Here is a 230,686-nt window from a genome sequence, read left to right on the forward strand (position 1 = left end):
CGAAGGCGTCTATCAGACGTGGCTCAGCGCGTTGGGCGCGCAGGGCTTGTCGGTCGCGCAGACGAGCGGCTTCGGTGCGGACAGTGCGCTCGAATTCCGGCTCGGCCGCCATCCCGCCTGAACGTGCGTCGGCGCGCATGCAAACTCGCATGCGCGACACAGTGGTGAAATAGTGTTTTAGGGAGTGCGCGACACAAACGCAGTGATCGCGCGGCAATCGAAAAGCAGTTCCACAAAAATTGTGGCCGCGAGAGGTCGGGTTCGGGGCAACGCAAGACAGGCACTAGACGACGGCATCATGAGTTCATCGAGCGACATCGAAAAACTGTTCGAACAGTTTGGCGGCGACGCCAATGCGTACCAGGAGATCGGCCGCGAAAACGATGCGCGCACCGCGCGCACCCGTTGGCCGCTGCTCGTGACGCTGGATCTGGCACAGCCGGCGATTCCGGAAATCGGCCAGGTGCGTGAGGCGAAGCCGCAGTCGGCCGTGAGCGCGGCGCCGGTGGCCGCTCCGGATCCCGACAACACGCCGAAGGACGTCGCCGCGGTCACACGCGCGAAAGCGCCGCTGTTCACGCGCTCGCATCGACGCGACATTCCTCCGGCGGTCGTGGCACCCGAGAAGCCCGCGATGCCGAGCGGCGCATCATGGCGCTTCGGTGCGGCCGATCAGGCGGATCAGGATGGCGCGCAGGCAGCGTCGGGCGTGGCACCGACGCTGCCTGCGCAACGCGCGGATGCGGCAGAGGCCATGAGCGGTGCTCAGGCTGCGCCGACGGCCTCTTCCGCTTCCGCCGCGGCTACGGCTCCAGCTTCGACGTCGGCTGGCATTGCAGCTGTTGCACCGGCCGCGGCCTTCACTGCCGCTCCAGCAGCGTCACCGATTCCGCCGGCAATGCCTCCAACGCCGTTTGCTCCGATTCCTCCCGTTGCCGGACCAGCGCAGCAGCAGGTTCCACCAGCCGCCGCGCCCGCATGGTTCGCATCGAGCGCCGCGCCTGCCGCACCTATCCCGCTCGCCAATCCATCGTCGGCATTCCACTTCCGCGCGCCGCCCGCGCAACCGGCCGCATCCGCCGCGCCGGATTGGGCACGCGCAAGCACGCCGATGCGCCTCGCCACGAACAGCATGCCCATCGCACCCGGCGCACCCGCGACCTCGACGCAGTTCGCACCACCGCTACCGGCGGCGCAACCGCAACAACCGCAACAACCACCATCGATCCTCGGCAAGCTGTTTGCGCCGACCTCGTCCGCGTCGCAGCCGTCAGCCGGATCGACGCGTGAATCGGCGCCGCTGCAATCGGTCTTCGACCGTTTGCGCGCCACGCCCGCCCGCGGCGCCGCCGCATCGGCCGGCACCTCCGGCAGCAGCGTGCCGGGCACCTCCAACGGCTGGCTCACCAACGGTCCGCGCCGCTCATGAAAGTTATTGCCGTGGTGTCCGCCAAGGGCGGGGTCGGTAAGACCACCCTCGCCGCCAATCTTGCTTCCGTGCTCGCCAGCAGCGGCCGGCGCGTGATCGCGCTCGACCTCGATCCGCAGAACGCGCTGCGCCTGCACTTCGGCGTGCCGCTCGACAGCATCGACGGGCTGTCGCGCGCGACACTGTCCGGCGACCCATGGCAATCGGTAATGTTCGACGGTATCGACGGCGTGACGGTGCTGCCGTACGGCGCCGTGCTCGAAGACGATCGCCGCCGCTTCGAGGCCTATGTCGACCAGCATCCCCAATGGCTCGCGCACGCGCTGCACAACCTGCGTCTCGATGCCAACGACATCGTGATCGTCGACACGCCGCCGGGTTCGTCGACCTACGTGCGCACCGCGCTCACCGCCGCGAACTTCGTCGTGAACATCGTGCTCGCCGACGCCGCGTCGTACGCGGCGATCCCGCAGATGGAGCGGCTGATCGAAGCCTACGCGGCGCCGCGTCCGGACTTCGGCGGAGTCGGCTACGTGATCAACCAGATCGACCAGTCGCGCCAGTTGACCAAGGACGTGCTGAAGGTGCTGCGCCAGATGCTCGGCGCGAGAGTCTTTCCCGGTGTGATCCATCAGGACGAAGGCGTCGGCGAAGCGCTCGCCTGCGACACCACGCTGATTCACTATGACCCGCTGAGCCAGGCCGCCGCGGACTTCCGCTCGTGCGGCGCATGGCTGATGGCAGCGATCGATGCGATCGCCGCGCCAAGGAGCGTCGCATGAGCACCCAGGCCTCGCCGCACGATCCGGAAGGCGGCGAGCCGTCGCGCCTCTCGCGCTTCATCGACGCGCGTTTCTGGAACAGCCGCATCGTCACCGGCGTCGTCACGCTGCTGGCGGTGTACATGCTGTACTTCGTGTTTACGGTGCCGCTCGGTTTCACCCAGCAGCTGACGTTCGCGACGCTGTGCTTCCTGCTCGCGCTCTGGTTTCGCCGCATGCCGGGCCGTTACGCGACGATGGTGATGATCATGCTGTCGATCGTCGCGTCGGGCCGCTATATGTTCTGGCGGCTCACCGAGACGACCTACTGGGAACATCCGCTCGATGCCGCCTGGGGTCTGCTGCTGGTATCCGCCGAGGTCTATTCGACACTCGTGCTGCTGCTCGGCTACTTCCAGACCGCGTGGCCGCTGAAGCGCAAGCCGCTGCCGCTGCCGGCGAACCGCGACACGTGGCCCACCGTCGACGTCTTCATCCCGACTTACAACGAGCCGCTGACGGTCGTGAAGCCGACCATCTACGCGGCGCTCGCGCTCGACTATCCGGCCGAGAAGCTGTCGATCCACGTACTCGACGACGGCCGCCGCCCGGAGTTCAAGGCGTTCTGCGAAGAAGTCGGCGTCAACTGGACGATCCGCACGCACAACCGCCACGCGAAGGCCGGCAACATCAACGAGGCGCTGAAGATCACCAGCGGCGAGTACATCGCGATCTTCGACTGCGATCACATTCCGACCCGCTCGTTCCTGCAGATCGGCCTCGGCTGGTTCCTGCGCGACAAGCTGCTGTCGATGCTGCAAACGCCCCATCACTTCTTCAACGCCGACCCGTTCGAGCGCAATCTCGGCACCTTCCGCAAGGTGCCGAACGAAGGCGAGCTGTTCTACGGCCTCGTGCAGGACGGCAACGATCTGTGGAACGCCACCTTCTTCTGCGGCTCGTGCGCGCTGCTGCGCCGGAGCATGGTCGAGGAGATCGGCGGCATCGCGGTCGAGACCGTCACCGAAGACGCGCACACCGCGCTGAAGCTGCACCGCCTCGGCTACACCACCGCGTATCTGGCGATTCCGCAGGCCGCCGGGCTCGCGACCGAAAGTCTGTCCGGCCACATCGGCCAGCGCATCCGCTGGGCGCGCGGCATGACGCAGATTTTCCGTATCGACAATCCGCTCACCGGCAAGGGGCTGAAGATCGGTCAGCGGCTGTGCTATCTGAACGCGATGATGCACTTCTTCTACGGGGTGCCGCGTCTGGTATTCCTGACCGCGCCGCTGTCGTATCTGTTCTTCGGCGCGCACGTGATCGAGGCGGCCGCCAGCACGATCGCGATCTACGCGCTGCCGCACATGATGCACGCGAGCGTCACGAACTCGCGGATGCAGCGGCGCTTTCGCCATTCGTTCTGGGCCGAGGTCTACGAATCGGTGCTGGCTTCGTACATCACCGCGCCGACGCTGCTCGCGCTGATCAACCCGAAGCTCGGCAAATTCAACGTGACGGCCAAGGGCGGCCAGATCGAAAAGAACTACTTCGACTGGGCGATCTCGCGGCCCTATCTGTTTCTGCTGCTGCTGAACCTGCTGGGCTTCATCGCGGGCCTCGTGCATATCTATCTGAACTGGCACATTCGCAGCATCGTCGAGACCACGGTGCTGAACCTCGCATGGACCGGCTACAACATGCTGATCCTCGGCGCGAGCGTGGCCGCCGCGAGCGAGCGCCGGCAAATCCGCGCGGTGCACCGCGTCGCGATGAAGATGCCGGTGATGCTGAAGTTCTCGACCGGCCGCACGCTCGCATGCGAGACGATCGATTACTCGGAAGGCGGCGTCGGTGTCGCGCTGCCTGCCCGCATCGAAGTGCCGATGCACGAGCGCGTGTCGGTGTCGCTGTTTCGCGGCGACGAGGAGTACGCGTTTCCCGCCACCGTCAGCTTTAGCGAGCCGGGCCGCGTAGGCCTGCGCTTCGCGTCGATGTCGCGCGAGCAGGAGTACGAGTTCGTCAAGACCACCTTCGCCCGCGCGGACGCGTGGACCGGCTGGGCCGAGGGTCGCGAGCAGGACACGCCGCTGCGCGGCCTGTCGCACGTGCTGAGCGTGGGTGCGCGCGGCATCGCGGGTCTGTTCGAGCATCTTTACGACGACTTGCGCAGTTCCGTCAAAGGCCGTCCGGCGGACGTCAAGAAGCTAAAAACCAAAGACTGATCTAAGGGTTACAGAGGATGGTGAAGGCCAATATCGAACGTCCGGTTCACGGACGCGGCAGGACCGGATCACCTTCGCAATCGCTCGCCCACCGCGGCTCGCGGCGCGTGATGCGCGGCCTCGCGTGCTGGCTCGCGTTGCAGACCGCGCTGGCGGCGCCGCTCGCGTCGTTCATGCCGCTCGCCGAAGCCGCGCCAGCCGCGGCGACAGCGGCAAGCCCAGCGAAAACCGCCGATGGCGCGGCACCGGCGCAGACCACGCAGGTCGCGACCGGCGTCGGCAACGTGCCCGCGCCGAGCCCCGCGGTGCCGTACGATCCGAACGCGATTGCGCAAGGCGCGCTCGCGACGCCGTCGCCCGCCCTCGCCGCGTCGTCGGTCAAGGCGCTCGGCTTGCGCACGCCGACCACCGCCGAGCCGGGCACGCTGGTGCCGGGCGGACGCCGCCAGACGCTGACCTTCGCCGACTACGGCGCGCTCGATCCGCTGCAGCTGCGCGGCGTCGACGGCCAGAACGGCATCGCGTTCTCGGTGCGCGCCGACGAGGTCGTGACCGGCGCGACGCTGCATCTGATCTACAGCTATTCGCCCGCGCTGCTCGCCAACCTGTCGCAACTGAAGCTGCTGGTGAACGGCGAAGTCGCGGCGACGCTGCCGCTGCCGCACGAACAGGCCGGCATGCTGGTCGCGCGCGACATCTCGATCGATCCGCGCTTCATCACGGACTTCAACCATCTGAACGTGCAGTTGATCGGCCACTACACGGTGCGCTGCGAAGACCCGTCGAACTCATCGCTGTGGGCAACGATCAGCAATGCGAGTTCGCTCGACCTGACCTTTGCCTCGCTCGGCGCCAAACCGGATCTGGCCGCGCTGCCGCAACCGTTCTTCGATCGCCGCGACGTGCGCCGTCTCGAACTGCCGTTCGTGTTCGCGCAGAAGCCCGGCAGCGGCACGCTGGAGTCAGCCGGCATCGTCGCGTCGTGGTTCGGCTCGCTGGCCGGCTATCGCGGCGCGCTGTTTCCGGCGCAGCTCGACCATCCGCCGCTGTCGGGCAATGCGGTCGTGTTCGCGACCAGCGACGAGCACCCGTCCGGCGTGACGATTCCTGAGATCACCGGGCCGACCATCGCGGTGGTCGACCGCGAAGCGCCCGCGCGTGGCAAGCTGCTGCTCGTGCTCGGACGCACCGAGGCCGAGCTGAAGACCGCCGCGCGATCGCTCGGCATCGGCCATAGCACACTGTCCGGCACCAGCGCGACGATCACCTCGCTGAACGAGCTGACGCCGCGCGCGCCGTACGACGCACCGAACTGGCTGCCGACCAACCGCGCGGTGCGCTTCGGCGAGCTGGCCGATCCGAAGGATCTGACCGTGTTCGGCTACGACGCCGACGCGGTGCGTATCAACATGCGCGTGCCGCCGGATCTGTTCATGTTCCACACGCGCGGCGCGCCGATCGATCTGCGCTACCGCTACACGGTGCGGCCGATCCGCGATCGCTCGTCGCTAAACGTCAGCGTGAACAGCGGCTTCGTGCAGGCGCTGCCGATTCCGTCGCGCACCGCGTCGGTGTTCGATCTGAGCCGCTACTTCAATCTCGTGATGCCCGACGGCACCGCCGACGCGCGCCGCAACATCCGCATTCCGCCGCTGTTGCTGACGCCGCGCACGCAGTTGCGCCTGCACTTCTATTACGACATCCCGAACACCGGCGAATGCACGAGCCGGCTGCTGCAGAACGTGGTCGGCGCGATCGATCCGAACTCGACGATCGATCTGTCGTCGTTCCCGCATTACATGGCGCTGCCCGATCTGGCCGCATTCGCGAACAGCGGCTTCCCGTTCACGCGGATGGCCGATCTGTCCGAGACCGCGGTGGTGCTGCCGAACGACGCCGATTCGAGCGACTACAGCCTGTATCTGCTGACGATGGGCCGAATGGGCGAATCGACCGGCTATCCGGTCACGGGCGTGACAGTCGTCGATGCCGCCGACGTCGACAAATACGCGGACAAGGACCTGCTGATCTTCGGCGCGCCCGGCAAGCAGCCGCTGTTGGAGCGCTTTGCAAAGTCGATGCCGTTCTCGAGCGACGGCGCCGCGCACACGTTCCAGCTATCCGACATCGTGTTCAAGCTGCAGGACTGGTGGCATGGCGAACGCGGTGTTGAGCGCGCACCCGCGCGCGCCGATCTGACGATGGTCAGCTCGAACGGCGCCGCGCTGCTGACCGGTTTCGAATCGCCGCTACAAAAAGGCCGCAGCGCGGTCGCGCTGGTCAGCGCGGCCGGCCAGTCGGACGCCGATCTGTCCGCTGCCCTGCTCGATGCCGACGTGCTGCCGAAAATTCAAGGCGCGATGGCCGTGATCCACGGCCGCGACGTGACCATCACGTCGAACGGCAGCGCGTACTACGTCGGCCATCTGTCGCCGCAGGAATACCTGCGCTGGGCGTTGTCGTCACATCCGCTGCTGTTGCTGTTCGGCGGCGTGCTCGCCGCGCTGATCATCGCGGGCCTGTTTTACCGGACGCTGCGGGCGGTCGCCGCGCGTCGCCTGAAGGATTGATATGCCTCGTATGCGGTTTTGGATCGACCGGAACACCTGTATTGCACTGGCGCTCGGCGTCGCCGCATCGGCCGGTGCCGTGACCGGTGCGCACGCAGCGCAGACGAGCGCCGCGGCCGGCGCGTGCGGCGACTGGAGCGCTTATCGCAGCTTCATCGAGCGCTTCATGCAGGCCGACGGCCGCGTGATCGACTACTCGACGGCGGTCCAGCAGACCACCTCGGAAGGCCAGTCGTACGCGCTCTTTTTCGCGCTGGTCGCCAACGACCGCGCGACCTTCGACAAGCTGCTCGCGTGGACCCGCGCGAATCTCGCGGGCAACCAGTTCGATCCGCAGAACGCGCGGCTGCCGGCATGGCAATGGGGCAAGAAACCGGATGGCTCGTTCGGCGTACTCGATCCGAATTCCGCGTCGGACTCCGACCTGTGGATCGCCTACGATCTGCTGCAAGCCGGCCGGCTGTGGAGCAATCCCGGCTATACGCAGCTCGGCCAGGCGCTCGCCGCGCGTATCGCGCACGAGGAAGTCGCGAGCCTGCCCGGTCTCGGGCCGATGCTGCTGCCCGGCCCGCAGGGCTTTAGCACCGGCAACCTGACGCGTCTGAATCCGAGCTATCTGCCGCTGCCGGTGCTGCGCGGGCTCGCGCACGATGCGCCGGACGGCCCGTGGACCAAGCTCGCCGACAACGCGCACCGGTTCGTGCGCACGGTATCGCCGCAAGGCTTCGCGCCTGACTGGGCGGCGTGGCAGAACGGTCAGTTCGTCGTCGATCCGAAAAACGGCGACGTCGGCAGCTACGATGCGATCCGCGTGTATCTGTGGGCCGGCCTTACCTCGCCCGCCGATCCGCTCGCCAAGTCGTGGCTCGCCGCGCTCGGCGGCATGCGCGCGAAAGTCGCGCAAAACGGCTTCCCGCCCGAGAAGGTATCGTCGACTACCGGCACCGCGACTGGCGAAGGCCCGCTCAGCTATTGGGGCGCGCTCGCGCCGTACTTCAAGGCGCTCGGCGACGAGCACGGGCTCGGCCTCGCGCGCACCCGGCTCGCCGCGCTCGATGCGAACGTGCCGGGTCGCGAACCGGTTTACTACGATCGTGTGCTGGGTCTGTTCGGCACGGGGTTCATCGACGGCCGTTATCGCTTCGATGAAGCCGGCCGTCTCGTGCCCGCCTGGAGGAATGCATGCGATTGAACGCTGTCGCCATGTCGTTGCGCATCGCGTTGTCGGCCGGGGCGATCTGCTACGTAGCCGCGGCCTCGCCGGACGTGCTTGCGCAGGCGCAGACGCCGAAGGATCCGCTGACGGTGCTGATCGATCAAGGCAAGTACTGGCAGTCGCATCAGCGCGGCGACCTCGCCGAGCAGGCGTGGCAGAAGGTTCTGACCATCGATCCGAAGCAGCCCGATGCGCTGTTCGGCATGGGCATGGTGCTGGCCGACCGCAAGGACGGCGCGGGCGCGCAGCAGTATCTGGCGCGCCTGAAGGCGGCTGCGCCGAACTATCCGCGTCTCGACGAACTGGGCCGCCGTCTCGGCGAAACCAGCGTGCGCGACCAGACCATCAACGACGCGCGGCGGCTCGCGCAAAGCGGCCAGAGCGCGAGCGCGGTGCAGCAGTATCAGCGCGCGCTGTCCGGCAAGCCGGCCACGCCCGAGTTGCAGCTCGAGTATTACCAGGCGCTGTCGGCGACACCGCAAGGCTGGGACGAAGCGCGCCGCGGTCTCGAACAGCTCGCGCGCGATAACCCCGACGACCCGCGCTACGCGCTCGCGTATGCGCAGCATCTGACCTACCGCGACGTGACACGGCGCGACGGCATCGCGCGTTTGCAGAAGCTGGCCGGCGACACGTCGGTCGGCGCGGCGGCGAAAAAGAGCTGGCGCCAGGCGCTGCTGTGGCTCGACGCGCGTCCCTCCGACGCGGCGATTTACGAGGCGTATCTGCAAAGCGCCGGCGACGACGCCGCCGTCAAGGCGCGCTATGAATCGATGGTCAAGCAGGACAGCGCGGCGCGCGCCCGCGCGCAGGACAACGCCGCTGCCGATGCGCGCGGCCGCGTGATCGCCGACGGCTTCGCTGCGCTCGACCGCGACGACGTGACGACCGCGCGCGCGAAGTTTTCTTCGGTGCTCGCGAGCAACCCGAACGATATCGACGCGCTCGGCGGCATGGGCATCGCCGCGTTGAAGCAGGAGCACTTTGCCGAAGCGCGCAACTATCTGGAGCGCGCGTCGCGCGGCGGCAATCCGGCGCGCTGGAAAAGCGCGCTCGACAGCGCGACCTACTGGACCTACACGAGCGATGCGATCGGCGCGCGCAGCAACGGCGAGTTCGCGAAAGCGAAGTCGTTGTTCGAACGCGCGATCGCGCTGAATCCGTCGGACGTGACCGCGCAGGTGCTGCTCGGCGAAATGCTGCTGCAGAACCACGACCCGGCCGGCGCCGAACAGGCATACCGGATGGCGCTGCGCCGCCAGGCCGACAACCCTGACGCGATCCGCGGTCTGGTCGGCGCGCTCGCCGCGCAGGGCCGCGGCGACGAAGCGCTGCAATTCGCGAATCAACTGAACGCGGAGCAGCAGGCGAAGGTCGGCGGCATCGACCGTCTGCGCGGCGATGCGCAAGCGGCGCAGGCGCGCGCGGCCGAAGCGCGCGGCGATCTCGGCACCGCGCGCAGCCTGTTCGAGGATGCGCTGCTGAACAAACCCGACGACCCGTGGCTGCGGCTCGACCTCGCGCGCATCTACGTGCGCGAAGGCGCGGTCGCGAACGCGCGCAGCATGATGGACGGTCTGCTCGCGACGCATCCGGACATGACCGACGCGCTGTACGCGAGCGCGTTGTTGTCGGCGGAAACGCAGGACTGGTCGACCGGTCTTGCGCAGCTCGACCGCATTCCGGTCGCGCAGCGCACCGATGCGATGGCGACGCTGCAGCATCGGCTGTGGGTGCATCAGCAGGCCGACCTCGCGACGCGGATGGCGAGAAGCGGCCAGAACCAGCAGGCGCTCGCCACGTTGCGCGCGGCCGAGCCGGTCGCCGGCAACAGCCCCGAACTGATCGGCGTGATCGCCGCCGCGTACCAGCAGGCCGGCGACCCGGCGCGCGCGCTGAGCCTCGTGCGCAGTGCGATGAGCGCGGCGCCCGGCAATACCGATCTGCTTTTGCAGTACGCGGGCATTCTGTCGGCGACCAACCAGCAGGCCGAACTCGGCAGCGTGATGCGCCAGTTGCAGAGCATGCAGCTCACACCTCAGCAGCGCATCGACTTCAACAGCCTGAATATCGGCATCGTCGTCCGCCAGGCCGATCTGGTACGCCAGCGCGGCGATCTCGCGAGCGCGTACGACGTGATCGCGCCGTGGCTCGCCGCGATGCCCGACAACCCCGACCTGCAGGCGGCGCTCGGTCGCCTGTACTCGAGCGCGGGCGACGACCGCAACGCGCTGACGAGCTACCGCGTCGCACTGCAGCGCCGCCCGGACGACCTGAGCCTGCTGCAGGCGGCGATCTCGGCCGCGTCCGGCGCGAAAGATTTCAAATACGCCGAATCGCTCGCGCAGCAGCTATTGAAACTGGCCCCCGACGATCCGGGCGTGCTCGCGACCGTGGGCCGCATGTATCGCGCCGAGGGCAAGCTGTCGCTTGCGTCGACCTATCTGCAACGCTCGCTGGTCGCGGCCAATACGCCGCTCCAGCCGAACGCGCCGCGCAGCGGCGCGCCCAGCAACGTGCCGCGCGGCTGGGAAACCGCGATGAGCCAGATCGGCGCGACGCCGCTGCCGGGCACCAATCCGTTCGAAGGCAAAACGGCGATCGCGACCGCGCTCAGCGCCGATCAAGCCGAGCAATCCGCGCATTCCACGCTGCCGTTTCTGCCGACGTTCCCGCATACGCAGTCCTCTTCGCCGACGCAGACCGTGCCGAACTATCCGCCGCCTACTCCGCCCGCGCCGTATGTCGCGCCTTACACCGCGCCCAACCCGGCACCCTATAACGCACCGGCCGCGCAGCCTTATATGCCGCCGGCGCCGAACGCACCGATAGCGACGCCGTATGGCGCGCCCCGCTCCGACGCCGGCTATGGCGGCTCCGGCGGCTATGGCCAGGAAGCGTACGGTTCGAGCCAGTCCGGTGCGCCGTTGCAGGCTTATCCGGGCCAGGGACAACCGCTGCCTCCGCAGCAGTACAACGCAGGCGCCGGCTATGCGCAGCAGCAGGCACCGTACGCGCCGCAACAGCCGCCCTATGGCGCGCCTGATGGCTACGCGTCGACGCCATGGCCGATGTCGCCGGCCGCGCGCGAAGCGCAGGCCAATGGCGGGATGCAGCCGCTGCCGTATGGATCGCCGCGCTCGACGACGAGGCACACGAGCACGGCCACGAAGAAGAGCACGTCGAAGACGAGCCGTGGCGCGCCGGTCTATGCGCAGCAGCAGGCTCCCTATCCGCAGCAGCCGTATCAGCAACCGTATCCGCAGCAGCAGGGCTACGCGCAACCGTATCAGCCGTATCCGCAACAGCAGCCGTACCAGCCTCAGCCTTATCAGCCGTACCCGAACCAGGGCTACTACGCGCAGCAGCAGCCGTATATTCCGCAGCCGCCGGCCGGTTACGCGCAGCCGTACTATCCGCCGGGCACGCAACCCGGCGCACAGCCCGGCAATACCGGCAACAACGCGCAGACCAACGTCGCGAATGCGCAGACGCTCGGCGTCGCCGAAGAACTCGCGCAGGTCAACCGCGAGCAGTCGAGCACCGTGACGGGCGGGCTCGTGTTCCGCAATCGCGTCGGCGAAGACGGACTGTCGTCCGTCACCGATATCGAGGCACCGATCCAGGGGCGCATCAAGGCGGGCAACGGCCACGTCGTCGTCACGGCGACGCCGGTCACGCTCGATGCCGGCACCGCGGCGAGCAACACGTCCACGCTCGCGCGCTTCGGCTCGGGTCTGTCGACACCGTCGTCGGCCACCGCGGCGGTCGCGGGCAACAACAACTACGGCAGCCAGACCGCGACCGGCGTGGGGCTGTCGGTCGGTTACGAGAACCGCGCGGTCAGCGGCGATGTCGGCGTGACGCCGCTCGGCTTCCGCGAGACGAACATCGTCGGCGGCGCGCAGTACAACGGCGGCATCACCGACAAGGTGACGTACTCGCTCGCGGTCGCGCGGCGCGCGGTGACCGACAGCCTGCTGTCGTACGCGGGCGCGCGCGATGCCGGCGCCGGGCTCGAATGGGGCGGCGTCACGTCGAATGGCGCGCGCGCGGCACTGTCGTGGGACGACGGCACCAGCGGCCTGTACGTGAACGCGTCGTATCAGCACTACATGGGCGACAACGTGCCGAGCAACAACGCGGTCAAGGGCGGCGGCGGCGTCTATACGCGTCTGCTGAAGGACGCCGACCAGACGCTGACGCTCGGCGTGAACACCACGATCATGGGCTACAACCGCAACCTGTCGTACTTCACGTACGGTCAGGGCGGTTACTTCAGCCCGCAACAGTACGTGATCCTGAACCTGCCGATCGAATGGTCCGGCCGCAACGGGCTGTTTACATACGACGTGAAGGGCTCGATCGGCGTGCAGCACTATCGCGAAGATCCGTCGAACTACTTCCCGCTGAACGACAATTCGAACCGGCAGGCGACCGCGGCGGGTATCGCGAACTCGCTGACCGGCGTCGACAGCAACGCGGTTTATCCCGGCCAGAGCAAGACCGGGGTGTCGTATTCGCTTAGCGCGGTCGGTGAATATCAGTTGGCGCCGCAACTTGCGTTCGGTGCGACCGCTTCGCTTGGCAACGCTTACGCATATCGCGAGTGGGTCGCGGCCGTGTATGTACGCTACAGCTTCAGCAAGCAGACCGGCTTGCAGCCGTTCCCGCCGGTGCCGTTGCAATCGCAGTATCTGTCGCTGTCGAACTGAATGTGGGTTGCGGGTAGCGCCGCGCGTTTCGTGTGATGTTTTTCATGCGCAGCGCGCGGCCCGCGTTCGATCGATGCGCGCGGTGTGGTGCTCGCGAGGCTGTGCCGTGCGTTGCTTGCCGCGTGCCGGGGCAATACCCCGAAGCAACGCCGATAGCGCGCTTCTTGCCGCTCCCGAAGCGACCCAACACGGCGATCCAGTAAAAGTTGCGCGCGCAGCCTCCGCTTGCGCGGATCAGCCCTCTTCCATCAGCGTCGACCGATTCGGCAAAACCCGAATCGCGCCCGCGCGCGCCGCAATCGCACGATGTTGTGACCTACAATAATCGCAGCCCAGCAGGTTGCTTGCCGCCGTCTCGCGCCTCGCGGCGCAAACCTATCCCGCCTCGCCGTCCCTGCCCGATCCAGGCGCCTCGCGCCGAACCCGTGAAGCGTCGACAACGAGGACACTTCCATCGATGTGATCTCACATGGAGCGCAGCATGCCCTTTCCGGCACAAGACTACGGCTGCGCCGGCTGGCGCAACGAGATGGCGCAACGCATCAGCGAATTCGACTGGTGCGCCACCGGGCTCGGCGCAATCGAAAACTGGCAACGCAGCCTGACCTCGACAGTCCAGTTGATGCTCGCATCGCCCGTGCCGCTCGTGCTGCTGTGGGACGAGCCCGGCTACATGATCTACAACGACGCCTACGCGGTCTTCGCGGGCGGACGTCATCCGTATCTGCTCGGCCGTCCCGTCGAGGACGGCTGGCCCGAAGTCGCCGATTTCAATCGCCACGTGATGAACACCTGCCTCGCGGGCGGCACGCTGTCGTATCGCGACAAGGAACTGATGCTGCTGCGCGACGGCAAGCCCGAAGACGTATGGATGGACCTCTACTACAGCCCGGTCGCCGGCGACAGCGGCGCGCCGGCCGGCGTGCTCGCGATGGTCGTCGAAACCACCGGGCGCGTGCTGACCGAGCGCCTGCGTCAACGCGCCGAAGCCGAACTGCACGAGACCAACGAACGCCTGCAACTCGCGCTGAACACCGGCGCGGTGCTCGGCACCTGGGTGCTCGACGTGCGCACCGGCAAGGTCAGCGGCGACGAACGTTTCGCGCGCACCTTTTCGTTTCCGCTGGACGAAGCATCGAAAGGCGTACCGCGCGATGCCGCGACGCAGATGATCCACCCGGACGACCAGGCGCTCAACGACCAGCGCACCAACGAGGCGATTCGCAGCGGTGAGCCGTTTCGCGTCGAATACCGGATCCGCCGGCCCGACGGCGACTATCTGTGGGTGCAGGCGAACGGCCGCTGCGAGTTCGACGAAGATGGCGAGCCGACACGTTTTCCCGGCGTGCTGATCGATATTCATGAACGCAAGATCGCCGAACAGTCGCTGGTTCAGCTAACCGAAACGCTCGAACAACGCATCGCCGATTCGATCGCCGCGCGTGCGCTTGCCGAAGAACAGTTGCGCCAGGCGCAGAAGATGGAAGCGATCGGCAGCCTCACCGGCGGCGTCGCGCACGACTTCAACAACGTGCTGCAGGTGATCAACGGCAATCTGCAGATGCTCGCCGCCGATACCGACCACGATCCGGTCACGCGGCGGCGTCTGTCGGCCGCGACCGATGCGGTCAGGCGCGGCGCGAAGCTCGCCGCGCATCTGCTCGCGTTTGCGCGGCGTCAGCCGCTGTCGCCGATCGTGCTGAATCCGCGCCGCCTGCTCACCGGTATGAGCGAGATGCTGCACCGTGCGCTCGGCGAAACGGTGCGCATCGAAACGGTCGTCAGCGACGATCTGTGGAACGTGCAGGTGGACCGCAACCAGCTTGAAAATGCGCTGCTCAATCTCGCGATCAACGGACGCGACGCGATGCGCGCCGACGGCGTGCTGACCGTGCGCGCGACCAACCGCGTGCTCGATGCCGCGTTCTGCCGTGACAAGCCGGAGCTGTCGCCCGGCGAATACGTGCAGTTCTCGGTCGCCGACACCGGCTCGGGCATGCCACCGGACGTGCTGCAGCGCGTATTCGAACCGTTCTTCACGACCAAGCCCGATGGTCACGGCACGGGGCTTGGCCTGTCGATGGTGTTCGGCTTCGCGCGGCAAAGCGGCGGACATGTCGCGATCGAAAGCGAGGTCGGACACGGCACGACCGTGTTGCTGTTCTTTCCGCGCTGCTGCGAGCCGGAAACGCCGGAGACCGTCGACGGTACTGCGGCGTCGATCGGCGGTGGCGGCGAAACGATTCTGGTGGTCGAGGACGACGCCGACGTGCGGCTGACCGCGGTCGAAATGCTCGCGCAACTCGGCTACAAGGTGTTGATCGCATCGAACGGCGACGCGGCGCTCGAATTCATCGACAGCGACGTGCCGATCGATCTGCTGTTCACCGACGTGGTGATGCCCGGCAAGCTGAAGAGCGTCGACCTCGCGCAACGCGCGGCCGCGCGCACGCCGCCGGTGCCGGCCCTGTTCACATCGGGCTATACGCGCGATGAAATCATGCACCACGGCAAGCTCGACGCGGGCATCACGCTGCTGTCGAAACCGTATCGGCGCGACGATCTCGCGAACATGGTGCGCGGCGTGCTGCGCGCGAACGCGCGCCGTGCGGCCGAGGTGGCGGACGTCTGCGATGGGCACATCGCCGCATGTGTGCCGCCGGCCGCGTACGGCGGCGATAGCGCGTCAGACCGCAAGCTCACCAGCGCCGCCGACAGCACGCGCGTGCTGAACGAAGCCGCGCGCGTGTTGTTCGTCGAAGACGATACCGAATCGCGCGAGGCGCTCGCCGAACTGCTCGGCGCGTTGGGCCTCGACTGCACCGCGGTTGCAAGTGCCGAAGCAGCGCTGCCGCTCGCGGCCGCGCAACACTACGACGTGCTGCTCACCGACCTCACGCTGCCGGGTATGTCCGGCGACGCGCTCGCGCGCGAGGTGCGGCGCGTGCAGCCGGACATACGCGTGCTGCTGGTGTCGGGTTACGGACGCAGCGCGCAGATCGGCGAAGCGATTCCGGGCGCGCGGCTGCTCGGCAAGCCGCTCGATATCGAGCAATTGCGGCGGGAGCTTGCGCAATGGCTCGATCGGACTGAAGCGGCGTCGTAAGGAGCGCGGCCCTGCCGCGCAATCGCTATCAAATCGACTTGAACAACGGACTTTTCGCCAGCGCGTCGGCCCCATCCGCATTGCTGAGAAACTTCTCCGTATAGATGTCGCGCTCGAACAGTTGCCCTTGCATCAATGCGCGGATCGCCGCTTCGATCATCACCGGCGGCCCGCACAGATACGCCTTGTGGCCGCGAAAATCGTTCGCGAAGTGTGCTTTCGCCGCTTCATGGACGAAGCCGCGAAAGCCTTCCCATGCACTCCCGTCCGCTTCGTTCGACAACGCGGGCACGTAGGTGAAATTCGCGTGCCGCCGCGCGAGTTCGGCAAACTCATCGTGATAGTAGAGTTCCGCGCGATCGCGCGCGCCGTACACCAGCGTGATCGGCCGCGCGTCGCCCTGTTCGAGCAGATCGAGCAGCATCGAACGCGGGCTCGACAAACCCGAGCCGCCGGCAATCAGAATCACCGGCTGCGGATCCGACGCGCGTACGAAGAAACGGCCGAACGGCCCGCTGAAACGCAGCTCGTCGCCGGGTTTTAGCGCTTCATGCAGATAGCCGGTGCCCTTACCGCCCGGCACACGCCGCACATTCAGTTCGATCAGCGTCGACGAACCCGGCGTGCCGGCGAGCGAAAACGCACGCGGCATGTCTTCGCCGGGAATCTGGACGTTCACGTACTGCCCCGCCTGAAACTCGATGCCGTCGCCATCCAGTTCAACGAAGATGCCCTTGATCGTCGGCGTCAGGTTGACGCTCTCCTTCACGCGGCCCGTGAAATCCTGAACCGGAAAATGACGCGCGTCCGGGTCTTCGTCGATATCGGCTTCGATCGTCAGGTCCGATTGCACGGTCGCGCAGCACGCGAGGCATTTGCGTTCGTCCCGTTCGAAATCCATCAATGCGAACGGCGATGCATTGCCGTGCTCGATCTCGCCATCGATGACCTGAACCTTGCACGTCGCGCACAGCCCGTGGCAGCACGCGTGCGGCAGCCACACCCCGGCGCGCAGGCACGCATCGAGAATGGTCTGATCTTCGCCGATCTCGATGGTGTGACCGATCGGCTCGATGGTTAGCTGATAGCTCATGTCAGCGTCTCCTTTCTGGTGAATGCATGTGCGCGCGGTCTAACTGCAGGACCCGTGAATACCGGTCAGGCCCGGGGTGCGGAAGCGGATCAGCCCCTTGTGGCGCAGTCCGTTTTCTTCGAGCGTGCGATCGAGCACGGGCGTGAAGCGCTCGTTCGAACGGAACCATTCGATCTCGTCGAACTTGACGCTCGCCCAGTCGGGATGCGCGGAGTAAATGCCCGGAAGCACATCGTTGACGAGTGCGGCGAATGTCATCGACGGTGGGACCGGGATGCAATGCGGCGCGCAGAACATCAAATGATCTTCCCAGCCGATAAACAGCAGACGGTTGCCGTGAAAGTTTTCTTCGCGGTCTTTGATTTCGCCCTTGTAGCCTTCTTTAAGCGCGATAACTGACATGATTTCTCTCCTTCTGATTCGGTCGGCGTGCGCGGGTGTTATGCGGGCTGCGCGGCAGCCGTGCTTTGCGGCGTACTGTCCGTCGTACTTTCCGTGGTATTCGCGCCGCCATGACTCGGCTTGCCGGTCCAGCGCAACCAGTTCTTTCTGTCGGGCGAATCCTCGAATTCATGGCCGTCTTCTCCGACATTGATGTGGTAATAGCGCAGTACTTCGGCGAGCGGATTGAAATCCGCGGCAGTGGGATCCGCGTCTTGCTCGAAGCAGTTGCCCTGATAGATCTGATGCACCGGCAACCATGCCTGCACGTATTTTTCCGGCTCGTTATCGAAGATGTCCTTGCAGCCGTCCGAGCAGAAATGGAACTTGTTGCCGAGATAATCGCTTTCGCGGTAACAGGTTTTGGTCGGATCGTCGGGTTCGGTAAAGGCCATCGGAATCTGGCAGATCTGGCACAGCATCGGCAGCGTGTTGTTGTAGAAGCGCTTGCCCTGCTTCTGCTGCTCGCGCCAGTACTCGAAACGCGGCCGGTACAGCCGGTCGAATGTTGCCGGGTACTTTTCGGAGAGCCACGCCATTTCGTCGTCGGACGGAATCCACGTGTGCATCGCGGCTGCATGCGTGTAGTTGTAGAAGATGCCCCACGCTTCGTGCGAAATGCGGTCCTTTTCCTTCGACGCCACCTCGTAGTACTTCGGCATGCGAATGCCGTAGCGTTCGAGATCATGGAACAGCGCGCCGCCATTCTTCTCGAAGTAAGTTTCCCATGCTTCCTGCCACGACATGATCCGCTTCGGCAGCATGTAGTCCATCATCATTGCGACGAGCGTCAGCAACCGGTAGCCGCGCCAGAACCATTTGTCGACCCACTTCTGGATGATCGGCACATTGCCCGGGTCCTGTTCGAGCAGGAACTTCACGACTTCGAGGCCGAGCGTCATATGGCGCGATTCGTCGGATTGCGCGGAAAAGCCGAACGTGACCGTCGCCATATCGCCATTGAACGCGGCGCCCGACATGAACGGCATGAACAGCAGATTGGTCAGTACATATTCGAACGAGAACGAGATCGCAGTGACGAACTCGAACGGCCCGGCGCTCATCGCGTCCTCGAAATATGACTTCGGCACCGATAGGTACCAGACCCGGTCGTGCATATGCTTGAAGTCGTGAAAGCCGTTGAAGAACTTGTTGTAGTGGCTGATCGTATGCACCTGCGTCTGCGCATGACGCAGCTCATCGATTGCCTGCATCTGACACGCGATGCGCGCGCCGGCGCCGCGGAAATTGCGGCCGGCGAGTGCGAAGCCGCGATGCGCCGCGTATTCGAGCGGGCTCACGCCGGTCAGAAACAGTTTCAGCGCGTTGATATAACGCGGATCGGTCACGTTGAACTGACCGTTGTTCTGCTGGAACGCGTCGATAATCGCGTACAGCTTGCGCTCCTTTTCGCCCTGGTATTTCCAGTAGGCGTCCATCGTCAGACGGAACGGATCCTCCCACTTGTCCCAGTCGTGGACCTTGATGCCTTCGAAGCGGTCGTACGGAAAGACTTCGTCCATCGGCTGGTAAGTGGTTTCCCAACCGAGGCCGCGCGTCAGCATCGCGTAGTTTTCCTTGATGCTCAGCTTTTTCGGCGTCGTGTTCGTGGTGGTGCTCATCATGCGTCTCCAGTGGTGCCGATCAGGCTTTCCATTCAAGGATGAATTCGTCGTCGGTCTCGTCGATATTGCCGCCGAGCGAGATCAGATTGAGTTGCAGTTCACGCAGATCGAAGTCGCGGCCGATGCGCTCTTCGATCGACTCGCGCCGGATCACGAGGCGGCCGACAGCGTCGATCTTGACCATTGCCGGAAACGCGTTGACGACCGCATGCGGGTTGTCCGCCTCGATCGCTTCGATGATCGGGCGCGATTCGTCGTTGGCCTGAAAGGCGATGAATACGGAATCAGCCATGATTGGCCTCCTGTGCAGCGGCAAACGACACGCCCTGCTTGCGCACGCGTGCATCGAAGGTATCGGCAATAGCGCTCAGCGCGGCATCGGCTTCTTGCGCGCCGAGCGCTTCGATTGCAAGCGGGCGCAACGCATCGAGCACGCGCGGCTGCCACTTCGCGATCCACTGGCCGAGCAGCGCCGCGTTCTCCGCCGATTCCGCGGCAGCGGTCTTCAGCGTCGCGTCCACCCAGCGGCTCGTTTCGTCGAACCAGCTGCTGGCGAACTCGTTCAACATGCCGAGCGCGGCGCCGTACTCGTTCGACAGACGCTGATCGATATGGCTATACACGAGCGGGTACAGCAGCCCGTCAATTACGACGTTCTGCGCGACATACGTTTCGAACCAGTCCTTCACGACCATCGTGTCCTCGGCCGCGCGACGCAGGCCCTGCCACATCGGATCGTTGAGCCAGCGGTCCTTGCCGTCGAGCAGCGACGTGCCCGAATTGCCGTCGAGCAACAGGCCGATCCGCGACAGGTACTGCGCGATACCGAGCCGGTCCATCGAATGGAACATCGTCGCCTGCGTGATCGCGGTGCCCCAGCCATAACCGGTCACGAAGCAGTTGTTGGTATTCGCGGCCCATTCGACGTGGCGCAACGGCACCAGCAGCGCGGCGATGCGGGCTCTCGCTTCGTCGGGCAGATTCGCGAGCAGACGCCGCCGCGTGACGAACTCGATGTTCTTCTCCATCGCGTCCTGCTGCCGTGCACGCGCAATCGTGTAAGCGCCGTAGTAGTACTGGCGCGGATCCTTGAACGCGTACCAGTCGTTCATGCGAATCGCCGTGCGGCCCTTGTCGTACAGCGCGAATTCCGGCTGCCACAGCGGCCGGTAATGAAAGTTGACTTCGGGCTGCAGTTCCAGCGTCGCTTCCTGATAGCGCGACGCGGGTTTGTCCGCGCCGAGCCTTCTCGCGACATGCGAAAAGGTCTGGCGGATCTGCTGGACCGAAGAGGTCTTGATGTCGATTTGCATGGGGTATCTCCTTCGTTTCTTATGCGAGGCATTCGCTGGTCATGCGTGGGTCATTCCTTGAGGCCCGGCTGGCCGTAGCGCCACTTCAACTGTTCGAGGTCCAGCGCTTCGGCTTCGTCGTCGCTCAGATGAAACACGTGATGGGTCGCGCAAAAGGACTCGTAGTCCCGCGCGCTCATCACGAGTTCGACGCTCAGGCCCGGATCGCCGATCGAAAAATCGAACTCGACGAAGCCGTCGTCGCGCCGCTCCCTGACGCGCACATAGCGCCGCGTCACGTCGAAAACGCGGGGGATCGGTTCGGCGTGGGGTGAATGCGAGGGCATCGTCGTCTCCTTGGGGATTTCGTGCCGTTTGTTCGATGTGCGCCGAAAAACCAGCGCACGTTGTCGTTCTGTTGATTCACTGCATGCTTTCGTCGAAATACGCTGCAGCGCCCCTATTAATGCAACCGCTATGCCAACGAAGCGCGAAAGGCCTCGCGGCGCGCGGCGAAAAGCGCACAATTCCTTGTGAATCAATGGGCAAGCACGGCGAAAAAATCGCCTGGCCGAATGTAGTGCCTCGCGCGCGCCACGCGGCATTCGACCAAATGATCGAAACCGGCCCTTTGCGCGCGTTAGGCAGCCGATCAAATCGATATCAGGGAACACCCGAGGTCGGCCACGCGCGATTCGGCATGCAGCCGCGCGCGCGACATTGCATACTGACGGCCCGGCACACGCCGGCTAAAACTCAGACAAGTAGCTGGAGACGACTTCCGATGGCCACCCGAACCAAGCCCGCCGAGCCGCCGCGTATGTCGATGGTCTCGCCGAAGGGCGCCTGCGTGGACAGCCTGCGCTATCCGGACATCGCGGATCTGATGTCGCGGCTGCACTTCTCGCCCGGCGACGGCCGCATCTGGCTCGGCGATCAGCGCATGCTGCTCGTGCACACCGGCTCGGTCGGCGTGATGCGGCGCGAGCTGATCGACAGTCTCGGCATCGACGCGGCGCGCGGCCTGCTCACGCGCATGGGCTACAACTCCGGCGCGCGCGATGCCGAACTCGCGCGCAAGGCCCGCCCCGATAGTTCGATCACCGAGATGTTCGCGGTCGGCCCGCAACTGCATATGCTCGAAGGCATGACCGTGGTCGAACCGGTGCGGCTCGAACTCGATGTCGAGAAAGGCCACTTCTACGGCGAATTCATCTGGAAGAACTGCGCGGAAGACGAAGAGCACATCCGCATCTACGGGATCGGCGCGGAGCCGGTGTGCTGGACGCAGATCGGTTACGCGTCCGGCTATACGAGCGTATTCATGGGACGCCCGATCGTGTACCGCGAGGTCGAATGCCGCGCGCTCGGGCAACCGCAATGCCGGATCGTCGGCAAGCCGGTCGAAGCATGGGGCGACGAAGCCGCCGACGATCTGCGCTTCATGCAGGCGCAGTCGTTTACGCAGGGCTTATCGGTTACTGCAGTGAAGCGCGACCTGCAACGCGATGCGCTTCATGATCGACACGCCGACGCGAAGCACGACGTCAAACAGCAGGCGAACGCCCGCGTATTCGGCGACACACGCCCCGCTACCCCGACCGCATTCGGCGACGACAACATGGTCGGCGCGTCGCCTGGCTTCAACGCGGTCTGCCATATGATCCGGCGCGTCGCGAACACACGCGCGACCGTGCTGTTTCTCGGCGAAAGCGGTGTCGGCAAGGAAGTGTGCGCGCGCACGCTGCATCGGATCAGCGGCTGCGCGAGCGGGCCGTTCGTCGCGGTCAACTGCGCGGCGATTCCGGAAGCGCTGGTCGAATCGGAACTGTTCGGCGTCGAACGCGGCGGCTTTACCGATGCGACGCAAAGCCGTCCGGGGCGCTTCGAGCGCGCCGACGGCGGCACGCTGTTTCTCGATGAGATCGGCATTCTGAGTCTCACCGCGCAGGGCAAGCTGCTGCGCGCGCTGCAGGAAGGCGAAATCGAACGGGTCGGCGATACGCAGACGCGCCGTGTCAACGTGCGTGTGATCGCGGCGACGAACCTCGATCTCAAGGACGAGATTCGCGCCGGCCGTTTCAGGGAAGATCTGTATTTCCGGCTGAACGTGTTTCCGATTCGCGTGCCGTCGCTGCGCGAGCGGCGCGAGGATCTGCCGGTGCTGCTCAATCACATGCTGCACAAGTATCGCGAACGTCATGCGCGCGACGTGACCGGCTTTACCGGCCGCGCGCTCGATGCGCTGCTGAACTACGGCTGGCCCGGCAATATCCGCGAGATGGAAAACCTCGTGGAGCGCGGCGTGATTCTCGCGCCGGACGGCGGCGCGATCGATATCGGCCATCTGTTCACCAGCGGCGAGACGATCGATGCACAAATGTTCGGCCTCGGCATCAACGGTTCGCTGACGCCGTCGGGCTCGCTGCTCGATCAGCAAGGCGGCGCCGATGGCGAGGTGGAACGCGTGGTCAGGAAGGTGAACCATCTGCTGATGGGGATGAGCGGCGACATCGATCCGACTTCGCTCGACGATATCGAAACCGCGTTGCTGAAAAGCGCGGTGCAGCGTGCGCAGGGTAATTTGTCGGCAGCTGCGCGCACGCTCGGGATTACGCGGCCGCAACTGGTTTATCGGCTTAAGAGCCGCGGGTTGCGGGTGTAGCGGTTTCGAACATTTGCGGCGCGAGGCGCTGAATGACATCGGGTTCCAGAATCAACATAAGCGGCTAAATGCCGCTTTTTGTTGATCAATCGTCAAAAAAAATGCAATAAAAATAAAAAATACAGAATCAAGGTCAAGATTTGTCAAGAAAGCTGTATCTCAATTTAATTCTGTTGAACACTTTCCATTTGCGGGATCGCCAGCACTAGTCACGGGCTTTCCACACGGGGCTTGGCCAGTTCGATTCGATACGCGGCTTATTTCGAAATAGTGACCGTGACATTTGTTCACGATTTTCGTCATGTTTTGACGTTTTTCGGAATTATTTTTGTGCTTTTTTATTAGCGATATTGGTCGGAATTTTGCCAAAGCAATCCGCATCGGTTAATGGGAGGGATAGAACTTGAATACGGCTTTGGCAGATGCGGCCGCGCGCGCAGGCATCGACGTTCACCAGTACTACAGCCTCGAAATGCGTCAGACGCCCAGCGCCGCGCTCGCGGATATTTTCTCGTTCACCGGTAGCCGCGGGATTTGCGAGCCGACCCGATACACGATCCAGTTCACGCATCCGCAACACGATCTGTCGCGGACCGACTACGTGAACCAGAGCGCCGCGTTCGTCACGCAACCGCCGCCGGCCACGCAATGGAGCCCGCCCGAAGAACCACGCCGTGTGCCGGGTGTGATCACCGCCTTCGCTCATCTGTCGGATAGCCGCGACCAGGCGGTCTACGAAGTCGTGCTGGAGTCGCGCCTCGCACTGCTGCGCAACAGCCCGCGCTGCCGGTTCTTTCTCGACATGACGGAAGTCGAGATCATCACGCAGATCCTGAAGGAACACGATTTCAACCAGGTTCTCGCGGACTTCCGCTTCGATCTGTACCGGTCCTACTGCAAGCATCCGTTCGTCATGCAATGGGCGGAGGACGACCTCACGTTTATCACCCGCCTTTGCCGGCGTACCGGCATCTGGTTTGTCTGCGAACAGGGCAAGAACTGCGAGTTCGTGCGTTTCGGCGACGACTACAAGTACTACCTGCGCGATGCGGACCGGCTGACAGTGCCATACCAGCAGCCCGGCGGCTTGCTGACTACCGCGCTTGAGTCAGTGCGGTCACTGGAAATGCGCGCCGCGACGATTGCCGCGAACTATGCGGTGCGCAGCTACAGCCCGGAGCAACCCGCAGCCGAGGCGGTCGATGCCGATAAGCCCATTAGTAACGACCGTACCGCGTACGGCGAGGCCTACGTCTGGGGTTCTCCGTATCTGAGCGAAGCCGAGGCAAAAGAACAGGCGTTGCTGCGGCAGGAGGCGGCGCTCGCGGGCCAGGTCATATACAGCGGCTCGTGCGACATGCTCGATCTCACGCCGGGCTGCGTGCTGAAGCTGTCGAACCGCGAACTGGCCGACGCGAAATACGGGCTGATGGTCGTGCGTGTCGCGTGCAGCGCGTCGCGCCGGCAAGGCTACAAGGTGGACTTCACCGCGATCCCGAGTGATCGCCAGTATCGGCATCCGCTCGAAGAACACACGTGGCCTCGCGTGCACGGCGTGATCACGGGCACGGTCGCTTCGACCGAAGGCTTCAAGGGTCCGTATCTCGATGCACAAGGGCGCTATGTCGTCGATCTGCATCCGGACCGAGACCAACGAACGCCCGGCCTGAACAGCTGCCCGATGCGGCTCGCGAAGCCCTTCGCCGGCCCCGGACAGACGGGCTTTCACTTCGGGCTCGAACCGGGGGTCGTCGTTACCGTGGCCTTTCTGTGGGGCAATCCCGACCTGCCGTATATCAGCGCGGTGCTGCATACCGCGCAACAGACGGACCCGATCGTCAGCGGCAATCCGTGGGCCACGCGTCACACGATCCGCACGCGTTCGAACAATACGCTGCAAATGGAGGATCTCGAGGGCCGCGAGCACATCAAGATCGCGACGGAAAGCGGCAAGACACAGTTGAACCTGGGTTCGCTGGTGAATAGCCGGCAGCAGTCGCGCGGCCAGGGCTTCGAGGTGCGCACCGATGAGCGCGGCGCGTTGCGCGCGGGCAATGGGCTGTTTCTATCCGCCGACGCGCAGGACAAAGCCGGCGGTCAGGCGTTCGATATGAAAGCGGCCCAGCAGCAGTTGCAGGCGGCGCAGTCGCGTATGAAGAGTCTGTCCGAAGCCGTCGCTCAGGCCAGGGCGACGCTTGCCGCCTGCGAGGCACAGCAGACGCTGCTCGATACGCAGATCAGCGATCTGCAGGCGGCGGTGCTGCTGGCGTCCGCGCCGCACGGCATGGCGTTCACGACTGGCGAGCACATGCAGCTTGCGGCAGGCGGTCACCTGTTCACGACGACGGGCGGCAATGCCGATGCGGCGGTCGGCGGCAACTACACGGTGGCCGCGGGCAATGCTGTGTCGCTGTTCGCGAACACGCAGGGCATGAAGCTGTATGCGGCCGCCGGTCTGGTCGACGTGCAGTCGCAGGGTGACGGGCTGAACCTCGCGGCATTGAAGGCCATCACGATTGCGAGTACCGGCGACTCGATCACGCTGAATGCTAGCCAGTCCCTGACGCTGGTGTGTGGCGGGTCGTATCTCAAGCTGTCGAGCGCGGGTGTCGAGATCGGCAGTCCGCACAACGTGACGCTCAAGGGGCCATTGCAGGTCGGGCCGTCCGGCACGCTCCAGCAGGCGCTGCCGATGATGCCGCGGCAGGAAGCCGCCGGCATGCAGCTTTTCCATACCTACACGAATGGGCAGCCGGTGAAGAACGCGCCGTACAAGGTCACGTTCGCGGACGGCTCGTGGCGCGCGGGCACGCTGGATGGCGCGGGTAAGGCGACGCTTGCGAACGTGCCGCGAGGGGGTGGAACGGTGGCTTATGACGAGGCGGCAGGTGATGTCGCTCGCGCGGTGAATCGGTTTAAAGATGCTGCGGGCGGTGCGGTGAGCATGCGGAGCGCTGGGGTGTCTGGTGACTCCAGTGCCTCCAGTGCCTCCGGTGCGTCGGTGCCGAGCATGAGTGATGACGCCATTGCCGCGCCTGTCGCTCAGTCCTTCGAATAACAGCCCCCCTCTGCCTGATGACTTCTGAAACCACGCCCGCGCAGCATGGCGCGCTGACCGTCCAGTCTCCCGCCGCCGTTAGACTCAACGCGCAGAACCGGCGCCTTGTACAAAGCAGTGTGCCCGGCCAGCCCTCTACGGCCCGCCTCGTCACCCAGAAAGGCATCGACACGGTCGAGAACCACGGACTCGAAGTCTTCGTGCAGTGCCTGTACATGGTGCCGGGCATCGGTAATGCGCTCTCGCTCAGGGATGTCGCAATCGACCTGTATCGCATCTGCTCGGTACAGGGCGCTGCAACCGATGTGTCGAACTGGATGATCCTCGCGATCGATGCGATCGGCGTGGTGCCGGGCGGCAATGAGGTGCCCGTGCCGGTGCGTACCGTGATGAAGGACATCGCGATCGGCTTCGTGAAGGGCATGATTCCGGCGACCGCGCTCGACATGCTGTGGGGTGCCGCCCAGGGCAACGCGAAGGACTTTCTCACCCAGCTCGACCAGCACATGGCGCGCTGGAAGGACGATATCCGCAGGTGGGTGTCGCAGACGGTCCAGGGGTTACGTTCCTTCATCGCGAATCCGCCGGGCGTTCTGGCCCAGCAACGCGCGATCGAAGCGAAGAAGGACACGGGATTCTGGTCGTGGCTGCCCGATCGCGAGACCGTCATGGTCCACGCGGTGGACGAACTGCTGGCAGTCACGCTGCCCGGTAGCGACGAGCCAGTGCGCGATGTACTGCTGGGCTGGCTCGCGCAGTTCGAGCGCGACAGCAATGGAATGCTGGATCGGGCGTTCGGCGCTGCGGAACAGACCGGCACGCTGCTGGCGATGGCCGCGCAGATCGCGCGGGCATTCGAGGCGCGGCGTCATCACGCGTCGCATGTCGTCGAACGTGGCCCGGGGCCGGCGCATGAGCCGGACGTCAAGGGCGCCGCGCATATCGGGCACTACCAGACGGGTGCCCAGGCGAGCCAGCTACCTGCGGCCTGTCACTGCCTGCTGCCATCAGCAAACCGGATCAGCGAGCGGCCGATCGACTATGCGACCGGCGATGAGAACCTGGAGCAGACCGACTTCGTCGTCGACGGCATCGTGCCGATTGTCTGGTCTCGGCTGTACCGGTCGAGCCTCGATGCGTACGACGGCAGCCCGCTCGGCGCGCGCTGGAGCAGTGCGTTTCATCTGTCGCTCGAAGAGCGTGAGGATGGGTCGCTGGTTTTCTTCGATGCGGAGAACCGCGCGGTGCCGCTGCCGGCTGTTGCGGTGGGTGATGCGGTTGACGTGCCTACCGAGCATCTGTCAGTGGCGCGGCCGGATGCGAAGACGATCTTCCTCGGCTATCCGGATGGCAGCCGCGAAACCTATTTCCTCGCGGGCCCACGCTACCGGTTGCAGTCCCGGCTCGGGCGCGATGGTCTTGGCCATACCCTCACCTACAACGAAGCAGGCCAACTCATCTCCATCAGCGATGGCCACGATACTGCCATCCGCCTGACCTACCGCAATGGCCGCGTGAGTGCAATCCACCGCATCGACGGCCAGGGCCGGAACCCCAGCCTGCTCGCGACTTACCGCTATGACGACACCGGCGATCTGCTCGCCCATCACGATGCGCTGGACCAGGTGCGCGAGTACGACTATCGCGATCACCTGCTCACGCGCTATACGGACTTCAACGGTTACGCCGTGCATCTCGACTGGCACTGGCCGGGCAAACCGGACGGGCTGGCCGCTCCCGCGAGCGCGCAATGCGTGCGCACATCCATCCGTCACCCCGGCGCGGAGCGCCTGAACGGCCGCGAAATCGTTGAGGAAACGCGCCTCGAGGAAACGCGCTTCGAGTACCACCGCGAGCACTGGTTCACGAAGGTCACCGATGCCGCTGGCAGCGTGACGTTCTACCGCTACGACCGCGACAACCGGATCGTGCGGGTCGAGCGCGCGGACGGCACCGGTGAGTCGTACGAGTGGGATGCGCACCACAACATCACCGGCATCCGCGATGCGGCGGGCCGCATGCGCCGCTTCGACTACGACGCGCAGGGACGCATCGTCGCCGAGACGGATGCGGTGGGCCGCAGAACACTTACCGAATACGACGCGCACGGCCTACCGGTGAAGGTGACCAGGCCAGCTGGACAGACCACCACCACAGCTTACGATCCGCTGGGTCGACCGGTGTCGGTGACAGACGAAGCCGGCCGCATCACGCAGTACGCGTGGAACGATGCGGGACGCCTTGTTTCGCTGACCGATCCCAAAGGCGGTGCGCGGCGCTTCTCGTACGATGCGGCCGGACGTCTGCTGCAGGCGACCGACTGCTCCGGATATGCGACCCGCTATCAGTACGACGCGCTCGGCCACCTGCTCAGGCGGATCGACGCCGAAGACGCGGAAACGGCCTACCAGCACGATGCGCTGGGGCGGCTCGTGAAGGTGACCTATCCGGATGGCACAGCGGAATCCTTCCAGTACGACGGCGAAGGCAACGTGGTGGCGCATATCGATGGCGCGATGCAGGTCACCCGCTTTGCCTGGAAGATGGACAGGCATCCGGTCTCACGCGAGGACGCGGCCGGCCATACGGTGATGTACCGGTACGACGATCAGTGGCGACTGGTGAAGCTCATCAACGAGAACGGCAGCGCCACGAGTTTTAAATACGACGCGATCGGGCAACTCATTGAGCAGACCGGCTTCGACGGGAAGACGGTACGGCACGAATACGATGAGGCGGGGTTCCGTATCGCCTCGCGCGAAGGTGACGTCGAAACGCTTTTTACCCGCGACGCCTTGGGGCGGCTGAAGGAGCGCATCGTCCGTAAAGCAGGCGTGGAGCACGCGGACTGCCACGAGCAGTTCTACTACGACCTGCACGGACGGCTCACGGCGGCGCAGACGTCTGGCAGCCGGGTGGTGTTCCATTACGACGACGCCGGCAACCTGATTGCCGAAGAACAGCATCTGCGGACTGAATCCGCTGGTCCGTACGTGGTCGTGACGCGGCATGGGTATGACGCGCTGGGCAACCGGACCCGCACGCAACTGCCGAACACGCTGAAGATCGACTGGCTACGCTATGGTTCGGGGCACGTGCATGGCGTGATGGTCAATGGCGAGCCGCTGCTCGACTTTGAGCGAGACAGGCTGCATCGCGAGACCACGCGGACGCACCGGGCGTTCAGCGCCCGGCGGGAATACGATCCGGCCGGGCGGCTGCTGAAGCAGATCGCGCAACTGGCGCCATCGCCTTCGCCATCGCTGTCGCAACCACAGGCGCAGTCGCACTCACAGCCAGCTGCAACGGAGACTCCCACGCGTCTGTCCGGGCGCCGCTATCGCTATGGCCCGCAGGGCCACCTGACACATATCGACGATGATCTGCGCGGCGCGACGTCGTACGGTTATGACCCGGTGGGCCGTCTCTGACCTGACGGAGACGTTCGCCTACGACCGGGCCGGCAACCGTGTTGATCCGGAGAAGGTGCCGGTAAGACCCGAAGTGGAGACGTTCGCCGAACGCGTCGCGCGTCACACCCGCGAGCAGGCGCAGTGGGAAGCGGCCAATCCGGGCCGGCAGTACTACATGGGAACCCGTCCGGACGAACGCGCGAACCGTGAAGACGCGCTGATGGCGGAGTACGAACGCAGGCTGCCGAAGTGCCTCGATAACCTGCTGAAGGAACTGGAGCACACGCGCTATCACTACGACGAGCGGGGCAACCTGATCCGCCGGATCGACTGGGGTGGACCGACGTGGGTCTATCGCTACGACCTGTCGAACCGGCTCGTCGAGGCGAGTCGCTATGCGAAGACGCCCGAGGATACGACGGACCAGCACGGCACGGATGCGCACCACCGCCACCGGACATACATCGGCAGAACGGTTCCCGAGCTGACGGCGACATACCGGTACGACGCATTCGGCCGTCGCACGGTCAAGGAGGTGATGCAGCCCGATGGCAACACGGACATCACGGTGTTCGTGTGGGACGGCGATGTGCTGCTGATCGAGGAGCGTTTTACCCGTACGCCGCAGAAACCGGCGTGGTCGCGTCCGGTGGCGCCCGAACCGGCACTCGCGTCGATGGTGCGGGAGGATCCGGAAGACGCGTATTCGCTGCCGGTGGCGCAGCGCGCGCATGCGCTGGATGTCGCATGGCAGGGCGTGTCGCTCTACCTGCACGAGCCGGGCACGTTCGTGCCGCTCGCGCGTCTCGACGAAAAGCTGGTCGAGCCCGCGTATCTGGCAACGGGTACCGATGGCCGCGCGGTGCGGGTGCCGGCGAAGACTACACACACGACGCTGTTCTATCTGAACGATCATCTCGGGACACCGCAGGAGATCGTCAATGATTCAGGCAAGGTGGTGTGGATCGGGCGGTACAGGGCCTGGGGGGCGGTGAAGAAAGGGACGAAGGTCTGGCAGGAGAAGCCCAACCCGGGCAGGACGGTCAACCCGATCCGGTTTCAGGGGCAGTATTATGATGAAGAGACGGGACTGCACTATAACCGGCATCGGTACTATGATCCGGACGCCGGGCGGTTCATCAGCAGGGATCCGATCGGGCTGGCGGGTGGAATTAACGGCTATGCGTATGCGCCGAATCCAGTGCAGTGGATTGATCCGCTTGGACTTACGTCTACTACGCCCCCTGCGTGTGGCTGTTTGGACTGGTCAAGAACCAACCCGAGAACAGGGGAAACTGCGGTAGATCATGTGATGCAACATGGAAATGACAATTCAGTGAAACCCTCACACGGTGTCTTTGCGGATGATCCAATCGCGACGACCAACGCAGCTTGGGACAAGGCTGTGCAGACTGGAATAGCTCCGACTGTTGGCGGCAACAGGAACTGGAACTACGATATTCCTTATCCCGAAGCGGGATTGGGCGGTGGCATTTCAGGAAATGCAGCAGGAAATCCTATTTTGAATAGCGTAAGAATAGTTACCACCCCCGGAACCAATCAGGTGGTCACTTCTTTCCCCAATTAAACGGAAGGTGAAGCTTGAGTGAGAAATACTATATCGCAGTGGCAGCTAGTGTAGATGGCCACGAACAAAGCGATTACCTATGCTTCATAAAAATCAAAGGTGGCGGTGTCATTGGTTATGCCGCCGAATTCGATGCGTGCACCACTGATATAGCTGACGCATGCACAATTGAAAAAACCCGTCATGCCAAGTGGTTTGCTTGGGACGACGAATGGGAATGGTGTGCAGCGACGTTGGACGAAATCAGAGCCTTAAGAGTAGATAAATATCTCATCGGTTCAAAGAAAGATATGAAACTCAGTACGCCAATTGAACCGCTATAAGAACAAAATTATGCTGAAGGGACCGGGCTTCACTACAACCGGTATCGGTACTACGATTGGCGGAATGGGCGACTCGTGTCGAAGGACCCAATCGGGCTGGCCGGGTGGCATCAATATCTATCAGTCCGTGTCCAATCCGGCTCAATGGATTGATCCACTCGGACTGGCTCGTTCTGGACAATGAGCCGACATCGAAAACGGTCGATAAGAATTGACCTGCTGTACATGGAAAATACTAACCAACGGGCCCGCGCTCACTGCCAGTGTAAATCTCGAAAGCAGGAGGCCGTTGTAAACAAGGACGGTAGCCAGAGCTACGGATCACGCAGAGATGTCTCCAGACTGACGCGAACAAAAAAGACTACTTGCGTAATAAAGGATTCGATTTATGACAAAATTTAGCGAATTGAAAATTTGGGGAACTATCGAGGGTAGTGATAAATTGCTGAAGCTGAGTGAAATTTCCATCCTTGCAAATGCTGAGGACATTCGCACACTCGGAGTGTTTCTGATTAATGCCGCTTACGAAATGAACGTGAACGATGTTGAACACATGCACCTTCAAGATTCAATTGCGAATTTCTCCTATAAAAACCACGCCGACGTAATCGCAATCAATCAAGAGAAAGTCAAGCCAGATGAAAATTGATCGAATGAGAAATACTTTGGTGTTACCTTGTCGATCTGCTTGTATCGCGAGGTAGGGCGGCACTATAAACGGCATCGATATTATGACCCAAACACTGGGCGGTCCATTACACGGTTCCGATCAAGCTAGGGGGCGAGTTTGGCGCACATCTATATGCACTTGATCTCAATAAAGTGGAGCGATCCATTAGCCTCGCCCGCATCGCGAATCTGATTGAAGATGCATGGCGCCAAGATATGTTCAACGCGCGCACGAAACGCAGCATTCGAATACGACGATCCAGTTTGAGCACGACCTGCACAATATTCAAAAACCAACGAAGCCCCCCCCAACCAACCACCCCAAACCATGACCTCAATTGCCTGCATCGGCGACAGCACCACCCACGGCGGCCGCATCATCACCGGCTCCGACACGATGAACATCATGGGCCGCAAGGCCGCGCGCCGGGGCGACCTGGTTTCGTGTCCGATCGAAGGCCACGGTGTCAATCCGATCGTCGAGGGTTCCGACATGATCCTCGACAACGGCGTGCCGGTTGCCCTGCACGGACACCGCAGCGCCTGCGGCTGCAAGCTGATTGCACTGGGTACCGACGCAATCATCGAATAACGGCGAGCACGTCGTCCTAATCTTCACCGCCCCCCTCTCCCCCTCCCCGTCTTACGAAACACCTCCACCAGCTTATCGACGATACGATTCAACTCACCACGCTCGCCTGCCGACAGCATCGATAGCATCTCCGTCTCCAGCGACTGACCCAACTCGTCGCTGGCCGCGCGTACCCGTTTGCCGGCCGCCGTTGGCCATAGCTGGAAGTGGCGCGCGTCGTCGGGATGAATCGAGCGCCGCACCAGCTTGCGTTCGATCAGATCGGCGACGAGCTTCGACAGCAGCGTCTTCTCGATCAGCGTCTGCTCCTTCAACTCGGTTGCGGTGATACCCGCCGCGTCGCAGATGATCCGCAGCACGCGCAGCGAACGCACGTCGAGCCCGAACGCGGGTCGATACGCCGCGTTCGCGCGGCTGATCATTTCGCTCTTGATCAGATCGAGCTTGAAGGTCAGGAAATACGCCAGTTCATAGCCGCCGGCGGCACCATTCTCTTCGGCCGAGTGCTCGCCAACAGCTTGCGCCGCGTCGTTCTGCACACCGCTCCCCGCGCCTTTCGTTTTGCTCTTCGCGTTGACTTTCGTCTTGCCCTTTTCTACCGCCGATGGCGTACCTGCTCGCATGTGCTGGCGTCCTGTCTGAAGACTTTGCTTAACTTGAGGCGTGTTGGCAAAAAACGGCGGCTGCCGCGCGAATCCGTCGAAGCCCACTGCCCAGCCAACGACGATGATATCCCAGCCACCTCCACCGTCATCGAATATCAGGGAAAAGCATTAGTTGAAAATATCAACTAATGAATTATTCTTCGAACGGATCGGACGCCGGCGGCATCGCGCGGGCGGACCACACACTCATCCATCAGAAGCGAGGGTTGGCGGTATGCAGACGGACACCGAACTGGACGCGCTCGGCGAACAGATGCGCGCATGGCGCAGGGATATTCACCAGCACCCCGAACTGGGTTTTCACGAGCATCGCACCGCCGGTCTGGTCGCGAAGCTGCTCGCCGGCTGGGCAATCGACGTACACACCGGCATCGGCGGCACCGGCGTAGTCGGCACGATTCGCGGCACGCGTGGCGACGGTCCGTCGATCGGTCTGCGCGCCGATATGGACGCGCTGCCGATGAGCGAGAAAGGCACGCCCGCGCACCGCTCGACCCACGACAACGTATTCCACGGCTGCGGCCACGATGGCCACACGTCGATCCTGCTCGGCGTCGCAAAGCATCTGTCAGCGCATCGCGACTTTCGCGGCACCGTCCATCTGATCTTTCAGCCGGCCGAAGAAACGCTGCGCGGCGGCTCGGCAATGATCGACGACGGTCTGTTCGAGCGCTTTCACTGCGACGAAATCTACGCGCTGCACAACAACAACCAGTTGCCCGCCGGCAAGATCGGCGTGCGCAGCGGCGCGATTCTATCGGCCTGCGATCTGTTCCGGATCAACATCAAGGGCACTGGCAGTCACGCGGCGATGCCGCACAAGGCGATCGATCCGCTGATCGTCGGTACGACGCTCGTGCAGTCGATCCAGAGCATCGTGAGCCGCAATATCGATCCGCTCGATACCGCCGTGGTCAGCATCTGCAAATTCCTGTCGGGCACCGCGATCAACGTGATTCCGGACACCGCGTCGCTCGAAGGCACGGTGCGCACGCTGTCGGTCAACGCGCAGCAAACCACGCTCGCGCGGCTGCGCGCGATCTGCGACGGCGCTGCGACGATGTACGGCTGCGAAGTAAGCTTCGAGCATCTGCAAACCTCGCCGCCCACGCTGAACCCCCCCGCCGAAACCGAAACCGTGCGCCGCGCCGCCGAGCACATACTCGGCGCGGACAACGTGATCGTCGACGTCGCGCCGTTGATGGCCTCGGAAGACTTCGCGTTCATGCTGCAGCAGCGCCCCGGTTCGTACTTTTTCCTCGGCCACGACGGCCTCACGTGCCATCACCCGGAGTTCGATTTCGACGACGACACCGCGCCCACCGGCGCCGCGGTGTTCATCGAAATCATCCGGCAACGGCTCGGCTAATCCGACATTACGGTACTCCGGCAATCGATCTGAGGGCACAGCAATGAGCAAGAGCGGCACACCGACAGTCGCGCCGGCACCCACGCCGGCGATGGTGCGAAAAGTAGTGATTGCCTCGGTACTCGGCAATGCATTCGAATGGTTCGACTTCGCGATCTACGGCCTTTTCGCCGTGATGATTGCCAAGCTGTTTTTCCCGGGCGGCAGCGACTTCGCTTCGATGCTGCTCACGCTCGCAACATTTGGCGTCGGCTTCGCGGTGCGTCCGCTCGGCGGCGTGCTGCTCGGCCTGTATGGTGATCGCGTCGGCCGCAAGAAAGCGCTGTCGTTGACGATCGTGCTGATGTCGGTCGGCACCGGCATGATCGGCATTCTGCCGACGCACGCCGCAATCGGCATCGCGGCACCACTACTGATGGTGCTCGCGCGCCTGATTCAGGGCTTCTCGGTCGGCGGCGAATTCAGCGGCGCGACGACGATGCTGGTCGAGTTCGCGCCCGCGAATCGCCGCGGTTTTTACGGCAGTTTCCAGATGTGCTCGCAGGCGCTGGCGTTTTCTCTCGGCGCGCTGGTCGCGTATCTGCTGACCGTCAATCTCGCGCCGCACGATCTCGAATCGTGGGGCTGGCGTCTGCCGTTTCTGCTCGGCATCCTGATCGGTCCGGTCGGCTGGCTGATCCGCTCGCAGGTCGACGAATCGCCGGAATTCGTCGCCTATGCGGACGAATTAAAGCGCGGCAAGGTGAAGCCCGTCGATACGCCGCTGCGCACGGTGTTTCGCGACTATCCGCGCGCGGTGCTCGGCAGTATCGGCATGTCGGTGGTCGGTACCGTGTCCGCTTACGTGTTCGTCTTCTTCCTGCCGATCTTCGCGAAGAAGCAGCTCGGCATGTCCGCCGCCGACGTCAATCTGAGCACCTTTATCGGCACCGCGGTGATTCTGGTGTTCTGTCCGCTCGCGGGCTATCTGTCGGACCGCTATGGCCGCAAGACGGTGCTGCTGCCGGCGATCGTCGCGTACGGCATCGCGTCGTATGTGCTGTTCAAACAGTTCGTCAACATGCCGACGTTCGGCTCGCTGCTCGCGGTGCAGATCGGCGTGTCGTGTCTGATGAGCTTCTTCTGGGGTCCGACGCCGATCGTGCTGACCGAAGTCTTTCCCGTCAGCGTGCGTTCGACCGGCGCGGCCGTCACGTATAACCTCGCGGTACTGATTTTCGGCGGCCTCGCGCCGTTCGTGAACACGTGGCTCGTGCACGCGACGGGCAGCAACCTCGCGCCGATCTACTACGTGCAGGCAAGCGTGGTGATCGGCATCGCGGGTGTGCTGGTGTTGCCGGTGGCCGCGCGCGCAAGGCCCATCGAATTGCGGCTCGATCAGCAGATGTAGTCGCTTCCGCCAGCGCCTGGCGACAGTGGGGGCGTGGGGGTTGCGACGCGCAATCATGCGTGATGAATTGAACATAGCAACACTAACATCGATTCGCGTGACGCAATCCACCACACAGCGGCCCAAACCTCGTTCAGATCCGGAATTGGAAGACCGTTATCGAACCGTAAGATTAAATGTACCGGTTAGTTACACGTAAGACGAAATGCTAGATCTACCCCTTTCCGATGACGCATGGGCACGCGTCAGTCATCTGTTCAAACACGATCCACAGAAACGTTTCGGCCGGCCCGCGCGGCATCCGCGGGAAATTCTGAATGCGATTCTGTGGGTCATCACGCGCCAGGAAAAATGGCACCGGCTGCCCGCCACGTTTCCGCCTTCGCAAACCTGCTACATCAAATGGCTGCAATGGCGGCGCGATGGCCTGATGAGCGTGATTCTCGACGAGTTCGGATTGACGGAATGCGCGAGCGCTTCGCACATGTCGAACGTTACGCAGCCGGCCGATATCGACAGTTGAAACCGTTCGTTGACATAGTGACGTCATGACGTCACTATGTCGGGCATGACTACCGGCCACCCCACCTCGCTCCCCCTGTACGCGCAAGTCGAAGAAGCACTCGTCGCGCGCATTACCGACGGCACCTATCCGCCCGGCTCCCAGCTGCCGAACGAAGCCAGCCTACTGGCGAGCTTCGGCATCAGCCGCACCACGCTGCAGAAAACGGTGCAGAACCTTATCGCGCGCGGGCTGATCGAAATTCGCCGCGGCAAAGGCACGTTCGTCACGCAACCGCGTCTCGCGCAGCCGCTCACCGAATTGAGCGGCTTTGTCGAAGATATGCGCGCGCACGGCCGCCGGGCCAGCGCGCGCGTGCTCGTCAAGCGGATCGAAAGCGCCAGCGAAACCGTCGCCGCGAGGCTGTCGCTGAAGGCAGGCGCGCCGGTCGTGCATATCCAGCGCGTGCGCCTCGCCGACGACACTCCGCTCTCCTTCGATGAAACCTGGCTACCGGCTGACATCGGCGAACAGATCATCGAAGACGACCTCGAAGCGGAACCGATCTTCACGCTGCTCGAAGAAAAGTACGGTGTGCCGCTGCTCGAAGCGGAATACCGGCTGGAGGCGGTCGCGGCGGACAAAGCGGTCGCGCGAGCGCTGGAAATCAAGACCGGCAGCCCGGTTTTCCGGATCGAGCGCACTTCGTATCGCGACGGCGGCCGTCCGGTCGATTACGAAAAGCTCCATTACCGCGGCGACCAGATCCAGTTCGTCACCCGTCTGCAGCGGCGCAAGCCGGCCGGTTCATGAGCGGCGCGGCGATGGATCTGCACTACACGGTGTGGCTGTTCGCGGTGTCGCTCGGCGCGAGCGCGCTCGGCGGCATGCTCGGGATGGCGAGCGGCATCTTCATCGTGCCGATCCTGACGACGTTCGGCCATCTCGGCATTCACGTCGCGATCGGTGCGAGCATCGTGTCGGTGATCGCGTGCTCGTGCGGCGGCGCCGCGCCGTTTCTACGCGGCCGGCTGACCAACGTGCGGCTCGCGGTGGTGCTGGAAACGGCGACCACGCTCGGCGCATTGTCCGGTGTGCTATTGAGCGGACTCGTGCCGACGGCGGCGCTGTATTTCATCTTCGGTGTGATCCTGATCATCTCGGCACGGCAAATGCTCGCGCGCCGCGCCGATCCGGTCGCGGCCCAAGCGACTCAAACAGCCGAAACTGAAGCCGCCGCCAGCAGTAAGCCCGCCCGCCGCCTTTCATGGAGCGCCGCGCTGCAACTCGATTCGAGCTATCCGGATCGCGCGAGCGGCCGCGACATCGCCTATCGCGTGCGGCGCATTCCGCTCGGTCTGTCGTTGATGTACTGCGCCGGGCTGATTTCGGCGCTGCTCGGCATCGGCAGCGGCGTGCTGAAGATTCCGGCGATGGATACCGCGCTGCGTCTGCCGATCAAGGTGTCGTCGGCGACCTCCAACTTCATGATCGGCGTGACGGCGGCGGCCAGCGCGGGCGCGTATTTTCTGCGCGGCGAGATTGTCACCGCGATTGCCGGGCCGGTCGCGCTCGGCTCGGTCGCCGGCGCGGCGCTCGGCGCGCGGCTGCTGATGCGGGTATCGAACGAGCGGCTGCGTGTACTGTTCGTCGCGGTGCTGGCGCTGCTCGCCGTGCAGATGCTGCTCGACGCGTTCGGCGTCCATCTGTTCGGGGCGACGACATGACGCGCGTGACCCACAACGCGACACCCAACGCGACGAGCGGCGCCATCACACGCAGCGGGCAGCTCGAACATCGGCTCGAACATTGGCTCGCGAATCTGCTGCACTACGGCACGTGGCTCGCGTCAATCACAATCGCCGCCGGGCTCGCTGTGACGCTCGCGCTGCCTGCGCCGGCCACCGCGACCGGCGGCTCCACATCGCACGCGGCGGCCATCGGCATGTCCGTGATGACCGCCGGCATCGCGCTTTTTATCCTGCTGCCGGTAATGCGGCTTATATTGATGTTAGGCGTGTTCCTGCGACGGCGGGACTACCGGTTCGGCGCGATTGCGGCGCTCGTGCTGGCGATCGTCGCCGTCGGCCTGATGGTGGGCGCGGCGTAATCCGCGCCACCCACCTGCCTAAACGTTGCGCGTGCAGGTATGATGCCGGGCGCGCCCCGCCGTCTTTCGAGCGGAAGCGGTGTGGCGGCGCAGTGCAAGCGCGGTGCAAGCCACCGCCCTCCGCTCCCGATGCCGCACTTTTGTCACGAGAACCATCATGCCTGCCCAACACGACGAAGCGCCCGGCGCGCGCCCCACGCCGGCCAAGGCGAAGCGCAAGACGCTGTCCATGACGACACGCAATCTGCTGATGGTCCTCATCGGCGTGATCGTATTCGCGATCGTGGCGGGCGTCGTGCTGTACAACCCGATCATGTACGGCGACCAGATCCCGAACTTCGGCATCATCCTGATGCTGACCGTGCCGGTCATCGCGGGCGTCGCGTTTCGCGTCGGCATCGATGCGTGGATCGACCGGGAGTGAGCGGCACGGTGCGTTGCCTTGCCGTTGCCGCATAAGCCGCTGCAGTACCGTTATCGTGCTGCCTTGACCGGCAGCACCACCCACACTTCCAACCCGCCGCCCTCGCGCGGATGAAACTGCAGGCCGCCGCCATGCAGCCGCGCGATCCGCTCGACGATCGACAGTCCCAACCCCGTCCCGCCGCTGTGCGCGCGCGCATTGCGGCCGCGTTGGAACGGCGCCTTCAGCTTTTCCAGTTCTTCCGCCGACAAGCCCTTGCCGCGATCGCCGACCGCCACCGTGACCGCGTCGTGCGTCGCCCACGTACGCACCGCCAGACCGCTGCCGCCGTAGACGATCGCGTTCTGCATCAGGTTCATCAATAGCCGCATCATGCTGATCGGCCGGTACGGGACAGCCGGCAACGTGCCCAGCGACAGTTCGAACTCGTGCCCGAGGCCCGCGAAATCGCCGGCAAGCCGTTCGATCAGCGCGTTCAGATCGCCCGCCTGCGCCTCCTCGCGCTCGCCGCTGCCCGCGTAATCCATGAACTGCTGCAGGATCGTCTCGATCTGGTCCAGATACGATTCAGCGGCCACCACGAAGCTGCTGTCGCCGCCCTCGGGCATCGCCATGGCCATCGACAGACGCAGCTTCGTCAACGGCGTGCGGATGTCGTGCGAGATGCCGGCGAGCATCAGCGCGCGCGTCGCTTCGGCTTCCTGTAACGCCTGCGTCATCTGATTGAAAGCGCAGCCGACCGCGGCGATTTCGGCGGGGCCGTCGGTGGGCAACGGCGCGGGTGTTTCGCCGGCGCTGACGCGGCGCGCCGCCTGCGTCAGCTCGCGCAACGGCTCGTTCAGATGCAACTGGATCGCGTAGCCGGCCAGCGCCGCCAGCACGCCGAGCCCGAGCGACAGAATGATCGCGGCTTCGAGTCCGTTGCCTTGCGCATCCCCGGGAATCGGCAACGCGATCCAGTACGGCACGGCCGGCGCGGCACCGTTGCTTGCCGCCGGCGCATGCATGCGAATCCACAATCGCTGCGCGCCCTTCGTCTGCCACTGCGCGGGCATATCGGCGGGCAGATACTTGCGCAGGCTTTCGAGAAACACGCGGCGCTGATAGTTGCGATACGCACGCAACAGACTCGGCGACGGATCTTCGGTTGCTTCAGGCGGCAGTTGCACGCGCGCATCGAGGCGCGCGGTCAGCGCGGTGCGCGACGCGACAGGCGTCGCCGCGAGCAGATTATCGAGCGTGGTCACGTAGGTCGCGAACACGCCCGCCGCGCGCTCGACGCGCGGACGCTGCACGTAATGCAGCAGCACGACGATCGAGCAGATCTGGCTCAGCATCACGAGTACGATCAACAGCGCGATGTTGCGCGCGAGCAGCGTCCTCGGCAGCACTTTTCGCAGCACCCCGCGCGTCATGATTCGACATCCGCGACGAGCATATAGCCGACGCCCCATACCGTCTTGATGAAACGCGGCTTCGACGGATCGACCTCCACAATTTGCCGCAGCCGCAGCACCTGCACGTCGATGCTGCGATCGAGCGCGTCATGGTCGCGCCCGCGGGCGCGCGCGAGCAGGTTGTCGCGGCTCACCGCGCGATTCGGCGACGACGCGAGCGCGGTCAGCAGCAGCATCTGCGCCGAATGAATCTCCAGCGGCTCACCCGCGCGCGACAACTGCTGCTTGCCGACATCGAGCGTGAACTCGCCGAAGCGTACGCATTGCGAGGTCACGGTCGGATCGCCCGCGGCCATCTTCTGGCGCCGCAGCAACGCGTTGATGCGCGCGACCAGTTCGCGCGGCAGAAACGGTTTGGCGAGGTAGTCGTCGGCGCCGGTTTCGAGGCCGGTTACGCGATCGAGCGGATCGCCCTTCGCGGTCAGCATCAGGATCGGCAGCGTCTGCCCTTGCGCGCGCAACTTCGCGCAGATTTCGAGGCCGTCTTCCTCGCCGATCATCAGATCGAGAATCAGCAGGTCGAACGGTTCGCGCTCCAGATAACGGTCCAGGCGCTTGCCGTCCTCGGCCGCGCGCACGTCGAAGCCGTGGCCGCGCAAAAAACGCAGCAGCATGTTGCGCAACTCGACTTCGTCGTCGAGCACGATGATCCTGGCGGGGCGATCCATGCGAAAGCTCCTCGTTTAGACATCGGACTGTGCTTTGCGCGCCGCGTGGCGCTCCGACAGCCGCTGCAGCAGCACGTAGAACGACGGAATGAACATCACGGCGATGCAGGTCGAAGCGAGCATGCCGGAAAACACCGCGATACCGAGCGAGCGTCGCGCGCTCGCACTGGCGCCGGTCGCGATCACGAGCGGCACGACGCCGAGTATGAACGCAAACGACGTCATCATGATCGGCCGGAATCGCAGGCGCGCCGCTTCGACGGCCGCCTCGGCGATATCGACGCCCTGCGCGCGCAGATGCCGCGCGAATTCGACGATCAGGATCGCGTTTTTCGCCGACAGCGCGATCAGCAGCACCAGACCAATCTGCGTGTACAGGTTGTTCGCGATGCCGAGCGCGGCGAGCGTGCCGGCCGTACCGAGCAACGCGAGCGGTACCGCCAGCACGACCGCGACCGGCAGCAGCCAGCTTTCGTATTGCGCGGCGAGCACGCAGAACACCAGCAGCACGCCGACCGCGAAAATCCAGTACGCGGAATTGCCGACCAGTTTCTCCTGATACGACATCGCCGTCCATTCATAACCGACACCGGCCGGCAGAACGCGCGCGGCTTCCTGCTCGAACGCGGCGATCGCATCGCCGGTGCTGTAGCCGGCCGCCGGATTGCCGTTGATCGCGGCGGCCGGCGCAAGGTTGTACAGCGTCGCGACCGCGGGCCCGAGCGCCGGACGTGCGTCGATAAAGGTGCCGAGCTCAACCATATGCCCGGTGTTACTGCGAATCTGCAAGCGGCGGATATCGTCGGTCTGACGGCGAAACGCGCCGTCGGCCTGCACGAATACCGGGAACGTGTGGTTGAACGCGGTGAACTGGTTCACGTAGCTCGAACCCACGTAGTCCTGCAACAGATCGAATACGTTGCCCACCGGCACCTGCATCGATTCGGCCTTCGCGCGGTCGAGTGTCAGTTCGACGGTCGGCACCGCCGCGCGAAACGGGCTGAACACGCGCTGCAATTCCGGGCGTTTCGCGACGCTCGCGATCAACGCGTCGGTCGCATCCTGCAAACGCCGGTAGTTCAGCGAGCCGTCGGTCAGCATCACCTGCATCTGCACGCCGCCGCTGTTGCCGAGCCCCTGAATCGGCGGCGGCACGATCACGACCGAGCGGATATCGGGCAGCTTCGCGAGTTCGCTATTCATGCGCAGATACAGCGAGCGCAGATCTTCGCTCTTGCCGCGTACGCTCCAGTCGTCGAGCGTCACGTAGATCAGCGCGGAGTTCGATAGCGACGCGTTGTTGTCGAGCGGCGAAATGCCGCCGATCGACACCACATGGCTCACGCCTGGAATCGCGCCGATGCGCTTTTCGATCTGCCGGCTCGCGTCGCGCGTGCGTTCGAGCGACGCCGAGTCAGCGAGCTGCGCGGCGATCAGCACGTAGCCCTGATCTTCGAGCGGAATAAAACTGGTCGGCACGCGCGTGAGCAAAAATGCCGAGCCGGCGCCGAGCAGCAACGCGATCACGAGTGCAAGCGAGGAGCGTTTGACGAACCAGGACACGATGCCCACATAGAAGTGTTCGACGCGCGCATACGCTTTGTCGAACCCGCGATAGATGATGTTCGGCCGCCCCGGCTTCGAATGCCGCAGCCAGCGCACGCTTTGCACCGGTTTCAGCGTGACCGCGTTGATCGCGCTGATGATCGTGGTTGCCACCACCACGAGCGCGAATTGCCGGTACATCTGCCCGGTCACGCCACCGAGAAACGCCGATGGCAGAAACACCGAAATCAGTACGAGCGTGATACCGATGATCGGCCCGAGCAGTTCGTGCATCGCATCGATCGCGGCCTGCTTCGGCGTCTTGCCCTGCTCGATATGCTGCGTGATCCCTTCGACGACGACGATCGCATCGTCGACGACAATGCCGATCGCCAGCACGATCGCGAACAGCGTCAACAGGTTGATCGAGAAACCCATCATATAGATCGCGCCGAACGTGCCGACGATCGTCACCGGAATCGTCGTGGCCGGCACCAGCATCGCGCGCCAGTTCTGCAGAAACAGCAGGATCACGACGAGCACCAGCAGCGCTGCTTCGAACAGTGTCTTGTACACGTCCAGCACCGACTGCCGTACGAAGGTCGTCGTATCGAACGGCAATTGATAGCTGATGCCCTTCGGCATGTTCTTCGCGAGACGCGCCATCGTCGCCTTCACCGCATTGCCGACCTGCAACGCGTTAGCTTCGGGTAACTGATAGATCGCGATGCCGGCCGCCGGCCTGCCGTCGAGATTGAAGAACTGCCCGTAGCTCGACGAACCGAGTTCGGCGTGGCCGACATCGCGAATCCGCACGAAGCGCCCGCCGTCCGCCGGATCGGCCTTGATGATGATGTTGTCGAATTCGTCGGCCGTCGATAGCGCGCCCTGCATCGTCACCGTCAGTTGAAATGCCTCGCCGCCCGCGTTCGGTTCAGAGCCGAGCTGACCGGCGCTGACGTCGCGGCTCTGGCTCTGGATCGCCTGGATCACGTCGGCGGCGCTCAGATTGCGCTGGCTCAGCTTGCGTGGGTCGAGCCACACTCGCATGCTGTACTGGCCCGTGCCGAATACGGTCACGTCGCCGACGCCGGGCAGACGCGCGAGCGTATCGCGCAGATTGATCACCGCGTAGTTGCTGAGGAACAGCGAGTCGTAACGCGGGTCCGGCGATTCGAGCGTATAGAGCTGCAGGATCGCGGTCGAGCGTTTGCGCACGGTCACGCCCTGTTGCTGCACCGCCTGCGGCAATTGCGCGGTGGCCGCCGCGACGCGGTTCTGCACGAGTACCTGCGCCTTGTCGACGTCGGTGCCGACCGCGAACGTGATGGTCAGCGTATAGGTGCCGTCGTTGGTGCTGGTCGACTGCATGTAGAGCGCGTTCTCGACACCGTTCACCTGGGTTTCGATCGGCAGCGCGACACGATTGATCAGCGTCGCCGCGCTCGCGCCGGGGAAGCGCGCCTGCACTTGTACGGTGGGCGGCGTGATCGGCGGATATTGCGCGATCGGCAGATTGATCAGCGCGACCGCGCCGAGCAGCATCACGATCAACGCGATCACATTGGCGAAAACCGGCCGCTCGACAAAGAAGCGGATCATGACTGGCCCTGCGCGGCGGCGCTCGGCTGCACCTTGACGCCCGGCGAAATCGCCAGCGCGCCGCCTGTCACCACCTGGTCGTTGGCGGCGAGTCCGGTCGGGATCGCGCGCAACGAACCGAACAGGCCCGCGGTCGCCACCGCGCGTTTCTCGACGACGTTCGATGCATTCACCACGAACACGAATGCGCCGGCCTGATCGTGCTGGATCGCGTTATCGGGTACGAGCAGCGCAGGATGCGGCGCGCCGGCTGGAATCTGCACGACGACCGACATGCCCGGAATCAGATGCGCGTCCGGATTCGCGATATCGGCGCGCAAACGCAGCGTGCCGCTGTCGGAATCGACACGTGTATCGACGAATTCGAGCGCGGCATCTTCACCGTCTCCTTGCATTGCACCGAACACGCTGACCCGCACGGTGCGCGGCGGCTGTGTGAACAGTCCAATACGATTCGCGTCGCGCTCGTTCAGCGTGAAATTCACATAGACGGGTTGAATGCGATCGAGCGTCGCGAGCTTCGACGAATCGGACGCGCCGACCAGATTGCCGACGTCGAACGCCCGCGCGCCGATGCGGCCCGCAAACGGCGCGCGCACGTCGGTGTAGTTCAGATTGATACGCGACATATCGCGCTTCGCGACCGCCTGATCGCGCGTGGTCTGTGCCTTTTGCAACGTCGATTCGGAGGTCGCATTATCGGTCGTCAGTTGCTTCTGGCGCGTCAGTTCCTGCTCGGCGTTATCGAGCGCGGCCTGGTCGTATAGCAATTGTGCGCGGTACGTATCGGGCTCGATACGAAACAGCAGTTGACCTTGCTTCACATAAGAACCATCCGTAAAGCCGATTTCCTTCAGCGTGCCCTGCACGCGTGCGACCAGCGTGACCGTTGCCGATGGCGCGACCGTGCCGTTCAAACTGATCTGATCGCGCACCTCGCGCGCGACCGGATGCATCACGCTGACCTGCGGCACTGTGTCTTGCGATGACAGCGTATTGCCGTTGCGGCACGCGGCGAGCGTGATTGTAAATGCAATGCATAGCGTGATGGCGAGGCGCTGTGCCGTCGGCGCATTCGAGCGGCGGTTTTCCGTTCGTGCGGCTTCTACGTTTTCGTCAGCGCTCGCCTGCAAGCGTCGAGGCGTGCCACCCTGGTTATCCATGTTGTTGTTCTCCAAGCCTCGATTCGTCATCCGGCTATTGGCCGCTACCAGGTTCGCTCGTTTGACCCATGCGGCCCGTGTTGTCCATGTTGTTCATGTCGCTCACGTTGGCGCGCGCGAGCCACGAATTCGCGGGCGGATTCAGCAGATTCCCCCAGTCGGTGCGCCGTGCCATCTGTTCGGCGATTTGAGCGCTAACGAGCGACTGCCCTTGCGCAACTTCCCAGCCGCCGCCGAGCGCGCGATACAGCGACACGGCGGCGAGCGCCGCCAGCCCCTGGTTCTGCGCGAGCGAATCGCCGTCGCGCAACACCGAACGTGACGCGTCGATTACCGTGTCGTAGGTCACATCACCGGAGCGATACTGCGCATTCGCGAGCTTCAACGCGCGCTGCGATGCATCGACCGCGCGCGACGACGCGGCCAGCGCATCGAGCGACGTGCGCAAGCCGGCGATGGCGTCCTCCACTTCCCTCTGCGCCTGCAGCACCGTGCTCTGATAATCGAACACCGCTTCCTGGAACGCCGCGTCCTGAATACGCACCGCGTTCTTCAACTGACTCCGGTCGAGGATCGGCAGCGTAACGCCCGCGGAAAAGAGCCCGATCGTCTTGCTGCCCCACTGCGACAGACCGATCCCGTGCTGCTCGCCCGACGACAAACCGAACAACCCGGTCAACGATAGCGACGGATACAGCTTCGCCTTCTGCACGCCGATCAGCGCCGATTGGGCGGCCGCGTTGAGCGCGGCCTGACGCACATCGGGGCGGCGGCGCAGCAGATCGGCGGGGATGCCGGCATCGATCTGCGTGGGCGGCACCGGAATCGCCGAACTGCCCTTCAGTTGCGCATCGATCGCGCTGACCGGATCGGCGAGCAGCACCGCGAGCGTGTCGCGATCCTGCGCGCGTGCTTTGACGAGCGGCGGAATCTGCGCCTCGGTTTCAGCCACCAATGTGGCCGCCTGTTCGACGTCGAGCTGGGTCGCGGCGCCGTGCCCGTAACGCGATTGCGTGAGCGCGAGGCTCTGCTGCACTGATTTCAGGTTCTGCTGCGCGACCCGGATGCGCTCTTCGAGCGCGCGCAGATCGATATACGCATTGGCGACATCGCCGAACAGCGACACGAGCGCGTTGTCGTACGCGGCTTCCGACACGCGCAGCTGCGCGCGATCCGATTCGATCTGCCGGCGGTATTTGCCCCAGAAATCGAGTTCCCAGCTCGCGCTCACATGCAGATGCTCGGCCCACAGGTGAGTCGGCGGAAGCGGCCCGACGCCGCTCGTGTTGATATGGTTCGCGGCGACCGTCACGCTGCCGGACTGCGGCAGCAGATCCTGCTCGCTGATCGCGAGCTGCGCGCGCGCCTTGAAGATATGCAAACCAGCGATCTGCACCGACAGATTACGCTCGGCCGCACGCGCCTCCAGCGCCGTGAGCACCGGGTCGTTGAACGCGTTCCACCATGCCGCCTCGTTCGCGGGCGCGGCCTGCGCGGCGGCGGGCAGGCTCTCGTACCACTGCTCTTCGAGCGTCACGTCCGGCGTTTTGAAGTCCGGACCGACCGTCACGCATCCGCTGACGAGCGCGCTCACGGCGACGACGCACGACACGCTGGCAATGCGCAGACGGCGGGATGGGACTGGTTTCATCGCATGGCTGGTTGGTTGGCGTCTGCGTATCGCCGGGCTTAGTGTGGAAACTCGTGTGGAAACTCGTGTGAAAACTCGTGTGCAGACTCGTGCGCAAACTTGCGGAGAATGCATCGCGGCACGCGGCCACGCCCCCTACGATCCCGCCGATATCCGCGCCGCTCAGTGCGCTGCCCCGCGTTCCTGCATGAATGCTTCGATTTGCGGCAGCGTCACATAACCGACTTTCTGCGTGTCGATTTCATCGAAATGACGCGCGAGCATCGGCATGCCGGCCGCGGCCTGTTCACGCGTCAGCTTGCCGTCGTGCGTGGTGTTCGCGGTGGCGAAGCGCGTTTGCAACTGCTGCTCCATGCGCTCCATCCGCTGCGGACTCATGCCTTGCGGCGCGGCCTGAGCGAATGTGACGGTGGACGCGCAGCACAGCAGCACGGTAGCGAGCAACTTCTTCATGACTGACTCCTTCGGTTGGGGTCATCGGCCGTCGCCTGCTTCGTGCCGCGATCCGTTTCGATGACAGGGCGAATTCTTGGTCAAGCGCCGCCGGACCGCAATTGAAGAATCATGTCGAGTTATGTCACGGCTTTGGGGAGCGCTTTGTATCGCTGTTGATGTTGCCGCCTATGTCGGGATCGATGCGATCAGCAGCATGTGCTTCAAACATGCGGATACACATCGCCGCCGTTCGCAATGCCGCGTCGTGACATCGAATGAAATGAGTTTCGCGTTTCGTTTTGCGGGGGCGCTGCGTATCTTTCGTCTGCGGCGCGGCCAGCGCCATCGACCCCGAACGCGCTACGAGCGCATTCAAGGATTCGCCGCGTCTTCGCTACGAACGCGCGGCTCAACGCATCAGGAGTTCATCAGTGACTATTCGTCTCGTTTGCGCCTCGACTTTTACTGCCCTCGGTCTTGCCTGTTCGTCCAGCGCTTTTGCGAGGGTCGTCGTGTATATGCCGGCCACTGTGGTCTACGCGCCGCCGCCACGGCCAGTGGTGCCGGCCTATTACCCGGTGCCGGTCAATCCGGTGTATGTGACAGAGCCGCCGCCGGTGGCGGTTCCGATTGCCGTGCCGGTCGCGGCGGCGACGATTTCCACTGCGCCATCCAAACCAGTTGCCAGCGCGACCGTCGTCGCGACGCCTGCGGCGAACTATGCGGTCGTGCCGGCGCCGGTCGTTAGCTACGCGCAGCCGGTGATGGTCGTGCCGCGTTGAACACGTGTTTTGCGCGTTTTGCGTATTGGCGCCGCCAGGTGGCACTGTTTCGAATTCGGCCACAGGTGCAACAAGCGCCGCTGATCTGAGGGAAAAAGCGCCGCACGGGCACCCATTGAACGTCCGTTGCCGTACTGAGAGAAGGCGCAGTGCGGCGGTTGCGGCGCACCGCGCGTAAGGCTTGCACGAATTGGCGGCTTTTTACTGTCTCTGGCGCATACCGCCAGGTCGCAAATCAGCTGCTTCAGCTGCAATGCCTTGTGTGGCGGGGTTTTGTGTGTTCGGGAACGGCGCTTGCTGTCACGTTGAGGTTCGGTTCGCGCAAGCTAATTCCCCATTTTTTGGAAGCTTCAGATGAGTCACCAGGACATCGACAAAGAAATCGCCCACCTCCAGCTGGTCTTCGCGTTGATCTCTCCGCGCGACCGCTTTCCACTGTCGTACTGGCATCGCCGGCTGCACGCGTTGACCCGTTCGACGATGATGCCCTCGCAACGAGCACGCGTCGTCAAGCTCGAAGCGATGTTGCGCTCGGCCGCCGCAAGAATCGATCAGGTCACGGGGATCACGCGGCTGCATGCGTCGACGGCACGCGGTGGTTCGACGTACGAGCCGACGGGCCAACGCGGATAACAACGACGAAAGCGGCCCGCGATAAGCGTGTGAGTGGCACGGCCGACTGGTTTTATCGATCGATCGTAGGTTCGGATGCGCGATGCCCGACAGCGGTGAACGTCGGCTGTTCGGGACGCGCGTAGTCGTATGAGCACGACCGAAATCACCCGATCAAAACCCGCGCCCCCAACGCCAGCACCAGCGCAGGCACCATCACCAGCGCCCCCACCTTCAGAAACTTCATAAAGCTCACATCCTCGCCCTCGCGACGAATCGCATTGAGCCAAAGAATCGTCGCTAGCGAGCCGGTGATAGAAAGATTCGGTCCAAGATCGACACCGATCAACAGCGCATCGATCACCCGCTCAGGACTATGTGCCTGCATCACGGTCGAACTCGCGATCAAGCCGGCCGGCAGGTTGTTCATCAGATTGCTGCCGAACGCGATGATCGTGCCCGCCCAACCCGCCGCGGCCATTTCGTTGTGTTCGGTCGCGCGCCGCAGTTCGGCCGCGAGCGTCGTGATCACGCCGGTGTGATCGAGCATTTCGACCAGCACGAACAGCGCGGCGACGAGCGGCAGCACGCTCCACGAGATTTCGCGAATCATCGGCAGCGGCGATTTGCGCTCCTTGATCAACACGACGAGCGCGGTCAGCGTGCCGAGTATCGCAGTCGGCACGCCGAGCTGGATGTCGTACGCGGACACCGTCAGCAACGCGCCGGCCGTGACCGCGATGCCCGCGAGCGCGACGCGGCCGCTCGCCGACAGTTTGACCGCTTCGAGATTCGCATCGCAGACGCCGGCGAGCGCATCGCGCTGCGTCCAGCGCAGCATCACGAAAGTCGCGGCGATCGATAGCACCGAAGGCAACGTGAAGCGCAGCATCCACGGCCCGAGCGGCGGTGTGTGATTGCCGTACAGCACGATGTTGGCCGGATTCGAAATCGGCAGCACGAAACTCGCCGCGTTGGCGACCAACGCGCACACGAACAGCAATGGCAACGGCGGCATCTTCGCTTTCTTCGCGGCGGCGAACACGGCTGGCGTCAGCACGACTGCGGTCGCATCGTTGGACAGAAACGCGGTGATCACGACGCCGACCAGATACACAAGTACGAAGAGTTTGCGCGGCGAGCCTTGCGCATGATTGACCGCGAGCACGGCGACCCAGTCGAACAGCCCTTCACGACGGCCGACTTCGGAGAGCAGCATCATGCCGATCAGAAACAGATAGACGTCGGTGCCCTTGCCGATGGCCTCGAACGCAAGTTGCACCGGCAACAGTCCGAGCGCCACCAGCAGCACTGCGCCGGCGACGGCCCAGACGGCCTCCGGCCATTTGAACGGCCGCGTGATCACGCCGGCGGTCGCGACGGCGGCAATACCCCAGGAAAGGAAAACGGAATGCACGGATAAGCCTGGATAATGGGTTGATCCGGAGCTGCGCGAGCACGCGCAACCTCGTTGTTCGGGCCACAAATTACCACAGCGCCAGGCTCGGCGCGAAAGCCTTTCAACTTCATTAACTTCACGGCGGCAACAATCCGTTCTCCCGCACCCGCCTATTCAGTTTCTATTGGCATCCCTACTATCCGCATTCTCACTCGGCCTTTCGCGAGCAACGGATACAACACGATGCGAATTCATGCTTCCGCTCCCACGCGCTACCACGGCGCGCAGATCGCCCTGCACTGGCTGATCGCGGTACTGATGATCGGCGGCTTCTATATCGGCTGGATCATGACCGATATCCCCGGCTTCACGCCGACGAAGCTCAAGTACTTCTCGTGGCACAAATGGATCGGCGTCACCGTGTTCGCGCTCGCGCTGCTGCGCCTGCTGTGGCGCGCAACGCACCGCGCGCCCGCGCTCGATGCCGCGACGCCCGCATGGCAGAAAGCCGCCGCGCACGCGGTGCATGGCCTGCTGTACCTGCTGATGCTGGCGATTCCGCTGTCCGGCTACTTCTATAGCTCGGCGGCCGGCATTCAGGTCGTGTATCTCGGCATCGTGCCGCTACCGACGATCATCGGCCCCGATCAGGCGCTCAAGCACACGCTGCGCACCATTCATGTGCTGCTCGATTACACGCTGCTCGCGCTCGTTGCGATGCATGTGCTCGCGGCGCTCAAGCATCAATTCGTCGATCGCGACGGCCTGCTCGCGCGAATGATCCCGTTTCTGTAAGTCCGGCAGTAACAAAACTGTCATCGGCGCAGTCATCAACGCGGTCACGAAGGCCGATTGGCTACGACTGGTTGGCAATCAAATTCCGCGCAGTGTGCAATCTGGCCACGCGGCTCCGATAGGATGCGTACCACCATGAAAACAACCGTATATCAATCCGCCCATCGCGCGGCACTCGCTTCCGTTGCCGCCCTTGCACTGTTCGGTGCCAACCTCGCGCACGCCGATGTCGACCTCGCTAAAAGCAGCGTGATCGCAACGACGAAACAGATGAACGTGCCCGTCGACGGCAAGTTCAAGAAGTTCTCCGCGCAACTGAATTTCGATCCGGCCAAGCCCGCCGCGGGCACTGCAAGCGTATCGATCGACACCGCGAGCTACGACCTCGGCGCCGACGATTACAACAAGCAGGCGCAAGGCAAGGAATGGTTCGACACCGCCGCGTGGCCCGCCGCCACGTTCGTATCGAGTTCGATCGCGCCGGCCGGCGGCAACCAGTACAAGGTGACCGGCAAGCTGACGATCAAGGGCAAATCGCAGACGGTCGTCGTGCCGGTCGTGATCGCCAGCCAGGGCGCCACGCAAACTTTCGACGGCTCGCTGCCGATTAAACGCACGCAGTTCGACGTCGGTACCGGCGAGTGGAAAGACACATCAGTCGTCGCCGACGAAGTCGTCATCAAATTTCATCTGGTCGCTTCGAAGAAGTAATGCACCACGCCGAAGCACTGTCTGAAACCTCACGTTACCTTCCGACATCTGGAGTCAAAATGAAAAAATCCTTCCTGCTCGCCGCGGGCGCACTCGCCGCCGCACTGTCGTTCAACGCGATGGCCGCCGATACCTACATGCTCGATCCGACCCACACGGCACCGAGCTTCGAAGCCGACCACTTCGGCGGCCTGTCGATCTGGCGCGGCAAGTTCAAGAAGAGCAGCGGCACCGTCGTGCTCGATCGCGCGGCGAAGACCGGCACCGTCGACGTGACGATCGATCTGACCTCGGTCGATATCGGCAACGACAAGCTCGACGAGGAACTCGTCGGCGACAAGTTCTTCGACACCGCGAAGTACCCGACGGCGACCTACAAGGGCACGCAGATCCGCTTCGACGGCGACAAGCCGGTCGAAGTGATCGGCTCGCTGACGATGCACGGCATCACGAAGCCGGTCAATCTGAAGATCGAATCGTTCAAGTGCATGCAGCACCCGGTGCTGAAGCGCGAAGTGTGCGGCACCGAATCGACCGCGACGTTCAATCGTGACGACTTCGGCGTCGACTTCGGCAAGGCGTATGGCTTCAACATGAAGACGACGCTGCATATCCAGGCTGAAGGCATCAAGCAGTAAGCGCTAGACGGTTGCGAGCTGGGAACGCCCCGGCTCGCGACTATTGAATCGCCGGGCTAACCGGTGCCGATGCCGGCGAGGTCTCACGCTCCCTGAGCCAGACCGCCAGTTCCGTACCGCGCATGGCCTTCGCAAACAGCCAGCCCTGCCCGTACTGAACGCCCCTGCTCCGCAGATACTCCACCTGCTCGTCGCGCTCGATACCTTCCGCGACGATCTCCACTCCCAGTTCGTGCGCCATCTCGATGATGTGCGGCGCAACGATGCTCGACGCCGCGTCCTGCGCAATCGTATCGACGAACGATTTGTCGATCTTCAGCACGTCGATCCTGAAGGTCTGCAGGTAAGCAAGGCTTGAATAGCCGGTGCCGAAATCGTCGATATACACGGGATGGCCGGCGCTCCTGAAAGCCGCTATGGTCTGCCGTGTCGAATCGGCGTTCAGGAAGCTGCGCTCCGTCGCTTCGATCCTGATCTGCGCGGCACGTATGCCGGTTTTGCTCAACCTCGCGGTAATCACGTTCAGAAAGCGCGGCGTGCGCAGATCCTCGCCGCTGACGTTGATCGACACGTAGAACGACGGCCGCGCGCGTAAAAGCTCCGCCAGCTGGTCGAGCGATTTTTCCAGCACGACGTCGGTCAGTGCCTGAATAAGCCCGTTCTGCTCGGCGACCGCAATGAAGATGTCCGGCGAAATATCGCGCCCGTTCAGGTTCACGCGGGTCAACGCTTCGACGCCGACGCATGCATCGCTCGCAAGATCGACGATAGGCTGGAACAGCACATCGATCTCCTTGCGCGCGATCGCCGCTTCGAACGCGGCCGGCAACGACACCTGCCGTGAAATCAGCTTGAATGCAAGCCAGCCGAACACGCCGCCGACAACGACGCCCATCGACAGCCACATCGTCAGCAAAGCGGGCCAGTCTTTCAGCACGCTGCTCCGTGGGCCTTTGACGATCACGCCCAGCGCGCGTGTCGCCGATCGCGCAAGCGCATAGTGCCATTCGTCGCTATCGACGTTGCCGTTGCGCTTCCACGCGTTCAGCATGTCGTCCTCATCCGCGCCGGGCGACACCACCACGATCGAGTTCAGGTAGGTGTTGACCATCGCCACCGGCCGGCGCGCGGGGTCGATGATATCGACGTACGACGCCGGGTCGATCGACACATACTGACCGTTGCGCCCGACCTGTACATCCTCGCGCACGTCGCTAAGCGGATTTTTCTGGCGAAACCAGATCAGATAGCCGTCATTGCTGCGCCAGCGCGGCGGCGGCAGCGCGACATCCTGCGCCTGGACATCGCCAAGCAACGGCGAACAGAGGTAACGCCCGTCGCCATACGTGCCCGCGTCGCGAATGTAGCGATAGTTGAAAATCACGTGAGCCGCGCGAGCCATGTACTCGGGCGAACACGGCGCATCGCGTTCGGCCTGCAGATCCGCGATCGCCGCGAAGGCCTGATAGGTCACGAGTTCGGTGCGCATCACGGCCTTTTCCGCGTATTGCTGCAGATCCTCCTGCTCGCGGCGCGCGACGTCCTTGCTGGCGATATAGATGCTGAGCAGCACCGGCAGAACCGTTGCGACGCAGCCTAGCGCGACATAGGCCGAAATCAGCGATATTCGCTTGACCATCTCTCAAGCCCCGTGATGAACGACCGCGGCAAAAGTCCGCCTCGAATGCGCGCCTCGAATGGCCGAGGCTTGGCGCCGGTAGCGCGCAACATGTGGGTATTAGTGTGAAGGATAGTGTGCGCCCCTGTCTTTTCAATAGCGCGCCGCATAACGTCGCAGAAAAGGTCGCGGCAAGCGTCGCTCCGGTGCGAGGACGGCAACGCGCGCGCGGCAAGGTGCTACGGCAAGGTACTATTACGCGTTGAAACCGGCGCCATGCACGCCGGCACGAACATTGTTTGCCGCCATCGCCCCGTCAGCCGCTTTTACCGCCCATGAATGCCCCGCTCCGCCGCATCGCGCACCTCGATATGGATGCGTTTTACGCATCCGTTGAGTTGCTGCGCTATCCGGAGCTGCGCGGGCACGCGGTGGTGATCGGCGGCGGGCGCAACAGCACGCCGGAAGTGCTCGCGGACGGCAGCCGCCGGTTTGCGAAACTGCGCGACTACGTGGGCCGCGGCGTCGTCACCACGTCCACCTACGAAGCGCGCGCGTTCGGCGTGTTTTCGGCGATGGGCATGATGAAGGCCGCCGCGCTCGCGCCCGACGCGGTCCTGCTGCCGACCGATTTCGAGTCGTACCGTCATTACTCGCGGCTTTTCAAGGCGGCGGTTAGAGCCTTCACCGATCGCATCGAGGATCGCGGTATCGACGAAATCTATATCGATCTGACCGATATGCCCGGCGAAGCGCGCGATATCGGCGCCCGCATCAAGCAGGCCGTCAACGATGCGACCGGCCTCACGTGCTCGATCTGCGTCGCGCCGAACAAGCTGCTCGCGAAGATCGGCTCGGAACTCGACAAGCCCAACGGTCTGACGATCCTCACGCCGGCCGACGTGCCGCTGCGCGTATGGCCGCTACCGGTGCGCAAGGTCAACGGCATCGGCCCGAAGGCGGCTGAAAAGCTGACCGCGCTCGGTCTCGCGACGGTCGGCGATCTGGCCGCCGCCGACGCCGGCCTGTTGCAGGACAACTTCGGGCGCAGCTATTCGGCGTGGCTGATGCAGGTCGCGCAGGGGCACGACGAACGGCCGGTCGTCGTCGAAGCCGAGCCGAGGTCGATCAGCCGTGAAACGACGTTCGAGCGCGATCTGCATCCGCGTCATGACCGGCCGGAATTATCGACGGTGTTCACCGGGCTATGTGTGCGCGTGGCCGAGGATCTGGTGCGCAAGGGTTATGTGGGCCGTACGATCGGCATCAAGCTGCGTTACGACGATTTCCGTACCGTCACGCGCGATCTGACGCTCGACGAAGCGACCGCCGACGCGATCGAAATCCGCCGGGCGGCGACCGAATGTTTGCGGCGGGTGGAGTTGAACCGCAAGCTGCGGCTGCTGGGCGTGCGCATCAGCACGCTGATGCCCGCCAGTGAACAGGCGTTGAAGCCGCGCTTGCCGGTTCAGGCCGACTTGCCTTTTGCGAGCGACGAATAGGCGGCATCGGCGGCCGCACCCGTATTCGCGCGCACCGCTGCGGCGGGCATCTCGCTCACCGGGCTCACCACTGAAGCCGCCACTGAAAACGAGAATGTATTGACGCCGTGCGCGCTATGCGCGGACACGGTACCGCGATGCATCTCCGCAATCGCCTTCACGATCGCCAGCCCGAGCCCGTGGTTTTCGCGGCTGTTGGTACGCGAAACCTCCGCGCGATAGAAGCGGTCGAACAGATGCTCGAGGACGTCCGGCGCGATCGGCGCGCCGGGATTGGCTACCGCGACGCGCAACTGATCGCCATCGCGCGCGATCGTTACGCTGATCGACGCGTCCGGCTCGCAATGCTGGATCGCATTCATCAGCAGGTTCGTGCAGGCGCGGCCGAACATCGACCGGTTCACGCGCGCCATTGCATCGCCGAGCAGATGCGCATGCACGCGCGCTTCTTCGAGCGGAATCTCCAGAAACTCCAGCGTATGCGCGACTTCGGCGGCGAGCGATACCTCGACGAGCCCCGTTGCGCGCTCGCCCTGATCGGCGCGCGCGAGGAACAGCATGTCGTTGATGATCGCGCGCATGCGCTCGTATTCTTCGAGATTCGATTGCAGCGTTTGACGCAAATCCTCGACCGAACGATTGCGGGTCAACGCGACTTCGGTCTGGCCGATCAGGATCGTGACCGGCGTGCGCAATTCATGCGCGACATCCGCGTTGAACGATTCGAGCCGGCCGTACGCGCCGTCGAGCCGTTCGAGCGCGCCGTTGAACGAGTTCGCCAGGTCGTTCAGTTCGAGCGGCAGCGACGCGGTGTTCAGCCGCTGCGAGCGATTGTTCGGACTGACCGCCGACGCATCGCGGGTCAGGCGCGTCAGCGGTTCGAGGCCGATCCGCGTGACCGAATAGCTGAGCAGCAGCACGCCGAGACTGCCGAGCGCGGACAGCGCGGCAAGCGCCGATGCGAACACACGCATCGTGCGCAGATTCGGCGAATAGCTGACGGCGACCTGCAACTGCACTGCCGGCCGGCCACCGTTGGCCTCCAGCGTCATCGTGGAAGTCAGCATGTCGGGGCCGCCGCCCGCCGGCGCAATGCGCGCGTAACCGCCGGCCCAGTCCTTCATGACCTCGCCCCGCACCGGCTCGCCGAAGTGGAAATTCGAGTCCGCGCTCGACACCGCAAATACGGTGCTGCGGTCGTTCGGCGTCATGTCGGTGAGCTTTTCGCGGGCCACGCGCCATTTGTCCGGCGTGACCGCGTGATAGACCATGATGCGTGCGATCTGCGTGCGATCGTCGAGCGATTCGCGCAGATGATGCTCAAGCTGCGTGCGCAGCACGAGAAACAGCCCGGTGCCGACCAGCGTGAACACGAACAGCGCGACGAGCGCGAACATCACTGCCAGTCGCCGGGCGATCGAGCGGTTCATGATGACTCAGCCTCTTCGCGCACTTCGAGCACGTAGCCCATGCCGCGCACCGTGTGCAGCAGTTTCGACGGAAACGGGCCGTCGAGTTTCGCGCGCAGCCGCTTGATCGCGGTTTCGACGACATTCGTGTGGCTGTCGAAATTGACGTCCCACACCAGTTCGGTAATCGCGGTCTTGGACAGAATATCGCCCTGGCGGCGCGCGAGCACGCTGAGCAGCTGAAACTCCTTCGCGGTCAGATCGAGCCGCACGCCGTCGCGCGTCGCGCGGCGGCCGATCAGATCGACGAACAGATCGCCGACCGAAATCAGCGTGGATTCCTGCGAGCGCGTGCGGCGCGCGAGCGCATGCAGCCGCTCGACGAGTTCGAGAAACGAAAAAGGCTTGGTCAGATAGTCGTCCGCGCCTTCGCGCAGTCCGCGCACGCGGTCGTTCACGTGATCGCGCGCGGTCAGCATGATGACCGGCGTCGATTTGCGCATGCGCAGCGCCTTCAGCACGCTGAAGCCGTCGCGCTTGGGCAGCATCACGTCGAGGACGATCACGTCGTAATCGAATTCGGTGGCCAGATGCATGCCTTCCTCGCCGTCGAGCGCGACATCGACGACCCACCCCTGCTCCGTCAGACCGGAGCGCAGGTAATCCACGACCTTGAGCTCGTCTTCAACGATCAGTAATTTCATCGCGTCCCCTGTCGATCAGAGTTAGCGCTTTAGCGCTTACTCTCATCCCATACGCAGCTTGTCTCGGAGTTGGCGCTGAAGCGCTTTATTCCGGTCCCATGCAGTCGCTGCATGTATCTGCATTATACGAAGCGCCCCGAATTTCCGACGCCGAAGCCAACGCATCGGCGACACGGCCGGCTGAAGCGCTTCAGCGTGCAGGAGCCGGCGTGTCCTTCTGTTGCGTGCTGTTCGGTACATCGGCAACCTTCGTGGCGTTCGCCATGTCCGCCGCCTTTGCCGCGCCGCCATTGTCGGCACTATCCCAGCCGCCGCCCAGCGCCTTCACCAGCGCAACCGACAGCGTCAGTTGCTGGCCGTGAATCTGCACGTCCTGACGCTCGCTCGTCAGCAGCGATTGCTGCGCATCGATCACGTTCAGATACGCGACGAGCCCGCCCGAATAGCGGTCGTTCGCGAGCGACAACAGGCGCCGCGCATCCTCGACTGCTTCATGCGACTGCTTCGCCGCGCCGTCCAGCACCGACAACCCCGTGATGCCGTCCTGCACCTGCTGGAACGCGGCCAGCACGGTCTGCCGATAAGTCGCCTCGTTCGCCTTGTAGCCCTCGCTGGCAAACTTGACGTTAGCCGCGCGGCGGCCGCCGTCGAACAGCACCTGGCTGACCGTCGCGCCAAGCGTCCACATCAGCGTCGGCGCGCTCAGCAGGCTGGCGAACTCGGTGCTTTCCCAACCGATGCCGGGCGTCAGTGTCAGGCTCGGGAAGAACGCGGCCTTGGCCACGCCGATCTGCGCATTGGCCGCCGCCATCGCACGCTCCGCCGAAGCGATATCGGGCCGGCGTTGCAGCACGTCGCTCGGCACGCCGAGCGGAATCGCCGGCGCCTTGATGTCGAGCACCTTCGGCGCGATCGCGAACTGCGGCGCCGGCACGCCGACCAAAGCGGCGATCGCGTGTTCGAACTGCGCGCGCTGGTTCAGCAGCAGTTGCGCCTGCACACGCGTCGCGTCGAGCTGCGATTTCTGCTGCAGCACGTCGAGCCCCGACACCGCGCCGAGGTCATGCTCGGAGTTCACGTAGTCGAGTGCTTTCTGCTGCAGCTTGACCGACTGGTTCAGCACGTCGATCTCGTTGTCGAGTTCACGCAGCGAGAAATAGTCGGTCGCGACGTCGGTCGTCAGCACGAGACGCGCGTTCGCCAGATCGTCGGCGGACTGCTCGGCCGATGCCTTCGCGCCTTCCACCTCGCGGCGAATGCGGCCGAACAGATCGGTGTCGTACGTGAGCGTCGGGCCGAGCTGAATGTTGTTCTGCACCGTCGATTGCGTCGGCGTCGCGTAGTTCGTCACCGGCCGGTCGCTCGAAATCTTGAAGCGCGAACCCGTTGCGCCCAGATCGACTTCGGGCACCCGCTGCGCGCTGAGGTTCGCGAGCGTCGCCTTCGACTGCTCGTAATGCGCGCTCGCGGCAACCAAAGTCTGGTTCTGCGCGAGGGCTTGCTTTTCCAGATCGGCGAGCGTCGGATCGGCAAAACCCGTCCACCAGTCCGGCGCGATCGGCGCATGCGACGGCGCGGCGACGCGCCAGAACGAATCGGTATGCCAGTCGGGCGGCACCTCGGCCTGCGGCCGCTGATAATCCGGGCCAACCGTGCAAGCAGCGAGCAGCGCCGCACCGGCGAGTGCCGTCAGCGTCGTGAATGCGGTGCCCGACGTGAGGGCGGCGAGCGCGGCGGCAGCTCGTGCGGTAACAGCTCGCGTTGTAGCAGCTCTGTCTGGAGTCGCGAACTTCACGACGCCCCCTTGCTGTTTTTCTGCGGCTCAACCTGCACATGATCGCCATCGGCGATCGAATCGCTCGGGTTGATGATGATGTGATCGGTCGGCTCGAGGCCGCTTTCGATTTCTAGCGTCTGGCCGAGGTCCTGCGCAATCACGACCTTATGCAGGCTCACGTTACCGTTCGCATCGACGACCGCGACGCGCGGACCTTCGGCGCGGAACAGCAGCGCATTGCCCGGTATCGTCAGGCGCGCATGCGCGGTCGCGGGCACCGCGACCTGCACGTAGGCGCCGGGGCGCAGCTTGTCGTCGGGATTCGGCAGCGTCACTTCGATCTGCAGCGAACGCGTGGGCACGTCGATCGCGCCGGACATATGCGTGATCTTGCCGTCGAATTGCTGACCCGGCAGCTCGGCCTGCGTGACCACGACCTTCTGCCCGACCGCGACGTTCTGCGCATATGCCTGCGGCAACTGCACATAGACACGCAACGGGTCCGACTGCGCGAGCGCGAACAGCGCCCGGCTCGTGCCGCTGCCGGCGTCGATCAGGTCACCGACATCGACATTGCGCTGCGTGACCACGCCGGTGAACGGCGCGACGATCCGCTTGAACGATTCGAGCTGCTGCAAGCGCTTGACGTTCGCATCCGCCGCGGCGAGATTCGCGACGCCCTGCGTGTAAGTGCTTTGCCGTTCGTCGAGTTCCTGTTGCGACACCGCATCGCGCTGCTTTAATTGCTGCCAGCGTTCGAGCGAGCTTTTCGCGAGGCCGAGGCTCGAATTGATCTGCTGACGCTGCGCCAATGCCTGCGCCAATTCCTGGTCGATTTCCGGCGTGTCGAGTTCGGCCAGCAGTTGACCCTGCTTCACGTGCGTGCCGATGTCGGCATACCAGTGCAACAGATAACCGGTCGAGCGCGCGTAGATCGGCGATTCCACATAGCCGCGCAGCGTGCCCGGCAGCAGCGTGTTGCCACCGCTATCGGTCTGCTTCGGCATCACGGTGTTCACGTATTGAATGGCGTTCTGCTGCGTCGTCGCCTCGACTTCGCGGCTTTGCAGCACGTTGGCGATCACCGTGCGCAGCGCGCCGATCGCGAGCAGCACCAGCACGATCAGGGCCGCGATCTTCGCACGCTTCCATTCGCGATGGCGCGGCGGCAGCAGGTGTTCCCCTTCCTCGGTTTCCCGCGCGGGGATCGCTAGCGATGCATGAGTCTTTTCTGTCATCTCAGTCAACCATCGTTTAACTTTTACGCGGGCGCGGCCGCACTGCTGTGCTCAGGCGCGGCACTGCCGGCGCGACTGCCACCCTTATCACCGCCACTACCGTCACCGCCATTGCCGCCGTCATGCGGGTCCGGGTCGCCGTCGTTGTTCTTACGGCGTGCCAGCCACGAATGAATCCCCGCGAACACGAGCGGCACGAAAAACAGCGTGGATACCGTCGCGAACAGCAGGCCGCCGATTACCGCGCGGCCCAGCGGCGCATTCTGCTCGGCGCCTTCACCGAGACCCAGCGCCATCGGAATCATGCCGATGATCATCGCGAAAGCGGTCATCAGCACCGGGCGAATCCGGCTCGCGCCGGCTTCGAGCGCGGCGGTGAGCGGCGGCGCGCCGGCCGTGAGCCGTTGGCGCGCGAACGCGACCATCAGAATACTGTTCGCGGTCGCGACCCCCATCGTCATGATCGCGCCGGTCAGCGCCGGCACGCTCAGATGCGTGCCGGTGAGGAACAGCATCCACACGATGCCCGCGAGCGCGGCCGGCAACGCGCTGACGATGATCAGCGGATCGACCCACGACTGGAAGTTCACGACGATCAACAGATACACCAGCACGATCGCCATGGCCACGCCAAGACCTAGCCCGAGGAACGAACTGCGCATCGTCTGCACCTGGCCGCGCACGATGATCGTGCTGCCGCGCGGCAGCGTCGCGCGCGCCTGGTTGACCAGCTTGTCGACCTGGTTCGCGACGCTGCCGAGGTCACGCTTCTCGACGCTCACGTACAGGTCGATCACCGGCCGGATGTTGTAGTGCGACACTTCCGCGAACTGCGATTTCTGCGACACCTGCACGAGGTTGCCGAGCAACTGCGTCGGTCCGTTCAGCGTCGGCGACACTGGCGTGCGCAGCAGATCGTCCATTGACGACACCAGGTACTGCGGCGTTTGCACCGCCACCTTGTATTCGACGCCGTTGCGGTTGTTGACCCAGAATCCCGGCGACGTCTGCGAACTGCCCGACAACGACACGAGCACGTTCTGCGCGACGTTGTTCGCGCTCAGGTTCAGTTGTTGCAGGCGCGTACGGTCCATGCGCAGACTGAGCACCGGCTCGTCCGGCTTCTGCTGGATATGGGTATCGACCGTGCCGGGAACCAGCCGTACCTGCTTCATCAGCTTGCGCGCGACGTCGAAGTTACCCTGCAGGTTCGCACCGGAAATCTGCACATCCACCGCGGCGGGCAAGCCGAAGTTCAGGATCTGCGTAATGATGTCGGCCGGCTGGAAGAAGAAATCGACGCCCGGAAAGCGCTGCGGCAAGACCTTGCGCAGCTTGTCCATATAGACCTGCGACGGCGCGTGGCCCTCGTTCAACGCAATCTGGATCTCGCCGTCGAGCGTGCCCATCGTGCCCGAGTTGCTGTACGACAGGTTGATACCGCTATAAGGCAGACCGAGGTTGTCGAGAATCGTGCCCAAGTCTTGCGGCGGCACGACTTCGCGGATCACCTGTTCGACCTCGTCGGCAAGGCGCGCGGTTTCCTCGATGCGGGTGCCGGTCGGCGCGCGCATATGCAGACGGATATCGCCCGCGTCGACGCTCGGGAAGAAGTCTTCGCCGAGCACGAGGCCAAGTCCCAGCGACAGCACGCAGAAGCCGAGGAACACCGTGCCGAACATCTTGCGACGCACGAGCAGGCTGCTCAGGATCATGATGTAGCCCGCGCGCATGCGTTCGAAGCCCGCGTCGAAGCGGTGATAGACGCGCATGAACAGATTCGGCTTCGTACCTGGCTTCGGCTTGTGCGCGTGGCCCATCAGCAGCATCGCCAGCGTCGGCACCAGCGTACGCGACAGAATGTACGACGCGAGCATCGCGAACACGACGGCTTCCGCCAGCGGCACGAACAGATAGCGCGCGACGCCGGTCAGGAAGAACATCGGCACGAACACGATACAGATACACAGCGTCGACACGAGCGCCGGCACCGCGATTTCGCCCGCGCCGTCGAGAATCGCGTCGTGCAGATTGGTGCCCATGTGCAGATGGCGCTCGATGTTCTCGATCGTCACCGTTGCATCGTCCACCAATATCCCGACCGCGAGTGCGAGACCGCCGAGCGTCATGATGTTGATGGTCTGGCCTAGCGCGTGCAGCACGATCAACGACGACAGAATCGACAGTGGAATCGAGATCGCGATGATGCAGGTGCTACGCCAGTTGCCGAGAAACAGCAGGATCATCGCGGCGGTCAGCGCGGCGGCCACCAGTGCCTCGCGCACCACACCCTGCACCGCCGCTTTCACGAACACCGACTGGTCGAACAGCGGCGTGATCTGCAGATCGGCGGGCAAGGTCGCGCGTGCACCCGGCAACAGGCCTTTGAGCGAATCGACGATCGATAGTGTCGATGCGTTACCGTTCTTCAGTACCGACATCAGCACGCCGCGATGGCCGTTCTGCCGCACGATGTTGGTCTGCGGCGAATAGCCGTCGCGCACGTGCGCGACTTCGCGCAGATAGGTGGTCGCGCCGTTGACCGTGCGCACCGGAATGTCGTTGAGGCCTTCGATCGTGGACGGCGAGCCGTTCATGTCGACCGTGTATTCCTTCGGCCCGATCTTGGCCGTACCCGTCGGCAGAATCAGGTTCTGCGCGTTGAACGCGTTGACCACGTCGGTCGGGGTCAGGCCTTTGGCGAGCAGCGCGCGCGTATCGAGGTCGACCGAAATCAGACGCGATTTACCGCCGTACGGATACGGCACGGCCGCGCCCGGAATCGTCACGAGCTGCGGACGCAGGAAGTTCAGCGCGACGTCGTTCAGATCCTGCTCGGAGAGCTTCGGACTCGACAGGCCGAGCTGGATCACCGGAATACTGGAGGCCGAATAGCTGATGACCAGCGGCGCCGTGGCGCCCGGCGGCATCTGTTTGAGCTGCGCCTGCTCGACCGCCACGGTCTGCGCGATCGCGCTCTGGATATTCGCGGTCGGCTGCAGAAATACCTTCAGGATCGCGATACCCGGCAGCGATTGCGATTCGATGTGCTCGATGTCGTTGACCGTGGTGGTCAGACTGCGCTCGTTGACGGACGTGACCCGGGTGGCCATGTCCTCGGCCGACAAACCGGTGTACGTCCAGATGATACTGACGACCGGAATATTGATTTCCGGCAGCACGTCGACAGGCGTGGTGAACAACACGAATGGCGTCGCCAGCACGATCAGAATCGCCATCACGATGAACGTGTATGGCCGCTTAAGCGCTACGTTGACGATCCACATTGAAACGAGCCAGAGAGGATGCGGGTGGAAGGGAGGGCTGTAATTTGCGGCTATGCTAGATCGATAGCACCAACGGCTGCATGACGCCAAAATGGCGGAATTGTCAGGAAGGCATTTGTAATGATTGAGCGATGGGTTTAGTAATACTGCCGGCGTCGCGAATTTATCGTCCGATGACCGACCAGCAGGCGTCTGTCGAATAAAGTTAACGACAGTTAATGAAAAGTCTGTAGATCCGCACCCTGCGTCCCGTCCGAAATATTGTGAAACATGCTTTCAGATTGATTCGCGAAAAGCGGCGTTGGGTAGACGTACGCTCGTAAAAAAACCGGCCAACCGCGCCTATGCGATTGACCGGCTTTTTCGTTTGAAACGATCAGCCCGCGTGGGGCCGTCGCTTTCGGTGCTTATTTGGCGAACAGTGCCGACATATCGGCAAATGCCTTGAATTCGAGCGCGTTGCCCGACGGATCGAGGAAGAACATTGTTGCCTGCTCACCGACCTCGCCCTTGAAACGCACATGCGGCTCGATGATGAACTGGATGCCGGCGTTTTGCAGCTTGTCCGCGGCGGCCTGCCATTGCGCCATCGACAGCACCGCGCCGAAGTGGCGCACCGGCACGGAATCGCCGTCCACTTCGCTCGTCTGACGATGGCCGATTTCGTCCGGCGCGAGATGCGCGACGATCTGATGGCCGTAGAAGTTGAAATCGACCCATGCGTCCGAACTGCGCCCTTCCGGGCAGCCGAGCAGTTCGCCGTAAAACTCGCGCGCGGCGGCGAGGCTATGAACAGGAAACGCCAGATGGAACGGCGGCACAGCGGTTTCGGCAGCGCTCATCAGAAAAGACTCGCTAAATAAAGGTGTGGGGATGATAGAGCAATGATGTGGGGCCGAGTTTAACCATTAAAAAAAGTGCTGAGAAACGATATATATTTGAGCTGACCAACACCAAAATCGATCAATCGATCATGCTCAGCGAACTGAAGACCTTCATCGCCGTCAGCCAGTACGGCACATTTTCCGGTGCGGGCGCACGCATCGGGCTCACGCAATCGGCGGTCAGCGCGCAGATGCAACGACTGGAAGAAGAACTCGGCTTCCCGCTGTTCGACCGGACCGGGCGCTCCGCGACGCTCAACGAGGCCGGCCGCGACACGCTCGTGCTCGCCGAGGAAATGATGACGCTCTATGCGCGGCTCTCCGAACGCGGCGCGGGCGCGGCCGAAAGCGGCATGCTGCGGGTCGGCGCGATCGCGTCCGCGCAGGTGGCGCTGCTCGCCGACGCGCTCGCGCGCTTTCGCGACGACCGCCCCGGCTGGCGGATTCGGGTCGTGCCGGGGGTGTCGCTGGGTCTGCTGGGCCAGGTCGATGCCGGCGAACTCGATCTTGCCGTGATCATCCGGCCGCCGTTCGCGCTGCCGTCCGAACTCGAATGGCGCACGCTCGTCAGCGAGCCGTTCGTGCTGCTTGCGCCGAAAAAGCTCGCGCGCGGCGCACGCTCGTGGCGCGAACTGCTGAGGAGCGAGCCGTTTATCCGTTATGACCGCGCGTCGTTCGGCGGCCGGCTCGTCGAGCGCTTTCTGCGGCGCGCGCGCGTGACCGTACGCGACGCGATCGAACTCGACGAATTACAGGCGATCGTGCAACTGGTCGCGCGCGGCATGGGCGTCGCGCTGATTCCGAACACAGCCGGGCTCGGCAAGTGGCCGGCGAACGTCGTCGCGCTGCCACTCGACGACGCGACGTTTCATCGGGAAATCGGTCTGGTGCAGCGGCCACGGCATAGCCGGCAGGCGGTGGCGGATGCGCTCGCCGACTGTATTGCGGGCGCCGCGGGTACGTGATCGTCGGCTTATGAGCTGAACGCAAGGAGCGGCGAGCACGGATCGAACCAATCCGTTCTACCGGCCCTCGCGTCGATTGTGCTGCTGTCCGACGAGGCAACTGTATCTGTGAGTCGCGCAGCGCGGCGCGCAGAATCGCCGCTTACGCGTGGAGCTTGCGCGCCCCTTTCCGCCTGCATTTCAGGCCGTATTTCTGCCCTCACCTTCTGCCCGCCATGATCGCCAGCCCTGTGCTCACCGCCGATGTCCTGATCGCCTACAGCGCCTATTTCGTCGGCACCGCGAGCCCCGGGCCGAGCAATCTCGCGATCATGTCGCTCGCGATGAGTTCGGGCCGGCGCGCCGCGCTGACCTTCGCGCTCGGCGTCGTGTCGGGCTCGTTCTCATGGGCGCTGCTCGCGTCGCTCGGTTTGTCGGCGGTGCTCGCCAGCTATTCGCAGTGCCTCGTCGCGATCAGGATCGCGGGCGGCCTGTATCTGCTGTGGCTCGGCTTCAAATCCGCGCGCTCGGCGCTCAGTGCCGACGAGCCGGCCACGATCACCACGCGCAGCGACGAACCGCTGAAGCGGCTTTATCTGCGCGGCCTGCTGCTGCATCTGACGAACCCGAAGGCGGTGCTGGTGTGGATGTCGATCGTGTCGCTCGCGATGTCGCCGGTCCACGGTGCCGCACACGTGATGCCGGTCGTGCTCGGCTGCATGGTGATCGGCACGGCGGTGTTCAGCAGCTACGCGGTGCTGTTCTCGACCGCGTCCGCGCGGCGCATCTATACGGCGATCCGCCGTTGGCTCGACGGCTCGCTCGCGGTCATGTTCGGCATCGCCGGGCTCAAGCTGCTGACGTCGCGAAACTAGTGCGAGCTTTTATGGCTTGGCGTGCGGCCGGCTTGCGCGCCGCTCTGCGATACTGGCGGCATCGGCCGATGACCGGCCCAGGCCACGCGCACAGATAGAAACGATGAACGGCAACGACAGCGATAACGGCAACGAGGCACCCCAATCCACCCCACGCTCGCCGCTGCAAAAGCGGCTCTATTTGACCGGCACGGCGATCCTGCTCGCCGGCTTCATCGCCGCGGCACTCATTTATGCGAGCGCACCGCCGCCGGATAGCGCGGTCGCGATGTACAGCATCGTCGATCCGCGCTATCAGATCGAGCTACAGCAGATCGGCGGCAATGCCGCGGTGCTGATGGCGCAGCTTCATCAATGGTTCGACAGTCTTTGGCACGGTGTCAGGCTCGCTTATACCGTCGCGGTGCTGGGCATCATCGGTGCGGGCGTGTGCTTTTTCATCGGCCATTTTTTCGCGGACGACGAAGCGGCGCGCTAATAGCGGCATCGGCGGCGCCCCGCTTGTACTAAGGCGCGCCCTTGACCCGCTCATGCGGCTGCTCGACGCCGGCTGCCAGCAACGCTTCATGCAGCGTACTGAAAATGCAGCGCGACTCGACGATCGGCGTGATCCCGTGCCGGTCCATATCCGAGCGCAGATACCGGTTCACGCGCGCGAAAATCACCTCGATACCGTTTTGCTTGAGCGCCGCGCACAATTCGCCGACCGAGCGCGCCGCCGAGTAGTCGAGATCGGTGATCGCGCTCGCATCCACGACGAACCAGCGCATCGCGCTCGGTGCGCGATCGATCAGGCGGCGCGCGTCGTCGACGAAGAAATGATCGTTCGCGTAGAACAGGTCGGCGCCGAAGCGATAGACGATCAGCCCCGGCGCGGTCTCGATGCCGGGCACCGCCGGCACCGGCACCCACAAGCCGTCGTCGCCGGGCGCAAGCACCATCGTGTGCGGCCGGTAGCTGTGGCGCACGTGACGCAGCAGCGACACCGCGACCGCCACCAGAATCCCGTGCTCGACGCCGATCAGCACGACCGCCGCCGCGGTGAACACCGCCAGCGCGAATTCGCCGGGACTTTCGCCGCGGATCGCAAACAGCCCCCGCAGATCGACCAGGCCGACCGCGATCGTAAACACGATGCTCGCGAGAATGCAGTGCGGCAGATACTGCAAAAAGCGGCTGAAAAATAGCAGCACCGCGACGACGACCGCCGCGAACACCAGTTGCCCGAACTGGCTGCGCGTGCCGGCGCGATCGGCCATCGCGGTCTGCGTCAGGCTGCCGTTGACGACAAACGCGCCCGAGAACGCCGCCGCCGCATTGGCCGCGGCGATGCCGAGCAGGTCCGCGTTGGTATCGACCGGCTCGTGGTAGCGCTCGGCAAACACGCGGCTCGCAGCGGCGCTTTGCGCGACGATCATCACGAAGCAGGAGGCGGCGACCGGCACGAGGTCGAGCATCTGCTGCCACGTCACCAACGGAATGCGCAGCGGCGGCAATCCGCCTTCGACCGGGCCGAGAACCGAAATGCCGTGGGCCGCGAAATCGAGCAGGTCGCTGGCGGCAATGCCCGCGACGACCGCGATCAACGGCACCGGCAAACGCGGCCACAAACGTTTGCACACCAGAATCACGACCACCACGAGCGCCGAAATCGCGAATGTCGGCACGTTGATGTGCGCGGCTTCGCGCACCACCAGCAGCAATTGATCGATGCTGCGCGTCGCGTGTCCGGTCACGCCGAACATATCGCCGAGCATCGCGATGCCAACCTGCACGCCGACGCCCGCCAGAAAACCGACCAGCACGGTACGCGACAGAAAATCGGCAAGAAAGCCGAGCTTGAAGATGCGCGCGACGAGCAGTAACGCCGCGGTCAGCAGCGCGACCATCGCGGCGAGCGCCGCGTATTCGGCGCTCGAAGCCGGCGCCATCGTCGCCAGGCGGCTCGCGAAAATAGTGGCGGTGGCGGAGTCGGCCGCGACGACCAGATGCCGCGACGCGCCGAAAAACGCGAACGCAACGAGCGGCAGGAAAACGGTGTAAAGCCCGGTGACCGCGGGCATGCCGGCGATGCGCGCGTAGCCGAGCACCTGCGGAATATCCATCGACGCAAGCTGCACACCGGCCAGCGCATCACGCGCCGCTGCCACCCCATTCAGTGGAAGAACGCCTCTCAGTACGCTGAAGCGCGCGGTCATCTGCTGCAGAAAGTCTCGCATACGCGATGCTGCCCTGAAAACTTAGGTTATCGGGCATCGTGCCGCGAGTCGGCACACAAAGGCAAGACTTGATAAGACCGAACAGGTTATTGAACGGAATAGAACACAAGAAAGCGTATCGAAAGAAATCGAATATCCGCTCACGGTTGCTTAAAGCTGATCAATCGCCAATCACAAGCAAATTGAAAGAAAATCTCTCCATGCTGCCATTGGGACAATAGCCCTGGAATTTAACGCTTGAAGCGGCCCGTCGCCGGATCCACATGCCGCGCAAAACCGAACAGCGCAGCGATGCAGATGGGACAAGCAATCAGAAAGACTGCCAGCATCACCACGCACCCCGTAACAAATTGTTACTGCGTAGTGTAAAGAAATTACATGCGAATTAAATGAGGGAAAACCGCAAAGCACTATTGCAGAGGATTACGGGATTCTTCGAAAAAGATCACGATCGGCGGGCGACGAAAGGAAATTATCGGCAAGCGTGGTGAGCGAAAAGATGTCCGTGATCGCGGGCAAAGCGTTGTCGTGGCTGGCTCGCGGCTTTGCCCCTATTTGGGCGTCATAGCCGCATACGGCGCATGGCGCCGAGCGGAGCGGCGCCGAGTGACACGATTGCGCGGCGAACCTGTCCGCGTGTTGATACCGGCGCCGCACTATGAGATCAGCAGTTCCAGCGCGTTACCTGCCGCGCTGTGATTTTTTCGGCCGGCGCCGGTCCGACCGAGCCGCGCATCGTCACGCTGACCGGAAACTCCCGGAAAATCTCCCACGAAGTCCGGTAGCACTGGTTGATCAGCCAGCGCACCGCGTTCTGCGTGAGTTCGGCGGTCGGAATATGGACCGATGTGAGTCCGGGCGCCGCATAGGCGGCCGAATAATCGTCGTCGTAACCGATCACGGAAATATCGTCGGGCACCGAAATACCCGCCTGATGGAAGCGCGCAAGCACGCTGACCGCCATCGTGTCGTTCGCGCAGAACAGGCCTGTGAAGTGCCGCTTCGAATCGAGCAGTTGTTGCGCAGCCGCATAGCCGCCTTCCGGCGAGAAGTCCGATTCGATCAGCGTGACATCGTCGCGCGCGATGCCAGCGCGCGCCAGCTCGGCGAAAAAGCCTTCGATCCGCGTCTGGTTGTCCGACGCGGTCGACGGCCCCGAAATCACCGCGATATCGCGATGCCCATGGTCGAGCAGCGTGCGCGCCGCCAGTTCGCCGCCGCGCCAGTGGTCCGCGCAGAACGACGCCTCCGGCAACTGCTCGAACGCGCGATTGAGGAACACCATCTTCGGATGCATGCCGTGTAGCATGATCAGGTCTTCGTCGTGCAGATCGTGGCTGATCACGACAACGCCATCGCAATCGCGGCCGATCAGAAAGCGCACCGCCTCGATCGCCTGTTCGCGCGGCGACACCTCCCCGCAGCCGGTCGCGACCACCACATGGCGGCGTACCGCGCGCAGTTCGGTGTCGGTCTGCTTCAGAATCGTGCCGTAGTAGGAGCCGAAAAACGTCGGCACGAAAATGCCGATGATGCCGAGCTGCTGCGTTGCCATCGCCCGACCGATCGACGACGGGCGGAAGTTCAGCGCTTCGATCGCCGCCTTCACGCGGGCGGCCGCATCGGCGGAAACCGGTCCTTTGCCGGAAATGGCTCGTGAGGCGGTCGACATGCCCACGCCGGCCAGTTCCGCGACATCCTTGAGAGTTGCCACGCGGTTCTCCATCAAGCCTTTATCGACGAGCCGTGACGCGCGTGCGCGCTGCGGCGTTAGAGGCGCGCGCCGCCCGCTTCGTCGAACAGCGAGACATGCGCGGCGTCGAGCGAAAACGCCACGGTGTCGCCCTCTGCGACCGGCGCTTTTGTCTGATCGATCGACGCGATCTGTTCGCCATGATAGTCGAGCCAGATGACCCGGTGGTTGCCCATCGGCTCCACCAGCGAAACTTTTGCGAACCCGGCCGCGCGTGGGGTGCCGCTTTCACCGCCGCCTTCAGCACCGCTCGCACTGCCCGCATCGACATGCACGTCTTCGGCGCGCACGCCGAGCACGCATGGCTGCCCTTGCGTGGCCCCATCCTTGAACGCATACGCCGATACATCGAGCCGCACATGCTCGGCGCTAAAGTGCACGGCGCCATCGCGCGTCTCGAGCGTGCCCTTCAGCAGATTCATCGCGGGCGAGCCAAGGAACGTCGCGACGAACAGATTGTTCGGCCGCGCGTAGACCTCGGCCGGCGTGCCGAACTGCTGGATCACGCCGCCGCGCATCACGGCCATGCGGGTCGCGAGCGTCATCGCTTCGACCTGATCGTGCGTCACGTAGATCATCGTTGCGCCGAGCCGTTGATGCAGTTGCTTCAGTTCGCGGCGCAGTTCGGTGCGCAGCTTCGCGTCGAGATTCGACAGCGGTTCGTCGAACAGAAACACATCGGCTTCGCGCACGATCGCGCGGCCGATGGCGACACGCTGCCGCTGTCCACCGGATAGTTGCGCCGGCTTGCGCTTCAGCAACGGCCCAAGTTGCAGCATCTCCGATGCGCGCGCGACGCGCCGTGCAATCTCCGCCTTCGGCGTGCCGTTGATGCGCAACGCGAACGACAGATTGCGCTCGACGCTCATCGTCGGATACAGCGCGTACGACTGGAACACCAGCGCGATGCGGCGATCCTTCGGATCGGCCCATGTCATGTCTTCGCCGGCGATCTCGATGCTGCCGTCCGTCACGTCGATCAGCCCGGCGATGCTGTGCAGCAACGTGGACTTGCCGCAGCCCGACGGCCCGAGCAGCACGACGAATTCGCCCGCCAGCACGTCGAGATCGAGGTTCTCGATCACCGTGTTCGAGCCGAGCCGGATCGTCAGATCGCGGATTGCGACGTTGGCCGGATGCGTGAGCGCGGCCGCGCCGGCCGCGGCGTCTTGCGCCCGCGCCGCATCCGCGATCACATCGATTGGCGCATTGATCGTATTAGCCATGTTTGCCCTGCCCTATCCCTTGACGGCGCCCGACGCAATGCCGCGCACGAACCAGCGGCCCGAAATGAAGTAGACCGCGAGCGGCACCATCGACGTCAGAATCGTCGCCGCCATGTTGACGTTGTACAGACGCTCGCCGGTCGTCGTATTGATGATGTTGTTCAGTTGCACGGTCATCGGCAGATTCTTCGTGCCCGCGAAGACGAGGCCGAGAATGAAGTCGTTCCAGATACCGGTGACCTGCATGATCAGCGCGACGACGATGATCGGCGTCGACATCGGCAGCATCAGTTGAAAGAAGATGCGCCAGAAACCACCACCGTCGATGCGCGCGGCCTTGAACAGTTCCTGCGGAATCGACACGTAGTAGTTGCGAAACAGCAGCGTCATCACCGGCATGCCGAAGATCGTATGAATCACGACGATGCCCGGCAGCGAGCTGAACAGATGCACGCTCGCGAGCACCCGCACCAGCGGATAAACCATCACCTGCACCGGAATGAATGCGCCGAGCAGCAACACGCCGAACAGCATGCCCGCGCCGCGCGGCCGCCAGAAACTCAGCGCATAGCCGTTCACCGCACCGACTGCGATCGAGAAGATCGTGCTCGGCACGACGATGCGCACCGAGTTCCAGAAGCCGACGCGAATGCCGTTGCAATCGAGCCCGGTACACGCGGATTGCCATGCGGCGCTCCATGCGTCGAGTGTGAAATGCGTTGGAAACGCGAGCAGATTGCCGAGCCGGATCTCGCTCATCGGTTTGACCGACGTGACCAGCATCACATAGAGCGGCAGCAGAAAGAACACCGCGGCGGTCAGCAGAAACGCGTAGATGCCGATACGTGCCGGCGAGAATGCCGAACGGCGTGGCCGTGGACGTGAACGACCCGCACGGCCGGCACGACCCGCCGGCCCGCTGTTGAACGAAGGATCGAGTGTGCTCATCACCGCTCCCCGCGCAGCGCCGCGCGACTGCGCGCATAGAAGAACGGCGCGAGTATCGCGAGCACCGTCGCGAGCAGCACGATCGACGCCGCCGACGCGAGGCCGATATTCGCGCGTCCGAACAGATAGTCCATGATGAATTTGGCCGGTACTTCGCTGGCGGTGCCGGGGCCACCCTGCGTCATCGCGACGACCGCGTCGTAGAGCTTCACCACCATCACGAACAGCAGCACGAAGGCCGTTGAAATCGACGGTCCGAGCATCGGCACGACGATGCTCGCATACACGCGCCAACGCGGAATACCGTCGATGCGCGCGGCTTTCCACAACTCTTCGTCGATGCCGCGCAGCCCCGCGAGCAGCAATGCCATCACCAGGCCCGACGCCTGCCACACGGTCGCGATCACGATCGTGTAGATCACCCAGTCCTGGTCGACGATCCAGTCGAAGCGCGCATGCGTGAAGCCGAGCCGGTGCAGCACTTGCTGCGCGCCGAGTTCCGGATTGAGAATCCATTGCCACACGAGTCCGGTCGCGACGAACGACATCGCATACGGATACAGAAACACCGTGCGCAACGCGCCTTCGGCAACGACCCGCTGATCGATGAAAATCGCCAGCAGCAAACCGATCACCATGCACGCGACGATAAAGCAAGCGCCATAGATCACGATGTTCTGCAGCGATACGAGCCATCGATCGTTATGGAAAAGCCGCGCGTACTGCGTGAAGCCCACGAAGTCGTTCGACGGAAACGTGTGCGAATTGCTGAGCGATACGCGCGCGGTCCAGACCATCGTGCCGAGATACGCGAACACGACAGTCAGGATCATCGGCAGCAGGGCCAGCCAGACCGCGATCGAAAACCGCCGCTTCAGCGGTTTGCGATGCGGCGTGCTACCCGAGCTGCCGCGTGGTTTCGACGCGGCGGCGGCTGGCACCTTGAGCGCGTGCATCGCGGCGCCCTAGCCCTTCAACGCGCTGGCGAAGGCTTTCTGCGCATCGTCGACCGACTGGTTCTTGTTCCAGAAGTTCGTCACGACGTCAGTCAGCGCGCCTTGCGTATCGGGCGACAGCAGCATTTCCGGATTCGGCAGCTGACGCGACTTGTCCTTCATGATCGCGATGCCCTCCTTCGCGCAGACATCGAGGCTCGCCGCATCCACATCGGGACGAATCGGAATCGAGCCTTTCTTCGCGCTGAACGCAACCTGCGCGGACGGCGAGGTCATCACCGTGGCGAGCAGATTTTGGGCCTTGATGGCCGATGCGTTGTCGGTCTTCGGGAACACGAATACGTCGCCCGCGACCAGATACGGAGAATGCGGCCCGAAGCCCGGGAAGCAACCGAAGTCCTTGCCCGCTGCCTGATTCGCCGCGACGAATTCGCCCTTGGCCCAGTCGCCCATGATCTGCACACCCGCCTTGCCGGAAGTGACGAGCGCGGTCGCATCGTTCCAGTTACGGCCGGGCGAACCCGGGTCGACGAAATCGTGCAGCTTCTTGAACGACACGAGCACCTTCTTGAACGCGTCGGAGTTGACCGCGTTCGTATCGTGATCGCGATAGACCTTCATATACAGGTCGGGGCCGCCGACGTCGGCAAGCACCGCGTCGAACGTGATCTTCTCCTGCCACGGCTGGCCGCCGAACGCGAGCGGAATCACGCCCGCGCTCTTCAGCTTGCCGAGATCGGCGATAAATTCGTCGTAGCTTTTCGGCTCGCTCGCGATACCGGCTTTCTGGAACACCGGCTTCGAATAGAAGAACCACGCCGGCATATGGATATCGACCGGCGCCGCGTAGTAATGGCCCTTCACCTTGATGCTGTCGATAATCGACTGCGGGAAGATGCCGTTCCAGTTCTCTTTCGCAGCGACGTCGTCGACATTGTTCAACAGGCCCTGATCGATCAGGTCGTGAAACTGCTTCGACGTGTTGAATTGCGCGGCGGTGGGTGGATCGCCGCCGACGATGCGGTTGATCGCGGTGGAGCGTGCCTGATCCGCGCCGGCGACCGCGTTATCGACCCACTGACCGCCGGCCTTGTTGTACGCATCGGCGAACTGCCGGATCGCGGCCGATTCGCCGCCCGAGGTCCACCAGTGAATCACGTTGGCCTTGAGCGGCTCTGCCTGCGCGACGACGCCATATAGCGCCAGTGCCGCAACCACGGCTCGCAAGACCATTTTGCTGCTGTTCATTCCGTCTCCTCCGGGCGCGCCGCCCGTATGCCAAGTCGAAAGACAAACCAGCTCCACCCGCTTTTTACTTCATCGCTTCACGTTGTTATTTGCGCCTGATGATGCGGCGCTTGTTGTGTTGTCGTTCATGCCAGCGCATCGCGCTCTTTCAGAAACTTCGCGACCAGTTCCGCGCTGCGCTTGATCGTACGCTTCTGCGTGCCGTAATCGACATGCACGATGCCGAAGCGCCGCTCGTAACCGAATGCCCATTCGAAGTTATCCATTAGCGACCACAGGAAATAGCCGCGCACGTCGACGCCGGCCTTGATTGCCTGATCGACCGCGGCAAGATGGCGCTTCAGAAACGAGATGCGCTGCGTATCCTTGACATGGCCATCGATGACCTGGTCGTTCGACGCCATGCCGTTTTCGGTGATGTAGATCGGCGGCAAATTCGCGTAGTCGGCCCTGAAACCAGTGAGCAGATCGCGCAGACCATCCGGATAGACCTCCCAACCCATCTGCGTGCGCTCGACACCAGCGAGCGGGACGTCCTTGAAACCATGCGCGCCATCGCTCGCGACATTCGTGCGGAAGTAATAGTTGATGCCGAGAAAATCGAGCGGCGTCGAGATGGTCTGCATATCGCCGTCGAGCACGAGCGGTTCGGTGCCCGGCCATAGTTCGAACAGCGCTTGCGGATACTCGCCGTTGAACAGCGGATCGAGAATCCACGCATTGTGCTGGACTTCGAACAGTTCGGCCGCGCGACGATCGGCGGCACTGTCGCTATCCGGCGTGCCGCGGCCGACGTTCGCGACGATGCCCTTGTGCGATGTCGGATCGTTCGCGCGCAGCACCTGAATCGCGAGCCCGTGCGCGAGCAGCAGATGATGCATCGCCTGCGTCGCATAACGCACGTTCGTCAGACCCGGCGCGTGATGACCGTTGCCATAGCCGAGATACGCGGAACACCAAGGCTCGTTCAGTGTGGCCCATGCGTCGACCAGGCCATGCAGTTCGCGGCTCATCAGATCCGCGTAATCGGCGAAACGATACGCGGTATCGCGATTGAGCCAGCCGCCGCGATCTTCCAGATACTGCGGCAAATCCCAGTGATACAGCGTGACGAACGTCTTGATGCCCTTCTCTTTCAGCCGCGTAAGCAGACGCTTGTAGAAGTCGAGCCCGTTGCGATTCGGCGTGCCGTCGGCGTGCATTACGCGCGGCCATGCCACCGACAGCCGATACGCTTCGAGGCCGAGCCCCGCGAGCAGTTCGACGTCCTGTTCCCAGCGATGATAGTGATCGCATGCGACGGCGCCGGTGTCGCCGGCCAGCACTTTGCCCGGCGTTGCCGAGAACGTGTCCCAGATCGACGGCAGACGGCCGTCTTCGTTGACCGCGCCCTCGATCTGATACGACGCGGTAGCCGCGCCGAGCAGAAAGTCCTTACGCCACAGCGACGAATCGGCGGGCGGCGTGAACAGGTCGGCATGCGGGGCGCCGGCGGATGGCGGCGAGATGGTATCGAGGACTGCGGATGCGTCGTTTCCCACGGATTCTCTCCTGCGCTGAGGTCGTTGAATCGGGTGTGGCGCAAAGCGGCTCGCCACCGTTCGAGCCTCGCGGGGATCGGGTCGCGGGCTCGTCAGTGGAAGCGCTTCCACACAGACCAGCGAAAGATAGCAGCGGGCAAATCCAGGCAGCAATCAGGGTTTGTCTGGAGCGTGGCTGGCATGGGAAACGGGGGATGCGAGGTGCATCGGAAATGAAGGATCGGGCTGACGTTCGGGCATTCTGATGCAATGCACCCGAACCGAACGTCAGCTCGATCCATCGACCACTACTGGTGCGTGAGCATCAGGTTCAGGTTCTGAACCGCGGCACCGGCAGCGCCTTTGCCGAGATTATCGAAAACCGCGGACAGCAGCACGTGTCCGTGTTCCTGGTTGGAAAACACGCTTAAGTGCATGTCGTTCGTGCCGTTCAGCGCTTGCGGATCGAGTTGCTGCAACGCGCGCGATTCGTGCAGCGGCAACACGCGTACGTGAGCCGCCTCCGCGTAGTGGCGTGCGAGGCATGCATGTAACGCGGCGCCATCCACGCCGGGTGCCAGCAGCCGCAACGCCAACGGCACCGTCAGCACGATGCCTTGACGGAACGCGCCTATGGCGGGGACGAAGATCGGACGTTGCGCGAGCCCGGCATGCTGCTGGATTTCCGGCGTGTGCTTGTGCGCGAGATCGAGGCCATACACCTGAAAGGCAAGCGCGTTGACGCCGCCCTGCCCCTCGTGTTCCTCCACACCCGCGCGCCCACGTCCGGAATAACCGGACACTGCATGAATGTTGACGGGATAGTTGTCCGGTATGAGACCAGCTTGCGACAGCGGACGCAGCAGACCAATCGCTCCGGTCGGATAGCAACCGGGATTGGTGACCCGATGTGCGTTCGCGATCCGCTCGGCCTGTCCTTGCGCCATTTCCGCAAAGCCGTATGTCCAATCCGGTCGCGTGCGATGAGCGGAACTCGCATCGATGACTCTGACGGCGGGATTAACGATCGCGTCCACGGCTTCGCGCGCGGCGGCATCGGGCAAACAGAGGATGGCGATATCGCACGCGTTAATGGCTTCCGCGCGACGCTGCGGATCTTTGCGTTCCGCGGCGGCAAGCGTGAACAGTCTCAGGTCGCTCCGGTCGCGCAGGCGATCGTGGATTTGCAAGCCAGTGGTGCCCTGGTCGCCGTCGATAAAAACAACGGGAGAGTTCATGCGGGGAATACTCCGGTGGCAGTTGGTTTTAGCAGAGGTGCAACGAGCCGCTATGTTCCATCGACCAGTGGAATAGAGAAAGTTGAATTTGGCAACGTCGACATTCAGATTTTCTGAATGTCGACGGGGACCTCCACTGCCGCTCCCCCTACTCAAACTCCCCCGTCCGAACCTCACCATCACGCAAATAACGAGTAATCAACACCCCGTCAGGCGTCGTAGCCGAATGCGCCAACGTGAATGCGGACGGCAGTGCATCATCGCCGAACAGCCGCTTGCCGCGCCCCAGCATGACGGGATAAACCAGCAGACAAAGCTCGTCCACCAGCCCCGCCGCAAGCAGTTGGCGCACCAGTTCGCCGCTGCCGAACGTCAACAGATCCGCGCCGTCCTGACGCTGCAGCCTACGTACCGCGTCAGCAAGCTCGCCGACGATCGCACGACTGTTCTGCCACTCGAGCGCGTCCGACTGATGCGTCGCCACATGCTTCGGTACGCGGTTGAACAGATCGGCAATCCCGCGACTATCCGAATCCGCCAGCACATGCGGCCAGTACGACGCGAATATGTCGTACGTGCGACGCCCCAGCAGCAGCTCGAACGGCTGCGCGAGCAGATCCTGCACGTGTTGACCGACGGCCTCGTCGGCATACGGAACGATCCAGCCGCCAAAGCGGAATTCGTCGCTGGTATCTTCCTGAGCCCCGCCGGGGCCCTGAATAACGCCATCCAGGCTGATGAAAGTGGAAACAGTAAGCTTGCGCATGAGGTTCTCCAGATCGATGGGCCGACTCGGCTCATCAATACGACGAACGACTCACAACGAAATCGACAACGCGACAGCGGTGTTCATGTTCCGGACGCACGACATACCGTCCGGAACCGTGCTGCACAGCACCGCAACGCAAAGCGACGCCATCAATCCGGCGCTTGCGCAAACGCCTTCAGATACTTCATACCCGTATCGCACATGATCGTCACGATCGCGGCGTCCGGTCCGAGCCGTTCAGCGAGGCGCAGCGCGCCTGCCACGTTCGCACCCGTGGACGTGCCGCAGAACAGCCCCTCCTCGGCCGCCAGCCGAAACGCCATCGCGCGGGCTTCGTCGGTGGACACAGGTTCGAGTTCGTCGGCAATCCCGTCGTGCCAAAGCGGTACGACATAGCCAGCACCGATGCCGTCGATCTTGTGCGCACCGGTCGGGCCGCCCGACAGCACCGCGGACTCCGCCGGCTCGACACCGACCACACGAATTCGCTTATCGTGCTCCCGCAAGCGCGCCGAAATCCCGCGCAGCGATGCCGCCGTGCCGACGCTCCCGACAAAGCCATCGATACGGCCGCCGGTTTGGTCCCAGATTTCGTCGGCCATCTTCGTATAAGCGGCGAGCTGATCCGTGTTTTCCATTTGCGCGGTGATGTACGCGCCCATCTCGTCGGCAATCCGGTGCGCTTCGCGAATCATGTCCTTGGTCAGCTTCTCGGTTTGCTTGCCGCCATCGCTTGGCACGATGGTCAGCTTCGCGCCGAGCAGGCGCATGTGATCGAGTTTCTCTTTCGAGAATGCATCGGACGACACCAGATGCAGCGGATGTCCTTTAACGGAGCACACCAGCGCCAGCGAAACACCGGTACTGCCACCCGTGTATTCGACGACCGCGCCGCCGGGCTTCAAACGTCCGTCGCGCTCCGGCGCTTCGATCATCGCGAGCGCCATGCGGTCCTTCATGCTTCCGGTCGGATTCTGGCTTTCCAGCTTGACGAAAATCCGCGCGCCGTTGGCTGGCGTCACATTGCGCAGCTGCAATAGCGACGTATTGCCGATCGTGTCGAGAATGGTATTGGGCAAAGATTCCATCACTGACCTCACGAAGTAGACAAACGAACGTAGATGAACGAACGCGGACGATTTGCGGCTAGCTGAACTGGCCGAGCAACACGATGGCAAACACGAGTGTCGCCGCAAAGCCGGCCACGAACGATAGCGTACGCACCACCGGGATACCCGCCGCGTAGACGACGTAGTGCACCAGTCGCGCGATCAGGTACAGCCAGGCCGCGAACACCGTCGCCGGCGTGCTCGTGCCTATCGCCGCGAAGATCAGCACGAAGGTTGCGAACACCGCGAGATTCTCGATTGCATTCGCATGCGCGCGGCGCGCGCGTTCGGCCCAGCGCGGATCGGCCGGATGCGACGGCTCGGGATTGCCGAGCGTCGCCACCAATCCGCGCGTGAAGATTCGCGCGACCGTGTAGGGGACCCACATCAGCAGCGTCGCGGTCGCGGTGAGTATCAGGACGTACAGTTCCGGGGTGAATTTCATCAGTGCATGCTCCGATCGGGCAGAAGGTGCCGGGGCCGATATCGATGCCCGGATTGCTTCGCAGTCTAGACGTGCCAACGGGCGCGCACTATAGTCACAAATGACATAAATATCGACATTCACGACATTCCATACGACGATATGAAACTGAGCCTCTTTGTCCTCGACGACGTGTTCGACACCGGCATGACCGTACTGCTCGATACGTTCGCCAACGCCAACGAACTGGCGGCCGCGCAAGGATTCGACGCGCCGCCTTTCGATGTCAAGCTGATCGGCCCACGCAGGCGTGTGCGTACCGCGCGGGGGCTGTCGGCATCCGTCGAACCGTTGGACGCCTTCCCTCGTCCCGATTGGGTAGTGTTTCCGGCGTTGAACGCAAAACAGCCTGAGCGTCTGGCGGCAATGTTGGAGCGCCGCGATGTGCGCGACGCGATCACGCACTTGCAGAACTGGCACGCGACGGGCATCAACATCGCGGGGGCCTGTATCGGTACGTTCGTGCTCGCCGAAGCCGGCATTCTGAACGACGGCGAAGCCACCACCACGTGGTCGCTCGCGCCGTTTTTCCGGCAGCGCTATCCGAGCATCAAGCTGGACGATTCACGCATGATCGTCGAATCGCGTGGCGTCGTAACCGCGGCAGCCGCGATGGGCCATCTCGATCTTGCACTGTGGCTGATTCGCCAGACCACGCCGGAACTGGCCGCGCTCGTCGCCCGCTTCATGCTGATCGACCAACGCGCATCTCAGGCGCACTACATCATTCCGGACCATCTGGCGCATGCGGATCCGCTGATTTCGAAGTTCGAACGATGGGCGCGGGAGAACCTGTCCAACGGCTTTTCGCTGACGGACGCGGCCAGCGCGTTATCGGTTCATTCGCGCACGTTGCAGCGCCGCACGGAGGCGGTACTGGGCAAGTCGCCGCTGGAGTTCTTCCAGGATCTGCGAATCGAACGCGCGCGCCACCTCGTTTCGACAGGTTGCAACCTGGAGACCATCGCGAGCGAAGTGGGCTACGCTGACTCGGCGACGTTGCGAACCTTGCTACGCCGCAAGCTCGGTCACGGGGTGCGAGAGTTGCGCGCGGAGATGCTGTAGCGCGCGGTTTACCGCCTATGCTTTTGTGATCCTTTTGTGATCCCTTCGCGGCAGCGCCATCAACTATCGGGAGCAACGCATGGAAGACGTCGATGTGCTCGTCGTTGGCGCAGGTCCGGTCGGGTTGTTGCTCGGCACCGAATTGCAGCGCGCCGGTGTGGCGGTGAGCGTGATCGACCGGATGTCCACGCGCGGCTTCTTCTGCAAAGCGCTCGGCGTTACGCCGCGTACGCTCGAAATTTTCGACGACCTCGGCATCGTCGATCGCGCGATCGATGCGGGGACGTGGATTACCAGCGTCGAAACCCGCGTCGATGGCGCGGTCGTGCCGGAGCGCAGCATGCGCGTACCGGAACATGGCTTGCCGTATGGATCGCTGTCGCTCGCGCAGTACGAGACCGAGCGGCTGCTCGAAGCTTCTCTGACGGAGCATGGCGGCCGCGTGCATTACGGCCTGACGCTCGATAGCTTCGCGCAACAGCCGGATTGCGTCGAAGCGCATTTGACGGACGCTGAAGGCGAGACGCACAGCGTGCGCTGCAAGTGGCTGGTCGGATGCGATGGCGCGCACAGTAAGGTGCGCGCGACGCTGGGCCTGTCGTTCGACGGCGAGCAATATCCGCAGACCTTCGCGCTCGCCGATCTGGATGTCGACTGGACGCTGCCGCGCGGACCCGCGTACCGATTCGAATCAACCAATCCGGAGCACGCGAAAACCAGCGTGATGGCTGTGCCCGTTCGCGGTTCGGCACGGCGCTATCGGCTGTCGACGGTCGTGCCCGACGAACTGGCCGCGTCGCTGGCCAGCACTGCCGCCCCGGACTTCGACACGATGTGCGCGCTAATGCTGCCGTCGCTGCCGGACGGGGCGCGACTGTCGTCGATGCGCTGGTCGTCCGTGTATCGGGTCAGCCATCGCATCGCGTCCGCTTATGCACATGGCCGCGTATTCATTGCCGGCGACGCCGCGCACATTCATCCGCCGGTGGGCGGCCAGGGTATGAACACCGGTCTGCAGGATGCGCACAATCTCGCGTGGAAACTCGCCTATGTCGCGCAAGGCCGTGCCAGTCCGCAGCTGCTCGACAGTTATCACGCGGAACGGCATCCGGTCGGCGTCGATGTCGTCAGAGCGACCAGCGCGGCGCTCAACGCGGTGCTCGCGCGGCAGGCCGCCAATCCGGCGATGCGCGAAACCCAGTTGCTGATCGGCTATCGCGACAGCCCGATCGTCGTCGACAGATGGCCCGACGCCGATCCGGCCGCACCGACCGCGGGTGATCGGGCTGCGGAAGCATGCGGCCTGTCACAACGTTTCGTCGGACGCGCGAGGCGGCTGCACGAATTCCTCGGCCGCGGACGCTACACGCTGATCGGCTATATCGACGCGGCCGAGCAGCAGTACGACAACTTCATCGATGTCTGCCGCGCTTTTGCGGCGTTGTCGGGTGGCGACGCATCGGCGCTGCTGATCAGGGCACCGGGCTGCGACACGCCGGATTCCGAACTGATGACGACGCTGACCGATACCGCAGGCGAGTTCGCCGCTACCTACCGCGCAATCGGCGGGGCGGTATGGATCATCAGGCCGGATGGTCATATCGGCTGGCGCGGCGATCATTGTCCGGCTGCCGCCGTGGAAGGCTGGCTGAAGCCGATGCGCGGCGAGCCGTCCTGATCGCGTTCGTTGCGTTGGTTACGTTCGTCGCGTGCACCGACGCAGCGGCTAGCCACGTTTTTTCGTTGCACGGCGCCGCTGCGTCGGCTGCGCCGCGTCAAGCTCCGCCTGATCGAGAAAGAAGTTGCGATTGCCGGCCATGCGCTCGACCATGAAGTCGATAAACGTCTTCACGCGCAACGACTGCTCGGTTCGATGCCCGTAGTAGATGTAGATCATCCCGTACTCGGACACGTGTTGCGTCAGCAACGGCACGAGGCGGCCGCTGCGGATATGCGTGGTCGCGTTGAAGCTGCCTAGCTGCCCGATGCCGAGACCCGCAAGCACCGCCTGCGTTTCCATTTCCGGGTCGTTCACGCAGATCGCGGCGGGCAGATCGCGATAGACGATCTCATCGCCGATCCGGAACTGCCACTGCGCGAGCTTGCCGGTGTTGGCGCGCCGGTAGCCGGTGCAGCGATGCTGCGCCAGTTCGTCGATGGTCCGCGGCGCACCACGACGCTCGATATAGTCGGGCGACGCACACACGATCAGTTGAATCGGCACGAGTCTGCGTGCGATCGAACCACCCGCCGGCGGCGGTCCGCCGCGAAACCCGACATCGGCGCGATCGGTGACGAGGTCAGTGAACTGATCGTCGAGTTGCACTTCGAGTTGCACGTTCTGATAGCGCTTCTGGAATTCCTCGAAGTACGGCCACAGCACCGGCAACCCGAGCGCGCGCGGCGCGCTGACGCGCAGCATGCCGCCCACTTCCTCTTGCGAGCGCCGCGCCTCGTCGAGCGCGGACGACAGCATCGCCAGTGCCGGTTTCACGCTATCGAACAGCCGCTGGCCCTCCTCGGTCAGGCTCAGCTTGCGGGTGGTCCGATGAAACAGCCGCACGCCGAGGTCCTTCTCCAGTTGCATGACCGCATGGCTCGCGGCCTGCGGCGAGATGCCCTGATCGACGGCCGCGCCGCGCAGGCTGCCGAGCGTCGCGGCGCGCACGAAGGTGTTGATCGCACGGATTCCGTTCATCGTTTGGCACCCCGATTCGCAAATAAACGTTGATTATGACTCCACCGATAGACGGCTAGTTTATGTTAATCGGCGAGCCTACGATGGCATCACTTCATCACACACACGTAGGAGAAACATCATGGCTGCGATCCAACAAGGTGGTTTCAAGCGCGTCTGGTTCATCACGGGTGCGTCGCGCGGTATCGGTGCACTGATTGCGGAAGCGGCGCTCGCCGACGGCAACGCGGTGGTGGCCGCCGGCCGCAACGCAGCGGCGATCGTCGAGCGGCTTGGCGAGTCGGCGGCACTGCTGCCGGTTGCGCTGGACGTGACCGACGAGTCCCAGGCGAGAGCTGCCGCGCAGGCGGCAATCGAAAAATTCGGCCGCATCGACGTGCTGGTCAACAACGCCGGCTTCGGCCTGCTCGGCGCGGTGGAGGAATCCACCGACAAGGACGCGCGCCGCATGTACGACACCAACGTGTTCGGCTTGCTGAACGTGACGCGCGCCGTGTTGCCGGCGATGCGCGCGCAGCGCTCGGGGCACGTGATCAACATTTCGTCGATCGGCGGCTATCGGGCCGCGGCGGGCTTCGGCGTGTACTCGTCGACGAAGTTCGCGGTCGAAGGGATTACCGAGGCCTTGCATGCCGAATTGAAACCGCTCGGCATTCATGCGACGGTGGTCGAGCCGGGATATTTCCGCACCGACTTTCTCGATGCGTCTTCGCTGCTGGTCGCGCCGGACGTGATCGACGATTACGCGGAAACTTCCGGTGCGGTTCGCCACAAGGCCACGCAGTTGAATCACAACCAGCCCGGCGACCCGGTGAAGCTCGCGGCCGCGATGATCAAGCTGGTCGACGCAAACGATCCGCCGGTGCGTCTGCCGCTCGGCACCGATACGCTGGCCGCTATCGCTGCAAAGAATGCTTATGTAGAGCAGGAAACGGCGGCGTGGAGGGAGTTGTCGGCATCGACTGATTTTGCTGCTTGAGGTGATGTCTCAGTTGCCGCTCGATTGACTGCGCGGCACAAAAGAAAACGGCGGCCTCGCGTTTGCGTGGCCGCCGTTTTGCCGCGAGCGGAATCAGCGTGCGGTTCGCGTCGCTACTCACGCTTTCTTCGTCACATCGAACGCGCCGCGATCGAAAGCATCGCAGTACGCCTTCCAGTCTTCCGCGACCTGTTTCTCGCATTGGGTCGCGAGATCGATCAACGGCAATTGCCAGTCGCGCCGGTTGCCGAATGCGATCAGATCGTCGGCGATCGCCGACTTCTGCCGCCCGCCGCTGCGCAGATGCGCCCACGCGCTCAGCTCGGCCATGCTGTTGATCACCTCCTCCAGCCTCGGCAGCTTGCCGTCCCAGTCGGCGAGCGCGACGCGGTCTTCCGATGGCTGCAGACTGCGCAACACATACGAGCGCCCGTCGAAATCGACGGCGCGCAAAAACGCCTGCGATACCCCCTGATTGCGCCGCTGCACTTCGACGACGCGTTGCGCGTCGGTCTGCCATTTCGGCTGCGCAACGCGCACGTGTGGACTGACCGACGACGGCAGCGCCTCTTTCAGATCGATCAGATAGTTGCCGTCCGGCGAGCCCTTGCCTTCGACCAGAATCACGTAGCGATCGACGCCAAGACTGCCGGTACCCGCGATGCGCCGCGCGACATCGAGCGTGCGATAGAACTCGGGATTCGGCTCCGCCGCCGCGAACCGCTGCATGAACTGCATGACCGCCGCGCGTTGTTCGTCGCTCACCGGCAACGCCTTCTTGCCGTCGACCTTGAGCACACGGGTCTTGCCTTTGAGCACCGTACGCCGGTCGAGATGCGCGGCGCGCGTGCGGCTCGCGAGTCCGTCGAGCAGCTCGCGCACCATGCCGACCGCGGTTTCCGCTTCGATCCAGCGCGATTTGCCGAACGCGAGCGCGGTGGCATATGCATCGAGCGCGGTGTGACATAACGCGAGCGCCTGCGCGCGGCTCAGCTTCAGATCGGACGCGGCGACCAGCACGCTCGTCAGCAGACGCACGAGCTCGTACGGCACCGGCGCGAGACACGCTTCGTCGAAATCGTTGTTGTCGAAATAGATCAGGCGATTGTCGCCCTTGTAGCTGCCGAAATTCTCGAAGTGCATGTCGCCGCAGATCCACACGGGTGGCGCATCGTCGAGCACCTTCGTGCGCGGCAAGCGGTCATAGAACAGATGACAGGTGCCACGCAGAAACACGAACGGCGAGCCGCGCATGGCCTGGTATTTCATCGCGAGCCGTTCGGGGTCGCGGCCCGCGTTGAAACTGGCGATGATCTTCGCGATGTCGGACATGGATGCTTCCTTCGATGGCGGTGGCAGTTAATTTTACGAATGCAAATTGTCGTAAAGCTTACGGGTTCGAGGGCGGCAAATCTATTGCGGTGTGCAGAAGCACCGTGGCACGATCAGAACTCTCTTCGGAAGCACACTGTGCCATCCTGTCGAAGGCACATCACTATCCGCCTACGGCGTCTTGACCGTTCAATGAAAAAAGCCTGCCTTGTCGCGTCCGGCGTGTTTGTACTGTTTGCGCTGGCTGGAGTTAGCGCGTTATGGTCAGAGCGAATCGGTGAATCGATCCTCGGTGTTTCGAATCCCGTCTGGCAACTTCTGGTTCGGGCGTATGGTGCCGACACGGTCGATCAGAAGCTCGATCTCGTATTCGGTGTGTTGCTCATTGCCGGCATGGCGGCGATTGGTGGACTGATCGCCTATGGCTATCGCAGATGGCTGCGGTCGAAAGGCTCGGACTTCGAGTTTTACGCGCTACTGCTCGCGTTCAACAGCGCCGCGATTCTGTTGCTGGCGAATGCGCTCTGGTGGTTCGGCTACGCATGGCATTTCATCGATGCGTCGCACCCGTGCTGGACATGGCTGAAAGAAACCTACGGTGTCGATCGCGCGTACCGCATGCTCGACTGGGCCTTTCCGGCGACGTCCGCGATCATGCTCATGGTAATGGCAGGTACCGCACGCTGTGCGATCGCTCGTCATCGGCGTCCGCTCGCGTAGCGATTCTGTCATCGCGCAACGCGATCAGCGTGCAATAAGCGCGGCCACCGTAACCACTCCCCCTCACCCCGCCTCCACCACCCCAAACTTCCGCCGATACGCGCCCGGACTCGTCAACGCGATCCGCCGGAAATGCCGCCGCAACGACTCCTCCGAGCCGAAGCCCGCGAGTTCGGCGACGCGCACCATCGGCATCGCCGCCTGTGCTTCGAGCAGCTCGCGCGCAATCGCGACGCGCTCGCGCACCAGCCACTCATAAGGCGCCATGCCGGTCGCGTCGCGAAACTGGCGCTGCAGCGTGCGCGGGCTCATCGCTGCGCGCTCGGCGAGCGAGCGCAGCGTATGCGGCTCGGCCGGATGGCCGCGCACCCAGTCCATCAGCTTCGCGAGCCGGCTGCTTTCGTCGGGTGGCACCGGACGCGGCACGAACTGCGCCTGGCCGCCCTCGCGATGCGGCGGCACCACGAGCCGTTGCGCGACACGATTGGCGACCGCGCTGCCGTGATCGCGCCGCACCAGATGCAGCAGCATATCGAGCCCCGCCGCCGATCCCGCCGACGTGATGATCTGTCCTTCGTCGACATACAGCGCATCCGGCTGCACGCGCAGTTGCGGATAGCGCTGCTGCAATTTGTCCGCGTAGCGCCAGTGGGTCGTCACGGTCTTGCCATCGAGCACGCCGGCTGCCGCGAGCACGAATACGCCCGAGCAGATCGAACAGAGCCGCGCGCCACGCTCGTAGGCACGATGGATCTTTTTCAGCAGTGCGGCCGGCGGCACTTCATCCGCGTCGCGCCAGCCTGGAATCACGATCGTGTCCGCGCGCGCGAGCAGCGCCGGCGTATGCGGCGCGGCGATCGTGATGCCGCCCGCCGCGCGAATCGGCCCCGGCTCGGCCGCACAGACCGCGAAGCGATACCACGGCACGCCGAGTTCGGGACGCTCGAGCGCGAACAGTTCGGTCACGCAGCCGAATTCGAAGGTGCAGAGCCGGTCGTAGGCCAGCGCGACGACAAGATGGTTTTGCATGGCGCGATGTTACCGGAGATTGACGATTACGCCACTTATCCGCAGGCAGCGTGGCCTGCACAATCGAATCGCCTGAAGAAATATTTCAGCACCAGCGATCTGCAACCCGCGACCCGCAACCCGATCAATTTGCCAACCCGGTACACCATGTCCACTACCAGCCCGACTATCAAACCGTCTACCAACGCCGTCACCGCGATCCCCGCCGCCGATAGCGCCGCGGCGCTCGCGCACTTTCACGCGTCGCTGCAATTCGAAACCGATTGCTCCGACGTCCATGCCGCGCTCGCGAGCGGTGCGCCCGGCTTCGTGCTGCTCGACGTGCGCAGCCCCGCGCTGTTCGCGCAAGGTCACGTGCCAGGCGCGCTCAACCTGCCGCACGGCAAGATCGTCGAGTCGAAGCTGACTGACTATCCCGTGGATACGCTGTTCGTCACGTATTGCGCAGGTCCGCATTGCAACGGCGCCGCGCGCGGCGCACTGCGGCTCGCGCAGCTTGGGCGGCCGGTCAAGTTGATGGCGGGCGGGATTACTGGCTGGATCGATGAAGGGTTGTCGTTGAGCCGGCTGGATTGACTTGCCTGAACCCGTCGGCGGAAGCGGTATCGCACAACCGCGAGCCGCTTCTGCCGCTTCAATTTTCGGCCTTCGTCCGCGCTCGACCAGCGCCGCAAGCTGCTGACTCAACGCCGCACTCGCGCGCGTCTTCGGCATGCGCAGCGTTGCAGATTTCGCGCCTCATCCGCGCTCGACCAACTCCACAAGCCGCCGACTCAACTCATCACTCGCGCGCGTCATCGGCATACGCAACTCGTTGCTGATCCAGCCTTCGGCCGCGAGCAGCGCCTTCACCGGCGCGGGATTCGGTTCGGCGAACGCGAGCTGGATCTGAGGCACGAGCGTGTGGAAAATCCGCCGCCCTTCGGCGAGCCGCCCGTCGGCCAACGCGCGGTACATCGCGACGAAAGACTCTGGCCGCGAATGCGCGGAGGCAGCGATCGCACCGCTGCCTCCCGCGCACAACGTATTGAAGATCTCGAGGTCGTCGCCTGCGAGCACTTGCAAACGGCCGTCGCGAATCAACGCGAGCGTCGTATCGAGCGAGCCGGCGCAATCCTTGATCGCGTGAATCCGCGGATGCGCGGCAAGCGTCAGCAGCGTGTCGAGTTCGAGCCGCACGCCGGCGCGCTGAGGGATGTCGTACAGCACGACGGGATGCGCGCTCGCGTCGGCAAGCGCATTGAAATGCGCGACGATCCCCTGCTGCGCGGGCCGGATGTAATACGGCGCGGCGATCAGCAGACCCGCGAGCGGCAGCGAATTCAGTTGCTCGATCCGCGCGAGCATGCTCGCCGTGTGATTGCCGGACACGCCGACCAGCACGGGCAACGCACGCGACGACGATGCGTCGGCGGCACCCGTACTGCCGGTTGCGCCGCCGACAGCCTGCGCAGCGTCGAGAATCGTCGCCAGCACCGCATCCTGTTCGGCGGCGTCGAGCGTCGCCGGCTCGCCGGTGGTGCCGAGCGCGACGAGACCGGCCACGCCGGCGTCGGCATAGCGGCGCACGAGCGCGCGCAACGCCGCGTGATCGACCGCGCCGTCGGCGAACGGCGTAATCAGTGGAATCCAGATACCCGAGAAATCAGACATGTTTTCTACCTCGATGACGACCGTATCGAATCCGGTCAGCGGTGCGAGGGAGAAAACGGCAGAGAGCCGCAGGCGGGCGGTCGACCGGTCGTTCCGTCGCACATCTGACGACGGAACAGCATGCCCCGGTCAGATGAGCGACTGTTTTTTGGCTTTGGCTTTGGCGTTGCGCGGACACCGGTTCGCGCGTGCGACCGCCGCGCTCATCAGAGCGACGCGGGCGGTAGTCGACGAACGGAGTCGGAACGTTAAGCCGGAATGCATGAACGGCAGTGTAACCGCGAAGGCCGCGCAACGGGCAGCCCCACTACCTCCGAGCGGCGTTCGAACAACATTCAGCCCATCGCGACGCCCCCGTTCGAAAAAGCGCTTGACTTCCACCACGGGGAAACTAATATACGCACCGCGTACATTCAGTACCACAGCCCCCGCCGTCCCCTTCTTTCCGACAGGTGCCCTTATGAGCGTTCCGCAGCAAGCCTTCCTACGCGATGCGATGCGTCGCATGAACATGACGCGCGATACGTTCGCGAGCCGCATCGGCGTGTCGCGCCGGGCGCTCGATACATGGCTGCTGCCTGACGACTCGCAGGAATCGCGGGCGATGCCGGAAATCGTCGAGCGCTTCGTGTCGGAGATCGTCAACGCCGAGCCGGGCGACCGATATACGCAAAGCGTAGACTCGCAATCGCTCGCGAGCCAGATGCTGTTCGAGGGCAGGCCGCAGTTGCTCTCGGTCGATCAGTTCTCGCGCGATTCAGTGGAGGCTCTCTTTCGCGTCGCCGACATCATGCAGCCGATCGCGCGACGTCGAAAAATCTCGCGCGTGCTGGAAGGCGCGGTGCTCGGCAATCTGTTCTTCGAAGCCAGCACGCGTACGCGTGTGAGTTTCGGCGCCGCGTTCTGCCGGCTCGGCGGCTCGGTGTGCGACACCACCGGCTTCACGTTTTCGTCAATGGCAAAGGGCGAATCGATTTACGACACGAGCCGCGTGATGAGCGGCTATGTCGACGCGCTGGTGATTCGCCATCCGGAGCAAGGCTCCGTGGCCGAATTCGCGCGCGCGACCAACGTGCCGGTGATCAACGGCGGCGACGGTCCCGGCGAGCATCCGAGCCAGGCGCTGCTCGATCTGTACACGATCCAGCGCGAGTTTTCGCGGCTCGGCAAGATCGTCGATGGCGCGCATATCGCGCTGGTCGGCGACCTCAAATACGGACGTACCGTGCACTCGCTGGTCAAGCTGCTCGCGTTGTATCGCGGCATCAAGTTCACGCTGATCTCGCCGCCGATGCTCGAAATGCCCAGCTATATCATCGAGCAGATTTCGCGCAACGGTCATGTGATCGAGCAGACGCACGACCTGCACACCGGCTTGCGCGGCGCCGACGTCGTGTACGCGACGCGCATCCAGAAAGAGCGCTTCACCGACGAATCGTTCGAAGGCTATACGCCCGATTTCCAGATCAATCAGGCACTCGTCGACGGCGTCTGCGGCGCCGACACGCTGATCATGCACCCGCTGCCGCGCGACAGCCGCCCAGGCGCGAACGACCTGAGCACCGATCTGAATCACGATTCGCGGCTCGCGATTTTCCGTCAGACCGATAACGGCATTCCGGTGCGGATGGCGATTTTCGCGGTGCTGCTCGGCGTCGAGAAACTGGTCCAGCATTCGATGCGCGACGCCGCATGGCGCCCGCCCGTGTATCTCGGGCCGGACGACGCGGTGTTTCACGGCATCGACTAAGCGACTGCGTGGCCTAAGTGGCCACTGCTGCCACGTTGCCGGCTGCTCAGATCGTGGCGCCGTTCGCCGCGCGCACCGCGCGTCTGAACGCGCCGGCAAAGAACAGCACCTGGTACTTCACCGCGTTCGACCAGTACTTCCACGTGTGGCCGCCGGGCCGCTCCGCGTAATCGTGCGGCACGCCGAGTTCGACGAGCCGTTCGTGCAGCAGGCGGTTCGACTGCACCAGCGAGTCGTTGACCCCGCAATCGATCGTCAGCGCAATATGTTCGCGGCCGAAATCCTGTGCGTCCGCGACGATCGCTTCGCTGCTCCAGAAGTCGGCATCGCGTGACGGATCGCCGAATACCTGCTCGATGCCCGGCTCGTCCTCGCTGCCGCGCGGATCCACCGCGCCGCTGATACTGCCCGCCGCGCCGAATACGTCGGGCCGGTCGAGCGCGATTCGCAACGCGCCGAAGCCGCCCATGCTCAAGCCCGTAATCGCGCGTGCGCGCTTCGTTGCGATCGTGCGGAAATGCTGATCGATATAGGCGACCACTTCGGTGCCGACATAGGTTTCGTAGCGGCTGCTCGGATCGACGGGACTGTCGATATACCAGCTCTCATGGCCGCCGTCAGGCATTACCAGAATCATGTGATAGCGGTCCGCGAGCTTGCCGATATTCGAGTTCGTGGTCCAGTCGGTATAGTCGCCGCCCGAGCCATGCAACACGTAGACGACCGGAAAGCGCGCAGCCGTATTGCCGCGCATGTATTGATCGGGCAGCACGACGGTCGCATCGAACGAGCGATTCATCGCCGCGCTCGGAATCGTGACGACGCGTGACTGAAACGCCCACGCCGGTGACGCGATGAGCATCAGAATGAGCCAGAACGCACGAACTGGATTCATGGTGGGTCGCTCTCCCGCTTCTCTTCCGCCGGCCTGTGGTTGGTTGCGCCGTCAGCCATCCGAATGAAAACGCTATCGCGTGCATCACGCAAATCTTCGTCGACGACTCTACCAACAGCCACTTACAACCAAATTTCAGCGAAGCATACGATCCGTCAGGCTCCAGCCATCGAACGACAATCGACGCGCGGATAGCGGCCTACGCCGCTATCCATCCAGTTATGCGTCGGACATCAACGCCGCTTCGGGCGCCTTGACTTCGTCGGCATGCTGGATGTGCGCGGCAAAGCCTGCCTGCCCCGGCGCAAAATCGTCCCGCAATGTGAGCGCGGGAATCGCATAGGCGCCGCCGTTCTGCGGCCGGAACGCGATCGGCGCGGTGGTCCATAGATCATCGAGACGCTGCCCGAGTGCGTCGCGTGTGGCGGCGTATTTCGCATCGTCGACCCGGCTCGTCCGATAGACGACGAACGGCGGCACGACGTCGAAGCCCGGGTAATAGAGAATGCCGTGCTGGATCGGAAACAGCACGTCGTCGATCGGCCCGTTGATACCGCGCGCGCTGTAGTGCGATTCCCACCCGCCCGTCGTGACGACCAGCATCGCGCGTTTGCCGGCAAAACGCCCTTCGCCATAACGTTCGCCCCAGCGCGCATCGGAATGCTCGCCGACCCCGTACGCGAGACCATACGCATAGACGCGCTCCACCCAGCCCTTCAGGATCGCGGGCATCGAAAACCACCACAACGGAAACTGCAGGATCACCGCATCCGCCCAGATCAGCTTCTGCTGCTCGCGCGCGATGTCTTCGCTTTGCAGGCCGTTCTCGAATGCATGCCGCGATTCGAGCGACGGAAAAAAGCGCTCGCTGCCGTGGCGCTCGACGGTGTCGTTTGCATCGAGCGAGGCCTTCCAGTTCATTGCGTACAGATCGGAAACCTGCACCGTATGTCCGGCGCGTTCGAGATGCTGGACGGTGAAATCCTTTAAGGACCCGTTCAAGGATTTGGGTTCGGGGTGCGCATAGACAATCAGGACGTTCATGACGATACCTTCGTGGCTGAAAGCAACCACGATAGGTGTCGCCGAGGTATAGTGGAAATGAATTCCCAATATGTCAGGTATTACGATGGTTAATCTCAGAAGATTGGACCTCAACCTGCTCGTCACGCTCGACGTGCTGCTCGCCGAGCACAACGTGACGCGCGCCGCCGAGCGGCTGAACTTTTCGCAGCCGTCGGTCAGCGTGCATCTGGCGAAGTTGCGCGACGTGTTCGGCGATCCGCTACTGCTGCCGGGACCGCGCGGCATGCGGCCCACCGCGAAGGCCGAGACGTTGCGCGAGCCGCTGCGTGAAGCGCTCGAAGCACTGGAGCGCGCGGTCGCGCCCACGAGTCCGTTCGATCCGGCCGCGGCATCGCACACGTGGCGCATTGCCGCGACCGACTACGCGGAATCGACGATCATCCTGCCGATGCTGGCAGGCTTGCGCGCGACGGCACCAGGCACGCGTGTCGCGATCGTCGAAGCAGTTCCGCCGCGCCTCGCGCGGCAGGCCGAACAGGGCGAGATCGACATCGGCTTTCATACCAGCGAAGGCGCGCCCGAGGGTTTGCGGCGCCGCGTGCTGTTCGCCGAACGCTATGTGCTGGTGGGCCGCGCCGGTCACCCGAAGCTGAAGCGCCGGCCGACGCTCGCGCAGTTCTGCAAGCTCGAACACGTGATCGTGTCGCCGGATGGCGGCGGCTTCGTCGGCGTGACCGACGAAACGCTCGCGCAAGCGGGACTGACGCGCAAAGTCGTGCTGTCCGTGCCGCACTTTCTGTTCATGCAATCGGTGCTCGCGAACACCGACCTCGTCGGCATGTTGCCGGCGCGCCTCGTGCGCGGCTCGAACGCACTGCGGATGGTCGAACCGCCGGTCGACGTGCCGGGCTACGAAATGGCGATGCTGTGGCATGAGCGCGTGCATCGCGACCCCGCGCATCAATGGTTGCGGGAGTTCATTGCGGCTTCGGTGTAGATGGCGCGGTGTTTTGCAGCGTAATTTGCACCGCGCCTGCCATCACGTTTTCAGTGCTGGTGATCGCCGCCACTCTTACCGATCGCATCCAGTTCGCCGAGCACGTCATCGCTCAGCTTCAGTTGCGCCGCCTGCAGATTTTCACGCAGATGCCCGACCGACGAAGTACCCGGAATCAACAGAATATTCGGCGCCCGATGCAGCAGCCACGCGAGCGCGAGTTGCATCGGCGTTGCGCCGAGCTTCGCCGCGAGGTCAGACAGCGCGCCCGATTGAATCGGCGTAAAGCCGCCGAGCGGAAAGAACGGCACGTACGCGATGCCCTGCTTCGCGAGACTGTCGATCAACGCATCGTCTTCGCGGTGCACGAGGTTGTAATGGTTCTGTATGCACACGATCTTCGCGATGCGCTGCGCCTCGGCGAGCTGCGTGGCCGTCACGTTGCTCAGGCCGATATGACGCACGAGCCCGCGCTGCTGCAGTTCGGCCAACGCGCTGACCTGCTTTTCGATCGAGCCTTCGCTCGGCGCATGCACATTGCCCATCACGCGCATATTGACCACCGCGAGCGAATCCAGCCCGAGGTTGCGCAGATTGTCGTGCACCGCACGTTCGAGGTCGGCCGGCTCCTGCGCCGGCACCCATGCGCCGGCGTTGTCGCGCACCGCGCCGACCTTGGTGACGATCGTCAGATCGTCCGGGTACGGATGCAACGCTTCGCGGATCAACTGGTTGGTCACGTGCGGCCCGTAAAAATCGCTGGTATCGATGTGATCGACGCCCGACGCAATCGCTTCGCGCAACACCGCAAGCGCCGCGTCGCGATCTTTCGGCGGCCCGAACACGCCGGGGCCGGCCAGTTGCATCGCGCCATAGCCCATGCGCTTCACCGGGCGGCCGGCGAGTTGAAAGGTATCCGCGGTACTGAAGTTCGACATGACTTTCTCCGTGAGAAGGGATGTGCGGCAGTATGGCCGGATTGCGTTGTTGAATAAACAGGTCTAACGTGCACGGGTTGTTTAAAAAAATGCACAGTCGACATGGAACTGAATGATCTCGCCGCCTTCGTTTCGGTCGCCCGCGCGGGCGGCTTTCGCGACGCCGCGCGCGTCGCCGGCGTGTCCGCGTCGAGTCTGAGCGTTGCCGTGCGCCGGCTCGAAACGAAGCTCGGCCTGCGGCTGCTGAACCGCACCACGCGCAGCGTCGCGCCGACCGAGGCGGGCCTGCGTCTGATCGAGAAACTGACGCCGCTGTTCGGCGAAATGGAAGCGGCGCTCGATGTGCTCAACGGCTTTCGCGACAAGCCGACCGGCACGCTGAAGCTGAACGTGCCGTCGAGCGCCGCGCGCATCGTGCTGCCCGACGTGGTCGCGCGCTTTCTGAAGCAGTACCCGGATATCCGCGTCGAAGTGGTGGTGGAAGACGGTTTCGTCGATCTGCTATCGATCGGCTGCGATGCGGGCATCCGTTATGACGAGCGCCTCGAACAGGACATGATCGCGGTGCCGATCGGCGCGCGCGTGCAACGTTTCGCGACCGCCGCGTCGCCCGCCTATCTCGATGCGCACGGGCGCCCCGAGCATCCCAGCGAACTGTTGTCGCACGCGTGTCTGCGCGGGCAGTTCGCGAGCGGCGCGACGCCGACCTGGTACTTCGAGCGCGACGGCGAACTGCTGCAACTGAACCCGACCGGGCCGCTGCTGGTGCGGCCCGGCGCCGCGATCGATCTCGCGATCAGCTGCGCGGCCGCGGGCGTCGGCATCATTCATCTGTTTGAAGACATGCTGCGTCCGCAGCTCGACAGCGGCGCGCTCGAACCGATTCTCGAACCCTGGTGGCAGCGCTTTTCCGGGCCGTTTCTGTACTACCCGGGACACCGCCACGTCCCCGCGCCGCTGCGCGCGTTCGTCGATTTCCTGAAGACCGATTCACAGGCTTCCTGACGAATGGCGCGATCTGGCTCAGTGTTCCGGCCCGCATAACCGCGCAATCGTCGTCAGGAACAGATCCGCGCCGGTCGGCTTGAGCAAGCAGACATTCCATGGCTTCGATGCGATATTGGCCGGCGGCACGGCGGTGTGCAGCAGAATCGGCACGTTGACGAGTTGCGGCATCGACTTCAGCCGGCGGCAGAATTCGGCGCCGTCCATGATCGGCATCATCCAGTCCGTGACGATCAGATCGGGAACGTGCGCGGCCACGCACGCGAGCGCTTCGACACCGTTGCGCGCGCAACACACGTCATACCCTTCGCTTTCGAGAATCAGGCGCCAGGCGGCCAGAATTTCCGGTTCGTCGTCGACCAGCAGGATTGAACGCATCATTTTTCGCGGACCGAATGCGCAGTTTGTCTGATCAGAGTGCGCAAGACGTATTCCACGCGCATCAATTACGCGGATAATGTGCGGCATCGCCCGAACCTGTTGATCCGCTCGCCCGTCGGGCGGCGAAACGAGGGCCGTAGCGCCGCGAAGTCGATGTGACAGACCCGGCGCGTGCGTCCGTCCGTTGTAGAAACTTCTTCATTGCCGGATTCATCATGACCGACACACGCGTAAGCCCGCTGCGCGGCTTCGCCAGCTTCGTCAGAGCAGAGCAGGACCGCCTGACGAACCAGTGGATGCACGCCGTCGCCATCGACGCCGATCTCGTCGAAGCGGACAAGCTGACTTACCAACAACTCGCCGACCATCTGCCGGAAATTCTCGAAGGACTGTGCGCGGCGCTCGACATGGAAGATCTCGAATACGTCGAAACGTCGATCGAGCGCAACGCGAGAAAGCACGGCGAGGTCCGCTGGCGCCAGGGCTACCGGATCGAAGAACTGGTGCGCGAGCTGGATCTGTTCCAGCAGGTGCTCGCCGACGCGCTCGAGGAATTCGCCGGGCGGGAAAGCCGATTCACGCGCCGCCATGAAAGCCGCGCGCGGCGGCTGATTGCCGAAGCATTCAGCGTGGTCACGTTTGCGTCGATCAAGGAAGTGGTCAGCGAACGGGATCGCAAGATCGATGAATACACCGGCCAACTCGAGCGCGCGAATCACGCATTGACGGTGCAACAGCATCTGGTCGGCGAGCTGCACGAATCGCGGATGCAAATCACGCGCAGCGTCGTGCACGATCTGCGCAATTTCCTCAACGCTTTTTCGATCGCTTTGCAATTGATCGCGCGTGCGCCGTCCAAAGCGGAAACCGCGTTGACGCTCGCGAACCGCCAGGCCGCCGATATGAAGCAGCTTGTCGACCAGATGGTCGAATACTCGGTCGTGCTCGGTGACGCCGCGCCGCTCGAGCTCGAATCCGTCGATTTGCGCGAACTCTACGACGAACTCGTTGCGTCGACGCAGCCATCGATCGAGGCCAAGGGGCTGACGTTGCGTACCGCGTTCGACGCGGCGTTGCCGGCCGTTACGTCCAATCGGCTGAAGCTCAAGCAGATCGCGGTCAATCTGCTGTCCAATGCAATCAAGTACACGAAGTCGGGACAGGTCGAACTGCAGTTCATGCTGCGTGATGCCGGGCATTGGGCGATCCGCGTGTCCGATACCGGCGTCGGCATTGCGCCGGCGGACGCGGATCGCGTGTTCGATGAATTCGAACGTGCGGCCGGCGACGATATCCCGGGCACGGGGCTCGGCCTTGCGATCGTCAGGGAGCTATGCCGCGTGCTGGGCGGGCGCATTGACTTTACGTCAAGCGAGGGCGTGGGCACGACGTTCGAGATCCGGTTTCCAGTACAGACCTCTTCAATCGCATGATCCGTATCCAGACCGCCCGTTTCCCCGCACAAATCGATATCGTCCGAACCATCTTCCGTGAATACGCGGAGAGCCTGGGCATCGATCTCGGCTTCCAGCAATTCGACGATGAACTCGCCGGTCTGCCCGGCAAATTCGCCGCGCCGCAAGGCTGCGTGCTGCTCGCGAGTAACGACGATGGCGAGGTCGTCGGCTGCGTCGCGATGCGTCCGATAGACGAAACGATCTGCGAAATGAAGCGGCTTTATGTGCGCCCGGCCGGACGTGGTCTGCATGCGGGCCGGCAGCTCGCGACACGGATCTGCGAGGCGGCAAAACAGGCCGGCTACCAGCGCATGCGCCTCGACACGCTGCCGACCATGCACGCGGCACTGGCACTGTATGCGTCGCTCGGTTTCGAACCGATCGACGCTTACGTGTTCAATCCGATCCCCGGCGCGATTTTTCTCGAGTGCGATCTGACGCGGCAGCGCGAGCCGGCGGCGTAGTCACGCCTTAGTTACGCCTTAGTTACGCGTTAGTCGCCCGTTACTCACCGCGACACCGGGCCGCCACGAGCGACCGGCAGGCATTCACTCATCGCGCCGCCCTGCTCGCTCAAGCCACGCACGACCACCTCCGACGATTTACCGTCACGCCGCGCGAGTTCGGCAAGATCGAGCAAGGCCGCGTAGCGCGCGGAACAGTCGCGCGGTGTTGCACTCGTGTGATTCGTGTCGTGCAGGCCGCCATCCGCAGCGACGAATGCGTTGATCGCCAGCAGTGTCGCGATGACGATCGCCGCGAATACGGCGGCTTTGCAGACTGCGCGCCGTGGCGACGTTTCGAGCGGTGTGCGAAGCGCCACGCTATGCCGCGGTGCTGGCGTCGTGGCACTGCTTGCGTCACACCGGCGCGCACCAAGCACACGACGCAAGCGCAACGATTCGACGCAGCTTCTGATACGCATCGCCGCGCTCATCATCAGGCCCAGTGCGCCGGCACCCAGACGCGGCCAACCCAATGGCCCGGCACCCACACGGCCGGCCGCGGCGCGACATACACGGGGCGCGGTGCGACGTACACAGCAGGCGGCGGCGCATAGACGACCGGCGGCGGAACGTAGGCCGGCACCGGCGCCACAACCACCGCGGGCTTCGGCGGCACATACACGACCGGCGGCGGCACCACCACCGGCGCCGGCGCGACCACGACCGGCTTCGGTGCGACGACGACCGTCGTGCCGGTCGTCGTGCCACCCGCCACCACGACGCCGCCAGTAACAACCGTGCCGCTCGACGTCACCGTGTTGCCATGCGTGCCGGTGACGCTCGTCGATGTCGTCACGACGCCCGGTGCAACGCGCGTCGCCGTACCCGAGTGATAGACGCTGCCGTTATCGGGACCCGTCACGGTGCCCGAGCGCGAGCAGGTCGAGCCCGCGCAATTCGTCGACGCCGAATGGTTGTACGTGTTGCCGTTCGACCCCGTCACCGTGCCCGACGACGAATACTGACCCGGCGCGGTGCGCGTCACGTCGCCCGACGTGGTCGCCGTCTTGCCGTCCGGGCCGGTCAGCGTGCCGGTGTGCGAACAGGTGCCGCCCGCGCAGCTGGTGTCGCCCGAATGCTGCACCGTGTTGCCGTAGCGGCCGGTCGCGGTGCCCGAGTTCGAAAACTGGCCCGGCGCGGTACGCGTGACCGTGCCGGTGTTGCTCGCGAAGCCGCCGTAGGGGCCGGCGACGCCGCCCGTATGCGAGCAGCTGCCGCCGCCGCACGAGCCGTAGTGCGCGCCGTTATAGGTGCCGCGCGACGTGTACGCGGTGCCATGGCTCGACCACGCGAACGCCGATGCGCTGCCGAGTGCGAGCACGGCGGCGGCCGCGCCGAGTACGAGTTTGCGCAACGCGCCGCGCGCGCTGCAAAGGTCAGACGATGCTGCAACAGGAGCGGCGCCAGCCACATTGGCCTCGGCCTTCACGGAACCTGCGAATGAACGATTTTTCACGGTATGTCCTTGCTGGATTCGGGCCACTCGGGTCACTGCTGCGTGGCGACGAACGGACTATAGAAGGACCTGCCGGGCAAATCATCCGGGAAGATATGTCGCGCTATGTCATCGGGACGGAGGCCCGCTGGAGGGTTGCGGGACAAGGGTTTGCGGGCGTCGGGCGAGTACCGCGACATATTTCGACATAGTTTGCCGAGGGTGGACGGAGGCGAAATGACACAAATGCGGGGGACGCAAATGCGGAGATGAAAGCGTGAAGATGCAAACGCGGGCGCCGCTGCAGCGCCGCCCGCGGCTCGTCGCTTTCGTCAGATGTTCACTGCCCCGCCGGTGTCACCTGCACCGCCGCGGCCGACACGAACACCGCGTGCACGGTATCGCCGACCTTCACGTCGCTCAGATCGATGTCGGGCGCCGCCTGGAACGTTTGGGTCTGGTACGCGCCGCGCAATGTCACGAGGCGCTGCTTGCGATCGATCTTCAGCACGGTCGCGAGCACTTCAGTCTGACGCGCCGATTCGTAGCCGCCGGAAGCCGGCGTGTACGACTGTTTGTCGATCCGCTCGCGAATGCCCTTGCCGCTGACCTTCTCGGCCTTCGTCAGCAGCGCATTCTTGTAGAGCACATCGACACGATCGCCGACCTTCAACTGATCGAAGCCGGCGACCTGCTGGCTCACCAGCACGACCGCGACATTGCCGTGCTCGCCCTTTAATGTGAGCGAGCGGTTGCCTGGATCGATGCCGACGATTTCCGCCTTCATATGCACGGGCTGTACCGCGCCGAGCACCGCTTGCGCGGTACTCGCCATGTCATCCTGCGCGCGCGCCGGCTGGGTTGCGGTCATCGCCGCGATCATCAGCGCTGCGCCAATCGTCGCTGTCTTCATTTGCGTTCTCCTTGAGAAAGTATTCAAGCCGGCGTCGGCCCTCTCACTGCGCATTCGCTTCGCGCGGCGCACTGTTCGTGCCCGACGCGATGAATGCCCGCATCTTCAGAACAACTACTTCAAATGGTATGACGCGAATGATTGTACTCGTGCGAGGAATGCGGCTAGTCCGCTTTCGCGAGGCGAAAAAAAGCCCCACCGCCGAAGCGATGGGGCTCTGTTCTGGATGAAGCTCTCGAAACGCGGCGATGCACAGTACACGCGTCGAACCGCGTGCCGCGCCTGCCGCGCTAAAACGATTACACGCGCTCGATCGCGATCGCGATGCCCTGGCCGACGCCGATACACATCGTGCACAGCGCGAAACGGCCTTGCGTGCGCTGCAGCTGATACGTCGCGGTCGTCACCAGACGCGCGCCGCTCATACCGAGCGGGTGGCCGAGCGCAATCGCGCCGCCGTTCGGGTTCACGCGAGGATCGTCGTCGGCGACGCCGAGCGCGCGCAGCACCGCGATGCCCTGCGACGCGAACGCTTCATTCAGCTCGATCACGTCGAACTGATCGATCGTCATGCCCAGACGCGCGAGCAGCTTCTGCGTGGCGGGTGCCGGTCCGATGCCCATCACGCGCGGCTCGACACCGGCGGTAGCGACGCCCAGCACGCGGGCGCGCGGCACGAGGCCGAAGCGCTTCGCGGTTTCTTCGTTCGCGAGCAGCAGCGCGGCCGCGCCGTCGTTCACGCCCGATGCGTTACCGGCCGTGACCGTACCATCCGGACGCACGACGCCCTTCAGCTTCGCGAGCGCTTCGAGGCTGGTCTCGCGCGGATGCTCGTCCTGCGACACCGTGATCGGATCGCCCTTCTTCTGCGCGATCGTCACGCCGACGATTTCCTGCGCGAGCGTGCCGTCACGCTGCGCGCGCGCGGCCTTCTGCTGGCTGCGCAGCGCGAACGCATCCTGATCGGCGCGGCTGATGTTGTAGTCCGTTGCGACGTTCTCGCCGGTCTCCGGCATCGAGTCGACGCCGTACAGCTTCTTCATCAGCGGATTGACGAAACGCCAGCCGATCGTCGTGTCGTAGATCTCAGCCTGACGCGAGAACGCGCTGGTCGCCTTGCCCGTCACGAACGGCGCGCGGCTCATGCTTTCGACACCGCCCGCGACCATCAGCGCGGCCTCGCCCGACTTGATCGCGCGCGCCGCGATACCGATCGCGTCCATGCCCGAGCCGCACAGACGGTTCACGGTCGAGCCCGGCACGTCCTTCGGCAAACCCGACAGCAGCAGCGACATGCGCGCGACGTTGCGGTTGTCTTCGCCAGCCTGGTTCGCGCAGCCGTAGATCACGTCGTCTATCGCGCTCCAGTCGACGTTCGGGTTGCGCTCCATCAGCGCCTTCAGCGGCACCGCGCCGAGGTCGTCGGCGCGCACCGACGACAGCGAACCCGCATAGCGGCCAATGGGGGTGCGAATCGCGTCGCACAGGAATGCTTCGGTCATGAGATGCCTCCAGTTGAGATGCTGCGTGCGCCGCGCCGCTGCCGCCTTGCCGCGATCACGCGGATGCGATGCGCTGACGCATCGCCCGGCGGGCGGGTGCCAATGCACCAGGCGGCGGCACGGCGGCCGTCGCGTCAAAGCAGCTTAGCGCAGGTCGTGAACGATGGGCTCGCAAAGCCAATGATCGCGGTATTTGCGTTTCCTCAGCGAGCTCAAAAGTTCTTTACACGAACACTAGGTCATATATCGAACAAAACAGGCTCGATAATGGCGCGTGCGCGGAAGCATGTCAAGCACGGCCGGACCGATGCGACCCGATACCAGGGAATACGCGCAGCTTCGTGCAACGGACTTCAGCGCACCGCGATCCCCTCATCCTCGATATAGGCGCGGATCACATCCGCGAAGCTGCGCTCGCCGGTGAGCCCCAGCCGCTCGGCGCGCGACGTATCCCACGCACCCGGCCAGCTGCCGACGATCTTCTCGATGCGTTCATCCGGCTGCCGCGCGATGCGGCTCACCACCGCATCGCCCGCCACCTCGCGCAGCGCCGCGATCATCTCGTCGACACTGACCGAAATGCCCGGCAGATTCACCACGCGTTGCCGGCCGAGCGCGGCGCCGTCGAGTTCGAGCCCGGCGATCAGACTTTCAATCGCCTTGCGCGGCGACAGCAGCCACAAGCGCGTGGCCCCCGCGACCGGACATACCGCCTCTTCGCCATTCAGCGGCTCGCGAATGATGCCGCTCGCGAACGACGAAGCCGCCGCATTCGGCCGCCCCGGCCGCACGCTGATCGTCGGCAGCCGCAGCACGCGGCCGTCGACGAAACCGCGTCGCGAATAGTCGTTGAGCAGCAATTCGGCGATCGCCTTCTGCGCGCCATACGACGATTGCGGATTGAGCGCGGTATCGTCCTGCACGACGTCGGGCAGATCGCCGCCATACACCGCGACCGAACTCGTGAACACGACACGCGGCCGGTGCCCACGCTGTCGGCAGATTTCGAGCAGCAGGCGCGATGCATCGAGATTGATGCGCATGCCGAGATCGAAATCCGCCTCGGCCTGGCCACTGACGATCGCGGCCAGATGGAAAATCGCCGCAGTGTCGTCGGCGATCGCGCGTTCAAGCACGCTGCGCTCGGCAATATCGCCGACTTCGGTGCGCACGCGCGAGTCGCCGAAATCGTTGGCGCGCACGACGTCGAGCAACACCAGTTCGGAGATCGCTTGCGGCGCGCCATGTGGGTCTTTCAGCGAACCGCGCGCGAGCAGTTCGCGAGCAAGACGCTGGCCGAGAAAACCCGCGCCGCCGGTGATCAGTACTTTCATGGTTGCGTGTCCGTGATGGTTGAGGGTGGTGTGCGACGTTCAGTTCGCCGCGTCCAGATAAGGACGGATCCAGCCGAGCCCGGCCGAAGTCCCCGCGCGCGGCCGGTATTCGCAGCCGATATAGCCGTCGTAGCCGAGCGAATCGATCAGTTCGAACAGATACGGATAATTCAATTCGCCGATATCCGGCTCGTGCCGCTCCGGCACACCGGCAATCTGTATATGGCCGATGCCCGGCATATCGCGCCGCAGTTTCATCGCGAGATCGCCCTCGACGATCTGGCAGTGATAGCAGTCGAACTGCACCTGCAGATTCGGCGCGCCGACTTCCGCGCGGATCGCCTGCGCGTCGTCCTGACGATTGAGGAAATAGCCGGGAATATCGCGCGTATTGATCGGCTCGATGACCACGGTGATCTGTTCGGCTTGCGCCGCCTGCGCGGCATACGCGAGATTCTTCAGATAGACGTCGCGGTGTTTGTCGCGCGATTGATCGGCGGCAATCAGGCCCGCCATCACATGCAGCTTGCGATTGCCGAGCACGCGCGCGTAGTCGAGCGCCGTATCGACGCTACGCTTGAATTCGTCTTCGCGGCCGGGCAACGAAGCAAGCCCGCGCTCGCCTCGACTCCACTCGCCCGGCGGCGCATTGAAAAGCGCCTGCGTAAGCGCGTTTGCGTCGAGCCGCGCTTTCAATTCGTCTGCGCGAAACTCGTACGGAAACAGGAATTCGATCGCCTTGAAGCCGTCGCGCGCGGCTGCGGCGAAGCGATCGAGGAACGCGTGCTCGGTGTACATCATCGACAGATTGGCAGCGAAGCGAGGCATAGCGGCAACTCCTTGAAAAGCGGGTGATAGGCGTGCGGCAGCGCGGCTGCTACCAGCGAGTGTTAGGCGTGCGGCAGCGCAGCCGCTACCAGCGCGCGCCGAACGCGGCGCGCAGTTCTTCGATAGCGGATTCATCGAGCGGCGCGGGCCGCGGATTCGTCATCAGCCATAACCGCGCGGTTTCCTCGAGTTCCTCCAACGCGTACGACGCCTGCGCGACCGAGCGCTCCCACACCACCGGCCCCAGACGTTCGAGCAACACCGCGCGCACCTGGTCGGCAAGCGTCGCAATCTGCGCCGCCACTTGCGGATCGCCGGGCCGTCGGTAGCGAATCAGCGGCACGTGGCCCACTTTCATCACGTAGTACGGCGTCAGCGGCGGCAATACATCGGTCTCGCTCCACACACCGGCGAGCGTCAACGCAACCAGATGCGTCGAGTGCGTATGGACGATCCCGCGTGCGTCGCCATTGCGTTCATAGATACCGCGATGCAGCGCGAGCGTTTTCGATGGCCTCGCGCCCGACACCGCACGGCCATCGCTATCGACCTTCGCGATATCGGCGGGGTCGAGCCGGCCGAGGCATGCGTCGGTCGGCGTGATCAGCCAGCCGTCGTCGAGCCGCGCGCTGATGTTGCCGGCTGTACCGACCGTATAGCGACGTTGATAGAGGCTCGCGCCGACCGTGCAAATTTCCTCGCGCACACGTGTTTCAGATGAAAGATGGAGTGCGGGGGCGTCGCTCATCGTGCGTCTCCTTCAAGATGACGCAGTGCTTTTTCGAAGAAATCGGTCGTGCCGAAATTGCCGGACTTCAATGCGAGCGCAAGCGGTTCCGCGCCGGTCGTCGCGGTTGCCGGCACGCCCGGATCGATCTGCGCGCCGATACGCAGCGTGCGCACGTCGAGTGCCTGCACGACCGCGCCCGAGGTCTCGCCGCCCGCCACCACGAACTTGCGCACGCCACGCTCGCGCAGCCCGCGCGCGATCGATGCCAGCGTCGCCTCGACCAGCTGCCCAGCCTTGTCGACGCCGAGTTCGCGCTGCACAGCCTTTACTTCATCGGGCGATGCGGTCGCATAGATCAGCACCGGCTCCGCGCGATCGAGACTCGTCTGCGCAAACGCGAGCGCCTGATCGACGACGGGCTCGCCGCGCGCAGCCGCGAGCGGATCGACGCGAAACGCCGGCCGCGTCGCGCACCATGCGGCGACCTGCGCGTTGGTCGCTTTCGACGCGCTGCCCGCGAGCACCGCGGACAAGCCCTCGACGCGCGGCAATTGCGCGGCATCGCCGCGCTCGCCGAGCACACCGGCGCGCCGGAAGTTGGCCGGCAAGCCGAGCGCGATGCCGGAGCCGCCGGTGATCAATGCAAGTTCCGCGCATGCGCTGCCGAGCGTGTGCAAGTCGGCATCGGACACCGCATCGGCGATCGCAATGCGCACGCCGTCCGCACGCAACGCATCGAACGCGGCCTGCACGGCCGGCGCGCCTTGCGCAAGCGTGTCGTAACGCACGAGCCCGACTTTCGATGCGGTCTGCCGTTGCAGCACCCGCACGAGGTTCGCGTCGCGCATCGGCGTGAGCGGATGATTCTCCATGCCCGATTCGTTGAGCAGCGTATCGCCGACAAACAGATGGCCGCGAAAGATCGTGCGGCCGTTCTCGGGAAACGCCGGACACGCAATCGTGAACGATGCGTGCTCGGCAAACTCAGCGGACAGTGCGTTCAGCAACGCATCGGTCACGGGGCCGATATTGCCCGCATCGGTCGAATCGAAGGTCGAGCAGTACTTGAAGAAGAACTGCCGGCATCCTTGCGCGCGCAGCCAGTCGAGCGCGGCCAGCGATTGAGCGACTGCATCGGCGGCGACGATCGTGCGCGACTTCAGCGCGACCACCAGTGCATCGGCCTGGACCGTTTCATTCGACGCTGGCACGCCGATCGTCTGTACCGTGCGCATGCCGCCGCGCACGAGCATATTGGCGAGGTCGGTGGCCCCGGTGAAATCGTCGGCGATGCAGCCGAGCAGCGCGCCGTTCGTGCCGGCCTTCGTGCCGGCCTTCGTGCCAGCCGATTGTGTGCTTACCGTCATCACAGATGCTCCCGCTTATTTCGACGCCGGCAGTTCGATGCCGGGGAAAATCTTCACGACGGCCGAGTCGTCTTCGCCGCCGTGGCCTGCCGTCGACGCCATCATGAACATCTGATGCGCGGCCGCCGAAAGCGGCAGCGGAAATTTCGTGCGGCGCGCGGTGTCGAGCACGAGGCCGAGATCCTTGACGAAGATATCGACGGCGGACAGCGGCGTGTAGTCGCCCGCCAGAATGTGCGGCACGCGGTTCTCGAACATCCACGAATTGCCCGCGCTGTGCGTGATCACGTCGTATAGCGCAGCGGGGTCGACGCCTTCGCGCAAGCCGAGCGCCATCGCCTCGGCGGCCGCCGCGATATGCACGCCCGCCAGCAACTGATTGATGATCTTGACCTTCGAGCCCACGCCATGCGCGGTACCGAGCCGATACACGTTGGCGGCGATCGCGACGAGCACATCCTCGCAAGCGGCATAGGCCGCCGCCGGACCCGAGGTCATCATCGTCATCTGGCCCGACGCGGCGCGCGCCGCGCCGCCGGACACCGGCGCATCGAGCATCTGCAAACCGGCCGCTTCGACGCGTTTGCCCAGATCGATCGCGAACTCCGGCGCGACCGTTGCACTCGCAATTACCACGCTGCCCGGCTTCATCGCCGCAAGCGCGCCGTGTTCGCCGAACAGCACAGCTTCGGTTTGCGCGGCATTCACGACCAGCGTGATGACGACCTCGCACTGTGCACCCAGCTCGGCGGGATTCGCGCAGCCCACGCCGCCCTCGCCGACGAATGCCTGCAGCACGTCGTCGCGCAGATCGCACGCGTGAACCCGAAAGCCCGCGCGCAACAGCGAGCGCGCGACGCCGAGCCCCATGGCTCCCAGCCCGATGACACCGACATTTCTCGACATACATGACCTCGATCAAGTGTGCTGCGTTCGTCGTGTTCGGCGGGTGGCATGGCCCGCCGGTTCAACTTTGCGCGTAAGTCAAATCAGGCGATGCCCGCTTCGGCGAGCCGCCGCGCCGCGTTGTACAGATGCGTCTGCGCGGCGTCGCGCGCCGCGGTCGAATCGCCCGCGCGAATCGCCGCGGCAATCGCCGCATGCTCGTCGCGCACCTGGCGCGAAAAATCCTCGCGCAGCGCCTCGTTGCGGCGCGTAACGACCGTGCCCGCCTCCAGGTACTGATTGAGGAACGTCAGCGTCTTCAGAAAATAAGGATTACCGGTAGCCGCCGCGATGGCGCGATGAAACGCGACGTCTTGCGCGACGCCGTCATCGCCGTCGGCCACGGCCCGATCGATGTCGGCAAGCGCGGCGTCGATCGCCGTCATGTCGGCGGCGCTGCGGCGTAGCGCGGCTTCGGCGGCGACCTCGGCTTCGATCGCGCGGCGCAGCGCGAGAATCTGCACGACCGCGCCCGGCTCGATCGCCTCCGCGTAGTCGATCCGCAGCGGCCGGATCGCGCCGTGCCCCGCGACGAACACGCCGCTGCCCTGGCGCGGCTCGACCACGCCCTCGTTCTTCAGCCGCGAGATCGCCTCGCGGATCACCGTGCGGCTCACGCCGAACTGCTCCGCGAGCACCGCTTCGGTGGGCAGCTTGCCGCCGCGCGCAAACGTGCCCTTGTCGATCTGCTTGAGCAATTGCTGCGCAACGGTGTCGCTCAGCGCGCGCGCTGGAATCTTTTCGAACATGGCGATAGACGGCATCAGGCCGATTCAACTAGTCGGGTTATCGGGTCATCATACAAATTTGAGATAAGAATCGCATCCGCGCAAACCCTGGGATTTTTAAGCGGCCGTACATCATTTGGCGAAACGGAAGGCTTAAGCTATCGTCTCGCCTTTGCGCCACGTGCATCGCGAGGCAACGCGTCAACCAGCGCGAGCGTCGTGTGCATTCCTTCGAACGCATCCTTCAAGGTCCATGAGCAAAGCCCTGCCGCCGTCTTCCGCGCCGTCTTCCGCTGTGCCCGCCAACGCCGAATCGGCCGCGGAGAAACCGGGCGACTCATACGTGCAGTCGTTCGCGCGCGGCCTCGCGGTGATCCGCGCGTTCGATGCGACGCGCCCCGAGCAGACGCTCACCGACGTCGCCGCCGCGACCGGCCTCACACGCGCGGGAGCGCGCCGGATTCTGCTGACATTGCAGACGCTCGGCTACGTGGAAGCGGAAGGACGCCTGTTCCGTCTGACACCGAAGATTCTCGACCTCGGCTTTGCGTATCTGACTTCGATGCCGTTCTGGAATCTCGCGGAGCCGGTGATGGAAAGCCTGTCGGCACAAGTGCACGAAAGCTGCTCGGCGGCCGTGCTCGACCGCACCGAGATCGTCTACGTGCTGCGCGTGCCGACGCACAAGATCATGACGATCAATCTGTCGATCGGCAGCCGTCTGCCCGCGTATTGCACGTCGATGGGCCGCGTGCTGCTCGCCGCGCTCGACGACGAAGCGCTCGACGCGACGCTGAATCTGTCGCCGCTTCACGCGCACACGCCGCGCACTGTCACCGACAAGGAAGAGTTGAAGAAGCTGATCGCTCAGGTGCGCCGCCAGGGGTGGGCAATCGTCGATCAGGAACTGGAGGGCGGGTTGATTTCGCTATCCGCGCCGATCCGCAATCGCCAGGGGCGCGTGATCGCCGCGATGAACATCAGCGGCAACGCGCAGCGCAATTCGGCGAAGCAGATGGTGAAGGCGTTTCTGGATCCGCTGCAGGAAGCCGCGCAGACCGTCTCGGAGATGGTCGCGCGGCGCGGGTGACGCGGTGCAGGTGATGTAGCGCGCCTTATTGCGCCAGATACCGCTCCACCAGACGAGCCCAGAACGCCGCGCCGATCGGCAGGCTGTGGTCGTTGAAGTCGTAGTGCGGGTTGTGCACCATGCAGCCATCTTCACCGACGCCGTTGCCGATACGCAGGAATGTGCCCGGCCGCTTCTGCAGCATGAACGCGAAGTCTTCGCTGCCCATCAGGATGCCGGTCTGCTCGACCACCTTGGCGTCGCCGACCAGTTCGCGCGCAACCTGCACCGCGAAATCGGTCTCCGCGTCGCTATTAATCACGACCGGATAGCCTTCGATGTACTCGACGTGCGCCTTGCCGCCATAACTCGCGGCCTGCGATTCAGCCAGTTCGGTGATGCGCTTTTTCAGCAGCGCGCGCACTTCCGGGCTGAACGAACGCACGCTCAACTCCAGCTTCGCGCTACTTGAAATCACGTTGTTCGCGGTGCCCGCGTGCATCGAGCCGACCGTTACGACCGCCGGCTGCGACGGATCGACATTGCGCGCGACGATCGTCTGCAGCGCCATCACGATGCTGGCTGCCACCACCACCGGATCGACGGTCAGATGCGGACGCGCCGCATGGCCGCCGACGCCTTCGATCGTGATGATCGCCTTGTCGCCCGCCGACATGAACGGCCCCTTGCGAAACAGCAGCACGCCCGGTTCCGCGCCCGGATGATTGTGCAAACCGAATACGGCATCGCACGGGAAGCGTTCGAACAGGCCGTCGTTGATCATTTTCATCGCGCCGCTGTCGATGCCGCTTTCCTCGGCCGGCTGGAAATACAGATGCACGGTGCCTGAGAAATTGCGCGTTTCGGCAAGCCGTTGCGCGGCACCGAGCAGAATCGTCGTGTGGCCGTCATGGCCGCATGCGTGCATCTTGCCGTGCGTGCCGCTCGCATATGGCAGGCCGGTTTGCTCGATGATCGGCAGCGCATCCATGTCCGCGCGAATGCCGATGCTGCGCTTGCCGTCGCCCACCTTCAGCGTGCCGACCACACCGGTCTTGCCGACGCCGCGCGTAACCTGCCAGCCCCAGCTCTCCAGCTTGTCCGCGACCAGCGCGGCGGTTTGCACCTCTTCGTAAGCGAGTTCGGGATGGTGGTGAATGTGATGGCGAATCTCGCGCAGGCTCGCGGCGGCGGGTTCCAGATCGGACACTTCGGTCAGACGCGGGGTCTCGTTCATTTGTTTTGTTGCTCCAGGTTCAGAGGCCGGCAAGCGGGCGGCGAAAAAAAACGGCGAAAAAGGTATCGAACAGCCTCGCACTATAGCCACGCCGTCAGGTTCGAATAAGATGCTATTTTTTTCACCCTGATTAACAGGCTTTATATACGGGGTTTCCCTTATGAAGCTGCAACAGTTGCAAGCCTTCGTCGCCGCCGCGCATCACCGCAGTCTGCGGGCCGCCGCGCGCGAACTGGGCGTGACGCAGCCGGCCGTCACTCATACGATTCGTGAGCTCGAAAGCGCGCTGAATGCGGAACTGATGGTGCGCAGCGTGCGCGGCATCGAACTGACCGCATGCGGCCTCGCGCTGCTGCCGCGCGCCGAGCAGTTGCTGGGCGACATGCGCCGCACCGTCGAAGCCGTCGAACAGGTGAAGGGCGAACTGGCCGGCAAGGTCAGCGTCGGCACGATGCCGTCGCTCGCGCTGACCGTATTGCCGCATGCGGTATCGAACTTTCGCAACAAGATGCCGCTCGTGAATCTGCATCTGGAAGAAGTGACGGTGCCCGATGCGCTCGCGCGTCTGCGCAACGGCACGCTCGATCTCGCGGCGATCCATCACGTGCAGGCTCTGGATGCGGACCTCGTGCAGGTGCCCCTCTACTCGACGCAATTCGTCGTGACGATGCGCGACGGCCATCCGCTCGCGAATGTCACGCGTTTGCATCAGTTGCTCGACGCCGAGTGGATCGTAACGGTCGGTGCCGATCATTTCCCACACAGCGTGATGATGGCGATGTTCAGCGCGCATGGCCTGCCGGTGCCGAAGCGGATGTTGCGCGCGCCATCATCGTTTGCGGTGACGCTCGGGCTCGTGTCGCAAACCGACGTGATCGGTTGCTTCACGCAGCCGCTTGCGCAGATGGTCGCGCCGCTCGGCATCCGCGTCGCGCAGATCGAAGACGCGATGCCGAATTACGATCTGAGCATCATCTCGCGACGCGACCTGCTGCCGACGCCGGCGGTGCAGCAGTTCGTCGCGTGTTTGCGGCAAGCGACGCGCGACAGGATGGGCAGTGTGCAATAACGCGTGTCGGACGGCTTGTTGTTAGCGCACGCTTTTGCGTGCCTGTCAGACGCTCACGGATTCCTTCAACGCGGCGATCAACGCGAGCCCCGCGTCTTCGAGCGCGCCGGAATTATCGATGGTCGTGCAACGCACGCTATCGGGCAACGAAAACGGCGCGCGCCGCGCAAGCCGTGCCGCGACCTGCTCCGCCGATTCGCGCGCCCGCGCGCCGAGCCGCGCTTCGAGAATATGCGCGGCGGCGTTCACATGAACCACTTCCGCCCGCGGATAACGCGCGAGCGCATGCTGCACATACTGCCGCGAACCATTGACAACCACCGTGCAACCGCGCGCAAGCCACGCATCGAGTTCGATGCCGATGCCGTAGCGCAGCGAATGACTCGACCATTCGAGCGCAAACAGTCCCTGCACCGAGCGCGCGGCGAATTCCTCGACGCTTAGCGCGACATGCGCCTCGCCATTGCCGCTCGGCCGCGTGATGTAGCGATGCGCGAAAACGATCGGCTCACCGACGAGCCGCTGACGCGCGAATTCGAGCAGCGAATCCTTGCCCGCGCCCGATGGCCCCATCACATAGATCAAACGCCCTGTCATTGTCAGTTCACCTCGTTGCGCTGTTGTCGTTGCGATCAATTGCGATCATTTGCGATCATGCGCGGGGCGCCGCACTGCCGAACGGCAGGCGCTCCCACAACACGAACGGCTCACCCGGCGCCGGTTCGACGAAGAGCGCGGCCCGATCGATCGCGAGCGGCCCGAGTTCGGTCGTGCGCTGCCGCCACCATGCGAGCAGCGTCGCGCGTTCGTTGGCATCGGCAAGCGAGTTGGACAGCGTCATATGAAAACGGAATTCGTCGAGCACGTACGGGTAACCCCATTGGAGCAGCAACGTACGTTGCCGTTCACTCAAGGGCGCGGCGAGCCGGCGTGCGAGATCGGCCGCCGATGGCTGCGCGCGCAACGTATCGAGCGATTGCAGCGCGCTCGCCGCGACTTCGCGCATACGCGCATCGCCATGCGCATCGGCGGGCCGCAACGCGACGAAATCGCCGAGCGTCGCGGCTTCGATCGGCAGCGCAAACGGCTGTTGCGTGAGCGCCCACGCACGCGCCACTTCGAGCACGTCTGCCTGCGTGATGCTGGCGTCGAGCCTGAACGGCGCAACCAGCGTGCCATGCCAGCCGTAGCGGCGCGGCGCATCGGTCAATGCCGCCAATGGACGCGTCAATCCCGGCAGTTGCGGTGGCACGCAATCCTTGCCGCTTTGCGCGTCGCGGCCGAGCCATGCGGAGCCTGCCTGCCACCACATCGATTCATGCGACGGCGCGTAGTAGACGGCAAAGCGCGCCTGTGCGTCCCACGCGCCGCTCACAGATCGTGCTCCACGAGCAGTTGCACACGATCCGCGGCGAAATGCGTGAAGCCGTATTTGACCGGAGTCCCCTGCATATCGACGTCGACGTTTTCGACCCACAGCACCGGCTGCTGACGATTGATGTTCAGGCGTCGCGCCACTTCGGGCTCGGGCAGCACGCTGCCGATACGGCTCCACTTGCGCAGATAATCGGTGACGCCGAATTCGGCCAGTGCTTTCGTCATGCCGCCGACCCGCTGCACCACGTCCGGCAAATCGGTGAAACGCATCGCCGGATACCAGCTGCGCGCAAATGTGAGCGGCACGCCGTCGGACTCGTTCAGCGATTCGATGCGATACACCGCGGTGCCGGCACGCAGCCCCAGCGCCTTCGCCACGCCCGGTTCGGCCTTCACGCGCGCGGCCGACAGCATCTTGCCGGCCGGCGCATGATGCTGCTGCCGCAGGTTTTCGGTGAAGCGCGTACGGCGGCCAATCGTATAGTCGATCGCACCGGGCTGCACGAACGTGCCGCGCCCCTGCTCGACGCTGACGAGACCGAGCGCGGCGAGGCCGAGCATCGCGCGGCGCACGGTATGGCGGTTGACGTCGAAGCGTTTGGCCAGTTCACCCTCGCTCGGCAGCCGGCCCTCGTCGCCGAAACCACTGGCCGCTATCTCGGCCGCGAGGATCTGTTCGATCTGCCGCCAGACGGCCACGCCCGCGCCGCGTTCGAGTGTCGTGGCCGGCGCCGCGCTGTCGTTCGATGTCATGGTGCTGTCATTCCCCCAGGTTCAAATGATCGCCATGAAGGCATTGTAGTGCGCAAGCCATGATGGAAATATGAAATGGCCGCCACACGCGGAATTGCGCGCAACACACGACTATAAACGTCTAGACGTTTAGATGAATAGATGGTTGAATGTCTACTCGCTGAATCGACAGGAATTCCGATGAGCGTCACCTCCCCCTCCTCTTCTTCCGCCGTGCCGTCATCGACCCGGCGCGCCTGGATGGCCGTGCTGGCCCGCACGCCGCGCGCCGACCTCGAAGCCGCGTTCGAGCATCTGTTACGCGACCTCCCCGCTCCCTCCTACGACTGGCTGCGCCCGCCTGAAATCGGTCTCGCGATGGTACGCGGGCGCATCGGCGGCAGCGGCGATCCGTTCAATCTCGGCGAAGCAACGGTCACGCGCGCGACGCTGCGCTTGCGTACCAACGATGGCGCGAATGCGACCGTCGGCGTCGCCTGTCATCTGGGCCGCGACCGCCGCCGCGCCGAACTGGCCGCGCTTGCCGACGCGTTGCTGCAAATGCCCGAGCATCACGATCGCTTGCATCGTCAGTTGATCGAGCCATTCGCCGCACGGCAGCAGGCACACCATGCGCAACAACGACAGGACGCGGCGTCGACGCGCGTCGAATTCTTTACGATGGTGCGAGGCGACTGATGGAAAGCGCACAGATTGCTTTATCGACGCTGACGCCGGGCTTCGCGGATCCGGTCCACGATACGCAGGCGGTCTTTCGCACGCTGCTCGATACGCTGTCGCGGCCGGGCACGATCGGCTTGATCGGCGACGTGCTGCCCGAGCCGCATCGCGCGCGCGCCGAACCCGCCGCGTTCGCGGCGCTGCTGACGCTCTGCGATTACGCGACGCCCGTCTGGCTCGCGCAACCCGACACCGCGCTCGCATCGGCGTTGCGCTTTCATACCGGCGCGCCCCTCGTCGATACACCGGCCAACGCCGCGTTTGCCTATCTGCACGATGCCGAAGCACTGCCGCCGCTGGAAAGCTTTGCGCCCGGCAGCGCCGAATCGCCCGAGCAGTCGGCCACGCTGCTGATCCGCGTCGATGCATTGACAGGCGGTGAACCGATCGCGCTGCGCGGCCCCGGCATCCGCGATACCGCGACGATTTCGCCAGTCGGCTTGCCCGCGCGATTCTGGCGCGAACGCGCGACGCTCGCGCCGCTGTTTCCATCCGGCATCGACTGTTATCTGGTTTGCGGTACGCGCCTGATCGGCTTGCCGCGCACAACTGAAGCAAAGGTGAACTGATGTACGTTGCAGTCAAAGGTGGAGAGCGCGCGATCGAAGCATCGTGGCGCCTGCTCGACAAGGCACGCCGCGGCGATACGCAAATCGCCGAACTCAGCGTCGCGCAGATTCGCGAGCAGTTGCGTCTCGCGGTCGCACGCGTGATGACCGAAGGCTCGATCTACGACGAAGAACTCGCCGCACTCGCGATCAAGCAGGCCGCCGGCGATCTGGTCGAAGCGATCTTTCTGCTGCGCGCATATCGCACCACGTTGCCACGCTTCGGCTATACGCGCGCCATCGACACCGAAACGATGCAGGTCGAGCGGCGCATTTCGGCAACCTTCAAGGACGTGCCGGGCGGTCAACTTCTGGGCGCGACCTACGATTACACGCAGCGTCTGCTCGATTTCGCGCTGCTTGCCGACGCTCAGCATGAAGCGACAGCGCTGTATGGCGATGCATCGACTCCGCGCGAAACACCCGCAACGGAGCCGATGCCGCGCGTCGTCTCGTTGCTCGACAAGGAAGGTCTGATCGAACAGGAACGTCCGACGCTCGATGGTACGGAGCCGGGCGATCTGTCGCGCGAACCGCTGGCCTTTCCGGCCAGCCGTGCGACGCGCTTGCAGAATCTCGCGCGCGGCGATGAAGGCTTTCTGCTCGCGATGGGTTACGCGACGCAACGCGGCTACGCGAATTCGCATCCGTTCGCGGGCGAGATCCGCTTCGGCACGATCGCGGTCGAGATGGATCTCGACGAACTCGATGGACCGGACCGCGCGGTCGATATCGGCGACATCGACATCACCGAATGCCAGATGATCAACCAGTTCGCGGGCAGCAGCACGGTAGCGCCGACCTTTACGCAAGGCTACGGCCTCGCGTTCGGCCACTCGGAGCGCAAGGCGATGGCGATGGCACTCGTCGATCGCGCGTTGCGCGCGGAAGAACTCGGCGAAACGCTGGCGTCGCCAACCCAGGACATCGAATTCATGCTGTCGCATAGCGATAACGTCGAAGCGTCGGGCTTCGTGCAGCATCTGAAATTGCCGCATTACGTCGACTTCCAGTCGGAGTTGGAACTGGTGCGGCGTCTGCGCGCGCAGCATCAATGCAACGACGAAGCCGGCGAGACCAGCGACAGGGAGCACGCAGCATGAACGCACCGGATACCGCTCTTTCTTCCGCCACGTACGACAGCGCCGCGCACGGCTACAACTTCGCGTATCTCGACGAGCAGACCAAGCGCATGCTGCGCCGCGCGCTGCTCAAGGCGGTGGCCGTGCCGGGCTACCAGGTCCCGTTCGCTTCGCGTGAAATGCCGCTGCCATTCGGCTGGGGCACCGGCGGCATCCAGGTGACGGCCGCGATCATCGGCAAACAGGACACGCTGAAGGTGATCGATCAAGGCTCCGACGAAACCACCAACGCGGTCAATATCCGCCGCTTCTTCGCGCGCACGACCGGCGTCGCGACCACGCGCCGCACGAGCGACGCGACGATCATCCAGACCCGTCACCGGATTCCCGAAACGCCGCTGACCGAGCAGCAGATTCTGGTCTATCAGGTGCCGATGCCGGAACCGCTGTACCGGCTCGAACCGCGCGTCACCGAATGCAAAAAGCTGCATGCGCTCGCCGACTATGGGCTCATCAGCGTGAAGCTTTACGAGGACATCGTGCATCACGGCAGCATCGCGACCACGTACGACTATCCGGTGATCGTCAACCATCGCTATCTGACGTCGCCGTCGCCGATCCCGAAGTTCGACAACCCGAAGATGCATATGAATGCCGCGCTGCAGCTGTTCGGCGCGGGCCGCGAACGCCGGATTCACGCGATTCCGCCGTACACCCATGTGCGCAGTCTCGACTTCGACGATCACCCGTTCGAAGTGCAGAAATGGCAGCACGCGTGCGCGCTGTGCGGATCGAAAGAGAGCTTTCTCGACGAGATGATCGTCGACGACGCGGGCACGCGCATGTTCGTCTGCTCGGATAGCGACTATTGCCACGAACGGCGCGATGGCGGTGAAATCGATAGCGCGACAGGCACCGAAGCGCAGCAGCCGCTGCCGCACCGCGCACGCGAAGGAGAATCCGTATGACGCCGCTGCTGAGCGCTCGCGCGCTCACCAAACAGTATGGCGGCCGCAACGGTTGCCGCAACGTCAGCTTCGATCTGTATCCGGGCGAGGTGCTGTGCATCGTCGGCGAATCGGGTTCGGGCAAGACCACGCTGCTCAACACGCTCGCGTTGAAGACCGAAGCCGATAGCGGCTCGCTGCATTACACCGCGTCGCACGGCGACGTGCTCGATCTGCGCGCGCTGTCCGAGCCGCGCCGCCGTCTGCTGATGCGCACCGAGTGGGGCTTCGTGCAGCAAAATCCACGCGATGGTTTGCGCATCGGCGTATCGGCCGGCGCGAATATCGGCGAGCCGCTGATGGCGGTCGGCGCACGCCACTATGGCGACATTCGCCGCACTGCGACGCAGTGGATGGAGCGCGTCGAGCTGGACCCTACCCGTATCGACGAATTTCCCACCGCGTTTTCGGGCGGCATGCAGCAGCGTTTGCAGATCGCGCGCAATCTCGTCACCGGTCCACGGCTCGTCTTTATGGACGAACCGACCGCCGGCCTCGACGTGTCGGTGCAGGCACGTCTGCTCGATCTGTTGCGCACGCTGAGTTCGACGCTGCATCTGTCGGTGCTGATCGTTACGCACGATATCGGCGTGGCGCGTCTGCTCGCGCATCGGTTGATGGTGATGCAAGCCGGCGAAGTCGTCGAAGCCGGCTTGACCGATCAGGTGCTCGACGATCCGCAGCATCCGTATACGCAAACGCTGGTTTCCTCGGTTCTGCCGGTTTGAGGCTCATCATGCAATCCACTGAAACAGGCGCCGAACCCGCTTTCGCCACCAACCCGGCGCTGATGCTGCGCGCCGCCGGCATCGGCAAGACCTTTACGCTGCACGGCCAGGGCGGCGTCCAGATCGAAGCGCTCGCGGACGTATCGCTCGACGTCGAGCGCGGCGAATGCGTGGTGCTGGTCGGGCCGTCGGGCGCGGGCAAGAGCACGCTGCTGCGCTGTCTGTATGGCAACTATGTCGCGAGCGCGGGTTCGATCGATATCCGCGATACCAGCGATGATGGCCAGCCGGTGTCGATCACCGGCGCGCAACCGCGCGACGTACTGCGTTTGCGCCGCAATGTCGTGGGCTACGTGAGCCAGTTTCTGCGCGTGATCCCGCGCGTGCCGACGCTCACGCTCGTCGCCGAGCCGCTGCTGTTGCACGGCGTCCCCGAGCACGAAGCGCGTGAGCGCGCCGCCGCGCTGCTCGCGCGCCTGAACGTGCCCGAGCGGCTGTGGGCGCTCGCGCCCGCGACGTTTTCCGGCGGCGAACAGCAGCGTGTGAATATCGCACGCGGCTTGATTGCCGAGCATCCGTTGCTGCTGCTCGACGAACCGACCGCGTCGCTCGATGCGCAAAACCGCGACACGGTGGCCGAACTGATCGTCGATGCGCGCGAGCGCGGCGCGGCGATCGTCGGCATCTTCCACGACGAGGAAACGCGCAACAAGGTGGCGACCCGTCGCATCGAACTGCGGCCGCCACGGCGCCATTAAGCGCGATCGAGCGCGCTTGACACAAAGCGGCGCCACACTGATACAAAGCCCGACTGACTACGGAGCAAGTCGAATGTTGATCAGCAATGCTCGCGTCGTGACGCGAGACGAAGTATTCACCGGCGTGGTACGCGTCGAGGACGGCGTGATTCGCGATATCGAACGCGGCGCGACTTCCGCGCGCGATGCCGAAGACTGGGACGGCGACTATCTGCTGCCTGGCCTGATCGAATTGCACACGGACAACCTCGAAAAGCATCTGGCGCCGCGTCCGGGCGTCGAATGGAACACCGACGCCGCGTTCGTGATTCACGACGCGCAGGTCGCCGCGGCCGGCATCACGACCGTCTTCGACGCGCTCGCGATCGGCACGCGCTGGAGCGTCGGCGTGCGCGGCCGCGACACGCAGACCCGATGCGCGGATTCGTTGCAACGGCTCGCCGCGCGTCAATTGCTGCGCGCCGAGCACTTTCTGCATCTGCGCTGCGAGGTCGCGACCGCCGATGTCGTCGAGGTCTTCGATTCGTTGTGCGAGCACCCGCTGCTGCGGCTCGTATCGGTGATGGATCACACGCCCGGCCAGCGTCAATGGCATGACCGCGAGCAATGGCGCCGCTACCAGGAGCGCAACGGCAAGATGACCGACGAACGCGTGGCCAGCGCACTCGCCGAACTCGCGGTCGAACAGGAACGTTACGCGGATGCGCACCGTCACGAAATCGTGTCGCGCTGCAAGACGCTCGGCATTCCGGTCGCGAGTCACGACGACACGCTGATCGAGCACGTCGAACAGGCGAAGTCCGAGGGCATCGTGCTGGCCGAATTTCCGACTACGCGTATCGCCGCCGAGGCCGCGCGCGAGCACGGCATCGCGACGATCATGGGCGCGCCGAACGTGGTGCGCGGCGGCTCGCACTCGGGCAACGTATCGGCTCTGGAACTCGCGCGCGCGGACCTGCTCGACATTCTGTCGTCGGACTACGTGCCGTCGAGTTTGTTGACCGCGGTATTCGATCTGGTCGAAAAAGCCGATTGGACGCTGCCGCGCGCGATGTCTACGGTTTCGGCCGAGCCGGCCCGCACAGCCGGTTTGACCGACCGCGGCGCGATCGAGCCAGGTTTGCGCGCGGACCTCGTACGCGTGACGATGCTCGGCGCGCTACCGGTGCCGCGCGCGACGTATCGGGGTGGCGTGCGGATCGTTTGAACGGGCTGTGGCCTACGCGGGATGTGCGCCGGGCTTACCGTATTGGATTGAATAAGCGCGAGCGGCCCGCGTCAGGCAGTCGGCTCCGCTTCGCGCCCTTCCACACCGGCTACCGCGCCTTCCGCGGCACGTGCGCGCGCTGCGTCGTTTCTCGCGGCCTCTCCGGTGGCTTCGGCGTCCCGCGCATCCTGCACCTCACCTGCCTCGCCGGCCTCATCAGCCTCATCGGCAGATTCATGCTGACGCGCGTCGCGCAGATCCCGATAGCGCAAATACGCGCACCGTCCGCCCGATTTCGCCGCATACATCGCCGCATCGGCATTCAGCAGCAGTTCCTCGGCATTGCCGCTATCGTGCGGGAATTCGCTGATGCCGATGCTCGCGCCGACCGTCATGCTGTCGCCGTCGATCGTCAGCGTTTCGTTCAGCGCATCCATGATGCGCGCGGCGATCGTCGGCGTCTGCTCTTCGATGCGCTCCCCCTCGATCAGCACGATAAATTCGTCGCCGCCGAGCCGCGCGACCACATCGCCGGAATGAAGCACGTGCTTCAGGCGACCCGCGACCGCAACCAGTACCTTGTCGCCGACCGAGTGACCGAACTGATCGTTGATCTGCTTGAAGCGGTCGAGATCGACGAACAGCACCGCGAGCCCGTCGTGATGCCGCTTCGCATTGACGATCGCGCTCTCCAGCTTCTGCATGAACAGCATGCGGTTCGGCAGCCCGGTCAGCACATCGTGCGAGGCCAGATGCGCGAGTTCGCTCTGCTTGCTGTGCAGCGTATCCATCTGCGCGCGGATTTCGCGCCGCAGCCGGTCGAAGCAACGCGCCAGCACGCCGATTTCATCCGTGCGTTTGAGCGGCAACGTGTTCATCGCGTGGTCGGCGAACTGATGGGTCGCCGCATACGCGAGCAGATGCAGCGGCTTGGTCAGCGCCCGCGCGAACAGAATCGCCAGCAAGACCGACAGCGCGCTGAAGACGAGCACCATGCGAATGATCCGCGTGCCGAGCTGATGCGCGCCGGCCAGCACATCTTCGAGCGGCTTCGCGAGACCGAGCACGATAAAGCGGTTGCCCTCCGAGCCGCTGAACGGGCGGCGCACGAACGCGAGGACCTGCCCGTCCGCCTGACGCGGGCTCGCGAGCCCGTTAGCCAGCACCGAACCCCGAGTCTGGTCGAACAGCGGCTTCGTAACCGGGAAGCTGTCCTGCATCAGCACGCGCCGGCCGCGGTCGAAGCCAAAGGTTTTCGACGGATCCGGATGAATCAGGAAGTCGCCCCATTCATTGGCGAGATAGACCTGGTAGTCGCTCGGCAGATCGCTCTGCAAGCGTCGCAGCATGCCGCCCAGATCGATATCGATCACCACGACGCCGACCACCGTGCCGTTCGCGTCGGCGATCGGCGTGCCGAGGCGCAACGTCGGTTTGCCCTGCGCGGCGTGCGTACCGTATTCATGATTGACGCCGATCGGCGACGTATAGATACGGCCCGGCGCGAACGTCAGCGTATCGAACACATAGGCGAACTGGCCTTTTTCCTGCAGATCGTCGCCCTCCACGCGCACCAGACCATCGCGGTCGCGATCGAAGCGGATCAGTTCGAGCCCATGATGCTGGCGCGTAATCAAGCGCACCTGCAGATATTCCGGGTGATGCATCATGAAGCTCGAATACACCTGCGCCAGACGTTCACGCGTCGGGTTCCGGCCCATGCCGTCGTCGCTCTGCGCGACGCCCACCGAAGACGGCATCGTCGCGAGCACGAGTGCGTCCGCCGCAACGTCGTCGATCGAAACCGCAATGCGCTGGCCGAGCAGTTCCGTCGACGTCAGCAGGCTGCGCTCCGCTTCGTTGACGAGCATCGTGCGATTCGCGCGATACGCGTAGTAGCCGGTCGCGCCCGAAGCGAGCACGCCGATGCAGGCGAGCAGCACCGAGAGCTTGAAGGTCAGGCCGCGCCGCCACTTCATCAGAAGCGCCCCGAGCGGTCGCCCGACACGATCCGCGTCCACAGATCCTCGCGCCGCTGGATGTCTTCGACCGGGCCGATCCAGACGATATGCGCATTGGCACTCGTTTCCGCCGGCTCCGTCAGCGTGTTCGCGAGCCCCTGGCGTTGCGTGAGCAGTGCGCTGACGCTCGGTTCGAGCATGTAGTTGATCCATTCGAGCGCGAGCGGTTTATCGCTCGCCGCGCGCGTCATCGACCAGCAATCGAGCCATGCAAGCACGCCTTCATCGGGAATCACGTAGCCGACGTCGGCGCCCGCGCGGCGCAGCAACTGAAGCTGCTGCGTGCCGTAGTTGCCGAACATCAGCGCGACCTTGTGCTGAACGAAGAACGCGGTCGCCTCTTCCGGCAGCGTGTAGTACGTAAGCAGGTTGCGGCGCAAATCGACCAGCTTGTGCGCGATCGCGCGCATCTGTTCGGGGTCGAGCTGGAACGGATGCGGATAGCCGAGCGCGAGCGCGGTGAACGAGAAGTTGTGCTGCGCGCTGTTGAAGTCGAGCACCTTGCCGCGATAGCGCGGGTTCCATAATTCACGCATCGAGTGCGGCGCGACCGGAATCTGCTTGCGATCGTAGATCAGCCCCATCGTCGAATACGTGAACGGAATCGCGTACACGTTGCCGCCCGAGGTCAGCCCATGGATCGAGCCGAGCGCCTGGAAACGCGGCAATTGCCGGCGCGTATTCGGCAGCTTCGTCAGATCGAGCGGGGCGAGCAGATTCGCGTCGGCGTAGCGGCTAATTTCGGCGGTGTTGGCGGCGAGCACGTCGAACCGCGGCGCGTCCTTGTTATGCATCTGCGACCACAACGCCTCGTCGGAATCGACCAGCGTGACTTCGACCTTCGCGTCATAGCGCGTTTCGAATGCCTTGACGACATCGGGATCCGCATAGCCGGGCCACGCAAGCACGCGCAGCACTTTTTCGGCGGCCGCGGCGGGCCTTGCGACGCCCAAACCGGCGCAAAAAAGCATGCCGATCAAAAGCGGCAAAAGCGCTGAAAAAACAATGGATAAAGCAGCCGCATAAAAACCGGCGCCAGACACCGACAAAAATGTTGACGGAAAAATACTAAAAACGCCGCGGCGCAATAACGGAACGCGCACCGGGGAAGATACGACTGGAATTCGCCGTTGAAAAACCTGCTTACAACAGTTCTTTTCATCCACCATCAACATCGTGTGCATGGATAACACCGTTTAGCAGAAGGCCTTTTTTGACCCGGCGCAAACGCGCGGCAGTTTAAATCGACGGCTACCCGGCGACTTTCTTCAGACCGATACGCCGGATGCGAAGCCACCGGCGACGAACACACGGAGCAACGATGATAGCGCCAAAGCCCGCATTTTTTTGCCCCTGTCGAAATGGTTTCGAAAAAAATCTCCGACGCCGGTTATAACGGGTAATACGCGGATGAGCGCGGTGTCGTTAATTAACGGCAGCTTATCCAGAATCTTTAACTGCCCGGTTTCGCTCCAGTTCACAAATGTACGCCAATCGTAATCCCCGAAAAAAATCCTTGAATATGCGCTGATTACGCGCGCGGCCTTGATTTTTATGGCTTTCCCATTACGGTCCCATTACGCAAACACCAGACGGCGGTGTACGATTCGAGCCACACCGATTCGCACGCGGCGAAACTTTAGAGGACCTCCTCGCTTGCCATCCGGTGTTTTACTAGCTTCCCAATTTTTTTGAACTGATAAGCTTGCCCCGCGCTGTTGGCCACTCCGGCCGGCAGCATGAACGAAGCCCGTCGCGAATCGCGCCGGGCCACCTGCGGCGGCACAACCGCCGCGGGCGTAATTGAACTACACCGAGGAGTAAAAACAGTGAAAAAACTGCTAGCGGCTTTGACGGTTGCTCTGATTGCCACCGTCTCGATTGGCGCACACGCTAAAGATTGGTCGACGATCCGTTTTGGCGTTGACGCCAGCTATCCCCCGTTCGAGTCGAAAGGCGCGGACGGCAAGCTCGTTGGCTTCGATATCGACCTCGGCAACGAAATCTGCAAGCGCGTGGGCGCGAAGTGCGTGTGGGTCGAGAACGACTTCGACGGCATGATCCCGGCGCTGAAGGCGAAGAAGTTCGACGGCGTGCTGTCGTCGATGTCGATGACGCCGCAACGTGCCGAACAGGTCGCGTTCTCGTCGAAGCTGTTCAACACGCCGACGCGCCTCGTCGCGAAGAAGGGTTCGGGCATCCTGCCGACCGCTGATTCGCTGAAGGGCAAGTCGGTCGGCGTCGAACAGGGCACGATCCAGGAAACCTACGCGAAGACCTACTGGGAGCCGAAGGGCACCAAGGTCGTGCCGTATCAGAACCAGGACCAGGTCTATGCCGACCTGATCTCGGGCCGTCTGGATGCAGCACTGCAAGACGCGGTGCAGGCTGAGCAAGGCTTCCTGAAGACGCCGCGCGGCGCGGGCTTCGACTTCGTCGGCAAGAACCTCGACGATCCGAAGATCCTCGGCAATGGCGCGGGCATCGGCATGCGCAAGGAAGACACCGATCTGAAGGCGAAGGTCGACAAGGCGATCGCCGACATGATCAAGGACGGCACCTACAAGAAGATCGAACAGAAGTACTTCGACTTCGACGTGTACGGCAGCTAAATCGGTCGAGCACGCCGCACGGCGTGCCGGCTGATCTGATTGCCCCAAAACGGGCTCCGCGTCGCGGGGCCCGTTTTGTTTTGGTCCGCGCGCAAGCGGGCATCGCGAGCCGCGTTGCTGGGTACATCGCGGTCCAGATTCGGCTAAGATCGTGCGACACGCGGGACTCATGACACCACCCCGGAGACAATCCCGCAGCGCGCCACCCGCCCGGATATCCCCCGGTCGAGCCTGAAACCGGCCCGTCGCGGCGCGCATCTTTCCCCATGCAATCAACTACATAGCGCGGCTCACTACACTGAACCGCGAAGCCAAAAATCATGCAAACGCAAAATCATCCGCTGATCGCCCCATCGCTTGGCACCGCCCGCAGCCTGACGAGTTTTCACTACGGTCCCAGCGGCGGACAGAAGATCTACATCCAGTCGTCGCTGCACGCGGACGAGCTGCCCGGCATGCTGGTGTCGTGGGCACTGCGCCGCAAGCTCGCCGCGCTCGAAGCCGCGGGCAAGCTGCGCGGCGAAGTCGTGATCGTGCCGGTGCCCAATCCGGTCGGCCTCAATCAGCATCTGCTCGGCCATCTGATGGGACGCTTCGAAACCGGCACCGCGCAGAACTTCAACCGCAACTTTTACGACCTCGCGGCGCTCGTGCTGCCGGTCATCGAATCGCGTCTCAGCGGCGACATCGACGCCAATCGCAGCGCGATTCGCGCGGCGATGCGCGAAGCGCTCGACGCGCAGGAACCGACCACCGAACTCGCATCGCAACGCCTCGCGCTGCAGAAGCTGTCGTACGACGCCGACGTGGTGCTCGATCTGCATTGCGACTGGGAAGCCGCGATGCACATCTATACGAACCCCGATCTGTGGCCGGACGTCGAGCCGCTCGCGCGCTATCTGGACGCGAAGGCATCGCTGCTCGCGCTCAATTCGGTGGGCAATCCGTTCGACGAGATCCACAGCTTCTGCTGGTCGGATCTGCGCGGCCGGTTCGGCGAGCGCTTCCCGATTCCGAACGGCGGCATCTCGGTCACGGTCGAACTGCGCGGCCAGCGCGAAGTGTCGTACGAGTACGCGGAGCAGGACTCGCAGGCGATCATCGAATATCTGACCTCTCGCGGCGTGATCGACGGCGAAGCGGCCCCGCTGCCGCCGCTCGAATTCGCCGCGACGCCGCTCGCCGGCACCGAGCCGCTGGTCGCGCCGATCAGCGGCGTGCTCGTGTACCGCTGCGAAGTCGGCACCTGGGTCGACGCGGGCCATCCGATCGCGGACATCGTCGATCCGTTGACGGACCGCGTCGTCACGATCAAGAACAGCGTGGCCGGCGTGCTGTACGCGCGGCATCTGGCGCGCTTCGCGACCGCCGGGCTCGAGTTCGCGCGCATTGCCGGCGCGAAGGCGTTCAGAAGCGGTTCGTTGTTGAGCAATTGACACATAGCCGGCGCACAATTCGCGCAACTGACGCGCCATGCAGTCGACCGGAAAGCTGATCCGACCAACTGCGAAAGAAAAATGGAAGCCACTCGTTTAAACACGTAAGCGAATCCATTGATTGACAAAAAAAATCGCCTACCGCCCGGTAGGCGATTTTCTTTTATGCAACCGAAGAGCCGCACCACGCCACGCGCTCCGCAACGCTGCGCGAAAGACCCCCACTGTTCACTCGTCTCCCCTCTGTGCCGCAACACCCCGCAAGCAAGCACATTCTTCCGTGACAGGTCCTCCAACTCGGCAAATGTGTCGCATCGGCACGACAATTCTTCAAAAAATTCTATCTGTCACATAGCATTCGCAGCGCCCGCTTAAATTCCCGGCCATCGCGCGACATTGCCGAAGAGCAACGCGTCGCGATCGCCTAATTTCCTAACTGGAGAGTGTTTTGAACAAGAAAATCCTGACCGCCGCTACGTTTGCCGTTTTCGCGAGCGCCGCTCACGCACAAAGCAGCGTCACGCTGTACGGCATCATCGATGCTGGTATCAGCTACGTGAACAATTCCAAGACGGCTACCGGCCATGACAACCTGACCAAGTACGACGACGGCGTCGCGCAAGGCAGCCGTTGGGGCATCAAGGGCCAGGAAGACCTGGGCGGTGGCCTGAAGGCGCTGTTCACGTTGGAGAACGGCTTCAACAGCGGTAACGGCACGCTTGGCCAAGGTGGCGCGATGTTCGGCCGCCAGGCTTATGTCGGTCTGTCGAAGGACGGTATCGGCTCGCTGACGTTCGGTCGCCAGTACTCGTTCACGACCGATATCCTCGGCAGCAACTACTCGACCGGTAACCTGACCGTCGCGGGTAACTACGCTTACCACATCAACGACGTCGACCAGCTGACGTCGAGCCGTATCAACAACTCGGTCAAGTTCAGCAGCGCGAACTTCTCGGGTCTGACGTTCGGCGCAATGTACGGCTTCTCGAACCAGGCTGGCGAATTCGCAGGCTCGAATGCAGTCGGCACGACGGCGGGTTCGTCGCGCGCATACAGCTTCGGCGCGAACTACGCGAACGGCCCGTTCTCGGTCGGCGCTGCATACACCGACATCACCTATCCGGGTCAGGCAACGCCGGCATTTTCGACGTCGCTGGCTAACTTGTCGTTCAGCGTGCGCGATCTGCGTGCATTCGGCGTCGGCGGCCGCTACTCGATCGGCCCGGCTACGCTGTGGGCGTTGTACACGAACACCCGCCTCGAACAGATCACGGGTCCGTCGGCAACGTTCAGCGCGTACGAAGCAGGCGCGAAGTACGCGATCACGCCGGCTATCACGGCAGGCGCTGGCTACACCTACATGCACCTGAACAACAGTCTCGGCCACTGGAACCAGGTGGACCTGAGCGCCGACTACGCACTGTCGAAGCGTACGGACGTGTACGTGCTGGGTATCTACCAGGACGCATCGGGCCACAACCTGCAAGCGCAGATCGGTTCGAGCACGAGCTACTTCAGCACGTCGGGCGTTGGTGCTGACGACCAGCTCGCATTCCGTGTCGGTATCCGTCACAAGTTCTAAGCGGCTTGTTGCCGGTGGGGAACGCTTGCGTTCCTCGCTGGACCGCTTTGATGCGAAAACGCCCCTACGTGGGGCGTTTTTTTGTTTTGACGCGCGTTTTTTCGCGCGATGCGTTTGTATCAAATGCGTTCGTATCAATCGAGCAGCGCCGGATCGTCGATCGCGCCGGTCAGCAGTTCGACGAACGCCTGCATCACGCGCGGCAACGTGCGGCCCGCCATCGTCTGGACCTGCAACGTACGCTGATGAAGCTCCGGGTTACTGATCGGGATCGCCGCGAAGCCATCCGTGCCGAGCCGACCGCGCACGGTCAACAGGCCGGTGATCGTGACCGCGTCGGTGTGCAACACGAAATTCTGCAGCGCCGCGTGATAGTTGCTGACGAACACCGGATCGAACACGAGCCCTTCGAGACTGCACGCGATATCGAATAGCTGACGGATCGTCACCGTCGGGCCGCTGATCGCGAGCGGCCATGGCAGCAGATCCGCGATCGACACCGAATCGCGCGCACCGAGCGGATGATCGTGGCGCACCAGCGCGAAGATCGGCGCGCGCTGCGAATGCACGACATTGATGTCCGCCTCGGGTGCCATGCTGAAGCACACCGCGATATCGGCGGTACCGTCGCGCACGCGTTGCGTCGCGATCGACGGCGCGGACACGTCGAGCTGAAAATGCGTGGCGGGATGCGTCTTCAGAAACCGCGCGAACACCTGCGGCAAGAAATGCGGCGCGATGCCTTCCGAACTCGCAATGCGAATCGTCGCCCGCCCGCCGTTGCTCAAACCGCGAATCTCTTCGGTCACGCGTTCCGCGTCGAGCAGGCTGCGCCGCGCGTAATCGGCGAGCAGCCGGCCCGCATCGCTCAACACCATGCCGCGAGGCCGCCGCTCGAACAGCGCGGCGCCGACCTCCTCTTCCAGTTTCGCGATCTGCCTGCTCAATGCGGACACCGCGACATACAGGTTGCCCGACGCCTTGCTGAGCGAACCGCTGCGCACAACTTCGAGAAAGTAGCGCAGCGCGGTGTTATCCATCTGAGTCATCACAATTCCGCTTTGCCGTTTCGGCAACGATATCTGCCAAATATTGTAATTGTCTAGAAATATCGGCCACGCCAAGATCCTGACAAAAGAAGCGCCCCACGCCGCGGCTGAGACACCGCCGGCACACCCTACACGCCGCCACAGGACTTCGTCATGAGCACAGACTCCGCCACCACGGCCGACACGATTGCCCAGCATGCGTCGCGCTCAAGCATCTCGCGTCTGATCCTTGCCACCTCGATCGGCAATGCGCTCGAGTTCTACGACCTCGTCGTATACGGCTATTTCGCGGCCATCCTGTCGCGCACGTTCTTTCCGGTCCACGACCGCACGGTGTCGTTGCTGCTTGCGCTCGGCACGTTCGCGCTGTCGTATCTCGCGCGGCCGGTCGGCGCGCTCGCGCTCGGCTCGTTCAGCGACCGCAAGGGCCGCAAGGCGTCGCTGACTCTCTCGATCGCGATGATGACGCTCGGCACCGGCATGATCGCGCTGATGCCGTCGTATGCGACGATCGGTGTGCTCGCACCGATCGGCGTATTCGCGTCGCGGCTGTTGCAGGGCTTCTCGGCCGGCGGCGAATTCGGCAGCTCGACCGCTTTTCTGATCGAACACCAGCCGCAACGCAAAGGCTTTATGGCGAGCTGGCAGTTCTCGAGCCAGGGCGCGAGCACGCTGCTTGCGTCGCTGTTCGGCGCGGTGCTGACCGGTGCGCTCACGCAAACGCAACTGCAGGAATGGGGCTGGCGCATTCCGTTCCTGTTCGGTCTGTTGATCGGCCCGGTCGGTTTATACATTCGCCGCCGCATCGACGAAACGCCGGAGTTCGAACGCGCGGAAAAATCCGCGGCGCCGGTGCGCGAACTGCTAGCGTCGCAGAAGGAAGCGGTGATCGTGTCGATTGGCGCGCTCGTGCTGACCACCACCGCCAACTACATGCTGCTCTATATGCCGACGTATGCGGCGCGCCAGCTCGGTCTGTCGCCGTCGTCGGGTTTTATCGCGACGCTGGCGGCCGGCCTGATCATGATGGTGCTGACGCCGCTCGTCGGTCATCTGTCCGACAAGGTCGGGCGCGTGCGCATCATGCTCGGCGCCGGCGTGCTGTTTTTCGTAACGGTCTACCCGGCCTTCGTGTTGATGAACGCGCATCCATCACTTGGCACCTTGCTCGCCGCGGTCGTGTGGGTCGCGCTGCTGAAGACCACCTACTTCGCGCCGATTCCCGCGCTGATGTCCGAACTGTTCCCGACTCGCACCCGTACGACCGGCATGGCGCTCGGCTACAACATCGGCACGACCGCTTTTGGCGGCTTTACGCCGCTCGCCGTCGCCGCGCTAATCGCGGCGACCGGCAACAATCTCGCGCCGGGGCTTTATCTGATGCTCGCGGCCGTACTCAGCCTTTTCGCCGTAACGTGGGCGCGCGTGCGCCTGCATGTGCGCTAGAACCAACAGGACCTTCTCGATGCAAGACCGTTTGCAGCAAGCCGTACAGTTCTCCGTCGATCACGAATCGCTTTGGGATCGCCATGTGGATGGCGCATGGGGCGTACACGTCAACGACCCGCCGCCGTGGAACCGGCTGCTCGGTCCTGTGCACGATCGCGGCCCGGTGTCGGGCGCGATTGCGCTCGACGGCCGCGTGCTGACCACGTGGGGCGAGCCCGAGCGCGCGGACCTGACGTTCAGCGTCGCGAAGATGTATCTGGCGCTGCTCGCCGGGGTCGCGCACGATCGCGGTCTGCTGCCCGACGTCGACGAGCCGGTGCGCGCGCGCGTGCCCAACATCGGCTTCGACGACGAACACAATGCACCGATCACCTGGGCGCATCTGCTGCAGCAAACCAGCGAATGGCGCGGCACGTACTTCGGTTTATCGGATCAGGCGGACCACTATCGCGCGGTCAATTTCGCGGCGCCGCCCGATGGAAAAAAAGGCGACCTGCGGCCGGCGCAACGCCCGGGCACGTACTGGGAATACAACGACGTGCGCATCAACCAGTTGTCGCTCGCACTGTTGCATCTGTTTCGGCAGCCGTTGCCCGAGGTGTTTCGCGACGCGATCATGCGCCCGTGCGGCGCGAGCGAAAACTGGCAATGGGTCGGCTACGACGACGCGTGGGTCGATATCGACGGGCGCCGCATGCAGTCGGTGCCGGGCGGCACGCACTGGGGCGGCGGCATGTCGGTCAGCGCGAACGATCAGTTGAAGGTCGCGCAGATGCTGCTCAACGATGGCGTCGCGCACGGCCGGCGCGTGCTGTCGTCCGAATGGATCGCGCGCATGCGCACACCATGTGGCATCGCGCCGTTCTATGGCTACCTCGTGTGGCTCAACACGGATCAGAAGGTGTTTCCGAGCGTGCCGGCATCGAGCTATTTCGGTGTCGGCGCGGGCAGTTCGTTTACGTGGATCGAACCTGAGAGACGCATGACAGTCGTCGTGCGATGGTTGAATCCAGCCGCCGCGAATGAGTTTTTCGGGCTCGTGCTCGATGCGGTGGATGCAATCGGCAGATAAGGCAATAAGCCGATAGGCGGGCAATGCCGGAGAGCATCGCCCACACGTTCAGCTCACGATAGAGGTTGAACACCGTTGCGCTGTGATCGACAGCGCAACGGCAATGCATTGGCACATCAGCGCATCAACGCATCAATGCGAATGACGTGGCACTTCGGCGCCGCGGCAGCCGACGAGGAAGTCCAGGTCGCAGCCCTCATCGGCCTGCAGCACGTGATCGACATAAAGGCGCCGGTAGCCGCCGCCTTCCGGCGGTTCCGGCAGCGCATACTCGGCGAGACGGCGCTCGATTTCCGCATCGCTGATATCGACGTGCAGCGTGCCCGCGTCGCAATCGAGTTCGATCCAGTCGCCGTCCTGCACGGCGGCAAGCGGACCGCCCGCCGCCGCTTCCGGCGTCACGTGCAGCACCACGGTGCCGTAGGCGGTGCCGCTCATGCGTGCATCCGAAATGCGCACCATGTCTTTCACGCCCTGACGCAGCAGCTTCGGCGGCAGCCCCATGTTGCCGACTTCGGCCATGCCCGGATAACCCTTCGGGCCGCAGTTCTTCATCACCAGCACCGAGTTTGCATCGACGTCGAGCGCTTCATCGACGATGCGTGCCTTGTAGTGCTCGAGGTTTTCGAACACAACCGCGCGCCCGCGATGCTTCAGCAATTCGGGTGTCGCCGCCGACGGCTTCAACACCGCGCCGCGCGGCGCGAGATTGCCGCGCAGCACGCGGATGCCGCCGTCGGCGACGAGCGGCTTGTCGAGCGGACGAATCACTTCGTCGTTGGTGTTCGGCGCATCCTTGACGTTGTCCCACAGCGATTTGCCGTTGACGGTCAGCGCGTCCGGATGCGGCAGCAGGTTCGCTTCACCGAGGCGGCGCAGCACTGCCGGCAAACCGCCCGCGTAATAGAACTCTTCCATCAGGAAGCGGCCCGACGGCATCAGGTCGACGATCGTCGGCGTATCGCGGCCGATACGCACCCAGTCCTCGAGTTCGAGATCGACGCCGATGCGCCCCGCGATCGCCTTCAGATGAATCACCGCATTGGTCGAACCGCCGATCGCGGCGTTCACGCGAATCGCGTTCATGAACGCATCGCGAGTCAGGATCTTCGACAGCTTCAGATCGTCATGCGCCATCTGCACGATACGGATGCCTGACATATGCGCGAGCACGTAACGGCGCGAGTCGACCGCGGGAATTGCCGCGTTGTGCGGCAACGACGTGCCGAGTGCTTCGGCCATGCAGGCCATCGTCGACGCGGTGCCCATCGTATTGCAGGTGCCCGCCGAACGCGACATGCCCGCCTCGGCCGACAGGAACTGATGCAGATCGATCTCGCCGGCCTTCAGCGATTCGTGCAGTTGCCACACCGCGGTGCCCGAGCCGATGTTCTTGCCGTCGAGCTTGCCATTGAGCATCGGGCCGCCGGTCACGACGATCGCCGGCACATCGCAGCTCGCGGCACCCATCAGCAACGCGGGCGTGGTCTTGTCGCAACCGGTGAGCAGCACGACCGCGTCGATCGGATTGCCGCGAATCGCTTCCTCGACATCCATCGCCGCGAGATTGCGCGTGAGCATCGCGGTCGGACGCAGATTCGATTCACCGTTCGAGAACACCGGAAACTCGACCGGGAAGCCGCCCGCTTCGTAGATACCGCGCTTCACGTGCTCGGCGAGCTTGCGAAAATGGGCATTGCACGGCGTCAGTTCCGACCACGTGTTGCAGATGCCGATCACCGGGCGCCCGTCGAATTCGTGATCGGGGATGCCCTGATTCTTCATCCAGCTTCGATACATGAAGCCGTTCTTGTCAGCCGTGCCGAACCATTCGGCTGAGCGCAGTTTCCGCTTTTTATCCGACATGCTATGTCCTTGATGCATAGGCCGGGACACCAACACCGGCCAGTTTGACCGAACCGGCGCGGCGCGACCGGCATACGACGGAAGGCTGTCGCTCAGGCTCTGGGGATGGTGAAGTGTACGGAGCGGGTTGATATCTTTCCAATTATATTTTTGGCGATATCAATATCAGTTCTGGTATCTGGCGGCGGGCCGTACGGACGTTGGCTTGCGGGCTTGACTCGGGTTCACGGTCATACAGTCTTACTTTTAGCTTTCGCCTGCGCTGGCCGTGCGTTTTTCTTCAGATGGGCCCGGTTGTACTCGATCGCGGCGCGAATCAGCGCCTTCAGCGCGCGCTCATCGATGCTGTCGTTCTCGAAGAAATCGATCGCGCGGCGGGCATTGCCTTCGAGGCCCGCGTTGAACAGCTTGTCGGGATCGGCCAGGCCCGCACCGTGAGCAAAGGTCAGCTTGACCTTGCCCTTGTGCGCATTGGCCACCGCGATCATGCCGTCGCGCGACCAGACCGGGCTGCCCATCCACTTCCATTCCTCGACGATGTCCGGATCCGCCGCGAGCACGCACGCACGAATGCGCGCGAAGATTGGGCCGCGCCAGTCGGAGAGTTTCGCGATCATCTCGTCGATACGTTCGGATGCGTTCATCGCAGTGGTGCCTCGCAAACGGTGGGACGTGTGCCCGGTTTGACTACATCGCGACGCGGCTCTCTCTAAGGCCGAGGCCGAGAACGCTTTGTACCGCTTCGATTCTCGAACTCACATTGAGCTTTTCGAAGATGTTCTTCAAGTGCCACTTGATGGTCTCGGGGGCCAGCTTCAACGACCGTGCGATTTCCTTGTTCGACAGTCCGAGTGCAACGCAATTGATGATCTCCATCTCCCTGGCACTCAGGATATCCGACGACATCGCCGCCACCCCAGCCGATCTCGCGGGCTCGGGTCGTGCACCATCGCGCTCGGCAAACACCGTCAGCAATCTGTCGGCATAGGCGGCTTCGGCTGTGCCGGTGTTACCTGCGATCTGGCGAAAGCGCAGCAATAGCTCGCGTATCGGCTGCCCTTCGTCGACAAAGCTGTTGACGAGGCCGATCGCCGCGCCAATACGTAGCGCGCGGCCGAGTGCGGCGACCGCCTTGTCCGCGTCGCCACATTGTTCGAATGCACGGGCAAGCAGCAATGCAACGGACGCTTCCGAAGGACGCCAGCTCATCGCGTTCAGCGTATCGAGCGAGCCTTCGAGAAACCCGATCGCCTCGCCAGCCTGATTCCCGGCCAGCAGAACCCTGGCTCGCAGCACGCAATAGTAAGTCCAGGCCTCGATCGCAGATCCGGGCCGGCCTTCGCATCGCGCCGGCACGCTTTCGCTCAGTTCGTCCGCGATCTGCTTCGCCTGTGCGACGTCGCCGCCATCGATCAGCAAGCGCACCGTTTCGGCATCGCACGCCAGTTTCAGACGCAACCAATCCCGCTCGACGGCAATCTGACGGCAGTCTTCGAGAACCGCCAACGCCGAGCCGGTCTCGCCGTCGCGCCATAGTACCCGCGCCGCCGCAAGCACATGCCGCATCAGCGTGCCCAGCGGAGCAGTCGCCAGCACGATCGCCGAGCGGCCGGCAAGCATCTGCCGCGCGTTCGGCAGCTCGTTGCACTCGTAGTAGATCGACGCGAGGCAACTGGCCAAACCGGCCACGCCCGCCGACGAACGTCCCACCATGATTTCGGCGCGCTGCAGTGTCGCTTCGAAGGTTCGTCTCGCGCCGCTTAGCTCTCCATGCGCCAACGCGGCCAAAGCGTACATCGCGTCGCGCAGGATATCCGAGTAGTGCGCGCGAACACCCTGTTCGGCACGATCCTTGGCGGCAGTCAACGTTCGCAGGATCTGCTCGAATCCTCCCCGATACATCAAGCCGAAGAATTGCGTCGATTGCGCGTAGCGCCTCGCCCACGGTGGCAGCGCCGCACTCGATGCTTCCGCCGCGCGCCCGAGTTCGAGCGCGCGTTCGCTGTCATCCGACGTGCCGGCGATGAATGCACCGACCGCGTTGACCTCGGCCAGGACAGCTTCGTCGATGACACTTCCCTGCTCGTTACCCGCGCGCTCGAGATCGTCGACAACGGCATTGATTTCGCTCGACGCCTGGGCCGTTTGCAGCGAGAACGCGAGCCCCCAGGCTTTCGCGAGACGCAAACGCAGCCGTCCTCGAACGGCATCGGGCGGAAGCCTGTTGATCCAACCCAGCATCGTGTAGGGGTCGCCGCGCTCCAGCATGTCGATCGCGCAATTCTCTACCCACTGCGTGGCCAGTTCGGAATCGCCGGCGGCGAGCGCATGACGAACCGCCTCGGGCCACAGACCTTCCGCGGCAAACCATTGGCATGCACGGCGATGCAGCACCGGAACCTGTAGCGGCATCTGCCGCAACAGACGCCGTCTCAGTCCTTCCGACAGCAATGCGTGATAGCGATACCAGCCCTGGCTTTCATCCAGTGGCTGGATGAACACGTTGTGCATCTCGAGCCAGTGAAGCTTTTCGCCGCTATTGCCGCTCTCTTCGCCGTCGCTCTCTTCGCCTGCCATGATCGCGTCGCATACGCCCGGATTGAGTCGTTCGAGAATCGACGTGTTCAGCAGGAACGTCAGAATCGGCGGCGGCAAATGCGCAAGCACCGTATCGTTCAGATAAAGGTCGATGCCCGACCGTGGGCTGGCGAGATGCTTCGCCAGTTTCTCGGCATCGTCCGCCTGCACCAGCGTAAGCGAAGCCAGTTGCAAACCAGCTACCCATCCCTCGGCGGCATCGTTCAATAGCGCGACGCTGTTTCGATCGAGCGGCACCGTGCCCGTGCAATCGAAAAACGACTGCGCGTCGTCGAGCGAAAACCGCAGATCGTCGGCACCGATACGCCTCAGCTTTTCCGGCGAGCGAAGTTGACCGAGCATCAGCGCGGGTTCGGCGCGCGCACCAAGCAGGATGTACAGGTTCTCGGGCGCGTAGCGAAGCAAACGGGAAAGCGCGGCGAGCACTGGTGTCGCACTGAGGCGATCGACCTCGTCGAGTACGAGGAAAACACTGCGCCCGCATTCGGCGATTCCGTTCAACAGCACGGAAATCACCATTCTGATCGGCGTCAGTGCATCGTGGCTCAGCAGTTGCTGCGCTTGCCTTGCGATGTCCTGCGCGGCACGCGACAGTGCCGCCACCAGATAGGCGCCGAACTGCTGCGGGTCGTCGTCTTCTTCATCGAGACTGAGCCACGCAACCGGATGCTTTTTCTCAGCAAGCAGTTTGCTCCAGCCGGCCAGCAACGTCGTCTTGCCGAAACCCGCGGGCGCGGTGACGAGGACGACGCTAGCGGGTCGCAGCGCCTCGAACTGGTTCAGCAGTGCAGGCCGTTGCACGTAACCGGACGGAGGACGCGGCGCGATCATCTTGGTCTGAATCAGCGATACGCTCCATTCGCGACCGGTACTGGTCAAAGAGGCTTCCATGATCATTCCCCATCCCGCCGCCCTACTGCCGAAAGGAGGCTTTCGCTGTCTTCGCGGGAAATTCTTTATAGAAACGTTGAACCGCGCAGATTCGCTGCGCGAATTGCCCGTCATCTTAATCCGCGGAAATGGCAATTGTGAATCAATTGCTAAAACGTATGCGCGACAGAATTGTGACCGACAGGCCGGCGCAGTCGCAGACGACGCGAAATAGAGAGGATTCGACGAATGGAAAGTGAAAAGATTGCAAACGTTAGGCGATTTTTGAAATGTTCATATCGCGCCATGAACATTCCAATAATGTCGCGCTTTGCATAAAACGACGCCACCTGCCGATATAAAAGCCCGGTGGTAAATGCTCAAAAAATAGCTAACGCGGATGATAGATCGCGGCGTTCTTTTCCGCGCCACTGATCGAGAACTCGTCCAACCGATATCCGTGCGTATAGACGGTAGTGAGCCGCACGCCGTTTTCGGGGTGCAGGGACAGCTTTCGCCGAATCCGATAGATATGGGTATCGACGGTACGCGACGAGCTATCGAGTTCGCGCCCCCACGCCAGTTTCGCCAGCAGGTCCCTGGAAACCGAGCGGCCGACATTCGCAAAGAGGAACGCGGCAACCTCGAACTCTTTGGCCGTCAACTCGACTGCGTTGCCGTGAAGCGAGACGTTGCGCCGCGTCACATCGAAAAGATAAGGTCCGACAGTAATGTCCGTCTTTTCATGGCGACCGGTACGACGCAACAACGCACCAATTCGGGCCGCCAGTTCGATCTCGCGGAATGGCTTGACGACGTATTCGTCCGCTCCGGCTTCGAGTGCCCGCGCAATGTCGACCTCGAGCACCCTGCTCGTCAGGAACAGCACGGCCGGCTGAGAACCCAGATTGCTGCGTATCCAGTGTAGAACCTCGAATCCGCTGATACCGGGCAATTGCCAGTCGAGCACCACGAGATCGATTTCATTGTTCTTCAGAAAGCGCACCGCATTTTCGCCGGAGTCGACCCGGCTTATCTGGTGGCCCGATTGCAGCATAACTTTTTCGACCGCCGCGGCTTGCGCGAGATCATCTTCTACCAACAGGATATTCATATACCACCCCTTTCTTTCGAGCCGAAAGACCCGTCGACCCGAGCATCCGGTGGAACGAGCCGGAGGGCATGAGTCAGACCATCGCGTGTGGATAGCTGGGTCAAACCAGGCGCGAAAAGAGCCCCATACAGGACAAATGTCCAGCGAAAGCTCAGGAATCGGGTTCCTGGCAAACGCCGTCGTTCCGCGTGAATTTTGTGAACTGCCGGGACGTGAAGATACGCGGTGGGAGCTCTCGACATAGCCCCCCGGGTGGGGGGCACAGCCGGTCTTTGGCGGGGGTGTGGCGGGGGGTGAGCTTTTTTCCGTGCGAGAGCTTCACGGATTATGTCGTGATCGGCGCGAAACGCCGACGCCCGTCATAGCACCTTGCAATTGTGCGCGGCGGCGTCGCGATTAGCCCGCTTCTCGTCCAGCACGCGATGAGCCTCGCGATGAACCGCCAGAACGCCGAACGAACCCTCATCAAGGCCCACCGCGCGCGCGGCCAGCTTGAAGGCCGCGTAATCTTCCGGGTGAAATGAAAGCGTTACTTGAACCTGATGCGGTTTTGTCATGGATAGCTCCAGTCTCATTCGGTGTTTGCCGTGTGCTCGCAAGAACACTTACGGTCGAATGTAACCGGATCATCGCATCGGAGTTGGCAAGAATTGTCACATTACAGCCTGATTCTCGGCGTGTAACCTGTCGATGCAAGCCGTCAAATCGGCTCACCCGAGCGCGCCTCAGGTGACTCATCGCAAGCCTGCCGGTTTGCAGGACCATCCCCTTGCTCCGGTTCGATGGCCGCGCTCAAGCCGATGTCCGGGCTCGTGCGACGTTCCAGTAACGCCAGCAGTTCGGGCCGCAACCCATCGCCGCGTTGTGCCGCGAGCGCATGAAACGATAGCAATGGCAACATGATTCGACTCCCTCAGTTCGATACGCGGCGCGGCGGAATTGACGCGTCTGCAGTGAACGATATGGATCGTCGTGGGCCGCCGCCATCCGCTTCTTGCGGTCAAATTCGCTTGGGCCGGTTCGCCGCGCCGCAAGCCATCCGCACGTCGAATTCGACAGCAAGAAACAGAGCGAAACAAACCACTCAACGATCTATCGTGTCTATCGAGGAAGGCGCTTCGTCTTCTACCGTCCATTCGGCTGCGAACGCCGATTCGAGGAGCGATGCAGATCATGGAACTGCTTATTGCGCAGATCGACTCGCCGCTCGGCGACATGCTGCTTGTCACCGATGCGCAAAACGTCATACGTGCGCTCGATTTCGCCGATCATCGCGCGCATCTGCGGCGCGCGCTGCGTGACCACTACGGCGACCCGCGATTGACCGACGCCGAGGCACCGGCCGAAATCGTCGACGCGACGCACCGTTACTTCGCCGGTGATTTCACCGCGCTCGGCGGCCTGCGGACCGCCATCGCCGGCACCGAATTGCAACGCAAGGTCTGGGCCGAGCTACGCCGTATTCCGCCCGGCACCACGACAACCTACGGCAAGCTCGCGAAACAGCTCGGTTTCGACGATCCGCGCGCGGCGATCGATATCGGCGCGGCGAATGCGGCTAATCCGATCGCGATCGTCGTGCCCTGCCATCGCGTGATCGCGAGCGACGGCACACTCAAAGGTTACGCGTGGGGATTGAAACGCAAGCGCTGGCTGCTGGAGCACGAGAAGGCGATAGCGCCGCAGGCGGCCGAAAATCTTTTTTCATAACACGTGCGCGGCACGCGAAGCGCGACCGCGCGCCGCCGACACGACTCAAAGCCCGCCACGTCCGAATGTAAAAAATCGCGTGACTCGACTCGTTTCTCCGATAATCAGCATCAGCAACCGGGAGATGACGATGAACGCGATTCGTGAAGTCTATGCGTACCTGCGCGTGCGCAACGCCGCTCAGGCTATCGAGTTTTACGCACAGGCATTTGGCGGCGTCGAACAATTCCGGCTCACCGAGCCAAGCGGCCGCATCGGGCATGCCGAAGTGAAGATCGGCCCCGCGATCGTGATGCTGTCGGACGAGTACCCCGAGCACGGCATGCTTGGACCGGGCGCCGACAGCACGACGAGCGTGCTGCTGCATATTCATTGCGACGATGTCGATCAACTCGTCGAGCAAGCGGTGAATGCCGGCGCAACGCTAATCAGGCCGCCGACCGATCACTTTTACGGCGAACGCTCGGCGACCTTGCGCGATCCGTTTGGTCACGAGTGGATGCTCGGCTCGCAGATCGAGGCGTTGACGCCCGAAGAAATGCAGCGCCGCTATACGGCGCTGTTTGATGAGTAAGCGAGCCATGTAGTCGCCCGATGCGGGCGACCGGCAAACCGAAGCCGCGTTTACTGCTGCGACGCGTGGGACTTCAGGAACGGCACATAGCCGTTCTGCGTCTTCAGGATTTTCTCCGCGCATTCGTCATAGTCGGAGCCTTTCGCGCTGTCCGGACCATACATACCGCGGCACTGCGCGAACAGCGTGAGCGTCGCGCCACCGCCGCTCTTTGCTTCGCGGGTTGCCGAGAAAGCGGCCTTGCCGGAATCGTCGGGAACGTCGGTATCGATCGCAACCGCGTTGGCACTCGTGATATGGGTATCGGAATGCTGCTGGATATAGGTCTTCGTCAACGCCCAGGCGGCATCGCAATTGGCCGGTGTGCAGTCGATGACCGCGCCGCGTTGCGCGGCGGCAAGATTCGGTTCGCTATGAAGGATTTCTTCCTGCGCCCGCCGCGCCTGCTTTTCCGGAGACGAGCAAGCGGCGAGTGCAAACGCAACGAGTGCCAAGGCAGCGATCTTTTTCACGAGTGACTTTCCTGAACATGTTCGAGCGGGATTATAGCCGCGAGGGGCCACGCGCTCACAGATTCGCCCGAATGCCGCACGAGGTGTCGGATAAACTGAAGCAAGCCCGCCTTCCCGCAATTGGACCGCTCACACTCACGATCATGCCCTTTCGTATCGCCGAAGCCACCATGTGGCAACTCGTGCAGCGTCATACCGGCCGGGTTGGCTACCGCAGGGGCGTCAAAGCCGAAGGATTGTCGGCAACGCCCGCGGTGATCGACTGCTCCGGCTGGGTCGCGCTGCTTCTGAACGACGCCATGCAGGCGGAAAACGAAGCGGCGAGCCGCCCATTGTTTCGCGCCGACGATATCCGCGCGCTGCATACATGGTCGGATCGCATTATCGAGGCGATAGAAACGCGCACCGCATTCGTTCTCGCAGGGCCGCAGATCGCGACGCACAACCTGCCGCGCTGCGCGACCCTCGGATTGAAAATGGGCGAACCGGCGTGGGCAAATAATCATCCGCGGCCGCGCGGCATCACGCATATCGTTCAGGTGGTTCGCCGGCCGGAGGACGATGCGCCATTCGTGTCGGAATCTTTCGGCGGTTCGGCTGCGCCCGGCATTGGCCTTACGCCGCTTGCCGAATGGCTTGCGCGTATGCAGCCTTATCTGTGCAGCGGTGCAATGTGGGCAGTCGACCCTTTCCGCCTCGCTGACGATGCCGCCCCGCCGCCATAACAAACGCTACGTATTCGCAACCAGCAATTCCTCGGCATTGCCCGGCGGCCGCAAGCCATCGGTTCTACCCGCGAAATAGCGCTGCGTCAGATCTTCCGCCGACACATGGCGCGCGTCGCTGAAGCCGGCCTCGCGTGCCATCGTCGTGATCTGTGGCGGCGTGAAAAAGCTGATAAACGGCGTGCCGCTCGCGCGAGCCCCCTTCTCCGCCATTTCGAGCCCCGGCCGCACGTCCGGGTCCGCCATCTCCAACGGCAACAGGAACGTCATCGCGAACGTCGAGCCGCGCGCGAGCCCGGCCACTTCACGCAGCGTCGCCGCGTTCGCTTCCTTGGTCAGATACATGCTGACGCCGGTCGATACGACGATCGCCGGTTTGCTCTGATCGAAGCCCTCGGCCGCGAGACGCTGCCGCCAGCTATCGCCTGCTTCGAAATCGACGGACACGAACCGCAGCCAGTCCGGCACGCCGAAGCCAAGTTCGAGCAGACGCTGACGCTTCCATGCCTGCGGTTCCGGTGGATCAACTTCGAACACCGTCAATCGCGATGCGACTTCGGGCCGACGTTGCGCAAAGCTGTCGAGACCGGCGCCGAGAATCACATATTGATCGACACCGCGCCCCGCCTGCTCGACGACCAGATCCTCGATAAAGCGTGCCCGCGCAACGATCGACGCGCGAAACGGCCTCGTAAAACCCGGGTCCATATCGCCACGGCTGCGCCAGTCCTCGGATGGTGCCAACAGTTGCAGACCGATTTCATCTTCGAGCACATGCGGCGGCGCATCGGCCTGTACATGCAACGCGCGCCACAACGCGACGCGCGCGGCGGTGCTATCGGGTGTCGCCTGTCGTTGAGCGGTCATAGGTTCACCTCGTTACAATTCAATGCAAAAACGGCAATGCGAGAAACAGCTTGATGACGACCGCGTTGACGATGTCCATGAAGAACGCGCCCGTCATCGGCACGATCAGAAACGCGATATGCGAATGGCCAAAGCGATTGGTGATCGCCTGCATGTTCGCGATCGCGGTCGGCGTTGCGCCGAGGCCCAGTCCGCATTGCGCCGCGCACAGCACGACGGCGTCGTAATTGCGGCCCATCAGCGGGAACGTCACGAATATCGCGTAGAGCGCCATCAGCACCGTCTGCGCGGCGAGGATCGAGATGATCGGCACCGCGAGCGCGGCCAGTTCCCATAGGTCCAGCCGCATCAGCGCCATCGCGAGAAAGAGCGCGAGACTGACGTTGCCGACCAGCGCAACCGCATGCTGGTCCAATTTCACGCGTACCAGCGCAAGCACGTTGTTCAGCAGCACGCCGATAAACAGCACGCACACGAACGTCGGTAATTCGAATACCGTGCCGGCCAGCCAGTCGGCGAACACTTCGCCGCCGGCGAGGCAGATCGAAATCAGCGTAAGCGTCGTGATGATCGCCGCGGGCGTGGTGGCCTGCTGCGCCTTCGGTTCTTCGAAGACCAGCGTTTCATCCGCGCGCTGCCTGACGCGTTGCAACTCTTCAGCGCTGAGCCTGCGCATCAGCAGCCGCGCGATCGGACCGCCGAGCACGCCGCCCATCACGAGCCCGAACGTCGCGCAGCCGATCGCGATTTCGGTCGCCGACGCAATTCCGTGATGCTCGGTGAAGACCTGGCTCCACGCGGCACCGGTGCCATGGCCGCCCGACATCGTGACCGAACCGCCGAGAATGCCGAGCAGCGGGTCGACGCCGAGCACGAACGCAAGCGCAATACCGACAACGTTTTGCAGGATCAGCAAGCCGCTGACCAGCGCGAGGAAGCGTACCAGTACCGGGCCCCCTGCCTTCAGGCTCGAGATGTGCGCGTTGAGACCGATCGTCGAGAAGAACGCGAGCATCAGCGGCGCCTGCATCGTCGCGTCGAATTTGAACTCGACATGGGTCGTTACGCGCGCGAGCAGCACGCAGATGGCGACGATGAGCCCACCCGCGACCGGCGCCGGAATCGAATACGTGCGCAGCACACCGATCCATTGAACGAGCTTTTCGCCGAGCAGCAGCACGAGCGACGTCGCGACCAGCGTCGCATAGATGCCGATTGTCATGAATGGCCTCCGGACAGGAGTTCGACGATATTGTTATTTCCCTGATGCGGCGCCATCGATCAGGTGGCGCAGGCTTCGGCAGACAAGGCGGGCGAGGCTTCCGATATGGCAGCGAATCGGAGCAGGCGCAACCATCCGCCATCTTAGCCAATCCGATCGCCCAAAGTATGAATTTCCTTGACCTGGTACGGGGCGCGCGTCACATCGCGTGACTGACGGCGGTTGAAGTCTGCTACGCTGCGTCCTTCACTATCCTTGCATTGAATCGATGGACAACCCTTTCAACGATCGTGGCGTGTCGGTGACGCGCAATGCGCTGTCATCCGCGGGCCAGGTTTTTCCGCTGCGCGATATCGTCGACGTGCAGGTCGTCACCGTGCAGAAGAACAAAACCGTGCCGGTTGTGATCTCCGTCGCCGGCTTGATCGGCGCGATTGCCGGTGGCGTGTTGCATTCCTCGGCGGGGCTCGTCTGTGGGATCATGCTGATCGTGGTCGGCTGGCTGACCTGGGTAACGCAGGACATCACGCATCGGCTGATGGTGAAAACAGCCGACGGCGAGCGCGAAGCGCTCATGAGCACCGATCGCGAGTTCGTCGAACGCGTCAGCGCCGCCGTGCAGCAGGCGAAGACTGCGGCGGCAGTGCCGAAGGCGTGAGGTCACTGCTCGGTTCCCTCTCGTTCGTTAACACAAATTTGATTCCGCGCACCGGGTTTATTTTCATGCTGTTGACGCACGCGCGGCTACAGTAGGCAGGTCTCGACAACGCGCGCCGCCGCATCGGGTGGCGCAACCCTATGCTTACGTCAGCTGCCCCGTCCGACACTCCCCTTGCTCGCATTACCCCGATTCGCCGTGCGACGCATACCAGCGTTCCGCTGGTCGTTATCGACGTTACGGTTCCCGGCACATCGTCGGCCGAAGGAAGGCGGGCATTGCATACCGCGCTCGGCGATGATCTGCGACTCTACATCGTGACCGTCGACCGTCAACGCGAGTGCGTGACCTTTCGCGTCGAAGTGACGTCGCACACGCTCGACGACGTGATCGGCCTGCTCACCAGCGCGCTCGATCGCGCGACCCTCGGCCACGCGCAGGCCAGCACGCTGCGGCGCCCGCGTCATCGCGCGATGACCTGACTTCACCAGGCTTGCGTCGATTCGGCCATCGACAAATAAAAAGCCGTGCGCGACTGCACGACCCGCAGTCCGCACGGCTTTCTGCTTCAATCGCCCAAGCCGCCTGCTACGACACGTTTCGCTCACTCCATATCGAGCGGACTGACACGCCAGATATTGCGCGCGTATTCGCCGATCGTGCGATCCGACGAGAATTGCCCCATGCCCGCGACGTTCTCGATCGCGCTTTCGGTCCACGCCTGCTTATCGACGAAACGCGCATCCACGTCGTCCTGCGCCTTCGCGAATGCGGCGAAGTCGGCGAGCACCATGTAGTGATCGCCCCAGTCGACGAGCGTGTGGAAGATATCGGAAAAGCGCAACGGGTCGTCCGGTGAAAAGAAACCCGAGCGGATCTGATCGAGCGCGGCGCGCAATTCCGCGTTCTCCTCGTAGATCTGCCGCGGCCGGTAGCCGCTCGCGCGCAGCGTATCGACTTCGTCGGCGGTATGGCCGAAGATAAAGATGTTGTCGCGACCCACCGCGTCGCAGATCTCGATGTTCGCGCCATCCATCGTGCCGATCGTCAACGCGCCGTTCAGCGCGAGCTTCATATTGCCGGTGCCCGATGCCTCGGTGCCGGCCATCGAAATCTGCTCGGACAGATCGGCCGCCGGAATAATCAACTCGGCCACGCTCACGCCATAGTTCGGCACGAACACGACCTTCAGCCGATCGCCGATCACCGGATCGTGATTGATCTTCTGGCTGACGTCGCCGATCAGTTTGATGATCGTCTTCGCCATCCGGTACGCGGACGCGGCCTTGCCCGCGAACAGCACCACGCGCGGCACCCAGTCATGCTCGGGGTTCGCGAGAATCCGGTTGTAACGCACGATCACATGCAGCACGTTCAGCAATTGCCGCTTGTATTCGTGAATGCGCTTGACCTGCAGATCGAATAGCGCGTCCGGATTGAAATGCAGCTTCGTGTGATGCGCAAGCCGATGCACGAGACGCAGCTTGCTTTGCCGCTTCGCGTCGCGGAATGCTTCGATAAACGCGTCGTCCTTGCGCAGATTGCGCAATTGCTCGAGTTCGAACAGATTGCTGCGCCAGTGCGTGCCGATGCGCGCATCGATCAGCGACGACATCGACGGGCTCGCCTGCGCGAGCCAGCGGCGCGGCGTGATGCCGTTGGTCACGTTCGTGAAGCGGTCCGGATAGACCCTCGCGAAGTCGGCGAAGATATCGCGCGTCATCAGTTGCGAATGCAACTTCGACACGCCGTTCACCTTATGACTCGCGACGATCGCCAGATACGCCATGCGCACGCGCCGCTGCCCGTATTCATCGACCAGCGAAATGCGGCGGATCATCTCGCCGTCATGGCCCGATTGCTCGCTCACATGCTTCAGAAACTGCGCATTGATCTCGAAGATGATCTCGAGATGCCGCGGCAGCAGCCGCGCCAGCATTTCGACGTCCCACGTTTCGAGCGCCTCGGGCATCAGCGTGTGATTCGTGTACGAGAAGATCTGCGTGACATGCTTCCATGCCTTGTCCCACGGCAAATGATGCACGTCGACGAGCAGCCGCATCAGTTCGGGAATCGCGAGCACCGGGTGCGTATCGTTCAGATGCACCGCGACCTTTTCGGAGAAACGCCCGAACGTGCTGTGCGTGCGCTGATAGCGGCGAATCAGATCCTGCATCGTCGCCGAAACGAAAAAGTACTCCTGGCGCAGCCGCAGTTCGCGGCCGGCCGGTGTCGAGTCATCCGGGTACAGCAGCCGCGACACGTTCTCCGACATGTTCTTTGTATCGACCGCATTGCGATAGTCGCCGCGATTGAATGCGCCGAGATCGAGTTCTTCGGTTGCGCGCGCCGACCACAGCCTCAACGTGTTGGTCGCATCGGTCGCATAGCCGGGGATCACGGTGTCGTACGCGGTCGCGTTCACATGCTCGGTGTCGATCCATTCGACGGTGTCGCCGCGCTGCACCGTGCGTCCGCCGAAATGCACCATGTACTTGATTTCGGGGCGAGGAAACTCCCATGGGTTGCCCGCGCGCAGCCAGTAGTCCGGTGCCTCGACCTGCTCGCCGTTGATGATTTCCTGACGGAACATCCCATACTCGTAACGGATGCCGTAGCCGAAGCCCGGAATGCCAAGCGTCGCCATCGAGTCGAGAAAACATGCGGCGAGGCGGCCGAGACCGCCATTGCCGAGCGCGGCATCGGGCTCGATATCGATCAGCGCATCCATATCGACGCCGAGACTCGCAAGCGCCTCCTTCATCTGATCGTGAATGCCGAGCGCGAGCAGCGCGTTGCTAAAGGTCCTGCCGATCAGAAACTCCATCGACAGATAGTAGACCCGCTTCACATCCTGCTCGTATTGCAGGCGCGTGGTCTTCATCCAGCGCGCGACGAGCCGGTCGCGCACGGCCAGCGCGGCCGCGTGCAGCCAGTCATGTGGATGGGCGGTGACGGCGTCCTTGCCGACGCCGTACATCATGCGATTCGAAATTGAGCGCCGTAGCGCGTCGACGGTACTGTTGAGCTGGTCGAATTCCAGATCGACGGCTGTCATCGAAGCCTCCGGGATAGAACGACATGGCAGACGCGAACCGCACGGTTGACGGACGGGAGGCGCGTGCCTGTCTGGCGGATTAAGAAAACAGAGTAGGACATTTTACGGCTCGCGCACACCTGCAACGCGAGCGGATTCCCACGCACATGTCATGCCCGGCCTCGCTGCCCGAGGCGATCTACGTGGTGCGAAAACAGATGAATGCGCGATGCGCTCAGGTATCGACGATGCCGGTCGACTCACGACTCCGCATCGTTTACGTCGATTATTTTTTCGGCGCATGACGGACGCGTGACGAGCGGATGCATCGGCGGATCGGCGCGATGCGCGGTCGAATTCGCGGTCGCTTTGTGGTCGAATCCGCGCAGTTCTTCTGCCGAACCGAATTGCTATAGAGACGCGCATTACTCCGACCTGATGCGCCGAGCAGTTCGACAGCGCCGCGCGAGGTTGACAGTTAGTTGCCTATGGATCCCCGCATTGAACAGAGTGTTCACGGTGCACTGTCATGCACCCGTTATGCACGTATCCCTGCACGTTTACCCGGTCTCTGTAACAATCGCGGATGTTATTGCGTCGCGCCCAATCACCTTTCGTATTGCCTTCACGTCTTGACGAAAGGACAACGCAGCGCGCGCATCCTTCCGAACACAACCCGCTGCTCACGCGCACCCGCCTCCGCTTTCCAACCAGAGACCGGCCGCGCGCCGGCATGTATAACCGACGAGCCACGCCTTGTCCGATAAGCTCAGCCCTTCCGTCGACGGCCACGCGCCCGCCCTTCCGGCCAACGACAAAATGTCCGCCGCCAACCGCCGCGCGATGTTCGCGATCATGCTCGCGGTCACGCTCGCCACGCTCGATACCGCAATCGCCAACACCGCGCTGCCGACGATCGGCGCCGATCTGCACGCGACGCCCGCGGCGTCGGTCTGGATCATCAACGCCTACCAGCTCGCGATGGTCGCGACGCTGCTGCCGCTTGCCGCGCTCGGCGATATCGTCGGGCATCGGCGTATTTACGTCAGCGGCATCGCGCTATTCACGCTGAGTTCGCTCGGCTGCGCGATTGCACCGACGCTGCCGCTGCTCACCATCGCGCGTATCGTGCAGGGCGTCGGCGGGGCCGCGATCATGAGCGTGAACGCCGCGCTGATCCGCCATCTGTATCCGCCGCATCGGCTCGGTCGTGGACTCGGCACCAATGCGCTGGTCGTCGGCGTTTCGTTCGCGATCGGACCGACGGTGGCTTCGCTGATCCTGTCGGTTGCGACGTGGCCGTGGCTATTCGCCGTCAACGTGCCGCTCGGCGTGCTCGCGCTGACGTTCGCGTTACCGGCTCTGCCGCATACCGCGCAAGGCAAGCATCAGCTCGACCCGATCGCGGCGGTGCTCAACATCGTGACGTTCGCCGCGCTGATCTTTGCGCTCGGCGAGGCGGCCCAGCGCGCACCGATGCAGATCGTGCTGAGCTCCGCGGCGCTCGCGCTCGTCTGCGGGCTGCTGCTGATTCGCCGCGAAGCAGGTCATCCCGCACCGATGCTGCCCGTCGATCTGTTCAGGCGGCCGGTGTTCGCGCTATCGGCGGTGACGGCCATCTGCTCGTTCGCCGCCCAGGGGCTCGCGTTCGTGTCGCTGCCGTTCTATTTCGAAGACGTGCTGATGCGCAGTCAGGTCGAAACCGGCTTCCTGATGACGCCGTGGTCCGCCGTGGTCGCGCTCGCCGCGCCACTCGCGGGCCGTCTGTCCGATCGCTATCCACCGGGTCTGCTCGGCGCGATCGGGCTCGCGATACTGTCGGCGGGGATGGCCTCGCTCGCGCTATTGCCCGCGCATCCTGACGTGCTCGACATCAGCATCCGCATGGCGATTTGCGGCGCGGGCTTCGGCTTCTTCCAGTCGCCGAATCTGAAGGCGATCATGGCAAGCGCACCGCCGGAGCGCAGCGGCGGCGCGAGCGGCACCATCGCGACTTCACGGCTGCTCGGACAGACCACCGGCGCGGCGCTCGTCGCATTGTGCTTCGGGATTGCCGGCCGGCAGCATGGGCCGATGCTGGCACTCGGGCTCGGTGCGTTCTTCGCCGGCGCGGCGAGTCTCGCAAGCGGATTGCGGTTGTTCGCGCCATCGCATCGCGCCGCGGGTGGGCAAACGAAAACAGCGGCGAAGTAACGCGGCGGGAACGGTGGGAATAGAAAGAAACGGAACGAAGCGAAAACAACGCTCCGTCGAAAGAGTCCGCTTGAAGCAGCGGGCAGGCAGGTGCAGAGAGCGGGACTGAAGCAGAAGTCAGGCAGAAGCACGAGGCGGCAATCGTACCCGCCGCCTCATGCGAAACCAATCCAACACAAGCAACACAAGCAACACAAGCAACACAATCAGCACATCAGCGCGCGGCGAAATACCCCTTCACCGCCGCGACGAACGTGTCGATATCAGCGCGCGACACGTCCTTATGCGTGACGAAGCGCGACGCGTACAGCATCTGCGTGAGGATGCCGCGCTCCTTGAGCCACGCTTCGAGCGGCCCGCAATGCTGCTGCGGAAACTGCGCGAACACCATGTTGGTCGCGACCGACTGCACCTTCACCTGATCGATCGTCTCCAGACCGGCGGCCAGATGCGCGGCATTCGCGTGGTCGTCGGCAAGGCGTTCGACGTTGTGATCGAGCGCGTACAAACAGGCTGCCGCCAGCACGCCGGCCTGGCGCATGCCGCCGCCGAGCACCTTGCGCCAGCGGTGCGCAACGTCGATCAGCGCGCGGCTGCCGACCAGCACCGAGCCGACCGGCGCGCCGAGACCCTTCGAAAAGCAGATCGACACCGAATCGAACGGGCCGGCGAGCGCCGCAACCGGCTTGCCCGACGCAACCGCCGCGTTGAACACGCGCGCGCCGTCGAGGTGAACCGACAGACCGCGCTCGCGCGCGAGTTGCGTCGCCTCGTCGACATAGCCGGCCGGCAGCACCTTGCCGCCGATCGTGTTTTCCAGCGCCAGCAGACGTGTGCGGGCGAAGTGATCGTCGAGCGGCTTGATCGCGGCGGCGATCTTTTCGAGCGGGATCGAGCCGTCGGCGGCATTTTCGAGCGGCTGCGGCTGGATGCTGCCGAGCACCGCGGCGCCGCCGCCCTCGTATTTGTACGTGTGCGCGAGCTGGCCGACGATATATTCGTCGCCGCGCGCGCAGTGCGCCATCAATGCGGCGAGATTGCTTTGCGTGCCGCTCGGGAAGAACAGCCCCGCTTCCTTGCCGGCGCGCTCGGCCATCGTCGTCTGCAGACGCAGTACGGTGGGGTCGTCGCCCCAGACGTCGTCGCCGACTTCGGCCGCCGACATCGCCGCGAGCATCGGCGGAGTCGGACGGGTTACGGTATCGCTGCGCAAATCGATCATTGTGGGTCCTTGTGCATCCATGAATGACAGCCTACGGCAGCCGGCCGCGCGTGCGTTCCTCGTGGAAAGCACACGCGGCGGCGAACAAGCCACACAGTGTATTCAATTAAAGCGGCGCTGAAAATCGGCGCATCCCCGAACAGAGCGCCGCGCGCGCCATGAACGACGGACGGTGATTAGCCGCCCGGCTTCGGCAACCACTGCAGCGGGTCGACCGGCTGGCCGTTCTGACGCACCTCGAACTGGATCGACGCGACGCCGCGGCTATCGACGCCGACTTCGCCGATCGTCTGCCCTTGCGCGACCGCATCGCCTTCCTTGACGAGCAACTGGCTGTTCTGGCCATACGCGGTGATCAGCGAGTCATTGTGCTTGATGATGATCAGCGGGCCATACGCTTCGATACCGGTGCCCGCGTACACCACCCGGCCGGTGGCCGCGGCCTTTACCGGATCGCCGGGCTGGCCGCCGATCACGATGCCGTTCGACTTGCCCTGCGCGAACTTTTTGAGGATCGGGCCGCGCAATGGCCATTGCAGCACGCCTTGCTGCGGAACCGCCGCCGTCGGCGCGCCCGGCACGGCGCCTGGCGCGGCACCCGGCGCCGCCGGCGCGACAGCAACAGGCGGGGTGACGATGCTGCCCGAAGCGATCGGCGGCGACACCCGCAGCACCTGGCCCGCCGCAAGCGGCGCGTTGACCGCGAGACCGTTCCATGCGGCGAGGTCCTGCGGCGTGCGGCCATACGCCGACGCGATGCCGGCAAGCGTGTCGCCCGGATTCACGCGGTAGAAGCCGGCCGGCACGGAGACCGTCGACAGGCTCGTCGCGTTGGGCGGCGCGTTGTTGTAGAACGGCGTGCTCTCCCACGGCATCGTCGTGCAGCCAGCGACCAGCGCGCCGAGCGCCGCCGCCGTCAGCAGGCGGATCCCCGTCAGTTGCCATTGTTCTGTCATGTGATTTTCCTCGACGTATTTCCCGATCGGATTAAATCGTTGCGCAAGCATTTAACGTGCCGCCGTACTGCCGTGCATTGATGCGCGGCCGACGCGGCTATCGCGACAGGCGCTGCGGAGCCTGTCTATTATGCGCGACGGCCACGGGGGCGCCGCCGCGCGGGCGCCGTCAAATTGCCGTGTTCTTCAGACGCTGCCCTGCGTTTCGACGACCAGCACGCGCGCCACGCCGAGCGGATGGGCGACATGCTCGGTGCCCACCGACGCGTAGAACACGTCGCCGGTTTCGAGCACCGTCGAGCGTTCGACGCCGTCTTCGCGATAGCGCATCTCGACCCGGCCGTCGAGCACGGCGAACACTTCCTCGCCGTCGTTGACGTGCCACTTGTACGGCTGGTCGGTCCAGTGCAGACGCGTGGTGATGCCGTTCATGCTGGCGATGTCGAGCGCGCCCCATGGACGCGTCGCGGTAAAGTCCCTGCTGCGGATGATCTTCATGGTCGATGAGCGGTGGGCAGTCGCACGGACCGCGCGGCATGGTCCGCCCGGGCTCCGGCGGCGCTTGCGCGGCTGGCCCTCATTATAGGTCTGACGGCTCGCCGGCCCCCATTAACGCACCCGCAGCGCACCCGCGCGCAGCGATTCGTCCGATTATTGAAACCCTTAGGTCGTCGCCTATACTCACTCAAGCCGCGTGGCACACCCTGTACGACAAGCGTCTGGATTCTGGGAGGAGTCGAGGATGAACAAAGCCACCTTTCTGGCCGTGCAACTCAACGTCGACGATGTAGCGGCGTCCCCCGGCCTCGTCGAGTTGCTGAACACCCACCTGGTTTTTGCCGCCGATGTTGCCGAAGCCGCCGATGCGCTGGTGCAACTCGCGAGCATCGCGGGACTGGCGAGCGGCGTCGAAGCGAGTGTCGAGCTTCCCGCCGTGGCGATAGAGCGGCTGCGCGAGGCGCTCGATAATCTGAGCGGCTACGACGAATCCTGGCTGCTGGCGCTCGAACCGAGCCGCGCGCTGTTCGACGAGATCGGCCGCCGACATCGCACGTTGCATTGAGCGGCGCACGGCGAACAGACCGCTCAAGCCACACAGTAAACAACAGGCCGTAAACGACAAAACGCCATCCGATCAAACCGGATGGCGTTTTTTCTTGCCCGCCGCCTTCGCGCTGTTCCGCGAGGCGGCGTCTACATCAGACTACGTACAAACTTTGCTGCAACTCGTATCGGCGCTTCGTTACGGCTTACTAGCGGCTTAGTTACCGAAATTAGTTGCCGAAATACACCGAGTTACGGTCCGACTTGGCCGGGCTCGCTGCATGGCCAGCTTGCGACGTGCTGACAGCCGGTGCGCCGTAGCCGCTGGTGTTCGCCGTGTTGGCTGCGAGTGCCGTGTCGTTTTGTGCCTGGACGCGAGCTTCGGCAGCCTGGATGTCCGTCGGGTAGTCGAGGTCGCTGGCGATCGGGTTGTAGCCGGCCTTTTCCAGTTGAACCAGTTGCGCACGGACTTCAGCGCGGGTAACCGGCTGGTTCGTTTGAGCGAACGAAGCAACAGGAGCAGCAAGGGCGGCGGCGATAGCAACTGCGGAAATCAGGGTCTTCATGATTAACCTCCAAGAACTTGTTTGTGGTGCATCAGGGTTTTCCCTAACGCTTGATCGCAAGTTTAGGAGGGTTGCGGACTAGGGAAAACCCCTAAATCAACGAAAGTCTATTTTCGTTTCCGCAATAATCGCCGTGCGTTCTTTACAAAAGCCTGAAACAACATCGATCCTGACAATAATCTTACGGATCGCAAGACTAGGGCATCGGGCTCATCCGGCGCGCATTTCGATCACGCGCGCCGGATCGCTAGTCAGCCATTCAGCCCCAGTGCGCGTGGAAGCTGCCCGGCTTGTCGATGCGCTCGAACGTATGCGCGCCGAAGAAGTCGCGCTGCGCCTGCACGAGGTTCGCGGGCAGACGCTCCGAGCGATACGCGTCGAAATACGCGATCGCCGACGCAAAAGCCGGCACCGGCACGCCCGCATTGACCGCCGCCACCACGACTTCGCGCAACGCAGCCTGATAGTTCTTCGCGATGTCGTGGAAGTACGGATCGAGCAGCAGGTTCGCGAGCGCCTTGTCCTTCGCGTAGGCGTCGGTGATCTTCTGCAGGAAGCGCGCGCGGATGATGCAGCCCGCGCGGAAAATCTTCGCGATCGTGCCGAAGTCGAGATCCCACTTGTACTCTTCCGATGCCGCGCGCAGTTGCGCGAAGCCCTGCGCGTACGAGATCACCTTGCTGAAGTACAGCGCGCGGCGCACCGATTCGATGAACGCATCGCGCGCGCCACTGAGCGGCTTCGCCTGCGGCCCTTCGAGCACCTTGCTCGCGGCCACTCGCTGATCCTTCAGCGACGACAGCACGCGCGCAAACACCGCTTCGGTGATCAGCGGCAGCGGCGCGCCAAGATCGAGCGCGTTCTGGCTGGTCCACTTGCCGGTGCCCTTCTGCGCGGCGCGGTCGAGAATCACGTCGACCAGATCCTTGCCGGTCTCGTCGTCCTTCTTGCCGAAGATCTTCGACGTGATTTCGATCAGATAGCTGTCGAGCTCGCCCTGATTCCACTCGGTATAGACCTTGCCGAGTTCTTCGTTCGACAGGCCGACCACCTGCTTGAGCACCGCATAGCTCTCGGCGATCAGCTGCATATCGCCGTATTCGATGCCGTTATGCACCATCTTCACGAAGTGGCCGGCGCCGTCCGGTCCCATGTACGCGACGCATGGCTCGCCGTCCGGCGCCTTCGCGGCGATTTCGGTGAGGATCGGTGCAACGAGGTCGTAGGCATCGCGCTGGCCGCCCGGCATGATCGACGGGCCTTTCAACGCGCCTTCCTCGCCGCCCGACACGCCCGTGCCGATGAAGTGCAGGCCCGCCTTCGCGAGTTCCTGGTTGCGGCGGATCGTATCGGTGAAATGCGTGTTGCCACCGTCGATCAGGATGTCGCCCGCTTCGAGCAGCGGCTTCAGCGACGCGATCGTCGCATCGGTCGGCGCGCCGGCCTTGACCATCAGCAGAATGCGGCGCGGCTTTTCGAGCGAGTCGACGAACTCTTCCAGCGTGAAGGCCGGCACCAGTTTCTTGTCCGGAAATTCGGCGATGAGTTCGTCGGTTTTCTCGCGGCTACGGTTGTAGACCGATACCGCGTGGCCGCGGCTTTCGATGTTGAGCGCCAGATTGCGGCCCATGACCGCTAGCCCCACCACGCCGATTGCCTGTTTGCCCATGTGAATTCTCCAGAGTCGAATGAATGTCGTGACGCCGCGTCGCGCCAAACGCCGGCGCGGCGTCGAGGGTGAAAGGATAAAAGAAATGCACGCTTACCGCTTGGCGGCGGGCAGTGAGCGCGGGTGTTTTGGCGGTTCCGCGGCATCTGCCCATGCGTCTTTGCCTGTGCGTCTTTGCTTATGCACCTGTCCCACGCGCGCATCAACGAAAACGCACGCCGTTGGACCTACACGTTACCCACGTATCAACTTGCTGCTCGCTTGCTGAACACCAGACTGAAATTGTTCGCCGGCATCGCCACGACTTTTTCGCACGCGAGCCCCGCCGCCTCACCGAGCGCGACGACGGCCTCCATATCGCGCACGCCCCACTCGGGATCGCGGCTCTTCAGCCATTGATCGAACGCTTCGTTGCTCGGCGCCGTGTGCGCGCCGCCGCGTTTATACGGACCGTACAGATACAGCACGCCGCCATCGACGAGCCGCCGCCCCACTCCATCGAACAGCGCCTGCGATGCGCTCCACGGCGAGATATGGATCATGTTGATGCACACCACCGCGTCGAGCGTATCGACGCCCCAGTCCGGCTGATGGACATCGAGCGCGAGCGGCGCGCGCAGGTTCGGCAGTCCCGCCTGCGCGCTCCACGCGGCAATCGATGCGCGCGCATCGGCGTCGGTATCGCTCGGTTGCCAGTCCAGCTTGGGCAGTGCGCCGGCGAACCATACCGAGTGCTCGCCGGTGCCGCTCGCGATTTCAAGCACGCGGCCGCGAGGCGGCAGCGCGTCGCGCAACACCGCGAGGATCGGTTCGCGATTGCGTTCGGCGGAAGGCGAATGTTGCCGGGCGTCGGTCATGGTCGGTTCGGTGATTTTCGGTGATCAGTCAGTTAGTACAAGGTTGCCCGCACGCGCGCAGGCAGATCGCGGTCGTAGGCGGCGGCATCGAACTCTTCGCCGTCGCCGGCGGCCATGATGCGCCGCAAAATCTCGCCCGTGCTCGGCAGTTGCGTGCGTTCGATCTGACGCGCCGGGTCCCACAGCTTCGAACGCACGATCGCCTTCGAGCAGTGGAAGTACACCGCGTCGACGTCGATCAGCAGCACGGTGCGCGGCAGTTTACCGTCGACGGCGAAACTGTCCAGCAGCGCGGGCTCGTCCGAGATCCGGCCACGGCCGTTCACGCGCAAGGTTTCGCCGACGCCCGGCACGACGAACAGCAGCGCGAGCCGCGGATCGACGATGATGTTGCGCAAGCTGTCGAGCCGGTTGTTGCCCGGACGGTCCGGCAGCGCGAGCGTGCGTTCGTCGACGCAGCGCACGAACCCCGGCACATCGCCGCGCGGCGAACAGTCGAGGCCCTCCGGGCCGCTCGTCGCGAGCACCACGAACGGCGCCGCCTCGATAAACGCGCGGTAGTCCTCGTTCACATACGGGATCTCCTTGCGCAGCGCGCGCTCGCCGGGCTCGCCGTACAGGGCTTCGAGTTGTTCGATCGTCGTCAGCATGGGGCCTGCCTGAAAGAAAGTTGCAATTGAAGCGTTGCAATTCGTGCGGGCCGCTCAGTCGCCCGCCAGCATCCCGGCGAGCGCGCTCAACGTGGCGCCGGCCGGCGCGGCCACTTTCAGCGCGAGCAGCGGATCGGCACGCGTACGGCCGAGATTGATCGCCGCGATCGGCTTGCCCTGCCGCTGTGCCCATACGCAGAACCGGTAGCCGGAATACACCATCAGCGACGAACCGGCCACCAGCACCGCGTCGGCCGCGTCGAGCGCCTGCGAGGCCGCTTCGACGCGCGCCTTCGGCACGTTCTCGCCGAAAAACACCACCGACGGTTTCAGCAGCCCGCCGCAGTTCGAACACGCGGGCACGCGAAAACCGCCGAGATCGTGCCATTCGAGATGCGCGTCGCCGTCGGCGGCGGCTTCGGCCGTGACGTCGAGCAGTGCCGGGTTGTCGGCTTCGAGCGTTTGCTGGATCGACGCGCGCGCATGCTGCATGCCGCAGTCGAGACAGGTCACGCCGTCGATCCCGCCATGCAGCTCGATCACGTCGCGGCTGCCGGCGCGCTGATGCAGACCGTCGACGTTCTGCGTGACCAGCGTCGGCACATGGCCTGCCGCTTCGAGCCGCGCGAGCGCGACGTGCGCGGCGTTCGGCTGCGCCCGCGCGACCAGCGGCCAGCCGACCATGCTGCGCGCCCAGTAGCGCTGACGCATCGCGAGCGTGCCGAGAAATTCCTGCAGCGTGATCGGCGGCGAGCGCTTCCACGCGCCATCGTCGTCGCGATAGCCGGGAATGCCGGAGTCGGTGCTGATGCCCGCGCCGGTCAGCACGAACAGGCGTGGATAACGCTGCACGAAGCGGTGCAGATCGTCGAGCGTGTGTGCGTCGATCAGAGGGTCGTTCGGCGTGAGCTGAAGGTCGGTCATGACGGGAACGGTGGCAAATCGTGCGCGGCTCAGTGACGCGTGCGCGGGTCTTTCGATTTCCGCGGCTTCGGTTGCGGGTTCTGCTGTGGATCCGGCGGCGCCTGATGGCGTTGCCGCCACGCCGTCAGCGCGATCTCGTAGCGTTCGAGCGCTGCGTCGTAGAGATCGAACACACACTGAGTGCAGCCGCTATGACAGCAGTCTTCGAGATCGGGCTGCACGGGCGGCTGCGGCGGCGGATCGTCGTCGCGGGGTGTGGCTCGGGGCACGGCGGGCGCGGCTTTCGCGTGGAGACGGAAAGCGCTCAGTATATAGGTTCAATGCGGGTTGAATGCGGGCCGAACGCGGGTTGAGCGCGCGCTTCCACGAAGGCCCGCGCTCCCGCCTGTGCTCCGTCAGATGCCGCTCAACCGCGCCCGACGAACGGCATCTTGGTGGCCATGATCGTCATGAACTGCACGTTGGCCGACAACGGCAGATTCGCCATATGCAGCACCGCGTCGGCGACATGCTGCACATCCATCAGCGGCTCGACCGCGATTTCGCCGTTCGCTTGCGGCACGCCACGCGCCATCCGCGCAGCCATCTCGGTCGCCGCGTTGCCGATGTCGATCTGTCCGCACACGATGTCGTATTTGCGGCCGTCGAGCGAAACCGCCTTGGTCAGGCCGGTGATCGCGTGCTTGGTCGCCGTATAGGCCGCACTGTTCGGCCGCGGCGCATGCGCGGAGATCGAGCCGTTGTTGATGATGCGGCCGCCGCGCGGGTTCTGCGTCTTCATCAGACCGAATGCCGCGCGCGTGCACAGGAACACGCCGTTCAGATTGGTATCGACGACCGAGCGCCATATGTCGATATCGAGTTCATCGAGATCGACCGGCGGGCCGTTGCGCCCCGCATTGTTGAACAGTACGTCGAGCCGGCCGAAGCGCGCGCGGATCGTGTCGAACAGCGCGGCCACGCTAGCGGCGTCCGTCACGTCGCACGATACCGCGAGCGCGTCGCCGCCCAGTGCGGTAATTTCAGCGGCGGCCGCATCGAGCGGGTCCTGGCGGCGCCCGGCGAGCACCACGCTATAGCCATGCTCCGCCAGCTTGAGCGCGCACGCGCGGCCGATGCCGCTGCCCGCGCCCGTCACCAGCGCCACTTTCCTGTTTTCCGTTTCCGCCATCGTGCATCTCCTGTGTGTTGTGTTGTGCCGGCTCAGAGGTGCATATCGGACAACTGTCGACCGCTGTTAAGCGCCTCTTTTCGCCCTGCACCATACAACATCAGATGACTGATCGCAAACCTGCGCATTGCCGTTGCGGGCGCATTGTTCGCGCAGCAGACCGACGTCTTTCAGCCCGCTTTCACTATCGAAACGCGCCGCGCGAGCAAGTACGCGTCAGCTGGCGCTACACGCGGAAATCGGCCGCCATATCTTCGTCCGTGCGCGCTTCGAGCTTGCCCGCGCGGCACGCTTTCATGAACACGTCGTAATCCTGCTCGACCTGATCCGCGTAGCTCATCGCGTAGCCGGTCAGTGCCTCCGCGAACTGCTCGCCGCGGCCGATATACGAGCTGATCTCGATCGCCTGGCCGCTCGCCTTCGCGTGCGCGCGCGCCATGATCCAGCCGCACAGCCCCGCGTAGCCGTCGAGCAGATCGCTGTCGAACAGTTCGATATTCGCGGACAGCTTCATGTCGCGCAGCTGGCGCGCATAGAAATGCCGTCCGAGCGGCCCGGTCGCCCAGCCGAGAAAGATATCGCTGGCCGCCTGCAGCATCCGCTGTCCGTACACGACGCGCTCGCCTTCATGCTTGACGGCCGGCGACTTGTGGAACCGCGCGATGACCGACGGGCGCGCTTCCTTCAGTTGCAGGAACAACGGCTTGTTCATGTGATCGACGAGCAGCGCCACCAGACAGCGCGTGCCGACGCTGCCCACACCGACCACCTTGAACACGATGTCCTGCATCGTGAAGTGATCGAGCAGTTCGCGGCGGTCGTGAGACATCGTCTTCCGATAGTCGGCCCACATGTGCTCGACCATTTTGTCGACATTGCCCTTGCGGAACGCTTCGGATTCTTCCGGCGTGAATAGCGTGGTCGCGCCGAGCACGTGAAAAAGCGCGGGCGGCGCGTCGTTGATCGTCCAGCGGTCGCCGTCATGCGAGGCCATCTTTTCGAGCAGGCTTTCGTGCGTGCGGCTCGCGGCGCGTTCCATCGCGCGCCGCACCGCGCGTCGGCGCTCGGGCGTCAGCGCGGTTTCCGCCATATGGTCGAACGTGATGCGGTCGTACCACAGTTCGAGCGCACCGCGCTGCGCATACTGGGCCATCCGGTCGCGATACGAGTTGACCGCGGTCATCACGAGGCTCTCGGCGGTACCGCGGCTCAGGCGCATATGGCGGGCGGCCACCACGAAGCTCGCGGTAAGCCGCTTCAGATCCCATTCGAATGGGCCGACCGACACTTCGTCGAAGTCGTTCAGATCGAAGATCAGTTGTCGCTCGGGTGTCGCGAAGCCGCCGAAGTTCATCAGATGGCCGTCGCCGCAGATCGGTATGCTGAGGCCCGAGTCGTGCACCTTCGAGAGATCGTGCGCCTGCAGGATCGCGCTGCCGCGAAAGAACGTGAACGGCGACACGGCCATGCGTCCATAGCGCAGCGGCACGAGATTCTCGACCCGGCCCGCGCTGCTCTCCTTGAGCAGTTCGATCGGGTCGCGCCGCAGCTCGCCGACCGCGCGATGGCTGGAACGCTTCGAATGCTCACGGGCGGCACGGCCACGAGCTTCCCGTTCAGCGATGGTGCTGGCTTTCATGCGGTTTCTCCGTTTTGCGAATCTGACCGGCGATGACAGAGACTGCTTGATTTGGCACGGCAACTGGCACGACAAAGCGAAACAGCCAGGCGTGAATCTTCCTATACCTTGGCCTTACGGCAACTTGATGGCAGCGCCGCCGCGCGTTACGCGGGAACTGTTGCTCGAATCACGCTATTCACGATCATAGCGGGCCGGAACAGATCGCCGCAAAAAATGCCGCCGTCCGTTTGCGCGCGAGTCCACGCTGCGACGCGCGGTGCCCGGGTAGAATCGGCGCATGCGCCCACCCTCCGTCCAGCAGCGCGAGCCCGAGCTTCCGCTGCACACGCCCAGTGTGTCGTCGCTGACCCTGGCGGCGGTTATCGCCGTGATCGCGTGGATTTCGATCTTCGCGCAAGCCGACGTCACGATCGACCGCACGCTCGCGCGCGGGCTCACCGTGCTCGACGGCCTCGCGCGGATGAGCAGCTATCTGACCAACCTGACCGTGCTCGCGTGCGCGATCTGCTTCACGAGCATCGCGCTATGGCAGCATCGCTCGCCGCTCGTGCGCTTTTTCCGCCAGCCGACCGTGGTGACCGCGGTGGTCGTGTATATGGTGTTCGTTGGCATCGCGTATAACCTGCTGTTGCGCGGCATCTGGACACCCACTGCCTACCGGCGCGTGCTCAACGAGTCGCTGCATAGCGTGCTGCCGATGCTCGCCGCGCTCTACTGGGTGCTGTTCGTGCCGCGCTTCCAGTTGCGGCCGCGCCACTGCGTGCTGTGGCTCGTCTATCCGCTCGCGTATCTCGGCATCACTTTCTGGCGCGGCAGTCTGTCGGATTTCTATCCGTATCCGTTTATCGATGTCGAAACGCTCGGGCTCAGACAGGTGCTCGTCAATTCCGCGCTGCTGTTCGGCGGGTTTTTGATGCTGCTGGCGGTGTTTGTCGGTATCAACTTCGGGCGGCGGCGCTGAGGCTTTGATGGGGCGTCCGTCATGCGCGGGTTGCTCTCTTAGCCGCGTCATAACCGTCTCATAGCTGCTCGATAGCCACTTTCTGGCCACTCGTTGCCGCGCCGTTTTCAAGTTCCTGCGCAAGTTCCAGCATCGCCGCCCGCCGTGTCCGCCAGGCGCACTTCTTGCGGCCCTCCGGGACTGTCGCAGGTCGCCGCCCTACCGGCGCGGCCCGCGCGACACCCTCGTCTGGCGCGCTTGCAATCGCAACGCGCTCACACGTAAATATGACAACGGGAGCGATGCATATGGACACGAATTCAGCGGAAGGCACAGTCAACGAAATCGCCGGCAAGGTGCAAAGCGCGGCGGGCGACGTACTCGGCGATGCCGGTATGCAGGTGGCGGGCAAGGCGCGCGAGTTGAGCGGCAAGGCACAGCAGCTCTGCGCGAATACGACGAGCCTCGTGCGCGACACCGCGGTCGAAAACCCGTTCACGACGCTTGCGGTCGTTGCGCTGGCCGGCTTCGTCGCGGGCGCGCTGTGGTCGCATAACTCGGCGGATCGGGATTATCGGCGTTAAGGCCCGCGTTAAGCGATAGACGTGATGCGGGCGATTTGCCTCAAGCAGTCGCCCGCTGCTTCATCAGGCGCTTTTCTTCTTGCGGCCGGCGCCCATCTCCAGTTCCACCCACGTCGGCGCGTGATCGCTCGCATGCGGCTCGCCACGCACCCAGCGGTCGACGCCCGCATCGCGCAAACGCGGCGCGAGTTCGTCGCTCAACAGCAGATGATCGATGCGCAACCCCGAATTGGTCTCCCAATGCCGGCGGAAATAATCCCAGAATGTATAGACGCGCTCATCGCCGAAATGCGTGCGTAGCGCATCGGTCCAGCCTTGCGCGAGCAGCTTTCGATAACGCTCGCGGCTTTCCGGCTGCAACAGCGCGTCTTTAAGCCAGGAGCGCGGGTTATAGATATCCTCGTCGGTCGGTACGACGTTATAGTCGCCGGCCAGCACGACCGGCTGACCGCTTTTGAAGAGCTTCGCCGCGTGTGCCAACAGATGATCGAACCACGCGAGTTTGTAGTCGAACTTCGGACCGGGCTGCGGATTGCCGTTCGGCAAGTACAGTGACGCAATCACCAGCCCGCCTGCCTCGGCTTCCAGATAACGGCTATGCGTATCGGCCTCGAAGCCGGGCAAGCCGCGCCGCCGTTCGACCGGCGCTTCGCCCTTCGACAGGATCGCCACACCGTTCCAGGCACTCTGCCCTTGCCACAGCGCGCCGTAACCGGCGTCACGCAGTGCTTCGGCCGGAAATGCGCTATCCACTGCTTTCAGTTCCTGCAGGCAGACGATGTCCGGCGCCTCGCGCTCGAGCCACTGCAATAACGCCGGCAAGCGCGAGCGGATGCCGTTGATGTTGAACGTCGCAATCCGCAGCTTCGTCACGATCGTTTCTCCCTGGCCGCCAGGTTCGGCCCGCGATGATCTGCTATGACAGGCGATGACCCGCTATGACCTAACCCGCCGCGACATCGCACCACTCGATCGCCCACGAGCGCGCGCAGCAGATCGCATCGGCTTCAGTCGCAAAGCAATCGATGTCACCGGAATCATGCGATTGAAAGGCTTCGTTGCGCCGCGGCACGCGGGTGATCTTTGCGCGTGCGTAGTAGACGCCCTCATCCGCGCGACGGGCACGGCAGTCGATATGGAAATGCAGATAGTCGAATTGCATCGGCGCTCCTGTGAACTTGCGCGTGCGGGTCATGTATCTACTCATGCATCCGCTCATGCACCCACTCAAGCATCATCACGCGTCAGTCATGCATTAACCGGGGCCGAACGATATGCTGACGGCCATCGCGACTCACGCCAGCACCGCCCATACCCGGGCTCCGACCGCCAGTCGCGACGTTCATTGCCAATATTAGCGTGCATTAATTGCGCAGTTCGGCTTTGATCTTGCACTGTTTTTTTAATACCGTTCTACCAGCCACGGCACCGAGATTGCTGCGCTTTGCCTTGTCTGTCCTCTTTGTCTGTTCTGTTTCAACGCGATGCGTTGGACTTCGACGCATCAGCCTGCATTGACCTTTCAATGGAGTTATCCGAACGTCATGTCCACGCATACCGACTGTCAGGATTCAGACGACGCAGCCTCTGCGGAATCAGGCTCGCAGCCGTCACATCCGTCACGCCGCCGCTTTCTTCAATCGGCGGCCGCGGCCGCGACGATCGGCGCGGCCCCGCATCTGCGCGCGCAAACGCCAACGCCAGCCGCGCCGCCCGCGCCAGCTAATGCAGCAGTACCGCCACGCCCGGTCACGTTGAACGTGAACGGCCGCGCCTATACGCTGCAACTCGAACCGCGCGTGACGCTGCTCGACGCATTGCGCGAATACGCGGGGCTGATGGGCACCAAGAAAGGCTGCGACCGTGGCCAGTGCGGCGCCTGCACGGTGCTGGTCGAAGGCCGCCGCATCAACTCATGCCTGACGCTCGCGGTGATGCACGAAGGCGAGAACATCACGACCGTCGAAGGACTCGCATCCAGTGACGGCGTGTTGAGCCCGATGCAGCGCGCGTTCATCGAACACGATGCGTTTCAGTGCGGCTACTGTACGCCGGGGCAGTTGTGCTCGGCGACTGCCCTGCTCGGCGAATTCCGCAACGGCGCGGCGAGCACCGTCACCGCCGACGTGCGCATGCGTCCGGCCGCGCTATCGGACGAAGAGATCCGCGAGCGCATGAGCGGCAATATCTGCCGCTGCGGTGCCTACGCGAACATCGTCGCCGCGGTGCGCGCCGCGCACGGCAACGCATAACGGAGACCGGCATGGATGCGATCTCCTACGAACGCGCCGGCGATGTGGCCGGCGCAGTACGCGCCGCGCAGCAGCCGGGCGCGGTATTTATAGGCGGCGGCACGAATCTGCTCGATCTGATGAAGGGCGGTGTCGCGCGGCCGATGCGGCTCATCGACATCACGCATATCGGCGGGCTCGATTCGATCACCACGTTGCCCGGCGGCGGCATCCGCATCGGCGCGCTGGTGCGCAACAGCGATGCGGCCAATCACGCGCTCGTGCGCGAGCAATACCCGCTGCTGTCGCAGGCGTTTCTGGCCGGTGCGTCCGCGCAGTTGCGCAACATGGCAACGGTCGGCGGCAATCTGCTGCAACGCACCCGCTGCGGCTACTTCTACGACACCGCCTTCACCCAATGCAACAAGCGCATGCCCGGCAGCGGCTGCGCGGCACTCGACGGCCACAACCGCATGCACGCGATTCTCGGCGCGAGCTCGCAATGCATCGCGGTCAATCCGTCGGATATGAGCGTCGCGCTCGCCGCGCTGGAGGCGATCGTGCGCGTCAGCGGCCCCGGCGGCGAGCGCACGATCGCGTTCGCGGATTTTCATCGGCTGCCCGGTGACCGGCCCGATCTCGATACCACGTTGCAGCCCGGCGAACTGATCACCGCGGTCGATCTGCCGCCGCCGCTGTTCAGCGCGCACTCGCACTACCTGAAGGTCCGCGATCGTGCCAGTTATGCGTTCGCGCTGGTGTCGGTCGCCGCCGCGTTGCAGATGGACGGCGAGCGCGTGCAAAGTGCGCGCATCGCGCTCGGCGGCGTCGCGCACAAGCCGTGGCGCGCGAGCGCGGCCGAGCAGATGCTCGCCGGCCAGCCGCTGACGCAGACCGCACTGCGGCACGCTGCCGCCGCCGCGCTCGACAGCGCGCAGCCGCGGCGCGACAACGGCTTCAAGGTCCAGCTCGCGCAACGCGCGATCGTCCGCGCGGTCAATCAGGCCGCCGGCAACGTGGGAGGTGTCGCATGAATCTGATCGGACAGCCGCTCGATCGTATCGACGGTCTGCTCAAAGTGACCGGCGATGCGCGTTACGCGGCCGAATTCCCCGAGGCGCGCCTCGCGCACGCGGTGCTGGTGACGAGCACGATTGCGCGCGGCACGATCGCGTCGATCGATGCGAGCCGTGCGCAGGCCTTGCCCGGCGTGCTGCTGGTGATGACCTACCAGAACGCGATGCGTTTGCCGAACGGCGGGCAGCCCGCGCTCGCGCCGCCCGCGGGCCGGCGCCTGTCGCTGCTGCAGGACAACGAGGTGCACTACAACAACGAGCCGGTCGCGGTAGTCGTGGCCGATACGCTTGAACATGCAACCGATGCCGCGCGCCAGTTGCGCATCGTCTATCAGCCGGGCAACGCGGCACTCGATTTCGCCGCGGCGAAGCAAACCGCGCATGCGCCGGTGAAGCCGCAGGGCCGCCAGACCGATACGCAGCGCGGCAGCTTCGAGGACGGCATGCAAAGCGGCGCCGTGCATCTCGACGCGACCTACACGACGCCGATCGAGCATCACAACCCGATGGAGCCGCACGCGACGATGGCGCATTGGGACGGCCCGCAGCTCACGCTGTTCGATTCGACGCAGGGCGTGAGCAACGCGGCGCAGGCGGTCGCCAAGGTGTTCGGCATTGCGCCGAACGATGTGCGCGTGATCTCGCCGTTCATCGGCGGCGGCTTTGGCTGCAAGGGCTCGTCGTGGTCGCATGTGTCGCTGTGCGCGATGGCCGCGCGGCAAACCGGCCGGCCGGTGCGGCTCGCGCTCGAACGCCCGCAGATGTTCGGCATGGTCGGCGCGCGCCCGCGCACCGAGCAGCATTTCGTGATCGCCGCGAAGCACGACGGCACGCTGACCGCGATGCGCCACGACAGCATCTCGAACACGTCGACGATCGAAGACTGGACCGAGACCTGCTGCATGGTCACGCGCATGCTGTACGCGGTGCCGAATCAGATCACCACGCACCGGCTCGTGCAGTTGAATCTCGGCACGCCGACCTTCATGCGCGCGCCGGGTGAAACCACCGGCTCGTTCGCGCTCGAATCGGCGATGGACGAACTCGCCGTCGCGTTGAAGATGGATCCGCTCGCGTTACGCATCAAGAACTACGCGGAAAGCGATCCGCAGGAAAACAAGCCGTGGTCGGGCAAGTCGCTGCGCGAGTGCTACCAGATCGGCGCCGAAAAATTCGGCTGGTCGCGCCGTTCTCCGGCGCCGCGTTCGATGCGCAACGGCAACACGCTGATCGGCATGGGCATGGCAACCGCGACCTACCCGGCCAATCGCAGCGAGGCATCGGCCATCGCGCGGATTCTGCCAGACGGAACCGCGATGGTCGCATCGGGCACCCAGGACATCGGCACCGGCACCTATACGGTGATGACCCAGGTCGCCGCCGATGCGCTCGGCTTCGCGCCGGAGCAGATTCACTTCGCGCTCGGCGATTCGACGTTGCCGCGCGCGCCGGGATCGGGCGGCTCGCAATCGGCGGCGAGCGTATCGCCGGCGGTGCGCGACGCGGCGAGCCAGGCACGCAACCAGTTGATCGCGCTCGCGCTGGCCGACGCGGCATCACCGGTGCATGGCCTGCCGCTCGACGACGTGAGCGTCGAAAACGGCTGGGTGACGAGCCGCGCGCAACCGGCCAAGCGCGATCCGGCCGCGGCGATCATCGCGCGCGCGGGCGGCAAGCCGATCGAGGCGACCGCGACGGTCAAACCGGGCGACGAGAAGCAGAAGTACTCGTTCCATTCGTTCGGCGCGGTGTTCGTCGAGGTGCACGTCGATGCGGAACTCGGCACGATCCGCGTGCCGCGCGTGGTGGCCGTCTACGACGTCGGGCGCGTGCTCAACGAGAAGACCGCGCACAGCCAGATGCTAGGCGGGCTCGTGTGGGGCATCGGCGCGGCGCTGCAGGAGGAAAGCACGCTCGATACGCGCTACGGACGCTTCACGAATGCGAACCTCGCCGAGTATCACGTGCCGGTGAACGCTGATATCGATACGCTCGATATCACGTTTATCGACCGGCCCGATCCGTATATCAACTCGCTCGGCGTGCGCGGTATCGGCGAGATCGGTATTACGGGCGTGCCGGCGGCGATTGCAAATGCGGTGTATCACGCGACCGGCGTGCGGGTACGCGATTTGCCGATTACGCTCGATAAGGTGATGGGGGCGGTGCGGGTGTGAGGTGTGGCGGGAGGCGGTGGCCACCGAGGTTTCACGCTTGGAGTCGGTCGTGGGCGCTTCGTAAGTGATTCATGAGCGCTCAATGGTGAGAGGCCGCGCTTGCGCGCGGCCTTCGCATCAGCGTTGACATTCGCGCTTGCCTCTCATCCCGTTGCATCGCACAATCGGCTTCATCCCCTCTTTCTGGTATCCGCCGATGGCCTATGCCTCGCTCGCCACCGGCGTATTGCTCGCCGCCGGTTTCGGTTCGCGCTTCGATCCGAGCGGTCTGCACAACAAGCTTCTCGCGCGTCTGCCCGATGGCACGCCGGTCGCGCATGAAGCCGCGCACCGGCTGCTGCGGGTCGTCACGCGCGTGCTGGCCGTGGTGCGGCCGGGCTCCGACGCGTTGGCCCGCGTGCTCAACGACGCCGGCTGTGACGTCGTGTTCGCGGCGAGCGCCGAGCGCGGCATGGGCGCAAGCCTCGCCGCGGGTATCGAGGCAAGCGACGACGCCGAAGGCTGGATCGTCGCGCTCGCCGACATGCCGCGCATCGCGCTGCCGACGATCGAAGCGGTAGCCCGCGCGCTGGACGGCGGCGCCCCGCTCGTTGCGCCGTTCTACCAGGGACAGCGCGGTCATCCGGTCGGTTTCGGCGCGCAGCATCGCGATGCGCTGCTCGCGCTTGACGGTGATACGGGCGCGAAAACGCTGCTGATGACGCAGGCGCTGACGCGCCTGGATATCGATGATCCGGGGGTTTTGCGGGATGTGGATACGCCGGAGGATTTGCAGCGGATATAGCACCGGGGTTTCTGCACTGCTGCGAGAAAATCGTCTCCGTTCGTCCCAAAGCGGCCATCAACCTTGCGTGCGCGAATGACCGCTTGTGTCCGGTCAAGCGACACCGCCCAGCTATGATTGGTGCTGGCGATAGGGTTATCCTGCAACAGGAATGACTGCTGTTGCCCCGGTGCCTTGCCGGGCACGTGGTCCGGCAACCGGCGCGGACATTCTGTCGTCCTCCAGCCACGTCGCAACATGCGGCGACCGGCATCCGCAGTCAGCGTTCGATCACGGTTCTGTGACTAGCCAACATCATGCGCGACACCTTATCGCTTGCCGTTCGCGACACTTTTGGCGCCTTGAAGGCTGAGCTTTCCTGGCGAACGTTGAGGGCACGATTTCGCAGCTGCGCCGAGGCGATTCTGGCCACGGTTCTTGCAATATGTGTAAGCCGATATCTCAGCCTGACCGAAATCTGGTGGGCAGCTATCTGCGCGTTTTCATTGACGGGCCTTACATTGAAGGTGGCTCTCGATCTGGGCGTGCAGCAGATAGCCGGCACATTCGGCGGCACGATCATCGGCCTGATGCTGTCGCCCGTCGCAAGTTCGAGTGCGACCGTGTTCGTTCTGTCGATGGCCGGCTTGTCCGCGGCGGGTCTCTACCTGGCGACGAAACGATCGATGGGCTACATGTGGATACTATCGACGGCACTGGCCATATTCGTCGTCACAACGGCCCACGCTAACCCAAACGTTGAACTGCACGGCGTCGCGTCGTCCTTGTGGCTCAATGCGTCGATTGGCACGCTCGTCTACCTGAGCGTTGCAGTGGCGGGTTCGGCTGTGGCGCTCCTGTGCCGCAAGTACGAGCCAGGCGCCCCCGAAAGCGGTCCGGTCATGGCGCACGCGCTGACGGGCGGCGAGCTCGGCCGCGTGCCACATGCGATGATCGGCGCGATTGCACTGTCAGCGCTCGCCTATCTCGCATGGCGTTATCCGCTGGACGGTTTTCCACAGGCGATGACGACAGCACTCGTCGTCCTGATGGTTCCTGTCGACGCACAGGGAACATGGTCGCCGTACCGCGTCGTGCAGAGGATGTGTCACCGGCTTCTCGGCTGCGCATTGGGCTGCGTGGTGGTACTCGCCGTATTGCCGCTCACGACAGGAAGTCTCACGTACAGTCTGATTGCCGTATGTGTCCTCGTGTGGCTTGCTTGCTATGTCCGCTTTGGGCATTCCGACGCTAGCTATCTCGGCACCCAATTCGGAGCAGTCGTCATCTTGACGTTCGTTCACGACAGTGTCTGGTTGAGCGACAGTGTCACCGTTGCATACCATCGGCTGGTGGGAATCGTGGCTGGTAACGTGGCGCTCGCGCTAGTGCTTCTGCTGGTGACGGTGGGGTCGACTCTCCACTTCGGGCGCCGCGCCCAGTAGCCAGGATTGCCGACCGCCAAGGCCCCGTTTAGTGATGTCGGACCCAGTGGATGCTGTGCGGTGCTGTTGAACGTCTGCTTCGCGCCCCTTACCGCGCGTTCGTGGGTTACACCTGAACATGCGCCACGGGTGGTTTTGAGTCGGCCCGGCATCCGCGACGTGCGTGCGGCGAACACCTCACCGCGCTGACAGCTGCAGCGGCCTACCGCGGAGTTCCCGAAACGGCAATCCCGGCAGCCTCATCAATCCGGTCTTCCAGTCTCACGAATTCCGTTTCCTCGCACTGCCCCCGACTTGCTCCCGCAGATCTTTGCTCGCATACTGTATATTCATACAGTATTTTGCAAGTCATGAAGCTCATCCGGATCGAACCGATTTTTACCGCCTGGCGCCACGCGGCGCGCGAGGCGCTGCGCGACGGCATCGCGCCTGAGTCGATCGAGTGGGTCGAATCCGACGCGGCTACCGCGCCGCACACCCCGCCGGCATCCGCATGTCGCGAAGCCGCGCAACCCACCACGCCCCCCGCCCCCACCGCAATCTCCCGCGATCTGCTGACGCAGCTGGAAACCGCCGCCTGCTTCCGCGCCGACGATCGCTGGGCGCTGCTCTACCGCATCCTGTGGCGCTGGACGCACGGCGAGCGCAGCGCCGTCGAGCCGCACGATCCCGACGGCGCGCTGCTTGCGCAACGCGTCGAGGCGGTCGAGCGGGAAACCGCCAAACTCGTGCTTGGCACACTGTTCAGACGGCGCGATCCGTCGATGGGTCCGCCGGAGTTCGTCGGCTGGTACGCGCCGTATCACGATCTGCTCGAACGCGCCGCCCCACGGTTCGTCAAGGGCATGGGCGATTCCACGTGGATGCTCGCCACGCCGCGGGGCGCCGCGTTCTGGAACGGCATGCTGTTGCGCATCGGCCAGACGGCCGCGGAAGAACGTATCGAGGCCGAGCACGCTTTGCCGGCGAGCACGATGATCGGCGAAGCCATCACGAGCGAGCCAATCGAGGCGCTGTGGCTCGCCTGGTATGCGAGCGCCGTCAACGCGCAATCCATACCGGTGCCGCTGCGTTACTGGCGTATGCCCCCCGCCGGGCCGCCGCTGCCCGCGCAGCTTGCCCGCGAGCGCACGCGCGTCGGTGCGCGACACGCCGCCGTCAGCGTGCCGGACGCGCCACCCGCCGACACTTCCCCGCTCACGCCGCCGTTGAGCGAGCCGGACGGCCCACTCGCCACCTGCCGGCGCTGCGGACTGTGGCGCAACGCGAAACAGGCCGTCGCGGGTGTCGGGCCGGCTGATGCGGCGATCATGTTGCTCGGCGAGCAGCCCGGCGAATACGAGAACCAGCACGGCGAACCGTTTGGCGGCGCGGTCGGTGAATTGCTCGATAGCCTGCTCGCACGCGCCGGTCTCGAGCGCGCGGCGTTGTATCTGACCTATGCGGTCAAGCATTACAAATGGGACCTACCGCTTCAGCCGCAGCCCGATCAGCCGCGTCGCTCCCCGCAGCACGTGAGCGGGCAGCGCGTCCATCGCACGCCGGAGCGCAGCGAAGTCGAGGCTTGTGCGTACTGGCTGGACGAAGAGCTGAGCCGGGTCGCGCCGCGCGTCGTCGTCACGCTCGGGCCGGCCGCGCTGAAAGCGTTGACCGGAGCGCACGTCAATCTGTCGGAATACCTCGGACTCACGATCGCGCATCGTGGGCGCCTGATCGTGCCGACGTGGCATCCGTCGTATGCACTGCGCACCGCCGATGCCAGGCTGCGCGACGACATCGTCGCGAACATCGTGACGGCGTTCAAACGAGCAGCGGCGTTAGCGGCGGACGATACGCAAGCGGCTAACGAAATCAGCCACGCGAACTGAGCAGACCTCGCGCACCTTCATCTTCAGTAAAACGGCGCACGTATGCGCAAAACGGCGATTGTTCCGCAGCACGAGGCAAGCCCTAAAACACCGCTCGCTCACACCGTCTGAAACAGATGCGCGCACATGAAATCGACGAACACGCGCAGTTTCGACGACAACTGCCGATTCGACGGCCACAAGATCGAGAACTGCCCAGGCGCGATCGCGAGATCGCCGAGCACCGTGACGAGCGAGCCGCAAGCCAGTGCATCGCACACGAGGAAGTCAGGCATGAAGCCAATGCCGAAGCCGGCGATCACCGCGCCGCGCAGCGCCTCCATGTTGTTGCAGGTCATCGCGGTACGCAGGTTCGGCGGCTCGCTGCCTCCTTGCGCGAGCGGCCACGGCTGCAGCTTGCCGGTGGTCGGGAAACGGTAGCGCACGCAGCCATGCCCGGCCAGTTCGGCGAGTGTGCGCGGCAGGCCGGCACGTGTGGCGTATTCGGGCGATGCGCACAACACGAAGCGAAAAGGACCGAGCCGGCGCGACATCAGGCTCGAATCGGTCAGCGCGCCGCTACGGATCACCGCGTCGAAGCCACCTTCGACCACGTCGACGAGCTGGTCGTTGAAATCGAGATCCAGCTCGACCTCCGGATAACGTGTGCTGAACGCGGGCAGCACCGGCAGCAGAAAGCGATAGCCGATCACGGGCAGGCTCACGCGAATCCTGCCGCGCGGCGTTTGCGCGGCTTCCGACAACATGGCCTCCGCGTCGCGCAATTCTTCGAGAAGCCGGTGGCAACGCTCGTGAAAAAGCCGCCCTTCTTCAGTCAGCGTGACACGGCGCGTCGTGCGATGAAAGAGCCGCACGCCGAGCCCGTGTTCGAGCTTCGCAATCGTCTTGCCGACCGCCGAAGCCGAAATGCCGAGCTTGCGGCCGGCCGCGACGAAGCTGAGCGTCTCCGCGGTGCGCACGAACGCAACGATGCCGTTCAGGTTGTCCATAACGGTGATTCCCGAAGAGTGATCGAATCGATTACGGATTTCTAGTCCGCTATATACGGATTGCCGCGTTGTTTTTCGCCGATTGAATCGAAATTATCCTTCATCGCTCGGCTGGATGCGTCGTTCACGCATCGGCATTTCCCAAAGGAGCGATGATGAACACCCCGAATTCTGGCGACTCGACGCGGCGGCTCGTCGTGCTCGCCGCGGTCTGCATGGCGGCGCTCGCGTTGCCGCTCGCGTTCTCCGGCGGCGCGGTCGCGACGCCCGCAATCGGCCGCGATCTGGTCAGCGGCCCCGTCGCGATGAACTGGATCACCAACGCGTTCATGCTCGCGTTCGGCAGTCTGTTGATGGCGGCGGGTACGCTCGCGGACCGCTTCGGCCGCAAGCGGCTGTTCGCGTACGGCGTCGCGGGCTTCACGCTGAGTTCGCTGGCGCTCGGCTTTGCGCCGTCGATCGTGCTCGTCGATCTGTTGCGCGCCGCCCAGGGCGTGGCGGCCGCGGCGGCGCTCGCGGGCGGCACCGCCGCGCTCGCGCAGGAGTTCGACGGTCACGCGCGCACCCGTGCGTTCAGCGCGCTCGGCACGACGTTCGGCATCGGCCTCGCGTTCGGCCCCGTGCTCGCCGGCTGGCTCATCGCGCAGTTCGGCTGGCGGGCGATCTTTGCGACCGGTGCGCTCGCCGGCGCGTTGTCGCTCGCGTTCGGCGTGCCGCGCATGCGCGAGTCCCGCGACCCGCACGCGAGCCGGCTCGACTGGGCGGGCACGGTGACGTTCACGGCCGCGCTCACCTGCTTCACCTGCGGCGTGATCGAAGCGCCGTCGCGCGGCTGGACGTCCGCGTTCGTGATCGGGCTACTCGCGGCATTCGTCGTGTTCGCGCTGGCCTTTGTCGTCGTCGAAAGCCGCGTCGAGCGGCCGATGCTCGATATGTCGCTGTTCCGCTATCCGCGCTTCGTCGGCGTCCAGGTGCTGCCGATCGCGACGTGTTACTGCTATATCGTGCTGCTGGTCGTGTTGCCGCTGCGCTTCATCGGCATCGACGGCCATGACGAACTTCACGCGGGCGGGCTGATGCTCACGCTGTCGGCGCCGATGCTGATCGTGCCGTTCGTCGCGGCGATGCTGACGCGCTGGCTGTCAGCCGGCACGATCTCGGGCCTCGGGCTCGTGATCGCCGCAGGGGGACTGCATGCGTTGCGCGGCGCGTTAGCGGATGGCGCGGGCGGCGCGGACGCGCACGCAGTCGGGGCGATGCTGGCGATCGGCATCGGCGCGGGGTTGCCGTGGGGATTGATGGATGGTCTGTCGGTCAGCGTGGTGCCGAAATCGCGCGCCGGAATGGCCACGGGCATCTTCAGCACGACGCGGGTCGCCGGTGAAGGCGTCGCGCTTGCGGTGGTCAGCGCAATGCTCGCGTCGCTGATGCAGGGACATCTGTACGCCGTGGCCCCGCATGCTGAACCGTCGGCGATTGCCGAAGCGGCCGCGCGACTTGCGACCGGCGATCTTGCGCATGCCGCGGCGCGCCTGCCAGAGGTCGCGCGGACCTCATTGCAAGCGGCCTATTACGCCGCGTTCGGCCGTGTGCTCGATGGACTCACGATCATCACGCTGCTATGCGCGGTCGTTGCATTCGCTTTTCTGAGCCGGGTTCGCGTGCAGGACGAGCCGGTTGGCGCGCAAACTCAAGCCGACGGCGCGGATACCGTCGGCTCCGCATCGATAGAAAACGCTGTGTCGCAGGGCGTCGAACTCGCGCGCGAGGATAGCTGATGTAATCCATTGCCCGACTTGATTGCTGGCAGTCCCACACCCCGCTCACCGAAGGCACACAGCAGACACATCGCGGGCACACCGCTTGCGCAATGCACAATCGCGCGCAATCCGTGGCGATTGCGCCTAAGCTGTTGTGACGCCGCGTTTTTCGCGCGCCTGCGTTGCAATCCACGCTTCGCCTCACGCTGGCCGCGCCCTCCTACCCTACCCGCACGACATGAGCGAAACCACCCCACGCCTGTTCATTGTCTCCCCCCATTTCGACGATGCCGTCTTCAGTTGCGGCGCATTGCTCGCCGCTCATCCGGATGCCGCCGTCTGCACGGTATTCGCCGCGCCGCCTGAACACGACATGCACACCGAATGGGATCAAAAGGCGGGCTTCACGAGCGCGCGCGAGGCGATCCGCGAGCGCACACGCGAAGACAATCACGCACTCGAAGTGCTCGACGCGATTCCGCTGCGCATGCCGTTTCGCGACAGCCAGTACGCCGATTCGCCGTCGATCAGCCAGATGGCCGCCGCGCTCGAGGAAACGATCTACCGCTCGACCGCCAACACGCTGCTGATGCCGCTCGGCCTCTACCACGACGATCACGCGCGCGTCTTCGAAGCGTGCTGCGAGCTGCTGCCGCGGCTCACGCATCTGGACTGGTTCGGCTACGAGGAAGCGATTCACCGGCGCACGCCGGGCGCGGTGCAGGCGCGCCTCGCCGATCTCGCGCAGCGCGGCATCGTCGCGACGCCGGCGACACCGGACGCCGGCCATACGATCGACGCGCAGCGCCGCGCGCAGATCAAGCGCGAGGCGGTCAGCGCATATGCAAGCCAATTGCGCGCGTTCGGCGCCGGCAACTACGACGACGTGTTCGCGGTCGAGCGTTACTGGCAATTGAGCGTCGGCCGCCATCGGGCGAAAAGATAGGCAAAAGTGGCCAGCAGGAAGCGTGGCCAGCGCCTACGCTAGAAGCGAAATAGCCGGCGTCGCGACAGATATGAGCGGCTCATGAATGGGCATGAGCCAAGGCAGCAGAAGCAGCAGAAACAGCAGAAACAGCAGAAACAGCAGAAACGCTGGAAGCAGCCTGAATCACCCAGAATCGCCCGCACGCGCCGGACCCGCGCTTTTCAACCGCAAAGGTGACGCAATGAGCTACGACATGCACACCAGCCCGATTCCCGACCCGAATGCCGATCCGAACCGCGATCCGGAAGCCGACCCGCTCGTGCCGCCGTCGCCGGGCCATCATGTCGAGGAGCCGCAGCGGCCCGACGGGCCGCCGGACAAGGATCCCGTGTGAGTGGTGCCGGCGGCGCAGTGCTTTCGTGCGCCGGCATCTTCCTTCGTGACGGGAAGCGACCGAGGCAGGCCGCGTGAATGGTGAATGCTGCTCATCGCCAGGCCGGGTCGATCAGGGCCCGGCGCGACGACTGGCATTTAACCGCGGGCCGAGGCGCCCGCGTGGGGCACCCGCGTAACGAGTCAATCAGCGCATCAACTCGCTAAACCCCTGCAGCAAACGATCGATATCGGCCGCCTGAATGTTGCCCATCGTCGAAATGCGGAACAGTTCCGCCGACAGCCCGCCCTGCCCCGCATAGATGACGAAGCCGCGCGCCTTCAGTTCGTCGTGCAGTTGCGGATAGGCGATGCCTTGCGGCAGCCGGTACGCGCGCAGCACCACCGACGACTGCTCCGCCGGCAACACACTGCCGATACCGCGCGCTGCAAGCCCCGCGCGCGCCTGCTCGGCAAGCGCCGCATAGCGCGCATGACGCGCGCGCCAGCCGCCTTCGTCGGCCAATTCGCGCAGCGCTTCGACGAGCGCGTAATACGCATGCACGGACGGCGTAAACGGCGTGTTGCGCTGATCCTGCAAGCGCGCGAGGCGCCCGAGATCGAGGTAGTACGTGCGGCTCGCCGCCTGCGCGAGCGCCGCGCGCCGCACCAGCACGAACGATGCGCCGGGCACGCCGTGCAGGCACTTGTTGGCGGTCGCGGCCACCCCGTCGAGGCTCGCATCGGCGAAATCGATCGGTTCCGCGCCGAAGCTGCTGACGCCATCCACCAGCAGACGCAGACCGCGCTCGTGGCACAGCGCGCCGAGCGCCGCGATGTCGTTCAGACGCCCGGTGGTGGTTTCGTGATGAATCACCGCGACGTGCGTGAACGACTTGTCCGCGTCGAGGTGGCCAGCGATCTTCGCGAGATCGGGCGCGGCCATCCAGTCGTGCTTCAGCGCTTCATGCGCGATGCCGTATTGCGTCGCGATCTGCGCGATGCGCTCGCCGTACACACCGTTTTCGATCACCAGCAGCTTGCCGTTTTGCGGCACCAACGCGGCCGTCATGCTTTCGACGGCCGCCGTGCCGGAGCCGGTCATCAACACCGCCTGCCATTCGTTCGGATCGAGCCCGTACACGTCGACGAGACGCGTGCGCGCCTCTTCCTGCAAGTCGAAAAACTCGCTTTCGCGGTGGCACAGGTCCGTCTGCAACAGGCTGTTGCGGACACGTTCGGTGAGCGTCACCGGACCAGGGTTGAGCAGCAGCATCGGTGTTCCTTTTCTTGCTTTGGGTTCAGGCCGCGCCGATGTGACGCATCAGGCGCGTCTTCACATCGGGCGGCGTGATGGTCGGGCGCGGCAGGCCATCAGGCGTGCCGCGGCGGATCGTCAGGCGCGCGAAGCGCGGGCCGTCGAGCGGCGGCGCGGTGAACAGCTCGTCGATGACGGCCGGGTCGTCGCTCTCCACCGCCGACGCATAACCGCACGCGGCCGCGACGCCCGCGAACGACACCTGCGACGACACCGTCGCCTGGCCGCCGGTGGAATCGTGCGCGCCGTTATCGAGCAGTACGTGCGTGAGGTTCGCCGGACCGTATGCGCCGAGCGTCGCGAATACGCCCATGCGCATCAGCGCGGCGCCGTCGCCATCGAGCGCAACGACCTTCAGATCCGGACGCGCGAGCGCGAGACCCAGTGCGAACGGCGTCACGCAGCCCATCGAGCCGACCATGTACAGCTGGTTCGCGCGATCGTCGATCGCGTAGAGTTCGCGGCCGCAGAAGCCGGTCGATGCAAGCACCACTGTCGAATCGAGCGGCGTATGCGCGATCACCTTTTGCAGCGCGTCGTGGCGCGTCGCCAGTTCGGTCGCCGCCACGCCGTGGAATTGCGCGCGCGGCGCAACGTGCGCGCGTTGAGCGGGCGCGCCGCCGTCCTTCAACTCATACGGCGCGACGCTGCCCTTCTGCATCACCAGCGCGTACGGCCGGCCGGTCGCATCCATATGCTTGATCGCGCGATCGAGCGCCGGGCCGATCGCGTCGGCCTCGGTCGGGAAGGTCTCCCACGGAATTTCCATCGTATCGAGCATCGCCGGCGTGATCGGCCCCATCAGCGCATGCTGCGGCTCATCCGCGACGCCCGGCTGACCGCGCCATGTGACGATCAGCAGTTGCGGCAGACGGAACGTCCACGTGAGCGACGTCAACGGACTCACCGCGTTGCCGAGCCCCGAGTTCTGCATCATCGTGATGCCGCGCCGGCCGTTCTTCGCGCCGAGCGTGACGCCCGCGATCAGCGCGACCGCGTCGCCCTCGTTGGCCGCCGATACGTAGTGCAGCGATTCGTCCTGCAGCACATAGTTGATGAACGGCGTCAGATACGAACACGGCACGCCCGCGTACCAGTCGAAACCGCGCTCGCGCGCCGCTTCGACGAATTGCGCGGCTTCGATCATTGCGCGCCTCCGCTTGCCGCGTTGTGCTTCGCCGCGGTGGTCCCATCGCCGACCGCGCTCGCGAACGGTGCCTGCGCATGCGCGAAGTCACCCGCGCGGCGGAAATCGTCGAGATCGTTGACACCGCGCCAGTGGCCATGCACGTACTGCACTTCGATCGACTCGCCCGCTTCGATCAGCGCATTGAGCAGCGTCGGCATATCGAGCGACGCGAAATCGCTACGTGCCTGCAGTTCGCGCATCACTGCCTGCAAGCGCTCGCGGCCTTCACCGCGCACGTTCAACAGACCCATCCAGCGGCCGTGCGGCGTCTGCGCGCCAAGTGCCGCCGCTGCATCGGGCCCGCTCGCGACATGACGCAGCACCACCTTGCTGCCGAACAGTCCGCGATCGTCAGCGGCCGAGCACCACGCGAAATCGCGCACGCTAGCGTTTTCCGCATCGGTCAGCGACGAATCGACGACGACGCTGAACGCCGCCTCGCTTTCCACCAGATCGCGCAGGATATAGCTGCGGAACAGCAGATCGCCGTACGAGATCACGGTGTCGCCGGCGAGCTTGTCGACGGCGCACGCAAGCGATGCAAGCTCGCCGGTTTGCGCATGCTGTTCGTTGACGACGAGGCGGATCCCCGCCGTATCGATCGCATCGGCGCGATAGCCGCCGACCACGGTGATGTCGTTGACGCCCTGCTTCTTGAACGCATCGACGAGCCAGCGCAACAGCGGCTTGCCGGCGATCGGCAGCATCACCTTCGGACGGTCTTCAGTGACCGCTTCGAGGCCCTTGCCGCGGCTCGCGGCCAGCACGACCGCCGAGCCGGCCGCGCGGCCGCTCGACAGATAGCGGTCTTCCGCTTCCGAGTATTCGTCGGCGTCCTGCAAACGGAAAATCTCGTTGACCGCGGCAATGCTGTCTTCGACGTTGACGAGCGTTTCGCTCGTGTGGATTTCCTTCGCCACGGCCTGCATCGCCGAAGTCGCCGCGCGAATCAGATGGTTCGCCCAGATCACCGTGCTGATGCCCGCTTCGCGGAATACTTCGGTCGGCGTGCTGTAGTACTTGGTCGGCACGATCACGAGCGGCCCGCGGCCGGCCCATTCGCGCGCGAATTCGAGGATTTCGTCGGGACGCGACAGCTTGCTGTGGATCAGGATCGCGTCCGCGCCGGCCCGGCGATACGCTTCGGCGCGGCGCAGCGCCTCTTCCATGCCCCAGCCGGCGATCAGTGCCTCGACGCGCGCGACGATCGAGAAATGCTCGTCGGTTTGCGAGTCCTTGCCGGCCTTGATCTTGCCGCAGAATTCGTCGATATCGGCGAGCGGCTGCGCTTCGCCGTTGATGAAGCTGTTGGTCTTCGGAAACTGCTTGTCCTCGATACACACGCCGGCGATGCCGCGTTGCTCGAGCTTGCGAACCAGACGGCGCACGTTGTTGAAGTTGCCATAGCCGGTGTCGCCGTCGAGCAGGATCGGCAGATCGCTCGCGTCGGCCATGAATTCGAGCGTATCGACGACCTGGGTCCAACTGGCTTCGTTGTTGTCGCGCACGCCGAATTGCGCGGAAATCGCCAGACCCGATCCCCAGATCGCTTTAAAGCCGGCTTCGCGAACGATTCGCGCGGACAGGCCGTTATGGGCCTCCATCATGAATTCGAGTTCGTTACTGACGAGCATCTGGCGCAGACGTGCGCTACGGGATGTGGAAACGAAAGCGGGTTCGCGGGCGTTCATTTTCTGTACTCCTGGTGGCGGGCTTATTGATGCTTTTTTATGCCCGGCTGGCAACTGGAAAAGGGCGACTATAGCGGAATTTCTATTGACGAGTTTTTGAAATGCCGCGCGGCTTTTGATCGTTGCGATTAAGTGGAGAAATGTGTCGTTTTTTGCGCGTGCCGCCAGATAACGGGATTTTGGATTTGTTTGGCGTTTTGTGGAATCTTGACTCGGCCACTGACGGCCTGACAACGATCCGGGCGGCCAGATTGTTTTTTGTCTTCAATGCCAGTCCTCCGCGATCTTTAAATTAACCATTATCCGAAAATAGCGGATTCAATCCGGTCATTGCATGATTGATAAAAGTCTTTTCCAATCAAGGACAATTAATTACTAACGCCGGCAAAATCGAGCCGCCGGAACGGATTTTCACCAGGCGACTTCGCGTGATTGCAAGCGGCGCAATTTCCCTTTCGAATCATGCGAATGAACAGACAAATAACTGTCTAATAATCAGACGAATAAACTCCAAAAAAACGGGTATCCCCTGCCCTGAATTAATACCGCGCGATGCCGTAAACAGGGAAAGCGGTAAATAGACCGCATTTAATCGACCCGAGAGGCGAAAGCCCAATTTCCTGCTATGACTCTGAACCGAAAACTGGCTTCGATGATTGCCATCCTGTGGGTCGGCCTGATCCTGATCGGCAGCTTTGGCGCGTGGCAGAACCGCGCGTCGATGATCGCCGACCGGCGCGACCAGCTACGCTCGCTGATCGATCAGGCTAATCATGTCGTTGCCCGTTATTACCAGCTCGCGCAGCAGCACACGCTGTCCGAGGACGAAGCCAAAAAGCAGGCGCTCGCGGACATTGCGGCGATGCGCTACGGCACCGACGGCTATATCTCCGTCAACGATTCGCAGCCGGCCATGGTGATGCATCCGATCAACCAGAGTCTGCTCGGCAAGAATCTCGCGCAGTTCACCGATCCGGCGGGCAACCATCTGTTCGTCGATATCGTCAACGCGGGCAATCACGAAGGCGGCGGCTTCGTCGATTATCTGTGGGCCAAGCCGGGCAGCGAGAAGCCTGTCGCGAAGACCAGCTACGCGGCGCACTTCACGCCATGGGACTGGTATCTGGTGACCGGTGTGTATATGGACGACGTGCAAAGCGCGTTCTATCGCAACCTGCTGAGCTGGCTCGCCATCACCGTGACGCTCGGCGCGCTCGCGACGGTCGTGATGCTGCTGGTGCTGCGCAGCATCCGCCGCTCGCTCGGCGGCGAACTCGAAGTCGCCGTCGAACACGCGCAACTGATGGCGCAAGGCAATCTGGCGGCGCGCGTGCCGGTCGCGCCGCACGACACCGGTAGCCTGCTGCATGCGCTGCACACGATGCAGGCGGGCCTCGTCGATACGGTGTCGCGCGTGCGTCAGGGCACCGAGAACATCAACGTCGGCGCGAACGAAATCGCCGCCGGCAACACGGATCTGTCGCAGCGCACCGAGGAGCAGGCGGCCGCGCTGGTCGAAACGGCGTCGAGCATGGACCAGATGACGGTCAACGTGAAGCAGAACGCGGACAGCGCCGCGCAGGCCGCGAGCCTCGCAAGCGAAGCTGCCGGTGTCGCCACGCGCGGCAGCCTCGTCGTCGAGGACGTGGTGCGCACGATGGGCGAGATCACCGCGAGCTCGCGGCAGATCGGCGACATCATCGGCGTGATCGACGGCATCGCGTTCCAGACCAATATCCTCGCGCTCAACGCGGCCGTCGAAGCGGCCCGCGCGGGCGAACAGGGACGCGGCTTCGCGGTGGTCGCCTCCGAAGTGCGCAGCCTCGCGCAGCGCTCGGCGACGGCCGCGAAGGAAATCAAGGCGCTGATCGAAACCTCGACCCACACCGTCGAAACCGGCGCATCGCAGGTCGCGAACGCGGGCGCGACGATGGGCGAGATCGTGCAGTCGGTGCGGCGCGTCAACGAAATCCTCGAGGAGATCAGCCACGCGTCGCGCGAACAGAGCGCGGGCATCGAGCAGGTCAATCGCGCGGTCGGCGAAATGGATCAGGTGACGCAGCAGAATGCGGCGCTCGTCGAAGAGGCCGCGGCGGCCGCGCATTCGCTGAAGGATCAGGTTGGTGTGCTGCGTGAGGCGATTGGGAGTTTTGCGTTGCCGGCTTGAGGCTGGATTGAGCCGCGGATGCACGCTAGCTCGGGTGCCGGTTGGGGCTAACTACTGGTGAGGGACTGCCGACCGGTGGTTACGGTTGCTGGCTAGCGGCTGCCGTCTAACGGCCAGCGGCCGCCTGTTGCCGGCTGACAGTCAGCGCCAAACGTCTAGCGGCTAGCGGCGCCACGAGCGCTAGCGCATCCCGTCCACCGGCCCACAAAAAAGAAGGCGCTCCACAGGCCGGGAAGCGCCTCTTTAACACGCCGCGTCGTTGTCGACGCATCAATCGAACGAGTCAGCCGCGCGGATTTTTCAAGTCCGTGCGGCTTTTTGTTTTCGGCGCGGGCATGGCATTCGCGTCGGCGTTCTTTCTTCCACGCGTTCCGCCGTTGCCTCGATTCAAATTCAACGCCTTTCATAACGCTCGCGATTAAATTACGTTTTATTTACAATCGACCGACGACGGTCCTTGCTCGCAGCCACCCGATAGCATCGAACACCAGGCACATGCGCTGCCCGCAACGACCGTCACTCCCCCGCCTCCCATCATCCCGGCGGCCTCGCTCCATCGAGACGTCCGTTATCCGCGCCCATGATCCGCCAGAAGAAACCGCAGTCGCACGATCCCTACGCTCCCGCCGCAAAGAACCCGCTGCTCGTCGCGCGCCTGCCCGCGTGGCGCTCGAAGTTCGTCGTGTTGCTGATGTTCGGTGCGTTCGGCGCGCTCGCGGCCCGCGCGTTCTGGGTGCAGGTCGTGAACCAGGATTTCTACGTCGACCAGGGGCAGAAGCGCTATCAGCGCACACTCGAACTGGATGCGATGCGTGGCCGCATCGTCGATCGTCATGGTTCGATGCTCGCGGTCAGCCTCGCGACTTACGAGATCTGGGCGACGCCGAAGCTGATCGACGAAGCCGCATTCACACCGCTCGCAAAGCTGCTCGATCTGCCGCTCGCAGAACTGCGCAGACGCTTGAACGGCGAGCGCAGCTTCGTGCTGCTCAAGCGTCAGGTCGATGCCGGGACCGCCGCGCATCTGGCGCGCCTCGGCCTCGCCGGCATCACGCAGATCGCCGATTCCAAACGCTTTTATCCGGAGGGCGAATCGGCCGCGCACGTGGTCGGCTTCACCGATATCGAGGACAACGGCCAGGAAGGCGTCGAACTCGCGGCCAACGAGCGCCTGCAAGGCGTGCCCGGCCAACGTGAAGTGATTCGCGACCGGCTCGGCCGCGTCGTCTCGGAGACGCGGCCGCTCGTACCCGCGCGCAACGGCGACACGATTCACCTGACGATCGACCGGCGCATCCAGCAGCTCGCGTACGCGCAACTGAAGGCCGCCGTCGCGCAGCATCGCGCCGAAGCGGGCAGCGTGGTCGTGCTCGATGCGCGCAACGGCGAGATTCTCGCGCTCGCCAACTATCCGAGCTTCGATCCGAACGACCGCGCGCGGCTCAGCGGCCGGCAATTGCGCAACCGCGCGGTGATCGATACGTTCGAACCGGGTTCGACGATCAAGCCGCTCGTCGTCGCGCTGTCGCTCGATGAAGGCAAGGTGCGGCCGCAGACCATCATCGATACCGCGCCGGGCTGGTACCGGATCGGCCCGGCCGTGATTCACGACACGTCGAATCACGGCGCGATGAGCGTCGCCGAGGCGGTGCAGAAGTCGAGCAATATCGCGCTCGCGAAGCTCGCGCTGAACCTGCCGGCCGAGACGATCTGGACCAAGTATCAGCAGTACGGGCTGGGCACGAAGCCCGAGCTGACGTTTCCGGGCGTGGCCGCGGGCAAGGTGCGGCCGTATCAACGCTGGCGTCCGATCGAACAGGCAACGATGGCATATGGCTACGGCTTGTCGGTGTCGCTGCTGCAGATCGCGCAGGTCTACACCGCGTATGCGGGCGACGGCGCGATGCAGCGCGTGAGCCTGTTGCGCGATCCGCACGATTCTCTCGATGCGCCCGTCGGCGCGACCTCCGCGGATCGCAGCCGGCAGGTCACGACGCCCGCGACCGCGCGCGCGATCCGCAACATGCTGGAAATGGCCATCGGCGTGGGCGGCACCGGGCGGGCGGCGGCGGTGCAAGGCTATCGCGTCGGCGGCAAGACCGGCACCGCGCGCAAGCAGATCGGCGCAACCTATGCGAAGAACCGCTATCGCGCGCTTTTCGTCGGCATGGCGCCGATGAGCGACCCGCGCCTGATCGTCGCCGTGATGATCGACGATCCGGCCGGCAAGGCGTTCTATGGCGGCACGGTGGCGGGGCCGGTGTTCAGCGGCGTGATGGGGGGCTCGCTGCAACTGCTTGGCGTGCCGCCGGATGCGGCGGGGGTTTGAGGCCTAAGCAGCGGGGCACGCGGTTGGCGTGGTTGGCGTGGCTGTTCCAGTGCCGGTTCGGGTTGCCCTTAGCGTTGCCGTCGGGGCTCGCTGAGGCTTCGTTTAGCGCACCGCCGGCTCCCCACCCGCCTCCACGATGGTCTCGATACGATTGCGTCCGTTGCGCTTGGCCTGATACATCGCGCGATCGGCCTCCTGCATCATCGTCTGCCCAAGCGACATCGCCTCGGCCGGCGCGCAGTTGACCACCCGCGCCGCCACCCCAATCGACACGCTCAGCGCAATGTGCGTGCCGTGATCGTCCGTTACATCGAGTCGCTCGACCGCGAGCCGCACCCGCTCCGCCACGGTCAGCGCGTCCGCGCGATCGCCTTGCAGCAGCGCGGCGAACTCCTCGCCGCCGTAACGCGCGACCGTATCGCCGAGCCGCACCTGCTGCCGCACGCAGGCCGCCACCGCGGCGAGCACGCGGTCTCCGGTCGGATGACCGTAGGTATCGTTGATGCGCTTGAAACCGTCGATATCGATAAAAAGACACGCAACCGGCACGCGATAACGCACCGCGCGCATCACCTCTTCGCGCAGCCGTTCATCGAAGTAGCGGCGATTGGCGAGGCCGGTCAGCGAATCGGTCATGCCGAGCTGCTTGAGCCGCTCGCGATGCGCGACGTTGTCGAGACTCGCCGTCACGATGCTCGCGAAGCGCTCCAGAATATCGGTGGCCATGCCCGCGCCGAAACGCGCGGGATCATCGCTGCCCAGGCACAGATAACCGCTGACGCTGGTGCCCGCGGCAAGCGGCAACAGGATCGCGCTCGCCGGCTCCGTCGCCGGCCCCCGAAGCGGCCCCTGAGCCGGCGCATCGCCGAACAACACACGAAGCGCGTCGTCAGCGACCTCGTGAGGTCTGCCAAGCCAAGGGCGGCCGTCACCGCACAACGCCTGCGCGGCGAAACCCGCCTCGCGCGACGTCTTCAGATTCGGCAGATCGAGCGCGTCCAGCGCATTCGGCTCGAGCAGCTCCAGCAGCATCGGCGCGCGGTCGTCGAGCCACAGCGTCACGCTCGCGAGAGAAAACTCCTGCGGCAGATGGCGAAACAGCGTGTCGAGAAACGATGCGAAATCCTGCGCGCCGATCAAGCGCAACTCGACGTCCTGGAAGCGGCGCAGCGTGCGCTCGTTGTGCTGCACGGTATCGACGAGCGAACGAAGGCGCTCGGAAAGCGGCGTTTGGGCGAGATTCGTCACGTTATCAGCCGGCGAGCCCGAAGGCGAAGCGGGGCGACGCCCCAACCTTACTGATAACGGCCAATGCGCGAAGGTCTTGAGGGCGGCAACGCGGCGCGACAATCAGCGCGTACGCTTAACGTTTGCATTCTCCCGGCTTCGCCGGTGTGCGCCCGCATTTTTCCCCACGCGCTTGCATTCACTTCCACTCGGTTACACGCGTTGACATTCGTTTGCGCAATCGTCGCGCTTCTTAAGTCTGGCTTAATTGTTCCCTGCAACTATGACGCTCATCCCCTGTTGAGCCGCCAGAACATCGGCGGCACTTTTTCTTGTGGGGATGTCAAGGACGCGCCAGAAACCGGCCACTGCCCGAGAAGAAAAGGACGCAAGTCATGGTTGAACAGAAGGTAGTCGAACACCTGCGTGCGATGCCCGGCCATGAATGGACTCGCCAGATTCACTCCTGCAAGGTTTCCGATCCGTTGCAACCGCCCTGGGGCCGCTCTTACCGGCTCGTCGAATGGACGATGAAACACGCACCCGAATCGAGCCGCCGCGTCGTTCCCGCCGAAAGTACTCCCCTCGAAATTGCTCAAGCCGTGGTGTCCCACGTGCCAGGTCGACGCTTCTGCCAGCCGGGCGACTGATTCGGGCATTTTTATGGCGCACCGCCGCGCCATCGCCGGACTAGCCACGCGGCGTCATCGAATCGCAGTAGTCAAGCGCATCTTCCAGTCTGTCATTCCCCCAGAACATTTCGTCGCCGACAAAAAATGTCGGCGCTCCGAATATGCCTTTATTTATGGCCGATTCGGTCTGCTCGCGCAGGCGCAGCTTATTGGCGTCGCTTTGCGCTTCGGCAATCAGACGTTGTGCGGGCAAACCGAGAGCATCGAGCGCTTCACTCACGACATCGATTGAGCCGATGTCGCGGTCATCGACAAAATTCAGTTGCATGATCTTGCGGCAATAAGCAGCCATCCATTGCTCGTTCGCACCGAGCACCGCGACGCGCATCGCGAGAAGCGCCGCGCGCGGAAATACGCTGGGACGCGTCAGTGCAAGACCGTATTTGCGGCATTGCCGCTCCATATCCTTCCATACATACGCACCCTTCTCTTTCTGCAATACGAACGGCGAGTTCTCGAAACCCATCTGACGAAACACCGGGCCAAGCAGAAAAGGACGCCACAGAACCTGCACGTGCCGCGCCGCCGCCAGCGCCTCGATACGCATCATGCTCAGATAGCTGTAGTTGCTGCCGAAGTCGAACCAGAACTCGATCGCGCGCGTAGCGCTATTCATGGACGGCGCAGCGGAAGAAACCGAAGAAGTTGTAGCGTCATTCACTGCTGTCTCCCGAATGGCCGGCGATGCGATTTCACGAGTGTTACCGCGGCGCACCTTGCAAACCTTAACAGTCATATGAAGCGCTTCTGCTTATGATGGGTTCTCCGCTTCATACGCCTTAACTACATCATGAATTATCCGTATGACCTGCTCACCGCGACCTTTCTGCTGATCATGGTTCTTTCGTCTGTGATTCTGCTCGCGTTGGCCTGAGTACACCGCGGGCAGCTTCCAGGGGATTCTCGAGCCCTTTGCCATCGCACGCATTTCCGTCGAAAAAGTCGAGCTATACTGTACGTATATACAGTGTTTTTCGTCTGAACAAATGCGTCTTCCCACCTTCGAGCCCCCTACGCTCGCCGAGCTGCGCATCTGGTGGCGCACGCGCGACGAGCATGCCGTTCAGCGGCTCATCCTCGAGATTCAGCGGCAACGTCTGACGTTGCTGGAACTGCGCACTCTGATCGACAACGGTGTGCAGCAGGCGCGCACCGCCGACCGCTCGCTCGTCGAACGCGGCGAACCGCTGATGACGCTGCGCATCCGGATCGCGCAGGAAGTACTGCGCGTCGGCGATATCGACGATACGCAGCATAAGAGCCGCGCCGAACAGGAAAGGCTTGCCGTGCGCGCGCAGAGCCAGATGGATCATGCAAGCGAAGGCCGTCTGCGCAGACAGCGCCGTAATATCTAGCGCCGCATGTGGCATAAACGCGCCTGTAACGCGTCACGAAAACGCATCACAAGCTCAACTCGGCGGCTTCGGTCAGCTTGCCAGCCACGAGCGCTATTGCCAGCAACTCAGCGCGTTTGCACCGCCACGCGCAAGCCGAGCGAAATGAACAGCACGCCGATTATCTTGTTCTGCCAGCGAGTCAGCCACGTCAAGCGCTTTACGAGTCTGCCCAACGGACGCATGGTCAGCACGATCAGCGTCGTATAGAGCGCGCTCATGCCGACGAAAATCAGCCCCAGCGTCACGAATTGCAGAAACGTCGAGCCATGCTCGGGACGCACGAATTGCGGCAGAAACGCGAGGAAAAACAGCGCGGTCTTCGGATTCAGTACTTCAGCGGGAATCGCCTGAAAAAACGCCTTCGAACCCGACACCGGCGCGACCGCCGGCAAATGCGCGCTCGCCTGCTTCTCGCGCAACGCGCGAATGCCCAGATAGACGAGATAGGCGGCGCCGACGAATTTCACCGCATTAAAGGCCAGCGCGGAAGTCATCAACAACGCGGAAAGCCCGACCGCGGCGCCCAGTGTGTGCACGAAATCGCCCGTCGCGATACCGAGGCCGGTCAGAATGCCGACCTTGCGGCCGCCGTGCATGGTACGCGTCAGCACCAGCAGCACGGCCGGTCCCGGAATCAGAAACAGGCCGAGCACAACGGCAACGAAAGTCCCCAACGTGGATAGGTCAAGCATGTCATCTCCTTGCGGACGCGCTGGATCGGTTCAATGGGCGCGCGTTCAGCGGCCCATTGTAGACGAACGCCGGAGGTTCGCCGCGCGCCCGCCACAGGGGCGATCCGTTACCATGGCGGGCACGGCGCCATTTGCGCGCCTTTATCGACTGACGTTTCCGCCTTTGCCCACCTATACCTTGCCCGCGCCGCTCACCGCGGAACTCGAGATTCGCAAGAGCCGCTTCATCGCGCACGCGATACCGGTTGCCGATCGCGACGCCGCGATGGCCGAATTGCAGCATCTGCGCGAACAACATCCGTCCGCGACGCATGTGTGCTGGGCGCTGCTCGCGGGCGGCCAGTCCGGCATGTCCGATGACGGCGAGCCCTCCGGCACCGCGGGCCGGCCGATTCTCGAAGTGCTGCGGCATCACGATCTGGACGGCGTACTGGCCGCCGTCGTGCGTTATTACGGCGGCGTGAAACTCGGAGCGGGCGGTCTCGTGCGCGCGTACACCGACGCGATCGCATCAGCGCTGCTCGACGCGCCGCGAGTCGAGCGGATCGCCCAGGTTTCGCTAGGCGTCGAAGTGAGCTATGCCGACGAAGCCAAAGTACGTAGATGGATGGATGCCGAAGCCTATGCACTCGTGGACAGCGCGTACGGCATGCTGGTGAAGATGACGATGCGCGTGCCCATCAATGCGGTTGACGACGCAAAACGGGCACTCATCGACATGACGCAGGGAAAGGCCGGTTTCTTCTGATCGCTTCGCGCCGGTATCCGTCGTGCCGGCATGCACCACACGGGTATCCACCATAAATGCAGCCCGGTATGATGGCCGGACCTGCCGGCCCGATCAGCGAATCAACAGACCAGAAGGTCCGGTTTGCAGGTCAACGGGTCCGGCTCACTGCTACCACGCAGTTCCCGACCGCGACGACTTCATTTGAAAGGCGAACTCCTCTGACTTCGACCGCAGCTTTCTCCAGCATGGCCACGCCAGCTTCGCCGTTGAGATCCGTCGCGCTCAAGGGGTGCGGCACCGTGCTGCTGCCGCTGATGCTCTCCGCCTGCTCGTGGTCATGGTTCGGCCTCAATAGCGGCGCGCAGCACGCGAGGACCCATGCAAGCGGCTCGCTCAGCGTCGCCCCGGCAAACGAATTCGTGTATCTGCCGGCGCGTGACGGCCATATTTCACCGAACCGCATCGAAAACACCGCGATGACCGGGCTCGTGCTCAAGGAAGACATCAATCAGGTCGTGCGCAACAGCGTCGTCAGCAGCCTGCGGATCGCCGGTTTGCGTATCGACGACAACCGTCGCGTGCTGAGCGGTTCCATTGAAACGTTTACGGTCGACGACACCCGCTCGCCGGCGCTCTGGACACTGAAGATGCACTACGTCGTGATCGATGCCGCGACGCAAAAAGTGATGTTTTCGACGACTCGCACCGTCAGGCAGAAGTCACCGAAATTCACGAGCAACACGATTGCGATCGAAGACACGGTCAAGCTGAGCGTCGACGCGTTGATCGGCGACCCCGGCTTCATCAAGGCAGTCAACTGATCTGCCCGCATGGCCGCTAAAAGCGCGGCGCTGTTTCGCTACAATCCGGCTACAGGCATCGCGCGCGATAGACCGCGCGACGCATCGTCATCATCCGTTCAGTGTGCGAGCCGTCATGTCCATTACCGCTTGGCTGTTCTTCCTGCCCGCCTGCTTCGCGATCAATCTCGCCCCTGGGCCCAATAATCTGCTGTCCATCAACGTGGCCGCGCGTCACGGTTTCGCGAAAGCATTCATCGGCGGCAGCGGCCGGCTGCTTGCATTCGCGATGATGCTCGCGCTCGCCGCGACCGGTCTCGCCGTCGTCCTGCATGCGTCGGAATGGATCTTTCTGGCGATCAAGCTGGCCGGCGCGGCCTACCTGATCTGGCTTGCGATCCAGTTGTGGCGCAGCGACGCGCCGGCCATCGATACGTCGCAACCGCAAGACGCCGCGCTCACGCGGATTGCGCGTCAGGAATTTTTCGTGGCGGCCGGCAATCCGAAGGCGATTCTGGTTTTCACCGCATTCCTGCCGCAATTCGTCGATGTCACGCAGCCGATCCTGCCGCAATTCGCCGCGCTCGGTGCGAGCTTTCTGGTACTCGAATGGGTCGCGATTGCACTGTACTCATGGGCCGGCATGTATCTCGGCAAATGGCTCGTGCGCGCGAAGATCCGCCGCTGGTTCAATCGTTGCTGCGGCGGTTTTCTGGCGGCGATCGGCGTGAGTTTTCTGCTGGTTCGGCGCGGATGAAAGTACGTGGCGGCAGCGGCATCGAAGCAGCAGAATGCACTAGCGCTTCTGTCGTGGTCCGTTGTGGTCTTTTGTGAATTGAATCCGCGCCCGCACTTCCATAAACGATAGCTAATACACGAAGGGAAAAACTTTAACTATCGGTATTCGTTTGTCGAACTTATCCTCCAGAAATAACTGTCGCCGCGGCTCGAAAAATGCGGTGCCACGCAAACGGCTTTTTTCATCGTCATGGGAGCGACATCATGAAGATCTGTGTCTTCGGAGCGGGAGCGATTGGCGGTTTGATGGGCGTGCAACTGGCGCGCGCCGGCGCGGATGTGAGCTTTATCGCGCGTGGCCCGCATCTGGCCGCGATGAAAGAGCATGGCGCGCGGCTGATCATGGACGGCGAAACGATCAGCGCACCGGTGCGCTGCACGTCCGATCCGCGTGAGCTCGGTGTGCAGGACCTGGTGATCATCACGCTAAAGGCGCATTCGCTGCCCGGTGTCGTCGATGCGATGCAGCCGCTGCTCGGCAAGCACACGGCGATCGTCACCGGCGTCAACGGCATTCCGTACTGGTACTTCTATCAGCATGGCGGACGCTTCGCCGGCACGCGGCTCACGAGCATCGATCCGGACGGCAGCCAATGGACCAAGCTCGGACCTGAACGCGCGATCGGCTGCGTGCTGTATCCGGCCGCAGAGATCGTCGAGCCCGGCGTAATCAAGCATGTGTATGGCAAGAAATTCCCGATCGGCGAACCGAGCGGCGAGCGCACACCGCGCATTCAGCAATTTCACGAGATCATGCAAGCGGCAGGTTTCGAAGCACCGATTCGCGACAACATTCGCGATGAAATCTGGCTCAAGCTGTGGGGCAATCTGTGCTTCAACCCGATCAGCGCACTGACGCACTCGACGCTCGATGTACTGACCAGCGATCCCGGCACGCGCGCGGTGTCACGCACGATGATGCTCGAAGCACAACGTATTGCCGAGCAGTTCGGTGTGAATTTCCGTGTCGACGTGGAAAAGCGCATCAATGGAGCGGGTGCGGTTGGCGCGCATAAGACATCGACATTGGTCGACCTGGAGAATCGCCGTCCGATGGAAATCGATCCGTTGCTGACAGTCGTGCAGGAAATGGGCCGTCTGGTTGCCGAACCGACGCCGACGATCGACGTAGTACTCGCACTGATCAAGCTGCGCGAGAAAATGGCCTTACAGGGCGCTTGAAACCATCGCGCTTCACGACAGTTTGCGATAGAACCAAAAGATCGGACGCCATCACGCGTCCGATCTTTTTTTATTGGCCCGTTATTGATCGATCGCGAGCCACACCGCTTTCGGCTCGGTGAAGTTCTCGATCGCCACGTCGCCGTGCTCGCGGCCGAAACCCGAATCTCCGGAGCCGCCCCACGGCAGACGCACATCGGTATAGCCATAGGTATTGATCCACACGGTGCCCGCCTTCAGATCGCGCGCAACGCGATGCACCCGGCCGAGATCCGCGCTCCACACGCCGGCCGCGAGACTATACGCGGTGCCGTTGGCGATTCTGAGCGCATCGGCTTCGTCGTTGAAACGGATCACGCTGGCCACCGGCCCGAAGATCTCTTCCTGCGAAATACGCATTTCGTGCTCGACATTGGCAAACACGGTCGGCTCGACGAAAAAGCCGCGCTCGCCGACGCGCGCACCGCCTGTGACAAGTGACGCGCCTTCCGAGCGCCCGGTATCGACATAGCCGAGCACCGTCTTCATCTGCGCGGCGGAAATCAGCGGCCCCATCGAGGTTTCCTTCGCCGACGGATCGCCGACCTTGATCGACTTCGCGCGCGCGGCCAGACGTTCGACGACTTCGTCATACACGTCGCGATGCGCAAGAATCCGCGAGCCCGCGGAGCACACCTGGCCCGTATTGAAGAACACGCCGGACGCGGCGGCGCGCACCGCATTGTCGAGATTCGCATCGGCGAAAATCACGTTCGCCGACTTGCCGCCAAGCTCCAGCGTCACGCGTTTGAAGTTGCCCGCCGCGCCTTGCAGAATGCCTCGGCCGACCGAAGGCGAACCGGTGAACGTTACTTTATCGATGCCCGGATGCGAGACCAGCGCATCGCCGACCACACTGCCCTTGCCGGTCACGATATTCAGCACGCCCGGCGGCACGCCTGCTTCGAGCGCGAGTTCGCCGATGCGCAACGCGGTGAGCGGCGTGATCTCCGCGGGCTTGACGATCAGCGTGCAGCCGCACGCGAGCGCCGGCGCGATCTTCCACATGCCGATCATCAGCGGAAAATTCCACGGCACGATCGCGGCGACCACGCCAACCGGCTCGCGCAACGTGTACGTCAACGCATCGGGACGGGTCGGCACGACCTGGCCGTTGATCTTGTCGCACCAGCCCGCGTAATACTCGACCGTATCGATCGCGGCGGGAATGTCCTGGCGCATCACCGCGGAAATCGGTTTGCCGCCGTCGAGACTTTCGAGCGCGGCGAGTTCTTCGAGATTGGCGCGCATCAGACCGGCGAGCCGCTGCAGAATGCGCCCACGTTCAGCGGCTCGGATCGAGTTCCACACCTTCAGCGCGCTGCGCGCCGCGCGCACCGCGGTATCCACATCGGCCGCGCTGCCTTGCGCCACTCGTGCGATCGGCTCTTCGGTGGCCGGATTGATATCGACGGAATATTCCCCGGTGCCTGGCGGCAGGCGCTTACCGTCGATCAGCAGATCATGGTGCCTGAGGTCGGTTTGAGTTTCCATCATGAAGCTCCTTGAGTAGGACGTTATGTGGCCTGGCGGCGCATCGATCGACGACCGCTATTGACTCGCTGCGTTGCGACCGGCAGCCGGTCTAGGGTTCATGCAAAAGACTGCCGCCCTGCGTTACGGGCGGCCAGGCGAAGGTTGGCGCAAGCGGGCTCGCGTTATCGCCGCACGCGCCGCTATGTACAGGCGCATGCACGGCTGCCGTGAACTGCGCCCAGGCCGCCGCCGCATTCGGACGCAGCGAACGGTTGCGTCGATGCGCAAGCACAGTGGTGAGCGTCGCTTCGGGAAGCAGCGGACGGCTGATCAGCGCAGCATTCGGTAACGGGCAGTAGGCATCGACCGGCAGGATGCCGATGCCCAGACCCAGTTCGACCATTCGCGTTACCGCCGCGACGTGCCCGAGTTCCTGTATCGGTCTGCGTTTCAATTCATGCGCGACGAGGCTCGGTTCGAGTGCCGCGCGCACGCCCGTGTCGGCATTGAGCGTAATCAGCGGCCATTCGCGCAACTCGCGCCATGCGACGCTATCGCGCCGCGCGAGCGGATGCGTGGATGGCATCACCGCATGAAACGGGGTGGTGAAAAGAACTTGCGCATGCAACAGGTGGCGATCGAACGGCTCGGTCATCGACACTACGCCGAAGTCCACCTCGCCGTGCTCGACGCTCGCGAGTGCACCGCCTTGCGGCTGATCCCGAACCGACACCATCAGTTCGGGAAACGCGCGCGCGCAGCGTGCGAGCGCGTGCGGCACCCAGCCTGACGACAGCACGGGATTGCTCGCCAACACCACGACGCCTGTATGGCCATCGTGCGCGGCGCGCTCTTCGAGCAAGGTCAATTCGATTTCGTCGAGCAGGCCGCCGATTCTTCGCTCAAGGCTCGCACCCGCCTTCGTCAGTTCGACCTGACGCGTGGTGCGGTCGAACAGCTTCAGTTCAAGCGCCTCTTCGAGTTCGCGCACGCAACGGCTCACCGCCGATTGCGTCAGATCGAAGTCGCGCGCGGCACGCGTAAAACTTCGCTCACGCGCGACCGCAACGAACACCTTGAGTTGCTGCAGCGAAACATTCATGGCGTCGGTTCGGCTCGCGCGCGTCGCACGTTATTCGCCCGTCTGCTCGGGCCAGTGACTCATCCGCGACGCGTTGCCGTTGCCGCTTCCCGCCATCGCGAGCACGCCCTGCTGCTGCGGTTCATTGTGCGATTCGATAAAGCGCCGGCGCATCGGCTCGAGGATGAATTTCGCCGAGATGCCCGCGACGATCGTGATCACGGCGGAGACGATGAAGACCAGGTTCCAGCCGCCCGTCGCCGCCAGTATCGACGCGATCGGCACCACCAGCGAAGCCGTGCCTTTCGCGGTGTACAGCGTACCGGCATTGGCTGCCGCATACCGGCTGCCGAACGTATCGGCGCAAGTCGCCGGGAAGATCGAGAAGATCTCGCCCCAGAACAGGAAGATCAACGCGGCGAACACCATGAACGCATACGGATTGCTGCCGAATTGCATCATGCCGAGCAGCGCGAGACCTTCGCCGATAAAGATCATGAACATCGTGTTTTCACGGCCGATCTTGTCCGAAATGAAACCGCACAGCGGACGCGTCAGGCCGTTGAAGATGTTATCGATCGACAACGTGAGCGTCAGCAGCGGCAACGTCGCGCCGAAGACCGTCATCGGAATGCGGGCAAGGCCCCAGTCTTTCGCGATCGGCCCGATCTGCGCGGTGGCCATCAGACCGCCCGCCGCGACCGCGACGAACGACGCATACATCACCCAGAACACCGGCGTGCGGATCATCTGCCGCGCCGGGAAGTCGACCTTCGACACCACGAACTTCGTTTTGCGCGCCGCCTGCTGCCGCAACATCGGACGAATCAACAGCATCGCGAGCAGCAGAATGCTGATCCCCTGCACGAGGCCGAAGAAAAAGAACGTGTCCTCATAGCCGCGGCGCGTGATCATGTTCGCAATCGGAATTACCGTCAGCGCGGCGCCCGCGCCGAAACCCGCGGCCGTCAGACCCGCGGCGAGACCGCGCCGGTCGGGGAACAGTTTCAGCGCATTGCCGACGCAGGTGCCGTACACGCCGCCCGCGCCTATGCCGCCGATCACCGCCGCAACGTACAGCGTGCCGAGTGTGGTCGCCTGCGAATTGAGCACCCACGATAGGCCCGCGCAGATCGCGCCGCCCGCCACCACCGGACGCGGGCCGAATTTATCGACGAGCCAGCCTTCGAACGGCACCAGCCATGTCTCGGTCAGGATGAAGATCGAGAATGCGAGCTGGATCGACGCCTCGCTCCAGTTATGCCGCGCATGCATCGGCGCCACGAACAACGTCCACGCATATTGCAGATTCGCCACCAGCGCCATGCACACCATGCCGATGACCAGTTGCCACCACCGATTCCGCCAGAACGTGCCGCCGGTTGTTTGCTGGGTGATATTGTCCATGAGCCTTGTCTCCACTATTTATTTAGTGCAGCCGGCCTAAGCGCCGTGCTGGATGCGTACCACCTTATTGTTATGTCCGAAAATACTTCGCTGTTCCGGAAGATTGAAAATTGGTGCCGCGTAGTGCGCTTTCGCAAAGCGTCCGACTCGAATTTCTCAAAGCGAATTCTTTCTTTATTCCGATCAGAGTCGCCCGCGCCGGCGGTAAGCATTACAGCCTATATCCCGCTATTTAGTGCGCTGTACCGCACATCTTTGCGTTAACCCGAGTACTTTGCCCGCATTAGGCAAATATCACTGAATACTTCATCGAGTACTACGACGGCAATTTCGCAAGCTATAAGATGCATGCTAGGGTCAATGCTGAATTACTCATAATTAAAGTTTGTTATTATGTTGATTCACAATTCCTTATACATCGACCATGACGATGCGCAATGCGACTCTGCGGCAACTGAAGGTCTTTGAAACGGTCGCGCGGCACCTCAGTTTTTCGCGCGCCGCCGAGGAATTGCATCTGACGCAGCCGGCCGTTTCGACTCAGGTCCGGCAACTGGAAGACCATGCCGGATTGCCGCTTTTCGAGCAGCTCGGCAAAAAGATCTATCTGACGCCGGCCGGCACCGAAATGCTGCACTACAGCCGCGCGATCATGCAGCAGTTCCATGAAGTCGACGAAGCGATGAGTCAGTTGAAAGGCGTCTCCGGCGGCAAGCTCAATGTCGCGGTAATCAGCGCGGGCGACTACTTCTTTCCGCGGCTGCTGGCCGAATTCACGCGCCGTTATTCGGGTGTCGATCTGAATCTCGCGGTCCACAATCGCGAAGAACTGCTGCATCAACTCGCGACCAATCAGACCGATCTTGCCGTCATGGTGCGTCCGCCGCACGAAACCGACGCGACCAATGAACCGTTTGCGCCGCATCCGTACGTGATCGTCGCGGCGCCCACGCATCCGCTTGCGCACAAACGCAACATCAAGTTCAGCCAGCTCGCGAACGAAGCGTTCATCGTGCGCGAGCGCGGCTCGGACACGTGGAATTCGATGGAAGAAGGCTTTGCCGGACGACTGTCCAATCTGAAGATTGCCATGGAGATCAAAAGTACCGAGACGATCAAGCAGGCAGTGATTGCCGGAATGGGCATTGCATTCCTGTCCGCGCATACGATCAGCCTCGAATTGCAATTGGGTCATCTGGTTGTACTCGATGTCGAGAGCTTTCCGGTCATGCTGAACTGGTATGTCGTGCATCGCAAGAATAAACGGCTGCCGCCGGTCGCGGTTGCCTTCAAACGCTTCCTGATGGAGGAAGGCGCGAATCTGATCGAGAAGATCACTCGCGTGAAGGAACTGAGCGTGCATAAGTCGTAGGCTATAAAAACCCAATAAAACTTTAACTATTGCAAATCGATCGGCGCTTCTATGCTGCAAGCGAGTTCTCTCACTTGCGAGCCCAGGAGGCCCATCATGAACCACGCTCAGGTCCAATCCCAATCCGGCACGCGCAATACGCGCACCAGCGCGGATCGCGAAGATCGTCCCGACGACGCGCATCTGAGCGCCTATAACGCGGCATTCAGCGATCTGGGTCTGCGTTTTCGCTGGGACCGCGCGACGCTCGATATGCTGAACGAATTCAATGGCGAATTGGCGCGCATTACCGCGTATATCGAGCGCTATCACCGTCATTTGCATAGCGCATACGATGCAAACTTTCTCGCGCAATTGATCCTGCAAAGAAAGAACCAGTACTACAGCGAATTCGCAGTCACCGGTGCTTGAACGCATCGGCGAAGATTCGGGCGGCGGGACTCTGGTCCCGCCATCTGCGCTATTTCCGTGAATGAGTGGTGCATTCATGGTTAGCGACGCGTCGTCAAATGAGCCGGCCGTCTGCGCGTGCACTCGCGCTGACGGCCATTGCCGCGTCTGCCGTCGCCGAGGCCGAGACCGCGACGATGCGGGTAAGCACTCGTGCGCACGATGCCAGATTCGGCATCGCGCAACGTCCACGCCGGTTCTTCTCCGCCATGCCATTCGAGGTTCGATAGCAGACCACGCTCGCCGACGAGTTTGCCGGCGCTCAGGCCATCGCTGCGCGCGGCAAATGCATGGATATGCAAAGTACAGCCGTCGCCAACCGTTGCGTGCACAGCTTCGCCCACGCCCCCACGGCTCACCATCAGATGCACCCCCATCGCGGCGGCCAGCGCGCTCATCGCGAGCAACGCGGCGAGTCCGACAGGCTGGGCCTGCTCAGTGACGAACCCGTAGCCGAGCCAGCCGCATAACAGCACCGCGAACAGATTGACGACATGATGACCCGGACGCGCAACCGCTTCGAGTTGCAGCGCACCGCGCAGCTTGCAGAACGCAATCGCGGACGCCGCGAAAATCAGCGCGCCGATAAACACCGCTGCGTAAAGCTCGATGCGCTCAGTGTTGGCGCGCGCCACCACCGACAGATAACGCGCCACGCCCACCGACACGACCGCCAAACCCATGCCGCTGCCGAGCAACGCGACGAGTCCCGGCCGGCGTGTCAGATCGCAGCCGCGCGCGCGCCATGCGCCGAGCGCGCTGCCGGCCACGGCCGCGTCGATCACATTGAGGCTGGCACCCAGACCCGCCGCGAGCATCGCGACAAGTACCGACGACAACACACCCGCGCACCAGTAGGGCCGCTGCATCGAGCGCCAGCTGAACTGCCGTTGTCCGATCGCGGCCAACGCCGCCGTCAGCACCGCGACCGACGCTGCGGCCATAGCCGCCGCGAGCGGCACGCCCACGCTCATCCACACGGCACTTCCACCGGCTTGCGGCATGCGTGATCCTCCGTGATGCGATGCATCGGTACGACGCGGATCCGATTGCGCGGTTTGGCCGCGCGCTCAGACGGCGTTCGTGGTATCGCCCAACCGTTACTGCACTGCCGCCTTCGACGCTTCGCCCGGCGCGGCGGCGCTCAAGCTATTGGTCAGCGTGCCGATGCCGTCGATCGTGACCGACACCGTTGCGCCGTCCTTGATCGAGCCGACCCCGAGCGACGTTCCGCACGCGATCACATCACCGGGCTCGAGCGTCAGATCCTGCGAAATCAGACTCACCTGCTCGGCTGGCGAAAAAACCATATCGGCGAGCGGATAGTTCTGCCGCTCGACGCCGTCGAGCGTCGTCACCAGATGCGCGTGCTGCCACGCGAAGCCGGAGACGATGGCCGGCCCGATGCAGCAGAACGTATCGAATCCTTTGGCGCGGCACCACTGCGGAAAATGCGGATTCTCGTTCAGCAGATCGGCGGCGGTCACGTCGTTGACGAGCGTATAGCCGAAAATCGCCGCCTCGGCCTCGCGTATATCGACGTCGCGGCAACGCTTGCCGATCACGATACCGAGTTCGCCCTCGTAGACGATCTTGCCCGCGTAATGACGCGGCCTGCGGATCGTCTCGCCCGCGCCGATCACCGAGGCCGCCGGCTTCAGCAGAAACAGCGGATGCGTGGGCACGGGCTTTTCGAGCTTCGCCGCCAGCGCGTGATAGTTGTTCCACAGTGCGACGATCTTGCCGGGCGCGCATGGCGCCAGCGGCGTCAGCGTACGCATCGACAGCACCGCGCCGGTCGGCACCGGCTGCTCGAGACTTTCGTACTCGTGCAGATAAGCGCCTTCGACGCGGCCAAACACGATACCGCCGTCGCTCGACATAAACCGCATCCACGTATCCATACGTCGCTCCTCGCGCGCCGCGCCGTTAGATCGCGCCGGCCGTGCGCAATGCGCTGATCTGCTCGGGCGAATAGCCGAGTTCGGCCATCACTTCATCCGTATGTTCGCCGAGCAACGGCGAGCGCTGGACGTCGGTCGGGCTGTCGGACAGTTTGATCGGATTGCCGACCGTCAGATACTTGCCGCGCTGCGGATGATCGACTTCGACGATCGTGCCGGTCTTGCGCAGCGACGGCTCCGCGGCGATCTCCTTCATCGACAGGATCGGGCCGCACGGAATGTCGTGCTTGTTGAGGATCTCCATCGCCTCGAACTTGGTCTTCGTCATCGTCCAGCGTTCGATTTCGGCGAAGATCTCCTTCAGACGCGGCAAACGCGCGGGCGCGGTCGCGTAGTCAGGGTCCGTCGCCCACTCCTCCTTGCCGATCACATTGCAGATCTTCGCCCACACCGGCGCCTGCGTGATGAAGTAGATATACGCGTTCGGGTCGGTCTCCCAGCCCTTGCACTTCAGAATCCAGCCAGGCTGCCCGCCGCCCGACGCATTGCCCGAGCGCGGCACCGCTTCGCCGAACTCGCCGTTCGGATATTGCGGATACTCCTTCATCACGCCGGTGCGATCGAGCCGCTGCTGATCGCGCAGCTTCACGCGGCACAGATTCAGCACGCCGTCCTGCATCGCGGCGAGCACGCGCTGACCGCGTCCGCTATGCGTGCGCTGATACAGCGCGGTGACGATGCCGAGCGCGAGATGCAGGCCGGTGCCGCTATCGCCGATCTGCGCGCCGGTCACCGTCGGCGGGCCGTCGTCGAAACCGGTCGTCGATGCCGCGCCGCCCGCGCATTGCGCGACGTTCTCATAGACTTTGCAATCCTCGTACGGTCCAGGCCCGAAGCCCTTGACCGATGCCACGATCATGCGCGGATTGAGTTCCTGAATCCGCTCCCACGTAAAGCCCATCCGATCGAGCGCGCCCGGTGCAAAGTTCTCGACCAGCACGTCGCATTTGCGAATCAGCGCTTCGAGTACCTGCTTGCCTTCGGGATTCTTCGTATCGATCGTCACCGATCGCTTGTTGTGATTGAGCATCGTGAAGTAGAGGCTGTCCACGTCGGGAATATCGCGCAGTTGCTCCCGCGTAATATCGCCCGCGCCCGCGCGCTCCACCTTGATCACGTCCGCGCCGAACCACGCGAGCAACTGCGTGCAGGTCGGACCCGATTGCACATGTGTGAAATCGAGGATGCGCACACCATCGAGTGCCTTGGCCATGTCGTCTCTCCTGAAAGATGCGTTTACTTGTACATGGTCTGGTTCTTCGTGCCCGGCGCGTATTCGCGCGGGTCGACCCAGATATTGACCACCGCCGAGCGGCCGGTGCGATGAATCGCTTCGCGCGCCCGCTGCAACGCGCCGGCGATCTGCGCGGGGTCGCGCACTTCCTCGCCGTGGCCGCCGAGCATCTCGGCGAATTTGCTGAATGGCACGTCGCTGAGCAGATTGCCGACGTTGCCGCGCTCTTCGCCGTATTTGGCAAGCTGGCCGTAGCGGATCTGGTTCATCGCCGAGTTATTGCCGATCACCGCGAGATACGGCGCGCCGAAGCGGTTCGCGGTTTCCATGTCGAATGCGGTCATGCCGAACGAGCCGTCGCCGTAATAGCAGAGCACTTCCTTGTGCGGATGCGCGAGCTTTGCCGCGAGCGCGAAGCCGGTGCCGACGCCGAGCGAGCCGAGCGCGCCCGGGTCCATCCATTGGCCGGGGCGGCGCGGGCGCACTGCCTGCGCGGAAATCGTCACGACGTCGCCGCCGTCGCCGATATACACGGTGTCGTCGGACAGAAATTCGTTGAGTTCGTAGGCAACGCGATACGGATGAATCGGCGTGCTATCGGAGCGAAGCAGCGGCATCAGCTTTTCGGTCGCGGTCGCTTCGGCGTCGCGCAACTGCGCCATCCATTTGCGGCGTGCCTGGCGCTTGTCGTCCTTCAGCCGGCCGCTCGCGGCCTGCAGCACCGCGGCGAGAATCGCGCCCGGATCGCCGACGAGGCCCAGATCGATATCGCGATTCTTGCCCACCGTGCGGTAGTCCATGTCGATCTGCACCAGCGTCAGTTCCTTGCTGATGCGTTTGCCGTAGCCCATGCGGAAATCGAACGGTGTGCCGACAACGATCAGCACATCGGCATTCGCAAAGGCCTGCGAACGCGTGCGGTCGAAGTGATGCGGATCGCCCGGCGGCAATAGCCCGCGGCTCGCGCCGTTGAAATAGCCGGGAATCTCGATGCCGCGCAGCAGCGCAATCGCTTCTTCATGGCCGCGCGCGGTCCACACCTGCTGGCCGTACAGAATCGCCGGGCGTTCGGCGTTGACCAGAATGTCCGCGAGTTTTTCGATGTCGCGCGGATCGCCGATCGATTTCGTCGACGCGCGATAGCGGCCCGGTTGCGGCACGATCGCGCGCGTCAGGTCGACTTCGCGGTCGAGCACGTCGCGCGGAATTTCGAGGTAGGAAGGACCGGGCGCGCCGTTGAAGCACTCGCGCGCGGCCATCGAGATCATGTCCGCGACGCGCTCGGTGCTCGACACGCTGGCGGCGAACTTGGTGATCGGCGCCATGATGTCGACGTGCGGCAGGTCCTGCAGCGAGCCCATCTTGTGCTGCGTCAGCGCGCCCTGCCCGCCGATATGCAGGATCGGACTCTCCGAGCGAAATGCAGTGGCGATGCCGGTGACCGCGTTGGTGCAGCCTGGACCGGCGGTCGTCACGACACAGCCGAGCTTGCCGGTCTGGCGCGCATAGCCGTCGGCCGCATGCGCGGCGACCTGCTCATGGCGCACGTCGATGATGCGGATGCCTTCGTCGACACAGCCGTCGTAAATATCGATGATGTGGCCGCCGCACAGCGTGAAGATCGTGTCGACCCCTTCGTTTTTCAGCGCCTTCGCAACCAGATGACCGCCCGACACGACGCCGGCGCCGCGGGTCTTCTGCTTGAGCGTGTCGTCGGCGGTCGTGCTGCCCGTGGCTGGGCTCAGGGATGAAACAACTGCGGACATGGTCGTCTCCTGTGTCGAGATGCTGGTCGATCAGTTGTGCAACGGTTATCGATGGACGCGCGTGCTTCGTGATGCGTCCCGGTTGCCTCCGACATCGCCCTGAGCCTGTCACATACGGTATGTGATATATCAATGTCAATCAAGCTCGGCTTCGGGATCTGTCAGTTCAACGCTCTTGCTTGCTCAGGCTTGTCCGCCACCGGTTTGCGCCGAAATTGCAACCGTTGCGAGCGCAATTCCAAGGGAAAACACCGACTCGTGCTGCCCGCCCTTCGTTGTTGATATATCACATACCATATTTTTTTGAGCGTCAAGCGCGGTTTATCCCGTAGGGTCGTCTGATCCGCAGTCGCTTCCTTGGTCCAAACGGCATCACGCGCGGCGTCGTTCAGGATTCGATGCGCGAAAAAAAAGCCCGCGGTGCTTCTGCACACCACGGGCTTTCTTCCGTACGTCTGTACTTCTCTATCCGCCGGATCGTTTGAGCCGGCTACACGCCTACGCCGCCCTCAATCGAGAAAATCGCAATTGGCTTCGACGAACGTCGCGAGGTCGAGCGAATGCTGGCGCGTGAGCCGCTCAGCGAGTTCGGTATCGCGCTTCTCGAGCGCCTCGATGATGCGCAGATGATCGACGATCGAACGCGCCGCGCGGTCGCTCTGCGAAATGGTCATGCGCCGGATCGCGCGCACGTGGATGAAGATGTTCTTGATCGTGTCGAGAATGATCTGCGACTTCGACAGCTCGACGATCGCCTGATGAAACGCAATATTCGCATCCGAATATTCGGCGATATGTTCGGCCGGCGTGGTGTCGCGGAAATTGTCGAACATATGGCGCAGCCGGCCAATTTCCTCGTCCGTCGCATGCAGCGTGGCCAGCCGCGCGGCCATGCTTTCGAGCGCAGCCCACATCTGGATCATTTCGACGATTTCGCGCTTGCTCTTGCGCACGATGTAGATGCCGCGCCGCGGCACCATGCGCAGGAAACCTTCCTGCTCGAGCAGCGTCATCGCTTCGCGCACCGGCGTGCGACTCACGCCCAGCGATTCGCTGAGCACGCGCTCGTCGAGACGGATTTCTTCGCGATTCTGGTAGATGTCCGCGTCGGCGATAGCCTGACGCAGCATCGCATACGCCTTGTCGCGCAAGCTCGCGCTCGCGCCGATCGGCTGCAGGGACAGGGTCAGCGGAGTGGCCACTGCTTCAGTTTGAAGTTCTGACGACATTCATCGCCTCTGCTCGAACAGGTGCGCGACTCCGCGCCAACGCCGCTTTGCCGCGCTCGCCCAGACCGACGAAGCGGCCATGTTGCGATGCAAAGTCCGCGACCGACTCGGGAATCCAGTCAGTCAGCAGAACGGTGGCGGCAGAGCCCAAAACCATAACAGCGACGGCAAACAGCGCGAGAGGCACAAATTCCACGTGTAACTCCGAACGATTGAGGATGCGAATTTCTCAATCATATGCTGCGACGCCGCATTTTTCAATATTCGGTATGTAGTATATCAATGCATGTTGTTTTCAAGACTATCACTTCACGTTAGCACGCGACAGCGAGGTTAGAGGTTCCATCTCGCGCTGACGCTCGGTGTAAACGCTCAAAACGCGCGCTATGCGCGCGGCGGCGTGCGATGATCGCGCATTTTCGACGTGATGCGGATTGTGAGATCCGTGCCGCGTCATTAACCTTCCGGACATCCTGCCGCGTAATGAATGCGTCGAGCGCCCCGCCGGCGCCGCGCAATCCCTCGCGACAGCCTGAAAACCCGGCATACGTGCACGGGGCTGGAGTAAGCGCCGAAGCCGCGGCTTCGTCCAAACGAGGAGACACGATGAGCACCACCCACCCGCAGGCCTCCGCGGCCACCCACCGCAATGCGCGCAGTCAGGCGCGCAAGGCGGCGCTCGGCAGCTTTATCGGCGCCGTGGTCGACTGGTATGACTTTCTGCTGTACGGCATCGTCGCCGCGCTCGTGTTCAACGCCGAGTTCTTCCCGAACGTCGGCCCGGCGATGGGCACGCTCGCCGCGTTCGCCACCTTCGGCGTCGGCTTCCTGTTCCGTCCGCTCGGCGGCTTCGTGTTCGGCCACTACGGCGACCGGCTCGGCCGCAAGCGCATGCTCGTGCTGACCGTGATGATGATGGGCCTGTCGACGGCCGCGATCGGTCTGCTGCCGTCGTTTGCAACGATCGGCTGGCTGGCGCCAGTGCTGCTCGTCACGTTGCGGGCGATCCAGGGCTTCGCGGTCGGCGGCGAATGGGGCGGCGCGGCGCTGATGGCGGTCGAAAGCGCGCCGGAAAAGAAGAAGGCGTTCTATAGCAGCGGCGTGCAGGTCGGCTATGGCGTCGGCCTCGTGCTGTCGACCGGGCTCGTCGCGCTGATCAGCCGCTCGATGGACAACGCCGCCTTCCTCAGCTGGGGCTGGCGTCTGCCGTTCGTGTTCAGCGTCGTGCTGGTGCTGATCGCGCTGTGGATCCGCTCGAGCATGGAAGAATCGCAGGAGTTCGTCGAGAAGGTCGGCAAGCATGGCGAGCATCGCGTGCGTCTGCCGATCGTCGAAGCCCTGCTGCGTCATCCGAAGGCGTTTCTGCTGATCATCGCGCTGCGCCTCGCCGAGCTGTTCACGATGTATATCGTCACCGCGTTCGCGTTGAGCTATTCGACGACGAACCTGCACATGCCGCGCGAATTCTTCCTGACCATCGGTCTGGTCGTCGGTGCCATCAGCTGCGTGACGATTCCGTGCTTCGCATGGCTCGCCGATCGCTTCGGCCGCCGCCGTGTGTACATCGTCGGCGCGCTGGTCGGTATGTTGAGCGCGGTGCCGTTCTTCGTCGCGCTCGAAGCGCGCGCGACCGTGTGGATCGTGATCTTCGCGGTATTGCTCGCGAACATCGCGCACGACATGGTGGTCAGCGTGCAGCAGCCGATGTTCACCGAACTGTTCGGTACCGAGTATCGCTATAGCGGCGCGGGCGTCGGCTACCAGGTGGCGAGCGTGGTCGGCGGCGGTTTCACGCCGTTTATCGCGGTCGCGCTGGTCAGTTTTGCCGGCGGCTCGTGGCATCCGGTAGCGGCCTATCTGGCAATCGGCTGCCTGATTTCGGTGCTCGTCGCGGCGCGCATGAAGACCGGCCGCAACATCGACTGATCTCTACGGGCAATTCCGTTGGCAACACAACGGGCCGGCGCGGCGAACACGGCCGCGCCGGCCCGTCTTTTTCAGCCATCCGCTTTAGCGACCCGCTTCGCGACGCGTCGTTTTGCCTGCTCATTCAGGTCTATTGTTTGCTGGTTTTGTTATCGCATGCGGCTTTGCGACCCACGGCCAACCCCTCTCCTCCGTCACGTTCGCCGCTCCCCTGAAAGCCTGTTTCCCACGATTTGCGCAATGGCCGAGTTGACATCTCCGTTTCATTAGGAACACACCTTATGTCGTCGCAGCTCATATTGCGAAGCGATCTGACACGTCCTATTGTCGTGCCAGGTGGAAGTTCCGGTGGATAAGTACGGGTCATATGAAATATAAAAACATATAGAAACGGCGCGATTATCTGTACTTGTTACACTACGCCGCCTGCAAAAAGCGTATTCAAGCGCCGATAACAGAAAGGTTCCTTCAAGGAGACTGACCATGAGCAGCATTAGCGAGCCGGGCGGCCAGCGAAATTCCGCCCCGTTCTTTTCCAAACAGGCCACCGTCGCGCAACCGGGCTTTTCACGCTGGATGGTGCCCCCCGCCGCGCTCGCCGTGCATCTGTGCATCGGCCAGGCGTATGCATTCTCGGTATTCAACGGACCGCTCACGAAAGTGATCGGCATTACGCAGTCCGCACCCGATGACTGGTCGCTGACCACTCTCGGCTGGATCTTCTCGCTCGCGATCGTGTTCCTCGGTTTGTCGGCGGCATTCGCCGGCAAATGGCTCGAACACGTCGGCCCGCGCCGCACGATGTTTACCGCCGCGTGCTGTTTCGGCGGCGGCTTTCTGGTGTCCGCGCTCGGCGTGTATCTGCATCAGATCGTGCTGCTGTATCTCGGCTATGGCGTGATCGGCGGGATCGGGCTTGGCCTCGGCTATGTGTCGCCGGTGTCGACGCTGATCCGCTGGTTCCCGGACCGCCGCGGCATGGCGACCGGCATGGCGATCATGGGCTTCGGCGGCGGCGCGATGATCGCCGCGCCGTTGTCGGTCGCGCTGATGAACCACTTCCATAGCGCCACGAGCGTCGGCGTCGCCGAAACGTTCATCGTGCTCGGCATCGTCTATTTCATCTCGATGACGATCGGCGCGCTCGCCATCCGCGTGCCGCCGGCGGACTGGAAGCCGGCCGGCTGGACTCCGCCCGAAGCCGCGACGCATCGCATGATCACGCAAAACCACGTGCATATCGATCAGGCGCTGAAGACCCCGCAGTTCTATCTGATCTGGCTCGTGCTGTTCCTGAACGTGACGGCCGGCATCGGCGTGCTCGGCCAGGCCTCGGTGATGATCCAGGAGAGCTTCAAGAACACGGTAACGGCGGGCGCGGCGGCCGGCTTCGTCGGCTTGCTATCGCTGTTCAACATGGGTGGACGTTTCGTGTGGTCGTCGGCGTCGGACTGGATCGGCCGCAAGAATACCTACGCCATCTTCTTCGTGCTCGGCGCGGTGCTCTATTACCTGGTACCGACCTTCGCGGCGAGCGGCCAGATCGCGCTCTTCGTGCTGACCTACTGCATCATCCTGTCGATGTACGGCGGCGGCTTCGCGACGGTGCCGGCCTATCTCGCCGACATGTTCGGTACGGCCTTCGTCGGCGGCATTCACGGGCGTCTGTTGACCGCGTGGGCCGCGGCCGGCGTCGCCGGTCCGGTGCTGGTCAACTACATCCGCGCGTATGAAGTCGCGAACGGCGTCGCCAAAGCGGATGCGTACACGATGACCGTGCACATCATGGCCGTGCTGCTCGTGATCGGCTTTATCTGCAACCTGCTGGTCAAGCGCGTGGATGACAAACACCACATGACCGACGCACAAGTCGCCAAGGGCGCTTGAGGAGATCAACATGTCGACCGTTCAAACCGCGCATCCGACCAACAAGGCGAAGCTCGTCGTGTTCTGGCTCTATGTGATGATTCCGCTTGTGTGGGGCGTGTTCAATACGCTGTCGCAGGCAATGAAGCTGTTCAAATGAAATAGCGCGCCCTTCCGCATGAGCGGTAGGACGCGCCGGACCACGTACGTTGCAGGAGGTCGCGATTCGCGGCCTCTTTTTCATTGGCGCACTGTTGTCATGTGATTCATGTGACTCGCCGCCGCTCAGATCTTCTCGAACACCACGTCCTGCGCGCCTTCCCACAGCACCTTGACACCCAGCTCGCGCAGTTTCTCCTTGCCTTCGACGATCGTCAGGAAATGATTACCCGCGAGCTGCCCCAGCTTGCTCGCGAAACAGCACGAGCCGTACGCGAGGATGATCTCGGTCTCGCTATAGCCGCCGGGATAGAACAGGATGTCGCCGACCGAGGGATGGCTCGTGTGATTCTCGAAGCCGACCGCGACACCGTCGTCCTCGAGCTTGAATTCGCCGAGCGGAACCCAGCAGCCCTCGCCGCTCCAGCGCACGTGAATCAGCTTCTGGCGATACGGCAGCAGCTTCAGGAACGCGGCCACCGTCCGCGGCGCATCGGGATGGGTTTCGGCGATAAAGGTGTGGCCGCAGGCCGTCATTTTGAGTCGGGTCATCACTGGATATCCGCTGTGTCGGGTAGAAGGAGGGTCGGTCAAACGTGGCGGGGCGAAGGATTGCGAGCGCCATTCTGTCGTCCGATGCAAGGCTTCGACAGATACAGTTGTCCGCGCACCGGTCAGGCCAGTTAGACCACATTGCCGCGGGCGTCTTCGGGCCGTCTGCCAAGACTCGCGCGGTGAGCCATGCCAGCTTGCGCCGCGCGCCGCCACGAAAGTTCGTAGTTTGCAAGCCGCGCAATGCACAGCACACTGCGCAAGTGCGTGATTCCCGCTGAATAGCGGCTGCGCGGCGCGTCGCGCGGGAAGCTTCGGCTGATCGTCCGAGCCTTCGCGAGCATGATCGCGCGCGGCGGCCCGGCTGCGATATTGGTATTAACTTGCGGGTACTCACCGCGGGGACTACCTATGGATGCACGCCGCGGCCACTAACTGTGACCACCAAGCGTGGCCACTAAGCGCGCAACCGGTAAGCAAGCGGCGTCACGCCATAGCCACGCTTGAACTGCACGGAGAAATGACTGGCACTCTCGAACCCAACCCCTAGCGCAATTTGCAGTACCGTTTGATCCGTCGCGCGCAACTGTCTCGCCGCTTCTTCGAGCCGCAGTCGCGTAACGAACTGATGCGGTGTCTCGCCGGTCTCGCGGCGAAACACCCGCGCAAAATGAAAGCTGCTGAGCCCGGCCTGCGTGGCCAGTTCGGCAATCGCCAGATCGTCGGCGAGATGGGCGCGGATGTAATCGATTACCCGGCGAATCCGGCGCGGCACCAGCCGCTCGGGCCGCGCGGACTCCGCGCGCTGTGCCTCGCTGCCGCGCGAATAGTGCTGCAGCAGATGCGCGGCGAGCGCATGAACCAGCGTATCGACATACAGACGCGAATCGGCCGGATCGCGAAAGTGCATCGCGTCGCCGAGCGACAGTTCGCGCGACGCATCCAGCCCCATCTGTTGCGCGACGCTGTCGAGCAACGCGCGCTCGATGTGCACGTGAACGGTCGACAGCGGCTCATCGCTGATCGATTGCCAGCGCCATGAGATCGGCGCGGGCGGCACGAACCACAGGTCGTTCACGCGCAGGTCGGCGCTTTCCCAGCGGCCGTTCAGATTGCGTTCGAGATGCTCGGCGCCGCTCGCGAGCGTCATCAGTGTGAAGTCCCGCAAGCCGGGCGCTTCGAGCAGTTCCTGCCGCGCCGGTTCGAGATACGAGCGCAGCACGAGGTGCCGCCACTCGCGTTTCCACGCTCGACACGAGTCGCTGGCCGGCCATGTAACGGTCGTACGCGAGCGTCGTTGTGAGCTTTGGAATTCGTGCCATCACGTCCCTTCGAAGGAGGTGCCCTATGAAAGAAGAAACTCCGCCGTACCGGTTTTGCCGGCCCGCTGTCAGCGCAAGAGTCAGCGCAAGATCGCAAAAATGATAGCAAGGAACCGGCTACCGTCATTTCACGAAATCGCTAATCATTGAGGTTGTCGTCTTTCACGCGTTTAGAACGCCGGAGCTACCGTTTCATGGAACATGAATGCGATACGCTGCCGCAGTGGTTGGCCGGCTCGCCGCAAGGCGAAGCCGGGCACGCGTCGGCAGCATACCCACCAGTGGCATCCGCACCTCCGGCCTACACGGCCAGCCTGCGGCACGCCATGAAGTCAGCCCACACGGCTGAAGCATCGAAACCGTCTTCCCGCGCCGCGAGCGGTGCCGCGCGCACGGGTTTTCTCACGCTCTTCACCGAGGAGGAAATTGGCACGCCGTCGCCAGCGGCGCGTCGAGCCGCGCCGTTGATCAGTCCGCTCGGACGGTTCGGCAGCGCGCAGGACCGCATGGAATTCGTGCGTCAGCGCATCAGGCAACTGGGCTTCGACTCGTTCAGCTACACGGCCACGCGCACGTCGTCGCATCACAAGACGATGTTCGTGCTGACCAGTTACGAGTCGCAGACCTGGCTCACGCGCTATTTCCGCGAGCGTTATTTCGAGCTCGATCCGCGCGTCGCGCTTGCGTCGCCGACCGGCATGCCGTTTCTGTGGAACACCATCGACATGCGCGCCGAGCTGCCGCGCGCGCAACTGCGCAGCGAACGGCTCGGCGGCCTGATCGACATGCTGGAGGCTACCGGCCGCAAGAGCGGGATTCTGACGCAGATGCCGCTGCCCGAGCCGGAGGTGAGCGCAAGCCTGTGCTTCAACTCGGAGATCGGCAACCCGCGCTGGATGACCGAATCGATCGTCGCGGAAACGCTGATGTTCGCGCACGCGATTCACGAGTTCATCTGGACCCACGCGAAAAGCGTGATCGGCATCGCGCCCGCGCAGCAGCAGCGCGTGGCACTGAGCAAGCTGCAGCATGCGGTGCTGAAAGCGGTCGTGCAGGGGCAGCGGGACAAGGAAATCGCGTATTTCCTCGGGCTGTCGCCGCATAACGTCGACTATCATCTGCGGCGGCTGCGACAGTTGTTCAACGTGCGCAATCGCGTACAGTTGATCAATGTTGCGCAGGCGTATTTGTCGTAGTTTGAGTCGCTCGGCTTGAATGTGGGTTGAGCGTGTGTGAGAAAAGGGCGTGACGGTGTAGGCCGTCACGCCCTTTTCTGTTTGCCTTCGAACCGTCAGCTCTTCAGCCGATACCCGGTCCGGAAGATCCAGCCGACGATCACCAGAAACACCAGCAGAAACAGCAGCGTCATGCCGAGGCTGAGCCCCACCGCCACGTCGCCGAGTTCGAAGAAGCTCCAGCGAAAACCGCTGACCAGGTAGACGATCGGATTGAACAGCGTGACGCCGCGCCAGAACGGCGGCAGCATGTTGACCGAATAGAAGCTGCCGCCGAGAAAGGTCAGCGGCGTGACGATCAATAGCGGCACCAGTTGCAGCTTCTCGAAGCTATCCGCCCAGATCCCGATGATGAAGCCGAGAAGACTGAACGTGACCGCCGTCAGCACGAGAAACAGCACCATCCAGAACGGATGCATGATCTGCAACGGTACGAACAGCCCCGCAGTCGCGAGGATGATCAGCCCGAGCAGGATCGACTTGGTGGCCGCCGCGCCGACATAGCTGACGACGATCTCCAGATACGACACCGGCGCCGACAGCAGCTCGTAGATCGTGCCGGTAAAGCGCGGAAAGTAGATGCCGAACGACGCGTTCGCAATACTTTGCGATAGCAACGACAGCATGATGAGCCCCGGCACGATGAACGCGCCGTAGCTGATGCCGTCCACCTCCTTGATGCGCGAGCCGATCGCCGAGCCGAACACGACGAAATACAGCGACGTGGAAATCACCGGCGCGATGATGCTTTGCATCAGCGTGCGCCACGTGCGCGCCATTTCGAACTTGTAGATCGCGCGCATTGCGTAGATGTTCATTGATCCCCCCGGAGCAGGCTGACGAAAATATCCTCGAGCGAACTCTGCGTCGTGTGCAGGTCCTTGAAGCGGATGCCGGCGGCATCGAGCGCTTCGAGCAGCGCGATGATGTCGGTGCGGCCGCCCTCGCCTTCATACGTGTAGATCAGTTCGTTGCCGCCCTTCGACAGCGCGAGCGAGTAACCGGCGAGCGACGCCGGCAACGCGTCGAGCGGGTTCTCCAGTTGCAACGTCAACTGTTTCTTGCCGAGCTTGCGCATCAGCTCGGTCTTCTCTTCGATCAGCATGATCTCGCCGGCATTGATCACGCCGATGCGATCGGCCATCTCCTCGGCTTCGTCGATGTAGTGCGTGGTGAGAATCACCGTCACGCCGCTGCCGGTCAGCGAGCGCACCAGCTTCCACATATCGCGCCGCAGCTCGACGTCGACACCGGCGGTCGGCTCGTCGAGAAACAGCACGCGCGGTTCGTGCGACAGCGCCTTCGCGATCAGCACGCGCCGCTTCATGCCGCCTGACAACGTCATGATCTTGTTGTTGCGTTTCTCCCAGAGCGACAGGTCGCGCAATACCTTCTCGATATAGGCCGGGTTCTTCGGCTTGCCGAACAGGCCACGGCTGAACGACACGGTGGCCCAGACGGTTTCGAACGCATCGGTGGTCAGCTCCTGCGGCACGAGACCGATCAGCGAGCGCGCCGCGCGATAGTCGGTCGCGATGTCGTGGCCGTCCACCGTCACGCTGCCTTCGCTTGCGTTGACGATGCCGCAGATGATGCTGATGAGCGTGGTCTTGCCGGCGCCGTTCGGGCCGAGCAATGCGAAAATTTCGCCGGGATTGATCGCCAGATTGATGTTCTTCAGTGCATGAAAACCACTGGCATAGATTTTCGACAGATTCGTGACCGAGACGATTGGCTGCATGGACTCGACGATGGCAGACACCGCTGTTGAATGAAAGGAAAAGGCGCGCCCGCGCGCGCCGCATCCGCAATGTAATGGAAAGTGCGAAAGCGTGCAGCCGGAAGAAACGGCGGGGCCCGCCATTGTGCCGCGTTGAGTTGTGATTTTCGTTGTTACTTTCCGGAACGGCGCGCAAGCGGCGGTCCTGCCCGAAGCGCCACTGCCCGCGCGGTCATCGCGTGCATGTCACGGTTGCGCGCACACGAAACTGCTCGCCAGATTCAGATTGCCCTTGCCGACATAACGTGGGAAGCCCGGATAGCGGCACAGCGGCCGGGAGCGTCCGTTGGTTTCTCGCGCGATATCGGTGGCGATCAGCGTCTCCGGTGCAACACCGCGCGTCACCCAGTTATCGAGCGCGCCAAGCAAATCGACCGACGGAATGAACACGCCGCTCCCGTGCTGAAACCCCGGCACCATATAAAGACGCATGAAGCTATCGACGGTCTGCGCGCCGAAGCGCTCGACCAGTGCGTCGTGATACGCGATCGTCTGGTTCGGGCTGATCACTTCGTCGGCGAGACCCTGCACGGTAATCACTTTGCCGCCGCGCGCGATATAACGCGACAGGTCGGGATTCATCGCGCCGATCGTGTGCGACAGCGCGATCAGCTGCGCGCGATATTTGCCGGGCCGTTGTGGATCGAACGACATCGAATCAAAGTTCGCATCACGCGCGACGAAATAGCGGACATAGCCGTCGCCTTGCGTGAACAGATAACCGTTCGCATAGAAGGTCGGCGCCGGCAGACGTTGCGGCTGATGCGCGAGACCCAGCATGCCGGTCAGATGCGTGCCCTGAAACACGTTGTAGCCGTGGTAGCCGCCTATGTCCGATGCGAGCCGGTATGGCAACGACAGACCGTCGCGCATCAGCAGCAGCGTCGCGAGTTGCGTGTCGGTCAGGCACTCGTTGTGTGGCGAAAGCCGCGCCGAACAGCGCAACGACGCGATGATTTCCGCCTCGTGCGCGCGGCACGCGGCCACGTCGCTGACGATGCCGTCCGCCGCGCCGTCGAGCCGGTCGCATAGCGCAAGCGTGCGCTGATAGATGCGCTCAAGCAGCACCGGCGGCACGAAGCCGCCAGGCTTGCCATATTCGGCTTGACCGATCGCCACGCCGATCAGCCGCACGCCGGAGAAATTGAGCGCCGGCGAATTGGCAATCACGCCGTCGTAATCGCCGGGAAAGCGCTGCATCACCGTGTAGCCTTCCCGCCCACCGGTCGAGCCGCCGGCAAAGTACATGCGCTGCGGCGGCCGGCCGTACGCGCGCGCGATCAACGCGAGCGCCACGTCATGGGTTTTCTTCAGATGCGCGTAGCCGAAGTTCGTGACGGCTTCGTCGACGAGACCGAACACCGCGAGCGACGAATCGCCGACATGTCCGGAATCGTCGCCGAAAGTCACGTAGCCTTGCGCGAGCGGCGCGCGGTCCGGTGAAAACGGCATCACGCCGAGACCGCTGACGACGACGCCGTTGTAACCGCCACCGCCGATCTGCAACGCGCGGCCATTCCAGCGGCGCGGCAGATTCAGATCGAAGCGGATATCGGGCGTGCCCGGTTCGAGCGCCTTGATGCGGCCCGTGATGCGGCAATACTCGCCGCCCTGCTGATTGCCGGGCGCGGTCGCGCCGACCATCACCGCGCTTTCGATCTGCGCGCCGGCCGTCGGCAGCGCGATCAGTTCGGGCTCCAGCACCGCGCCTGCAAACTGCGTGCAGTGCATGTCGAGCGGCGCTTCCTTCGCTACCGCGGCCGTGCGATGCATCGCAAGCCACGCGAGCGCCGCGACGCTGACGATCGTCGCAACACCGACGAACCCGCGCATCAGACGCATCACCTGCATCATGCGCGAAATATCAGCATGGCAAACGCGGCGCGCACGCCGCGTCATCCGTAACCCGCGCCGTTGGCTTGCGCGCTGTGATGCTGACCTTTCCAGCCGCTCCAGCCGCGCGCGATCATCAGCAGCGCGCCGATCGCGGCGAGATCGCCGCCGAGTCCGACCAGTACGCCGCGAAAACCGTGGAACGTATGGGGCGTCGCGGTATCGACGATCAACGACACCAGCGTGCCGGTGACGAAGCACACGAGCCCGGTACGCCCGACCGTCACGATCGCCGGCAGCCGCCGCGCGAGCCACGCGATGCTGCCCATCCGCACGAACTGGCCGGCAAGCCACGCGATGACGATAAAGTTGATCACTCGTTCCACGGCAAGATTCTGTTTGTGCGCGCCCGGCAAAGGGTCGGTCAGCACGAAAAGTTTGACGATCGCGAATGCGAACACCGCGATCACGGCGGCGCGCGTGAACCACTGCGCGGTCTGGCTGGCATGAAAGCGTTCGCTGATCGGCTGCACGCGGCACACGACGCCGAACACAAACATCAATTGCCATGCAAACGGATTAAAAGCCCAGTCGGCGACATCGTCAATGCTGAATAACGCGGCAAGCGGCACCGCGGCCGCCCAGATCGCGACGCTGACGCCAACCGCGAGCGCTGCCGAGCGGCGTGCGAGCGGCACCGCAATCGGCACGAATAGCGCGAAGATCACATACATCGGCAACACGCTCGACAGATAAGGTTGCCGGCGCAACAGCGCGATATCGAACGCCTCGCGCCACGGTTGCAGCGCGAACGGCGGCCAGCCCGTCAGTTCGACCATCGGATGATTCAGATTCAGCATCGCAAGCGTCGCGCCCGACACCAGCGTCAGCACGGCCGTCAGCAGGTACGCGCGATAGATTTCCCAGCAACGTTTGATAAAGCGCATCGTCGCCGCGCTCTCGCCGCGATGCGCGAGCACCGCCGTATAGGCCGCCGCCGATGCATAGCCGCCGAGAAAGACGAACACTTCGGCGGAATCGCACAACGCGTACGCGTGAAGCATCAGATGCGACAGCGTACTGCCGGGAATGTGATCGAGCACGATGACGATCAGCACGACACCACGGAAGAAATCGACTTCGACCGAGCGTCCACGACGGGTTTCCATTCGGCTTCTCGATGAATGCGTGCGGGTCGCACGCCGTGACAGGAAGGGCCACGCGGAAGCGGCCCTATGCGCTGCGAACGTCGGAAGAATAAATCGTTCCCGGCCGGGTCGTATGCGCGCTCTTGCGGCGCTGACAAGTGGCCTTTAATGCTTGCATGCACAACGGCGATCTGAAATACAGATGTCGGCAAGTGGTAATGCTGAATTCTCGCGCGCTGAATATGTGGCCATTACGCGGCAAGTTTTGCGGCTTTTCGCGTGTCGCAATCGGGGGGTGCGGTAAAGAGCGGAGCCGGCGATGCGAAAATGATTCGCCAGTCGCGCGATGCGTTTTTTTTCGTTTTTTTCACCGTACGATGTTTGTATGCCTTTTCGCCGCTTTCCGTCGCAGTTCGCTGCATCATCGCCGGCGTGTTCCGGTCCAGCCTTTATCGCCGCAGGCGCTAGCGCCGCTCCCGCCACCCGTGTGCCCGAACGACGGAAGACCGCCTGATGAACAGACGGATTGCCGGCTTAGCCCATGACCGGTCGGCCGCCCTTTACATCGTTAGGAATTTGCTGAATTTAAGACGGTTCTAACCGATCTTTCGATATCCTCGTCTATGCTGCGATCTCTTCGGACTCACGCAGATGATATGAATCACAACAACAGGATTCCCTATTTCAAGGTCAATAAAACTCTCCGCATGTGGTCACTTCGTGATGAAGACGAGGGTTGCGTAGTGGTCCGCGAAACCGCGCTTTCGATGGAAAAACCACCGCCACCATTGCAGGAAAAGCCACAGGCGACGGAGATCATCTCGAAACAGACATCAGCAACCCCAAAGCCGAAATCGGGCACCGGAAGCGGCCTGCTGGATATATTGCTGTTATATGCGCGCTTCCACGAATGGCTTAATGCGCCTGAATCTCCAAAGGCACCGAAGCCCGCGGCCATTGAGAAGCCGGAAAAGGTCAAAACGATTCCGCCATTCGATATTCAGGAAATTCCGGCAGCGATGCGGAAATTGAAGATGCCTATGTCCGCGAAATTGATGGAGAGGTGGTTTGCGGGAAAATTCAACTATTCCCCCCGCGACGCCGACGAGCGCGCAGAAGTCAACCAGGATGGCATGCGCTATCCGTCCGACATGTATGACACAAACACGATTACGTTGGATTGGGTGTTACGATTTTCGCGAGCCAGGAAACAATTTGACCGTCTGACAAAGGATGCGATTCGAACCCCAGCCGCCCGAAGAATATTGGCCGAAAAGCTAAAGATCTATGCGAACAAAGTGGTGGATTTTTCAACGGCCGAGATCTGTGGCAACGATATCGCCTCCCTCCACGAGCAATTTCATTTTCAGCATGTACCGGTTGATGGCGAATTTTCTCAAAAATTAAAACTTATGCTGACAACGAGTTGGGAGCATTCGGGCGCACCTGATGATCTGACAGGCGCGCTCGGTTCGTTTAATTTATACGCCGCCATCGGCTCCGCTCTTTTCTCCTACGATCCAATGTCACGGAGATCGACAGTCGAGATCACTGGAATATGGGTTTACGTGAAAGACAATTACACTTTCACGGACAGGCAGGGCGAGCGTTCACAGTATCTTGGACACTGGAGCCGCAACGGAGTTATCACTATTCCGCTTGACTTCGTTGCGGCTACTTCCCGCTATATCCCCTACACGGAGTCACCAGTCACCGTTGGCGATCCGGCCATCAGAGGCAATGTTTACTATCCCATCCACAACAGCGACTTCCGGCAGTGGGCAATCAGACATCAACGGGGCGGAGACTTCATCATTTACTCCGATCGGCGCTTTGTTCGCGTTGTTCCAGGTATCAAGCTACATCTATGAAATTCAAGCTCAAACACACCGCTCCAATCGCGATAACGATCGGCATATTCTATTTTCTCGCGTTTAACCACACGCCACCCGGTACCGAATGCCAGAGTTCAAAATCCCCTGACGGCCTGTATATCGCACAACGTTGCTTGCTGAACTGGGTGCCAGGCGGAAACTCGAAATACGTTGGACGTTTATTCAACGCAAACAGCGGACAACTCGTCGCTCAGCACACGTTCGCCACGCCTGTCCCGACCATTTTGTGGAGCAGCTACGAAGGCGAGACCGTACTGTTCGCCGTAGGAGATGGCGACGACGACGCGACCTATATACCCATACCGCCCTCCACGTGGGACAGACTTCTGGCAGCGCGCCCTCGCCTTTAACCTTCTCCCCCTTCGCGCCCTCTCCACTGCCTCCGCCGCCCAGGCGCGGTATCATGCGGCCTCACCTAACCGGCCGCTTCCAACTCCGCGCGATCCGCGGACCCGGACTCAGCCACACGATAAAAACAGACCACGCGCGGCCTCCGCTTCGAGCCGCGCACCTCATTCGCGGATTTCCACGATGTTTCATTTCACTTTCGCGAGCGGCGTGCTGGGCTCCAGCCTGCAAGCGCTCGATCTCTACGCGCTCATCGGCATTGTCGTCGCGCTGCTGCTCGGCGGGATGGTCAAGGGTGTGGTCAGCATCGGCGTGCCGCTCGTCGCGATGCCGATTCTGAGCCACTTTCTGCCGATCAAGGCGGCCGTGCTATTGCTGTCGATGCCGATCATCCTCGGCAACATTCCGCAGGCGCTCGAAGGCGGCGAGTTGCTGCCGACGATGAAGCGCATCGCCGCGCCGCTGATCGGCACGGTAGCCGGCAATATCGTCGGTGTGATGGTGTTGATCTCGCTTGCGCCGCATCGCGCGCTGGCCGCCGCCGGGATCTTGTTGATGGTCGCCGCGCTACTGCTGCTCGCCGCGCCGCGGCTTACGCTGTCGCCGGCATGGGCAAAGCCCGCCGGTCTCGCGCTCGGATTTGGCGCCGCGCTGATGGAAAGCATTGCGTCGGTGCCCGGCCCGCTACTCGCGATGTATCTGATCGCGACGGGCGCGACCGGCAAGGCGTTCACGAAGCAGATCGCGATCATTCTGGTCGTGTCGATCATCACGCTGGTCGCCGCGTTCAGCGGCGGCGCGCATGCAAGCTGGACCGATCTGGCGATTTCAGCGGCCGCGAGCGTGCCCGTCATCGTCGGCATCCTGCTCGCGCGGCCGCTGCGCGACCGTCTGCCGCCCGCGGCGTTTCGCGCGCTGGTGCTGCTATTCGTGCTGGGCGCCGCCGCGCAGATGATCTGGAAATCGGGCGTCTTGCAAACGCTGTTCGCCGCACATTCGTCCTGATCGGGAATCGCGCCGCAAACGCCCACCAGATAAGCGTGGCACACGCATTGCTCCTTTCTGATTCATCTTCATCAACTGGAGAGCATTGTGTCGAACACGGCCAATTCCCCGAACGAGCATGATCGCGAGGCCGATGAAGACCCCGGCAGCCCGCCCACCGAGGTCTCGAAGCCCATTGGCGATGCAATTCCCACTCCTGTCGAACCAGGCCTCGATCAGCCTTTGCCGAAAAAAGGCGAAGACATTCCGCCAGACACGAAACAACCCGGTCAGACGAGCAATGATCCGTTAGGCGACGCGGATGCGCGGCCGGGCGTGCCCAAACCCGGGCCATCGGATTTTGCGTAAAGATTCAGTGCTGAGGGATTGCGCGGTGCCGCGAAGAATTGAATCGACGCACCGCGCGATGTAGTGATGCGATGAGCGCGCCGCCGCCCCCGCAGCGCGTGAGTGTGAGTTAATGCCGCGCAAAAGGCCCGAAGGCAGGCAATCAGGCGTCAGGCCGCAGCAGGTTCGTGAACGATCTTCAGCGTGCTCTTATGCTCGCCAATCAGCCGATAAACCGTCTCGCCCGCAACGGTTTCGTGCTCCAGCAATTGATCCGCGATCGCGCGCAACACTGGCTCGTACTCGTGCAGCAGCCCATAGCAAAGTTCGTTGAGTTCCTTCAGCAGCACGTTCGCGTGCTCGATCGCGCTCTTCATTTGCAGACCCGCATACTGTGACGGCAATGCAGCGAGGCTGAACAGACTGCCATCGCGATTGAAGCCGAACTTCGACACCATGTCGAGACTGATGCGCGACGCTTCCTGCAAATCCGACGCCGCGCCCGAAGATGCCTCCGAGAACACGAGGATTTCCGCGTTGCGCCCACCGAGCAGCACCTGGATTTCGTTGCGGATCTCCGTCTCGCGATACAGATGCTTGTCCTGCGCCTTCGTGATCAGCGCGACACCCAACGCGCCGCCGCGCGGCAGAATCGTCACTTCCTCCAGCACGCCGGTGTTGAGCAGCGCGGCCACCAGGCCGTGTCCTGCTTCATGCACCGCGATGCGCTTGCGCTCGTCCTCGGTCAGCGCGCGCTCCGCGCCGCTGACGTCGCCGATGCGCGCAACCTTGATCGCTTCCATGAAGTGCTTCGCGGCGATTTCGGTATCGCCCGCCTTGCGCGCGATGAGCCCCGCCTGATTGACGACCATCGCGACCGTGGCCGGCGACAGTCCGGTCGTCAAACGCGCGAGTTGGTCGTAGTCGATATCGGCGGCTTTCGACTTCAGCTTCTGCGCGTAGAAGCGGAAAATCTTCGCGCGGTCTTCGCGATCGGGCAGACGCACCTGCACCGTCCGATCGAAACGGCCAGGGCGGCGCAACGCTTCGTCGAGGTTGTCCGGGTGATTGGTTGCGGCCACGACGATCACGCCTTCGTTCGATTCGAAGCCGTCCATCTCCGCGAGCAGTTGATTGATGATGCGATTGCTTTCGGCTTCGACCGGGCCGCCGCCGGTATCGGTACGTTTCGCGAGGCCGTCGGCTTCGTCGATGAAAATGACCGTCGGTGCATTCTTGCGCGCAAGCTCGAACAGATGCCGGACCTTCTGGATGCCGACGCCGTAGTACTTCGCGCTGAAATAGCTGCCGGTGATCGAAATGAAGTTCGCGCCGCATTCACCGGCCAGCGCCTGCGCGAGCCGCGTCTTGCCGACACCCGGCGCGCCGACCATCAGAATGCCGCAGGGCGCGCGCACGCCGATCGCCGAAAACTGCTTCGGATCGGACAGATAGCCGCGAATGTCGGCGAGCGCGGCCTTCGCTTCGTTCGCGCCGATCACGTCGTCGAAACGCAGCGTCGGCGTTTCGCTGAGCAGCGTCGCGCCGCCCTTCATCTCGCGCCGCATGAACCACGCCATGCCGCCGATCAGCACGAGCGGCAGCAACAGGCTCAAGCCGTCGCGCAACTCGTCGAATAGCCGGGTCCAGCGCGCGCCGCCGGTGTGGATATCGACGTCGGGCAGCCACACGAGCTGATAGCCGGCCGCCTCGCCGGCGCGCGGTTCGCCGAGCAGCAATGCGTGCGAGAACGTCGCGTCGTGATCGGTGACGAAGTACTTCGAGCCATCACGCAGCGACACGAGAATCGCACTGGGACTCACACCGATCGCCGCGACGTTCGCGTCGCGTACGTCGCGCAGCATCGTGGAGGCGTCTTTCTCCTGATGCGTCCACGCGGACGCGTCGTGCCGCATCTGGCTCGCGACGCCGGTCAGCGCGGGCGCATGCGGCCCACGCTGCTGGAAATACCAGACGCCCCACGCGAGCACCGCCGCAACCAGCACCGCAACGGCCGTCACCGCGATTTTGCGAGCGCGTCGTTTCCCAAGCAGATTATTTCCCGGCTTCATGAGTCATTTCCAAAATCGGGTTTGAACAAACCCTTATTACAAGGACTGCGTGTCGACATTGCGTGTCGAAATCAGAAAGTGGAGTGCGCGGATAACCGCTAAGGCGAAAAATGCCGGACGCGCGTCGCGCAAAAGACACCCGGAAAGATAACGAGGCATACGTCCCTTTTTGCCCGTGATTACCGAGATCAGTATGCCGGCTGGACGCACGTTCGAATTCGCGGAAAAGGCCTGATTTTGCTGCCATTCCGGCCATCGGGATGCCCGGAACGACGCATCGGAGACGCCGGAAAGGAGTGCGCGCCGCATGACTCCGGCGCACAGTTTATCAGCGCAAAACGGCTTGTGTATTTTAATGGTTATATTTAACCGCACCCCATTTAAAATCAGTCAGAATTACTGCGACAGTCTGATTTAAATGCGGTGCAATTGTGTGAGAAATAGACGCTGCTCCGAATTGGCTATTCGCGAGAGGGGGAATCGCAGGCCGCCTCAACGCCCAGCCTGTGGCGCAGCCTCGCAATACGATCTCGCTGACTCGCAATCAGCTCGTGAGTCTGTTCGAGCGCGCGAATGCGCTGTTCCCAATAGCGCTGGTCGAATTCATCGGAATGTGTTGTGCGCCCGCGCGTCAGGTAGCGCACCACGTTCTCGAGATGCCGCAACTGGCTATCCACCAGAGCGGCCGGATGCCGTGCGCCGCCCGGCGCTGCCGGGTGCCTGCGTGTCGGATTCATCGTCGATACCCCGTGTGGTGCTTTTGGCCGAATCTGTACGTCGCATCGATCGTCGTGATCCCGAAGCGATCGGCAACTATTCGTGTGAAGATAGCCCATGTTTCGCCGATGGCTTTACCGTGCGTCTCACAATCGGGCGGCGTCGCGACATAACGCAACGCACCGCATCGGCAAAACGCGCGGCCACCATCGCGGCACAGCGGCCAAACGACTCACTACATCGCCATATCGATGCGCCGCAGCACCCCAAGCGTCGCGTCGCGCAGCCTGCGCGCCCGTTCGAGCGCCGGCGCGGTTTGCGCCCACTGCTGCATCGGCACTTCGATACTGATCGGCAGATGATCCGGCAGCGCGCGCAGAATGCCGGCGAGATCGAAGCCGCCCTCGCCCGGAATCATCCGTTCACAGCGCGCCTGATAGAGCAGCGTGTCGAGGTCGGTCGGACGTTCGGCCGGCGCGTCGCAGAACTGCACGTAGCCGAAGTACTCGCGCGGCAGCGCGCGCAACGTGTCCGTCGACGTGCCCGCGCGATCGAAATGGATCGGATCGACGATCAGCCCGGCATTGCGCCGCGCCGCCGCCTTCACGATGCGCGCGCCCTGCATGACGTCCTTCACATCGGTCCATGGCATCGGTTCGAGCGACGCCGTGAGGCCCAGCGGTTCGGCGAGTTCGCACAACTGCGCGAGCCGCCCGGCGCTGCGCGCTTCGTCGGGATCGTTGCCGGCAACCAGCACGAAACGCGCACCGAATTCTGCGGCGGCGTCGAGCACCGGCTGCCACGCGCGCACATCGGTGTCGGGCTTCAGCCGCAGAATCTCGACATCGAGCACATCGATGCCGGTGTCGCGCAGACACGCAAGCGTTTCGCGCTTCAACGCGGTCGGACCGACGATGTCGTGCCGCACCTCGTGATCGGTGGCGGGCACGAGCCGCAAGCCGACGTGGTCGTAGCCGGCCTGCGCGGCGCACTCGACCATCCGCGGCGGGCTCAGCTCCAGTACGGTCAACGCCGACAGCGACAGCGCTCGGGAGTTGTGCTTGGTCATGTCGCGTCTCCACAGAGCTTTCCGGTCGATCGGTGATGCATTCGGTCCGCCATGCACCACGGCCCGCCGCCCAGTCACTACAACGCCGTGGCCCGCTTCGCACCTGGCGCAGGAGCGGCGGGATGGCGTTCGAACAGCATACGCTCGCGCCTGGCGATCAGCGACACCGCCCGATCGAAGCGCACTGCTACACTGGCGCGCATCGCCGTACTGAAAACGCCGCGCGCACTTCGGCGCGAGCCCGCCAACATAGCCACGCAGCGCGTTCTTCCCGCCTTTTCCACGCCCATTCATGCTTCGATTCGACAACCTCAGCAAGCGCTACGGCAACCGTGTTCTGTTCGAAGGACTGCATTTGGACACGCGATCCGGATGCATCGCGTTAAACGACGAGTCCGGCAGCGGCAAATCGACGTTGCTCGCCATCCTCGCCGGCGCGCTCGAAGCCGATACCGGCGACGTCTGGCTCGGCGGCCATTCGCTGCGCGCCGCGCCGCGGGCCGCGCAGGCGGCGCTCACGTATGTGCCGGAAGACAGCATGAACTGGCCGGATCAGACCGGCCGTGACTATCTGCAGCAGGTGGCATCGGCGAGACAAAGCGCGCTCACCGGAGATGTGCTTGCGCTCGCCGAGCGCTTCGGCCTCGCGCCGCACCTCGACAAACGCTTCGAACAGATGTCGTATGGCAGCCGCAAAAAGGTCTTCCTGACAGCCGCCGCGATCGGCGACACCCGCGTACTGATCGCCGACGAGCCGGCGGGCGGACTCGACGCGGCCGCGCGCGCGGTGCTCGCCGATCTGTTCAAGACGCTGGGCGCCACCCGCACGGTGTTTTTCACGAGCTACGACGAAGCATTCACGCAGGCCTGCGAAGCCACGCCGATCAGCTTCGCCGATCTGGCCGGGCGGGCCTGAACGCGCGGTCTATCTGAAATCCGAACTGGAACCAGAACCGCCGACGCAATGGCGGCAACGGCTCAAGCAGCCATCGCCTCGACCTCGGCTACTTGCACGCTCAACAGCGTTCAACGGCGCTCACCAGCGCCCAACACACATTCAGATCGCCACGCAAATCTTGCCGAAATGCGCGCCCGACGCTTCATGCCGGAAAGCATCGGCAAGCCGGCCCAGTGTGAACGTGCTGTCGATCACCGGCTTGATGCCAGTCGTTTCGAGCGCGCGCACCATGTCGATCTGCTCCTGACGGCTGCCGACGATCAGCCCTTGCAGACGCTGCTGCCGCGCCATCAGATGCGCGGTCGGCACCGGCCCTTCGCGGCCCGTCAGCACGCCGATCAGCGCGATATGGCCGCCGATCCGGCAAGCGATGATCGATTGCGGCAGCGTGCCGGCGCCGCCCACCTCGATCACATGATCGACGCCGCGTCCGCCCGTCAGCTGACGCACTTCTTTGCCCCACTCCGGATTCTCGCGATAGTTGATCGTATGGTCGGCGCCCAGTTCGCGCAGCTTCGCGAGTTTGTCGTTCGATGACGACGTCGCGATCACCGATGCGCCCATCGCCTTCGCCATCTGCAAGCCAAAGATCGACACGCCGCCGGTGCCCAGCACGAGCACCGTGCTGCCCGCCTTCAACTGACCGTCGACGACCAGCGCGCGCCACGCGGTCAACCCTGCCGTGGTCAGCGTCGCCGCTTCGGCATGGCTGTAGCCGGCCGGCGCACGCGTGAAATAGTGGCTCGGCAGCACCACGGTTTCGCGCGCATAACCGTCGACGCCGTCGCCAGGCGTGGTCGTGAAATCGGCAATGGCGGGCGGCCCGTTTTCCCAGAACGGAAAGAAGCACGACACCACGTGGTCGCCCGCCTTGAATTCGCGCACGCCTTCGCCGACTGCTTCGACGACGCCCGCGCCATCGGCCATCGGGATGCGGCCCGGCGCGGACGGCAGCCGGCCGGTTACGACGCCATAGTCGTGAAAGTTCAGCGAGCTTGCATGGATGCGCACGCGTATCTGGCCCGCGGCGGGCTGGCCGGGATCGGCGAGATCGACGACCTGCAGGCTATCGACGGTGGCGGGCGAACCGATTCTGACGGCTTTCATGTTCTATTTCCTTTGACAGTGGTGTGAACGCGCCGGCAAATGCGGCGCGGACCCGCGCGACCTACTTGACGGTCTGGATCACCTCGAATCCTTCGAATTCCGGGTGGCCGAGATAAAGCACGCGATTCTGATTGCCGGCGCTGCGATGCGCGGCGCGAAATGCATCCGACTTGGTCCATGTTTCGAACGATGCGTAGTCGCGCCAGATCGTATGACTCGAATAGAGCACGTGATCGTCCTTGCGCGGCCCCTTGAGCAAATGGAATTCGACGAAACCCGGCGCTTCCTTCAGATGAGTGTCGCGCGTCGTCCATAGATGCTCGAAGTCGGCCTCGGAGCCTGGTGCCACTTTGAAGCGGTTCATCGCGATGTACATGCTGTCAGCCTCTTTGCGTTGGTGATGCGGTACATGGGTGATCGGCGCAACGGTGCGCGGACTGCGGGCCGGCGTCGTGCGAGCTTCAATGCGGTTTTGATTATAGGGCGCGGCGGCAAGGTGGATTTTTCGCGGCAAAGCATGAACAATGTGCGCGCATCCGCTTGACCTTACCACCGCGGGAAGGTCCAGGATTGATGAATCGATGGTTCAATCAATTCTCACTGGAGGCAGCAAATGGAATTCGTCATTCCCGATATGGCCTGCGGCGGCTGCGCGAAAGCCGTTGCAAACGCACTGAACCGCGTCGACCCGGCGGCGAAGATAGACATCGACGTGCCCGTTAAAATCGCCAGAATCACGTCGGCGCTGCCCGAACAGCAGCTGATCGAAGCGATCGAGGCAGCGGGCTTTCATCCTTCCCGTGCAACCTGATTCACGCTTTTCATTGCAGCATCTGCGTTACCGAAGACCCTTCCCTATCAACGGATATCCAATATGAAGAACCTTCGCGCTATTCGCGCTCTCTGTCTGTTCGGCGGTCTTGCATTCGCGGTGGCGACCGCGCCGGCCCATGCACAGCATCAAGGTATGGCCGGCATGGATATGTCGGATTCCGCGCATGCCGGCGCGGGCGATTCGACGCAAGCCTTCAAGGCCGCCGACGAGCGGATGATGCACGACATGAGCGCCCCCGAATACACGGGCGACGCCGACCGGGATTTCGTCGCGCATATGATTCCGCACCATCAGGGCGCAATCGAAATGGCGCAGGCGGAACTGAAATACGGCAAGGATCCGGAGATGAAAAAGCTCGCGCGCAACATCATCAATGCGCAGCACGATGAAATCGCGTTGATGAAGCGTTGGCAGCAGAAGCACGGCGGTAAGTAAGCCGGCATGATGGGGCGGCGAAGCATCGGCTTCGCCGCAGCGCCGGATGCCGGTGCAATGCCGACACAATTCCAGCGCAACACCAGCCCGATAACCAGTTCCCGCTACCAGCGCGGCTGCTTGCGCAACAGCGGCGTCATCGCGATCAACCCGATGATCGGTCCCGGCAGCAACAACCACGCAACGCGCACGTCGAGCGTGTGATAGACGCTCGTCGACCACAGGATCGAGCACGCCGACAGAAAGAAGCCAAAGCTGTTCTGCAGCGTCAACGCACCGCCGATCTTGTCGGCCGGACAGGCCTTGACGGACAGCGCGGAGAATTGCGGCGAATCGGCGATCACGCTGATCCCCCATACGACGAGCAGTGCCAGTTGCGCGGCGGTGCCGAGCGACGGCGTCAGCGGATAAATCGCGCACAGCGTGCCCGAGATTGTCAAGGCCAGCGCGGCGGTCCGCGCGCTACCCACCGACTTGCTGAGCCGGCCGCCGCACAGGCACCCGAGCGCGCCGATCCCGATGATCAGAAACGACCACGACGCGACAGTACTCGCCGATGCGGGCGCGCCGCCACCGTTCGCGAACGCGCGTTGCACGAGCAGCGGCGTCAGCGTCCAGAACGCGTACAGCTCCCACATGTGGCCAAAATAGCCGAGCGCCGCCGCGCGAAATTCGCTGATCCGCACCACCTGCCCGACACCCGCCGACAAACCGAAGCGACGGTTGGCCGAGCGCCGCGCATGCGGTCCTTCGCCGAGCGAAAACACCAGCAGCGCACCGATCACCGCGAGCACCGACGAGGTCAGCACCACCGTCTGCCACGGCACCGTCGACAGCAACGCGCGGATCGCATGCACCGACGCCGTGCCGAGCGTCAGCATCGCGACGAGCAACGCGAGCGTCTGCGCGGCGCGCTTCGGGTCCCATGTGACGAGCAGTTTCATCCCGAGCGGATAGATGCCCGCGAGCGCGACGCCGACGCCGAAGCGAAACACCAGCGCCGACGCGAGCCCGCTGCTGCACAGCGCAAACAGCGCATTAAGCACGGCACCGAGCACGCCGCAGATCGCGAACACCTTGCTGGCCGATACGCGGTCCGCGAGGCCGGTCGTGGCCGACAGCAAGGTTCCGACGATAAAACCGGCCTGCACCGCATTGGTCAGCCAGCCGATTCCGGACGCGCTCAGTTGCCATGCAACCTGCAGATCGCGCATCGCGCCGTTCGCGCTGAACCACAACGAGGTGCCGAGCAATTGCGCCAACGCGATCACCAGCACCGCGCGCCTGGCTCGCGCGGCATCGCCGGCGCTCGTTGCCTCCGCCTCCACCCTGTCCTGCATCCCGCCTCCTCAGCTTCGATTCTTGTTCGGCCGCTGCGGCAGTGTTCGGTGCGGTGGCGGCCGGTTTCGAGCGGCCATTGTAGACGACAGGGTTCTTTGCGCACGGCAGATGCGGTGCGGGTGAACGAGGTATTTCCAGTGGGGAATTGAAGCGGCGGGAGTCAGGCGCTTACGTTGCGTAAGCGACGAGTAATGAGCGGCGAGCAACGAGCGGTGAGTCTGCCCGCGATCAGATCAGTAGGCCATGTCTGCGGGCCTTTCAAACACCAACCGCGTCCACGTCACACCGTTCGCGCGATTGGCCGGTTGCACCGACGACGTGTGCAATTCGCGCACGAGCCGTAATCCGTGCGCGGACGCGAGCCGGATCGTCTCGTCGGCCGTGACGTCGAACATGCGGCGGCCGTCGGGAACCGGCCCGTGCCGCAGCGACATGATAGACACGCCGCCGTCGCGCAGCAGCGCCGCGACGCACTGCATCGCGCGCTCGCGCTGCGGCGCGTCCAGATGCATCCACACGGCCGACAGCATCACCACGTCGAATCTGTCGCGCCGCGCAAGCAACACAGTGAGATCGGGCAGGCTGTCGTCGAGCCATTCGATGCGCGGCGACGGATGCAACTCGCGCGCCGCGCGGCGAAACGCATCGACCGGTTCGACCGCGAGCACCGTATGTCCGAGCGCGGCAAAGCCGGCCGCGTCCGTACCAATGCCCGCGCCGATATCGACGATTCGCGACGGCACGCGCGGTATCCACGCCAGAACAGGCGCATGCTGATCGGCAAACGAAATCGTCCGCCACTGTTCGATCAGCGCGTCCGCCCGTTCGGCGTAGCCCTCGGTGCCGCTGATATCGATCGACATCGGATGCGCGTCAGCCCTGCTGCGGCACGCGCACCCAGCCTTCCATCAGCACGCGCGCGCTGCGGCTCATCATCGCCTTGGTGACGACCCACTCGCCATCCTTCAGGCTCGCCTGCGCGCCGACCCGCAGCGTGCCCGACGGATGCCCGAAGCGCACCGACTCGCGCTCGCCGCCGCCGGCGGCCAGATTCACCAGCGTGCCCGAGATCGCCGCGGCCGTGCCGATCGCGACCGCCGCGGTGCCCATCATCGCGTGATGCAGCTTGCCCATCGACATCGCGCGCACCAGCAGATCGACGTCGCCCGCGCGCACCGCCTTGCCGCTCGACGCGACATAGTCGGCCGGCTTCGCGACGAAAGCGAGCTTCGGCGTGTGCTGACGCGACGCGATTTCGTCCAGATGCCTGATCAGGCCCATGCGCAGCGCGCCGTGCGCGCGAATCGTCTCGAGCCTCGCGAGCGCCTTGTCGTCGCTATTGATCGCGTCCTGCAACTCGGTGCCGGTGTAGCCGAGCGCATCCGCGTTGATGAAGATCGTCGGAATGCCGGCGTTGATCATCGTCGCCTTGAAGGTGCCGATGCCGGGCACTTCGAGATCGTCGACGATATGGCCGGTCGGGAACATTGCGCCACCCGCGCCTTCTTCCTCGGCGGCCGGGTCCATGAATTCGAGCGGCACTTCGGCGGCCGGAAACGTCACGCCGTCGAGTTCGAAGTCGCCGGTTTCCTGCACCGCGCCATCGGTCATCGGCACGTGCGCGATGATCGTCTTGCCGATATTGGCCTGCCAGATGCGCACGGTCGCCACGCCATCGCGCGGAATGCGGCTCGCGTCGACGAGCCCCGCGCCGATCGCGAACGGTCCGACCGCCGCGGACAGATTGCCGCAATTGCCGCTCCAGTCGACGAACGCCTTATCGATCGACACCTGGCCAAACAGATAGTCGACATCGTGATCGGGCCGGCTGCTGCGCGCGATGATCACCGTCTTGCTGGTGCTCGACGTCGCGCCGCCCATGCCGTCGATCTGCTTGCCGTACGGATCGGGGCTGCCGATCACGCGCATCAGCAGCGCGTCGCGCGCGGCGCCCGGAGTTTGCGCGGCCTCGGGCAAATCCTGCAGGCGGAAAAATACGCCCTTGCTGGTGCCGCCACGCATATAGGTGGCCGGAATCCTGATCTGGGGTAAGTGCATAAAAGTGTCCTGAGATGACGTCGTCATAAAGTTGGGCGATGCGGCGCGTGATTCACGTTGAGCAGCCGCATTGCCCTGTTCTGTTTTCAGATTCGCGACGAACGCACGGCTTCAACCATCATGCCGCCGCTTGCGTCGATTCGAGAAAGTCCTGCGCGAAACGCTGCAATACGCCGCCCGCTTCGTAAATCGAGACCTCTTCGGCCGTATCGAGCCGGCAGGTCACCGGCACGTCGACACGTTCACCGTTCTTGCGATGAATCACCAGCGTGAGATCCGCGCGCGGCTTGCGCTCGCCGATCACATCGAAGGTTTCGGTGCCGTCGATGCCAAGCGTCAGACGATTCACGCCGGGCTTGAATTCGAGCGGCAACACGCCCATGCCGACCAGGTTTGTACGGTGAATCCGCTCGAAGCCTTCGGCGACGATCGCCTCGGTGCCGGCGAGCCGCACGCCCTTCGCGGCCCAGTCGCGCGACGAGCCCTGGCCGTAGTCGGCGCCGGCGATCACGATCAGCGGCTGCTTGCGCTCCATGTAGGTTTCGATCGCTTCCCACATCCGCGTGACCTTGCCTTCGGGCTCGATACGCGCGAGCGAACCGGCCTTCACGTGGCCATCTTCGAGCACCATCTCGTTCTTCAGCGTCGGGTTCGCGAAGGTCGCGCGCTGCGCGGTCAGGTGATCGCCGCGATGCGTCGCATACGAATTGAAGTCCTCTTCGGGCAGGCCCATTTTCGTCAGATACTCGCCGGCCGCACTGTCGGGCAGGATCGCGTTCGATGGCGACAGGTGGTCGGTCGTGATGTTGTCGCCGAGCACGGCCAAAGGACGCATGCCCTGCAGCGTGCGCGCGCCGGCGAGCGCCCCTTCCCAATACGGCGGACGGCGAATATACGTACTCTGCCCGCGCCAGTCGTACAGCGGCTCCGCCCTTTCGCCGTTATCGGCGGCCAGCGCGAACATCGGTTCGTAAACCTGGCGGAACTGCTCCGGCTTCACGCTCGACGCGACGATCGCATCGATCTCCGCATCCGACGGCCACAGGTCCTTCAGCAGCACCGGACGACCTTCGGCATCGACGCCGAGCACGTCCTTCTCGATATCGAAGCGAATGGTGCCCGCAATTGCATACGCAACGACGAGCGGCGGCGACGCGAGAAACGCCTGCTTCGCGTACGGATGAATCCGCCCGTCGAAGTTACGGTTGCCCGACAGCACCGCGGTCGCATAC

Annotated in this window: 206 protein-coding genes and 2 pseudogenes (2 of these 208 cut by a window edge); 95 read left to right on the forward strand and 113 right to left on the reverse strand. The window is 63.5% G+C overall.

All coding sequences use genetic code 11. The features are described 5' to 3' along the window. From bcsD to L0U82_RS26930, 8 genes are all read left to right on the forward strand, one after another. On the forward strand, window positions 1-121 hold the final stretch of the coding sequence (gene bcsD / locus L0U82_RS26895; RefSeq protein ID WP_233835898.1) for a cellulose biosynthesis protein BcsD. It extends 335 nt beyond the left edge of the window; 121 of the gene's 456 nt are visible here — the last part of the coding sequence; the start codon falls outside the window, past its left edge; it ends in the stop codon at window positions 119-121. Window positions 122-298: 177 nt separating this feature from the next. After that, window positions 299-1,429, forward strand: coding sequence for a cellulose biosynthesis protein BcsP (gene bcsP, locus L0U82_RS26900; RefSeq protein WP_233837595.1), 1,131 nt, complete (start codon window positions 299-301; stop codon window positions 1,427-1,429). After that, window positions 1,426-2,211 (forward strand): cellulose biosynthesis protein BcsQ, encoded by a 786-nt coding sequence (gene bcsQ, locus L0U82_RS26905; protein ID WP_233835899.1) that lies wholly within the window; start codon window positions 1,426-1,428, stop codon window positions 2,209-2,211. Before bcsP ends, bcsQ begins: the two co-directional genes overlap by 4 nt. After that, the gene (gene bcsA, locus L0U82_RS26910) at window positions 2,208-4,415 is read left to right on the forward strand and encodes a UDP-forming cellulose synthase catalytic subunit (RefSeq protein ID WP_233835901.1); all 2,208 of its coding nucleotides are present in this window, start codon (window positions 2,208-2,210) and stop codon (window positions 4,413-4,415) included. Before bcsQ ends, bcsA begins: the two co-directional genes overlap by 4 nt. 17 nt (window positions 4,416-4,432) lie before the next feature. Continuing rightward, the gene (gene bcsB / locus L0U82_RS26915; RefSeq protein WP_233835903.1) at window positions 4,433-6,985 is read left to right on the forward strand and encodes a cellulose biosynthesis cyclic di-GMP-binding regulatory protein BcsB; all 2,553 of its coding nucleotides are present in this window, start codon (window positions 4,433-4,435) and stop codon (window positions 6,983-6,985) included. A gap of 10 nt (window positions 6,986-6,995) precedes the next feature. After that, window positions 6,996-8,177: a cellulose synthase complex periplasmic endoglucanase BcsZ gene (gene bcsZ / locus L0U82_RS26920; RefSeq protein WP_233835905.1), complete on the forward strand. Its 1,182-nt coding sequence runs from the start codon at window positions 6,996-6,998 to the stop codon at window positions 8,175-8,177. Then, entirely contained in the window at window positions 8,168-12,916 is a 4,749-nt protein-coding gene (locus L0U82_RS26925; RefSeq protein WP_233835907.1) for a cellulose synthase subunit BcsC-related outer membrane protein, read from the forward strand. The genes bcsZ and L0U82_RS26925 overlap by 10 nt, the downstream gene beginning before the upstream one ends. A gap of 481 nt (window positions 12,917-13,397) precedes the next feature. Then, on the forward strand, window positions 13,398-16,022 hold the full coding sequence (locus tag L0U82_RS26930) for a response regulator (RefSeq protein ID WP_233835909.1): 2,625 nt from the start codon (window positions 13,398-13,400) through the stop codon (window positions 16,020-16,022). Between the two features lie 28 nt (window positions 16,023-16,050). Here the strand turns inward: L0U82_RS26930 and L0U82_RS26935 are convergent, their stop codons facing one another. Genes L0U82_RS26935 through L0U82_RS26960 form a run of 6 tightly spaced genes read right to left on the reverse strand, consistent with a single transcriptional unit; the run spans window position 16,051 to window position 20,820 of the window. Then, entirely contained in the window at window positions 16,051-17,115 is a 1,065-nt protein-coding gene (locus L0U82_RS26935; RefSeq protein ID WP_233835911.1) for an NADH:ubiquinone reductase (Na(+)-transporting) subunit F, read from the reverse strand. Between the two features lie 39 nt (window positions 17,116-17,154). After that, on the reverse strand, window positions 17,155-17,517 hold the full coding sequence (locus tag L0U82_RS26940) for a phenol hydroxylase subunit P4 (protein ID WP_233835912.1): 363 nt from the start codon (window positions 17,515-17,517) through the stop codon (window positions 17,155-17,157). A gap of 38 nt (window positions 17,518-17,555) precedes the next feature. Further along, entirely contained in the window at window positions 17,556-19,178 is a 1,623-nt protein-coding gene (locus L0U82_RS26945; RefSeq protein WP_233835913.1) for an aromatic/alkene/methane monooxygenase hydroxylase/oxygenase subunit alpha, read from the reverse strand. Between the two features lie 22 nt (window positions 19,179-19,200). Continuing rightward, window positions 19,201-19,473 (reverse strand): MmoB/DmpM family protein, encoded by a 273-nt coding sequence (locus L0U82_RS26950; RefSeq protein WP_233835914.1) that lies wholly within the window; start codon window positions 19,471-19,473, stop codon window positions 19,201-19,203. Then, on the reverse strand, window positions 19,466-20,494 hold the full coding sequence (locus tag L0U82_RS26955; RefSeq protein WP_233835915.1) for an aromatic/alkene monooxygenase hydroxylase subunit beta: 1,029 nt from the start codon (window positions 20,492-20,494) through the stop codon (window positions 19,466-19,468). The genes L0U82_RS26950 and L0U82_RS26955 overlap by 8 nt, the downstream gene beginning before the upstream one ends. Before the next feature lie 50 nt (window positions 20,495-20,544). Further along, the gene (locus L0U82_RS26960; RefSeq protein ID WP_233835916.1) at window positions 20,545-20,820 is read right to left on the reverse strand and encodes a phenol hydroxylase subunit; all 276 of its coding nucleotides are present in this window, start codon (window positions 20,818-20,820) and stop codon (window positions 20,545-20,547) included. Window positions 20,821-21,257: 437 nt separating this feature from the next. Between L0U82_RS26960 and L0U82_RS26965 the strand changes: the two genes are divergently transcribed. The 8 genes and pseudogenes from L0U82_RS26965 (at window position 21,258) to L0U82_RS27005 (ending at window position 32,781) form a co-directional block, all read left to right on the forward strand. After that, entirely contained in the window at window positions 21,258-23,138 is a 1,881-nt protein-coding gene (locus L0U82_RS26965; RefSeq protein WP_233835917.1) for a sigma-54-dependent Fis family transcriptional regulator, read from the forward strand. Window positions 23,139-23,541: 403 nt separating this feature from the next. Next, the gene (locus L0U82_RS26970; protein ID WP_233835919.1) at window positions 23,542-26,196 is read left to right on the forward strand and encodes a type VI secretion system Vgr family protein; all 2,655 of its coding nucleotides are present in this window, start codon (window positions 23,542-23,544) and stop codon (window positions 26,194-26,196) included. Between the two features lie 17 nt (window positions 26,197-26,213). Continuing rightward, window positions 26,214-29,627: a DUF6531 domain-containing protein gene (locus L0U82_RS26975; protein WP_233835920.1), complete on the forward strand. Its 3,414-nt coding sequence runs from the start codon at window positions 26,214-26,216 to the stop codon at window positions 29,625-29,627. Further along, entirely contained in the window at window positions 29,605-31,197 is a 1,593-nt protein-coding gene (locus tag L0U82_RS39925; RefSeq protein ID WP_326489761.1) for an RHS repeat-associated core domain-containing protein, read from the forward strand. Before L0U82_RS26975 ends, L0U82_RS39925 begins: the two co-directional genes overlap by 23 nt. Window positions 31,198-31,211: 14 nt before the next feature. Then, window positions 31,212-31,520 carry a hypothetical protein gene (locus L0U82_RS26990; protein ID WP_233835921.1) on the forward strand — a complete coding sequence of 103 codons (309 nt, stop codon included), beginning with the start codon at window positions 31,212-31,214 and terminating at the stop codon, window positions 31,518-31,520. 18 nt (window positions 31,521-31,538) lie between these two features. Further along, a pseudogene (locus tag L0U82_RS40015) lies at window positions 31,539-31,689 on the forward strand (RHS repeat-associated core domain-containing protein); the annotation flags it as partial. A 219-nt stretch (window positions 31,690-31,908) separates the two neighbouring features. Beyond that, window positions 31,909-32,169, forward strand: a complete 261-nt coding sequence (locus L0U82_RS27000) for an Imm32 family immunity protein (RefSeq protein WP_233835922.1) — start codon at window positions 31,909-31,911, stop codon at window positions 32,167-32,169. 348 nt (window positions 32,170-32,517) lie between these two features. Then, a complete protein-coding gene (locus tag L0U82_RS27005) occupies window positions 32,518-32,781 on the forward strand; it encodes a PAAR domain-containing protein (protein WP_233835923.1) in 264 nt (87 codons plus the stop codon). Window positions 32,782-32,804: 23 nt separating this feature from the next. On the opposite strand, the gene L0U82_RS27010 is transcribed toward L0U82_RS27005, so the two are convergent. Further along, on the reverse strand, window positions 32,805-33,404 hold the full coding sequence (locus L0U82_RS27010) for a MarR family winged helix-turn-helix transcriptional regulator (RefSeq protein WP_233835924.1): 600 nt from the start codon (window positions 33,402-33,404) through the stop codon (window positions 32,805-32,807). A gap of 256 nt (window positions 33,405-33,660) precedes the next feature. Between L0U82_RS27010 and L0U82_RS27015 the strand changes: the two genes are divergently transcribed. The 7 genes from L0U82_RS27015 to L0U82_RS27045 all read left to right on the forward strand — a co-directional run bounded on the left by L0U82_RS27015 (window position 33,661) and on the right by L0U82_RS27045 (window position 39,241). After that, window positions 33,661-34,815, forward strand: coding sequence for a M20 aminoacylase family protein (locus L0U82_RS27015; RefSeq protein ID WP_233835925.1), 1,155 nt, complete (start codon window positions 33,661-33,663; stop codon window positions 34,813-34,815). Between the two features lie 43 nt (window positions 34,816-34,858). Further along, entirely contained in the window at window positions 34,859-36,205 is a 1,347-nt protein-coding gene (locus L0U82_RS27020) for an MFS transporter (RefSeq protein WP_233835926.1), read from the forward strand. 205 nt (window positions 36,206-36,410) lie between these two features. Next, the gene (locus L0U82_RS27025; protein WP_233835928.1) at window positions 36,411-36,728 is read left to right on the forward strand and encodes a transposase; all 318 of its coding nucleotides are present in this window, start codon (window positions 36,411-36,413) and stop codon (window positions 36,726-36,728) included. 36 nt (window positions 36,729-36,764) lie between these two features. Then, window positions 36,765-37,520: a GntR family transcriptional regulator gene (locus L0U82_RS27030; RefSeq protein WP_233835929.1), complete on the forward strand. Its 756-nt coding sequence runs from the start codon at window positions 36,765-36,767 to the stop codon at window positions 37,518-37,520. 11 nt (window positions 37,521-37,531) lie between these two features. Further along, entirely contained in the window at window positions 37,532-38,434 is a 903-nt protein-coding gene (locus tag L0U82_RS27035; RefSeq protein ID WP_442793701.1) for a sulfite exporter TauE/SafE family protein, read from the forward strand. Next, window positions 38,431-38,817: a DUF1634 domain-containing protein gene (locus L0U82_RS27040; protein ID WP_233835931.1), complete on the forward strand. Its 387-nt coding sequence runs from the start codon at window positions 38,431-38,433 to the stop codon at window positions 38,815-38,817. Before L0U82_RS27035 ends, L0U82_RS27040 begins: the two co-directional genes overlap by 4 nt. Window positions 38,818-38,974: 157 nt before the next feature. Then, a complete protein-coding gene (locus tag L0U82_RS27045; protein WP_233835932.1) occupies window positions 38,975-39,241 on the forward strand; it encodes a hypothetical protein in 267 nt (88 codons plus the stop codon). A 50-nt stretch (window positions 39,242-39,291) separates the two neighbouring features. Here the strand turns inward: L0U82_RS27045 and L0U82_RS27050 are convergent, their stop codons facing one another. From L0U82_RS27050 to L0U82_RS27080, 7 genes are all read right to left on the reverse strand, one after another. Then, window positions 39,292-40,656, reverse strand: coding sequence for an ATP-binding protein (locus L0U82_RS27050; RefSeq protein ID WP_233835933.1), 1,365 nt, complete (start codon window positions 40,654-40,656; stop codon window positions 39,292-39,294). Further along, entirely contained in the window at window positions 40,653-41,366 is a 714-nt protein-coding gene (locus L0U82_RS27055; protein WP_233835934.1) for a response regulator, read from the reverse strand. Before L0U82_RS27055 ends, L0U82_RS27050 begins: the two co-directional genes overlap by 4 nt. Before the next feature lie 15 nt (window positions 41,367-41,381). Then, on the reverse strand, window positions 41,382-44,513 hold the full coding sequence (locus tag L0U82_RS27060; protein ID WP_233835936.1) for an efflux RND transporter permease subunit: 3,132 nt from the start codon (window positions 44,511-44,513) through the stop codon (window positions 41,382-41,384). After that, a complete protein-coding gene (locus L0U82_RS27065) occupies window positions 44,510-45,676 on the reverse strand; it encodes an efflux RND transporter periplasmic adaptor subunit (RefSeq protein ID WP_233835938.1) in 1,167 nt (388 codons plus the stop codon). The genes L0U82_RS27060 and L0U82_RS27065 overlap by 4 nt, the downstream gene beginning before the upstream one ends. A gap of 34 nt (window positions 45,677-45,710) precedes the next feature. Then, on the reverse strand, window positions 45,711-47,327 hold the full coding sequence (locus tag L0U82_RS27070; protein ID WP_233835939.1) for an efflux transporter outer membrane subunit: 1,617 nt from the start codon (window positions 47,325-47,327) through the stop codon (window positions 45,711-45,713). Window positions 47,328-47,489: 162 nt separating this feature from the next. Further along, window positions 47,490-47,780 carry an EF-hand domain-containing protein gene (locus L0U82_RS27075; protein WP_233835940.1) on the reverse strand — a complete coding sequence of 97 codons (291 nt, stop codon included), beginning with the start codon at window positions 47,778-47,780 and terminating at the stop codon, window positions 47,490-47,492. Between the two features lie 124 nt (window positions 47,781-47,904). Further along, window positions 47,905-48,138 carry a hypothetical protein gene (locus L0U82_RS27080; protein WP_233835941.1) on the reverse strand — a complete coding sequence of 78 codons (234 nt, stop codon included), beginning with the start codon at window positions 48,136-48,138 and terminating at the stop codon, window positions 47,905-47,907. A 55-nt stretch (window positions 48,139-48,193) separates the two neighbouring features. Between L0U82_RS27080 and L0U82_RS27085 the strand changes: the two genes are divergently transcribed. Together L0U82_RS27085 and L0U82_RS27090 are read left to right on the forward strand one after the other, a co-directional pair. After that, a complete protein-coding gene (locus L0U82_RS27085; protein ID WP_233835942.1) occupies window positions 48,194-48,544 on the forward strand; it encodes a hypothetical protein in 351 nt (116 codons plus the stop codon). A gap of 354 nt (window positions 48,545-48,898) precedes the next feature. Beyond that, window positions 48,899-49,177, forward strand: a complete 279-nt coding sequence (locus L0U82_RS27090) for a hypothetical protein (RefSeq protein WP_233835943.1) — start codon at window positions 48,899-48,901, stop codon at window positions 49,175-49,177. 145 nt (window positions 49,178-49,322) lie between these two features. On the opposite strand, the gene L0U82_RS27095 is transcribed toward L0U82_RS27090, so the two are convergent. Then, complete coding sequence (locus L0U82_RS27095; protein ID WP_233835944.1) at window positions 49,323-50,573, reverse strand: arsenic transporter; 1,251 nt, start codon at window positions 50,571-50,573, stop codon at window positions 49,323-49,325. Window positions 50,574-50,798: 225 nt separating this feature from the next. Here L0U82_RS27095 and L0U82_RS27100 point away from each other — a divergent pair, with 225 nt between their 5' ends. The 3 genes from L0U82_RS27100 to L0U82_RS27110 all read left to right on the forward strand — a co-directional run bounded on the left by L0U82_RS27100 (window position 50,799) and on the right by L0U82_RS27110 (window position 52,699). Beyond that, window positions 50,799-51,350, forward strand: a complete 552-nt coding sequence (locus tag L0U82_RS27100) for a cytochrome b (RefSeq protein WP_233835946.1) — start codon at window positions 50,799-50,801, stop codon at window positions 51,348-51,350. Between the two features lie 135 nt (window positions 51,351-51,485). Then, the gene (locus tag L0U82_RS27105) at window positions 51,486-52,061 is read left to right on the forward strand and encodes a YceI family protein (RefSeq protein ID WP_233835948.1); all 576 of its coding nucleotides are present in this window, start codon (window positions 51,486-51,488) and stop codon (window positions 52,059-52,061) included. A gap of 59 nt (window positions 52,062-52,120) precedes the next feature. Then, a complete protein-coding gene (locus L0U82_RS27110; RefSeq protein ID WP_233835950.1) occupies window positions 52,121-52,699 on the forward strand; it encodes a YceI family protein in 579 nt (192 codons plus the stop codon). 40 nt (window positions 52,700-52,739) lie between these two features. Here the strand turns inward: L0U82_RS27110 and L0U82_RS27115 are convergent, their stop codons facing one another. After that, window positions 52,740-54,338 carry an EAL domain-containing protein gene (locus L0U82_RS27115; protein WP_233835952.1) on the reverse strand — a complete coding sequence of 533 codons (1,599 nt, stop codon included), beginning with the start codon at window positions 54,336-54,338 and terminating at the stop codon, window positions 52,740-52,742. A gap of 314 nt (window positions 54,339-54,652) precedes the next feature. Here L0U82_RS27115 and dinB point away from each other — a divergent pair, with 314 nt between their 5' ends. Next, the gene (gene dinB, locus L0U82_RS27120; protein ID WP_233835954.1) at window positions 54,653-55,819 is read left to right on the forward strand and encodes a DNA polymerase IV; all 1,167 of its coding nucleotides are present in this window, start codon (window positions 54,653-54,655) and stop codon (window positions 55,817-55,819) included. Here dinB and L0U82_RS27125 read toward each other — a convergent pair. The 6 genes from L0U82_RS27125 to L0U82_RS27150 form a co-directional block, all read right to left on the reverse strand. After that, the gene (locus L0U82_RS27125) at window positions 55,786-57,249 is read right to left on the reverse strand and encodes a heavy metal sensor histidine kinase (protein WP_233835955.1); all 1,464 of its coding nucleotides are present in this window, start codon (window positions 57,247-57,249) and stop codon (window positions 55,786-55,788) included. The genes dinB and L0U82_RS27125 overlap by 34 nt on opposite strands. After that, a complete protein-coding gene (locus L0U82_RS27130; protein WP_233835956.1) occupies window positions 57,246-57,932 on the reverse strand; it encodes a heavy metal response regulator transcription factor in 687 nt (228 codons plus the stop codon). The genes L0U82_RS27125 and L0U82_RS27130 overlap by 4 nt, the downstream gene beginning before the upstream one ends. A 190-nt stretch (window positions 57,933-58,122) precedes the next feature. Next, complete coding sequence (locus L0U82_RS27135) at window positions 58,123-59,625, reverse strand: efflux transporter outer membrane subunit (protein ID WP_233837517.1); 1,503 nt, start codon at window positions 59,623-59,625, stop codon at window positions 58,123-58,125. Window positions 59,626-59,723: 98 nt separating this feature from the next. Beyond that, complete coding sequence (locus L0U82_RS27140) at window positions 59,724-60,947, reverse strand: efflux RND transporter periplasmic adaptor subunit (protein WP_233835957.1); 1,224 nt, start codon at window positions 60,945-60,947, stop codon at window positions 59,724-59,726. A 23-nt stretch (window positions 60,948-60,970) separates the two neighbouring features. After that, window positions 60,971-64,234 (reverse strand): efflux RND transporter permease subunit, encoded by a 3,264-nt coding sequence (locus L0U82_RS27145; protein WP_233835958.1) that lies wholly within the window; start codon window positions 64,232-64,234, stop codon window positions 60,971-60,973. 407 nt (window positions 64,235-64,641) lie between these two features. Next, window positions 64,642-65,076, reverse strand: coding sequence for a VOC family protein (locus tag L0U82_RS27150; protein ID WP_233835959.1), 435 nt, complete (start codon window positions 65,074-65,076; stop codon window positions 64,642-64,644). Between the two features lie 131 nt (window positions 65,077-65,207). Between L0U82_RS27150 and L0U82_RS27155 the strand changes: the two genes are divergently transcribed. From L0U82_RS27155 to L0U82_RS27165, 3 genes are all read left to right on the forward strand, one after another. Further along, on the forward strand, window positions 65,208-66,083 hold the full coding sequence (locus L0U82_RS27155) for a LysR family transcriptional regulator (protein WP_233835960.1): 876 nt from the start codon (window positions 65,208-65,210) through the stop codon (window positions 66,081-66,083). 215 nt (window positions 66,084-66,298) lie between these two features. Next, window positions 66,299-66,937 carry a LysE family translocator gene (locus L0U82_RS27160; protein ID WP_233835962.1) on the forward strand — a complete coding sequence of 213 codons (639 nt, stop codon included), beginning with the start codon at window positions 66,299-66,301 and terminating at the stop codon, window positions 66,935-66,937. 103 nt (window positions 66,938-67,040) lie between these two features. Continuing rightward, the gene (locus L0U82_RS27165; RefSeq protein ID WP_233835964.1) at window positions 67,041-67,415 is read left to right on the forward strand and encodes a hypothetical protein; all 375 of its coding nucleotides are present in this window, start codon (window positions 67,041-67,043) and stop codon (window positions 67,413-67,415) included. A 28-nt stretch (window positions 67,416-67,443) separates the two neighbouring features. Here the strand turns inward: L0U82_RS27165 and L0U82_RS27170 are convergent, their stop codons facing one another. From L0U82_RS27170 to L0U82_RS27220, 11 genes are all read right to left on the reverse strand, one after another. Then, entirely contained in the window at window positions 67,444-69,156 is a 1,713-nt protein-coding gene (locus L0U82_RS27170) for a SulP family inorganic anion transporter (protein WP_233835966.1), read from the reverse strand. A gap of 664 nt (window positions 69,157-69,820) precedes the next feature. Next, entirely contained in the window at window positions 69,821-70,882 is a 1,062-nt protein-coding gene (locus tag L0U82_RS27175) for a LacI family DNA-binding transcriptional regulator (protein WP_233835968.1), read from the reverse strand. A gap of 44 nt (window positions 70,883-70,926) precedes the next feature. Continuing rightward, on the reverse strand, window positions 70,927-72,135 hold the full coding sequence (locus L0U82_RS27180) for an ABC transporter ATP-binding protein (protein WP_233835970.1): 1,209 nt from the start codon (window positions 72,133-72,135) through the stop codon (window positions 70,927-70,929). Between the two features lie 12 nt (window positions 72,136-72,147). Further along, entirely contained in the window at window positions 72,148-73,083 is a 936-nt protein-coding gene (locus tag L0U82_RS27185) for a carbohydrate ABC transporter permease (protein WP_233835971.1), read from the reverse strand. After that, a complete protein-coding gene (locus tag L0U82_RS27190) occupies window positions 73,083-74,039 on the reverse strand; it encodes a carbohydrate ABC transporter permease (protein WP_233835972.1) in 957 nt (318 codons plus the stop codon). Before L0U82_RS27190 ends, L0U82_RS27185 begins: the two co-directional genes overlap by 1 nt. Window positions 74,040-74,048: 9 nt before the next feature. Further along, the gene (locus tag L0U82_RS27195) at window positions 74,049-75,287 is read right to left on the reverse strand and encodes an ABC transporter substrate-binding protein (RefSeq protein WP_233835973.1); all 1,239 of its coding nucleotides are present in this window, start codon (window positions 75,285-75,287) and stop codon (window positions 74,049-74,051) included. Between the two features lie 125 nt (window positions 75,288-75,412). Then, window positions 75,413-76,828, reverse strand: a complete 1,416-nt coding sequence (locus L0U82_RS27200) for a GH1 family beta-glucosidase (protein WP_233835974.1) — start codon at window positions 76,826-76,828, stop codon at window positions 75,413-75,415. Window positions 76,829-77,115: 287 nt separating this feature from the next. Then, complete coding sequence (gene argC / locus L0U82_RS27205; protein WP_233835975.1) at window positions 77,116-78,045, reverse strand: N-acetyl-gamma-glutamyl-phosphate reductase; 930 nt, start codon at window positions 78,043-78,045, stop codon at window positions 77,116-77,118. A gap of 148 nt (window positions 78,046-78,193) precedes the next feature. Then, window positions 78,194-78,811, reverse strand: a complete 618-nt coding sequence (locus tag L0U82_RS27210) for a dihydrofolate reductase family protein (protein WP_233835976.1) — start codon at window positions 78,809-78,811, stop codon at window positions 78,194-78,196. A 152-nt stretch (window positions 78,812-78,963) separates the two neighbouring features. Further along, window positions 78,964-79,902, reverse strand: a complete 939-nt coding sequence (locus L0U82_RS27215; RefSeq protein WP_233835978.1) for a PLP-dependent cysteine synthase family protein — start codon at window positions 79,900-79,902, stop codon at window positions 78,964-78,966. A gap of 58 nt (window positions 79,903-79,960) precedes the next feature. Then, window positions 79,961-80,368 carry an MAPEG family protein gene (locus L0U82_RS27220; protein ID WP_233835980.1) on the reverse strand — a complete coding sequence of 136 codons (408 nt, stop codon included), beginning with the start codon at window positions 80,366-80,368 and terminating at the stop codon, window positions 79,961-79,963. A 141-nt stretch (window positions 80,369-80,509) separates the two neighbouring features. Here L0U82_RS27220 and L0U82_RS27225 point away from each other — a divergent pair, with 141 nt between their 5' ends. Together L0U82_RS27225 and L0U82_RS27230 are read left to right on the forward strand one after the other, a co-directional pair. Continuing rightward, window positions 80,510-81,472: a GlxA family transcriptional regulator gene (locus L0U82_RS27225; protein ID WP_233835982.1), complete on the forward strand. Its 963-nt coding sequence runs from the start codon at window positions 80,510-80,512 to the stop codon at window positions 81,470-81,472. A 79-nt stretch (window positions 81,473-81,551) separates the two neighbouring features. Then, on the forward strand, window positions 81,552-83,150 hold the full coding sequence (locus L0U82_RS27230; protein ID WP_233835984.1) for an FAD-dependent monooxygenase: 1,599 nt from the start codon (window positions 81,552-81,554) through the stop codon (window positions 83,148-83,150). A gap of 48 nt (window positions 83,151-83,198) precedes the next feature. Here the strand turns inward: L0U82_RS27230 and L0U82_RS27235 are convergent, their stop codons facing one another. After that, entirely contained in the window at window positions 83,199-84,170 is a 972-nt protein-coding gene (locus L0U82_RS27235) for a LysR family transcriptional regulator (protein WP_233835986.1), read from the reverse strand. Window positions 84,171-84,291: 121 nt separating this feature from the next. Between L0U82_RS27235 and L0U82_RS27240 the strand changes: the two genes are divergently transcribed. Further along, window positions 84,292-85,149 (forward strand): oxidoreductase, encoded by an 858-nt coding sequence (locus L0U82_RS27240; RefSeq protein WP_233835988.1) that lies wholly within the window; start codon window positions 84,292-84,294, stop codon window positions 85,147-85,149. A gap of 117 nt (window positions 85,150-85,266) precedes the next feature. Here L0U82_RS27240 and L0U82_RS27245 read toward each other — a convergent pair whose 3' ends face one another. Continuing rightward, window positions 85,267-86,481 (reverse strand): DUF2252 domain-containing protein, encoded by a 1,215-nt coding sequence (locus L0U82_RS27245; protein ID WP_233835990.1) that lies wholly within the window; start codon window positions 86,479-86,481, stop codon window positions 85,267-85,269. A gap of 192 nt (window positions 86,482-86,673) precedes the next feature. Between L0U82_RS27245 and L0U82_RS27250 the strand changes: the two genes are divergently transcribed. Further along, window positions 86,674-87,201, forward strand: a complete 528-nt coding sequence (locus L0U82_RS27250) for a hypothetical protein (RefSeq protein WP_233835991.1) — start codon at window positions 86,674-86,676, stop codon at window positions 87,199-87,201. A gap of 63 nt (window positions 87,202-87,264) precedes the next feature. Here the strand turns inward: L0U82_RS27250 and ftrA are convergent, their stop codons facing one another. Next, on the reverse strand, window positions 87,265-88,230 hold the full coding sequence (gene ftrA / locus L0U82_RS27255; RefSeq protein WP_233835992.1) for a transcriptional regulator FtrA: 966 nt from the start codon (window positions 88,228-88,230) through the stop codon (window positions 87,265-87,267). 147 nt (window positions 88,231-88,377) lie between these two features. Between ftrA and L0U82_RS27260 the strand changes: the two genes are divergently transcribed. Then, window positions 88,378-88,806 carry a rhodanese-like domain-containing protein gene (locus L0U82_RS27260; RefSeq protein WP_233835993.1) on the forward strand — a complete coding sequence of 143 codons (429 nt, stop codon included), beginning with the start codon at window positions 88,378-88,380 and terminating at the stop codon, window positions 88,804-88,806. A gap of 162 nt (window positions 88,807-88,968) precedes the next feature. On the opposite strand, the gene dapA is transcribed toward L0U82_RS27260, so the two are convergent. Beyond that, window positions 88,969-89,883: a 4-hydroxy-tetrahydrodipicolinate synthase gene (gene dapA, locus L0U82_RS27265; protein WP_233835994.1), complete on the reverse strand. Its 915-nt coding sequence runs from the start codon at window positions 89,881-89,883 to the stop codon at window positions 88,969-88,971. 460 nt (window positions 89,884-90,343) lie between these two features. Between dapA and L0U82_RS27270 the strand changes: the two genes are divergently transcribed. Continuing rightward, window positions 90,344-91,633 (forward strand): aspartate carbamoyltransferase, encoded by a 1,290-nt coding sequence (locus L0U82_RS27270; protein WP_233835995.1) that lies wholly within the window; start codon window positions 90,344-90,346, stop codon window positions 91,631-91,633. Window positions 91,634-91,679: 46 nt separating this feature from the next. On the opposite strand, the gene L0U82_RS27275 is transcribed toward L0U82_RS27270, so the two are convergent. Together L0U82_RS27275 and L0U82_RS27280 are read right to left on the reverse strand one after the other, a co-directional pair. Continuing rightward, entirely contained in the window at window positions 91,680-92,528 is an 849-nt protein-coding gene (locus tag L0U82_RS27275) for an alpha/beta hydrolase (RefSeq protein WP_233835996.1), read from the reverse strand. A gap of 219 nt (window positions 92,529-92,747) precedes the next feature. Continuing rightward, on the reverse strand, window positions 92,748-93,572 hold the full coding sequence (locus L0U82_RS27280) for an NAD(P)H-dependent oxidoreductase (RefSeq protein WP_233835997.1): 825 nt from the start codon (window positions 93,570-93,572) through the stop codon (window positions 92,748-92,750). Between the two features lie 70 nt (window positions 93,573-93,642). Here L0U82_RS27280 and L0U82_RS27285 point away from each other — a divergent pair, with 70 nt between their 5' ends. Continuing rightward, window positions 93,643-94,551: a LysR family transcriptional regulator gene (locus L0U82_RS27285; RefSeq protein ID WP_233835998.1), complete on the forward strand. Its 909-nt coding sequence runs from the start codon at window positions 93,643-93,645 to the stop codon at window positions 94,549-94,551. A 50-nt stretch (window positions 94,552-94,601) separates the two neighbouring features. On the opposite strand, the gene L0U82_RS27290 is transcribed toward L0U82_RS27285, so the two are convergent. Beyond that, window positions 94,602-95,489 (reverse strand): aldo/keto reductase family oxidoreductase, encoded by an 888-nt coding sequence (locus L0U82_RS27290; protein WP_233836000.1) that lies wholly within the window; start codon window positions 95,487-95,489, stop codon window positions 94,602-94,604. A gap of 102 nt (window positions 95,490-95,591) precedes the next feature. On the opposite strand from L0U82_RS27290, the gene L0U82_RS27295 reads away from it, so the two are divergent. Beyond that, the gene (locus tag L0U82_RS27295; RefSeq protein WP_233836002.1) at window positions 95,592-96,494 is read left to right on the forward strand and encodes a LysR family transcriptional regulator; all 903 of its coding nucleotides are present in this window, start codon (window positions 95,592-95,594) and stop codon (window positions 96,492-96,494) included. 18 nt (window positions 96,495-96,512) lie between these two features. On the opposite strand, the gene L0U82_RS27300 is transcribed toward L0U82_RS27295, so the two are convergent. Beyond that, entirely contained in the window at window positions 96,513-96,875 is a 363-nt protein-coding gene (locus L0U82_RS27300) for a response regulator (protein ID WP_233836004.1), read from the reverse strand. A gap of 215 nt (window positions 96,876-97,090) precedes the next feature. Between L0U82_RS27300 and L0U82_RS27305 the strand changes: the two genes are divergently transcribed. After that, window positions 97,091-98,308: a sensor histidine kinase gene (locus L0U82_RS27305; RefSeq protein WP_233836006.1), complete on the forward strand. Its 1,218-nt coding sequence runs from the start codon at window positions 97,091-97,093 to the stop codon at window positions 98,306-98,308. Then, window positions 98,305-98,796, forward strand: a complete 492-nt coding sequence (locus L0U82_RS27310) for a GNAT family N-acetyltransferase (RefSeq protein ID WP_233836008.1) — start codon at window positions 98,305-98,307, stop codon at window positions 98,794-98,796. Before L0U82_RS27305 ends, L0U82_RS27310 begins: the two co-directional genes overlap by 4 nt. Window positions 98,797-98,840: 44 nt before the next feature. Here L0U82_RS27310 and L0U82_RS27315 read toward each other — a convergent pair whose 3' ends face one another. The 10 genes from L0U82_RS27315 to L0U82_RS27360 all read right to left on the reverse strand — a co-directional run bounded on the left by L0U82_RS27315 (window position 98,841) and on the right by L0U82_RS27360 (window position 108,641). Beyond that, window positions 98,841-99,155 (reverse strand): hypothetical protein, encoded by a 315-nt coding sequence (locus L0U82_RS27315; RefSeq protein WP_233836010.1) that lies wholly within the window; start codon window positions 99,153-99,155, stop codon window positions 98,841-98,843. A gap of 116 nt (window positions 99,156-99,271) precedes the next feature. Next, the gene (locus tag L0U82_RS27320) at window positions 99,272-100,294 is read right to left on the reverse strand and encodes a hypothetical protein (protein ID WP_442793669.1); all 1,023 of its coding nucleotides are present in this window, start codon (window positions 100,292-100,294) and stop codon (window positions 99,272-99,274) included. Between the two features lie 319 nt (window positions 100,295-100,613). Then, entirely contained in the window at window positions 100,614-101,186 is a 573-nt protein-coding gene (locus L0U82_RS27325) for a copper-binding protein (RefSeq protein ID WP_233836012.1), read from the reverse strand. 299 nt (window positions 101,187-101,485) lie between these two features. Then, window positions 101,486-102,688 (reverse strand): 3-oxoadipyl-CoA thiolase, encoded by a 1,203-nt coding sequence (pcaF, locus tag L0U82_RS27330; protein ID WP_233836014.1) that lies wholly within the window; start codon window positions 102,686-102,688, stop codon window positions 101,486-101,488. 353 nt (window positions 102,689-103,041) lie between these two features. Continuing rightward, window positions 103,042-104,022 carry a D-erythronate dehydrogenase gene (gene denD / locus L0U82_RS27335; protein ID WP_233836016.1) on the reverse strand — a complete coding sequence of 327 codons (981 nt, stop codon included), beginning with the start codon at window positions 104,020-104,022 and terminating at the stop codon, window positions 103,042-103,044. 39 nt (window positions 104,023-104,061) lie between these two features. Continuing rightward, window positions 104,062-104,850 (reverse strand): 2-oxo-tetronate isomerase, encoded by a 789-nt coding sequence (gene otnI / locus L0U82_RS27340; protein WP_233836018.1) that lies wholly within the window; start codon window positions 104,848-104,850, stop codon window positions 104,062-104,064. Between the two features lie 85 nt (window positions 104,851-104,935). After that, window positions 104,936-105,598: a 3-oxo-tetronate 4-phosphate decarboxylase gene (otnC, locus tag L0U82_RS27345; RefSeq protein WP_233836020.1), complete on the reverse strand. Its 663-nt coding sequence runs from the start codon at window positions 105,596-105,598 to the stop codon at window positions 104,936-104,938. Continuing rightward, window positions 105,595-106,947, reverse strand: a complete 1,353-nt coding sequence (gene otnK, locus L0U82_RS27350; RefSeq protein ID WP_233836021.1) for a 3-oxo-tetronate kinase — start codon at window positions 106,945-106,947, stop codon at window positions 105,595-105,597. The genes otnC and otnK overlap by 4 nt, the downstream gene beginning before the upstream one ends. A 15-nt stretch (window positions 106,948-106,962) precedes the next feature. Further along, window positions 106,963-107,853 (reverse strand): L-threonate dehydrogenase, encoded by an 891-nt coding sequence (ltnD, locus tag L0U82_RS27355; RefSeq protein ID WP_233836023.1) that lies wholly within the window; start codon window positions 107,851-107,853, stop codon window positions 106,963-106,965. 83 nt (window positions 107,854-107,936) lie between these two features. Continuing rightward, window positions 107,937-108,641: a FadR/GntR family transcriptional regulator gene (locus tag L0U82_RS27360; protein ID WP_233837519.1), complete on the reverse strand. Its 705-nt coding sequence runs from the start codon at window positions 108,639-108,641 to the stop codon at window positions 107,937-107,939. A gap of 232 nt (window positions 108,642-108,873) precedes the next feature. Between L0U82_RS27360 and L0U82_RS27365 the strand changes: the two genes are divergently transcribed. Further along, window positions 108,874-109,710 carry an IclR family transcriptional regulator gene (locus L0U82_RS27365; RefSeq protein ID WP_233836025.1) on the forward strand — a complete coding sequence of 279 codons (837 nt, stop codon included), beginning with the start codon at window positions 108,874-108,876 and terminating at the stop codon, window positions 109,708-109,710. Between the two features lie 25 nt (window positions 109,711-109,735). Here L0U82_RS27365 and L0U82_RS27370 read toward each other — a convergent pair whose 3' ends face one another. Next, entirely contained in the window at window positions 109,736-110,926 is a 1,191-nt protein-coding gene (locus L0U82_RS27370; protein WP_233836027.1) for a M20 aminoacylase family protein, read from the reverse strand. Between the two features lie 160 nt (window positions 110,927-111,086). Between L0U82_RS27370 and L0U82_RS27375 the strand changes: the two genes are divergently transcribed. Further along, window positions 111,087-111,995 carry a LysR family transcriptional regulator gene (locus L0U82_RS27375; protein ID WP_233836029.1) on the forward strand — a complete coding sequence of 303 codons (909 nt, stop codon included), beginning with the start codon at window positions 111,087-111,089 and terminating at the stop codon, window positions 111,993-111,995. A 45-nt stretch (window positions 111,996-112,040) separates the two neighbouring features. Here L0U82_RS27375 and phnN read toward each other — a convergent pair whose 3' ends face one another. Genes phnN through phnF form a run of 3 tightly spaced genes read right to left on the reverse strand, consistent with a single transcriptional unit; the run spans window position 112,041 to window position 114,125 of the window. After that, on the reverse strand, window positions 112,041-112,592 hold the full coding sequence (gene phnN, locus L0U82_RS27380; RefSeq protein WP_233836031.1) for a phosphonate metabolism protein/1,5-bisphosphokinase (PRPP-forming) PhnN: 552 nt from the start codon (window positions 112,590-112,592) through the stop codon (window positions 112,041-112,043). A 55-nt stretch (window positions 112,593-112,647) separates the two neighbouring features. Beyond that, on the reverse strand, window positions 112,648-113,370 hold the full coding sequence (locus L0U82_RS27385) for a DUF1045 domain-containing protein (protein WP_233836033.1): 723 nt from the start codon (window positions 113,368-113,370) through the stop codon (window positions 112,648-112,650). Then, a complete protein-coding gene (phnF, locus tag L0U82_RS27390; protein ID WP_233836035.1) occupies window positions 113,367-114,125 on the reverse strand; it encodes a phosphonate metabolism transcriptional regulator PhnF in 759 nt (252 codons plus the stop codon). The genes L0U82_RS27385 and phnF overlap by 4 nt, the downstream gene beginning before the upstream one ends. Window positions 114,126-114,305: 180 nt before the next feature. On the opposite strand from phnF, the gene phnG reads away from it, so the two are divergent. The 7 genes from phnG to L0U82_RS27425 all read left to right on the forward strand — a co-directional run bounded on the left by phnG (window position 114,306) and on the right by L0U82_RS27425 (window position 120,235). Then, the gene (phnG, locus tag L0U82_RS27395; protein ID WP_233836037.1) at window positions 114,306-114,803 is read left to right on the forward strand and encodes a phosphonate C-P lyase system protein PhnG; all 498 of its coding nucleotides are present in this window, start codon (window positions 114,306-114,308) and stop codon (window positions 114,801-114,803) included. After that, window positions 114,803-115,414: a phosphonate C-P lyase system protein PhnH gene (gene phnH, locus L0U82_RS27400; protein ID WP_233836039.1), complete on the forward strand. Its 612-nt coding sequence runs from the start codon at window positions 114,803-114,805 to the stop codon at window positions 115,412-115,414. The genes phnG and phnH overlap by 1 nt, the downstream gene beginning before the upstream one ends. Further along, window positions 115,414-116,556 (forward strand): carbon-phosphorus lyase complex subunit PhnI, encoded by a 1,143-nt coding sequence (locus L0U82_RS27405; protein WP_233836041.1) that lies wholly within the window; start codon window positions 115,414-115,416, stop codon window positions 116,554-116,556. Before phnH ends, L0U82_RS27405 begins: the two co-directional genes overlap by 1 nt. Then, window positions 116,553-117,503 carry an alpha-D-ribose 1-methylphosphonate 5-phosphate C-P-lyase PhnJ gene (locus tag L0U82_RS27410; RefSeq protein ID WP_233836043.1) on the forward strand — a complete coding sequence of 317 codons (951 nt, stop codon included), beginning with the start codon at window positions 116,553-116,555 and terminating at the stop codon, window positions 117,501-117,503. The genes L0U82_RS27405 and L0U82_RS27410 overlap by 4 nt, the downstream gene beginning before the upstream one ends. Then, complete coding sequence (phnK, locus tag L0U82_RS27415) at window positions 117,500-118,270, forward strand: phosphonate C-P lyase system protein PhnK (RefSeq protein ID WP_233836045.1); 771 nt, start codon at window positions 117,500-117,502, stop codon at window positions 118,268-118,270. Before L0U82_RS27410 ends, phnK begins: the two co-directional genes overlap by 4 nt. Window positions 118,271-118,278: 8 nt before the next feature. After that, window positions 118,279-119,028 (forward strand): phosphonate C-P lyase system protein PhnL, encoded by a 750-nt coding sequence (gene phnL, locus L0U82_RS27420; RefSeq protein WP_233836047.1) that lies wholly within the window; start codon window positions 118,279-118,281, stop codon window positions 119,026-119,028. Window positions 119,029-119,101: 73 nt separating this feature from the next. Continuing rightward, window positions 119,102-120,235 (forward strand): alpha-D-ribose 1-methylphosphonate 5-triphosphate diphosphatase, encoded by a 1,134-nt coding sequence (locus L0U82_RS27425; RefSeq protein WP_233836049.1) that lies wholly within the window; start codon window positions 119,102-119,104, stop codon window positions 120,233-120,235. A gap of 71 nt (window positions 120,236-120,306) precedes the next feature. Here L0U82_RS27425 and L0U82_RS27430 read toward each other — a convergent pair whose 3' ends face one another. The 3 genes from L0U82_RS27430 to L0U82_RS27440 all read right to left on the reverse strand — a co-directional run bounded on the left by L0U82_RS27430 (window position 120,307) and on the right by L0U82_RS27440 (window position 123,737). Next, window positions 120,307-122,214, reverse strand: a complete 1,908-nt coding sequence (locus L0U82_RS27430; protein WP_233836051.1) for a diguanylate cyclase domain-containing protein — start codon at window positions 122,212-122,214, stop codon at window positions 120,307-120,309. Next, complete coding sequence (locus tag L0U82_RS27435; RefSeq protein WP_233836053.1) at window positions 122,214-123,227, reverse strand: extracellular solute-binding protein; 1,014 nt, start codon at window positions 123,225-123,227, stop codon at window positions 122,214-122,216. Before L0U82_RS27435 ends, L0U82_RS27430 begins: the two co-directional genes overlap by 1 nt. A 297-nt stretch (window positions 123,228-123,524) precedes the next feature. After that, window positions 123,525-123,737: a hypothetical protein gene (locus L0U82_RS27440; protein WP_233836055.1), complete on the reverse strand. Its 213-nt coding sequence runs from the start codon at window positions 123,735-123,737 to the stop codon at window positions 123,525-123,527. A 348-nt stretch (window positions 123,738-124,085) separates the two neighbouring features. Here L0U82_RS27440 and L0U82_RS27445 point away from each other — a divergent pair, with 348 nt between their 5' ends. The 3 genes from L0U82_RS27445 (at window position 124,086) to L0U82_RS27455 (ending at window position 127,886) form a co-directional block, all read left to right on the forward strand. Next, window positions 124,086-124,868 (forward strand): ABC transporter substrate-binding protein, encoded by a 783-nt coding sequence (locus L0U82_RS27445; protein ID WP_233836057.1) that lies wholly within the window; start codon window positions 124,086-124,088, stop codon window positions 124,866-124,868. Between the two features lie 320 nt (window positions 124,869-125,188). Then, a complete protein-coding gene (locus L0U82_RS27450; RefSeq protein WP_233836059.1) occupies window positions 125,189-126,304 on the forward strand; it encodes a succinylglutamate desuccinylase/aspartoacylase family protein in 1,116 nt (371 codons plus the stop codon). 448 nt (window positions 126,305-126,752) lie between these two features. Further along, on the forward strand, window positions 126,753-127,886 hold the full coding sequence (locus tag L0U82_RS27455) for a porin (RefSeq protein WP_233836061.1): 1,134 nt from the start codon (window positions 126,753-126,755) through the stop codon (window positions 127,884-127,886). A 134-nt stretch (window positions 127,887-128,020) separates the two neighbouring features. On the opposite strand, the gene L0U82_RS27460 is transcribed toward L0U82_RS27455, so the two are convergent. Beyond that, the gene (locus L0U82_RS27460) at window positions 128,021-128,926 is read right to left on the reverse strand and encodes a LysR substrate-binding domain-containing protein (RefSeq protein ID WP_233837520.1); all 906 of its coding nucleotides are present in this window, start codon (window positions 128,924-128,926) and stop codon (window positions 128,021-128,023) included. Between the two features lie 162 nt (window positions 128,927-129,088). Here L0U82_RS27460 and L0U82_RS27465 point away from each other — a divergent pair, with 162 nt between their 5' ends. Beyond that, on the forward strand, window positions 129,089-130,381 hold the full coding sequence (locus tag L0U82_RS27465) for an MFS transporter (protein ID WP_233836063.1): 1,293 nt from the start codon (window positions 129,089-129,091) through the stop codon (window positions 130,379-130,381). Between the two features lie 19 nt (window positions 130,382-130,400). Further along, window positions 130,401-131,456, forward strand: a complete 1,056-nt coding sequence (locus L0U82_RS27470) for a serine hydrolase domain-containing protein (protein WP_233836065.1) — start codon at window positions 130,401-130,403, stop codon at window positions 131,454-131,456. A 132-nt stretch (window positions 131,457-131,588) separates the two neighbouring features. Here the strand turns inward: L0U82_RS27470 and L0U82_RS27475 are convergent, their stop codons facing one another. The 6 genes from L0U82_RS27475 to L0U82_RS27500 all read right to left on the reverse strand — a co-directional run bounded on the left by L0U82_RS27475 (window position 131,589) and on the right by L0U82_RS27500 (window position 138,805). Next, complete coding sequence (locus tag L0U82_RS27475; protein ID WP_233836067.1) at window positions 131,589-133,322, reverse strand: IlvD/Edd family dehydratase; 1,734 nt, start codon at window positions 133,320-133,322, stop codon at window positions 131,589-131,591. Window positions 133,323-133,552: 230 nt separating this feature from the next. Beyond that, window positions 133,553-133,966 carry a DUF1801 domain-containing protein gene (locus L0U82_RS27480; protein WP_233836069.1) on the reverse strand — a complete coding sequence of 138 codons (414 nt, stop codon included), beginning with the start codon at window positions 133,964-133,966 and terminating at the stop codon, window positions 133,553-133,555. A gap of 43 nt (window positions 133,967-134,009) precedes the next feature. Beyond that, on the reverse strand, window positions 134,010-136,811 hold the full coding sequence (locus tag L0U82_RS27485) for a LuxR C-terminal-related transcriptional regulator (protein ID WP_233836070.1): 2,802 nt from the start codon (window positions 136,809-136,811) through the stop codon (window positions 134,010-134,012). 370 nt (window positions 136,812-137,181) lie between these two features. Continuing rightward, window positions 137,182-137,904: a response regulator transcription factor gene (locus tag L0U82_RS27490; RefSeq protein WP_233836071.1), complete on the reverse strand. Its 723-nt coding sequence runs from the start codon at window positions 137,902-137,904 to the stop codon at window positions 137,182-137,184. A gap of 359 nt (window positions 137,905-138,263) precedes the next feature. After that, a complete protein-coding gene (locus tag L0U82_RS27495; protein ID WP_233836072.1) occupies window positions 138,264-138,461 on the reverse strand; it encodes a hypothetical protein in 198 nt (65 codons plus the stop codon). Window positions 138,462-138,604: 143 nt separating this feature from the next. Then, on the reverse strand, window positions 138,605-138,805 hold the full coding sequence (locus L0U82_RS27500) for a hypothetical protein (RefSeq protein WP_233836073.1): 201 nt from the start codon (window positions 138,803-138,805) through the stop codon (window positions 138,605-138,607). A 263-nt stretch (window positions 138,806-139,068) separates the two neighbouring features. Here L0U82_RS27500 and L0U82_RS27505 point away from each other — a divergent pair, with 263 nt between their 5' ends. After that, window positions 139,069-139,614, forward strand: a complete 546-nt coding sequence (locus L0U82_RS27505) for a methylated-DNA--[protein]-cysteine S-methyltransferase (RefSeq protein ID WP_442793670.1) — start codon at window positions 139,069-139,071, stop codon at window positions 139,612-139,614. A 130-nt stretch (window positions 139,615-139,744) separates the two neighbouring features. Beyond that, the gene (locus tag L0U82_RS27510) at window positions 139,745-140,188 is read left to right on the forward strand and encodes a VOC family protein (protein WP_233836075.1); all 444 of its coding nucleotides are present in this window, start codon (window positions 139,745-139,747) and stop codon (window positions 140,186-140,188) included. A 50-nt stretch (window positions 140,189-140,238) separates the two neighbouring features. On the opposite strand, the gene L0U82_RS27515 is transcribed toward L0U82_RS27510, so the two are convergent. Continuing rightward, window positions 140,239-140,700, reverse strand: coding sequence for a hypothetical protein (locus L0U82_RS27515; protein ID WP_233836077.1), 462 nt, complete (start codon window positions 140,698-140,700; stop codon window positions 140,239-140,241). A 143-nt stretch (window positions 140,701-140,843) separates the two neighbouring features. Here L0U82_RS27515 and L0U82_RS27520 point away from each other — a divergent pair, with 143 nt between their 5' ends. After that, on the forward strand, window positions 140,844-141,425 hold the full coding sequence (locus L0U82_RS27520) for a hypothetical protein (RefSeq protein WP_233836078.1): 582 nt from the start codon (window positions 140,844-140,846) through the stop codon (window positions 141,423-141,425). A gap of 6 nt (window positions 141,426-141,431) precedes the next feature. Here L0U82_RS27520 and L0U82_RS27525 read toward each other — a convergent pair whose 3' ends face one another. Beyond that, window positions 141,432-142,292: a class I SAM-dependent methyltransferase gene (locus tag L0U82_RS27525; protein ID WP_233836080.1), complete on the reverse strand. Its 861-nt coding sequence runs from the start codon at window positions 142,290-142,292 to the stop codon at window positions 141,432-141,434. Window positions 142,293-142,311: 19 nt separating this feature from the next. Beyond that, window positions 142,312-143,514, reverse strand: coding sequence for a sodium/glutamate symporter (gene gltS, locus L0U82_RS27530; protein WP_233836082.1), 1,203 nt, complete (start codon window positions 143,512-143,514; stop codon window positions 142,312-142,314). Between the two features lie 268 nt (window positions 143,515-143,782). On the opposite strand from gltS, the gene L0U82_RS27535 reads away from it, so the two are divergent. Together L0U82_RS27535 and L0U82_RS27540 are read left to right on the forward strand one after the other, a co-directional pair. Then, a complete protein-coding gene (locus L0U82_RS27535; protein WP_233836084.1) occupies window positions 143,783-144,172 on the forward strand; it encodes a DUF6232 family protein in 390 nt (129 codons plus the stop codon). A 278-nt stretch (window positions 144,173-144,450) separates the two neighbouring features. Then, window positions 144,451-144,654, forward strand: coding sequence for a hypothetical protein (locus tag L0U82_RS27540; protein ID WP_233836086.1), 204 nt, complete (start codon window positions 144,451-144,453; stop codon window positions 144,652-144,654). 122 nt (window positions 144,655-144,776) lie between these two features. On the opposite strand, the gene L0U82_RS27545 is transcribed toward L0U82_RS27540, so the two are convergent. After that, window positions 144,777-147,230 (reverse strand): glycogen/starch/alpha-glucan phosphorylase, encoded by a 2,454-nt coding sequence (locus L0U82_RS27545; protein WP_233836088.1) that lies wholly within the window; start codon window positions 147,228-147,230, stop codon window positions 144,777-144,779. Window positions 147,231-148,028: 798 nt separating this feature from the next. Here L0U82_RS27545 and L0U82_RS27550 point away from each other — a divergent pair. After that, window positions 148,029-149,402 carry an MFS transporter gene (locus tag L0U82_RS27550; protein ID WP_233837522.1) on the forward strand — a complete coding sequence of 458 codons (1,374 nt, stop codon included), beginning with the start codon at window positions 148,029-148,031 and terminating at the stop codon, window positions 149,400-149,402. A 214-nt stretch (window positions 149,403-149,616) separates the two neighbouring features. Here L0U82_RS27550 and ltaE read toward each other — a convergent pair whose 3' ends face one another. The 3 genes from ltaE to L0U82_RS27565 all read right to left on the reverse strand — a co-directional run bounded on the left by ltaE (window position 149,617) and on the right by L0U82_RS27565 (window position 152,078). Beyond that, window positions 149,617-150,624 carry a low-specificity L-threonine aldolase gene (ltaE, locus tag L0U82_RS27555; RefSeq protein WP_233836090.1) on the reverse strand — a complete coding sequence of 336 codons (1,008 nt, stop codon included), beginning with the start codon at window positions 150,622-150,624 and terminating at the stop codon, window positions 149,617-149,619. Between the two features lie 176 nt (window positions 150,625-150,800). Next, window positions 150,801-151,580, reverse strand: coding sequence for a peptidoglycan DD-metalloendopeptidase family protein (locus tag L0U82_RS27560; RefSeq protein ID WP_233836092.1), 780 nt, complete (start codon window positions 151,578-151,580; stop codon window positions 150,801-150,803). A gap of 186 nt (window positions 151,581-151,766) precedes the next feature. Further along, window positions 151,767-152,078, reverse strand: coding sequence for a cupin domain-containing protein (locus L0U82_RS27565; protein ID WP_233836094.1), 312 nt, complete (start codon window positions 152,076-152,078; stop codon window positions 151,767-151,769). Between the two features lie 244 nt (window positions 152,079-152,322). Between L0U82_RS27565 and L0U82_RS27570 the strand changes: the two genes are divergently transcribed. After that, on the forward strand, window positions 152,323-152,643 hold the full coding sequence (locus L0U82_RS27570; protein WP_233836095.1) for a hypothetical protein: 321 nt from the start codon (window positions 152,323-152,325) through the stop codon (window positions 152,641-152,643). 211 nt (window positions 152,644-152,854) lie between these two features. On the opposite strand, the gene L0U82_RS27575 is transcribed toward L0U82_RS27570, so the two are convergent. The 8 genes from L0U82_RS27575 to L0U82_RS27610 form a co-directional block, all read right to left on the reverse strand. Continuing rightward, entirely contained in the window at window positions 152,855-153,190 is a 336-nt protein-coding gene (locus tag L0U82_RS27575) for a DUF4148 domain-containing protein (RefSeq protein ID WP_233836096.1), read from the reverse strand. 259 nt (window positions 153,191-153,449) lie between these two features. Continuing rightward, window positions 153,450-154,859 (reverse strand): NADP-dependent phosphogluconate dehydrogenase, encoded by a 1,410-nt coding sequence (gene gndA / locus L0U82_RS27580; RefSeq protein ID WP_233836097.1) that lies wholly within the window; start codon window positions 154,857-154,859, stop codon window positions 153,450-153,452. 245 nt (window positions 154,860-155,104) lie between these two features. Continuing rightward, entirely contained in the window at window positions 155,105-155,716 is a 612-nt protein-coding gene (locus L0U82_RS27585; RefSeq protein WP_233836098.1) for a DUF938 domain-containing protein, read from the reverse strand. Between the two features lie 32 nt (window positions 155,717-155,748). Beyond that, complete coding sequence (locus L0U82_RS27590; RefSeq protein WP_233836099.1) at window positions 155,749-156,366, reverse strand: pyridoxamine 5'-phosphate oxidase family protein; 618 nt, start codon at window positions 156,364-156,366, stop codon at window positions 155,749-155,751. A 54-nt stretch (window positions 156,367-156,420) separates the two neighbouring features. Then, window positions 156,421-157,290, reverse strand: coding sequence for an NAD-dependent protein deacetylase (locus L0U82_RS27595; RefSeq protein ID WP_233836100.1), 870 nt, complete (start codon window positions 157,288-157,290; stop codon window positions 156,421-156,423). Between the two features lie 29 nt (window positions 157,291-157,319). After that, window positions 157,320-157,559, reverse strand: a complete 240-nt coding sequence (locus L0U82_RS27600) for an oxidoreductase-like domain-containing protein (RefSeq protein WP_233836102.1) — start codon at window positions 157,557-157,559, stop codon at window positions 157,320-157,322. 137 nt (window positions 157,560-157,696) lie between these two features. Continuing rightward, window positions 157,697-158,461 (reverse strand): SDR family oxidoreductase, encoded by a 765-nt coding sequence (locus L0U82_RS27605; RefSeq protein ID WP_233836104.1) that lies wholly within the window; start codon window positions 158,459-158,461, stop codon window positions 157,697-157,699. A gap of 226 nt (window positions 158,462-158,687) precedes the next feature. Continuing rightward, window positions 158,688-160,100: a DUF2252 domain-containing protein gene (locus L0U82_RS27610; RefSeq protein ID WP_233836107.1), complete on the reverse strand. Its 1,413-nt coding sequence runs from the start codon at window positions 160,098-160,100 to the stop codon at window positions 158,688-158,690. A gap of 280 nt (window positions 160,101-160,380) precedes the next feature. On the opposite strand from L0U82_RS27610, the gene L0U82_RS27615 reads away from it, so the two are divergent. Beyond that, the gene (locus L0U82_RS27615; RefSeq protein ID WP_233836108.1) at window positions 160,381-161,064 is read left to right on the forward strand and encodes a Pr6Pr family membrane protein; all 684 of its coding nucleotides are present in this window, start codon (window positions 160,381-160,383) and stop codon (window positions 161,062-161,064) included. Between the two features lie 287 nt (window positions 161,065-161,351). Then, window positions 161,352-161,627, forward strand: coding sequence for a CsbD family protein (locus tag L0U82_RS27620; protein WP_233836109.1), 276 nt, complete (start codon window positions 161,352-161,354; stop codon window positions 161,625-161,627). Between the two features lie 63 nt (window positions 161,628-161,690). On the opposite strand, the gene L0U82_RS27625 is transcribed toward L0U82_RS27620, so the two are convergent. Beyond that, on the reverse strand, window positions 161,691-162,500 hold the full coding sequence (locus L0U82_RS27625) for an exodeoxyribonuclease III (protein ID WP_233836110.1): 810 nt from the start codon (window positions 162,498-162,500) through the stop codon (window positions 161,691-161,693). Between the two features lie 70 nt (window positions 162,501-162,570). Further along, window positions 162,571-162,789 (reverse strand): hypothetical protein, encoded by a 219-nt coding sequence (locus L0U82_RS27630; RefSeq protein ID WP_233837524.1) that lies wholly within the window; start codon window positions 162,787-162,789, stop codon window positions 162,571-162,573. 382 nt (window positions 162,790-163,171) lie between these two features. On the opposite strand from L0U82_RS27630, the gene L0U82_RS27635 reads away from it, so the two are divergent. From L0U82_RS27635 to L0U82_RS27660, 6 genes are all read left to right on the forward strand, one after another. Continuing rightward, window positions 163,172-163,879: a (2Fe-2S)-binding protein gene (locus L0U82_RS27635; protein WP_233836121.1), complete on the forward strand. Its 708-nt coding sequence runs from the start codon at window positions 163,172-163,174 to the stop codon at window positions 163,877-163,879. An 11-nt stretch (window positions 163,880-163,890) separates the two neighbouring features. Beyond that, window positions 163,891-164,892, forward strand: coding sequence for an FAD binding domain-containing protein (locus L0U82_RS27640; protein ID WP_233836123.1), 1,002 nt, complete (start codon window positions 163,891-163,893; stop codon window positions 164,890-164,892). After that, window positions 164,889-167,111, forward strand: coding sequence for a xanthine dehydrogenase family protein molybdopterin-binding subunit (locus L0U82_RS27645; RefSeq protein ID WP_233836125.1), 2,223 nt, complete (start codon window positions 164,889-164,891; stop codon window positions 167,109-167,111). Before L0U82_RS27640 ends, L0U82_RS27645 begins: the two co-directional genes overlap by 4 nt. A gap of 196 nt (window positions 167,112-167,307) precedes the next feature. Beyond that, on the forward strand, window positions 167,308-167,895 hold the full coding sequence (locus L0U82_RS27650; RefSeq protein WP_233836126.1) for a nucleotidyltransferase family protein: 588 nt from the start codon (window positions 167,308-167,310) through the stop codon (window positions 167,893-167,895). A 296-nt stretch (window positions 167,896-168,191) separates the two neighbouring features. Then, window positions 168,192-169,319: an FUSC family protein gene (locus tag L0U82_RS27655; protein ID WP_233836127.1), complete on the forward strand. Its 1,128-nt coding sequence runs from the start codon at window positions 168,192-168,194 to the stop codon at window positions 169,317-169,319. Between the two features lie 350 nt (window positions 169,320-169,669). Further along, window positions 169,670-171,187 carry a DUF4130 domain-containing protein gene (locus L0U82_RS27660; RefSeq protein WP_233836128.1) on the forward strand — a complete coding sequence of 506 codons (1,518 nt, stop codon included), beginning with the start codon at window positions 169,670-169,672 and terminating at the stop codon, window positions 171,185-171,187. Window positions 171,188-171,285: 98 nt separating this feature from the next. Here L0U82_RS27660 and L0U82_RS27665 read toward each other — a convergent pair whose 3' ends face one another. Beyond that, entirely contained in the window at window positions 171,286-172,176 is an 891-nt protein-coding gene (locus L0U82_RS27665) for a LysR family transcriptional regulator (protein WP_233836129.1), read from the reverse strand. A 155-nt stretch (window positions 172,177-172,331) separates the two neighbouring features. On the opposite strand from L0U82_RS27665, the gene L0U82_RS27670 reads away from it, so the two are divergent. From L0U82_RS27670 to L0U82_RS27680, 3 genes are all read left to right on the forward strand, one after another. Further along, on the forward strand, window positions 172,332-173,954 hold the full coding sequence (locus tag L0U82_RS27670; RefSeq protein WP_233836130.1) for an MFS transporter: 1,623 nt from the start codon (window positions 172,332-172,334) through the stop codon (window positions 173,952-173,954). Between the two features lie 220 nt (window positions 173,955-174,174). Then, on the forward strand, window positions 174,175-174,882 hold the full coding sequence (locus L0U82_RS27675; protein WP_233836131.1) for a PIG-L deacetylase family protein: 708 nt from the start codon (window positions 174,175-174,177) through the stop codon (window positions 174,880-174,882). Between the two features lie 223 nt (window positions 174,883-175,105). After that, window positions 175,106-175,258, forward strand: coding sequence for a hypothetical protein (locus L0U82_RS27680; RefSeq protein WP_008921009.1), 153 nt, complete (start codon window positions 175,106-175,108; stop codon window positions 175,256-175,258). Window positions 175,259-175,444: 186 nt separating this feature from the next. Here the strand turns inward: L0U82_RS27680 and L0U82_RS27685 are convergent, their stop codons facing one another. Genes L0U82_RS27685 through aepX form a run of 3 tightly spaced genes read right to left on the reverse strand, consistent with a single transcriptional unit; the run spans window position 175,445 to window position 179,434 of the window. Beyond that, window positions 175,445-176,512 (reverse strand): 2-aminoethylphosphonate aminotransferase, encoded by a 1,068-nt coding sequence (locus tag L0U82_RS27685; protein WP_233836134.1) that lies wholly within the window; start codon window positions 176,510-176,512, stop codon window positions 175,445-175,447. A gap of 25 nt (window positions 176,513-176,537) precedes the next feature. Continuing rightward, the gene (gene aepY / locus L0U82_RS27690; RefSeq protein WP_233836136.1) at window positions 176,538-177,701 is read right to left on the reverse strand and encodes a phosphonopyruvate decarboxylase; all 1,164 of its coding nucleotides are present in this window, start codon (window positions 177,699-177,701) and stop codon (window positions 176,538-176,540) included. Beyond that, window positions 177,698-179,434, reverse strand: coding sequence for a phosphoenolpyruvate mutase (gene aepX, locus L0U82_RS27695; protein WP_233836138.1), 1,737 nt, complete (start codon window positions 179,432-179,434; stop codon window positions 177,698-177,700). Before aepX ends, aepY begins: the two co-directional genes overlap by 4 nt. Before the next feature lie 625 nt (window positions 179,435-180,059). Between aepX and L0U82_RS27700 the strand changes: the two genes are divergently transcribed. Together L0U82_RS27700 and L0U82_RS27705 are read left to right on the forward strand one after the other, a co-directional pair. After that, window positions 180,060-181,601, forward strand: a complete 1,542-nt coding sequence (locus L0U82_RS27700) for a methyl-accepting chemotaxis protein (RefSeq protein WP_233836140.1) — start codon at window positions 180,060-180,062, stop codon at window positions 181,599-181,601. A gap of 580 nt (window positions 181,602-182,181) precedes the next feature. Next, window positions 182,182-183,930: a peptidoglycan D,D-transpeptidase FtsI family protein gene (locus tag L0U82_RS27705; RefSeq protein WP_233836142.1), complete on the forward strand. Its 1,749-nt coding sequence runs from the start codon at window positions 182,182-182,184 to the stop codon at window positions 183,928-183,930. A gap of 102 nt (window positions 183,931-184,032) precedes the next feature. Here L0U82_RS27705 and L0U82_RS27710 read toward each other — a convergent pair whose 3' ends face one another. Beyond that, entirely contained in the window at window positions 184,033-185,178 is a 1,146-nt protein-coding gene (locus tag L0U82_RS27710) for a GGDEF domain-containing protein (RefSeq protein ID WP_233836144.1), read from the reverse strand. Window positions 185,179-185,552: 374 nt separating this feature from the next. Here L0U82_RS27710 and L0U82_RS27715 point away from each other — a divergent pair, with 374 nt between their 5' ends. After that, a complete protein-coding gene (locus tag L0U82_RS27715; protein ID WP_233836146.1) occupies window positions 185,553-185,807 on the forward strand; it encodes a DUF2866 domain-containing protein in 255 nt (84 codons plus the stop codon). Window positions 185,808-185,847: 40 nt separating this feature from the next. Here the strand turns inward: L0U82_RS27715 and L0U82_RS27720 are convergent, their stop codons facing one another. After that, complete coding sequence (locus L0U82_RS27720; RefSeq protein WP_233836149.1) at window positions 185,848-186,465, reverse strand: 2-hydroxychromene-2-carboxylate isomerase; 618 nt, start codon at window positions 186,463-186,465, stop codon at window positions 185,848-185,850. Between the two features lie 370 nt (window positions 186,466-186,835). Here L0U82_RS27720 and L0U82_RS27725 point away from each other — a divergent pair, with 370 nt between their 5' ends. Beyond that, a complete protein-coding gene (locus tag L0U82_RS27725; RefSeq protein ID WP_233836150.1) occupies window positions 186,836-187,204 on the forward strand; it encodes a hypothetical protein in 369 nt (122 codons plus the stop codon). A gap of 107 nt (window positions 187,205-187,311) precedes the next feature. Here L0U82_RS27725 and L0U82_RS27730 read toward each other — a convergent pair whose 3' ends face one another. After that, window positions 187,312-187,938 carry a LysE family translocator gene (locus L0U82_RS27730; RefSeq protein WP_233836151.1) on the reverse strand — a complete coding sequence of 209 codons (627 nt, stop codon included), beginning with the start codon at window positions 187,936-187,938 and terminating at the stop codon, window positions 187,312-187,314. Window positions 187,939-188,050: 112 nt separating this feature from the next. Here L0U82_RS27730 and L0U82_RS27735 point away from each other — a divergent pair, with 112 nt between their 5' ends. The 4 genes from L0U82_RS27735 to L0U82_RS27750 all read left to right on the forward strand — a co-directional run bounded on the left by L0U82_RS27735 (window position 188,051) and on the right by L0U82_RS27750 (window position 191,448). Further along, the gene (locus tag L0U82_RS27735; RefSeq protein WP_442793671.1) at window positions 188,051-188,686 is read left to right on the forward strand and encodes an IMPACT family protein; all 636 of its coding nucleotides are present in this window, start codon (window positions 188,051-188,053) and stop codon (window positions 188,684-188,686) included. Between the two features lie 227 nt (window positions 188,687-188,913). Next, entirely contained in the window at window positions 188,914-189,489 is a 576-nt protein-coding gene (locus tag L0U82_RS27740; RefSeq protein ID WP_233836153.1) for a hypothetical protein, read from the forward strand. Window positions 189,490-189,604: 115 nt separating this feature from the next. After that, complete coding sequence (locus L0U82_RS27745; protein ID WP_233836154.1) at window positions 189,605-190,225, forward strand: LysE family translocator; 621 nt, start codon at window positions 189,605-189,607, stop codon at window positions 190,223-190,225. A 245-nt stretch (window positions 190,226-190,470) separates the two neighbouring features. Then, on the forward strand, window positions 190,471-191,448 hold the full coding sequence (locus tag L0U82_RS27750) for a 2-dehydropantoate 2-reductase (protein WP_233836155.1): 978 nt from the start codon (window positions 190,471-190,473) through the stop codon (window positions 191,446-191,448). A gap of 81 nt (window positions 191,449-191,529) precedes the next feature. On the opposite strand, the gene L0U82_RS27755 is transcribed toward L0U82_RS27750, so the two are convergent. From L0U82_RS27755 to oxlT, 3 genes are all read right to left on the reverse strand, one after another. Beyond that, window positions 191,530-192,981, reverse strand: a complete 1,452-nt coding sequence (locus L0U82_RS27755) for an aldehyde dehydrogenase family protein (RefSeq protein WP_233837526.1) — start codon at window positions 192,979-192,981, stop codon at window positions 191,530-191,532. Window positions 192,982-193,072: 91 nt separating this feature from the next. Beyond that, on the reverse strand, window positions 193,073-194,065 hold the full coding sequence (locus tag L0U82_RS27760) for a LysR family transcriptional regulator (protein ID WP_233836156.1): 993 nt from the start codon (window positions 194,063-194,065) through the stop codon (window positions 193,073-193,075). Window positions 194,066-194,095: 30 nt separating this feature from the next. Then, window positions 194,096-195,451: an oxalate/formate MFS antiporter gene (gene oxlT / locus L0U82_RS27765; protein WP_233836157.1), complete on the reverse strand. Its 1,356-nt coding sequence runs from the start codon at window positions 195,449-195,451 to the stop codon at window positions 194,096-194,098. 424 nt (window positions 195,452-195,875) lie between these two features. Between oxlT and L0U82_RS27770 the strand changes: the two genes are divergently transcribed. Both L0U82_RS27770 and L0U82_RS27775 read left to right on the forward strand, forming a co-directional pair. Then, a complete protein-coding gene (locus L0U82_RS27770; RefSeq protein WP_233836158.1) occupies window positions 195,876-196,823 on the forward strand; it encodes a LysR family transcriptional regulator in 948 nt (315 codons plus the stop codon). A 96-nt stretch (window positions 196,824-196,919) separates the two neighbouring features. Then, window positions 196,920-197,234, forward strand: a complete 315-nt coding sequence (locus L0U82_RS27775; protein ID WP_233836159.1) for a hypothetical protein — start codon at window positions 196,920-196,922, stop codon at window positions 197,232-197,234. An 80-nt stretch (window positions 197,235-197,314) separates the two neighbouring features. Here L0U82_RS27775 and L0U82_RS27780 read toward each other — a convergent pair whose 3' ends face one another. From L0U82_RS27780 to L0U82_RS27805, 6 genes are all read right to left on the reverse strand, one after another. Then, window positions 197,315-198,277, reverse strand: coding sequence for an NAD(P)(+) transhydrogenase (Re/Si-specific) subunit beta (locus L0U82_RS27780; RefSeq protein ID WP_233836160.1), 963 nt, complete (start codon window positions 198,275-198,277; stop codon window positions 197,315-197,317). Between the two features lie 96 nt (window positions 198,278-198,373). Further along, window positions 198,374-199,177: a fumarylacetoacetate hydrolase family protein gene (locus L0U82_RS27785; protein ID WP_233836161.1), complete on the reverse strand. Its 804-nt coding sequence runs from the start codon at window positions 199,175-199,177 to the stop codon at window positions 198,374-198,376. A 25-nt stretch (window positions 199,178-199,202) separates the two neighbouring features. Then, the gene (gene frc / locus L0U82_RS27790; RefSeq protein ID WP_233836163.1) at window positions 199,203-200,450 is read right to left on the reverse strand and encodes a formyl-CoA transferase; all 1,248 of its coding nucleotides are present in this window, start codon (window positions 200,448-200,450) and stop codon (window positions 199,203-199,205) included. Between the two features lie 23 nt (window positions 200,451-200,473). After that, entirely contained in the window at window positions 200,474-202,237 is a 1,764-nt protein-coding gene (locus tag L0U82_RS27795) for a thiamine pyrophosphate-binding protein (protein WP_233836164.1), read from the reverse strand. Between the two features lie 509 nt (window positions 202,238-202,746). Beyond that, a complete protein-coding gene (locus L0U82_RS27800; protein WP_233836165.1) occupies window positions 202,747-203,466 on the reverse strand; it encodes a GntR family transcriptional regulator in 720 nt (239 codons plus the stop codon). Then, window positions 203,444-203,662 carry a hypothetical protein gene (locus L0U82_RS27805; protein WP_233836166.1) on the reverse strand — a complete coding sequence of 73 codons (219 nt, stop codon included), beginning with the start codon at window positions 203,660-203,662 and terminating at the stop codon, window positions 203,444-203,446. The genes L0U82_RS27800 and L0U82_RS27805 overlap by 23 nt, the downstream gene beginning before the upstream one ends. Window positions 203,663-204,072: 410 nt before the next feature. Between L0U82_RS27805 and shiA the strand changes: the two genes are divergently transcribed. The 3 genes from shiA (at window position 204,073) to L0U82_RS27820 (ending at window position 207,418) form a co-directional block, all read left to right on the forward strand. Continuing rightward, a complete protein-coding gene (gene shiA / locus L0U82_RS27810; protein ID WP_233836167.1) occupies window positions 204,073-205,392 on the forward strand; it encodes a shikimate transporter in 1,320 nt (439 codons plus the stop codon). A gap of 483 nt (window positions 205,393-205,875) precedes the next feature. Continuing rightward, window positions 205,876-207,279 carry an L-lactate MFS transporter gene (locus L0U82_RS27815; protein ID WP_233836168.1) on the forward strand — a complete coding sequence of 468 codons (1,404 nt, stop codon included), beginning with the start codon at window positions 205,876-205,878 and terminating at the stop codon, window positions 207,277-207,279. A gap of 10 nt (window positions 207,280-207,289) precedes the next feature. After that, window positions 207,290-207,418 (forward strand): MFS transporter small subunit, encoded by a 129-nt coding sequence (locus tag L0U82_RS27820; protein ID WP_233836169.1) that lies wholly within the window; start codon window positions 207,290-207,292, stop codon window positions 207,416-207,418. A gap of 125 nt (window positions 207,419-207,543) precedes the next feature. Here L0U82_RS27820 and L0U82_RS27825 read toward each other — a convergent pair whose 3' ends face one another. Both L0U82_RS27825 and L0U82_RS27830 read right to left on the reverse strand, forming a co-directional pair. Next, window positions 207,544-207,969 carry a DUF3830 family protein gene (locus tag L0U82_RS27825; RefSeq protein ID WP_233836171.1) on the reverse strand — a complete coding sequence of 142 codons (426 nt, stop codon included), beginning with the start codon at window positions 207,967-207,969 and terminating at the stop codon, window positions 207,544-207,546. A gap of 457 nt (window positions 207,970-208,426) precedes the next feature. Beyond that, window positions 208,427-209,291, reverse strand: a pseudogene (locus tag L0U82_RS27830) (helix-turn-helix domain-containing protein). A gap of 194 nt (window positions 209,292-209,485) precedes the next feature. Between L0U82_RS27830 and L0U82_RS27835 the strand changes: the two are divergent. Then, window positions 209,486-210,487 (forward strand): helix-turn-helix transcriptional regulator, encoded by a 1,002-nt coding sequence (locus L0U82_RS27835; RefSeq protein WP_326489762.1) that lies wholly within the window; start codon window positions 209,486-209,488, stop codon window positions 210,485-210,487. Window positions 210,488-210,582: 95 nt separating this feature from the next. On the opposite strand, the gene L0U82_RS27840 is transcribed toward L0U82_RS27835, so the two are convergent. From L0U82_RS27840 to L0U82_RS27855, 4 genes are all read right to left on the reverse strand, one after another. Further along, the gene (locus tag L0U82_RS27840) at window positions 210,583-211,344 is read right to left on the reverse strand and encodes an ABC transporter permease (RefSeq protein ID WP_233836174.1); all 762 of its coding nucleotides are present in this window, start codon (window positions 211,342-211,344) and stop codon (window positions 210,583-210,585) included. Further along, complete coding sequence (locus L0U82_RS27845; RefSeq protein WP_233836175.1) at window positions 211,341-212,267, reverse strand: ABC transporter ATP-binding protein; 927 nt, start codon at window positions 212,265-212,267, stop codon at window positions 211,341-211,343. The genes L0U82_RS27840 and L0U82_RS27845 overlap by 4 nt, the downstream gene beginning before the upstream one ends. 225 nt (window positions 212,268-212,492) lie before the next feature. Then, entirely contained in the window at window positions 212,493-214,157 is a 1,665-nt protein-coding gene (locus L0U82_RS27850) for a tannase/feruloyl esterase family alpha/beta hydrolase (protein WP_233837528.1), read from the reverse strand. Window positions 214,158-214,201: 44 nt separating this feature from the next. After that, a complete protein-coding gene (locus tag L0U82_RS27855) occupies window positions 214,202-215,308 on the reverse strand; it encodes an OpgC domain-containing protein (protein WP_233836176.1) in 1,107 nt (368 codons plus the stop codon). A gap of 635 nt (window positions 215,309-215,943) precedes the next feature. Between L0U82_RS27855 and L0U82_RS27860 the strand changes: the two genes are divergently transcribed. The 4 genes from L0U82_RS27860 (at window position 215,944) to L0U82_RS27875 (ending at window position 218,883) form a co-directional block, all read left to right on the forward strand. Beyond that, window positions 215,944-217,158 (forward strand): DUF6402 family protein, encoded by a 1,215-nt coding sequence (locus L0U82_RS27860; RefSeq protein WP_233836177.1) that lies wholly within the window; start codon window positions 215,944-215,946, stop codon window positions 217,156-217,158. Then, complete coding sequence (locus L0U82_RS27865) at window positions 217,155-217,532, forward strand: hypothetical protein (protein ID WP_233836178.1); 378 nt, start codon at window positions 217,155-217,157, stop codon at window positions 217,530-217,532. The genes L0U82_RS27860 and L0U82_RS27865 overlap by 4 nt, the downstream gene beginning before the upstream one ends. A gap of 181 nt (window positions 217,533-217,713) precedes the next feature. Next, window positions 217,714-218,535 (forward strand): sulfite exporter TauE/SafE family protein, encoded by an 822-nt coding sequence (locus tag L0U82_RS27870; RefSeq protein WP_233836179.1) that lies wholly within the window; start codon window positions 217,714-217,716, stop codon window positions 218,533-218,535. A gap of 87 nt (window positions 218,536-218,622) precedes the next feature. After that, on the forward strand, window positions 218,623-218,883 hold the full coding sequence (locus L0U82_RS27875; protein ID WP_233836180.1) for a hypothetical protein: 261 nt from the start codon (window positions 218,623-218,625) through the stop codon (window positions 218,881-218,883). 149 nt (window positions 218,884-219,032) lie between these two features. Here the strand turns inward: L0U82_RS27875 and L0U82_RS27880 are convergent, their stop codons facing one another. From L0U82_RS27880 to L0U82_RS27890, 3 genes are all read right to left on the reverse strand, one after another. Further along, the gene (locus tag L0U82_RS27880; RefSeq protein WP_233836181.1) at window positions 219,033-220,934 is read right to left on the reverse strand and encodes an AAA family ATPase; all 1,902 of its coding nucleotides are present in this window, start codon (window positions 220,932-220,934) and stop codon (window positions 219,033-219,035) included. A gap of 461 nt (window positions 220,935-221,395) precedes the next feature. Beyond that, the gene (locus L0U82_RS27885; RefSeq protein ID WP_233836182.1) at window positions 221,396-221,671 is read right to left on the reverse strand and encodes a hypothetical protein; all 276 of its coding nucleotides are present in this window, start codon (window positions 221,669-221,671) and stop codon (window positions 221,396-221,398) included. Between the two features lie 215 nt (window positions 221,672-221,886). Then, on the reverse strand, window positions 221,887-222,720 hold the full coding sequence (locus L0U82_RS27890) for a sugar phosphate isomerase/epimerase family protein (protein ID WP_233836183.1): 834 nt from the start codon (window positions 222,718-222,720) through the stop codon (window positions 221,887-221,889). Window positions 222,721-223,012: 292 nt separating this feature from the next. Between L0U82_RS27890 and L0U82_RS27895 the strand changes: the two genes are divergently transcribed. Next, window positions 223,013-223,636, forward strand: a complete 624-nt coding sequence (locus L0U82_RS27895; RefSeq protein ID WP_233836185.1) for an ABC transporter ATP-binding protein — start codon at window positions 223,013-223,015, stop codon at window positions 223,634-223,636. Window positions 223,637-223,777: 141 nt separating this feature from the next. On the opposite strand, the gene L0U82_RS27900 is transcribed toward L0U82_RS27895, so the two are convergent. Then, window positions 223,778-224,785, reverse strand: a complete 1,008-nt coding sequence (locus tag L0U82_RS27900; protein ID WP_233836186.1) for a zinc-dependent alcohol dehydrogenase family protein — start codon at window positions 224,783-224,785, stop codon at window positions 223,778-223,780. Between the two features lie 61 nt (window positions 224,786-224,846). Continuing rightward, window positions 224,847-225,161, reverse strand: a complete 315-nt coding sequence (locus L0U82_RS27905) for an antibiotic biosynthesis monooxygenase family protein (RefSeq protein WP_233836187.1) — start codon at window positions 225,159-225,161, stop codon at window positions 224,847-224,849. Window positions 225,162-225,398: 237 nt separating this feature from the next. Between L0U82_RS27905 and L0U82_RS27910 the strand changes: the two genes are divergently transcribed. Further along, a complete protein-coding gene (locus L0U82_RS27910; protein WP_233836188.1) occupies window positions 225,399-225,596 on the forward strand; it encodes a heavy-metal-associated domain-containing protein in 198 nt (65 codons plus the stop codon). Between the two features lie 63 nt (window positions 225,597-225,659). Continuing rightward, window positions 225,660-226,055 (forward strand): CopM family metallochaperone, encoded by a 396-nt coding sequence (gene copM, locus L0U82_RS27915; protein WP_233836189.1) that lies wholly within the window; start codon window positions 225,660-225,662, stop codon window positions 226,053-226,055. Between the two features lie 104 nt (window positions 226,056-226,159). On the opposite strand, the gene L0U82_RS27920 is transcribed toward copM, so the two are convergent. From L0U82_RS27920 to acnD, 4 genes are all read right to left on the reverse strand, one after another. Continuing rightward, entirely contained in the window at window positions 226,160-227,395 is a 1,236-nt protein-coding gene (locus L0U82_RS27920) for an MFS transporter (RefSeq protein WP_233836190.1), read from the reverse strand. 234 nt (window positions 227,396-227,629) lie between these two features. Next, window positions 227,630-228,259, reverse strand: a complete 630-nt coding sequence (locus L0U82_RS27925; protein ID WP_233836192.1) for a class I SAM-dependent methyltransferase — start codon at window positions 228,257-228,259, stop codon at window positions 227,630-227,632. A 10-nt stretch (window positions 228,260-228,269) separates the two neighbouring features. Further along, window positions 228,270-229,454 (reverse strand): 2-methylaconitate cis-trans isomerase PrpF, encoded by a 1,185-nt coding sequence (prpF, locus tag L0U82_RS27930; protein WP_233836193.1) that lies wholly within the window; start codon window positions 229,452-229,454, stop codon window positions 228,270-228,272. 118 nt (window positions 229,455-229,572) lie between these two features. Continuing rightward, window positions 229,573-230,686: the end of a Fe/S-dependent 2-methylisocitrate dehydratase AcnD gene (gene acnD, locus L0U82_RS27935; RefSeq protein ID WP_233836194.1), read on the reverse strand. The gene runs 1,484 nt beyond the window's last position; the window shows 1,114 of its 2,598 coding nt (coding positions 1,485-2,598); its start codon lies beyond the right edge, outside the window; its stop codon occupies window positions 229,573-229,575.

It is taken from the genome of Paraburkholderia sp. ZP32-5 (assembly GCF_021390495.1).
In the GTDB taxonomy this organism is placed as follows: domain Bacteria; phylum Pseudomonadota; class Gammaproteobacteria; order Burkholderiales; family Burkholderiaceae; genus Paraburkholderia.

Bases quoted from the DNA above. Each gene is read 5' to 3' on its own strand.
- L0U82_RS27725 (WP_233836150.1), top strand. From the start codon at position 186,836: ATGCGTCTTCCCACCTTCGAGCCCCCTACGCTCGCCGAGCTGCGCATC.
- otnK (WP_233836021.1), bottom strand. From the start codon at position 106,947: ATGACGGTAAGCACACAATCGGCTGGCACGAAGGCCGGCACGAAGGCC.
- frc (WP_233836163.1), bottom strand. From the start codon at position 200,450: ATGGCCAAGGCACTCGATGGTGTGCGCATCCTCGATTTCACACATGTG.
- phnL (WP_233836047.1), top strand. From the start codon at position 118,279: ATGCAATCCACTGAAACAGGCGCCGAACCCGCTTTCGCCACCAACCCG.
- L0U82_RS26960 (WP_233835916.1), bottom strand. From the start codon at position 20,820: ATGCCCTCGCATTCACCCCACGCCGAACCGATCCCCCGCGTTTTCGAC.
- oxlT (WP_233836157.1), bottom strand. From the start codon at position 195,451: ATGGACAATATCACCCAGCAAACAACCGGCGGCACGTTCTGGCGGAAT.
- L0U82_RS27475 (WP_233836067.1), bottom strand. From the start codon at position 133,322: ATGTCGGATAAAAAGCGGAAACTGCGCTCAGCCGAATGGTTCGGCACG.
- L0U82_RS27145 (WP_233835958.1), bottom strand. From the start codon at position 64,234: ATGTGGATCGTCAACGTAGCGCTTAAGCGGCCATACACGTTCATCGTG.
- bcsB (WP_233835903.1), top strand. From the start codon at position 4,433: ATGGTGAAGGCCAATATCGAACGTCCGGTTCACGGACGCGGCAGGACC.
- L0U82_RS27635 (WP_233836121.1), top strand. From the start codon at position 163,172: ATGTCCACGCATACCGACTGTCAGGATTCAGACGACGCAGCCTCTGCG.
- L0U82_RS27295 (WP_233836002.1), top strand. From the start codon at position 95,592: ATGGAACTGAATGATCTCGCCGCCTTCGTTTCGGTCGCCCGCGCGGGC.
- L0U82_RS27125 (WP_233835955.1), bottom strand. From the start codon at position 57,249: ATGAACCGCTCGATCGCCCGGCGACTGGCAGTGATGTTCGCGCTCGTC.
- L0U82_RS27365 (WP_233836025.1), top strand. From the start codon at position 108,874: ATGAGCAAAGCCCTGCCGCCGTCTTCCGCGCCGTCTTCCGCTGTGCCC.
- L0U82_RS27785 (WP_233836161.1), bottom strand. From the start codon at position 199,177: ATGGATACGTGGATGCGGTTTATGTCGAGCGACGGCGGTATCGTGTTT.
- L0U82_RS27715 (WP_233836146.1), top strand. From the start codon at position 185,553: ATGGTTGAACAGAAGGTAGTCGAACACCTGCGTGCGATGCCCGGCCAT.
- pcaF (WP_233836014.1), bottom strand. From the start codon at position 102,688: ATGACCGAAGCATTCCTGTGCGACGCGATTCGCACCCCCATTGGCCGC.
- L0U82_RS27470 (WP_233836065.1), top strand. From the start codon at position 130,401: ATGCAAGACCGTTTGCAGCAAGCCGTACAGTTCTCCGTCGATCACGAA.
- L0U82_RS27605 (WP_233836104.1), bottom strand. From the start codon at position 158,461: ATGGCGGAAACGGAAAACAGGAAAGTGGCGCTGGTGACGGGCGCGGGC.
- L0U82_RS27680 (WP_008921009.1), top strand. From the start codon at position 175,106: ATGAGCTACGACATGCACACCAGCCCGATTCCCGACCCGAATGCCGAT.
- L0U82_RS27165 (WP_233835964.1), top strand. From the start codon at position 67,041: ATGAACGGCAACGACAGCGATAACGGCAACGAGGCACCCCAATCCACC.
- L0U82_RS27590 (WP_233836099.1), bottom strand. From the start codon at position 156,366: ATGCTGACGACGATCGAACAACTCGAAGCCCTGTACGGCGAGCCCGGC.
- L0U82_RS27620 (WP_233836109.1), top strand. From the start codon at position 161,352: ATGGACACGAATTCAGCGGAAGGCACAGTCAACGAAATCGCCGGCAAG.
- L0U82_RS27890 (WP_233836183.1), bottom strand. From the start codon at position 222,720: ATGACCAAGCACAACTCCCGAGCGCTGTCGCTGTCGGCGTTGACCGTA.
- L0U82_RS27110 (WP_233835950.1), top strand. From the start codon at position 52,121: ATGAAAAAATCCTTCCTGCTCGCCGCGGGCGCACTCGCCGCCGCACTG.
- L0U82_RS27895 (WP_233836185.1), top strand. From the start codon at position 223,013: ATGCTTCGATTCGACAACCTCAGCAAGCGCTACGGCAACCGTGTTCTG.
- L0U82_RS27820 (WP_233836169.1), top strand. From the start codon at position 207,290: ATGTCGACCGTTCAAACCGCGCATCCGACCAACAAGGCGAAGCTCGTC.
- L0U82_RS27405 (WP_233836041.1), top strand. From the start codon at position 115,414: ATGTACGTTGCAGTCAAAGGTGGAGAGCGCGCGATCGAAGCATCGTGG.
- L0U82_RS27880 (WP_233836181.1), bottom strand. From the start codon at position 220,934: ATGAAGCCGGGAAATAATCTGCTTGGGAAACGACGCGCTCGCAAAATC.
- L0U82_RS27175 (WP_233835968.1), bottom strand. From the start codon at position 70,882: ATGGAGAACCGCGTGGCAACTCTCAAGGATGTCGCGGAACTGGCCGGC.
- L0U82_RS27545 (WP_233836088.1), bottom strand. From the start codon at position 147,230: ATGACAGCCGTCGATCTGGAATTCGACCAGCTCAACAGTACCGTCGAC.
- L0U82_RS27235 (WP_233835986.1), bottom strand. From the start codon at position 84,170: ATGAACGGAATCCGTGCGATCAACACCTTCGTGCGCGCCGCGACGCTC.
- L0U82_RS27285 (WP_233835998.1), top strand. From the start codon at position 93,643: ATGTCAGGTATTACGATGGTTAATCTCAGAAGATTGGACCTCAACCTG.
- L0U82_RS27210 (WP_233835976.1), bottom strand. From the start codon at position 78,811: ATGCGCAAGCTTACTGTTTCCACTTTCATCAGCCTGGATGGCGTTATT.
- L0U82_RS27825 (WP_233836171.1), bottom strand. From the start codon at position 207,969: ATGACCCGACTCAAAATGACGGCCTGCGGCCACACCTTTATCGCCGAA.
- L0U82_RS27300 (WP_233836004.1), bottom strand. From the start codon at position 96,875: ATGATGCGTTCAATCCTGCTGGTCGACGACGAACCGGAAATTCTGGCC.
- L0U82_RS27140 (WP_233835957.1), bottom strand. From the start codon at position 60,947: ATGACAGAAAAGACTCATGCATCGCTAGCGATCCCCGCGCGGGAAACC.
- prpF (WP_233836193.1), bottom strand. From the start codon at position 229,454: ATGCACTTACCCCAGATCAGGATTCCGGCCACCTATATGCGTGGCGGC.
- L0U82_RS27435 (WP_233836053.1), bottom strand. From the start codon at position 123,227: ATGCTTTTTTGCGCCGGTTTGGGCGTCGCAAGGCCCGCCGCGGCCGCC.
- L0U82_RS27180 (WP_233835970.1), bottom strand. From the start codon at position 72,135: ATGGCTAATACGATCAATGCGCCAATCGATGTGATCGCGGATGCGGCG.
- L0U82_RS27015 (WP_233835925.1), top strand. From the start codon at position 33,661: ATGCAGACGGACACCGAACTGGACGCGCTCGGCGAACAGATGCGCGCA.
- ltaE (WP_233836090.1), bottom strand. From the start codon at position 150,624: ATGATCGATTTGCGCAGCGATACCGTAACCCGTCCGACTCCGCCGATG.
- L0U82_RS27465 (WP_233836063.1), top strand. From the start codon at position 129,089: ATGAGCACAGACTCCGCCACCACGGCCGACACGATTGCCCAGCATGCG.
- L0U82_RS27155 (WP_233835960.1), top strand. From the start codon at position 65,208: ATGCTCAGCGAACTGAAGACCTTCATCGCCGTCAGCCAGTACGGCACA.
- L0U82_RS27425 (WP_233836049.1), top strand. From the start codon at position 119,102: ATGTTGATCAGCAATGCTCGCGTCGTGACGCGAGACGAAGTATTCACC.
- gndA (WP_233836097.1), bottom strand. From the start codon at position 154,859: ATGGGCAAACAGGCAATCGGCGTGGTGGGGCTAGCGGTCATGGGCCGC.
- L0U82_RS27305 (WP_233836006.1), top strand. From the start codon at position 97,091: ATGACCGACACACGCGTAAGCCCGCTGCGCGGCTTCGCCAGCTTCGTC.
- L0U82_RS27720 (WP_233836149.1), bottom strand. From the start codon at position 186,465: ATGAATAGCGCTACGCGCGCGATCGAGTTCTGGTTCGACTTCGGCAGC.
- phnH (WP_233836039.1), top strand. From the start codon at position 114,803: ATGGAAAGCGCACAGATTGCTTTATCGACGCTGACGCCGGGCTTCGCG.
- L0U82_RS27675 (WP_233836131.1), top strand. From the start codon at position 174,175: ATGAGCGAAACCACCCCACGCCTGTTCATTGTCTCCCCCCATTTCGAC.
- L0U82_RS27040 (WP_233835931.1), top strand. From the start codon at position 38,431: ATGACGCGCGTGACCCACAACGCGACACCCAACGCGACGAGCGGCGCC.
- L0U82_RS27660 (WP_233836128.1), top strand. From the start codon at position 169,670: ATGAAGCTCATCCGGATCGAACCGATTTTTACCGCCTGGCGCCACGCG.
- L0U82_RS27460 (WP_233837520.1), bottom strand. From the start codon at position 128,926: ATGGATAACACCGCGCTGCGCTACTTTCTCGAAGTTGTGCGCAGCGGT.
- L0U82_RS27485 (WP_233836070.1), bottom strand. From the start codon at position 136,811: ATGGAAGCCTCTTTGACCAGTACCGGTCGCGAATGGAGCGTATCGCTG.
- L0U82_RS27655 (WP_233836127.1), top strand. From the start codon at position 168,192: ATGCGCGACACCTTATCGCTTGCCGTTCGCGACACTTTTGGCGCCTTG.
- L0U82_RS27105 (WP_233835948.1), top strand. From the start codon at position 51,486: ATGAAAACAACCGTATATCAATCCGCCCATCGCGCGGCACTCGCTTCC.
- L0U82_RS27750 (WP_233836155.1), top strand. From the start codon at position 190,471: ATGAAGATCTGTGTCTTCGGAGCGGGAGCGATTGGCGGTTTGATGGGC.
- L0U82_RS27535 (WP_233836084.1), top strand. From the start codon at position 143,783: ATGGACAACCCTTTCAACGATCGTGGCGTGTCGGTGACGCGCAATGCG.
- L0U82_RS26950 (WP_233835914.1), bottom strand. From the start codon at position 19,473: ATGGCTGATTCCGTATTCATCGCCTTTCAGGCCAACGACGAATCGCGC.
- L0U82_RS27150 (WP_233835959.1), bottom strand. From the start codon at position 65,076: ATGAGCGCTGCCGAAACCGCTGTGCCGCCGTTCCATCTGGCGTTTCCT.
- L0U82_RS27650 (WP_233836126.1), top strand. From the start codon at position 167,308: ATGGCCTATGCCTCGCTCGCCACCGGCGTATTGCTCGCCGCCGGTTTC.
- L0U82_RS27770 (WP_233836158.1), top strand. From the start codon at position 195,876: ATGACGATGCGCAATGCGACTCTGCGGCAACTGAAGGTCTTTGAAACG.
- L0U82_RS27185 (WP_233835971.1), bottom strand. From the start codon at position 73,083: ATGAGCACACTCGATCCTTCGTTCAACAGCGGGCCGGCGGGTCGTGCC.
- L0U82_RS27735 (WP_442793671.1), top strand. From the start codon at position 188,051: ATGGCGGGCACGGCGCCATTTGCGCGCCTTTATCGACTGACGTTTCCG.
- L0U82_RS27025 (WP_233835928.1), top strand. From the start codon at position 36,411: ATGCTAGATCTACCCCTTTCCGATGACGCATGGGCACGCGTCAGTCAT.
- L0U82_RS27865 (WP_233836178.1), top strand. From the start codon at position 217,155: ATGAAATTCAAGCTCAAACACACCGCTCCAATCGCGATAACGATCGGC.
- phnK (WP_233836045.1), top strand. From the start codon at position 117,500: ATGACGCCGCTGCTGAGCGCTCGCGCGCTCACCAAACAGTATGGCGGC.
- L0U82_RS27905 (WP_233836187.1), bottom strand. From the start codon at position 225,161: ATGTACATCGCGATGAACCGCTTCAAAGTGGCACCAGGCTCCGAGGCC.
- L0U82_RS27190 (WP_233835972.1), bottom strand. From the start codon at position 74,039: ATGCACGCGCTCAAGGTGCCAGCCGCCGCCGCGTCGAAACCACGCGGC.
- L0U82_RS27615 (WP_233836108.1), top strand. From the start codon at position 160,381: ATGCGCCCACCCTCCGTCCAGCAGCGCGAGCCCGAGCTTCCGCTGCAC.
- ftrA (WP_233835992.1), bottom strand. From the start codon at position 88,230: ATGCAAAACCATCTTGTCGTCGCGCTGGCCTACGACCGGCTCTGCACC.
- L0U82_RS27055 (WP_233835934.1), bottom strand. From the start codon at position 41,366: ATGGATCGCCCCGCCAGGATCATCGTGCTCGACGACGAAGTCGAGTTG.
- L0U82_RS27505 (WP_442793670.1), top strand. From the start codon at position 139,069: ATGCAGATCATGGAACTGCTTATTGCGCAGATCGACTCGCCGCTCGGC.
- dinB (WP_233835954.1), top strand. From the start codon at position 54,653: ATGAATGCCCCGCTCCGCCGCATCGCGCACCTCGATATGGATGCGTTT.
- L0U82_RS27800 (WP_233836165.1), bottom strand. From the start codon at position 203,466: ATGTCGTCAGAACTTCAAACTGAAGCAGTGGCCACTCCGCTGACCCTG.
- L0U82_RS27160 (WP_233835962.1), top strand. From the start codon at position 66,299: ATGATCGCCAGCCCTGTGCTCACCGCCGATGTCCTGATCGCCTACAGC.
- L0U82_RS27215 (WP_233835978.1), bottom strand. From the start codon at position 79,902: ATGGAATCTTTGCCCAATACCATTCTCGACACGATCGGCAATACGTCG.
- shiA (WP_233836167.1), top strand. From the start codon at position 204,073: ATGAGCACCACCCACCCGCAGGCCTCCGCGGCCACCCACCGCAATGCG.
- bcsP (WP_233837595.1), top strand. From the start codon at position 299: ATGAGTTCATCGAGCGACATCGAAAAACTGTTCGAACAGTTTGGCGGC.
- L0U82_RS26945 (WP_233835913.1), bottom strand. From the start codon at position 19,178: ATGAGCACCACCACGAACACGACGCCGAAAAAGCTGAGCATCAAGGAA.
- L0U82_RS27220 (WP_233835980.1), bottom strand. From the start codon at position 80,368: ATGAAATTCACCCCGGAACTGTACGTCCTGATACTCACCGCGACCGCG.
- L0U82_RS27670 (WP_233836130.1), top strand. From the start codon at position 172,332: ATGAACACCCCGAATTCTGGCGACTCGACGCGGCGGCTCGTCGTGCTC.
- L0U82_RS27370 (WP_233836027.1), bottom strand. From the start codon at position 110,926: ATGAACGAGACCCCGCGTCTGACCGAAGTGTCCGATCTGGAACCCGCC.
- L0U82_RS27740 (WP_233836153.1), top strand. From the start codon at position 188,914: ATGGCCACGCCAGCTTCGCCGTTGAGATCCGTCGCGCTCAAGGGGTGC.
- L0U82_RS27885 (WP_233836182.1), bottom strand. From the start codon at position 221,671: ATGAATCCGACACGCAGGCACCCGGCAGCGCCGGGCGGCGCACGGCAT.
- L0U82_RS27010 (WP_233835924.1), bottom strand. From the start codon at position 33,404: ATGCGAGCAGGTACGCCATCGGCGGTAGAAAAGGGCAAGACGAAAGTC.
- aepY (WP_233836136.1), bottom strand. From the start codon at position 177,701: ATGATCGAAGCCGCGCAATTCGTCGAAGCGGCGCGCGAGCGCGGTTTC.
- L0U82_RS27270 (WP_233835995.1), top strand. From the start codon at position 90,344: ATGAGCGTTCCGCAGCAAGCCTTCCTACGCGATGCGATGCGTCGCATG.
- L0U82_RS27815 (WP_233836168.1), top strand. From the start codon at position 205,876: ATGAGCAGCATTAGCGAGCCGGGCGGCCAGCGAAATTCCGCCCCGTTC.
- L0U82_RS27495 (WP_233836072.1), bottom strand. From the start codon at position 138,461: ATGACAAAACCGCATCAGGTTCAAGTAACGCTTTCATTTCACCCGGAA.
- L0U82_RS27565 (WP_233836094.1), bottom strand. From the start codon at position 152,078: ATGAAGATCATCCGCAGCAGGGACTTTACCGCGACGCGTCCATGGGGC.
- L0U82_RS27060 (WP_233835936.1), bottom strand. From the start codon at position 44,513: ATGATCCGCTTCTTTGTCGAGCGGCCGGTTTTCGCCAATGTGATCGCG.
- L0U82_RS27775 (WP_233836159.1), top strand. From the start codon at position 196,920: ATGAACCACGCTCAGGTCCAATCCCAATCCGGCACGCGCAATACGCGC.
- denD (WP_233836016.1), bottom strand. From the start codon at position 104,022: ATGAAAGTACTGATCACCGGCGGCGCGGGTTTTCTCGGCCAGCGTCTT.
- L0U82_RS27645 (WP_233836125.1), top strand. From the start codon at position 164,889: ATGAATCTGATCGGACAGCCGCTCGATCGTATCGACGGTCTGCTCAAA.
- phnF (WP_233836035.1), bottom strand. From the start codon at position 114,125: ATGACATCGAACGACAGCGCGGCGCCGGCCACGACACTCGAACGCGGC.
- L0U82_RS27575 (WP_233836096.1), bottom strand. From the start codon at position 153,190: ATGAAGACCCTGATTTCCGCAGTTGCTATCGCCGCCGCCCTTGCTGCT.
- L0U82_RS27260 (WP_233835993.1), top strand. From the start codon at position 88,378: ATGTCCACTACCAGCCCGACTATCAAACCGTCTACCAACGCCGTCACC.
- L0U82_RS27100 (WP_233835946.1), top strand. From the start codon at position 50,799: ATGCGAATTCATGCTTCCGCTCCCACGCGCTACCACGGCGCGCAGATC.
- L0U82_RS27430 (WP_233836051.1), bottom strand. From the start codon at position 122,214: ATGAAGTGGCGGCGCGGCCTGACCTTCAAGCTCTCGGTGCTGCTCGCC.
- L0U82_RS27225 (WP_233835982.1), top strand. From the start codon at position 80,510: ATGAAACTGAGCCTCTTTGTCCTCGACGACGTGTTCGACACCGGCATG.
- L0U82_RS26925 (WP_233835907.1), top strand. From the start codon at position 8,168: ATGCGATTGAACGCTGTCGCCATGTCGTTGCGCATCGCGTTGTCGGCC.
- dapA (WP_233835994.1), bottom strand. From the start codon at position 89,883: ATGTCTGATTTCTCGGGTATCTGGATTCCACTGATTACGCCGTTCGCC.
- L0U82_RS27065 (WP_233835938.1), bottom strand. From the start codon at position 45,676: ATGGATAACCAGGGTGGCACGCCTCGACGCTTGCAGGCGAGCGCTGAC.
- L0U82_RS27700 (WP_233836140.1), top strand. From the start codon at position 180,060: ATGACTCTGAACCGAAAACTGGCTTCGATGATTGCCATCCTGTGGGTC.
- L0U82_RS26940 (WP_233835912.1), bottom strand. From the start codon at position 17,517: ATGTCAGTTATCGCGCTTAAAGAAGGCTACAAGGGCGAAATCAAAGAC.
- L0U82_RS27195 (WP_233835973.1), bottom strand. From the start codon at position 75,287: ATGAACAGCAGCAAAATGGTCTTGCGAGCCGTGGTTGCGGCACTGGCG.
- L0U82_RS27835 (WP_326489762.1), top strand. From the start codon at position 209,486: ATGGAACATGAATGCGATACGCTGCCGCAGTGGTTGGCCGGCTCGCCG.
- L0U82_RS27170 (WP_233835966.1), bottom strand. From the start codon at position 69,156: ATGCGAGACTTTCTGCAGCAGATGACCGCGCGCTTCAGCGTACTGAGA.
- L0U82_RS27005 (WP_233835923.1), top strand. From the start codon at position 32,518: ATGACCTCAATTGCCTGCATCGGCGACAGCACCACCCACGGCGGCCGC.
- L0U82_RS27510 (WP_233836075.1), top strand. From the start codon at position 139,745: ATGAACGCGATTCGTGAAGTCTATGCGTACCTGCGCGTGCGCAACGCC.
- L0U82_RS27480 (WP_233836069.1), bottom strand. From the start codon at position 133,966: ATGAACGCATCCGAACGTATCGACGAGATGATCGCGAAACTCTCCGAC.
- L0U82_RS27410 (WP_233836043.1), top strand. From the start codon at position 116,553: ATGAACGCACCGGATACCGCTCTTTCTTCCGCCACGTACGACAGCGCC.
- L0U82_RS27900 (WP_233836186.1), bottom strand. From the start codon at position 224,785: ATGAAAGCCGTCAGAATCGGTTCGCCCGCCACCGTCGATAGCCTGCAG.
- aepX (WP_233836138.1), bottom strand. From the start codon at position 179,434: ATGAACGCCCGCGAACCCGCTTTCGTTTCCACATCCCGTAGCGCACGT.
- L0U82_RS26930 (WP_233835909.1), top strand. From the start codon at position 13,398: ATGCCCTTTCCGGCACAAGACTACGGCTGCGCCGGCTGGCGCAACGAG.
- L0U82_RS27665 (WP_233836129.1), bottom strand. From the start codon at position 172,176: ATGGACAACCTGAACGGCATCGTTGCGTTCGTGCGCACCGCGGAGACG.
- L0U82_RS27795 (WP_233836164.1), bottom strand. From the start codon at position 202,237: ATGTCCGCAGTTGTTTCATCCCTGAGCCCAGCCACGGGCAGCACGACC.
- L0U82_RS27525 (WP_233836080.1), bottom strand. From the start codon at position 142,292: ATGACCGCTCAACGACAGGCGACACCCGATAGCACCGCCGCGCGCGTC.
- L0U82_RS27375 (WP_233836029.1), top strand. From the start codon at position 111,087: ATGAAGCTGCAACAGTTGCAAGCCTTCGTCGCCGCCGCGCATCACCGC.
- L0U82_RS27910 (WP_233836188.1), top strand. From the start codon at position 225,399: ATGGAATTCGTCATTCCCGATATGGCCTGCGGCGGCTGCGCGAAAGCC.
- L0U82_RS27090 (WP_233835943.1), top strand. From the start codon at position 48,899: ATGAGTCACCAGGACATCGACAAAGAAATCGCCCACCTCCAGCTGGTC.
- L0U82_RS27685 (WP_233836134.1), bottom strand. From the start codon at position 176,512: ATGCTGCTGCTCAACCCTGGTCCGGTGACGCTCACCGAACGTGTCCGC.
- L0U82_RS27870 (WP_233836179.1), top strand. From the start codon at position 217,714: ATGTTTCATTTCACTTTCGCGAGCGGCGTGCTGGGCTCCAGCCTGCAA.
- L0U82_RS27745 (WP_233836154.1), top strand. From the start codon at position 189,605: ATGTCCATTACCGCTTGGCTGTTCTTCCTGCCCGCCTGCTTCGCGATC.
- L0U82_RS27570 (WP_233836095.1), top strand. From the start codon at position 152,323: ATGAACAAAGCCACCTTTCTGGCCGTGCAACTCAACGTCGACGATGTA.
- argC (WP_233835975.1), bottom strand. From the start codon at position 78,045: ATGAACTCTCCCGTTGTTTTTATCGACGGCGACCAGGGCACCACTGGC.
- otnC (WP_233836020.1), bottom strand. From the start codon at position 105,598: ATGAGCGACGCCCCCGCACTCCATCTTTCATCTGAAACACGTGTGCGC.
- L0U82_RS27245 (WP_233835990.1), bottom strand. From the start codon at position 86,481: ATGTCCGACATCGCGAAGATCATCGCCAGTTTCAACGCGGGCCGCGAC.
- L0U82_RS26975 (WP_233835920.1), top strand. From the start codon at position 26,214: ATGACTTCTGAAACCACGCCCGCGCAGCATGGCGCGCTGACCGTCCAG.
- bcsZ (WP_233835905.1), top strand. From the start codon at position 6,996: ATGCGGTTTTGGATCGACCGGAACACCTGTATTGCACTGGCGCTCGGC.
- L0U82_RS27130 (WP_233835956.1), bottom strand. From the start codon at position 57,932: ATGAAATTACTGATCGTTGAAGACGAGCTCAAGGTCGTGGATTACCTG.
- L0U82_RS27760 (WP_233836156.1), bottom strand. From the start codon at position 194,065: ATGAATGTTTCGCTGCAGCAACTCAAGGTGTTCGTTGCGGTCGCGCGT.
- L0U82_RS27490 (WP_233836071.1), bottom strand. From the start codon at position 137,904: ATGAATATCCTGTTGGTAGAAGATGATCTCGCGCAAGCCGCGGCGGTC.
- copM (WP_233836189.1), top strand. From the start codon at position 225,660: ATGAAGAACCTTCGCGCTATTCGCGCTCTCTGTCTGTTCGGCGGTCTT.
- bcsA (WP_233835901.1), top strand. From the start codon at position 2,208: ATGAGCACCCAGGCCTCGCCGCACGATCCGGAAGGCGGCGAGCCGTCG.
- L0U82_RS27000 (WP_233835922.1), top strand. From the start codon at position 31,909: ATGACAAAATTTAGCGAATTGAAAATTTGGGGAACTATCGAGGGTAGT.
- L0U82_RS27585 (WP_233836098.1), bottom strand. From the start codon at position 155,716: ATGACCGACGCCCGGCAACATTCGCCTTCCGCCGAACGCAATCGCGAA.
- L0U82_RS27550 (WP_233837522.1), top strand. From the start codon at position 148,029: ATGTCCGCCGCCAACCGCCGCGCGATGTTCGCGATCATGCTCGCGGTC.
- L0U82_RS27500 (WP_233836073.1), bottom strand. From the start codon at position 138,805: ATGTTGCCATTGCTATCGTTTCATGCGCTCGCGGCACAACGCGGCGAT.
- L0U82_RS27520 (WP_233836078.1), top strand. From the start codon at position 140,844: ATGCCCTTTCGTATCGCCGAAGCCACCATGTGGCAACTCGTGCAGCGT.
- L0U82_RS27020 (WP_233835926.1), top strand. From the start codon at position 34,859: ATGAGCAAGAGCGGCACACCGACAGTCGCGCCGGCACCCACGCCGGCG.
- L0U82_RS27240 (WP_233835988.1), top strand. From the start codon at position 84,292: ATGGCTGCGATCCAACAAGGTGGTTTCAAGCGCGTCTGGTTCATCACG.
- L0U82_RS27250 (WP_233835991.1), top strand. From the start codon at position 86,674: ATGAAAAAAGCCTGCCTTGTCGCGTCCGGCGTGTTTGTACTGTTTGCG.
- L0U82_RS27730 (WP_233836151.1), bottom strand. From the start codon at position 187,938: ATGCTTGACCTATCCACGTTGGGGACTTTCGTTGCCGTTGTGCTCGGC.
- L0U82_RS27045 (WP_233835932.1), top strand. From the start codon at position 38,975: ATGCCTGCCCAACACGACGAAGCGCCCGGCGCGCGCCCCACGCCGGCC.
- gltS (WP_233836082.1), bottom strand. From the start codon at position 143,514: ATGACAATCGGCATCTATGCGACGCTGGTCGCGACGTCGCTCGTGCTG.
- L0U82_RS27280 (WP_233835997.1), bottom strand. From the start codon at position 93,572: ATGAACGTCCTGATTGTCTATGCGCACCCCGAACCCAAATCCTTGAAC.
- L0U82_RS27630 (WP_233837524.1), bottom strand. From the start codon at position 162,789: ATGCAATTCGACTATCTGCATTTCCATATCGACTGCCGTGCCCGTCGC.
- L0U82_RS27035 (WP_442793701.1), top strand. From the start codon at position 37,532: ATGGATCTGCACTACACGGTGTGGCTGTTCGCGGTGTCGCTCGGCGCG.
- L0U82_RS27560 (WP_233836092.1), bottom strand. From the start codon at position 151,580: ATGACAGAACAATGGCAACTGACGGGGATCCGCCTGCTGACGGCGGCG.
- L0U82_RS26965 (WP_233835917.1), top strand. From the start codon at position 21,258: ATGGCCACCCGAACCAAGCCCGCCGAGCCGCCGCGTATGTCGATGGTC.
- L0U82_RS27705 (WP_233836142.1), top strand. From the start codon at position 182,182: ATGATCCGCCAGAAGAAACCGCAGTCGCACGATCCCTACGCTCCCGCC.
- L0U82_RS27840 (WP_233836174.1), bottom strand. From the start codon at position 211,344: ATGAACATCTACGCAATGCGCGCGATCTACAAGTTCGAAATGGCGCGC.
- phnG (WP_233836037.1), top strand. From the start codon at position 114,306: ATGAGCGTCACCTCCCCCTCCTCTTCTTCCGCCGTGCCGTCATCGACC.
- L0U82_RS26955 (WP_233835915.1), bottom strand. From the start codon at position 20,494: ATGCAAATCGACATCAAGACCTCTTCGGTCCAGCAGATCCGCCAGACC.
- L0U82_RS27855 (WP_233836176.1), bottom strand. From the start codon at position 215,308: ATGGAAACCCGTCGTGGACGCTCGGTCGAAGTCGATTTCTTCCGTGGT.
- L0U82_RS27450 (WP_233836059.1), top strand. From the start codon at position 125,189: ATGCAAACGCAAAATCATCCGCTGATCGCCCCATCGCTTGGCACCGCC.
- L0U82_RS27050 (WP_233835933.1), bottom strand. From the start codon at position 40,656: ATGACGCGCGGGGTGCTGCGAAAAGTGCTGCCGAGGACGCTGCTCGCG.
- L0U82_RS27640 (WP_233836123.1), top strand. From the start codon at position 163,891: ATGGATGCGATCTCCTACGAACGCGCCGGCGATGTGGCCGGCGCAGTA.
- L0U82_RS27310 (WP_233836008.1), top strand. From the start codon at position 98,305: ATGATCCGTATCCAGACCGCCCGTTTCCCCGCACAAATCGATATCGTC.
- L0U82_RS27115 (WP_233835952.1), bottom strand. From the start codon at position 54,338: ATGGTCAAGCGAATATCGCTGATTTCGGCCTATGTCGCGCTAGGCTGC.
- ltnD (WP_233836023.1), bottom strand. From the start codon at position 107,853: ATGTCGAGAAATGTCGGTGTCATCGGGCTGGGAGCCATGGGGCTCGGC.
- L0U82_RS27925 (WP_233836192.1), bottom strand. From the start codon at position 228,259: ATGTCGATCGATATCAGCGGCACCGAGGGCTACGCCGAACGGGCGGAC.
- L0U82_RS27070 (WP_233835939.1), bottom strand. From the start codon at position 47,327: ATGAAACCAGTCCCATCCCGCCGTCTGCGCATTGCCAGCGTGTCGTGC.
- L0U82_RS39925 (WP_326489761.1), top strand. From the start codon at position 29,605: ATGACCCGGTGGGCCGTCTCTGACCTGACGGAGACGTTCGCCTACGAC.
- phnN (WP_233836031.1), bottom strand. From the start codon at position 112,592: ATGACAGGGCGTTTGATCTATGTGATGGGGCCATCGGGCGCGGGCAAG.
- L0U82_RS27360 (WP_233837519.1), bottom strand. From the start codon at position 108,641: ATGTTCGAAAAGATTCCAGCGCGCGCGCTGAGCGACACCGTTGCGCAG.
- bcsQ (WP_233835899.1), top strand. From the start codon at position 1,426: ATGAAAGTTATTGCCGTGGTGTCCGCCAAGGGCGGGGTCGGTAAGACC.
- L0U82_RS27860 (WP_233836177.1), top strand. From the start codon at position 215,944: ATGAATCACAACAACAGGATTCCCTATTTCAAGGTCAATAAAACTCTC.
- L0U82_RS27230 (WP_233835984.1), top strand. From the start codon at position 81,552: ATGGAAGACGTCGATGTGCTCGTCGTTGGCGCAGGTCCGGTCGGGTTG.
- otnI (WP_233836018.1), bottom strand. From the start codon at position 104,850: ATGCCTCGCTTCGCTGCCAATCTGTCGATGATGTACACCGAGCACGCG.
- L0U82_RS27610 (WP_233836107.1), bottom strand. From the start codon at position 160,100: ATGAAAGCCAGCACCATCGCTGAACGGGAAGCTCGTGGCCGTGCCGCC.
- L0U82_RS27920 (WP_233836190.1), bottom strand. From the start codon at position 227,395: ATGCAGGACAGGGTGGAGGCGGAGGCAACGAGCGCCGGCGATGCCGCG.
- L0U82_RS26935 (WP_233835911.1), bottom strand. From the start codon at position 17,115: ATGAGCTATCAGCTAACCATCGAGCCGATCGGTCACACCATCGAGATC.
- L0U82_RS27290 (WP_233836000.1), bottom strand. From the start codon at position 95,489: ATGTCGAACTTCAGTACCGCGGATACCTTTCAACTCGCCGGCCGCCCG.
- L0U82_RS27075 (WP_233835940.1), bottom strand. From the start codon at position 47,780: ATGAAGAAGTTGCTCGCTACCGTGCTGCTGTGCTGCGCGTCCACCGTC.
- L0U82_RS27845 (WP_233836175.1), bottom strand. From the start codon at position 212,267: ATGCAGCCAATCGTCTCGGTCACGAATCTGTCGAAAATCTATGCCAGT.
- L0U82_RS27595 (WP_233836100.1), bottom strand. From the start codon at position 157,290: ATGACCGACCTTCAGCTCACGCCGAACGACCCTCTGATCGACGCACAC.
- L0U82_RS27780 (WP_233836160.1), bottom strand. From the start codon at position 198,277: ATGCCGCAAGCCGGTGGAAGTGCCGTGTGGATGAGCGTGGGCGTGCCG.
- L0U82_RS27755 (WP_233837526.1), bottom strand. From the start codon at position 192,981: ATGGAAACTCAAACCGACCTCAGGCACCATGATCTGCTGATCGACGGT.
- L0U82_RS27030 (WP_233835929.1), top strand. From the start codon at position 36,765: ATGTCGGGCATGACTACCGGCCACCCCACCTCGCTCCCCCTGTACGCG.
- L0U82_RS27275 (WP_233835996.1), bottom strand. From the start codon at position 92,528: ATGAATCCAGTTCGTGCGTTCTGGCTCATTCTGATGCTCATCGCGTCA.
- L0U82_RS27850 (WP_233837528.1), bottom strand. From the start codon at position 214,157: ATGCAGGTGATGCGTCTGATGCGCGGGTTCGTCGGTGTTGCGACGATC.
- L0U82_RS27325 (WP_233836012.1), bottom strand. From the start codon at position 101,186: ATGAAGACAGCGACGATTGGCGCAGCGCTGATGATCGCGGCGATGACC.